Origin of the sequence: Pseudomonas syringae, from assembly GCF_021605415.1 — a bacterium.
GTDB classification, from domain to species: Bacteria; Pseudomonadota; Gammaproteobacteria; order Pseudomonadales; family Pseudomonadaceae; genus Aquipseudomonas; species Aquipseudomonas syringae_S.
Genome location: NZ_WKEQ01000004.1, coordinates 1 through 224,706 on the forward strand (window position 1 = coordinate 1; position 224,706 = coordinate 224,706).

204 protein-coding genes and 1 pseudogene are annotated in these 224,706 nt (G+C 59.8%); 117 read left to right on the top strand and 88 right to left on the bottom strand.

What is annotated here, in order from left to right; genetic code table 11:
- Both GIW69_RS03635 and GIW69_RS03640 read right to left on the bottom strand, forming a co-directional pair.
- Window positions 1-609: NAD(P)-binding domain-containing protein (locus GIW69_RS03635; RefSeq protein WP_236480763.1), on the bottom strand; the 609-nt coding region annotated here is incomplete at its 3' end.
- Entirely contained in the window at window positions 599-1,306 is a 708-nt protein-coding gene (locus GIW69_RS03640) for a TetR/AcrR family transcriptional regulator (RefSeq protein WP_236480764.1), read from the bottom strand. The genes GIW69_RS03635 and GIW69_RS03640, both read right to left, overlap by 11 nt.
- Before the next feature lie 176 nt (window positions 1,307-1,482).
- On the opposite strand from GIW69_RS03640, the gene GIW69_RS03645 reads away from it, so the two are divergent.
- The 7 genes from GIW69_RS03645 to GIW69_RS03675 all read left to right on the top strand — a co-directional run bounded on the left by GIW69_RS03645 (window position 1,483) and on the right by GIW69_RS03675 (window position 8,754).
- Window positions 1,483-1,713 (top strand): hypothetical protein, encoded by a 231-nt coding sequence (locus GIW69_RS03645; RefSeq protein ID WP_236480765.1) that lies wholly within the window; start codon window positions 1,483-1,485, stop codon window positions 1,711-1,713.
- A gap of 127 nt (window positions 1,714-1,840) precedes the next feature.
- On the top strand, window positions 1,841-2,299 hold the full coding sequence (locus tag GIW69_RS03650) for a metallophosphoesterase family protein (RefSeq protein WP_236480766.1): 459 nt from the start codon (window positions 1,841-1,843) through the stop codon (window positions 2,297-2,299).
- An 81-nt stretch (window positions 2,300-2,380) separates the two neighbouring features.
- Window positions 2,381-4,765, top strand: coding sequence for a DUF3772 domain-containing protein (locus GIW69_RS03655; protein WP_236480767.1), 2,385 nt, complete (start codon window positions 2,381-2,383; stop codon window positions 4,763-4,765).
- A gap of 359 nt (window positions 4,766-5,124) precedes the next feature.
- Window positions 5,125-5,730, top strand: a complete 606-nt coding sequence (locus GIW69_RS03660; protein WP_236480768.1) for an SCO family protein — start codon at window positions 5,125-5,127, stop codon at window positions 5,728-5,730.
- Window positions 5,730-6,209: a copper chaperone PCu(A)C gene (locus GIW69_RS03665; RefSeq protein ID WP_236480769.1), complete on the top strand. Its 480-nt coding sequence runs from the start codon at window positions 5,730-5,732 to the stop codon at window positions 6,207-6,209. The genes GIW69_RS03660 and GIW69_RS03665 overlap by 1 nt, the downstream gene beginning before the upstream one ends.
- A gap of 196 nt (window positions 6,210-6,405) precedes the next feature.
- Window positions 6,406-7,977, top strand: a complete 1,572-nt coding sequence (locus tag GIW69_RS03670) for a gamma-glutamyltransferase (protein ID WP_236480770.1) — start codon at window positions 6,406-6,408, stop codon at window positions 7,975-7,977.
- 81 nt (window positions 7,978-8,058) lie between these two features.
- The gene (locus GIW69_RS03675; protein ID WP_236480771.1) at window positions 8,059-8,754 is read left to right on the top strand and encodes a GntR family transcriptional regulator; all 696 of its coding nucleotides are present in this window, start codon (window positions 8,059-8,061) and stop codon (window positions 8,752-8,754) included.
- On the opposite strand, the gene GIW69_RS03680 is transcribed toward GIW69_RS03675, so the two are convergent.
- Genes GIW69_RS03680 through GIW69_RS03695 form a run of 4 tightly spaced genes read right to left on the bottom strand, consistent with a single transcriptional unit; the run spans window position 8,755 to window position 14,542 of the window.
- Window positions 8,755-9,960 (bottom strand): amidohydrolase family protein, encoded by a 1,206-nt coding sequence (locus tag GIW69_RS03680; protein WP_236480772.1) that lies wholly within the window; start codon window positions 9,958-9,960, stop codon window positions 8,755-8,757.
- A complete protein-coding gene (locus tag GIW69_RS03685; RefSeq protein WP_236480773.1) occupies window positions 9,957-12,452 on the bottom strand; it encodes an ATP-binding cassette domain-containing protein in 2,496 nt (831 codons plus the stop codon). Before GIW69_RS03685 ends, GIW69_RS03680 begins: the two co-directional genes overlap by 4 nt.
- On the bottom strand, window positions 12,449-13,318 hold the full coding sequence (locus tag GIW69_RS03690) for a branched-chain amino acid ABC transporter permease (protein WP_236480774.1): 870 nt from the start codon (window positions 13,316-13,318) through the stop codon (window positions 12,449-12,451). The genes GIW69_RS03685 and GIW69_RS03690 overlap by 4 nt, the downstream gene beginning before the upstream one ends.
- A gap of 51 nt (window positions 13,319-13,369) precedes the next feature.
- On the bottom strand, window positions 13,370-14,542 hold the full coding sequence (locus tag GIW69_RS03695; protein WP_236480775.1) for an ABC transporter substrate-binding protein: 1,173 nt from the start codon (window positions 14,540-14,542) through the stop codon (window positions 13,370-13,372).
- 439 nt (window positions 14,543-14,981) lie between these two features.
- Here GIW69_RS03695 and GIW69_RS03700 point away from each other — a divergent pair, with 439 nt between their 5' ends.
- Entirely contained in the window at window positions 14,982-17,192 is a 2,211-nt protein-coding gene (locus tag GIW69_RS03700; RefSeq protein ID WP_236480776.1) for an LTA synthase family protein, read from the top strand.
- A 157-nt stretch (window positions 17,193-17,349) separates the two neighbouring features.
- On the top strand, window positions 17,350-19,620 hold the full coding sequence (katG, locus tag GIW69_RS03705; protein ID WP_236480777.1) for a catalase/peroxidase HPI: 2,271 nt from the start codon (window positions 17,350-17,352) through the stop codon (window positions 19,618-19,620).
- A 114-nt stretch (window positions 19,621-19,734) separates the two neighbouring features.
- Here katG and pepN read toward each other — a convergent pair whose 3' ends face one another.
- The 6 genes from pepN to GIW69_RS03735 are packed head-to-tail and all read right to left on the bottom strand — an operon-like array spanning window position 19,735 to window position 26,255.
- Window positions 19,735-22,392, bottom strand: coding sequence for an aminopeptidase N (pepN, locus tag GIW69_RS03710; protein ID WP_236480778.1), 2,658 nt, complete (start codon window positions 22,390-22,392; stop codon window positions 19,735-19,737).
- 10 nt (window positions 22,393-22,402) lie between these two features.
- Window positions 22,403-23,233 (bottom strand): DUF2797 domain-containing protein, encoded by an 831-nt coding sequence (locus tag GIW69_RS03715; RefSeq protein WP_236480779.1) that lies wholly within the window; start codon window positions 23,231-23,233, stop codon window positions 22,403-22,405.
- A complete protein-coding gene (locus GIW69_RS03720; protein WP_236480780.1) occupies window positions 23,230-23,490 on the bottom strand; it encodes a DUF1315 family protein in 261 nt (86 codons plus the stop codon). Before GIW69_RS03720 ends, GIW69_RS03715 begins: the two co-directional genes overlap by 4 nt.
- A 37-nt stretch (window positions 23,491-23,527) precedes the next feature.
- Entirely contained in the window at window positions 23,528-24,397 is an 870-nt protein-coding gene (locus GIW69_RS03725; RefSeq protein WP_236480781.1) for a rhomboid family intramembrane serine protease, read from the bottom strand.
- Window positions 24,394-25,365 carry a metallophosphoesterase gene (locus GIW69_RS03730; RefSeq protein ID WP_236480782.1) on the bottom strand — a complete coding sequence of 324 codons (972 nt, stop codon included), beginning with the start codon at window positions 25,363-25,365 and terminating at the stop codon, window positions 24,394-24,396. Before GIW69_RS03730 ends, GIW69_RS03725 begins: the two co-directional genes overlap by 4 nt.
- On the bottom strand, window positions 25,365-26,255 hold the full coding sequence (locus GIW69_RS03735; protein ID WP_236480783.1) for an NAD(+) kinase: 891 nt from the start codon (window positions 26,253-26,255) through the stop codon (window positions 25,365-25,367). The genes GIW69_RS03730 and GIW69_RS03735 overlap by 1 nt, the downstream gene beginning before the upstream one ends.
- A gap of 114 nt (window positions 26,256-26,369) precedes the next feature.
- Here GIW69_RS03735 and GIW69_RS03740 point away from each other — a divergent pair, with 114 nt between their 5' ends.
- Window positions 26,370-27,320: a DUF1853 family protein gene (locus tag GIW69_RS03740; RefSeq protein ID WP_236480784.1), complete on the top strand. Its 951-nt coding sequence runs from the start codon at window positions 26,370-26,372 to the stop codon at window positions 27,318-27,320.
- Between the two features lie 105 nt (window positions 27,321-27,425).
- Here the strand turns inward: GIW69_RS03740 and GIW69_RS03745 are convergent, their stop codons facing one another.
- Window positions 27,426-28,709: an arsenic transporter gene (locus tag GIW69_RS03745; RefSeq protein WP_236480785.1), complete on the bottom strand. Its 1,284-nt coding sequence runs from the start codon at window positions 28,707-28,709 to the stop codon at window positions 27,426-27,428.
- A gap of 74 nt (window positions 28,710-28,783) precedes the next feature.
- A complete protein-coding gene (locus GIW69_RS03750) occupies window positions 28,784-29,341 on the bottom strand; it encodes an NAD(P)H-dependent oxidoreductase (protein ID WP_236480786.1) in 558 nt (185 codons plus the stop codon).
- A gap of 183 nt (window positions 29,342-29,524) precedes the next feature.
- Between GIW69_RS03750 and GIW69_RS03755 the strand changes: the two genes are divergently transcribed.
- Together GIW69_RS03755 and GIW69_RS03760 are read left to right on the top strand one after the other, a co-directional pair.
- Window positions 29,525-29,761 carry a hypothetical protein gene (locus GIW69_RS03755; protein ID WP_236480787.1) on the top strand — a complete coding sequence of 79 codons (237 nt, stop codon included), beginning with the start codon at window positions 29,525-29,527 and terminating at the stop codon, window positions 29,759-29,761.
- Between the two features lie 85 nt (window positions 29,762-29,846).
- On the top strand, window positions 29,847-30,740 hold the full coding sequence (locus tag GIW69_RS03760; RefSeq protein WP_236480788.1) for a LysR substrate-binding domain-containing protein: 894 nt from the start codon (window positions 29,847-29,849) through the stop codon (window positions 30,738-30,740).
- On the opposite strand, the gene GIW69_RS03765 is transcribed toward GIW69_RS03760, so the two are convergent.
- The 5 genes from GIW69_RS03765 to GIW69_RS03785 form a co-directional block, all read right to left on the bottom strand.
- A complete protein-coding gene (locus GIW69_RS03765) occupies window positions 30,706-31,320 on the bottom strand; it encodes a GNAT family N-acetyltransferase (protein ID WP_236480789.1) in 615 nt (204 codons plus the stop codon). The two genes, GIW69_RS03760 and GIW69_RS03765, sit on opposite strands and share 35 nt — an antisense overlap.
- 14 nt (window positions 31,321-31,334) lie before the next feature.
- Window positions 31,335-33,590, bottom strand: a complete 2,256-nt coding sequence (locus tag GIW69_RS03770; RefSeq protein WP_236480790.1) for an Orn/Lys/Arg family decarboxylase — start codon at window positions 33,588-33,590, stop codon at window positions 31,335-31,337.
- Window positions 33,591-33,785: 195 nt separating this feature from the next.
- Window positions 33,786-34,547, bottom strand: a complete 762-nt coding sequence (gene dnaQ / locus GIW69_RS03775) for a DNA polymerase III subunit epsilon (RefSeq protein WP_236480791.1) — start codon at window positions 34,545-34,547, stop codon at window positions 33,786-33,788.
- 192 nt (window positions 34,548-34,739) lie between these two features.
- A complete protein-coding gene (gene rnhA / locus GIW69_RS03780) occupies window positions 34,740-35,201 on the bottom strand; it encodes a ribonuclease HI (RefSeq protein ID WP_236480792.1) in 462 nt (153 codons plus the stop codon).
- Between the two features lie 95 nt (window positions 35,202-35,296).
- Window positions 35,297-36,055 (bottom strand): methyltransferase domain-containing protein, encoded by a 759-nt coding sequence (locus GIW69_RS03785; protein ID WP_236480793.1) that lies wholly within the window; start codon window positions 36,053-36,055, stop codon window positions 35,297-35,299.
- Window positions 36,056-36,120: 65 nt separating this feature from the next.
- Between GIW69_RS03785 and gloB the strand changes: the two genes are divergently transcribed.
- The 9 genes from gloB (at window position 36,121) to GIW69_RS03830 (ending at window position 47,480) form a co-directional block, all read left to right on the top strand.
- A complete protein-coding gene (gene gloB, locus GIW69_RS03790) occupies window positions 36,121-36,888 on the top strand; it encodes a hydroxyacylglutathione hydrolase (protein WP_236480794.1) in 768 nt (255 codons plus the stop codon).
- 99 nt (window positions 36,889-36,987) lie between these two features.
- Entirely contained in the window at window positions 36,988-38,457 is a 1,470-nt protein-coding gene (locus GIW69_RS03795) for a transglycosylase SLT domain-containing protein (protein WP_236480795.1), read from the top strand.
- A 177-nt stretch (window positions 38,458-38,634) separates the two neighbouring features.
- Window positions 38,635-40,467 carry an extracellular solute-binding protein gene (locus GIW69_RS03800; protein WP_236480796.1) on the top strand — a complete coding sequence of 611 codons (1,833 nt, stop codon included), beginning with the start codon at window positions 38,635-38,637 and terminating at the stop codon, window positions 40,465-40,467.
- Window positions 40,464-42,305, top strand: coding sequence for an extracellular solute-binding protein (locus tag GIW69_RS03805; protein ID WP_236480797.1), 1,842 nt, complete (start codon window positions 40,464-40,466; stop codon window positions 42,303-42,305). Before GIW69_RS03800 ends, GIW69_RS03805 begins: the two co-directional genes overlap by 4 nt.
- Before the next feature lie 4 nt (window positions 42,306-42,309).
- The gene (locus GIW69_RS03810) at window positions 42,310-43,383 is read left to right on the top strand and encodes a microcin C ABC transporter permease YejB (protein WP_236480798.1); all 1,074 of its coding nucleotides are present in this window, start codon (window positions 42,310-42,312) and stop codon (window positions 43,381-43,383) included.
- 1 nt (window position 43,384) lies between these two features.
- The gene (locus GIW69_RS03815; protein WP_236480799.1) at window positions 43,385-44,404 is read left to right on the top strand and encodes an ABC transporter permease; all 1,020 of its coding nucleotides are present in this window, start codon (window positions 43,385-43,387) and stop codon (window positions 44,402-44,404) included.
- A gap of 1 nt (window position 44,405) precedes the next feature.
- The gene (locus GIW69_RS03820; RefSeq protein WP_236480800.1) at window positions 44,406-46,016 is read left to right on the top strand and encodes an ABC transporter ATP-binding protein; all 1,611 of its coding nucleotides are present in this window, start codon (window positions 44,406-44,408) and stop codon (window positions 46,014-46,016) included.
- Window positions 46,017-46,035: 19 nt separating this feature from the next.
- Window positions 46,036-46,830, top strand: coding sequence for an enoyl-ACP reductase FabI (gene fabI / locus GIW69_RS03825; RefSeq protein ID WP_007910591.1), 795 nt, complete (start codon window positions 46,036-46,038; stop codon window positions 46,828-46,830).
- A gap of 224 nt (window positions 46,831-47,054) precedes the next feature.
- Complete coding sequence (locus GIW69_RS03830; protein ID WP_236480801.1) at window positions 47,055-47,480, top strand: VOC family protein; 426 nt, start codon at window positions 47,055-47,057, stop codon at window positions 47,478-47,480.
- A gap of 70 nt (window positions 47,481-47,550) precedes the next feature.
- On the opposite strand, the gene GIW69_RS03835 is transcribed toward GIW69_RS03830, so the two are convergent.
- Window positions 47,551-48,516: a sensor domain-containing diguanylate cyclase gene (locus GIW69_RS03835; protein ID WP_236480802.1), complete on the bottom strand. Its 966-nt coding sequence runs from the start codon at window positions 48,514-48,516 to the stop codon at window positions 47,551-47,553.
- 247 nt (window positions 48,517-48,763) lie between these two features.
- On the opposite strand from GIW69_RS03835, the gene GIW69_RS03840 reads away from it, so the two are divergent.
- Complete coding sequence (locus GIW69_RS03840) at window positions 48,764-49,597, top strand: AraC family transcriptional regulator (RefSeq protein WP_236480803.1); 834 nt, start codon at window positions 48,764-48,766, stop codon at window positions 49,595-49,597.
- Between the two features lie 229 nt (window positions 49,598-49,826).
- On the top strand, window positions 49,827-53,501 hold the full coding sequence (locus GIW69_RS03845; RefSeq protein ID WP_236480804.1) for a hypothetical protein: 3,675 nt from the start codon (window positions 49,827-49,829) through the stop codon (window positions 53,499-53,501).
- A gap of 65 nt (window positions 53,502-53,566) precedes the next feature.
- Here GIW69_RS03845 and GIW69_RS03850 read toward each other — a convergent pair whose 3' ends face one another.
- The 4 genes from GIW69_RS03850 to GIW69_RS03865 all read right to left on the bottom strand — a co-directional run bounded on the left by GIW69_RS03850 (window position 53,567) and on the right by GIW69_RS03865 (window position 57,787).
- A complete protein-coding gene (locus GIW69_RS03850) occupies window positions 53,567-54,154 on the bottom strand; it encodes a LysE family translocator (protein ID WP_236480805.1) in 588 nt (195 codons plus the stop codon).
- A gap of 139 nt (window positions 54,155-54,293) precedes the next feature.
- On the bottom strand, window positions 54,294-56,531 hold the full coding sequence (locus GIW69_RS03855; RefSeq protein WP_236480806.1) for an ATP-binding protein: 2,238 nt from the start codon (window positions 56,529-56,531) through the stop codon (window positions 54,294-54,296).
- Window positions 56,528-57,142 (bottom strand): biliverdin-producing heme oxygenase, encoded by a 615-nt coding sequence (locus GIW69_RS03860; protein ID WP_236480807.1) that lies wholly within the window; start codon window positions 57,140-57,142, stop codon window positions 56,528-56,530. The genes GIW69_RS03855 and GIW69_RS03860 overlap by 4 nt, the downstream gene beginning before the upstream one ends.
- 228 nt (window positions 57,143-57,370) lie before the next feature.
- Window positions 57,371-57,787, bottom strand: coding sequence for a VOC family protein (locus GIW69_RS03865; RefSeq protein ID WP_236480808.1), 417 nt, complete (start codon window positions 57,785-57,787; stop codon window positions 57,371-57,373).
- A gap of 109 nt (window positions 57,788-57,896) precedes the next feature.
- Here GIW69_RS03865 and GIW69_RS03870 point away from each other — a divergent pair, with 109 nt between their 5' ends.
- Together GIW69_RS03870 and GIW69_RS03875 are read left to right on the top strand one after the other, a co-directional pair.
- Window positions 57,897-58,979 carry a bifunctional transcriptional activator/DNA repair protein Ada gene (locus GIW69_RS03870; RefSeq protein WP_236480809.1) on the top strand — a complete coding sequence of 361 codons (1,083 nt, stop codon included), beginning with the start codon at window positions 57,897-57,899 and terminating at the stop codon, window positions 58,977-58,979.
- Between the two features lie 92 nt (window positions 58,980-59,071).
- Window positions 59,072-59,680 (top strand): DNA-3-methyladenine glycosylase family protein, encoded by a 609-nt coding sequence (locus GIW69_RS03875; RefSeq protein ID WP_236480810.1) that lies wholly within the window; start codon window positions 59,072-59,074, stop codon window positions 59,678-59,680.
- A gap of 145 nt (window positions 59,681-59,825) precedes the next feature.
- Here GIW69_RS03875 and GIW69_RS03880 read toward each other — a convergent pair whose 3' ends face one another.
- The 3 genes from GIW69_RS03880 to GIW69_RS03890 all read right to left on the bottom strand — a co-directional run bounded on the left by GIW69_RS03880 (window position 59,826) and on the right by GIW69_RS03890 (window position 63,035).
- Window positions 59,826-60,923, bottom strand: coding sequence for an extracellular solute-binding protein (locus GIW69_RS03880; RefSeq protein WP_236480811.1), 1,098 nt, complete (start codon window positions 60,921-60,923; stop codon window positions 59,826-59,828).
- Window positions 60,924-60,925: 2 nt separating this feature from the next.
- Window positions 60,926-62,050: an agmatine deiminase gene (aguA, locus tag GIW69_RS03885; RefSeq protein WP_236480812.1), complete on the bottom strand. Its 1,125-nt coding sequence runs from the start codon at window positions 62,048-62,050 to the stop codon at window positions 60,926-60,928.
- Between the two features lie 100 nt (window positions 62,051-62,150).
- The gene (locus tag GIW69_RS03890; protein ID WP_236480813.1) at window positions 62,151-63,035 is read right to left on the bottom strand and encodes a LysR substrate-binding domain-containing protein; all 885 of its coding nucleotides are present in this window, start codon (window positions 63,033-63,035) and stop codon (window positions 62,151-62,153) included.
- A gap of 284 nt (window positions 63,036-63,319) precedes the next feature.
- Here GIW69_RS03890 and GIW69_RS03895 point away from each other — a divergent pair, with 284 nt between their 5' ends.
- Complete coding sequence (locus GIW69_RS03895; protein WP_236480814.1) at window positions 63,320-63,808, top strand: GFA family protein; 489 nt, start codon at window positions 63,320-63,322, stop codon at window positions 63,806-63,808.
- 72 nt (window positions 63,809-63,880) lie between these two features.
- Here GIW69_RS03895 and GIW69_RS03900 read toward each other — a convergent pair whose 3' ends face one another.
- Entirely contained in the window at window positions 63,881-64,483 is a 603-nt protein-coding gene (locus GIW69_RS03900; protein ID WP_236480815.1) for a tRNA isopentenyl-2-thiomethyl-A-37 hydroxylase MiaE, read from the bottom strand.
- 160 nt (window positions 64,484-64,643) lie between these two features.
- Between GIW69_RS03900 and GIW69_RS03905 the strand changes: the two genes are divergently transcribed.
- Window positions 64,644-65,507: a universal stress protein UspL gene (locus GIW69_RS03905; RefSeq protein ID WP_236480816.1), complete on the top strand. Its 864-nt coding sequence runs from the start codon at window positions 64,644-64,646 to the stop codon at window positions 65,505-65,507.
- Window positions 65,508-65,607: 100 nt separating this feature from the next.
- Here the strand turns inward: GIW69_RS03905 and GIW69_RS03910 are convergent, their stop codons facing one another.
- Window positions 65,608-66,078, bottom strand: a complete 471-nt coding sequence (locus tag GIW69_RS03910; RefSeq protein WP_236480960.1) for a DUF1289 domain-containing protein — start codon at window positions 66,076-66,078, stop codon at window positions 65,608-65,610.
- Between the two features lie 409 nt (window positions 66,079-66,487).
- On the opposite strand from GIW69_RS03910, the gene acnB reads away from it, so the two are divergent.
- Window positions 66,488-69,097 carry a bifunctional aconitate hydratase 2/2-methylisocitrate dehydratase gene (acnB, locus tag GIW69_RS03915; RefSeq protein ID WP_236480961.1) on the top strand — a complete coding sequence of 870 codons (2,610 nt, stop codon included), beginning with the start codon at window positions 66,488-66,490 and terminating at the stop codon, window positions 69,095-69,097.
- Between the two features lie 100 nt (window positions 69,098-69,197).
- Here the strand turns inward: acnB and GIW69_RS03920 are convergent, their stop codons facing one another.
- The 3 genes from GIW69_RS03920 to GIW69_RS03930 form a co-directional block, all read right to left on the bottom strand.
- Window positions 69,198-70,478 (bottom strand): serine/threonine transporter, encoded by a 1,281-nt coding sequence (locus GIW69_RS03920; protein WP_236480817.1) that lies wholly within the window; start codon window positions 70,476-70,478, stop codon window positions 69,198-69,200.
- A gap of 225 nt (window positions 70,479-70,703) precedes the next feature.
- Entirely contained in the window at window positions 70,704-70,889 is a 186-nt protein-coding gene (locus GIW69_RS03925; protein WP_236480818.1) for a hypothetical protein, read from the bottom strand.
- Between the two features lie 99 nt (window positions 70,890-70,988).
- Window positions 70,989-71,183, bottom strand: a complete 195-nt coding sequence (locus GIW69_RS03930; RefSeq protein WP_236480819.1) for a hypothetical protein — start codon at window positions 71,181-71,183, stop codon at window positions 70,989-70,991.
- Between the two features lie 322 nt (window positions 71,184-71,505).
- Between GIW69_RS03930 and GIW69_RS03935 the strand changes: the two genes are divergently transcribed.
- The 3 genes from GIW69_RS03935 (at window position 71,506) to GIW69_RS03945 (ending at window position 74,542) form a co-directional block, all read left to right on the top strand.
- Window positions 71,506-72,474 (top strand): 2-hydroxyacid dehydrogenase, encoded by a 969-nt coding sequence (locus GIW69_RS03935; protein ID WP_236480820.1) that lies wholly within the window; start codon window positions 71,506-71,508, stop codon window positions 72,472-72,474.
- A gap of 195 nt (window positions 72,475-72,669) precedes the next feature.
- Window positions 72,670-73,737 carry a phosphotransferase family protein gene (locus GIW69_RS03940; RefSeq protein ID WP_236480821.1) on the top strand — a complete coding sequence of 356 codons (1,068 nt, stop codon included), beginning with the start codon at window positions 72,670-72,672 and terminating at the stop codon, window positions 73,735-73,737.
- A gap of 37 nt (window positions 73,738-73,774) precedes the next feature.
- Complete coding sequence (locus tag GIW69_RS03945; protein ID WP_236480822.1) at window positions 73,775-74,542, top strand: SDR family oxidoreductase; 768 nt, start codon at window positions 73,775-73,777, stop codon at window positions 74,540-74,542.
- Window positions 74,543-75,269: 727 nt separating this feature from the next.
- On the opposite strand, the gene GIW69_RS03950 is transcribed toward GIW69_RS03945, so the two are convergent.
- Entirely contained in the window at window positions 75,270-75,515 is a 246-nt protein-coding gene (locus GIW69_RS03950) for a DUF1652 domain-containing protein (protein ID WP_236480962.1), read from the bottom strand.
- A 192-nt stretch (window positions 75,516-75,707) separates the two neighbouring features.
- Complete coding sequence (locus GIW69_RS03955) at window positions 75,708-77,204, bottom strand: helix-turn-helix transcriptional regulator (RefSeq protein ID WP_236480823.1); 1,497 nt, start codon at window positions 77,202-77,204, stop codon at window positions 75,708-75,710.
- 159 nt (window positions 77,205-77,363) lie between these two features.
- Here GIW69_RS03955 and GIW69_RS26340 point away from each other — a divergent pair.
- Window positions 77,364-77,543 (top strand): annotated as a pseudogene (locus tag GIW69_RS26340) (amidohydrolase family protein); the annotation flags it as partial.
- Between the two features lie 124 nt (window positions 77,544-77,667).
- Here GIW69_RS26340 and GIW69_RS03965 read toward each other — a convergent pair.
- The gene (locus tag GIW69_RS03965) at window positions 77,668-78,951 is read right to left on the bottom strand and encodes a Zn-dependent hydrolase (RefSeq protein ID WP_236480825.1); all 1,284 of its coding nucleotides are present in this window, start codon (window positions 78,949-78,951) and stop codon (window positions 77,668-77,670) included.
- Between the two features lie 156 nt (window positions 78,952-79,107).
- Window positions 79,108-80,592 carry an NCS1 family nucleobase:cation symporter-1 gene (locus tag GIW69_RS03970; protein WP_236480826.1) on the bottom strand — a complete coding sequence of 495 codons (1,485 nt, stop codon included), beginning with the start codon at window positions 80,590-80,592 and terminating at the stop codon, window positions 79,108-79,110.
- Between the two features lie 621 nt (window positions 80,593-81,213).
- On the opposite strand from GIW69_RS03970, the gene hydA reads away from it, so the two are divergent.
- The 3 genes from hydA to preA all read left to right on the top strand — a co-directional run bounded on the left by hydA (window position 81,214) and on the right by preA (window position 85,483).
- Window positions 81,214-82,653, top strand: coding sequence for a dihydropyrimidinase (gene hydA, locus GIW69_RS03975; RefSeq protein WP_236480827.1), 1,440 nt, complete (start codon window positions 81,214-81,216; stop codon window positions 82,651-82,653).
- Window positions 82,654-82,840: 187 nt separating this feature from the next.
- Entirely contained in the window at window positions 82,841-84,208 is a 1,368-nt protein-coding gene (locus tag GIW69_RS03980; RefSeq protein WP_236480828.1) for an NAD(P)-dependent oxidoreductase, read from the top strand.
- A complete protein-coding gene (gene preA / locus GIW69_RS03985) occupies window positions 84,209-85,483 on the top strand; it encodes an NAD-dependent dihydropyrimidine dehydrogenase subunit PreA (protein WP_236480829.1) in 1,275 nt (424 codons plus the stop codon).
- A 114-nt stretch (window positions 85,484-85,597) separates the two neighbouring features.
- On the opposite strand, the gene GIW69_RS03990 is transcribed toward preA, so the two are convergent.
- The gene (locus GIW69_RS03990) at window positions 85,598-86,218 is read right to left on the bottom strand and encodes a TetR/AcrR family transcriptional regulator (RefSeq protein ID WP_236480830.1); all 621 of its coding nucleotides are present in this window, start codon (window positions 86,216-86,218) and stop codon (window positions 85,598-85,600) included.
- Window positions 86,219-86,366: 148 nt separating this feature from the next.
- Here GIW69_RS03990 and copC point away from each other — a divergent pair, with 148 nt between their 5' ends.
- Together copC and copD are read left to right on the top strand one after the other, a co-directional pair.
- On the top strand, window positions 86,367-86,729 hold the full coding sequence (gene copC / locus GIW69_RS03995; RefSeq protein ID WP_236480831.1) for a copper homeostasis periplasmic binding protein CopC: 363 nt from the start codon (window positions 86,367-86,369) through the stop codon (window positions 86,727-86,729).
- 3 nt (window positions 86,730-86,732) lie between these two features.
- Window positions 86,733-87,590 carry a copper homeostasis membrane protein CopD gene (gene copD, locus GIW69_RS04000; RefSeq protein ID WP_236480832.1) on the top strand — a complete coding sequence of 286 codons (858 nt, stop codon included), beginning with the start codon at window positions 86,733-86,735 and terminating at the stop codon, window positions 87,588-87,590.
- A 112-nt stretch (window positions 87,591-87,702) separates the two neighbouring features.
- On the opposite strand, the gene GIW69_RS04005 is transcribed toward copD, so the two are convergent.
- Complete coding sequence (locus tag GIW69_RS04005; RefSeq protein ID WP_236480833.1) at window positions 87,703-88,848, bottom strand: HlyD family secretion protein; 1,146 nt, start codon at window positions 88,846-88,848, stop codon at window positions 87,703-87,705.
- Window positions 88,845-90,500, bottom strand: coding sequence for an MFS transporter (locus GIW69_RS04010; protein WP_236480834.1), 1,656 nt, complete (start codon window positions 90,498-90,500; stop codon window positions 88,845-88,847). The genes GIW69_RS04005 and GIW69_RS04010 overlap by 4 nt, the downstream gene beginning before the upstream one ends.
- A gap of 341 nt (window positions 90,501-90,841) precedes the next feature.
- Between GIW69_RS04010 and GIW69_RS04015 the strand changes: the two genes are divergently transcribed.
- The 6 genes from GIW69_RS04015 (at window position 90,842) to GIW69_RS04040 (ending at window position 97,058) form a co-directional block, all read left to right on the top strand.
- Window positions 90,842-92,137 (top strand): OprD family porin, encoded by a 1,296-nt coding sequence (locus GIW69_RS04015; protein ID WP_496570894.1) that lies wholly within the window; start codon window positions 90,842-90,844, stop codon window positions 92,135-92,137.
- Between the two features lie 244 nt (window positions 92,138-92,381).
- Entirely contained in the window at window positions 92,382-93,206 is an 825-nt protein-coding gene (locus GIW69_RS04020; RefSeq protein WP_236480835.1) for an NAD-dependent epimerase/dehydratase family protein, read from the top strand.
- A 51-nt stretch (window positions 93,207-93,257) separates the two neighbouring features.
- Window positions 93,258-94,151 carry an SMP-30/gluconolactonase/LRE family protein gene (locus tag GIW69_RS04025; protein WP_236480836.1) on the top strand — a complete coding sequence of 298 codons (894 nt, stop codon included), beginning with the start codon at window positions 93,258-93,260 and terminating at the stop codon, window positions 94,149-94,151.
- Between the two features lie 58 nt (window positions 94,152-94,209).
- Entirely contained in the window at window positions 94,210-95,181 is a 972-nt protein-coding gene (locus GIW69_RS04030) for a TRAP transporter substrate-binding protein (RefSeq protein WP_236480837.1), read from the top strand.
- Between the two features lie 69 nt (window positions 95,182-95,250).
- Window positions 95,251-95,778: a TRAP transporter small permease gene (locus GIW69_RS04035; RefSeq protein ID WP_236480838.1), complete on the top strand. Its 528-nt coding sequence runs from the start codon at window positions 95,251-95,253 to the stop codon at window positions 95,776-95,778.
- Complete coding sequence (locus GIW69_RS04040) at window positions 95,778-97,058, top strand: TRAP transporter large permease (RefSeq protein WP_236480839.1); 1,281 nt, start codon at window positions 95,778-95,780, stop codon at window positions 97,056-97,058. The genes GIW69_RS04035 and GIW69_RS04040 overlap by 1 nt, the downstream gene beginning before the upstream one ends.
- A gap of 207 nt (window positions 97,059-97,265) precedes the next feature.
- Here the strand turns inward: GIW69_RS04040 and GIW69_RS04045 are convergent, their stop codons facing one another.
- Window positions 97,266-98,066, bottom strand: a complete 801-nt coding sequence (locus GIW69_RS04045) for a sulfite exporter TauE/SafE family protein (protein WP_236480840.1) — start codon at window positions 98,064-98,066, stop codon at window positions 97,266-97,268.
- 154 nt (window positions 98,067-98,220) lie between these two features.
- On the bottom strand, window positions 98,221-98,562 hold the full coding sequence (locus GIW69_RS04050) for an ArsR/SmtB family transcription factor (RefSeq protein ID WP_236480841.1): 342 nt from the start codon (window positions 98,560-98,562) through the stop codon (window positions 98,221-98,223).
- A gap of 104 nt (window positions 98,563-98,666) precedes the next feature.
- On the opposite strand from GIW69_RS04050, the gene GIW69_RS04055 reads away from it, so the two are divergent.
- Window positions 98,667-99,530 carry an MBL fold metallo-hydrolase gene (locus GIW69_RS04055; RefSeq protein ID WP_236480842.1) on the top strand — a complete coding sequence of 288 codons (864 nt, stop codon included), beginning with the start codon at window positions 98,667-98,669 and terminating at the stop codon, window positions 99,528-99,530.
- A 59-nt stretch (window positions 99,531-99,589) separates the two neighbouring features.
- Here the strand turns inward: GIW69_RS04055 and bkdR are convergent, their stop codons facing one another.
- Window positions 99,590-100,078, bottom strand: coding sequence for a Bkd operon transcriptional regulator BkdR (gene bkdR, locus GIW69_RS04060; RefSeq protein WP_236480843.1), 489 nt, complete (start codon window positions 100,076-100,078; stop codon window positions 99,590-99,592).
- A 184-nt stretch (window positions 100,079-100,262) separates the two neighbouring features.
- Here bkdR and GIW69_RS04065 point away from each other — a divergent pair, with 184 nt between their 5' ends.
- From GIW69_RS04065 to GIW69_RS04085, 5 genes are all read left to right on the top strand, one after another.
- On the top strand, window positions 100,263-101,498 hold the full coding sequence (locus GIW69_RS04065) for a 3-methyl-2-oxobutanoate dehydrogenase (2-methylpropanoyl-transferring) subunit alpha (RefSeq protein WP_236480844.1): 1,236 nt from the start codon (window positions 100,263-100,265) through the stop codon (window positions 101,496-101,498).
- Between the two features lies 1 nt (window position 101,499).
- A complete protein-coding gene (locus GIW69_RS04070) occupies window positions 101,500-102,558 on the top strand; it encodes an alpha-ketoacid dehydrogenase subunit beta (protein WP_236480845.1) in 1,059 nt (352 codons plus the stop codon).
- Complete coding sequence (locus GIW69_RS04075) at window positions 102,559-103,827, top strand: dihydrolipoamide acetyltransferase family protein (RefSeq protein ID WP_236480846.1); 1,269 nt, start codon at window positions 102,559-102,561, stop codon at window positions 103,825-103,827.
- Between the two features lie 3 nt (window positions 103,828-103,830).
- Window positions 103,831-105,204, top strand: a complete 1,374-nt coding sequence (lpdA, locus tag GIW69_RS04080) for a dihydrolipoyl dehydrogenase (protein ID WP_236480847.1) — start codon at window positions 103,831-103,833, stop codon at window positions 105,202-105,204.
- Between the two features lie 160 nt (window positions 105,205-105,364).
- A complete protein-coding gene (locus GIW69_RS04085; protein WP_236480848.1) occupies window positions 105,365-106,384 on the top strand; it encodes a branched-chain amino acid aminotransferase in 1,020 nt (339 codons plus the stop codon).
- 111 nt (window positions 106,385-106,495) lie between these two features.
- Here GIW69_RS04085 and GIW69_RS04090 read toward each other — a convergent pair whose 3' ends face one another.
- The 3 genes from GIW69_RS04090 to GIW69_RS04100 form a co-directional block, all read right to left on the bottom strand.
- Window positions 106,496-107,326, bottom strand: a complete 831-nt coding sequence (locus GIW69_RS04090; RefSeq protein WP_236480849.1) for a TIGR03915 family putative DNA repair protein — start codon at window positions 107,324-107,326, stop codon at window positions 106,496-106,498.
- A complete protein-coding gene (locus GIW69_RS04095) occupies window positions 107,323-108,543 on the bottom strand; it encodes a putative DNA modification/repair radical SAM protein (protein WP_236480850.1) in 1,221 nt (406 codons plus the stop codon). The genes GIW69_RS04090 and GIW69_RS04095 overlap by 4 nt, the downstream gene beginning before the upstream one ends.
- Window positions 108,544-108,704: 161 nt before the next feature.
- Window positions 108,705-109,043, bottom strand: coding sequence for an FKBP-type peptidyl-prolyl cis-trans isomerase (locus tag GIW69_RS04100; protein WP_236480851.1), 339 nt, complete (start codon window positions 109,041-109,043; stop codon window positions 108,705-108,707).
- Between the two features lie 142 nt (window positions 109,044-109,185).
- Between GIW69_RS04100 and GIW69_RS04105 the strand changes: the two genes are divergently transcribed.
- The gene (locus GIW69_RS04105) at window positions 109,186-110,250 is read left to right on the top strand and encodes a M4 family metallopeptidase (protein WP_236480852.1); all 1,065 of its coding nucleotides are present in this window, start codon (window positions 109,186-109,188) and stop codon (window positions 110,248-110,250) included.
- Window positions 110,247-110,564, top strand: a complete 318-nt coding sequence (locus tag GIW69_RS04110) for a protealysin inhibitor emfourin (protein ID WP_236480853.1) — start codon at window positions 110,247-110,249, stop codon at window positions 110,562-110,564. Before GIW69_RS04105 ends, GIW69_RS04110 begins: the two co-directional genes overlap by 4 nt.
- 48 nt (window positions 110,565-110,612) lie before the next feature.
- Here the strand turns inward: GIW69_RS04110 and GIW69_RS04115 are convergent, their stop codons facing one another.
- Together GIW69_RS04115 and GIW69_RS04120 are read right to left on the bottom strand one after the other, a co-directional pair.
- Entirely contained in the window at window positions 110,613-110,921 is a 309-nt protein-coding gene (locus GIW69_RS04115) for an RcnB family protein (protein WP_236480854.1), read from the bottom strand.
- Between the two features lie 116 nt (window positions 110,922-111,037).
- Window positions 111,038-111,823, bottom strand: coding sequence for a DeoR/GlpR family DNA-binding transcription regulator (locus tag GIW69_RS04120; protein ID WP_236480855.1), 786 nt, complete (start codon window positions 111,821-111,823; stop codon window positions 111,038-111,040).
- Between the two features lie 517 nt (window positions 111,824-112,340).
- Between GIW69_RS04120 and GIW69_RS04125 the strand changes: the two genes are divergently transcribed.
- Window positions 112,341-112,766, top strand: coding sequence for a hypothetical protein (locus GIW69_RS04125; protein ID WP_236480856.1), 426 nt, complete (start codon window positions 112,341-112,343; stop codon window positions 112,764-112,766).
- 94 nt (window positions 112,767-112,860) lie between these two features.
- Here the strand turns inward: GIW69_RS04125 and GIW69_RS04130 are convergent, their stop codons facing one another.
- The 4 genes from GIW69_RS04130 to GIW69_RS04145 form a co-directional block, all read right to left on the bottom strand.
- Window positions 112,861-113,409 carry a cupin domain-containing protein gene (locus GIW69_RS04130; RefSeq protein WP_236480857.1) on the bottom strand — a complete coding sequence of 183 codons (549 nt, stop codon included), beginning with the start codon at window positions 113,407-113,409 and terminating at the stop codon, window positions 112,861-112,863.
- 352 nt (window positions 113,410-113,761) lie between these two features.
- Window positions 113,762-115,045: an NAD(P)/FAD-dependent oxidoreductase gene (locus GIW69_RS04135; RefSeq protein ID WP_236480858.1), complete on the bottom strand. Its 1,284-nt coding sequence runs from the start codon at window positions 115,043-115,045 to the stop codon at window positions 113,762-113,764.
- A 48-nt stretch (window positions 115,046-115,093) separates the two neighbouring features.
- Window positions 115,094-116,584, bottom strand: a complete 1,491-nt coding sequence (locus GIW69_RS04140; RefSeq protein ID WP_236480859.1) for an aldehyde dehydrogenase — start codon at window positions 116,582-116,584, stop codon at window positions 115,094-115,096.
- Between the two features lie 89 nt (window positions 116,585-116,673).
- Window positions 116,674-118,050 carry a glutamine synthetase family protein gene (locus tag GIW69_RS04145; protein ID WP_236480860.1) on the bottom strand — a complete coding sequence of 459 codons (1,377 nt, stop codon included), beginning with the start codon at window positions 118,048-118,050 and terminating at the stop codon, window positions 116,674-116,676.
- 282 nt (window positions 118,051-118,332) lie between these two features.
- Here GIW69_RS04145 and GIW69_RS04150 point away from each other — a divergent pair, with 282 nt between their 5' ends.
- From GIW69_RS04150 to GIW69_RS04170, 5 genes are all read left to right on the top strand, one after another.
- A complete protein-coding gene (locus GIW69_RS04150) occupies window positions 118,333-119,094 on the top strand; it encodes a gamma-glutamyl-gamma-aminobutyrate hydrolase family protein (protein WP_236480861.1) in 762 nt (253 codons plus the stop codon).
- A gap of 365 nt (window positions 119,095-119,459) precedes the next feature.
- Window positions 119,460-120,602, top strand: a complete 1,143-nt coding sequence (locus tag GIW69_RS04155; protein WP_236480862.1) for a polyamine ABC transporter ATP-binding protein — start codon at window positions 119,460-119,462, stop codon at window positions 120,600-120,602.
- Window positions 120,599-121,513: an ABC transporter permease subunit gene (locus GIW69_RS04160; RefSeq protein WP_236480863.1), complete on the top strand. Its 915-nt coding sequence runs from the start codon at window positions 120,599-120,601 to the stop codon at window positions 121,511-121,513. Before GIW69_RS04155 ends, GIW69_RS04160 begins: the two co-directional genes overlap by 4 nt.
- Window positions 121,510-122,388: an ABC transporter permease subunit gene (locus GIW69_RS04165; protein ID WP_236480864.1), complete on the top strand. Its 879-nt coding sequence runs from the start codon at window positions 121,510-121,512 to the stop codon at window positions 122,386-122,388. Before GIW69_RS04160 ends, GIW69_RS04165 begins: the two co-directional genes overlap by 4 nt.
- 145 nt (window positions 122,389-122,533) lie before the next feature.
- Complete coding sequence (locus tag GIW69_RS04170) at window positions 122,534-123,631, top strand: polyamine ABC transporter substrate-binding protein (RefSeq protein WP_236480865.1); 1,098 nt, start codon at window positions 122,534-122,536, stop codon at window positions 123,629-123,631.
- 172 nt (window positions 123,632-123,803) lie between these two features.
- Here the strand turns inward: GIW69_RS04170 and thpR are convergent, their stop codons facing one another.
- Window positions 123,804-124,343: an RNA 2',3'-cyclic phosphodiesterase gene (gene thpR, locus GIW69_RS04175; protein ID WP_236480866.1), complete on the bottom strand. Its 540-nt coding sequence runs from the start codon at window positions 124,341-124,343 to the stop codon at window positions 123,804-123,806.
- Between the two features lie 107 nt (window positions 124,344-124,450).
- Between thpR and GIW69_RS04180 the strand changes: the two genes are divergently transcribed.
- Entirely contained in the window at window positions 124,451-124,645 is a 195-nt protein-coding gene (locus GIW69_RS04180; RefSeq protein WP_236480867.1) for a hypothetical protein, read from the top strand.
- Between the two features lie 22 nt (window positions 124,646-124,667).
- Here the strand turns inward: GIW69_RS04180 and GIW69_RS04185 are convergent, their stop codons facing one another.
- Together GIW69_RS04185 and GIW69_RS04190 are read right to left on the bottom strand one after the other, a co-directional pair.
- Window positions 124,668-125,021: a DUF1428 domain-containing protein gene (locus GIW69_RS04185; RefSeq protein ID WP_236480868.1), complete on the bottom strand. Its 354-nt coding sequence runs from the start codon at window positions 125,019-125,021 to the stop codon at window positions 124,668-124,670.
- 2 nt (window positions 125,022-125,023) lie between these two features.
- On the bottom strand, window positions 125,024-126,106 hold the full coding sequence (locus GIW69_RS04190) for a hypothetical protein (RefSeq protein ID WP_236480964.1): 1,083 nt from the start codon (window positions 126,104-126,106) through the stop codon (window positions 125,024-125,026).
- Window positions 126,107-126,385: 279 nt separating this feature from the next.
- Here GIW69_RS04190 and GIW69_RS04195 point away from each other — a divergent pair, with 279 nt between their 5' ends.
- Complete coding sequence (locus tag GIW69_RS04195) at window positions 126,386-126,658, top strand: hypothetical protein (RefSeq protein WP_236480869.1); 273 nt, start codon at window positions 126,386-126,388, stop codon at window positions 126,656-126,658.
- 90 nt (window positions 126,659-126,748) lie between these two features.
- On the opposite strand, the gene GIW69_RS26345 is transcribed toward GIW69_RS04195, so the two are convergent.
- The gene (locus GIW69_RS26345; RefSeq protein ID WP_496570895.1) at window positions 126,749-126,889 is read right to left on the bottom strand and encodes a hypothetical protein; all 141 of its coding nucleotides are present in this window, start codon (window positions 126,887-126,889) and stop codon (window positions 126,749-126,751) included.
- A 314-nt stretch (window positions 126,890-127,203) separates the two neighbouring features.
- Between GIW69_RS26345 and GIW69_RS04205 the strand changes: the two genes are divergently transcribed.
- The 6 genes from GIW69_RS04205 to yghX all read left to right on the top strand — a co-directional run bounded on the left by GIW69_RS04205 (window position 127,204) and on the right by yghX (window position 135,027).
- A complete protein-coding gene (locus tag GIW69_RS04205; RefSeq protein ID WP_236480871.1) occupies window positions 127,204-128,955 on the top strand; it encodes an L-lactate permease in 1,752 nt (583 codons plus the stop codon).
- A gap of 274 nt (window positions 128,956-129,229) precedes the next feature.
- Window positions 129,230-129,871: an aldehyde dehydrogenase iron-sulfur subunit PaoA gene (paoA, locus tag GIW69_RS04210; RefSeq protein ID WP_268945461.1), complete on the top strand. Its 642-nt coding sequence runs from the start codon at window positions 129,230-129,232 to the stop codon at window positions 129,869-129,871.
- Window positions 129,868-130,821 carry an FAD binding domain-containing protein gene (locus tag GIW69_RS04215; protein ID WP_236480872.1) on the top strand — a complete coding sequence of 318 codons (954 nt, stop codon included), beginning with the start codon at window positions 129,868-129,870 and terminating at the stop codon, window positions 130,819-130,821. Before paoA ends, GIW69_RS04215 begins: the two co-directional genes overlap by 4 nt.
- On the top strand, window positions 130,818-133,016 hold the full coding sequence (paoC, locus tag GIW69_RS04220) for an aldehyde oxidoreductase molybdenum-binding subunit PaoC (RefSeq protein WP_236480873.1): 2,199 nt from the start codon (window positions 130,818-130,820) through the stop codon (window positions 133,014-133,016). The genes GIW69_RS04215 and paoC overlap by 4 nt, the downstream gene beginning before the upstream one ends.
- 178 nt (window positions 133,017-133,194) lie before the next feature.
- On the top strand, window positions 133,195-134,088 hold the full coding sequence (locus GIW69_RS04225) for a LysR family transcriptional regulator (RefSeq protein ID WP_236480874.1): 894 nt from the start codon (window positions 133,195-133,197) through the stop codon (window positions 134,086-134,088).
- 54 nt (window positions 134,089-134,142) lie between these two features.
- Entirely contained in the window at window positions 134,143-135,027 is an 885-nt protein-coding gene (gene yghX / locus GIW69_RS04230) for a YghX family hydrolase (protein ID WP_236480875.1), read from the top strand.
- A gap of 15 nt (window positions 135,028-135,042) precedes the next feature.
- Here yghX and GIW69_RS04235 read toward each other — a convergent pair whose 3' ends face one another.
- Genes GIW69_RS04235 through GIW69_RS04245 form a run of 3 tightly spaced genes read right to left on the bottom strand, consistent with a single transcriptional unit; the run spans window position 135,043 to window position 138,549 of the window.
- Entirely contained in the window at window positions 135,043-136,275 is a 1,233-nt protein-coding gene (locus GIW69_RS04235; protein WP_236480876.1) for a nucleoside permease, read from the bottom strand.
- Window positions 136,276-136,324: 49 nt separating this feature from the next.
- Complete coding sequence (locus GIW69_RS04240) at window positions 136,325-137,419, bottom strand: sugar phosphate isomerase/epimerase family protein (RefSeq protein ID WP_236480877.1); 1,095 nt, start codon at window positions 137,417-137,419, stop codon at window positions 136,325-136,327.
- Complete coding sequence (locus GIW69_RS04245) at window positions 137,416-138,549, bottom strand: Gfo/Idh/MocA family protein (RefSeq protein WP_236480966.1); 1,134 nt, start codon at window positions 138,547-138,549, stop codon at window positions 137,416-137,418. The genes GIW69_RS04240 and GIW69_RS04245 overlap by 4 nt, the downstream gene beginning before the upstream one ends.
- Before the next feature lie 198 nt (window positions 138,550-138,747).
- On the opposite strand from GIW69_RS04245, the gene GIW69_RS04250 reads away from it, so the two are divergent.
- The gene (locus GIW69_RS04250) at window positions 138,748-139,749 is read left to right on the top strand and encodes a LacI family DNA-binding transcriptional regulator (RefSeq protein ID WP_236480878.1); all 1,002 of its coding nucleotides are present in this window, start codon (window positions 138,748-138,750) and stop codon (window positions 139,747-139,749) included.
- On the opposite strand, the gene GIW69_RS04255 is transcribed toward GIW69_RS04250, so the two are convergent.
- A complete protein-coding gene (locus GIW69_RS04255) occupies window positions 139,746-140,690 on the bottom strand; it encodes an aldo/keto reductase (protein ID WP_236480879.1) in 945 nt (314 codons plus the stop codon). The genes GIW69_RS04250 and GIW69_RS04255 overlap by 4 nt on opposite strands.
- A gap of 124 nt (window positions 140,691-140,814) precedes the next feature.
- Between GIW69_RS04255 and GIW69_RS04260 the strand changes: the two genes are divergently transcribed.
- The 4 genes from GIW69_RS04260 to GIW69_RS04275 all read left to right on the top strand — a co-directional run bounded on the left by GIW69_RS04260 (window position 140,815) and on the right by GIW69_RS04275 (window position 144,715).
- A complete protein-coding gene (locus GIW69_RS04260) occupies window positions 140,815-141,585 on the top strand; it encodes an alpha/beta fold hydrolase (protein WP_236480880.1) in 771 nt (256 codons plus the stop codon).
- A gap of 308 nt (window positions 141,586-141,893) precedes the next feature.
- Entirely contained in the window at window positions 141,894-142,754 is an 861-nt protein-coding gene (locus GIW69_RS04265; protein ID WP_236480881.1) for a CAP domain-containing protein, read from the top strand.
- A 167-nt stretch (window positions 142,755-142,921) separates the two neighbouring features.
- Window positions 142,922-143,902 (top strand): DMT family transporter, encoded by a 981-nt coding sequence (locus GIW69_RS04270; RefSeq protein ID WP_236480882.1) that lies wholly within the window; start codon window positions 142,922-142,924, stop codon window positions 143,900-143,902.
- 381 nt (window positions 143,903-144,283) lie between these two features.
- Window positions 144,284-144,715, top strand: a complete 432-nt coding sequence (locus GIW69_RS04275) for a nuclear transport factor 2 family protein (RefSeq protein WP_236480883.1) — start codon at window positions 144,284-144,286, stop codon at window positions 144,713-144,715.
- 88 nt (window positions 144,716-144,803) lie between these two features.
- Here the strand turns inward: GIW69_RS04275 and mqo are convergent, their stop codons facing one another.
- On the bottom strand, window positions 144,804-146,447 hold the full coding sequence (gene mqo / locus GIW69_RS04280) for a malate dehydrogenase (quinone) (RefSeq protein ID WP_236480884.1): 1,644 nt from the start codon (window positions 146,445-146,447) through the stop codon (window positions 144,804-144,806).
- Window positions 146,448-146,953: 506 nt separating this feature from the next.
- Between mqo and GIW69_RS04285 the strand changes: the two genes are divergently transcribed.
- Window positions 146,954-147,385, top strand: a complete 432-nt coding sequence (locus tag GIW69_RS04285) for a nuclear transport factor 2 family protein (protein WP_236480885.1) — start codon at window positions 146,954-146,956, stop codon at window positions 147,383-147,385.
- Between the two features lie 96 nt (window positions 147,386-147,481).
- Here the strand turns inward: GIW69_RS04285 and GIW69_RS04290 are convergent, their stop codons facing one another.
- On the bottom strand, window positions 147,482-148,798 hold the full coding sequence (locus GIW69_RS04290; RefSeq protein ID WP_236480886.1) for a hypothetical protein: 1,317 nt from the start codon (window positions 148,796-148,798) through the stop codon (window positions 147,482-147,484).
- A 428-nt stretch (window positions 148,799-149,226) separates the two neighbouring features.
- Here GIW69_RS04290 and sodC point away from each other — a divergent pair, with 428 nt between their 5' ends.
- Window positions 149,227-149,745 (top strand): superoxide dismutase [Cu-Zn] SodC, encoded by a 519-nt coding sequence (gene sodC, locus GIW69_RS04295; protein ID WP_236480887.1) that lies wholly within the window; start codon window positions 149,227-149,229, stop codon window positions 149,743-149,745.
- Window positions 149,746-149,756: 11 nt separating this feature from the next.
- Here the strand turns inward: sodC and GIW69_RS04300 are convergent, their stop codons facing one another.
- Window positions 149,757-149,957, bottom strand: coding sequence for a hypothetical protein (locus GIW69_RS04300; protein ID WP_236480888.1), 201 nt, complete (start codon window positions 149,955-149,957; stop codon window positions 149,757-149,759).
- 158 nt (window positions 149,958-150,115) lie between these two features.
- Between GIW69_RS04300 and GIW69_RS04305 the strand changes: the two genes are divergently transcribed.
- Both GIW69_RS04305 and GIW69_RS04310 read left to right on the top strand, forming a co-directional pair.
- Entirely contained in the window at window positions 150,116-150,430 is a 315-nt protein-coding gene (locus GIW69_RS04305) for a DUF2388 domain-containing protein (RefSeq protein ID WP_236480889.1), read from the top strand.
- A gap of 94 nt (window positions 150,431-150,524) precedes the next feature.
- Window positions 150,525-150,926 (top strand): hypothetical protein, encoded by a 402-nt coding sequence (locus GIW69_RS04310; RefSeq protein WP_236480890.1) that lies wholly within the window; start codon window positions 150,525-150,527, stop codon window positions 150,924-150,926.
- Here the strand turns inward: GIW69_RS04310 and ligD are convergent, their stop codons facing one another.
- Both ligD and GIW69_RS04320 read right to left on the bottom strand, forming a co-directional pair.
- The gene (gene ligD, locus GIW69_RS04315) at window positions 150,927-153,524 is read right to left on the bottom strand and encodes a DNA ligase D (protein WP_236480891.1); all 2,598 of its coding nucleotides are present in this window, start codon (window positions 153,522-153,524) and stop codon (window positions 150,927-150,929) included.
- Window positions 153,525-153,710: 186 nt separating this feature from the next.
- On the bottom strand, window positions 153,711-154,463 hold the full coding sequence (locus tag GIW69_RS04320) for a tellurite resistance TerB family protein (RefSeq protein WP_236480892.1): 753 nt from the start codon (window positions 154,461-154,463) through the stop codon (window positions 153,711-153,713).
- A gap of 270 nt (window positions 154,464-154,733) precedes the next feature.
- On the opposite strand from GIW69_RS04320, the gene pcsA reads away from it, so the two are divergent.
- On the top strand, window positions 154,734-155,441 hold the full coding sequence (gene pcsA / locus GIW69_RS04325; RefSeq protein WP_236480893.1) for a phosphatidylcholine synthase: 708 nt from the start codon (window positions 154,734-154,736) through the stop codon (window positions 155,439-155,441).
- A 37-nt stretch (window positions 155,442-155,478) separates the two neighbouring features.
- Here the strand turns inward: pcsA and GIW69_RS04330 are convergent, their stop codons facing one another.
- The 4 genes from GIW69_RS04330 to GIW69_RS04345 all read right to left on the bottom strand — a co-directional run bounded on the left by GIW69_RS04330 (window position 155,479) and on the right by GIW69_RS04345 (window position 158,319).
- A complete protein-coding gene (locus GIW69_RS04330; RefSeq protein ID WP_236480894.1) occupies window positions 155,479-156,291 on the bottom strand; it encodes a class I SAM-dependent methyltransferase in 813 nt (270 codons plus the stop codon).
- 33 nt (window positions 156,292-156,324) lie between these two features.
- Window positions 156,325-156,597 carry a DUF4242 domain-containing protein gene (locus GIW69_RS04335; RefSeq protein ID WP_236480895.1) on the bottom strand — a complete coding sequence of 91 codons (273 nt, stop codon included), beginning with the start codon at window positions 156,595-156,597 and terminating at the stop codon, window positions 156,325-156,327.
- A gap of 216 nt (window positions 156,598-156,813) precedes the next feature.
- A complete protein-coding gene (locus GIW69_RS04340) occupies window positions 156,814-158,028 on the bottom strand; it encodes a cytochrome c biogenesis protein DipZ (RefSeq protein WP_236480896.1) in 1,215 nt (404 codons plus the stop codon).
- 27 nt (window positions 158,029-158,055) lie between these two features.
- Window positions 158,056-158,319, bottom strand: coding sequence for a DUF2790 domain-containing protein (locus tag GIW69_RS04345; RefSeq protein WP_236480897.1), 264 nt, complete (start codon window positions 158,317-158,319; stop codon window positions 158,056-158,058).
- 301 nt (window positions 158,320-158,620) lie between these two features.
- Here GIW69_RS04345 and GIW69_RS04350 point away from each other — a divergent pair, with 301 nt between their 5' ends.
- On the top strand, window positions 158,621-159,361 hold the full coding sequence (locus tag GIW69_RS04350) for a response regulator (protein ID WP_236480898.1): 741 nt from the start codon (window positions 158,621-158,623) through the stop codon (window positions 159,359-159,361).
- Window positions 159,358-160,665, top strand: coding sequence for a sensor histidine kinase (locus tag GIW69_RS04355; protein WP_236480899.1), 1,308 nt, complete (start codon window positions 159,358-159,360; stop codon window positions 160,663-160,665). The genes GIW69_RS04350 and GIW69_RS04355 overlap by 4 nt, the downstream gene beginning before the upstream one ends.
- Window positions 160,666-160,783: 118 nt before the next feature.
- Here GIW69_RS04355 and GIW69_RS04360 read toward each other — a convergent pair whose 3' ends face one another.
- Both GIW69_RS04360 and GIW69_RS04365 read right to left on the bottom strand, forming a co-directional pair.
- Entirely contained in the window at window positions 160,784-161,536 is a 753-nt protein-coding gene (locus GIW69_RS04360; RefSeq protein WP_236480900.1) for an HvfC family RiPP maturation protein, read from the bottom strand.
- Entirely contained in the window at window positions 161,529-162,368 is an 840-nt protein-coding gene (locus GIW69_RS04365; protein WP_236480901.1) for an HvfB family MNIO-type RiPP peptide maturase, read from the bottom strand. Before GIW69_RS04365 ends, GIW69_RS04360 begins: the two co-directional genes overlap by 8 nt.
- A gap of 424 nt (window positions 162,369-162,792) precedes the next feature.
- On the opposite strand from GIW69_RS04365, the gene GIW69_RS04370 reads away from it, so the two are divergent.
- The gene (locus tag GIW69_RS04370; RefSeq protein WP_236480902.1) at window positions 162,793-163,839 is read left to right on the top strand and encodes a class I SAM-dependent methyltransferase; all 1,047 of its coding nucleotides are present in this window, start codon (window positions 162,793-162,795) and stop codon (window positions 163,837-163,839) included.
- A 64-nt stretch (window positions 163,840-163,903) separates the two neighbouring features.
- Window positions 163,904-164,746, top strand: coding sequence for an NAD-dependent protein deacetylase (locus GIW69_RS04375; RefSeq protein ID WP_236480903.1), 843 nt, complete (start codon window positions 163,904-163,906; stop codon window positions 164,744-164,746).
- 40 nt (window positions 164,747-164,786) lie between these two features.
- Here the strand turns inward: GIW69_RS04375 and GIW69_RS04380 are convergent, their stop codons facing one another.
- The gene (locus tag GIW69_RS04380) at window positions 164,787-165,680 is read right to left on the bottom strand and encodes a LysR family transcriptional regulator (protein WP_236480904.1); all 894 of its coding nucleotides are present in this window, start codon (window positions 165,678-165,680) and stop codon (window positions 164,787-164,789) included.
- Between the two features lie 292 nt (window positions 165,681-165,972).
- On the opposite strand from GIW69_RS04380, the gene GIW69_RS04385 reads away from it, so the two are divergent.
- The 3 genes from GIW69_RS04385 to GIW69_RS04395 are packed head-to-tail and all read left to right on the top strand — an operon-like array spanning window position 165,973 to window position 168,554.
- The gene (locus tag GIW69_RS04385; RefSeq protein WP_236480905.1) at window positions 165,973-166,671 is read left to right on the top strand and encodes a CoA transferase subunit A; all 699 of its coding nucleotides are present in this window, start codon (window positions 165,973-165,975) and stop codon (window positions 166,669-166,671) included.
- 24 nt (window positions 166,672-166,695) lie between these two features.
- On the top strand, window positions 166,696-167,361 hold the full coding sequence (locus tag GIW69_RS04390; RefSeq protein WP_236480906.1) for a CoA transferase subunit B: 666 nt from the start codon (window positions 166,696-166,698) through the stop codon (window positions 167,359-167,361).
- Between the two features lie 11 nt (window positions 167,362-167,372).
- Window positions 167,373-168,554, top strand: coding sequence for an acetyl-CoA C-acetyltransferase (locus GIW69_RS04395; protein WP_236480907.1), 1,182 nt, complete (start codon window positions 167,373-167,375; stop codon window positions 168,552-168,554).
- A 157-nt stretch (window positions 168,555-168,711) separates the two neighbouring features.
- Here GIW69_RS04395 and GIW69_RS04400 read toward each other — a convergent pair whose 3' ends face one another.
- Together GIW69_RS04400 and GIW69_RS04405 are read right to left on the bottom strand one after the other, a co-directional pair.
- Window positions 168,712-170,031: an Nramp family divalent metal transporter gene (locus tag GIW69_RS04400; RefSeq protein ID WP_236480908.1), complete on the bottom strand. Its 1,320-nt coding sequence runs from the start codon at window positions 170,029-170,031 to the stop codon at window positions 168,712-168,714.
- A 176-nt stretch (window positions 170,032-170,207) separates the two neighbouring features.
- Window positions 170,208-170,735 (bottom strand): chalcone isomerase family protein, encoded by a 528-nt coding sequence (locus GIW69_RS04405; protein WP_236480909.1) that lies wholly within the window; start codon window positions 170,733-170,735, stop codon window positions 170,208-170,210.
- A gap of 137 nt (window positions 170,736-170,872) precedes the next feature.
- On the opposite strand from GIW69_RS04405, the gene GIW69_RS04410 reads away from it, so the two are divergent.
- Window positions 170,873-171,670, top strand: coding sequence for a hypothetical protein (locus GIW69_RS04410; protein ID WP_236480910.1), 798 nt, complete (start codon window positions 170,873-170,875; stop codon window positions 171,668-171,670).
- Window positions 171,671-171,762: 92 nt separating this feature from the next.
- A complete protein-coding gene (locus GIW69_RS04415; RefSeq protein WP_236480911.1) occupies window positions 171,763-172,329 on the top strand; it encodes a DcrB/PsbP domain-containing protein in 567 nt (188 codons plus the stop codon).
- A gap of 3 nt (window positions 172,330-172,332) precedes the next feature.
- On the opposite strand, the gene GIW69_RS04420 is transcribed toward GIW69_RS04415, so the two are convergent.
- The 4 genes from GIW69_RS04420 to GIW69_RS04435 form a co-directional block, all read right to left on the bottom strand.
- Window positions 172,333-173,049 (bottom strand): dienelactone hydrolase family protein, encoded by a 717-nt coding sequence (locus GIW69_RS04420; protein WP_236480912.1) that lies wholly within the window; start codon window positions 173,047-173,049, stop codon window positions 172,333-172,335.
- 64 nt (window positions 173,050-173,113) lie between these two features.
- The gene (locus GIW69_RS04425) at window positions 173,114-174,226 is read right to left on the bottom strand and encodes a M14 family metallopeptidase (RefSeq protein WP_236480913.1); all 1,113 of its coding nucleotides are present in this window, start codon (window positions 174,224-174,226) and stop codon (window positions 173,114-173,116) included.
- A gap of 227 nt (window positions 174,227-174,453) precedes the next feature.
- Entirely contained in the window at window positions 174,454-175,233 is a 780-nt protein-coding gene (locus tag GIW69_RS04430; protein WP_236480914.1) for an ABC transporter substrate-binding protein, read from the bottom strand.
- Window positions 175,234-175,480: 247 nt separating this feature from the next.
- A complete protein-coding gene (locus tag GIW69_RS04435; protein ID WP_236480915.1) occupies window positions 175,481-175,906 on the bottom strand; it encodes a rhodanese-like domain-containing protein in 426 nt (141 codons plus the stop codon).
- A gap of 102 nt (window positions 175,907-176,008) precedes the next feature.
- Between GIW69_RS04435 and ftrA the strand changes: the two genes are divergently transcribed.
- On the top strand, window positions 176,009-176,998 hold the full coding sequence (ftrA, locus tag GIW69_RS04440) for a transcriptional regulator FtrA (protein WP_236480916.1): 990 nt from the start codon (window positions 176,009-176,011) through the stop codon (window positions 176,996-176,998).
- A 53-nt stretch (window positions 176,999-177,051) separates the two neighbouring features.
- Here the strand turns inward: ftrA and cobF are convergent, their stop codons facing one another.
- Together cobF and GIW69_RS04450 are read right to left on the bottom strand one after the other, a co-directional pair.
- Window positions 177,052-177,807: a precorrin-6A synthase (deacetylating) gene (gene cobF / locus GIW69_RS04445; protein ID WP_236480917.1), complete on the bottom strand. Its 756-nt coding sequence runs from the start codon at window positions 177,805-177,807 to the stop codon at window positions 177,052-177,054.
- Window positions 177,807-178,376: a histidine phosphatase family protein gene (locus GIW69_RS04450; protein WP_236480918.1), complete on the bottom strand. Its 570-nt coding sequence runs from the start codon at window positions 178,374-178,376 to the stop codon at window positions 177,807-177,809. Before GIW69_RS04450 ends, cobF begins: the two co-directional genes overlap by 1 nt.
- A 319-nt stretch (window positions 178,377-178,695) precedes the next feature.
- Here GIW69_RS04450 and GIW69_RS04455 point away from each other — a divergent pair, with 319 nt between their 5' ends.
- The 8 genes from GIW69_RS04455 to GIW69_RS04490 all read left to right on the top strand — a co-directional run bounded on the left by GIW69_RS04455 (window position 178,696) and on the right by GIW69_RS04490 (window position 186,924).
- A complete protein-coding gene (locus GIW69_RS04455) occupies window positions 178,696-179,550 on the top strand; it encodes a MurR/RpiR family transcriptional regulator (RefSeq protein WP_236480919.1) in 855 nt (284 codons plus the stop codon).
- A gap of 2 nt (window positions 179,551-179,552) precedes the next feature.
- Window positions 179,553-180,197 carry a cysteine hydrolase family protein gene (locus GIW69_RS04460; protein WP_236480920.1) on the top strand — a complete coding sequence of 215 codons (645 nt, stop codon included), beginning with the start codon at window positions 179,553-179,555 and terminating at the stop codon, window positions 180,195-180,197.
- Window positions 180,194-181,525 carry a glutamine synthetase family protein gene (locus GIW69_RS04465; protein WP_236480921.1) on the top strand — a complete coding sequence of 444 codons (1,332 nt, stop codon included), beginning with the start codon at window positions 180,194-180,196 and terminating at the stop codon, window positions 181,523-181,525. The genes GIW69_RS04460 and GIW69_RS04465 overlap by 4 nt, the downstream gene beginning before the upstream one ends.
- Entirely contained in the window at window positions 181,509-182,261 is a 753-nt protein-coding gene (locus GIW69_RS04470) for an N-formylglutamate amidohydrolase (RefSeq protein ID WP_236480922.1), read from the top strand. Before GIW69_RS04465 ends, GIW69_RS04470 begins: the two co-directional genes overlap by 17 nt.
- Window positions 182,262-182,324: 63 nt before the next feature.
- A complete protein-coding gene (locus GIW69_RS04475) occupies window positions 182,325-183,674 on the top strand; it encodes an APC family permease (RefSeq protein WP_236480923.1) in 1,350 nt (449 codons plus the stop codon).
- A gap of 117 nt (window positions 183,675-183,791) precedes the next feature.
- Window positions 183,792-184,814, top strand: a complete 1,023-nt coding sequence (locus GIW69_RS04480) for an arginine N-succinyltransferase (RefSeq protein WP_236480924.1) — start codon at window positions 183,792-183,794, stop codon at window positions 184,812-184,814.
- Window positions 184,815-184,875: 61 nt separating this feature from the next.
- Complete coding sequence (gene astA / locus GIW69_RS04485; protein WP_236480925.1) at window positions 184,876-185,910, top strand: arginine N-succinyltransferase; 1,035 nt, start codon at window positions 184,876-184,878, stop codon at window positions 185,908-185,910.
- A gap of 144 nt (window positions 185,911-186,054) precedes the next feature.
- Window positions 186,055-186,924 carry an isocitrate lyase/PEP mutase family protein gene (locus GIW69_RS04490; RefSeq protein WP_236480926.1) on the top strand — a complete coding sequence of 290 codons (870 nt, stop codon included), beginning with the start codon at window positions 186,055-186,057 and terminating at the stop codon, window positions 186,922-186,924.
- A 58-nt stretch (window positions 186,925-186,982) separates the two neighbouring features.
- On the opposite strand, the gene GIW69_RS04495 is transcribed toward GIW69_RS04490, so the two are convergent.
- Complete coding sequence (locus GIW69_RS04495; protein ID WP_236480927.1) at window positions 186,983-188,218, bottom strand: M20/M25/M40 family metallo-hydrolase; 1,236 nt, start codon at window positions 188,216-188,218, stop codon at window positions 186,983-186,985.
- Window positions 188,219-188,451: 233 nt separating this feature from the next.
- A complete protein-coding gene (locus GIW69_RS04500; RefSeq protein WP_236480928.1) occupies window positions 188,452-189,525 on the bottom strand; it encodes a diguanylate cyclase in 1,074 nt (357 codons plus the stop codon).
- A 189-nt stretch (window positions 189,526-189,714) separates the two neighbouring features.
- On the opposite strand from GIW69_RS04500, the gene GIW69_RS04505 reads away from it, so the two are divergent.
- The 6 genes from GIW69_RS04505 to hglS all read left to right on the top strand — a co-directional run bounded on the left by GIW69_RS04505 (window position 189,715) and on the right by hglS (window position 197,373).
- Window positions 189,715-191,169 (top strand): flavin-containing monooxygenase, encoded by a 1,455-nt coding sequence (locus GIW69_RS04505; protein ID WP_236480929.1) that lies wholly within the window; start codon window positions 189,715-189,717, stop codon window positions 191,167-191,169.
- Between the two features lie 22 nt (window positions 191,170-191,191).
- The gene (locus GIW69_RS04510; RefSeq protein ID WP_236480930.1) at window positions 191,192-192,130 is read left to right on the top strand and encodes an alpha/beta fold hydrolase; all 939 of its coding nucleotides are present in this window, start codon (window positions 191,192-191,194) and stop codon (window positions 192,128-192,130) included.
- A 3-nt stretch (window positions 192,131-192,133) separates the two neighbouring features.
- The gene (glcD, locus tag GIW69_RS04515; RefSeq protein ID WP_236480931.1) at window positions 192,134-193,633 is read left to right on the top strand and encodes a glycolate oxidase subunit GlcD; all 1,500 of its coding nucleotides are present in this window, start codon (window positions 192,134-192,136) and stop codon (window positions 193,631-193,633) included.
- Complete coding sequence (gene glcE / locus GIW69_RS04520) at window positions 193,633-194,682, top strand: glycolate oxidase subunit GlcE (protein WP_236480932.1); 1,050 nt, start codon at window positions 193,633-193,635, stop codon at window positions 194,680-194,682. Before glcD ends, glcE begins: the two co-directional genes overlap by 1 nt.
- 2 nt (window positions 194,683-194,684) lie before the next feature.
- The gene (gene glcF, locus GIW69_RS04525; protein ID WP_236480933.1) at window positions 194,685-195,905 is read left to right on the top strand and encodes a glycolate oxidase subunit GlcF; all 1,221 of its coding nucleotides are present in this window, start codon (window positions 194,685-194,687) and stop codon (window positions 195,903-195,905) included.
- An 88-nt stretch (window positions 195,906-195,993) separates the two neighbouring features.
- The gene (hglS, locus tag GIW69_RS04530) at window positions 195,994-197,373 is read left to right on the top strand and encodes a 2-oxoadipate dioxygenase/decarboxylase HglS (RefSeq protein ID WP_236480934.1); all 1,380 of its coding nucleotides are present in this window, start codon (window positions 195,994-195,996) and stop codon (window positions 197,371-197,373) included.
- A 404-nt stretch (window positions 197,374-197,777) separates the two neighbouring features.
- Here hglS and GIW69_RS04535 read toward each other — a convergent pair whose 3' ends face one another.
- From GIW69_RS04535 to GIW69_RS04565, 7 genes are all read right to left on the bottom strand, one after another.
- Window positions 197,778-198,362, bottom strand: coding sequence for a hypothetical protein (locus GIW69_RS04535; protein WP_236480935.1), 585 nt, complete (start codon window positions 198,360-198,362; stop codon window positions 197,778-197,780).
- Between the two features lie 85 nt (window positions 198,363-198,447).
- Entirely contained in the window at window positions 198,448-198,627 is a 180-nt protein-coding gene (locus GIW69_RS04540) for a hypothetical protein (RefSeq protein WP_236480936.1), read from the bottom strand.
- Window positions 198,628-198,648: 21 nt separating this feature from the next.
- Window positions 198,649-198,891, bottom strand: coding sequence for a hypothetical protein (locus GIW69_RS04545; protein WP_236480937.1), 243 nt, complete (start codon window positions 198,889-198,891; stop codon window positions 198,649-198,651).
- Between the two features lie 63 nt (window positions 198,892-198,954).
- Complete coding sequence (locus tag GIW69_RS04550) at window positions 198,955-200,022, bottom strand: lipocalin-like domain-containing protein (protein WP_236480938.1); 1,068 nt, start codon at window positions 200,020-200,022, stop codon at window positions 198,955-198,957.
- The gene (locus GIW69_RS04555) at window positions 200,012-202,483 is read right to left on the bottom strand and encodes an FtsX-like permease family protein (protein ID WP_236480939.1); all 2,472 of its coding nucleotides are present in this window, start codon (window positions 202,481-202,483) and stop codon (window positions 200,012-200,014) included. Before GIW69_RS04555 ends, GIW69_RS04550 begins: the two co-directional genes overlap by 11 nt.
- A 1-nt stretch (window position 202,484) precedes the next feature.
- Entirely contained in the window at window positions 202,485-203,153 is a 669-nt protein-coding gene (locus GIW69_RS04560; RefSeq protein WP_236480940.1) for an ABC transporter ATP-binding protein, read from the bottom strand.
- Between the two features lie 111 nt (window positions 203,154-203,264).
- Entirely contained in the window at window positions 203,265-204,965 is a 1,701-nt protein-coding gene (locus GIW69_RS04565; RefSeq protein WP_236480941.1) for a sulfatase-like hydrolase/transferase, read from the bottom strand.
- Window positions 204,966-205,355: 390 nt separating this feature from the next.
- Between GIW69_RS04565 and GIW69_RS04570 the strand changes: the two genes are divergently transcribed.
- The 18 genes from GIW69_RS04570 to GIW69_RS04655 all read left to right on the top strand — a co-directional run.
- Window positions 205,356-206,708 carry a UDP-glucose dehydrogenase family protein gene (locus GIW69_RS04570; RefSeq protein WP_236480942.1) on the top strand — a complete coding sequence of 451 codons (1,353 nt, stop codon included), beginning with the start codon at window positions 205,356-205,358 and terminating at the stop codon, window positions 206,706-206,708.
- Window positions 206,705-207,718 carry an NAD-dependent epimerase gene (locus tag GIW69_RS04575; protein WP_236480943.1) on the top strand — a complete coding sequence of 338 codons (1,014 nt, stop codon included), beginning with the start codon at window positions 206,705-206,707 and terminating at the stop codon, window positions 207,716-207,718. Before GIW69_RS04570 ends, GIW69_RS04575 begins: the two co-directional genes overlap by 4 nt.
- Before the next feature lie 42 nt (window positions 207,719-207,760).
- The gene (locus GIW69_RS04580) at window positions 207,761-208,507 is read left to right on the top strand and encodes a sugar transferase (RefSeq protein ID WP_236480944.1); all 747 of its coding nucleotides are present in this window, start codon (window positions 207,761-207,763) and stop codon (window positions 208,505-208,507) included.
- The gene (locus tag GIW69_RS04585; RefSeq protein ID WP_236480945.1) at window positions 208,507-209,154 is read left to right on the top strand and encodes a CpsD/CapB family tyrosine-protein kinase; all 648 of its coding nucleotides are present in this window, start codon (window positions 208,507-208,509) and stop codon (window positions 209,152-209,154) included. Before GIW69_RS04580 ends, GIW69_RS04585 begins: the two co-directional genes overlap by 1 nt.
- A gap of 24 nt (window positions 209,155-209,178) precedes the next feature.
- Window positions 209,179-210,204, top strand: coding sequence for a polysaccharide biosynthesis/export family protein (locus tag GIW69_RS04590; protein WP_236480946.1), 1,026 nt, complete (start codon window positions 209,179-209,181; stop codon window positions 210,202-210,204).
- Window positions 210,205-210,222: 18 nt separating this feature from the next.
- Window positions 210,223-211,815 (top strand): Wzz/FepE/Etk N-terminal domain-containing protein, encoded by a 1,593-nt coding sequence (locus GIW69_RS04595; RefSeq protein ID WP_236480947.1) that lies wholly within the window; start codon window positions 210,223-210,225, stop codon window positions 211,813-211,815.
- Window positions 211,812-212,906 (top strand): glycosyltransferase family 4 protein, encoded by a 1,095-nt coding sequence (locus GIW69_RS04600; protein ID WP_236480948.1) that lies wholly within the window; start codon window positions 211,812-211,814, stop codon window positions 212,904-212,906. Before GIW69_RS04595 ends, GIW69_RS04600 begins: the two co-directional genes overlap by 4 nt.
- Entirely contained in the window at window positions 212,903-214,270 is a 1,368-nt protein-coding gene (locus tag GIW69_RS04605) for an O-antigen ligase family protein (RefSeq protein WP_236480949.1), read from the top strand. The genes GIW69_RS04600 and GIW69_RS04605 overlap by 4 nt, the downstream gene beginning before the upstream one ends.
- Complete coding sequence (locus GIW69_RS04610; RefSeq protein ID WP_236480950.1) at window positions 214,267-215,235, top strand: glycosyltransferase; 969 nt, start codon at window positions 214,267-214,269, stop codon at window positions 215,233-215,235. The genes GIW69_RS04605 and GIW69_RS04610 overlap by 4 nt, the downstream gene beginning before the upstream one ends.
- The gene (locus GIW69_RS04615; RefSeq protein WP_236480951.1) at window positions 215,228-216,364 is read left to right on the top strand and encodes a glycosyltransferase; all 1,137 of its coding nucleotides are present in this window, start codon (window positions 215,228-215,230) and stop codon (window positions 216,362-216,364) included. Before GIW69_RS04610 ends, GIW69_RS04615 begins: the two co-directional genes overlap by 8 nt.
- Window positions 216,365-216,376: 12 nt before the next feature.
- Window positions 216,377-217,378, top strand: a complete 1,002-nt coding sequence (locus GIW69_RS04620) for a polysaccharide deacetylase family protein (RefSeq protein WP_236480952.1) — start codon at window positions 216,377-216,379, stop codon at window positions 217,376-217,378.
- Window positions 217,375-218,679 (top strand): oligosaccharide flippase family protein, encoded by a 1,305-nt coding sequence (locus GIW69_RS04625; RefSeq protein ID WP_236480953.1) that lies wholly within the window; start codon window positions 217,375-217,377, stop codon window positions 218,677-218,679. The genes GIW69_RS04620 and GIW69_RS04625 overlap by 4 nt, the downstream gene beginning before the upstream one ends.
- The gene (locus tag GIW69_RS04630; RefSeq protein ID WP_236480954.1) at window positions 218,676-220,598 is read left to right on the top strand and encodes a hypothetical protein; all 1,923 of its coding nucleotides are present in this window, start codon (window positions 218,676-218,678) and stop codon (window positions 220,596-220,598) included. Before GIW69_RS04625 ends, GIW69_RS04630 begins: the two co-directional genes overlap by 4 nt.
- A 111-nt stretch (window positions 220,599-220,709) precedes the next feature.
- Window positions 220,710-221,399 carry an N-acetyltransferase gene (locus GIW69_RS04635; RefSeq protein WP_236480955.1) on the top strand — a complete coding sequence of 230 codons (690 nt, stop codon included), beginning with the start codon at window positions 220,710-220,712 and terminating at the stop codon, window positions 221,397-221,399.
- Window positions 221,400-221,403: 4 nt separating this feature from the next.
- Window positions 221,404-222,603 (top strand): GNAT family N-acetyltransferase, encoded by a 1,200-nt coding sequence (locus GIW69_RS04640; protein ID WP_236480956.1) that lies wholly within the window; start codon window positions 221,404-221,406, stop codon window positions 222,601-222,603.
- A complete protein-coding gene (locus GIW69_RS04645; RefSeq protein ID WP_236480957.1) occupies window positions 222,575-223,366 on the top strand; it encodes a ChbG/HpnK family deacetylase in 792 nt (263 codons plus the stop codon). The genes GIW69_RS04640 and GIW69_RS04645 overlap by 29 nt, the downstream gene beginning before the upstream one ends.
- 115 nt (window positions 223,367-223,481) lie before the next feature.
- On the top strand, window positions 223,482-224,174 hold the full coding sequence (locus tag GIW69_RS04650) for an N-acetyltransferase (RefSeq protein WP_236480958.1): 693 nt from the start codon (window positions 223,482-223,484) through the stop codon (window positions 224,172-224,174).
- A gap of 190 nt (window positions 224,175-224,364) precedes the next feature.
- Window positions 224,365-224,706, top strand: a 342-nt coding sequence (locus tag GIW69_RS04655; protein WP_236480959.1) for a hypothetical protein, incomplete at its 3' end; no start/stop codon positions are given.

Here is a 224,706-nt window from a genome sequence, read left to right on the forward strand (position 1 = left end):
CCCTACCACAACCCCATGCGCAGCGCGTCGGGCTATCGCCTCGGGAATTCCCGCCGCCACAGCCTGGTTAGTCAACGCCGTATACAGCAATGCAGGAAACGCAGGCCCAGTTCCGGAAAGTGCGCTCAAGTAATCGATGCAATCCTCGTTCGGCACTTCATCCGCCGCACCGACAGTTTCGAACAACCGCTGCACCGCATCACGATCCGACTGTTCAAGGATCCCGCCACTGAACCAAGGCGTATACGATTGCCGAATCTCCACAGCAGCATTAGGCATCGCCCGTACCACGTGCTCAGCACCTGTCGCCACGGTGATGGCCGACGCCGAAAGCCCAGCCACGAGCGAGATCAGAAGCTTGCCGCGAGCATCAATCCGCAATTCCCGAAACTGATCCGGCCGAACCGACAGCACCACGATATCGCTGAGCTCGATCAACTCCTGGTTGTCGCTCAATAACCGCACATCCGTCCGCCAGGCGTCGCCACCCGAACGATTCGACACCAGCAACCGCCCCGCCGCAATCAATCCACTGTCGAGCGCCGCATCAGCAATCCCACGGCCCAACCAACCGGTGCCGCCAATGATTCCCAAGGTTTTATTGTTCATCCGACGCAGGCTCCTCGAAGGTCTCCACCAAGGGCCCAAACACACCGGGCTCTTTTTCCGCATAACCAAACTTGCCAAAGAAGCGATCCAGTTCCCGGCGCTTCGGTGCCTTGCCGGTGAATATGGTCACGTAATGCGGTATTCGACGAAAACGCACGACGATGTCTTCGGTGGTTTTCATGGTGATGTAGCCGATCTGCGTGAGGTAGATCGTCCGCGCCCGGGCGTCCGCCGCGTCAATGTCATAGCCGAAACGCCGGAACATGCCGGACAGTGCACTGATCCGCGCGTCGTCGGCGATGGCAATTTCCGCCGCGACTTCCGCCGACTGCAACGCCCAACTGCGCACCGCGAACTCGAACTGGGAGTCGAACAGTTCTGGATTCAGCCAGCATTCGAAAACATTAAGAATGCCTTCGCAGATGCTCTCCGAATAACTCTCGCACTGCGCGACCAGCCCGCCGCTGTTCATGTCCCGCCACTTGGTCAGCAATGCTGCCAGCAACTGCTCGCGATCTTCGTAGAACCAGTAAAAACTGGTGCGCGATAAGTTCAGCTGCTTGGCCAGTGGCATCACGCGTACGGCATCAACACCGGACTCCTTGAGCGCCTCGTAAGCGGCGTCGAGCCAGACGTCGACAGAGCCTCGCCAGCCAGAGTCCTGAGCCTTGGTTTTTGTCTTTCCTGCCTGGGCCATTTTAAAACCTTCATGCGGTGCCGAGGCCCAACTGTACACGCCCGGAACCATGACGTACATGTGCTGTACATCGGCGTACAGTTGAAAGACGCGGCCCACCCGTGCCCGGTCGAAAAAATCGAACTCCTCGCCGTCGCATCACCTCCAAAGCAATGAGCCAATGGAGGTAAGTACCCATGAATGACGACAAACACACCGACCCGCAGACAACCCCGAACGCACCACCTACTGATGCTTCCGGCAAACCTGTGAATGTGGTCGAACGGGATCTACAGGATCCTGATGACAAAACTCGCGGCGTGGATGAAACCATCACGCCCTCTTCTACCCGAACCAAAGAGCAGGACGCCGAAGAACTTCAGCGCAAAGTCGACGAGATCGAGCGTAAGGTCGCTGATGGGAATTAAGATGGCCGAATAAGCTCAGTCGGGCGCCTTGAGCGCCCTTCTATTTATACGCCTCGGCTATCTCAGCTTTATGCGCGGGGTTGATAGCACGGTTATTACCGAACACGCTGGAGGGTAAATTCACCCCATGAAAATCGGCATCATCTCCGACACCCACGGCCTGCTCCGCCCCGAAGCTATCGCCGCCCTGCAGGGCTGCGAGCAAATCATCCACGCAGGCGACATCGGCGCAGCGGAAATCCTTCAGCAACTGGCCACCATTGCCCCTGTCCATGCCGTACGTGGCAACAACGATCTCGATGCAGCCTGGGCAAGCGATCTGCCGGACCGCCTGCGTCTGAATCTCAACGGTTGGCACGCATTGCTGGTGCATGACATGGCGGACGTCGCCGCCAATCTTGATGAAAACATCAATCTGGTCATCACCGGCCACTCGCACAAACCGTGCATCGAACGGCGTGACGAAGTTCTCTTCGTGAACCCGGGCAGCGCCGGTCGTCGGCGCTTCAAACTGCCGGTCACACTGGCGCTTCTTGATGTCCAGGCCGAGTCGCTCGAACCCCGCCTGATTCCCCTCCTGCCCTGACTCAACTGAATCTTTTCCTCGATAACCGACGCAATCACCTAACCTCATACCCTGTGTGATCAACCAGAGTCGGGCACGCTCATGTGCAACACATTGAAGTCGTTGTTTTTTATCGCGCTGACGCTGTTCTCAAGCGGCATGGCACTGTCAGCCGCCGAACAGACAGTCACACCCAATACCACCGCCGCCGCCCCGCTGCCCGGCGTCAGTCAAAGCGACCTGCAAAACCTGCAGCAACGCCTCGATGCCCTGAAACAGCAGATTTCGTCGGCCAACAATTACAGTCAACTCGAAGCCCCACAGGATCGGGTGCAAACGTTCATTCTGGATGTCGATCAATTGTCCGCCGCGCTGTTGCCGCAGCAGGCTCAGTTGGCCGTGCAATTGGGCGTGCTGGGCGCGGCGCCGGTGGATGATGTCGCACCGGAGCAGGCGGATATCGCCGCACAAAGGGCCGCGCTGATCGAGCAGAAGACCAGAGTCGACACGGCCCTGAAGAATCTGGCTCTATTGAAAGACAGCGCCGCTGAGCTGATCACGCAAATCGCCGGCATTCGTCGCAGCCTGCTGGAGAGCGAACTGACTCTGCGCACTCACAGCATTTTGAGCCCGGGATTCTGGCTGCCATTGCTTGGTCCATCGCCGGACGACCGTCAGCGGGTGAACACTTTTTTCGATCAAGTGGCCGACAGCGCAGCGGTGGTCTGGCAGCCCGGGCAGCGGTTATACACGAGCGTATTGATCGTGCTGGCGTTGATTGTCTGGACGCTCGGTCGAAGGCTCGCCGACCGCTGGATGTCCTGGTTGTGCATTCACCGAATGCCCGAAGGACGGCTGCGGCGCAGTTCGCTGGCGTGCGCGTCGGCGCTGTCCACCATCGTGACCACCGGCATTGCGCTGCAATTGTTGTTTTATGCCTGCACCCGCTATTCACCGTTGACACCGACACTGGCGACCTTTTCCGAAGAGTTCGAAAAAGTAGTCTACGCCTGCGTCATGGTCACCGCGTTGAGTCGTGCATTGTTGTCGACTGAACATCCGTCCTGGCGCTTGCCGGCGATTGCCGATCCGGTGGCGCTGACGCTCAAGCCTTTCGGTCGGATCCTTGCTGCCACGTTGCTGGTGCTGGTGACGGCGGTGCAAGTCATCAACGCCGCCGGCATGAGCAGCCAGATCGTCATCGCCGGGCGGGGCGTAGTCGCGCTGGCAGTGTTTTGCATCATTGCGACGCTGCTGTTGCGTACCGGCAAAGTTCGAAAAGCGTTGGCGGCAGGCGATGCCACACCGGCGGCAGGCAGTACCTTCGCCGGCATTTTGTACACCGTCGCCAGCGTCGCGATGCTGGTGTCGTTGATCGCGCTGCTGACCGGTTATGTGTCGCTGGCCCGATTCGTCACTTACGAACTGGTGTGGGCGTTCATTGTGCTGTCCGGGTTTTACCTGCTGATCCAATTGCTCAAAGACGCTTGCGAATACCTGTTCTCGCCCCGGTATTCCAGCGGCAAGGCTCTGAAACAACTGTTGGGCATGAGTGACCGCCGGCTGGAACAAGCAGAAACATTGCTGTCCGGCGCCGGTCGTGCCGGGTTGATTTTGCTGTCGGTGGTCACGCTGTTTGTCGGCGGCATTGGCACGACGCTCGGGCAACTGGTCAGCAACATCCTCACGACCCTCGGCGGCGCGGGTCTGCGAAAATTCAACATCGTTCCCGGGCATTTGCTCAACGCCATGCTCGCGCTGCTAATCGGCATCTACCTGATTCGCGCCCTGCGCCGCTGGCTCGATAACGAGTTTCTGCCCAAGACCGACATGGATCCGGGCATGTGTGCCTCGCTCAGTACGCTGTTTGCCAACATCGGTTATGCGGCGGTCATTCTGCTGACGCTGTCCTCGCTGGGCGTGCGCTGGACGAATCTGGCGTGGATCGTCAGCGCGTTGTCCGTGGGCATTGGTTTCGGCTTGCAGGAAATCGTCAAGAACTTTGTCTCCGGGCTGATCCTGCTCACCGAGCGCCCGGTCAAAGTCGGCGACCTCATCAGCATCAGCGGCGTCGAGGGCGACATCCGACGCATCAACGTGCGCGCTACGGAGATCCAGCTCGCTGACCGCTCGATCGTCATCGTGCCCAATTCGCAATTGATCTCGCAAAACCTGCGTAACGTCACCCTTGGCGGCACTGCCCAGGGCGTCGCGACCCTCGAACTGGTATTCCCGCTGGACATCGACCCTGAAGAAGTGAAAAACCTGCTGTACGACACGTATCAGGAGCACGAAACCATTCTCGAAAAACCGGCGCCGTTCGTGCGTTTCAGCAAACTCAGCCCCGATGGCATCACCCTCACGGTGACCGGTTACGTCGCCAGCCCGAGGATCGTGGGCACGACGAAAAGCGATTTGCTGTTCGAGATTCTCAAACGGTTGGGCGCGGCGGGGATTGAACTGGCGAAAGCGCCGACGGCGGTTTGAAGATCAAAAGATCAAAAGATCGCAGCCTTCGGCAGCTCCAAAAAGTTCGGTGGCGTGTACCGATTCTCCACTTTCACCGCAGATCCCTGTGGGAGCTGACTTGCCAGCGAAGGCAGAAGCACAGCCAACATCTTCATCGCCTGAACCGGCGTCTTCGCGAGCAGGCTCGCTCCTACCGTGTTCTGCGATGACCCGGAATATCCGACACATCACCCCTGGTCACTTCCCCTTACACCTTTTATCGACCTGCGACACCCTGTCAGCCGGTACGGTCGTCCGGTTTGGTATCATGCGCCGCTTTTACGGTTAACCCGTCCGCCCGTCCTCTCGACCGGCGGGCCAGTAATGGGCGGTATTAGATGACGGCTTTGTTGACTCGCCGCAAGGTGCTTGCGGGAATGGGCGTGCTGGGGCTTGGCCTGCTCGCTGGTTGCGACACACGTGGCCAACTGTCGTACAAATACGGCAAGGATCTGAGCGACAAGATCATGGGCCGTACCTTCAGGTTGAAGAACACCGACGGCGAGGAAATGACCCTGTCGAGCTTTCGCGGGATGATGCCGATGGTGTTTTTCGGCTTCACCCAGTGTCCCGCCGTTTGCCCGACCACCCTCGCCCGCGCGGCGCAGTGCAAGAAGCTGATGGGCAAGGACGGCGACCGCTTGCAGGTGATTTTCATCACGCTGGATCCGGAACGCGACACGCCTGAAATCCTCGACACCTACGTCAAAACCTTCGATCCGACGTTTGTCGCGCTGTACGGCACGCTGGAAGAAACCGCGGCCACGGCCAAGGAATTCGACGTGTTCTACGAGAAGGTTCCCGCCGGCGACACTTATACCCTGTCGCACACCGCCACCAGTTATGTCTACGACTCCCGGGGCACCTTGCGCCTGGGCCTGTCCCAATCGCTTTCGGCACAAGAGTGCACGGAAGATTTGCTGACCGTCATGGAGGTTTGCTGATGCACCCCGTTCTGAACAACATCAAACGCGCTGTACTGGGTCTGTCCCTGCTGGGTCTGGCGTTCCAGGCAGCGGCGGCGACGACAGTAGACGACGCCTGGGTTCGCGCGACCGTGCCGAGCCAGTCGGCGACCGGCGCGTTTATGACAGTCACTGCCGAAACGGACAGCCAGTTGCTCAGCGTGGCCTCGCCCGTGGCCAAAGACGTGCAGATCCACGAAATGACCATGAAAAACGACGTCATGAGCATGGGCCCGGTGAAGTCGGTCGCGTTGCCGGCCGGCAAAACCGTCAACTTCGATCCGAGCGGTTATCACGTCATGTTGATGGGCCTGACCGGCCAGGTGAAGGAAGGCGACACCGTGCCGCTGATCCTCACCGTTGAAAACGCCAAGGGTGAAAAAGAAACGATCCAAGTGAAGGCGCCGGTCAAGGCACTGAACAACATGGCGGAACACGATCACAGCAAAATGCATTGATCGTCTGCGCCAACGGCGTCAACCCGAACGGGGCGGCATGATCGACGATCAGGCCGCCCCGTTTGCGTTCAATCAACTCCCTTCCCCGCCTTGTAACCAAACGCGCCTGTAACGGTTCAAGGTACCGATCAGAGGTACGGCACAGCGATTGCTAGCCAACAAATAACAATCGCTAGCAATAAAGGACTGAACACCCATGATGGCCGAATCCCGCCGTGGCGTTATTTGCTCTCCTCACCCCGAAGCCAGCGCCGCCGGCCTGCGAATTCTCGACGAGGGCGGCAGCGCCATCGATGCGATGCTCGCGGCCAGCGCCGTGTTGGGCGTGGTGTATCCGCACATGACCGGCCTGGGCGGCGATGCCCTGTGGTTGCTGCATGATGGACGCGTGCGCACCATCATGGGGATCGGCCAGGCCGGGCAACGCTTGCCGGGCAGCGGTCGCATCGATTTGCGCGGGCCCGGCAGCGTGGCGACCGCCGCCGGTGCACTGGCCAGTTGGCGCACGGCCCAAGGCATCAGCGCCGCTGAATGGGGTTCGCGCATGAGCTGGCGTGAACTGCTTGCCGATGCCGCCCACATCGCCCGCGCGGGTGCGCCGGTGTCGACTTCGCAACTGTTCTGGCAAAGCCATCGCGAAGCGTTGATCGAGACCCTTCCCGACCTTCATTCACTGTGCAAGACCGAAGGCCGCTGGCTGCGCGAAGGCGATGTGCTGCGCCAACCGCAACTGGCCGACACCCTCGACCAACTCGCCCGGCGAGGCATTGACGACTTTTATCAAGGTGAACTGGCTGAGGCCTTCGCCGAACACTTCCAGCGCCTGGACTGCGGCCTGACGCTGGCGGATCTGCAAGCCACCCGCGCCGATGAAGTTGCGCCGCTGTCGATCCGCTATCGCCAGGGTCGACTGTTCAACATCGCCCCGCCCTGCCAGGGTCTTTACACCCTGCAAGCGATGCTCGCGCTCGGCGAGACGAATCTGGCAGCGTGCGGCAACGGCAGCGTCGCCTATTACCACCACCTGGTCGAAGCGATCAAACAAGGCCTGTTGCGACGCAACGCCGAACTCCACGACCCGCGCCGCTCGGGCTGGGATTGCAACGCCAGCCTCAGTGCCGAGTTCGCGGCCGAGTACGCCGCTTACATCAACCCAGAACAGGCGCACCCGTGGAATGAAGTCGGTCGCCCGGCCGACACCGCATGGATGGCCGCCACCGACGTCGAGGGCCGCACCGCGTGCCTGATCCAGAGTCTGTTCCACGATTTCGGCTCCGGCGTGGTCATGGGCGATACCGGCGTGTTGTGGCAAAACCGCGCAGCCGGTTTCAGTGCCATACCCGACCATCCCAACGCGTGGGCGCCGGGTGCGCGACCGGCGCATACCCTCAATCCGTCGTGCTACCTCGCCGATGACGGCCGCCAGTTGTTTTTCGGTACCCAGGGCGGCGATGGCCAACCGCAGACGCAACTGGTGCTGGCGACCCAACTGATCGACTTCGCCCGTCCCATCGACGAAGCTCTGTCCACGCCGCGTTTCCTGCTCGGCCGCAGTTTTTTCGACGGCACCGACAATCTCAAGCTCGAAGCTGATGTCGGCGAGGCGGTCATCAACGGTCTCGCCACGCTCGGCCACGGCGTGGAAACCATTGCGCCGCTCAATGCTTACACCGGTCAGGCCGGGATCATCGCCGTGCAACCGGACGGCATCCGCCAGGCAATGCATGACCCGCGAGGCCAGGGTTGCGCCCTCGGCCAGCACGGCTGATCACGACGTTTGCCGGGCGACCGGCACTGGCGGATAATGCCCGCCGCACCCGCCTGCCGCGTCGCCGCCATAGAGGAACCGATGGCCTCAAAGACCGTTACTGCCAAGCAACTCGAAGTCCAGCGCATCGTCGATGTGCTGTCCAAAGGCATCGCCCAACATCGGTTGCGTCCCGGCACGCGGCTGATCGAAGCGCAGATCGTCGAGACACTGCAAGCCAACCGCAACCATGTGCAAGTGGCACTGCAACGCCTGGCGATGCAACGCATCATCACCATCGAACCGAATCGCGGCGCCATGGTGTCGCAACCCAGCGCGCGCGAAGCCCGGGAAGTGTTTGCCGCCCGCCGCGCGATCGAGCGCGCCATCGTCGAATGCATCACCCCGGCGATCATGCTCAAGCAGCAGGAACGCATCAGTCGCCACCTCAACAACGAGCGCGCGGCGACCAACGCCACGGATCGCCGGGCCATCGTCCGCGAACTCAGCGAATTTCATTTGCTGCTTGGGGAAATCTGCGGCAACACGGTGCTGAGTGAAATCCTCGCCAACCTGATGGTGCGCAGTTCGCTGATCGTCTCGCTTTACCAGCGCAACGACGTGCCGTCCTGTGCCTCGGACGAGCACCAGGAAATCATCACCGCCCTGGAAAATGGCCAGCAAGACAAAGCCGTGGCGGTGATGCTGGAACATCTGGACGAACTGGAAGAACAACTCGCCCTGGATGAACAGCCAGAACCGGAAATCAATCTGCGTGACGCGCTGTCCGGCCTCTGATCAGTCAGGCCGCAGCAATTGCGGCCGGGCTCTCTCGAACGTCTTGCGCCCGGCCTTGAAGCCCATCAGCGGCGCACTGATCCGCCCCACCACTGCTGCCGGATCCGGCGCGTCGAAGACCACAAAGTCCGCCCGACAACCCGGGGTCAGACCGTAATCCGCCAGGCGCAACAGCCGCGCCGATTCGCTCGACACCCAGCCCAGGCACCGTTGCAATTGCGCATCGGTGCCCAATTGGCTGACGTTGGCGAACAGATTGGCCTGACGCACCAGCGATGCATCGCCATAGGGCGTGAACGGGTTGCCGATATTGTTGGTGGAGATCGAACAGGTCACGCCGCATTCATGCAACTGCTCCAGCGGCGCCAGCCCCCGAGGCTTGTGGTGAAATTGCTCGCGGCCGGTCAAGAACAGATCCGTGGACGGCAAACACGTCACCTGCACCCCGGCCATCGCCAGCGCCTGGCCGATCTCGCGCAAATGCGCCAAGGGCAGCGCCGAGAGCTTGGTGACATGGCCGATGGTCACGCGCCCGCCCCAACCGTGTTGCTCGGTGCAGCGGATCACTTCGGGGACGGTCATGCCGGCCGGGTCGAGATCGAAATCCAGGTGCAGATCGAGATCGCAGTCGTAGCGCACAGCCATCTCGAACAGACGACGAATCTGCGCGCCCGGATCGCGATCCATGTACGGACAGCCGCCGAGCACTGTCGCGCCATTCTCTAGAGCCGCGCACAACAGTTCTTCGGTGCCGGGGTTGTCGAGCAGGCCTTCCTGGGGGAACACGCAGATTTCCAGTGTCACAGCCCAGGCGTAATCCGCCTGCAACTGCCGCACCGCGTTGAAACCGATCAGACCGATCTGCGGATCAAGCTCGACATGGGTACGCATGTGCATCGTGCCTTGCACAATCGCCTGTTCCAGCACCGACGCGCCGCGTCGATATACGTCCTCTACGGTGAAATCAGCCTTGGCCGCACGGGTCTGGGCGATGGCTTCAGCGAGGGTGCCCGCGTGCAGTTGGCAGCGTTCGAGGATGCAGGCCTTGTCCAGATGGAGGTGAGTCTCGACCAGGCCCGGATGCAGATAGCGGTCGCCGATGTCGAGAGTGTCGAAGGGGTCGTCGGGATTCAGTTCTTCCACGAAAAAGCCGTCGCGCACATAACGCTCGTCGCCGTTCGCGCAGAGGATTTTCAAGGCATTCATGCCGATGCTCCTTCGCCCAGATAAGCCGCTTCCAGTTGCGGATCGTCACGCAATTGCGCGGCGCTGCCGCTGTTGACGATGCGACCGTTTTCCAGCACGTAGGCGCGGTCGGCGACCTGCAGTGCGAGGTTGGCCATCTGATCCACCAGCAACAGCGTCATGCCTTCATCACGCAAGGTCGCGAGGGCGTCATACAGTTCGCCGATCATTGCAGGTGACAGGCCGAGGGTCGGCTCATCGAGCAAGAGGATTTTCGGTTTTGCCATCAAGCCGCGACCGACCGCGACCATTTGCTGTTCGCCGCCAGAGAGCAAACCGGCCGGGCTGTCGATGCGATCACGCAGGCGCGGGAAACGGCGGAGGATCGCTTCGATTTCGGCGTCGGCATCGAAGGCGTCGCGGCGCGAATAACCGCCCAGCAACAGGTTGTCGCGCACGCTCAACTGCCCGAACACCTGCCGTCCCTCCGGCACCAGCGCCAAGCCGCGAACGGCGATTTCGCTGGCGTCGCACCCCGCGATTTCCACGTCATCCAATAAAATGCTGCTGCCGGCCGCCGCGCCATGCAGGCCGGCGAGGCATTGGAGAATGCTCGATTTGCCCGCACCGTTGGCGCCAAGAATTGCCACCAGTTCACCGGGATTGACCAGCAGATCGACGCCGTCAACGACCGGGGCGGCACCGTAATCGATACTCAGGTTTTTGATGAACAACCGCGCATCGCGACTGCCGTCCCACAACGCCTTACGAGGCTGTGCCTGATACTGCGTCCCTCCCAGATACGCAGCAATTACGTGTGGATTGGCCCGCACGTCGGCCGGCGCACCGGCGGCGATCGGCTTGCCGGCGTCGAGCACCAGCAATTGCTCTGACACCGCCATGACCAACGGCATGTCGTGCTCCACCAAAACGATGGTCAGACCGAACCCGGCGAGACGGCGCAACAGTCCGGCGAGTCGATCAGTGTCTTGTCGACCCAGTCCGGCGGCAGGCTCATCAAGCAGCAGCACTTTCGGTCGCGTCGCCAGGGAACGGGCGATTTCCACCAAACGGCGGTCAACGTGAGGCAATTGCTCGGCCGGCAGATTCACCGAGCCGCTGTACCCCACCAGCGCGAGCAGATCCAGCGCCAAGGCTTTTTGCTCGGCATCGGCGGCGCAGAACGGTGAGCCCATGCGCCCGCCCTGCATCGCCACCAGCAGGTTTTCCAATACCGACAGTTCTGCAAAAAGCAGCGTCGTCTGGTAGGTGCGGCCGATGCCGGCGCGCGCGACTTTCCAGGATGGCAGGCCCGCCAAGGGCTCGCCGCCGTCGAGGCTGATTCGGCCCTGATCGGGCGTGTAAAAACCGCTGATCAGGTTCAACACCGTGCTTTTGCCGGCGCCGTTGGGGCCGATCAGGCTGGTGATGCTGCCGGCCGGCGCGTGCAGACTGACGTTTTGTGCAGCCTGTACACCGCCGAAACGGATGCCGATGTCTTCCACGCGCAACCCGGCGCCACAGCCCTTGAAGAACTCGCGCAACCGGGTCGATTCCACCAGCGTCGGCGCCCGTTGATCAATTGGCCGCCACCAACGCCGAGCCAGCGCGCCAAGCACACCGTCCGGCGCCAACCACAACACGCAAAGCAACAGCGCAGCGAATATCAGCAGGCGATATTCGGCGAAATCCGACAACGCCTCGGGCAGCAGCACAATCAGCAAGGCACCTAGCAACGGCCCGAACAACGTGCCGCTGCCGCCGACAATGACCGCGAGCACAAACAAGATCGACTGGCTGAACGGAAACGACTCGGGATTGATGAACATCATCAATGGTGCCACCAAGGAGCCGGCGACACCGGTCAGCGCTGCCGACAATGCGAAGGCCAATGTTTTCGCCAGCACAGGATTGAGGCCAATCGAGCGTGCGGCGATTTCCGAGGACTTCACCGCCAGCATCGCCAGCCCCCAACGGCTGGTGCGCAAACGCAGGTAGAAGCCCAGCGCAACAATCATCAGCGCCACAGCAATCAGTGCCAGCGCAATTGCCGGATCGAGACTGCCGAATTCCGGCATCAAGATGCCCATCAAGCCATTCGAACCGCCCGTGACGCTGCGCCACTCGATCAATCCGTGATGGACGACAAACGCGAAGGCAATGGTGATCATCGCCAGATACGGCCCCTTGACCCGCAATGCCGGAATCGCCAGCAAGCCGCCGATCACCGCGTTGACCACGGCGGCGACCGCCATGGCCGCCGGCAGCGGCCATCCGGCCATCGTCAACAGCGCCGAGGCATAGGCGCCTAACGCGTAGAACGCGATGTGGCCGAAGGAAATCTGCCCGGTCAGGCCGATGAGTATGTTCAGGCCGACACCGACCACTGTCGCCAGCGCGCAAAGGGTCAGCACCAGCAACGAATAACTGTCGAGCAAAAACGCCGCGATCGCGCAGCCAATGCCCAACGCCAGAAGCGCCAGCGGCGCCAGAGAATGACGGGCAGCGCTCATACTTTCACCCACGATTTGAAGCCGAACAGTCCGTCCGGGCGAATGGCAAGCGTCACGATGACCAGCGCAAAGGTGAAGATCTGGGTGAAGGCCGACCCGAAATACAGGGTCACGGCCGCTTCAACCAATCCAAACAACAGCCCGGCCGCAAACACCCCGCCGGCGCTGGTGATGCCGCCAAGAATCGCCACGGCAAAAGCCTTGAGGCCGAACAAAGTGCCCATTTCGGCATTGACGCTGAACAGCGGCGCAATCAACAGCCCCGCGACCGCTGCGAACACCGTCGACACGGCAAACGCCACGGCCACCACGCGCTTTACGCGAATGCCCATGAGCATCGCCGCTTGCGGGTTCTGCACGCAGGCTTCGAGCACTTTGCCCAGGCGCGTATGCCGCCGCACCAGCCACAACGCCAGCGCCACACCGGCACCGATCACCGGGATCAACAACTGCAACCACGACACTTGGCTGCCAGCCATTTGCACGCTGTGTTCGGTCAGCACGCTGACAAATTGCCGAGGCTCCTTGCCGAAGGTGAACATCACCAAATTGTCCACGAGAATACCGCCGGCCACCGTCGCCATCAGCCAGGCTTGCGAGCCACGTGAATGAAACGGGCGAACGAGAAAACGCTCGATGACCAGTCCATAAACGGCGGCCAACGCCAGTGCGGTGGGGAACGCCAGCCACGCCGGCCAGTGCCAGGTCACGCTGAAGCTGTAACCCAACACCGCGCCGAGCATCATCGCGCTGCCCTGGGCGAAATTCACCGTGCGAGACACCACATACGTGATGTGAAACCCCAGGGCCAGCAAGGCATACATGCTGCCCAGCCCCAGACCGGCCAGAAGTGTGGCGGTGATCATGCGCAAATCCTCCGGCCGGCACGTCATGGCGCGCCGGCCTGTGCAGGTGAGTCAGGGAGCGACCGGAACGATGCGGTCACCGTCGAAACGGGTGAACACGTAATCCTGCGGGCCGAGGGCATCGTGGCGCTCGGTGCTGAACGGCTGTTTGTAGTTCTTGATCAGGCCGTCGTAGTTCTGGATCGCATAAAAACCGTCACGCACCGCTTTGCCATCGGTGCTGCCGGCAGCAGCAATCGCCAGCGCGCTGAGGTGCAAGGCGTCATAGGCGTTGGCAATGCCGACAGCCGGAGTCACGTCGGCGAGGGTCTTGACCGCGTAACGCTGCTTGAGCGCCGCCAGCACCGCATCGCCGCGCGGGGAGTTGGTGTCCGTAAACACGTAGGTTTGAATGAAGTGCACGCGCCCGGCATTGGCGCCGGCCAACTCGCCGAAGCGACCACCCGCCGGGCCCCAGTGCGACACTACCGGCACGTCCCAACCCATGCGATCAAGCGATTTGACCACTTGCGCAGACGGCCCGACGTTGCCGACCATCAACAAGCTGTCGGCCCCCGCCGCTTTCAATCGCGCCAGTTGCGGCACCACGTCGAGGTCGCTGTCCTGAATCCGCTCGACCCCGGCATCCGCCATGCCGCGTTTGGCCAAGGCGCGCTTGAACCCGGCCTCGTTGGATTCGCCCCACGGGTTGTTGATGAGGATCAGCCCGGGTTTCTTCATCCCTTGGGTGCGCACCCCGTAATCCACCAGCGCTTCGTCGACCAGCTCATCAACCGCCGAAACGCGAAACACATAGTTGTCGGCCGCGCCGTTCTCGGTGATCTTCGTGCCAGCGGCCCAGATGCCCATGAACGGCACTTTCAACTGATTGGCCAACGGCACGATCGCCAGCGACACCGGCGTATCGAGGCCACCGAACAGCAGCGAAACCTTTTCCCGCTGGATCAGCTCGCGCGCCGCCAACATACCTTTGGACGGATTGCTTTCGTCGTCACGGCGAACCAGTTCCAGCGGGCGACCCAACACACCGCCAGCGGCATTGACCTCGTCGATGGCGATGCTCAAGCCGCGCGTCAGCGCTTCTCCGGATTTGGCCGATTGCCCGGACAACGCGGCTACCAGGCCAACCTTGATCGGCTCGGCAGCGTGAACGGCTGTGGTCAATATCAGCGAGGTGATCGCTGCGCACGGCAACAATCGTTTGAGCGAAAAGCGCGTCGGCATCTTGTTTTTCTCCAGAGTGCGAGTAGTCGTCATGACATTGCTAGCAAACTGGATGCCACCTTTGGCGACGCCTGTTTCCAGTGGTTTCGATGGTTGCAAGTCAACAGATACGCACAGATTGCGTGCGTGACGCACCACTTTCACACAGCGGACAAAGCGTACCTCACTGGGGAATTGGTTCAGCCTGATGACCGATTGTTAGCAATCCACAGCGATGGGACGCTGATCATTGATAAACAGTCTGAAACAATTAACCGGCCATGGCTTGAGGCCAGCAACGCTGCGGGCAGGAAGCGAGATTCACCTCGGCACATGCCCTTTTTCATTCCGACGTCTCCTATCGGAAATGTCGCACACGTTTAAATCCGCAATCCGGCTGTTTGCAATTGGTATCATCGCGCATACTTTTGTGACGTTTTGATGGCTAAAAGGTTTTTTAGTGAACGCTTTTTTGCGCTGGTTGCGGCACCCGAACGCCCGTCTCATTTCGCTCATCAGCCTGGTGCTGATCGTGCCGGTATGTTTGCGCGCGACCCTCGGCTGGTCGACGCCGCCGGGCTATTTGTCGGATCTGGCCATCGGCAGCCTGCTGGTGGTGGCGCTGCACCGCCGTCCATTATGGCTGGTGCTGCCGGTGCTGCTGTTCTGGGGATTGCTGGCCGTGACGACGGCCGAACTGGTCAGCGCCGTGGGCCGATTGCCGACGCCATCGGACATTCATTACCTGATTGACCCGCAATTCGTGGAAAATTCCACCGGCGGAGGCTTCGCCCATCCTGAAGTGGCGATTGCGTTATTGCTGGCGCTGCTATTGTGGCTGGCGACCCGCTGGGCCAATCGCAACACGCCCTCACCCGCTCTGCCCCGCGTAGTCTGGGCAACCCCGCTGGTGCTATTCACCGCCCATTGGGCCACGCAGAATCTGTCGCCTTCCGATGCTGATCCGTGGCGTCTGTATAACCTGCCGCACCAATTGTTCGCCGCCCAAGTCGCCGACCTGCAAGGCGATGCTGAAGAATGGCTGGCCGGCGACAGGGAAATGGTTACCCCAGACATGACCGCGCTGACCCAACTCGACCTCAATGGCCGCAAGCTTCTTGATGCGCCAGGCCGTGCGCGCAACGTGCTGATCGTCACCCTGGAAGGTATTCCCGGTGCATACATCGCCGCCAACCGCGAAGCCATGCACGGCCACTATCAGGAAGACCTGATGCCCAAGCTCAGCCGCTGGGCCGAGCGCGGCATGAACACCCCGGATTACGTGCTTCATACCCACCAGACCATTCGCGGGCTGTATTCGATGCTGTGTGGTGATTACGACAAGCTCGATAACGGCACGCCCAAAGGCGTGGAGATGCTCACCCTGCACGAACGCAACAAAGCCTGCCTGCCGGCGCAACTGCGCGAGCGGGGCTTCGCGACGCATTATCTCCAGGGTGCCGGCCTGCGCTTCATGGCCAAAGACAAGATCATGCCGCACATCGGTTTCGACGCGACCCACGGTCTGGAGTGGTTCACCAACAGCAACTATCTGGAATTCCCGTGGGGCAAGGATGACAAGGCCTTCTTTGAAGGCGCGCTGGACTACGTCAGCCAACTCAAGAAACAGAAACAACCGTGGATGTTGACGTTACTGACTGTCGGCACTCATCAGCCCTACTCGGCACCCGAAGACTATCTGGAACGCTACGAAACGCCGAAACAGGCCGCCGTCGGTTACCTGGACGATGCCATCGACCAGTTCCTCACCCGCCTTGAGCGTCAGGGCGTATTGAAAGACACACTGGTCGTCATCACGTCGGATGAATCTCATGGTATCGACGGCGTGCGCCTGGCGTCGTCCTGGGGTTTCAATCTGACGTTGGCACCAGAACAAGAACAACTGCCGCGCCTGAATGCCGGGGTCTATGGTCATGTCGACCTGAGCGCCTCGATCCTCGATTACTTCGACCTGCCGGTTCCCACCGCCCTCAGCGGCCGTTCGCTATTCCGTGACTACGATAGCGGGCGGCAAATCATGTCGTTCACCAACGGCAAGCTGCGCTATCACGACGGTCAGGGCACCCTTGCCGAATGTGACATGCCGCGCCGTTGCCGCTACTACGCCAGCGAGGGTTTCATCGCCGAAAGCGCCACGTTCAAAGGCAACTACAACAGCCAGCGCGCCCGCGAGATCGCCGCCCGGGCCACCGCGCTGGATTTGTCGTTGCTGCGCACACCGTTGAATCAGCATTATCAATTCGGCAGTTCCAACATCATTCCACTGCAAGCGCAGATCAAGGATGACTGGGCCGACAACCTGATCGGTGCGCAATACCTCGAAATGCCCAAAGGCTCTTACACCCGCGTGCGCCTCACCGTGCGCTCCGCCGACCCGCAGCAGACAGCCACCATCCTGCTCAAGGCCAAAGAGTTTGAACAGGATGTGCAACTGGGTCTGCCAGAAGAAATGGTGGTCACGCCGGATCAACCGCTGGAAATGGATTTCACTTTCGACAACCCGCAATCGCGCAAGGCGTTCTCCTTTCATTTGCTGGGCTATGGGCTCGGTGCGGTGGAAGTCAGTGATTTCAGCGTGATCACCGAGCTGCCGGGGCAGGAAGACATCCTTGATGACGTGCCGGATGACGACGCCGCACAGTCGAGCTGATCACTTTCGTTCGCCTGTAATTAGGCCGCTCGGGTAAAAGACTCTGGCTATCAGTGTCCAATAGTCGGCCTATTAGCCGACTTACCAAGTCGGGTCTAGCCTTACAAGTCCGAAGTCGGCACGAGCCGGCCGCGAAAGACCTGATAAGGATCCGAACATGGCAAACGAATCGAAATGCCCGTTCAATCACGCCGCCGGCGGTGGCACAACCAACCGCGACTGGTGGCCCGACCAACTGAACCTGAAAATCCTCAGTCAGCACTCGCCCAAGTCCGACCCGCTGGGCAAGGATTTCGACTACGCCAAGGCTTTCAAAAGCCTCGACTTCCAGGCGCTGAAGCGCGATATCGCTGCGCTGATGACCGAATCACAGGACTGGTGGCCAGCGGACTTCGGCCACTATGGCCCACTCTTCGTGCGCATGGCCTGGCACAGTGCCGGCACCTACCGCACTGCCGATGGCCGGGGTGGCGCAGGCTCCGGGCAACAACGTTTCGCCCCTCTCAATAGCTGGCCCGATAACGTCAGCCTAGACAAAGCCCGCCGACTGCTCTGGCCGGTCAAACAAAAATATGGCCGTAACATTTCCTGGGCTGACCTGATTGTCCTCACCGGCAACGTCGCGCTGGAATCCATGGGCTTCAAGACGTTCGGGTTTTCCGGCGGACGTCCGGATGTCTGGGAACCGGATGAAGATGTGTACTGGGGCTCGGAAACCAAATGGCTCGGTGGCGACAGTCGCTACGGCAATAAAGAAGTCATGCAGGAACCAGGCGAAGGCACGCTGGTGGCCGAAGCCGCAGAACATGGCAATGAAGAAAGCCGCACCGATCAGGGTCGTAACCTTGAAAACCCTCTCGCTGCCGTGCAGATGGGGCTGATTTATGTGAATCCGGAAGGCCCCGAAGGGAATCCCGATCCGGTCGCCTCGGCGAAGGACATCCGGGAAACCTTCGGCCGCATGGCCATGAACGATGAAGAAACCGTGGCGCTGATTGCTGGCGGTCACGCCTTCGGTAAAACCCACGGCGCCGGCCCTGCCGAAAACGTCGGCCCTGAACCGGAAGCCGCGGGCCTTGAAGAACAAGGGCTGGGCTGGAAAAGCACGTTCGGCACCGGCAAAGGGCCCGACACCATCACCAGCGGCCTCGAAGTGACGTGGACTACCACGCCGACGAAGTGGAGCAACAATTATCTGGAAAACCTGTTCGGCTTCGAATGGGAGCTGATGAAGAGTCCGGCGGGCGCAAATCAGTGGAAACCGAAAAACGGCGCCGGCGCTGGCACGATTCCAGATGCGTTTGATCCGCAAAAACGTCGCTTCCCGACCATGCTCACGTCTGACCTCGCGTTACGCTTCGACCCCATCTACGAACCGATCGCCCGACGCTTCCTGGCCAATCCCGAGCAACTGGCCGACGCCTTCTCACGGGCCTGGTACAAACTGATTCACCGTGACATGGGCCCATTGTCGCGCTATCTCGGGCCAGAAATGCCCGAGGAAGAATTGCTCTGGCAAGACCCACTGCCGGATGCATCGGGCGCCCCCATCGATGACGGCGACGTCAATGCACTGAAGAGCCAGGTATTGGCCTCAGGGCTGACGGTACCGCAACTGGTCTCCACCGCATGGGCCGCCGCTTCGACATTCCGGGGCTCCGACAAGCGCGGCGGCGCCAATGGCGGACGTCTGCGTCTGGCTCCGCAGAAATTCTGGGCGGCCAATCAGCCTGAACAACTGGACAAAGTCCTGACGACGCTTGAAGGCATTCAGGGTGAGTTCAATGGTGGTTCGTCCGGGAAGAAGGTGTCACTGGCGGATCTGATCGTCATCGCGGGCAATGCCGGTATTGAGCAAGCGGCGAGAAATGCCGGGGCTTCGGTCACCGTGCCGTTTTCACCGGGACGGGTCGATGCCACTCAGGAACAGACGGACGTCGAGTCGTTCGGCTTTCTTGAGCCGATTGCTGATGGTTTCCGCAATTACAGCAAAGGCAGATACCGCGTCTCGGCCGAAGCGTTGCTGATCGACAAAGCCCAACTGCTGACCTTGTCCGCGCCAGAAATGACTGCGTTGATCGGTGGTCTGCGTGTGCTGAACACCAATGTCGGGCAGACACGTCACGGCGTGTTCACCGACCGGCCGGAAGCGTTGACCAACGACTTCTTCACCCACCTGCTGGACATGAGCGTGGAATGGAAACCGACCTCGCCGACCAATGACGAATACGAAGGACGTGACCGCAAGAACGGCAACGTGAAATGGACGGCAACCCGGGTCGACCTGGTCTTCGGTTCGAATGCGCAATTACGCGCAATCGCAGAGGTCTATGCCAGCAGCGATGCGAAAGAGCAGTTTGTGAAAGACTTTGTGGCGGCGTGGACGAAGGTGATGAATCTGGATCGGTTTGATCTCAAATCCAGCTGACACAGAAAACCCGGTAGGAGCCGGGCCTGCCCGCGAAGGCGTCAGGACAGTCAACATCATCATTGACCGATCCACCGCTTTTGCGAGCAGGCTCGCTCCTACATCAGGGTTGCGTCAGGCGAGGCTTTTGCTGACTACTTCGAACACGTCGCTGGACAATTGACCAGACGCCCGAATGCGTTCCAGTTCGCCTTTCATCAGCGCCTGACGAGCGCTGTCGTATTTGCGCCAGCGTGTCAGCGGCGCCAGTTGGCGCGAGGCGATCTGTGGGTTGAAGCTGTTTAGCTCGATAACCAGATCCGCCAGGAAGCGATAGCCCGAGCCATCCGCCGCGTGGAAGTTGATCAGGTTCTGCCCGGCAAACGCACCGATCAGCGCACGCACTTTGTTTGGATTTTTGATGTTGAACGCTGGGTGCTGCATCAATGCCTTGACCCGCGCCAGGCCACCCGGCAACGGGCTGCCAGCCTGAACGCTGAACCACTGATCCATGACCAGCGGATTGTCCTTGAAGTGTTCGGCGAAGCTCGCCAGGGCTGCGGCTTTCTGCTCTTCGAACGGCGAGTTGATCAACACCGCCAAGGCAGTCAGGCGTTCAGTCATGTTGTCGCAGGATTCGAATTGCTCAAGCGTGGCCGCAAGGACTTCCGGCTTGCCGCTGAGCATCAGGTACGACAACGCGATGTTTTGCAGCGCACGACGGGCGAAATGCTCGGCCTCGGCGATATAAGGGGTTTTCTTCGACAGGTCGCGATTGGCTTGATAACGCAGCCATAGTGGTTCGAAGAGGTTTTCCGCCAGTTGCTTGCGGGCAAATTCGCGGGCGATGTGAATCGCGTCGACGTCGGCGACCTCGCTGATTTCAGTCAAGTACGCTTCGCTCGGCAGCGAAAGCATCTCCGCGACCATGGCCTGATCGAGCGTGTCGTCGACCAGCACGGTGCGCAGGGCCGCGACCAGACGCGGGTCAAGCACAAGGGTTTCGCCCTTCTGCTGCTGGGCGATCAATTCCTGCAGCACTTGCACCGACAGTTGCTGACCGGCATCCCAACGGTTGAAGCCGTCGCTATCGTGCTGCATCAAAAACATCAATTGGTCGCGGTTGTACGGGAAGCTCAGTTTCACCGGAGCGGAGAAACCGCGCAGCAACGATGGCAGCGGCTGTTCGGCGATGTCGACAAAGGTGAAAGTCTGTTCGGCTTCGGTCACGGAAATGACCCGCGAGGTGCCCTGCGCCGAGGCTTCATCCGCCAGACGCAACGCGATTTCGGCGCCGCTGGAATCCAGCAGGCCCAATTCGACAGGAATCACGAAGGGCCGTTTTTCAACCTTGTCCGGGGTTTCCGGGCAGCTCTGGCGGAACGTCAGGCTGTAGGTTTTGGCTGCGGCGTCGTAGGACTCGCTCACCGCCAGACGTGGCGTGCCGGCCTGGCTGTACCAGCGCTTGAACTGGCTGAGGTCGACGCCATTGGCATCTTCCATGGCCTTGATGAAATCGTCGCAGGTCACCGCCTGGCCGTCGTGGCGGTCGAAATACAGGTCGCTGCCCTTGCGGAAGCCTTCTGCGCCCAGCAGGGTGCGGATCATCCCGACCACTTCCGACCCCTTTTCGTACACGGTCAGGGTGTAGAAGTTGGAAATCTCGATGAAGCTGTCCGGACGCACGGCATGGGCCATCGGGCCTGCGTCTTCGGCGAATTGGTGGGTACGCAGGTAAGCAACGTCCTGGATACGCTTGACCGTGGCCGAGTTCATGTCAGAAGAGAAACCGGCGTCACGGAACACAGTGAAGCCTTCCTTGAGCGACAGCTGGAACCAGTCGCGGCAGGTCACGCGGTTGCCCGACCAGTTGTGAAAGTATTCGTGGGCGACAATGGCCTCGACCCGCTGGTGTGCGGCGTCGGTGGCGGTTTCGGCGCGAGCCAGCACGGCGCTGGAGTTGAAGATGTTGAGGCCCTTGTTCTCCATGGCGCCCATGTTGAAATCGTTGACCGCGACGATCATGAAGATGTCCAGATCGTACTCGCGACCGTAAACCTCTTCGTCCCAGCGCATCGACTTTTTCAGGCTGTTCATGGCGTGCTGGCACTTGTCGATGTTTTCCGGCTCGACATAGATACGCAGCGCCACGTTGCGCTCGGTCATGGTGGTGAACGTGTCTTCGACGCACCACAAATCACCGGCCACCAGCGCAAACAGGTACGCCGGCTTCTTGAACGGGTCTTCCCACGTTGCCCAGTGCCGGCCGTCTTCGCCGGGGCCGCTGGCAATCGGGTTGCCGTTGGACAGCAGCACCGGATAGCTGTGCTGCTCGGCGACCACCGTGGTGGTGAACGTGCTCATCACGTCCGGGCGATCGAGGTAATAGGTGATCTTGCGGAAACCCTCGGCCTCGCACTGGGTGCAAAACATCGTGCCGGACTTGTACAGTCCTTCCAGCGCGGTGTTGGTTTCCGGGTGGATCTTGACGCTGGTATCGACCGTGAAGGTTTCGCGGGTCGGTTGCAGGGTCAGGTGGTTTTCGGAGAGCTGGTAGTCGGCGGTGGTCAGCTCTTGATCCGCCAGGGTCACCGACAGCAATTCCAGTTGCTGGCCATCGAGCACCAGCGGCGGCAGGCCCGGGCCACGGGCCGGGTTGCGGCGCATCACCAACTGCGCGTGCACCAGGCTGTGATCCTCGAACAACTCGAAGGTCAGGTGTGTCTCGTCGATCAGGTACTCGGGCGCCTGATAGTCCTTCAGGTAAATCATCTTCGGTTGTTCGGTGCGCATGCTGGAATCCTTATTGATGCACGGCGAGTTGATAAGCCGTGTACTTACGAATGTTGATCACGCCGGTGTCGAAGATCAGGTACTGACCCTTGATCCCCAGCAGCGTGCCTTCGGCAATCGGGTTCTTGTCCAGGTTGAAGCTGACGATTTTGGCCGGGTATTGCTGCACTGGATAGCGGATTTCCACCGGTTCGACATCGGCTATCGTCTGAATCGCTTGTAGGCCGAATCGCTCCTGCAAGCCTTGCAGGCCTTCGGCGCAGCTTTCGAACAGTTGATCGCGCACTTGCGCCAGATCCACCGCCACCGCATCTCCCTTGAGCAGCGCGCGCCAGTTGGTCTTGTCGGCCACCTGGCTGCGGAACAGGTCTTCGACGAAGCCGGACTGTTGCCGGGTGGCAACGCGCATGATCGGCAGCCCCTGGATCGCGCCTTGGTCGAGCCAGCGCGTGGGCAATTGCGTGGCGCGGGTGATGCCGACCTTGATGCCCGACGAATTCGCCAGGTAAACCACATGATCAGTCATGCAAAACTGCTCGCCCCACAACGGGTCACGGCAGGTGCCGGCGTCGTAATGGCAACGTTCCGGACTCATGATGCACAAGTCGCACTGGGCCAGTTTGGTCATGCACGGGTAGCAATAGCCCTGGCTGAAACTGGTTTTGGTCTTGCGCCCGCAATGGGTGCAATGGATCGCCCCCAGGAACTCCAGACGCAACGTGCTGCCGATCAACGGATTGACCGGCACCTCGACGTCATCCAGGCGAAACGCGTATTGCACGTTCGGCCCGTCCAGGCGCGCCGACATTTTGCTGATTGCACCGCGGCCAATCTCAATCAATGGATAGCGTCCGACTTGAACAGAATATTCGGCACTTCGATCGACTTCGATGCACATTCCTGCGGGCCCATGTAACCGGTGCGCTCTTCTTCCGGCAGGTTCTGGATTTCCCAGGCGATCATTGCCTGCAGGGACAGTTCACGCTGTTCGGCGGTGAGTTTGTTGCCATCAGACCATTTGCCGATTTCCACCGCCAGTTTCAGGCTCTGGTAAATATCGGGGGTGATGTTTTGGATCATTTCGTTAAAAGAGGACATCAAAGTCTCCGTGCTCTTTGTTCAAACCAGCAAAAATTCAGGCGGCCAGTTTACGGCGGTTATACAAACCACCCAACAAACCGGTGAAGCATCCGATGAGTAACCCGCTGACGTGGGCGGCGTTGGCGATTTGACCGAAGCCGATCATCGAGATCACCCCGGACATGCACACCACCAGCCAGATCAGCATCATCGCCAGCACGCCACGCGGCAGGCGGTAAGCAGGGTTCGGCGCCAGCAACTGGAAGATCCAGCAATGGCCGAGCAAGCCGTACAGCACGCCCGACAGACCGCCAAACAAGGTCGGGCCGCTAAAGGCAAACTGCGTGTAATTCGAGACCAGGCCAAACAGCAAGGTCAGTCCGATCAAGTTGATGCTGCCCTGACGCGACTCGATACGCCGCCCCAGCTCCCAGTACCACATACCGTTCATGGCCAAGTGCAAGATGCCGAAGTGGATCAGCATCGGCGTAAACAACCGCCACCACTGCCCCGCCGCCAGACTGTCGGCCAGCGGCACGAAGTGGATGTAATCGCCGACCACGCGGAAATCGAGGAAGGTCAGCCAACGCAGGGTTTCGAGGTTGTCGCCAAGGTACGTCAGGCCGGCAACGATCAGGCTCAGCAACAGGATGAGCCCGGTTGCTTTCGCGTATTTCAGTTGTTCAACGAAACCCGGGCGCTGGAACGTCTGCGTCACCGGGATATCCAGCTGCTGATCGGGATCGCCGGCCGGAAACCGCTCATACAGCGAACGCACGTCATCGCTGATTTCCGAGGGCACCCACAACACCTGCTCGCCCGCTTCCTCGCTCACGCGATGGGGCACCTGCATGCGTTGCAGGAGTTTGACGAAACCGCTCAAGTCCGCCGCCAGCGGCAAACGCAATACCGCAATCTTGCTCATTGGATAATCTCCGGCCGCTCGACATCGACCCAGACGAATTTACCTGGATCGAGGCGGGTTTCCTGATCCAGACGATAGGCCACCAGTTTGCCGTAGAGCACCGCACTGTAATCCAGGCACGCGAGATTCGGGCGGATCGGCACCGGTTTGCCGCTACGCCAGTAATGACCGACGAACAACAACGGCTCGTCCATGCCGTAACGCAACAGCGTGTTTTTTTCAGTCGAGGTCAGCGCGATTTGCGCGACGGGCTCTGGCAGTGCGTCGGGCTGAAAGACGATATCGCCGTAGGTCTGCGGGTCATCTTCCCAGAACTTGGTGCGGAAGAACGAACGCACCAGACCGTCGCCGCTGGTCATGGTCTGGCCGTCGGGCAGGCGCATGTCGGTGCCACGCAGCAAGCGGTCGAACACGGTGCAGGCGAAACTGCCGGGCACGGCCGAGGCTTGCAGGAAGTGTTCGTCGATGCGCGCGTCCGGGAACAGGCCGCGCAATGGATCGATCAGCCCGGCATCCCAACAGGCATGCACCACGCGGAAACGTCCGGCATCGATGACCAGCGGCAGTTCGTAGAACCATTGCAGGAAGTCATGCCAGTCGCCCGGGTGCTGCTCGAATTGAGTGAGGGTTTCGTTAAGCAGCCGCGCATGACGTGGCGTGTGCTCGCGCACGAACTGCTTGCCGCTGCCCGGAGGTGCCGGGGTGCACCAGCCGAGGGCGTTGAATTCGTGGTTGCCCATGATGCACAGCGCCTGCCCGGCCTCGACCATGTCGTGGACGATGTGCAGCGCTTCGCGGATTCGCGGCCCTCGGTCGATGATGTCGCCGACGAACACTGCCATGCGCGACGGATGGCGCCAGATCCCGCCCTGCTTGTGATAACCGAGACGGTCGAGCAAGTGTTCAAGGGTCAGGGCGCATCCGTGCACGTCACCAATCAGGTCATAACTGCGCGCGGGATCGAGCATCAGTCGCCTCCGCCCCCCAACTTGCTGCCCCAGCCAAGCTTGGTGCGGCAGACCTCGTAATAGTTGTGATCCAGTGGATGGATCAGGCGCAGTTTCTGCGCTTTCTTGCTGACGGTGATGGTGTCGCCCGGCGCGCAGGTGAAATGGTTCTGCCCGTCGCAGGAGACTTGCGGGTAGATCTGCATATCTTTGGACACGACGATTTTCAGCTCACTGTTGCCGTCGACCACAATTGGCCGGCTGGACAACATATGGGGATACATCGGCACGATCACAATGGCGTCGAGCTTGGGGTGCATGATCGGGCCACCCGCCGAAAGCGCGTACGCGGTGGAACCGGTCGGCGTGGCGACGATCAGGCCGTCGGCCTTCTGGCTGCAGACGAACTGGCCGTCGATGTACAGCTCGAATTCGATCATCCGCGTCGACTTGCCGGGGTGCAGCACCACGTCATTGAGCGCATCGCCCTGTCCGATCGCCTCGGCATGCCGGCGGACTTCGGCTTGCAGCAGGAAGCGGTTTTCCACCAGGTAATGGCCGTCGAGCACTTTCGCAACTTCGACTTCCAGCTCGTCGGGGCGAATATCGGTCAGAAATCCGAGACTGCCCCGATTGATCCCCAGTACCGGAATATTGTGCTTGGCCAGCGCACGGGCGGCGCCAAGCAGACTGCCATCGCCGCCGACGACGATGACCATGTCGCAGACTTCGCCAAGCATCTTGCGCGAAGAGGTTTGCAGGCCGTGGCCCGGCAGGACTTCGGCAATGGTGTCTTCGAGGATCACGTGCAGATGACGATCGAGCAGAAACCGTTTCAGTCGGCGAACGGTATCCAGCACCTGCGAACTGCCGAGGCGACCGATGATGCCGATATTACGAAATTGCTCCATGGGGCTCCTGCGGGGATCTTCAACGCGAAAAGCCCGATTATGGGCGAAAGCGTCAGATAGACAAAATCCTTTCAGCCCCAAGGGTGCGCCCGCGTTTGCGGCTATCCTCCCAACATGATCCTATTTCCCGACTTGCTTCAGCTGCCTCACCAATTGCGCCATCCAGAGGTGCGCGATCTGGCGTGGGTGATTCTCGCCCCGCCGATGCTCGCCACCACGCCGTGGCCGCAGCGCCATCCGCTGGCCGGAAGTGAATGGGTGCGCGATCCGCAACGACTGGAACACTGGCTGCGTCAGCTCGACCGTGACAGTTACGGTTTGCTGCATTGGCTGTCGCAAGCGCGCACGAGGCGCCTGGGACTTTATTACGAGCGGCTCTGGCAGTTTGCCGTGGAGCATGCGCCGGGGATCCAGCTGATCGCCGCGAATTTGCCGATCCGCCGCGAGGGCCACACCCTTGGCGAGTTGGACATGCTGCTGCGTGATCGTGACGGCGTTCATCATCTGGAGCTGGCGATCAAGCTTTACCTCGGGCCACAGGACGGCGACGGACACGACTCGCGAAACTGGCTGGGGCCGGGCTGTCATGATCGACTGGATCGCAAACTGGCGCATTTGAGCGAGCATCAACTGCCGATTTCCGCACGCCCGGAAAGCCGCGAAGTGCTGGCCGCGCTGGATGTCGGGGCGTTCAGTGCGCAACTGTGGCTCGGCGGTTACCTGCTTTATCCGTGGCCGGGAACGTCGAATTCACCGAGCGGTGCCCATCCTCAACATTTGCGCGGAAGCTGGCTGCATCAGAAGGACTGGCCAGCGTTCGTCGCCCAACGTCCCCCCGGCCGCTGGCAACCGCTGCCCCGCCACGCCTGGCTGGCCCCGGCGCATTACCCGGTGGATCAGGTCTGGAGCGATGAACAGTTACGGGCCTGGCTGGACGAATTGGCGCCGCTGGCGCCGGCGCAATTGATGGTTCGACTGACTGAGAGTGGTCGAGGGGACTGGGAAGAGGCCGAGCGGTTGTTTCTGGTGTCGGATCTTTGGCCGAATGTACCGGGGCAGTCCTAAGATTTGCGCCGTCAGGATTTGCCCCAATCGCGAGCAGGCTCACTCCTACATACGCACGCATTCCAATTGTAGGAGTGAGCCTGCTCGCGATTGCGCCGACCCGGATTATAGGGATAAACGCACAGCCAACGCCGCCAACGTCACCAACAACACCGGCACCGTCAACACAATCCCGACCCTGAAGTAATACCCCCAACCGATATGAATCCCCTTGCGCTCCAGCACATGCAACCAGAGCAGCGTTGCCAGACTTCCGATCGGCGTAATTTTCGGCCCCAGGTCACTGCCGATCACGTTGGCGTAAATCATCGCCTCCTTAACCACCCCGCTCGCCTGACTGGCATCAATCGAGAGCAGCCCGATCAGCACCGTCGGCATATTGTTCATGATTGATGACAGCAGCGCCGTCAACACTCCGGTCCCCAGCGCCGCCCCCCACACGCCATGCCCCGCGAACACATCGAGCCAACCGGCGAGATACCCCGTGAGTCCGGCATTGCGCAAGCCATACACCACCAGGTACATGCCCAGCGAAAAAATCACGATGTGCCACGGCGCCTCTTTCATCACCTTGCGCGTGGAAATCCTGTGGCCGCGCGCCGCGATAGCGAGCAGCAATGCCGCGCTGACGGCGGAGATTGCGCTGATGGGAATGCCGAGCGGTTCCAGAGCGAAACAACCGATCAACAGAATCGCCAACACTACCCAGCCCGCATAGAACGTCGCGTTGTCGTGGATCGCCGTTCGCGGATGCTCAAGTTGTTCCGGATCGTAAGCCTTGGGGATGTCGCGACGGAAAAACCACAACAACATGCCCAGCGTCGCGGCGACGCTGACCAAATTCACCGGCGCCATCACCGCCGCGTATTCGTTGAAAGTGATGTGAAAAAAGTCCGCCGAGACGATGTTGACCAGGTTGGATACCACCAACGGCAAGCTCGCGGTGTCGGCAATGAATCCCGCCCCCATGACGAACGCAAGCGTGGCTGCCGGCGAGAAGCGCAGGGCCAACAGCATGGAAATCACGATGGGCGTAAGGATCAGCGCCGCGCCGTCATTGGCAAACAATGCCGAGACCAATGCGCCGAGCAGCACCATGAAAGCAAACAGCTTGCGCCCGCTGCCTCGCCCCCAACGCGCAACGTGCAATGCCGCCCAGGCAAAGAACCCCGCCTCGTCGAGCAACAGGCTGATGATGATCAACGCGACGAAAGTGCCGGTGGCGTTCCAGATGATCTGCCATACCAGCGGGATATCGCTGAAATGTACCACGCCAAAAATCAGCGCCAGCACGGCGCCCAGCATTGCACTCCAACCTACACCGAGGCCTTTGGGTTGCCAGATGACAAGGGTAATAGTCAGCAGAAAAATCAGCGAAGCAGCGAGCATTTAGCAGCCTTTGAGCGCAGTGGATTGCAACGGTAAGAGCTGCCGCAGGCTGCGGCAGCTCTTATAGGGGGGGATTATTTCTTATGTTGTTCGACGAATTGACCGTACGCATTAATGAAACTCTGCAAGAACGGTTTCACCGATTCGCTCAGCTTGCCCGCCTCATCGAATGCGGTACCCGCGCCGCCCAAATAGGCTTCCGGCTGTTGCATGCACGGCACATCAAGGAAAACGAACGACTGGCGCAGATGCTGATTCGCGCCAAAACCGCCAATCGCCCCCGGCGACACACTGATCACCGCGCCCGGCTTCCCACTCCAGGCACTCTTGCCGTAGGGGCGGGAACCGACGTCGATTGCGTTCTTCAACGGTGCCGGCACCGAGCGGTTGTATTCCGGCGTCACGAACAGCACCGCGTCGGATGAACGCACTTGTTGCCGGAAAGTGCTGTAGGCTGCGGGCGGTGAATCACCGTCGATGTCTTCGTTATACAGCGCCAGATCGCCGATTTCGACAATGCTCAGTTTGAGGTTCGCCGGTGCCAGTTCCGCCAGCGCCAGGGCGACCTTGCGGTTGATCGATGCTTTGCGCAGGCTGCCGACGATAACGGCGACGTTGTAGACATTGCTCATGGAAGACGCTCGACTGTCCGTGGGAAGAACCTCTAGTTATAGATGATTCGGCAGTGATTCAACCAGACGACGAAGGAAATTCCCGCGTTCTGATTATTTTTTTCTTGCAGGAAAACTTACCGCGCTCGATAACGGTCTACCAAGCCGCAAATCAAGCGTTTTATCTCCAGAGGTTTTAAGCAGATGGCAGCAGTACTCGTGGGTCAGTTCCATGCAAGAGATGCGGAAGGCCGCATTTATTCAGTGCATGAGTTCCAGGAATCCAACCCGTCGGCAGACGGCGCAACCGGCACGGAGCCTGTCACCACTTACAAACTGGCCATTGGCGACCGCGTAAATAAAGTCGCTGACAACGAGTTTCTGCTGGTGCAATCGGGGATCACCCTGATCCGCGAGCCTGAGCCAAGCATCGCTTCCTGAGCGAGCGTCATGAGCAGAAGTCATCCCGGCGGACTTGGGGTAGGATTCAGCCTTTGATCCCATCTGCCGGACATGGACTTCACGCATGCGTTTACGCCATATCGAAGTGATTCAGGCGCTTTTGCAGACCGGTCACCTGGGCACCGCCGCCGAATGGCTGGAGTTGCCGGTGACCGAGGTCGAAGAGCGACTGCGCGAAGCCGAAAGCCAGTTGGGGTTCATGCTGTTCGCCAGTGTTCGCGGACGCTTGCAGGCGACGACCGAAGCCCGGGCGCTACAGGTTGAAATCGCGCACATCTATTCGGCGCTGGAGCCGCTGCAGCGTCTGGCCGACAGCCTCAAACAATACCTCGCACCGCCACTGCGCATCATCGGCACCCCGCCGCTGGCTCAACACTTGCTGCCGCAAAGCGTCGCCCTCCTGCGCCGACGTCTTCCCGATGCGCCGTGCACGTTGCTCAGTGAACCGACCCGCGACATCGTTCGCAGCCTGCTATTGCGTGAATGCGATCTCGGCTTGAGCCTGCATGACCCTGAACATCCAGACATTCATTGCCAAGTGCTGGCCCAAGGCAAGCTGCAACTGCTGGCGCCCCACGGCTGGCTGCAACCGAAACAGAAATACATCTCCCTGCAAGATCTGGCGGGCCAATCAATGATTGGCCTCGAAGGCCAGGATCCGTTGAGCCCGGCGCTGGAGCACAAGCTTCACGCATTGCGCCCGGCGCCGAGCGTGCAGACTCGCGTACAGACCCAGCAAATGATGCGCAGCATGGTCGAGGCTGGGGAAGGCCTGGCCATCGTCGATCCGTTTACCGCCCTCGGCGCCCGCGCCGCTGGCCTGGACGTCTGCCCGTTGTCGCCGGCGGTGCCGATCTGCCTGTATGCGCTAACCTTCCGCCACGCGCCATCGACGTCGGCCGTTCAGCCGCTGCTGGAGCTGATCAAGGCACAAGCCGAGGCGATGTTGGCGAACTGAGCAGGTTTTCCAGCGGGTTATCGAACAGTCGATACCAGAACAGCGCCACTTCGGCGGTGTTCGGATCGATGCCGCGATAGCGTAAATGGTCGATGCCGCCTATTTCATAACCGCAACGCTCGTACAGTCGGCAAGCACCGAGGTTGTTGTTCTGGGTTTCGAGCATGATGCCCGGCAGTTTCTTTTTCCGGCTCCAGAAATTCGCCACATCCAGCAAGGCTTTCGCAACGCCGTGGCGACGCGCCGGGGCGTGCACCGCCAATTCGTCAATGTGAGCAAAGCCGTTCCAATTCGTACTGATGACCAAGTGCCCAACCGGCTCGTCGTCCAGGTACGCCATGAAGATCGCGCTGTCGGCAGCATCGTGGAAGCTGCTGAACTCTTCGGGGTCGATGCCGTAGCACTTGCGGTACGGCACGATAGGCGTCACGGGCCAGTCCGACACAGGTGCGCCGATGTGCGCGTCACCGTAGGCGGCGACTTCGAAACTGAAATCGCTGCCCCAGATATAGGGCGCGAAACCTTCATCGGCGACCCGCACGGACAAGCCCGGGTATTTCGGATTCACGACCGGTCGCATACTTGCAAACGTCCTCATTCTTTCACGCAATCGACGGTGTATAGCCGCCCATTGCCCTCGTCTTCATGTTGCAAACCATGCACGTCGGCCACAAAGCCTGGAAAGCTTTTGTCGAACCTACGTGCAAATTTCAAGTAATCGATGATCGAACGGGTTGATTCGGTAAAGCGTTCACCGGGCATGATCAGTGGAATGCCCGGTGGATACGGCACCAGCATCACCGCCGCCACGCGCCCCTCCAGATCATCGATCGGCACGGCCTCGACCTCGCCGCGCACCAGTTGATCGTAGGCGTGAGCGGGCTTCATGACGATCTCCGGCAGGACGGTGTACATGCGTTTCAAATGTTTAGCCGTGGCGTTGCTGCGATAGCAGGCGTGCAGTTGATCACACAAATCTCGCAGACCCATGCCGCGATAACGCAGCGGATCCTGTTGCGCGACGCACGGCAGACAATGCTCAAGACGCACGTTGGCGTCGTAACTGCGCTTGAACTCCAGCAACTCGGTGAGCAGCGTGCTCCATTTACCTTTCGTGATACCCATGGAGAACAGCACCAGAAACGAATACAGGCCGGTTTTCTCGACAACCAAACCACGTTCCCAGAGGAATTTGCTGACCACCGCCGCGGGAATTCCCTTCTCGCTCAACGCGCCACCGGCATTCAGACCGGGCATCACCAAGGTGACCTTGATCGGGTCGAGCAACACGTAATCATCGCTGACCTCGCCGAAACCGTGCCAATCGGCGTCGGGTTGCAGCAGCCAGTCTTCGCTCAGTACGCGGTCGATGCCTTCCACGCCGGGCGGCTGCCAGATCGAAAACCACCAGTCATCCGCAGCGATGTGCTGGCGCAGATTGGCCAGGGCGCGCCTGAAGCTCAGGGCTTCATCGAAGGTTTCCTGCAACAGCGAGCGCCCCGCCGGGCCTTCCATCATGGCCGACGCCACGTCCAGCGAGGCGATGATGCTGTATTGCGGCGACGTAGAGATGTGCATCATGAACGCTTCATTGAAGCGGTCGCGATCCAGTTGCCGCGCGCCACCGTCCTGCACGTGAATCATCGACGCCTGACTGAACGCCGCCAGCACTTTGTGCGTGGAATGCGTTGTAAAGACCAATGGGCTGTCATCGCTGCGCGATGTGGCCATGCCGTAGCGCCCGGCGAAGAACTCGTGAAACGCCGCATAGGCATACCAGGCTTCGTCGAAATGCAGCACCTCGACGCTATTGCCCAGGCTTTGCTTGATCAGCTCGGCGTTGTAGCAGAGGCCGTCGTAGGTCGAATTGGTGATCACCGCGAGCTTCACTTTCGGCGCCCGTCCCTGGGTCAGCGGACTGGCATTGATCTTGGTCTGGATGGATTCACGGCTGAATTCGCTCAGGGGAATCGGGCCAATGATCCCCAATTCGTTACGCTCCGGGCACAAATACAACGGAATCGCGCCGGTCATGATGATCGCGTGCAAAACCGACTTGTGACAGTTGCGATCCACCAGCACCAGATCATCGCGGCCGACCATCGAATGCCAGACGATCTTGTTGGCGGTCGAGGTGCCGTTGATCACGAAAAACGTATGATCGGCGCCAAAATTACGCGCCGCCCGGGCCTCAGCTTCCGCCAGTGGCCCGGTGTGATCGAGCAGTGAGCCGAGTTCCGGAACGGACACCGATAAATCCGAGCGCAGGGTGTTTTCGCCAAAAAACTGATGGAACGCTTGCCCCACCGGACTCTTGTGATACGCCACGCCACCGCCGTGCCCCGGGGTGTGCCACGAATAGTTGGAATCGGCGGTGTGTTGCACCAGTGCCTTGAAGAACGGCGGCAACAAGCCATCCAGGTATTTACGCGCTGCTCGCGCCACTTGTCTTGCGAGAAACGGCACGGTGTCTTCGAACAGATAAAGGATGCCACGCAATTGATTGAGTTCGGCCATCGCATCAGCCGGTGCGTTTTCCAGGGTGACTTGTTCACCGAGGGCGAAAATCGGCAGATCCGGCGCGCGCACTCTGGCCAGACCGATCAATTCGGCCATGTTCTGCAACAAATGCGAGTTCGTGCTGGCGTCTTCGGCGGCGATCAACATGCACGCCAAGCCATGATGGGTCGAGGCCACCAACCGCCCTTCGGTGTAGTCCGTGGCCGAAACAATATTGAAACCTTCCTGCTCCAACTCCCGCGCGATGCCGCGCATACGCTCGCCGGCAACGGTGTCGGCCTTGATGTCGCGATGGACGATCAACACCGGAAATTTCAAATCTTTGTACATGGGGCTCAGTGTCCTGAGGCGGCGCAATGCGATCGGCCATTGACCTCAGCGTAGAGGGTCGCAGCGAATGTCGCGAGGGTGGCCACTTGGCTCCACTCCCTCAAAAGCAAAAGCTCACATCGTGTCCAAAGAGACACGCCCCCCTGTAGGAGATGCCGCAGGCTGCTCCTACAAGGTATGCGTTCCTTCTGGGCGTTACGCCTGTGCGGATTCGGCCTCGGCCAATTGCGTCCACAGCGCCGGCGCACCGGCGGATTTGGCGATGATTGCCAGACGCGCTGCATGCTCTTGCAGTTCCGCTTCGGTCGCGCGAATGATCCGCGCTGGCTGGCGGTCAGCTGGCAGACGGCGGATTTCGATGGCGGAATTGTCCGAACCATCGCCCGCGCCATTGCCATCGGACGCGTTGCCGGCCAGGGAAAGGCTGGTCTGGCCACCGGTCATGGTCAGGTAGACGTCGGCAAGAATCTCCGAGTCGAGCAAGGCGCCGTGCAGTTCACGACCCGAGTTGTCGACGCCATACCGTTTGCACAAGGCGTCGAGGCTGTTGCGCTGACCGGGGTGACGTTCCCGGGCCATCATCAGGGTGTCGAGGATCGAACAATGCTGGGTGATGTCAGCGCGATCGCGCTGGCCCATCAGGGCGAATTCGTTGTTGATGAAACCAACGTCGAACGCCGCGTTATGGATGATCAGCTGGGCGCCTTTGATGAACTCAAAGAATTCGTCAGCCACTTCAGCAAAGCGCGGTTTGCCAACCAGGAATTCGTTGGTGATGCCGTGAACGCCAATGGCGCCCTCGTCACTTTCACGATCCGGTTGCAAATAAACGTGAAAATGCCGGCCCGTCAGACGACGACCGATCAGTTCGACACAACCGATTTCGATAATCCGGTGGCCGTCGGTCACTGGCATGCCAGTGGTTTCGGTATCGAGTACAACGGATCTGGTGGCCATCAGTGCTCAGCTCTCAACGGTGAATCGTGCAAAAAAACGCGGATGTTAACACGCTAGCCTGGGTGTTTTCAGGTTCGACCGTGTCGCGTCCATCGCCAGCAGGCTGGCTCCCACAGGGGAATTTTGCATGACGCAGATCCAGTTTGGGAGCCAGCCTGCTGGCGATGGGCGCGTCACGATGCTTGGGCGCAATCAGGTCTGTTTGTAACCGCGCACTTCGTCCACGCCACGGTTGGCCAGTTGGTCAGCCCGTTCGTTGCCGTGGTGACCGATGTGCCCACGCACCCACTTCCAGGTGACTTTGTGGCGGTTGACCTGTTCGTCCAGCTCTTTCCACAGATCGGCGTTTTTCACCGGCTCTTTGGCAGCGGTTTTCCAGCCGCGCTTCTTCCAGTTGGCCATCCACTCGTTGATGCCTTTCATCACGTATTGCGAGTCGGTCACCAACAGTACTTCACACGGACGCTTGAGGGCTTCGAGGCCGCGGATCGCGCCGAGCAGTTCCATGCGATTGTTGGTGGTATTGGCTTCGCCGCCCCACAGTTCCTTCTCGACGCCCTTGCAGACCAGCAATGCACCCCAGCCGCCCGGGCCGGGATTGCCTTTGCAGGCGCCGTCAGTGAACAGTTCTACGCTATCGCCGCTTTCGCTCATGCCAATCTATCCAGAAAATGCGTGACCTCGCCGATGAATGAACGACGATGGCCGAGGCCGGGACAGGCCCGGCCGAAAATATGAAGAGGGTTGATTCAGGTTTCTATGCGGCGTCGGTTGACCTTGGCCATCGGCAGCGGAAGCAGCTTGCCCATCGGTTCGCGGCGCTCCTGACGCACCGGGCGCAGGCCGACCACAATCTTGCGCGCCACCAATAAATAGAAGCCACCACCCGACAATTGCCAGGCTCCGGCCCGACGCTCCCATCCGTCCAGACGGGTCTGCCACTTGGGCGACGCAAGCGGCGGACGATAGCACCCGAAGCGGCGTTTCTCCAGCGCAAACCCCAGCAGGTTGAGCCAGTCGGCGACCCGCGATGGCGAGATGCACCGAGCCTTGCGCATGGCGTCCTGCGTGAAAACGTGGCGCAGACCCCAGGAACTCCAGGGATTGATGCCAACGATAAGCAAATGCCCACCGGGACGCACGCTGCTGGCCGCTTCGCGCAGCAATCCATGGGGCGACAGGCAGAAATCCAAGCCGTGCTGCAACACCACCACATCGGCCGCGTGCTCGCTCAATGGCCAGGCTTGCTCTTCGCAAACGATCTCGACACCCGGCAGCGGCGCGCCGAGGCGCACATTGCGCTGAACTTGCGGTGCCGACGGCGGTGTTTGCGCCGAGGGGCCGTAATGCACGAGATAGCCACCGAAAAAGCGACCGAGTTCGTCTTCGAGCATTTTTCGCTCTTCATCCAGCAAAAATTGCCCGATGGGGCCGGCCAGCCATTCGCGGGCGGCACTGATCAAGTCCAGCCAGTCAGGATCGGCCTGTGCGAACGCTTTATCAGTCATTGCATTCTCCAACGCGCTTAGAAGCACTAAGATGCGCCAATGTTTACTGCTTGGCGAATTCGACGATGATACAGATCAGTGCCCTTCCCGCCTTCACCGACAACTACATCTGGTTGTTGCAGGATCATTCCAGCCAGCGCTGCGCAGTGGTCGATCCGGGCGATGCCGCGCCGGTGCAGGCGTGGCTCGATGCCCATCCGCAATGGGTGTTGAGCGACATTCTGATCACCCACCATCACCACGACCATGTCGGCGGCGTCGAGCGTCTGAAAAACGCCACGGGGGCAACGGTCTACGGCCCGGCCAGTGAAAACATTCCGGCACGGGACGTGGCGCTCAAGGACAACGACAAGGTCACCCTACTCGGTTGGGACTTCGACGTCATCAGCGTGCCGGGCCATACCCTCGGGCATATCGCTTATTACCATCAGGGCCTGCTGTTTTGCGGCGACACCCTGTTTGCCGCTGGTTGCGGCCGCCTGTTCGAGGGTTCGCCGGAGCAAATGCATCATTCCCTCGGCCGCCTCGCCGCATTGCCCGAGGATACGCTGGTCTATTGCACTCATGAATACACCCTCAGCAACCTGAAATTCGCTTTGGCGGTCGAACCCGACAATGCCGACATTGCCGCTCGTCTGGAGAAGGTTACCCAGCAACGCCAAAATGGCGTTATGACCCTGCCGTCCACCCTGGCACTGGAAAAGCTCACCAATCCGTTTTTGCGCACTGGAGAAACATCCGTTAAACAAAAAATGGACGAACGGAGCGGACGTCAAAACCGGGCCTCCAGCGAGGTTTTTGCGGTGCTACGGGCTTGGAAAGATACGTTCTAAGGACAGGGCGCTTTGGCACAAAAGTTCTGAACGGTTGACCGAAAGGGGTGCAGTTTCTAGAATCGCCCGACATTTTTGAGCGGAACTTACTTCCAGCCAATGTCGTCATCCATACGTAAGTCCGTCAATTCAGGCACGTTGACCCGCTTGGCGCAAGCCATCGCGGTGGCTGTGTCCGCCATCGTGGCGGGCTGCTCCAGTCACGTCCCGCAGACCGAACTGACACATACGCCGAACCTCGCCGCCCGGGCCAAGCAAAAGCCGATCTGGCTCAGCGAGAAGCCCAGCCCGCAGGTGCCTCAGGACGTCTGGGAACGCATGCGCCAAGGCTTCCAGTTGCAGGACGGCCTGGGCGTCAACCCGCGTATCGAGCAACAGCGCTTGTGGTTCGCCAGCAACCCGTCTTTCCTCGAGAACGCGGGTGAGCGCGGCAGTCTTTACATTCATTACATCGTTGAACGCCTCGAAGAACGCAATATGCCGCTTGAGCTGGCGCTGCTGCCGGTCATCGAAAGCGCGTACAACCCGATGGCCTACTCCCGGGCCAATGCGGTCGGCCTCTGGCAGTTCATCCCGTCCACCGGGCGTTACTTCAACCTGCGTCAAACCCGTTTCTATGATGGTCGTCGCGATATCACTGCGTCGACCACGGCGGCCATGGATTACCTGACCCGCCTGCACGACATGTTCAATGGTGACTGGCTGCTGGCCCTGGCAGCGTATAACGCCGGTGAAGGCACGGTCAGCCGCGCCATTGAGCGGAACGAAAAGCTCGGCCTGCCGACTGACTACTGGAACCTGCCACTGCCGGCGGAAACCCAAGCTTATGTGCCGAAGCTGCTGGCCTTGTCGCAAGTAGTGCTCGCACCGGAAGCCTACGGCGTGAACCTCAACCCGATCGCCAACGAACCGTATTTCCAGGTCGTCGAAATCAACCAGCGCATGGATCTGTCCAAGGTCGCGGCGGTTGCCAACATCGACGAAGACGAGTTGTTCCAGCTCAATCCGGCGTTCAAGCAGCGCACTACCATCGACGGCCCTCAGCATCTGCTGGTGCCCACCTCGAAGGCGCAACTGCTGACTGCCAGCCTGCAAACCATGCGGCCGGACGAGCTGATCAGTCCGCGTCAATTGAAACCGGTGTTCGACGGCGCCGACCCGACCGAAGTGGCGCAGCTCAAGCGCGCCTATCGGGTTAAGCGCGGTGACAACCTTGGCTCGATCGCCAAGGCCAACAAGGTCCAGGTGAAGGATCTGCAACGCTGGAACAAAATGACCGGCCAGAACCTCAAGGTTGGCCAGACTCTGGTGATGCAGGACAACACCAAGCGCAGCCCCGCTCGCAAGTCCAACAAGCGCATCAACACCGTGGTCGCGTCCAACAGCAAGAGCGGCAGCAAAGCCGCAAGCAAGAAGGCGCAGACTCAGTACAAGGTCAAGCGGGGCGACTCGCTGTACATGGTGGCCAAGCGGTTCAACGTCGAGATGCAACACCTCAAGCGCTGGAATCCGGGTGCGGGCAAGGCTCTGAAGCCAGGGCAGATGCTGACGGTGTATCAGCCGCATTGATTTGATTTGACGTTCAAAAGATCGCAGCCTCCGGCAGCGCCTACAGGGATCGTGTAGGCGCTGCCGGAGGCTGCGATCTTTTTTGCATTAAGCGCGCATTAACCTCCGTCTTTTTCCTGTCCATACAAGCTGTTACTGTACGGGCCACCAAGCCCAAGCCCCTGGATCGGATCTGACTTGAAGCGTCCCCTCCTCCTGCTCCTGATCAGCCTGGCCTTGAGCTCTCCCGCTGGCGCAACGATTACCGAAAGTCACGGTTATGCGCAGTTCGGCACGCTCAAGTACCCGGCCAGATTTACCCACTTTGATTGGGTCAACCCGCAAGCGCCCAAGGGCGGTACGTTGCGGGTGATGGCGTTTGGCACCTTCGATACGCTAAATCCCTACACTTTCAAGGGCTCCAGCCCGGTCTCCACACCGAATTTCCTGCAGTACGGCATCAACGAGCTGAACGAGCCATTGATGGTCGGCACCGGCCAGTACGCGGCTTCCGGTGATGAACCGACGTCCAGTTATGGCTTGATCGCTCAATCGGTGGAATACGGCGACGATCGCAGCTGGGTCGTGTTCAACCTGCGGCCGGAAGCACGCTTTCACGACGGCACGCCGATCACGGCGTATGACGTGGCATTTTCCTATCGCCTGCTGCTCAAGGAAGGTCATCCGCAATATCGCACCAATTTGCAGGAAGTGTTGCGCGTCGATGTGCTGAACCCCAGGCGCATCCGCTTCATCTTCAAGCGCGCCGGCAATCCCTTACTGATCCTGCGCCTGGGCGAGTTGCCGGTGCTGCCTCAGCATTACTGGAAAGATCGCGATTTCAAGGCCACGACCTTCGAACCGCCATTGGGCAGCGGCCCGTACCGCATCACCTCGGTTCAGCCCGGGCGGCAGCTGATGTTCGAGCGGGTGAAGGATTACTGGGGCAAGGATCTGCCGGTCAATCGCGGCAAGTACAATTTTGATCGCATGGAAGTCGAATTTTACCGTGACAGCGATGTGGCGTTCGAAGCGTTCAAGGCCGGCGAGTTCGACATCTACATCGAACATCAGGCGAAGAACTGGGCCAACGGCTACAACTTTCCGGCCATTCGCCGGGGCGATGTGATCAAGGCGCAAATTCCGCACCAGATCCCGACCCAAAGCCAGGGGCTGTTCATGAACACCCGGCGGGCGATCTTCGCCGACGTCAAGGTGCGTGAAGCCATGGGCCTGATGTTCGATTTCGAGTGGACCAACCGCACGTTATTCAGCGATGCCTACCAACGCACGACGAGCTATTACCCCAACAGCGAATTTGCCGCCAGCGGCCTGCCTTTCGGACACGAATGGCTGATGCTCAAGCCCTACAAGGATCAACTGCCGGCGCGGCTGCTCACTGAGCCGTTCACCTTGCCCCGCACCGACGGGCGCGGCATTCCTCGGGAGACTCTGCGCAAGGCGCTGACGCTGCTGGCCGATGCTGGCTGGAAGCTCAACGGCCAGCGCTTGCAAAATGCCGCCGGCCAGCCGCTGCGCTTCGAGTTGCTGTTAGTCAATCCAAACCTGGAGCGCCTCCTTCAGCCCTACATCGAAAACCTCAGGAGCATCGGCATCGACGCGGGGCTGCGCACGGTTGATCGCGCCCAGTACAAACAAAGACTGGATCAGTTCGATTTCGACATGATCCTCATGACACTGAGCCAGACCCTCAGCCCGGGCCTCGAACAATGGCAGTACTTCCATTCCAGCCAGGTCGGCGTCAAGGGCAGCAAGAATTACGCAGGCATTGCCAACCCCGTGGTCGATCACCTGCTTGAGCAATTGATTGCCGCGCGCACTCGCGATGAACAGGTCGCCGCCGGCAAGGCACTGGATCGCGTGCTGCTCTGGCAGCATTACATCATTCCCAACTGGTACCTCAATTATCACCGTCTGGCTTACCGCAACCGGTTCGCCTTCGTCACCACGCCGCCCTACACCCTGGGCCTGAGCGCGTGGTGGCTGAAATCTTCGGAGAAAGATCGATGAACGCCATCCGTACCCTGCTCGTGCTGGCCGGCGGCCTGTTGTTCGCCGGGCTGGCCTGCGCCGCCCCGCAACACGCCCTGACCCTGTACAACGAGCCGCCGAAATACCCGGCCAATTTCAAGCATTTCGATTACGTGAACCCCGATGCGCCGAAGGGCGGGACTTTCCGTCAGGCCGGTTTCGGCGGCTTCGACAGCCTCAACCCGTTCATCAGCAAGGGCGTACCGGCGGAAGATGTCGGCATGATTTACGACACCTTGGCCAAACAGAGTCTCGATGAACCGTTCACCGAATACGGCTTGATCGCCGGCAAGATCGAAAAAGCCCCGGACAACAGTTGGGTACGCTTCTATCTGCGCCCCGAAGCTCGTTTTCAGGATGGTCACCCGATTCGCGCCGAAGACGTGGTATTCAGCTTCCAGACCCTGATCAAAGACGGTGCGCCAATGTTTCGCGGGTACTACGCCGACGTCGCAGAAGTCATTGCCGAAGATCCGCTCAAGGTGCTGTTCAAGTTCAAACACAGCAACAACCGTGAGCTGCCATTGATTCTCGGCCAGTTGCCGGTGCTGCCGAAACACTGGTGGGCCAATCGGGATTTCACCAAAGGCAATCTGGAAATCCCTCTCGGCAGCGGGCCGTACAAAGTCACTGACGTGAAGGCCGGGCGTTCCGTGCGATACGAACGGGTCAAGGACTACTGGGGCAAGGATCTGCCGGTCAACCGTGGCTTTTATAACTTCGACGTAATGACCACCGATTATTACCGCGACAACACCGTCGCACTGGAAGCCTTGAAGGCCGGCCAGTTCGACTACTGGCTGGAAATGACCGCGAAGAACTGGGCCAACGCCTACAACATTCCGGCTGTGACCGAGGGCCGGTTGATCAAGGAACAGATTGCCAACGGCAACCCGACCGGTATGCAGGGATTCGTCTTCAACCTGCGCCGCCCGGTATTTCAGGATGTGCGGGTGCGCCGGGCCTTGAGCCTGTTGCTGGATTTCGAGTGGACCAACAAGCAACTGTTCAACGGTGCCTATGCACGCACTCGCAGCTATTTCGAAAACTCGGAAATGGCCGCCACGGGTCTGCCGGATGCCGAGCAACGGGCAATCCTCGACCCGTTCCGCAAACAACTGCCGGCTCAGGTATTCAGCGAAGCTTTCGAGAACCCGAAAACCGACGCCAGCGGCATGATCCGCAGCCAGCAACGCGAGGCCTATCAATTACTGCAAGAGGCCGGGTGGAAGATCGTCGACGACAAAATGGTCGACGCCACCGGCAAACCGGTGAGCCTGGAGTTCCTGCTCGCACAGACCGAGTTCGAACGTGTGCTGCTGCCGTTCAAGCGCAACCTCGCCGACCTCGGGATTGATCTGGTAATCCGCCGGGTCGACGTCTCTCAATACATCAACCGCGTGCGCTCCCGGGACTTCGACATGATCGTCGGCGGCTTTCCGCAGTCTAATTCGCCGGGCAACGAGCAGCGTGAGTTCTGGATGAGCGCCGCTGCCGACAAAGCCAGCAGCCGCAACTCCATGGGCCTGAAAGACCCGGTCGTCGATCATTTGGTGGAAAGCCTGATCAACGCCGATTCGCGGCAAAGCCTGGTGGCCCACGCGCGCGCCCTCGACCGGGTGCTGCAATGGGGGTATTACGTGATCCCCAACTGGCACATCAAGACCTGGCGCGTGGCCTACTGGAATCACATCGGCCATCCCAAGGTCTCGGCCAAATATGACATCGGCATAGCAACGTGGTGGATCAAACCCGACGCGGCGCCGGCCAAGGAAGTCGAAACCCAACTGCAGGCCGCTCCTGCGGGCACGGAGTAATCAGATGCTGGCGTACATTTTTCGGCGACTGCTACTGATCATCCCGACCCTGTTCGGCATCCTGCTGATCAACTTTGTGATCATTCAGGCCGCGCCCGGCGGGCCGGTTGAACAGATGATCGCCAAGCTCGAAGGCTTCGAAGGCGCCACCAGTCGCATCGCTGGCGGCGGTGCCGAAGTATCGGTGGCGGGCTCGGCCTATCGCGGCGCACAGGGGCTGGATCCGGCGCTGGTGAAGGAAATCGAGAAGATGTACGGCTTCGACAAGTCGGCGCCGGAACGTCTGTGGATCATGGTCAAGAATTACGCACGCCTGGACTTCGGTGACAGCTTTTTCCGCGACGCCAAGGTCATCGACCTGATCAAGGAAAAACTGCCGGTGTCGGTCTCGCTCGGGCTGTGGAGCACGCTGATCATGTACCTGGTCTCTATCCCTTTGGGGATCGCCAAAGCCACCCGGCACGGCAGTCATTTCGATGTCTGGACCAGTTCGGCGATCATCATCGGCTATGCGATCCCGGCGTTCCTCTTTGCGATTCTGTTAATCGTGGTGTTTGCCGGGGGCAGTTATCTGGACTGGTTCCCCTTGCGCGGTTTGACCTCGAACAACTTCGATGAATTAAGCATGGGCGGCAAGATTCTCGACTATTTCTGGCACCTGGCCTTGCCGGTGACGGCACTGGTGATCGGCAACTTCGCGACCATGACCCTGCTGACCAAAAACAGCTTCCTCGACGAGATCAACAAACAGTACGTAGTGACCGCCAAGGCCAAGGGCCTGACCCGCCACCGCGTGCTTTACGGTCACGTGTTCCGCAACGCCATGCTGCTGGTGATTGCCGGTTTCCCGTCAGCGTTCATCGGCATCTTCTTCACCGGCTCGTTGCTGGTCGAAGTGATTTTCTCCCTCGACGGGTTGGGTCTCATGAGTTTCGAAGCCGCGATCAACCGCGACTACCCGGTGGTGTTCGGTACGCTGTTCATCTTCACGCTGCTCGGGCTGGTGGTGAAGCTGATCGGCGACCTCACCTACACCCTGGTCGATCCGCGCATCGACTTCGAAAGCCGGGAGCATTGAGATGAACCTGTCCCCCCTCAATCGCCGACGATTCGAACTGTTCAAGGCCAACAAGCGTGGCTGGTGGTCGCTCTGGCTGTTCCTGATCCTGTTCGGCCTGAGCCTCGGCGCCGAACTGATTGCCAACGACAAGCCGCTGGTGGTGCATTACGACAACAACTGGTATTTCCCGGCGATCAAGCGTTACCCGGAAACGACCTTCGGCGGCGAATTCCCATTGGAGGCCAACTACAAGAGTCCGTACATCCGCGAACTGCTCAAGGCCAAGGATGCGTGGGTGTTGTGGGCGCCGATTCCGTTCAGCTACCAAAGCATCAACTACGACCTGAAGGTTCCGGCACCGGCGCCGCCATCGGCGGACAACTGGCTGGGCACTGATGATCAGGGCCGCGACGTACTGGCGCGAGTGATTTACGGCTTCCGCATTTCGGTGCTGTTCGCCCTGACCCTGACCATTGCCAGTTCAATCATCGGCGTGATCGCCGGAGCCTTGCAGGGTTTCTATGGCGGCTGGGTCGATCTGGCCGGGCAGCGTTTCCTGGAGATCTGGTCGGGGCTGCCGGTGCTGTACCTGCTGATTATTCTGGCCAGTTTCGTGCAGCCGAATTTCTGGTGGCTGTTGGGGATCATGCTCCTGTTCTCATGGATGAGCCTGGTGGACGTAGTGCGCGCCGAGTTCCTGCGCGGGCGCAACCTTGAATACGTGCGCGCCGCCCGGGCGTTGGGCATGCAGAACGGCGCGATCATGTTCCGGCACATTTTGCCCAATGCGATGGTCTCGACCATGACCTTCATGCCGTTCATCCTCACCGGCGCCATCGGCACGTTGACCGCACTGGATTTCCTCGGCTTTGGCCTGCCTGCTGGCAGTGCGTCGCTGGGTGAACTGGTGGCGCAAGGCAAATCCAACCTGCAAGCTCCGTGGCTGGGCATGAGCGCGTTTGCGGTGCTGGCCCTGATGTTGAGCCTTTTGGTGTTCATCGGCGAATCCGCCCGCGATGCCTTCGACCCGAGGAAGTGAAATGAATCAGGATAATCTGATCGAAGTGCGTGACCTCGCCGTCGAATTCGTCGTTGGCGAGCGCGTACAGCGAGTGGTCGAAGGCGTCAGTTTCGACATCAAGCGCGGCGAAACCCTGGCGCTGGTCGGCGAAAGCGGCTCGGGCAAATCGGTCACGGCGCACTCGATCCTGCGCCTGCTGCCCTACCCGCTCGCTCGCCATCCCGCCGGCACCATCAACTACTCAGGGCAAAACCTGCTGGAGCTCAAAGAGAAGACCCTCCGCCACATCCGAGGCAACCGGATCGCGATGATCTTTCAGGAGCCGATGACCTCGCTCAATCCGCTGCACTCCATCGAGAAGCAGATCAACGAGGTACTCGGCATCCACAAGGGCCTGTCCGGCAAAGTCGCGACCAAACGCACGCTGGAGCTGCTGGAGATGGTCGGCATCCCCGAACCGCACAAGCGCCTGAAGGCTTTACCTCACGAACTGTCCGGCGGCCAGCGTCAGCGAGTGATGATCGCCATGGCCCTGGCCAACGAGCCGGAGCTGCTGATCGCCGACGAACCGACCACCGCGCTGGACGTGACCGTTCAGCTGAAAATCCTCGATTTGCTCAAGGAATTGCAGGCTCGCCTGGGCATGGCGTTGTTACTGATCAGTCACGATTTGAACCTTGTGCGAAGAATTGCGCATCGCGTATGTGTCATGCAGCGCGGTTGCATCGTCGAACAGGCATCGTGCGAAGAGCTGTTCCGTTCGCCGCAGCATCCGTACACTCGGGAATTACTCGGCGCGGAGCCAAGCGGAGGCCCCGCGAGCAATAAAATCGGGCCGCCGCTGCTTGAGGTCGAGGACCTGAAAGTCTGGTTCCCGATCAAGAAAGGCCTGCTCAAGCGCACGGTGGATCACGTCAAGGCAGTGGATGGCATCAATTTCAGCCTGCCCCAGGGTCAGACATTGGGGATTGTGGGGGAAAGCGGTTCCGGCAAATCCACCCTCGGCCTGGCGATTTTGCGCTTGATCGGCAGCAAGGGCGGCATCCGTTTTGAAGGCAAGCAGCTAGACTGCCTGACGCAGAACGAGGTTCGCCCGTTGCGTCGGGAGATGCAGGTGGTGTTTCAGGATCCGTATGGCAGTTTGAGCCCGCGGATGTGTGTGAGTGACATCGTTGGCGAAGGGCTGCGGATCCACGGGATCGGCACTCCCGCCGAACGCGAGGCGGCGATTATCGCCGCACTGAAGGAGGTAGGCCTGGATCCGGAAACCCGGAACCGCTACCCCCACGAATTTTCCGGTGGGCAGCGCCAGCGAATCGCCATTGCCCGAGCGTTAGTGCTCAAACCGGCGCTGATCCTGCTGGACGAGCCGACTTCGGCCCTCGACCGGACGGTTCAGCGGCAAGTGGTGGAGCTGTTGCGTTCACTGCAAGCCAAGTACAACCTGACGTATTTGTTCATCAGCCATGACCTGGCTGTCGTCAAAGCGCTGAGCCACCAGCTGATGGTGGTCAAGCATGGCCAAGTGGTCGAACAGGGAGATGCGCAAAGTATTTTTGCCGCCCCCCAACATCCGTATACACAGCAGTTGCTGGAAGCCGCTTTTTTGGCACCAGCCACTGCGCAATAACCTGAAAGAGGAGCAACACATGGGTTTTCTCGCCGGTAAGCGCGTACTGATCGTCGGTGTCGCCAGCAAGCTGTCCATCGCATCCGGCATCGCTGCCGCCATGCATCGCGAGGGCGCTGAGCTTGCCTTCACTTATCAGAACGACAAACTGAAAGGTCGTGTTGAAGAGTTCGCACAAGGCTGGGGCTCGAGCCCTGAGCTGTGCTTCCCGTGCGACGTGGCCAGCGATGAAGAAATCGCCAAGGTCTTCGAAGCACTGAGCAAGAAGTGGGACGGCCTGGACTGCATCGTGCACTCCGTTGGTTTCGCCCCGGGTGACCAACTGGACGGCGACTTCACCGAAGCCACCACCCGTGACGGCTTCCGCATCGCTCACGACATCAGCGCTTACAGCTTCGTGGCTCTGGCCAAGGCTGGCCGCGAAATGATGAAAGGCCGCAACGGCAGCCTGCTGACCCTGTCGTACCTGGGCGCCGAGCGCACCATGCCGAACTACAACGTGATGGGCATGGCCAAGGCTTCGCTGGAAGCCGGCGTGCGTTACCTGGCCGGCTCCCTGGGCCCGGACGGTACTCGCGTCAACTGCGTATCGGCCGGCCCGATCCGCACCCTCGCCGCTTCCGGCATCAAGAACTTCCGCAAGATGCTGGCCGCCAACGAAGCGCAAACCCCGCTGCGTCGCAACGTCACCATCGACGAAGTCGGCAACGCCGGCGCCTTCCTGTGCTCCGACCTGGCGTCGGGCATCAGCGGCGAAATCATGTACGTGGACGGCGGCTTCAACACCACCGCCATGGGCAACATCGAAGAGTGATCTTCGGTTAGCCGATAAAAACCCGCCGCTGCCGGCGGGTTTTTTTATGGGTTCAGGATCGGCAAACAGCGGATGAATCGGTTGCTCGCGGTGACTGTAACGCGGCATGATCAAGCCGCCGCTCGAACGCCCCCAACAACTGTCGGCACAAGTGATACGCCGCGAGCCGTTGGTGCTGATCCGCTGGGGATTCTTCAAAACCACCGTCGATTGAGACCTGAGCCATGCAACTGAGTCCTTTCCATCTGGCCATTCCCGTTTATGACCTGGCCGCCGCACGACACTTTTACCGCGAGGTGTTTGGCCTCGAAGAAGGTCGCTCAAGCGATCACTGGGTCGATTTCAACTTTTTCGGCCATCAATTGGTCATTCACCTGGCACCGAAGAATGCCTCCCAGGAGGCCGCGCACACCAATGCGGTAGATGGCCATGACGTGCCAGTGCCGCATTTTGGCGTGGTGTTGGGGATGGATGAGTGGCATGCGCTGGCCAAGCGTTTGAAGTCGCTGGAAACCAGATTCGTGATTGAACCGGGGATCCGTTTTCAAGGGCTGGTCGGTGAACAAGCGACGATGTTCCTGTTCGACCCGTGTGGCAATGCGCTGGAGTTCAAGGCATTCAAAGACATCGGGCAATTGTTTGCCAAGTGATATGCGCTTGCATTTGTCTGTGTAGGCGCTGCCGAAGACTGCGCCTACCCAGGGTTTGCGTGTATCGAAATCAGCGGCGTTTCAAGGCTTGTTTATGCGCATACATCGCGCCGTCCGCGTCGGCCAGGAGGCGATCGACCGTGTCATGCCGCTTCGCGTCGTACTCGATCTGGCCGACGCTGAAGCGGATGTCGTAACCCCGTTGCAACCTCGCATTGCGCTCCTCGAGGATTTCCTTGAGCCGGGCCATGATCGCGGTGGTTTCGACGTGGCTGGATCCGGTCAACAACGCGACGAATTCATCGCCGCCCAGGCGGCCGACCACGTCACTTTCGCGAAACGCGATGCGCAACACATCGGCGAAGGTCTTCAGCGCGCCGTCGCCTTCGGCGTGGCCGTACAGGTCGTTGATCTGCTTGAAATCGTTGAGGTCGAAAAACAGTAGCGTTGCCGGACGATGCAATCGTACGCAGGCATCGAGCGCATGCTGGGCGAGCATTTTGAAGCCACGACGGTTGGACAGCAGCGTCAGCTCATCCATGCTCGCCATTTGCACCGCCACCAGCTCCTGTTCGGCCATCCCGGCCAGGTCACGCAACAAACCGCGCTCTTCGTCGTCGAGTTCGCGAGGTTTGGTGTCGATCAGGCACAGCGTGCCCATCTTGTTGCCGTTGGCGACAGTGAGCGGATAACCGGCATAGAAGCGGATCTTGGGTTCGCCGATGACCAACGGATTGTCATGGAAGCGCTCGTCCTGCCTCGCGTCCGGCACCAGCAACAGTTCGTTCTTGAGAATTGCATGCCCACAGAAGGACACATCGCGCGGCGTTTCGCTGGCGTCCAGGCCGATGCAGGACTTGAACCACTGACGATCGCTGTCCACCAGGGTGACGAGTGCAATTGGCACATTGAACAAGCGTTTGGCCAGGCGGGTGAGCCGGTCGAAGCGTTCCTCAGGCGCGGAATCGAGGACGTTAAGCCCATGCAACGCTTGAATTCGGGCAGGTTCGTTGGCGGGTTTGCGCGGGGCCAGCATCACATACTCCATTCGCATCGGTGCCCGTTAGCGTAGCCTGATTCATCGACGCTCACACCCCGTTGTCGTGGCGGCGATGGACATGATGCCCGGGCAGGCAATAATCGCGCTGCACCACGCCCGTTCAGGATCACAGCGACGGCTGTTTAGCATCGTGTGGCGGGTTCGACAGGAGGGTTATCGATTAGACAGGGTTTTTGCCGACCAAGGGCATTACACTGCGGCTTGGTCTACCGGGGATGAAACCATGAAACATGCTGCCGCCAGGAACCCTGAAAAAGCCCCACGCTTCTGGCGTGACGATGCCGTGCCTTTCATTGAGGCCCGTGCCATCGCCGATGGCCGCGAGGTCTGCTATGCCCGCCATTCCCACGCACACTTCTCAATCGGCGCGATCACTTCCGGGCGCAGCACGTACGTGCATGAGCAATCGCAGTTCGAAGTCGCGGCGGGCACCGTGGTGCTGATGAACCCGGGCGATGTGCATGCGTGTAATCCGATCGATGATCAACCGTGGTCGTACCTGATGCTCTACGTCGAAACACCGTGGTTGACGGATTTGCAGCATCAATTGGGGCTCAGCGCAGCGCTTGAATTCCGGCGCTTTTCCACCACTCATCTGAATGACGCCGCTCTGTTCAGCGACCTTGCGGAGTTATATGGCGTGCTGGTCGACGAGCAGCAAGACGTACTGCGCAAAGAAAGCGCCGCCGTGGAGTTTTTCGGGGGGCTGCACCTGCGGCTGAACTCGCCTGAACCACCACTGCGCGAGCCGAACTTCAAGCTTGAACGCGCCGCCGATTTCATTCGCGAACACTGCACCGAAATGCTGGTCCTCGACGACATTTGCGCCGCAGCGCAGCTATCACCCTCGTACCTGATCCGCGCTTTCAGACAGCATTTCGGCATGACGCCCCATGCCTTTCTGGTCAATCAGCGCATTCAGTTCGCCCGCACACGCCTGCGTGATGGCCAGTTGATTGCCGACGTGGCGCTGGAAGCGGGGTTCGCCGACCAGGCGCATTTTCAACGGACATTCAAACAGTATCTGGCGGCGACACCGGGGCAATATCGCGCCTGAGTGTTGATTGCCAGCACCCGCCTCACCTGTAAAGAAATGTCGCAAAAGTTGATACTCGACATTCAGCGCATTTACGGCAGCCACGCGTTTATTTTTCCACCATTACATATAACGTCATATATAAAACAGCCACTTCGTCAAACGGATCAACGTACTATCGCCGTCGCTGAATATCAGCCTGACTTTCACGGCCACGTATTTATTCAACAACGAAGACGGAACTTCTTATATGCAATCTCCAGATCTCATCACCGCCAACTCGGCAGACGAACTCCAAAAGAAGTTCATTGCAACCGCCATCACTCAGTTCATTGACAATCCCTACGCCCGTAATGATTTGGGCTGGGCCTGGAACAAGATACTCGCGCCCTGTGTGAACGGCACCGGGTTTAGCCAGCTTCATCGCTCGGCAAACATCTATTTGTCGATACTGGTCAAACATTCCGTCTTCACCAACATTCGTGAAAAACTGAAGATTCCTGATGATGCTCTTTTCCTCGTTGACGAACAGAGTCATCTCTATTTTTCCTATCAAAACCTGATCGGCGATGCCAACGGATCAGGGACTTTATTCGTTTCGCCCAAGGACATCACGGCCAGCGTTGCCGGGCTGACGGATTTAAACAATGACTTGCGTCTGCTAGCCAACATGGCACGCCTGTCGGGCGGATGGATTGTTACCGGCGAACGGATAATGATCGGCCAGTGGCTGGGTTTTCAGAGGCTGACGCAACCGGACAATGAAGAAGACAGCCGAAGCCTGATCGACTTGCTCAACTTCGCGGCGTTGCCTGAAAGTCCACAGTATGGAAATTACTGGCAATTACTGGATGCGCCAATTGACTCACCGTTCTGCCTGGATGAGGAACAACGCGTTGTTATCCAAAAGATAACGAATACGCTGACTGGCGGCGAAAGTTCGCTGGTAGAACACTTCGGCGTGCATTTGATACTGGAAAATACGTCTGCCGACGCGTTGGCCACCAGCCTGGATTACCGCCTGCAAAAACTCATCGATACGGCGGTCTGGTCGTCAGAGAGCGCTGACGCTTATCTCATTGCTCTGGGCTGGCATGACAAGACAGCGCAAGGCAAACCGGCCCGTGAGTTGGTCGAGCAAGTGCTCATCGCAGCCATGTTGCTAGATCTGGATCTATTCATCGACAGCGACAACACAACGTTTGCGGGTTTCGACCTCTATTCAAAGCGGTTCTTTACCCGCCATCCATCCTGGGTTCGTGAGCAACTTGAAGAGCACCTGATCACCGCGCTGAAGCTCGACCAATTGCTCGCACCACTGGTTGCCGAACTCGTGCTGGGCGGTATGGCACCTCAATACCGGTTTGCCGATTGGCCGTCCGAACTGATGATGGGAACACCGGCCTGGGTGGTCGGTACCCAAGCCGTGCATTTTGCAGAAGCGCTGATTCCAGGCGTAACACGCAAGATGAGTTACTCGCACTTGCTCGGTTTCGCACAATCGGCGAAAGCAACGCCGCAACTCAGTTCCCTGCATGCGATTCATTCGGTCGACCCTGTCATCAACTGGGCACTGATGAACGAAATCATCACCCGGGATGCCGACAATAATCTGAGCGAAGCCGCTGTCAGTCGGGCCGCCGAAGAATACAAACGCTACCTCGATCAGATACTTGGCGCGGCACAAGCCTTCGGTAAGGCGTTGCCTCACCGCAAACCTCTTGCACTCGAAGCATTGAAATCCACCGTACCGGATTGCGATCCGGATGAGTTGTTGGTCAAGCATCGAGGAACCGGAGGCGCCGCCGGCCGTAAAGTCTCCATTGTTGACCTTTACATGGGTGACGAACTTCATTCGCAGGATTGGGACCGAGCCAGAGGCACCAGCCTCTACGCATCATTTCCAGCACTGTCGCAATTGCTTCCGATCAACGAGTTGTACGAGCCGGTGGTTTACAAGCATTTCACGCAGATCATCGATGCCCTTTCAGACAACATCGAAATCGCACTTTCACAACTGCACCCGTACATGGCGGCGTATATCGAACACGGCGCGCTGGGAATCTATAGCGTCCAGGAATACACAACCACTCGTTTTGAAACAGCGCCCGGCCGCCCCGGGATTATTCGACCTGAAACACCCCTACCTGGCGAAACCGGTCGCTATGGCGTCATCATCTGTGCGCAGGTGTATAACAAGCTTCGCTGTTTCGAACTGTTCCCACTCAGGATGGAATGCCGCTACAACCCCAAACTTGCAGACGTGTTTCGTCCGTTGGTGTCGGAAGACTTTGGCGGACAGGAAACAACGTTCACCGACAAGGCAAAACTCGAAGGCGTCCCCCTCGATGTAACGGCTTACCTGCAAAACGCGGGCCCTCGGGCGAATATCAATTCGAAACTGTTCATTCGCAAGATTGGCGAGTTCAAGTCCAATAACGAAGCCGTTGATCCCGCCTACCCTGCTCCGTTCTTTCGCTCACGGCGCAAAGAGGAGCTGGCCAGACTGATCGGCGAGGAAAATCCTTACTTTACGGAAAGCGAACTGTATCAATTGGGAATGGATCAGACCGAACGGGAACGGGCGATTGAAAAAAACGATGCCATTTTCAACACCATTCTGAATCTGAACATTCCCTTCAAGGAGTGTGTTGAAGGCCTGGCCTCCGGGGATTCCAAGCGGCAGCAAGGCGCGATTGTCGACTGCATTGTCGATGCTGCGGTGCTGGCTCTGACCATCGCCGCCATCCCCGGAAAAATCGCTGCGGTGAGTACCAAAGCGGCAGCGTTGGCCACCAAGGTGCTTTCCGCCTCCCGCGTACTGGCCGGGACGGCACTTTCATTGTTCAATCCGCTCGATGGCCTGCCGAAACTGCTCAAGGGTGGGGGAAAGTTGATTGGCCGTGGGGTTTCTAAACTCAGCGGACATGCGCTCTCTGCATCCCGTCAAGCAAGGCAGCAGTTGCGCTACCTTACCGGTTCGAACAGTTACGACTTGCTCAAGGCGCTTGATCACACGGGATCGGCTTCACAGATCCGCATGTCGCTCGACCCGGTGGCTCATGCCCGAGCCCTGTTCAAGAGCGACAGTATCACCACGGTTGAACAGGTTTTGGCACGCCTCAGTGAAAAGAACTTTGCGCTGCCCAAGGGCGCCAGCGACATTGAACTACGTCAGTTGACAAACAGTGCCATCAAACAAGCCGCACTCAATTCAACAAAGCTGCAGGATCTGGAGAAGGTCATTGGCCGCCCCGCACTTGATGAGATTCTCGACTCTTTCATTCAGGGCCATCCGATTCACCTCGGTGATCCAGTCTATACGCCAAGCTACTATGCGGAAATGCTGGAGAGCATCGGCTACATCGAACTCAAAAAATCCAATTACATGAAAACCTATCAGCAAAATGTATTGAAGAAAGACTTGGGGGCAGCACCTTTTAGCGACGTCATGCCGGAGTCAGCGTTCAACCCGCAGGGCTATACCGACCCCACCCAGCGTGCAGCGGCCTGGATGGTCAACGGCTCATCGGACGCTACGGCCAAGGACTTCGATAATATCGTTGCGTTGTTGAGCGAGTATGCCAGCAATAGCGCATCGCTCACTGATCCAGCCGTGATCCGCGAAATTCGCAGACGCCTGGTGCCGAGTGATATTGTCGACCGGATTCGCGACGCAGGTGGGGAGGGAAAACATGGAAGCAGCATTACCGGTTTCGCCTTGCTGGAGCAGCATCTAAAAATTCTTGATATCAATCACCCGCACTTCGACAAACACATACTGGCTGCGATTGTAGGCTTCCAGGGCTTTGGCGACGGCAATGGTCGTACCGCCAGTGCGTTGTATTCCATCAGTCAATTGCGAGGCAATCGGTTCACCCCCATGCCGAAACATGTATTCAGAGAACTGAACGGCATTTTCTGACGCTGCTTGTTCAACTAAAGACCCGCCGTACCCTGCCGGGTACGGTTTGTTTACTCTGGCGTGGGTTACGGACGTAATAAAAAAAGCGCGGATATCGCTAACAGCAACGCCATTGCGCGATTAAACAGGCGCATCCCGGCCGGATTGCTCAGATAGCCGCGCAAAAACGTCCCGGCATATACCCAGCAACCCACCGACACATAACAGATCACCAGATACACCGCCGCGAACTGCCACACCAGTCGCGCTTCGCCATCGGCCACAAACGCGCCCATCCCCGCGACACAGGCCAACCACGCCTTGGGGTTGAGCCATTGCATCAGTGCGCCATAGAACATCGACGGCGCGCGAGTGGAGGTTTTGGCATCGAGCCGGCCATCATCGCTCGCCAGTTTCCACGCCATGAACAGCAGGAATCCGACCCCGGCCAATTGCACCACACGAGTCAGGAACGGCCACAGCTTCAATACCTCATGCAGGCCCAGGCCCATCAACACCAGCAGCAACACAAACCCCAGCGTCGCTCCGGCCACATGCCGCTGGCTGGCGCGAAAGCCGAACTGCGCACCTGAACTCAACGCCACAATGTTTACCGGCCCCGGGGTTATCGACGCCACCAGGGCAAACGCCGCCATCGACACGATCAGACTCATCACACACCTTCAATTCCGTTGAACCAGGCGCCACGGTAACGAGCGCCTCGCCTCGCGTATTGAATAAAACTGCCCTGCCTCAACCCTGCGGCAGCTCCTTGGGGTTTATGGCGGCAAAATGTGCAAACGGCCTGCCGGTTCAGTCGAGACGCGGCACGGTAAAACTAAATTCGCTGCCCTGCCCCGGCTCGCTCTTGGCGATGATCTGCCCGCCATGGGCTTCGACGATGCCTTGCGTGATGTACAGGCCCAGACCGGTGCCCGTCGGGTTGCCATCCTTCACGGTCCAGTAACGGTCGAAGACATGGGGCAGGTTTTCCTTGGGAATGCCTTCGCCGCTGTCACGCACGGTGAAGACGATTTCGTCACCCACCGATGTGGCGTGCACGCCGACTTTGCCCAGACGCGGCGTGAATTTGATCGCATTGCCGACCAGGTTCGACAGCACCTGGAACAGCCGCTCCGGGTCGGCATGGATTTTCAGCTCGGGATCGGCTTCAAAAGAAATGCTGATGTCTTTGTCCATCGCCAGCGGCGCGAGCAGCGATTGCGCCTCTTCAAAGATCTGCCCGACGTCCAGCGGTTGCGGGGTGATGGTGTAGCGACCGGCGTCGATCTTCGAGGTGTCGAGCAAGTCTTCCAGCAACGTATTCATGCGCCCTGCCGCTTGCTGCATCGTATCGATGGCCGTGGAGATTCGCCGCGACGTATGCGGCCCGTCGGAACTGAAGGCCTTCTGCATCATGCCGCAGAGCATCGAAATGACCGTCATCGGATTGCGCAGGTCGTGAGAAACCACCGCCACCAGTTCATCCCGCGCGCGCACCGCTTCCTGCTCGCGGCGCACCTGCCGGGCCAGGTCGTTTTCCAGCGCTGAGCGACGCAGGTCGTTGGCCGCAAACAGATCACCGTGGCTCCATTTTGTCGAGATGCCGGCCATCTCGACCTTCCAGATTTCGAACGACGTACGCGGGCGCAGACGCATGCCAGCGTCGGAGTTCTCCAGGTTCAGCGGCTTCTGCGGATCGCCACTCCAGTTGATGTTTTCCTTGACCTCGGGACGGAACCACAGCACGCCGTTGTCCACCGGTTTAGGCAGGCTCATGGCGAGCACGCCGCTGGCGACTTGCTGATACTGCGCCGCCGGCGGATAGACGCTCGCCAGATTGTGGCTGGCGAACACGGGTTCATCGCGCGCCTGCAGCCATTTATGCAGCGCGCGGATGTCCTCGGGCTCCGGACAATTGCCAAAACGGTGCAGTTGCTTGTCCTCGATGATTGCGATACCCCCGGCGCGGGTCAGCGCCATCAGAACCTCTGGCTGATTCGCCAGTCCGTCAAACACGTTCTCCGGTGAATCAATCATCGCCTGATTGAGCAGCGCCAATGCGTCAACTTTGTCCTCGCGCTGACGGCTGATCTCCAAAGACTCCATCGCGCTGATCTGTAACGACAACACCTGGCCGATGGTCTGGCAGGCAATGCGCAATTCATGGGGCACATGCAGCGGCTGGCGGTTGCCGCAACTGATCAGGCCCCAGAGCCGGTCACCCTTGAGCAGCGAAATGCTCATCGATGACAGCACGCCCATGTTTTTCATGTACTGGCAGTGGATCGGCGACACACTGCGCAGGGTCGCGAAACTCAAGTCCAGCGGCGTCTGCGTATCAGGCCGCAGCTTCGGCACCAGCGGCACCGGCTCGTACGCCGCATCGGGAATGATCCGCAACCAGTTAGTGCGATACAGCTCCCGCGCCTGTTCGGGAATGTCCGACGCCGGGAAAAACAAGCCGTTGAAGACTTCCATCGACGGGTCGGACGCCTCCGCGATGACTTGGCCATGGCCCTCCTCTTCGAAGCGGTAAATCAGTACTCGGTCGTAACCGGTCATGGCCTGGATTTCTTTTACGCTGATGTCATAGAGCGCCTGCAACGTCGTGGCTGCTTGCAGTCGCTGCAACATCCGCCCGAGATTCTTGTTAAGACCAGCGACATTACGCGGCTGAAAATTGTCGACGTGGATTTCCAGCTCGAGAATCAATACGCCGTCATGCCGATGCAGCAACCCCTCGAACGCCGTGTCGTTGAGCTGAAAATGCAACGGCGGTGCGTCGAGGAAACCGGGCTGTTGCAGCGTTTCGCGCACGGACTCGGCATCGGCCTTGCCCAACAGGCTTTCCAGCGGCTGGCCAATGAGCGTTTCCGGCTGACGCGCGAGCAACGTTTGCGCGTTGGCGCTGACCTGAATGATCTCCAGACCCGGCTCGGTCAGTGTCAGCAGCAGCCCGTGCGGCTGGATCGCGCCGGGAAAGCGGATGGGCTCGTCGGCGCAGTTGGCCAGCAATTCCTCAAACACTGCTTTGTCTTGTGGGCTCATAGCAAAACCTCCTGGCCATCGAGCCAATGCTCGAAACAGGCAAATGTGGATTGCGCAGTGGTGACGACAGCCTGACGTTCGGCTGCGTCCAAGGGACGACTGCCCAGGTAATCGATGAAATCGCGCCAGCGACGGCCGGTCGCGGCGCCGTAGATGTCGAGAAACGCCGCGCCGTTATCGGCTTCCAGGTTCAGCCGCGAAGCGATCTCGCGGCGCAAAATCTGTCCGCCGAGGGTGGCGCCTTCGAGCACATACATCACGCCCAGGCACGCAGCGCTGGAGTCGATGGCGGGCAATTGCACGCACATGGGCAACTGCGTCAGCCGTTCGGCGGGCACGCCCAAGGCTTTCAGGTCGGCTTGCAGGGTCGGCGTTTTGAAACGCTGCGCCAGGTCAAAATCAGCGGGGATTGCACCGCTGTCCCGCAGCACGCTTTCCAGCGGACGGTAAAACCCGTAATAGGCTTCCACCAAGCGCCGAAAGGCATTCGTATCGAGGGTGTCGGAGAAGAACGGAAGGCGCTTTTCCAGTGCGATGTGCAGTTCGGCGGTGCCGGCGCGCAGGTCTTGCAGCACCAGGGGAACGTGTACGTCACGGGCCTTTACTTGCATGTAGATCGCTCGTGCTGTGGGCCGCCTGGGGCCATGAGGGAATAGAGTAGAAAAAATCTGTGCAAGCGATTCAGAGTCCGGACGTGGCGAGAAAGTTCGATCCGGCCGTGGGCGTCAACGTGAATGACCGATGAATTTTGCTCATCAACTTATGCAACCGAGGGCACATGCGCGGCGCGACTCGATATCGATGCGTTTAGGGCATTGCCGTATCACCGGCTCGCCCAATCAACTCGGTTCGGACGGCCCTTTCAGCTCTACCTGATTGCCGTCCGGGTCGAAACAGTACAGCGACAGACCCTTGCCTTCGGCGCCGTAACGGCTGGCAGCTTTTTCAGTGGTGAGGCCGCAAGCCTCAAGATGACGAACCAGTACAGCCTCATCGAACGGCTCGATGCGCAAGCAGAAATGGTCGACGTTGCGCCGCTCGGCACCGGCGGCGGCACCGCCCTTGCGGCCGAGTTCGCCGTCAAGGCTGACCAGGTCGATCATCGACGTACCGGCGCGCAGGTGCACCAGGCCCAAATGATCCTGGCGCTTGACCAGTTCGGCGCCGAACACCCGGGCGTAGAAATCGATGCTGCGTTGCAGGTTCGTGACGCGCAAGACAATGTGATCAATGTGCTGGATGGTGAAGGGATGCATGGCTCGCTTTCCTCAAACTCGGTGACCCGCTGATTGTGGTGCAGAATCGAAAAAATTCCCTGTCGATTTTTCGGTGGAGCCATCGAAGAACTGGTTTTATGCTCCAGCCATGAACCTACAAACCGTTGTCCTGCCCCCACACGCCGAGATGGTTCGCGCCATGCTCGAACGCGACACCGCCTACGAAGGGGTGTTCTTCACGGCCGTGAAAACCACCGGTATTTTCTGCCGCCCCAGTTGCACGGCGCGCAAACCGAAACCGGAAAACGTCGAATTCTTTGCCCATGCCGATGAATGCCTCTGCGCCGGTTATCGCGCGTGTTTGCGCTGCAAGCCGCTGGATGCCGCCGCCATCGCACCGGATTGGGTGCAGCGCTTGCTCAAGGCTGTGGAAGCCGACCCGGAGATGCGCTGGACGGACGCGCACTTGCTGGCCGAGGGTATCGAACCACTGACGCTGCGGCGATGGTTCAAGCAGCATTTCGGCATGACGTTCCATGCCTGGCTGCGCACGCGCAGGCTTGGCATGGCGTTGGGCGGTATCCGTCAAGGCGCGTCTATCGACCATGCGGCGTTCGACTCCGGTTATGAGTCTCTCAGCGGGTTTCGCGACGCGTTTCAGAAATCCTTCTATATCACGCCAGGCCGGGCGGCGCAGAGCGAACCGCTGCTGTTCACCCGGCTGACCACACCGCTTGGGCCGATGATTGCAATGGCCGAACGTCGTGGACTGGTGTTGCTGGAATTTCTCGACCGCCCGGCGCTGACCCGCGAAGTCGAAACGTTGCAGGCTCGCCACGGCTACCTGGTCGCACCGGGGCACAATGCGCACTTACAGCAGATCGAGGAAGAACTGGCAGCGTATTTCGCCGGTCGCCTGATCGAATTCCATGTGCCGCTGCACTTGCCGGGCAGTGAATTCGCCCGACAGGTCTGGGCGCAATTGCTGCAAATCCCCTATGGTCAGACCTGCAGCTATGGCGCGCTGGCATTGCGTCTGGGCAAACCGGGTGCCAGCCGCGCGGTGGGTCTGGCCAATGGGCAAAATCGATTGTCGATTGTGGTGCCCTGCCACCGAGTGATTGGCGCGGACGGTTCGTTGACCGGCTATGGTGGTGGACAACCGCGCAAGGCGTTCCTGTTGCGACTTGAAAATGCCGCAGTGCAACTGACGCAACCCCTGGCGTTTTGACTGCTGGCGAGCGACTTCAAGCGCAAGCAACAGAGTACGACGCAACCGGATCGGCGCTAAGCTTGTGGCCTCATTTTTATTCAGGATGCGGCATGCCCGACCCCTTCCAACCCGCCAGCGATTTTCTGTCCACCGTCGATGCTGACTGGCAACGCCACATTGCCGCCGTCGGCCCGTGCCTGCATAAACCCCATCCGGCGCGCGATCCTTATGAATCGCTGGTGCGGGCTATTGCCTATCAGCAACTGCATGCCAAGGCCGGGGACGCGATTGTCGGGCGGCTGGTCGGGTTATTTCCCGGGCAGAGCTTTCCCCGGCCCGAGCAGGTGTTGGTCACCGATTTTGATCGGCTGCGCAGTTGCGGATTTTCGGCGAGAAAGATTGCGACCATTCAAGGAATTGCCCAAGCGACGCTGGATGGCGTGGTGCCGGATTACACGACGGCGTTGGGCATGAACGATGAAGCGCTGATCGAGCGCTTGGTCAGCCTGCGCGGGGTGGGTCGCTGGACGGTTGAGATGCTGTTGATCTACAGCCTGGAGCGCCCGGATATTTTGCCGGCGGATGACTTTGGCGTGCGAGAGGGGTATCGGCGGTTGAAGGGATTGGCGGTAGCGCCGACACGCAAGCAGATGATTGAAATCGGCTTGGCGTGGCGGCCGTTTCGCACAGTGGCGGCCTGGTATTTGTGGCGAGCATGAATTTGCCCCTATAGGAACTGCCGCAGGCTGCGATCTTTTAACTGTTGCGTGGAACGCGGAGCGTCCCGGGCTGCATTCCCACGCGGAGCGTGGGAACGATCAAATCAAAAGATCACAGCCTGCGGCAGCTTCTACACGGGTGGCGTTATAGGCCGGACTTTAATCGGCTGAACGCTCGGATCAAGGCGCGATTGAATGCCTTGCCGTTGTCATTTTTGCTGTACAGCGAGGCCCTGACTGCCGCCGACGGATACGTTCCCGGATCCTGGGCGATCGCCGGTTCCACCAACCGGTCCGCCGCCGTGATGGCATTGGCGTAATGGATGGTGTTCGTGATCGGCGCAATCACCTCGAGCGTCATCAAATAATCCATTAATGCCAGTCCAGCCTGCGGATGCGGCGCATCTTTCGGAATGACCATCGCGTCAAACCAGATCAACGTGCCTTCCTTCGGGATCTTGTAACTCAGCTTGAACGGCTTGCTCGCCGCCTCAGCCTGCCCCGCTGCGATTGCCACGTTGCCGTTCCACGACATCGCTACACAGGTGTTGCCGTTGGCCAGGTCGCTGATGTTCAGGTCATTGTCGAAATAGCGGATGTACGGCCGAATCTTCGCCAGTTGCTGTTCGGCCAGTTTCAGGTCATCGAGGTTCTGCCGGTTGATGTCGAGCCCCATGTATTTCATGACCGCCGCAAACACCTCGTTGGGATCGTTAAGCAGACTCACCCCGCAGTCGGCAAATTTCGACACCACGGCCGGATCGAACAGCATCGCCCAACTGTCGGTCGGCGCATCAGGCAGGCGCTGCTTGATCGCGTCTTCCTGATAGCCGACGCCAGTGGTGCCCCACGCGTAAATTCCGGCATAACGGTTGCCCGGATCGAACACCGCCATGTGCTGGCGAAACTCTTCGCCGACGCCGGAAAAGTGCGGGATCTTCTGTTTGTCCAGCGGCTGGATCGCACCGCTCTGGATCGCCCGGGACAAATGCTGCCCGGCGGTCAGCACCAGGTCATAACCGCTGCGACCCGTGAGCAGTTTGGTTTCGACGGTTTCCAACGAATCGAAGTGGTCGGCGACCACATGAATCCCGGTCTTCGCTTCAAAATTCTTCAGGGTGTCGGGGGCCAGGTACTCGCCCCAGATATACAGATTCACCACCGGTTTTGCGGTGTCGGCGGCCTGTACACACAGGGGTGCAAGCACCAGCAATAACGCTTGAGTCAGCTTGTGCAGGCCCATGCTCACGCTCCCTTGTTGTGATTAGCAATGCCGGCGTATTGCGGCATGGTGATGCACGCGACATTGCCGCCACCGAGGAGGATTTCCCGGGAGTTTTCGATGCCCACAATCTTGTGCTGCGGAAACAGTTCGGCCAGGGTCGCCAATGCCACCTGATCCTGACGATCACCAAAGAGCGGCACCACAATCGAGCTGTTGCCGGCGTAATAGTTGATGTACGAGGCGCAGATTTTCGTCCCGGCCTGGCGGGTGTGGGTGCTGTCCTGCTGATCGAGGCCTTCGGCTTCTTCGGCGGTCCATTCCAGCACATCGGGCTGAGGCAGTTTGTGCACGATGAGTTCGCGGCCACGGCTGTCGCGGGTGCTGCGCAAGATGTCGTAGGCCTCCTGATAGATTTCCCATTGCGGATCGTCGCGATTGTCGGTCCATTGCAGCACCACTTCGCCGGGACGAACGAAGCACGCAAGGTCATCGACATGGCCGTCGGTTTCATCGAACTTGCACCCCCGTGGCAGCCAGATCACCTGATCAGCGCCGAGGTAATCGGTCAGGCGACGGGTGACTTCGTCCTTGCCTAAATGCTGGTTGCGATTGCGGTTGAGCAGGCATTGTTCGGTGGTGAGAATGCTGCCCTGACCGTCGCTCTGGATGCCGCCGAGTTCGGCTATCAACGGTGCGCGGTAACGGTCGAAGCGCTCAAGTTCGAGGATTTTGCCGGCGATCTGGTCGTCCTTGTCCCACGGGTAATACAAGCCGCCGTCGAGGCCGCCGTAAGCGTTGAACTCAAAATCAACGCCGCGCACTTCGCCACTCTGATCGTTGACTACGAAGCACGGGCCGCTGTCGCGAAACCAAGTGTCGTTGCAGGTCATCTCGACCACCCGCACTTGCGGCGGCAACTGGCGGCGGGCGGTGGCGAACTGCGCGGCAGAGGCACACACGGTGACCGGTTCGCTGTGGGAAATCGCAGTGACAATCTGCACCCAGATTTTCTGCGCAGGCTTGGCACCGTTGCGCCAGACGTCGGTACGTTCCGGCCAGCCGAGCCAGCAGCCGGACTTGGCTTCGAACTCGCCGGGCAGACGGAAGCCGTCCTGTTTCGGGGTGGTGTCGAGTGAACGCGCCATGGTCAAACCTCGTTGTTCGGGATGGGAATGACCACAGGCTACGGTTGCCGGCGGCAGGCCCGCCAACGATGAATATTACGGAACAGTTGAGTTCAACTCATCAATCGAGCAATTGATCGTTGAACCATTCGAGCATCTGCGCCACCGCCGGGCGCTCTAGCCTCAGCCGCTCGCAGACCAACGCATATTGGCCCAGCGCAGTCATGCTTGACGTAAAGGGGCGAACCAACCGACCGCTTTGCAGGTCTTCCTGCGCCGTGAGGTTGTCGCCCATGGCCACGCCCTGCCCTTGCGCAGCGGCTTCCAATGCCAGACCGGCATGGGCGAAATACAGTTGGCGATCCGGGCGTTGATCGCCGGCATGACTGGTCAGCCATGCCGTCCAGGTCTTGCCGTCCTGATCGTCGTGCAGCAGGCAGTGACGGGCCAGATCCTTTGGGGTTTTCAGCGTGCCCTGGTTGAACAGGCCGGGGCTGCACACCGGAAAGAACTGCAACGCCGGCAGCGGCCGGACGAAATACGCCGTGCTGTCCGCCGGGCCGCTGCCGTAGGTGATGGCCAAGTCGATGTCTTCGCCCGGCACGGTAGCGTCAATCGGTTGCTCGTAAAGGTGCAGCGTAATGTGCGGATAGCGCGCGTAAAAATCCGTGAGACGACTCATCAGCCACTTTTGCGCCAGCTCTGCGGTAACGGCCAGCCGCAACACGGCCAGCGAGGATGGATCGCGAAGTTCATCGCAAGCATCGCCGATCAGTTCGAAGGCCTGTTGCAGGCTCTGCATCAGGCGCCCGGCGGCAATGGTCGGACGGATCTGCCGGCCTTCGCGGCTGAACAGCGAGACGCCCAGTTGTTCTTCGAGCTGGCGGATCTGATGGCTGACAGCGCTGTCAGTGACACACAGCTCCGCCGCCGCCCGGCCAAAGTGCGCGTGGCGGGCGGCACATTCGAACGTGCGCAGGGCGGCCAAGGAAGGTAAACGTCGCATGGGTGTTGATCCCGGTTTTTTGGAGGGCCATGCTGACCGGGCTATACGTGGACGTCCAGTTCCACCGTGTAATCGTTCATCGCTGGCAAGCCAGCTCCCACAGGTTTCTGTATCGAACAGAAAAAACGGCGTCCGCGCCCGGTCACGGCGGGAGCTTCGGTGAACACAAAACCCGTGAACACCCGAGAAACGTGTGGGAGCTGGCTCGCCAGCGATGACAGCGGCACACCCGCCCTAAATCTTCTAGTCTGAACCAAACCTTTCCAGCCATCCGGAGGCCCCTTATGCATCTCGAAGGTTCCTGCCATTGCGGCGCCGTGACATTCACCCTCACCAGCGTTCACCCCTACCCGTATCAACGCTGCTACTGCTCGATCTGCCGCAAGACTCAGGGCGGTGGCGGTTATGCGATCAATCTCGGCGGTGACGCCACGACCCTCAAGGTTCAGGGGCGCAAACACATCACGATCTACCACGCGCGCATGAAGGATGAAGGTGACAAGCGTGCTCATCGCAGCAGCGCCGAACGGCATTTCTGTTCGCAGTGCGGCAGCGGCCTGTGGCTGTTCAGCCCGGAGTGGCCGGAGCTGATCCATCCGTTCGCGTCGGTCATCGATACCCCGTTGCCGGTGCCGCCGGAGCACACGCATTTGATGCTCGGTTCGAAAGCGTCATGGGTCGAGGTTGAAGCCAAGGGCAAGGATCAGCAGTTTGAGGTTTATCCTGAGGAATCGATTGCGCAGTGGCATGAGCGGCTGGGGGTGACGGGATGAGCGAGATTATCGGGCTGTGATCGGTGGATTTTTGAAACAACAAGATCAAACGATCGCAGCCTGCGGCAGCTCCTACGCGGGGACGCCGCTGTGGAAGCGGAATTCGTCGTCTGGCGATTCGATCAGATGCTGCTCGGCCGCGCGAACTCGCTCGATGACGTGTTCGACGTCTTTCGTCTCGCCGTACTGATAGGCCAGCTTCAGGTAGCCCTGAAAGTGCCGGGCCTCGCTTTTCAGCAGACCGAAATAGAATTTGCCGAGTTCTTCGTCCAAATGCGGCACCAGCGCTTCGAAACGCTCGCAACTGCGCGCTTCGATGAAGGCGCCGACCACCAGCGTGTCGACCAGTTTGACCGGCTCGTGGCTGCGCACCACTTTGCGCAGGCCTGAGGCGTAACGGCCGGCATGCAACTGGCGCAACTCGACTTTGCGCCGCTTCATCAGGCGCATTACCTGTTCGTGGTGCACCAGTTCTTCCCGGGCCAGACGCGACATCATGTTGATCAGATCGACATGGGAATGGTACTTGGCGATCAGGCTCAACGCTGTGCTGGCGGCCTTGAACTCGCAGTTCTTGTGGTCGATCAGCAGGGTTTCCTGATCAGCCAGCGCGGCTTGAACCCAGGCGTCGGGCGTGCGGCAGCCGAGGAACTCGTGAATTTCGGGAAGGATCATGGGGCTCACGGATAAAGGGTTGTCGAGCAAAGGGCGCCGATTATACCGGCCTGTCCGCAGACCACCAGCCGCCACCGTTGATATGCATCAACTCGCAGGCGCGCGTGCAGCAACTATAGTTGTGCAACGTCGTGCCTTTTCATTGTTGGAGACTCCGCCCATGCAAGCCATTCGCAGCATCCTGGTGGTCATCGAACCCTCGCCGGACGAGAGTCTGGCGCTCAACCGCGCGCAACTGATCGCTGGCGTGACCCAGGCGCATCTGCATTTGCTGGTGTGCGACAAGAAGCACAACCACTCCGATCACCTTCGACGCCTGAAAGACGAATTACTGGAACGTGGTCACAGCGTGACGACCGAACAGGCCTGGAACGAGAGCCTGCACGAAACCATCATCGACGTGCAGCAGGCGGAAGGCTGCGGGCTGGTGATCAAGCAGCACTTTTCCGACAGCCCACTGAAAAAGGCCCTGCTGACTCCGGCGGACTGGAAGCTGTTGCGCCACTGCCCGACCCCGGTATTGCTGGTGAAAACCAGCGGCTCGTGGAAAGACAAAGTCATTTTGGCAGCGGTTGACGTGGGCAATGCCGACGGCGAACACCGTCACCTGCACAACACGATCATTGATCACGGCTACGACATCGCCAGCCTGGCCAAGGCGCATCTGCATGTGATCACCGCCCATCCGTCACCGATGCTATCGGCGACGGATCCGACGCTGCAACTTTCTGAAACTATCGAGGCGCGCTATCGCGAACAGTGCCGAGCGTTCCAGGCTGAGTTTGATATCGATGATGCGCATCTGCATGTCGAGGAAGGCCCGGCGGATGTATTGATTCCATTTATGGCGCACAAGCTGCAGGCCGCCGTGACGGTGATTGGCACCGTGGCACGCTCGGGTTTGTCCGGGGCGTTGATCGGGAATACGGCGGAAGCGGTGCTGGATACGCTGGAAAGCGACGTGCTGGTGCTCAAGCCGCAGGAAGTCGAGGATCATCTGGTGGAGTTGACGTTGAAGCATTAAAAATTGTGGTGTCTGCTAAGACGTCTTCGCGAGCAGGCTCGCTCCCACACCTGGAACACAACCCCTGTGGGAGCGAGCCTGCTCGCGAAGCTTTTGCCGTTCAGGCGCCAAAGGCATCCTTCAAAAAACCCGGTGCGATATAACGCTGATAATGCGCTTCTGACAGCAGGAAAAATTCCCGATCAATGGCATCGCGCAATTCCGGCAGGTTCCAGTCACGAAACTCCGGCAACAGCACCATCCCGTAGGCTTCCAGATTAATGATCACCCGTGCGCCACGGGCAATCAGCTGATACGCCCAGCAATATTCCGATTGATGCGGCACGAAGCGGATCTTGCGCTGTTCGAGCTGCTCGCGCAGACGCGCCGAGTCGAAAATCTCGACCTTGCTGGCCATCACTTGTGACAGCAATTGCTCAAGTCGCAGCCAGACCGCGCGTTTTTCTTCCTCGTTGTACCCGTTCCAGTGGATGACTTCGTGGTGGAAACGCTTGCAGCCACGGCACACCAAATCACCGTAAACGGTGGAGCATAGGCCGACGCAGGGGGTCTTGATGGTCTGATTGGGCATAAAGTAGGCGAAACACTGAAACGCGGAACAGGTCGGCATGTTAGCCCTTTGTCTAACATTCATCACCCCTCAAACTTCAGGGTCGAACTTACGTTAAATATTTTTTTGCCGTAGAATCAGCCAGCCTTTTAAGGCGCCAATGTCCGTTAGAAGCTGTTTTCAAAGCGTCACGAGCACAGTCGTTCCTTCAGAGCGGTGTTGGCGAAGGGTTTTTCCAGCGGGGAAAAACCAATCGCCAACCCTCATCAGCTCCCCGTTCTGCAGGCGTAAAACTTTGAAAGCAGCTTCTGTAAGGAATGTCCGGTAATTCTGGCCAAGCGACCCACAACGTCGTGCGGCGCATGAGTACGGCCATTTCGGGATGAGCGTCCCGGACACCCATTTGGGACCACTGATGAGGGTAATAACTGTGCTTGAAGCCTACCGCAAACATATCGAAGAGCGTGCAGCACTGGGTATCGTTCCCCAGCCGCTTAACGCCGAACAAACAGCCGGCCTCGTCGAGCTGCTGAAGAACCCTCCGGCTGGCGAAGAAGAATTCCTCGTTGACCTGATCACCAATCGCATTCCACCTGGCGTGGACGAAGCGGCCTACGTCAAAGCCGGCTTCCTGTCTGCACTGGCCAAGGGCGAAGTGTCCTCCCCTCTGCTTGATAAAAAGCGCGCTGTAGAATTGCTCGGCACCATGCAGGGCGGCTACAACATCGTGACCCTGGTTGAACTGCTCGACGATACCGAACTGGCGCCGGTCGCTGCCGCTCAACTCAAGCACACCCTGCTGATGTTCGATGCGTTCCACGACGTGGCCGAAAAAGCCAAGAACGGCAACGCTCACGCTCAAGCCGTGCTGCAATCCTGGGCTGACGGCGAATGGTTCAAGAACCGCCCGACTCTGGCCGACAAGATCAGCCTGCGTGTGTTCAAGGTGACGGGCGAGACCAACACCGACGACCTGTCCCCGGCGCCTGATGCCTGGTCGCGCCCGGACATCCCGCTGCACGCCCTGGCCATGTTGAAAATGGCCCGCGAAGGCATCGTGCCTGATCAGCAGGGCGCCATCGGCCCGATGAAGCAGATCGAAGAAATGCGCGGTCAAGGCTTCCCTATCGCCTACGTCGGTGACGTGGTCGGTACCGGCTCCTCGCGTAAATCGGCAACCAACTCCGTACTGTGGTTCTTCGGCGACGACGTGCCTTACGTGCCGAACAAGCGTGCCGGCGGTTTCTGCTTTGGCAGCAAAATCGCTCCGATCTTCTACAACACCATGGAAGATGCCGGCGCCCTGCCAATCGAGTTCGACGTTTCCAACATGAACATGGGCGACGTGATCGACCTGTACCCGCATGCTGGCAAAGTCTGCAAACACGGCACCGACGAAGTCATCACCACCTTCGAAATGAAGACCCCGGTTCTGTTGGACGAAGTTCGCGCTGGCGGCCGTATTCCATTGATCATCGGCCGTGGCCTGACCGAGAAGGCTCGCGCCGAACTGGGTCTGCCGGCGTTCGACCTGTTCAAGAAGCCGGAAGCGCCGGCTGAAAGCACCAAGGGCTTTACCCTGGCGCAGAAAATGGTCGGCAAGGCTTGCGGTCTGGCAGAAGGCCAAGGCGTTCGTCCTGGCACCTACTGCGAGCCGAAGATGACCACCGTCGGTTCTCAGGACACCACAGGTCCCATGACCCGTGACGAACTGAAAGACCTGGCGTGCCTGGGCTTCTCCGCAGATCTGGTGATGCAGTCTTTCTGCCACACCGCGGCCTATCCGAAGCCGATCGACGTGACCACCCACCACACCCTGCCTGACTTCATCATGACCCGTGGCGGCGTCTCGCTGCGTCCGGGCGACGGCATCATCCACTCGTGGCTGAACCGCATGCTGCTGCCAGACACCGTCGGTACCGGTGGTGACTCGCACACCCGTTTCCCGATGGGCATCTCGTTCCCGGCCGGTTCCGGTCTGGTCGCGTTCGCCGCTGCCACCGGCGTCATGCCGCTGGACATGCCGGAATCGATCCTGGTGCGCTTCAAAGGCAAAATGAAACCTGGCATCACCCTGCGTGACCTGGTTCATGCCATTCCTTACTTCGCTATCCAGAATGGCCTGCTGACCGTCGAGAAGAAGGGCAAGAAAAACGCCTTCTCCGGCCGCATCCTGGAAATCGAAGGCCTGGAAGGTCTGACCCTGGAACAGGCTTTCGAACTGTCCGACGCCTCGGCCGAACGTTCGGCTGCCGGTTGCACCATCAAGCTGTCGAAAGAGTCGATCACCGAGTACTTGAACTCCAACATCACTCTGCTGCGCTGGATGATCGGCGAAGGCTACGGCGATGCGCGTACCCTGGAACGTCGTGCCCAAGCGATGGAAGCGTGGGTTGCCAACCCGGAACTGATGGAAGCCGATGCCGACGCCGAATACGCCGAAATCATCGAAATCGATCTGGCCGACGTCAACGAGCCTGTGCTCTGCGCGCCGAACGACCCGGATGACGCCCGTCTGCTGTCCAGCGTTGCTGGCGAGAAGATCGACGAAGTGTTTATCGGTTCGTGCATGACCAACATCGGTCACTTCCGCGCTGCCGGCAAGCTGCTGGATCAGGTCAAGGGGCAGCTGCCAACCCGTCTGTGGCTGTCGCCGCCGACCAAGATGGACGCTCACCAACTGACCGAAGAAGGCTACTACGGCATTTACGGCAAGGCTGGCGCGCGCATGGAAATGCCGGGCTGCTCGCTGTGCATGGGTAACCAGGCACGCGTAGAGCCGAACTCGACCGTTGTGTCGACGTCGACCCGTAACTTCCCGAACCGTCTGGGCGACGGCGCGAACGTCTACCTGGCCTCGGCCGAGCTAGCGTCCGTTGCATCGATCCTGGGTCGCCTGCCGACCGTCGAGGAGTACATGGAATACGCTGGCAAGATCGACAGCATGGCGGCCGATATCTACCGCTACCTGTCCTTCGACCAGATTGCCGAGTTCCGTGAAGCTGCTGCGAACGCCAACATCCCGGTCGTTCAAGCCTAACGCTGTAACGCAATGAAAAACGCCGCCCCTTGTGAAAGGGGCGGCGTTTTTTTTATGCCTGCGTTGTGCACCCTGCAGGCTGCGTTCTGTTGATCTTCCTTTACGCGGACAACGAATAGATCAACGCCGTAATCGCCACCAGCCCCACCGCCGCGACAAACACATTCGATGCCTGCCCACGATAACGCGCCATCGCCGGCACTTTACGAATCGCATACATTGGCATCAGGAACAGAATCGCCGCAATCACCGGCCCGCCCAGCGTCTCGATCATGCCAAGAATGCTCGGGTTCAGCGTCGCCACAATCCAGCACACCACAAGCATGAACGCTGCAACGATACGATCCAGGGTCTTGGCCCCGGGGCGCCTGCCGCTCTTGACGATCAGGCCTTTCAAGCCTTCGCTGGCGCCGATGTAATGGCCAAGAAACGACTTGGAAATCGCCACAAACGCAATCAACGGTGCCGCGAATGCAATGGTCGGGTTGCTGAAATGATTGGCCAGGTAGGAAAGGATCGACAGGTTCTGCGCTTTCGCTTCCGCCAGTTGCGCCGGCGACAGGGTCAGGACGCAACTGAACACGAAGAACAGCACCATCAACACCATCAACGCGTGAGCACGCGACAGGATCTGCGAGCTGCGCTCTTCAGCGTGGGTGCCGTAGCGACGCTTTTGATCGACCGCAAACGCCGAGATGATCGGCGAATGGTTGAACGAGAACACCATGACCGGAATCGCCAGCCACAGTGTGTGCAGCAGTGCCGACGGTGCCGGCACCTGCGAGGCAGTGCTGAGGATGCCGCCGTTCCAGTGTGGAACCAGATACACCGCCAGAAACAGCAGGGCGACGATGAACGGATACACCATGAGGCTCATCGCCTTGACGATCATCTGCTCGCCGCAACGCACCACAGCCAGCAGACCCAGGATCAGCACCAGTGACAATAGGGCGCGTGGCGGCGGCGTGATGTGCAACTGATGTTCAAGAAAACTGCCGACCGTGTTGGTCAGCGCGACGCTGTAGATCAGCAGGATCGGGAAGATCGCGAAAAAATAAAGCAACGTGATCAACGCGCCGGCCTTGATGCCGAAATGCTGCTCCACGACTTCGGTGATGTCCGCGCCGTCGCGCCCGGAGAGCACAAAGCGGGTCAGGCCACGATGCGCGTAGAACGTCATGGGAAACGCCAATACCGCAAGCACCAGCAACGGCCAGAAGCCGCCGAGACCTGCGTTGATCGGCAGGAACAGGGTACCCGCGCCAATTGCCGTTCCGAACAGCCCCAGCATCCAGGTGGTGTCATGGCGATTCCAGCTTGAAAGCTCAGCTGGTGCCGCCGCTTCATAGCGGTCGTCGACGCTATTGGCCTGATCATTCATCCGGTCGGATCTCCGCATTCCGGTCAGTTGTCACCCGGTCAGGACGTGTCGGATAAAACCGACAGAAACGTCATGACCGAAACAGGGGCGCGATTGTCCGGGATAAACCAGCAGAAGCAAAGACTTAGCGGAGGAATGGTTGTACGGAGGAGCTCAACGGATTGTCGTTTTTGGGAAGTTCAGCGTCGCTGGTTGAACGCTCCGTGTCGTTTTCAGTTCTGTTACTCAAAGCAATAGGCGAACCACTGCGATGCCGATTGAAATGCAAGCCAACGCTGACAAGGCACCGATGCCCAGCAGCAGTAAGGTTGTACGAACATCAGCGTCGGAAAGAAATGGACTGTCTTCGGCAAATTCGGCTTCCTCCCGATAGAGTCGTTTCAGTCTGGCGCTGCGGTCTTCGATTTCCATGCAATTTTCCTTTTGTGACGTCAGTAGAGGCTGCTGACGCGGGATCTTGGGTCCTGTACAATCGCAAAATCAGCGCTCCTTTTTGGAACCTGGCTTCACTCACAGCTTGAGCAGAAGCCCCACTGCCGTAACGAATGCCGTTAACACCCCGCCTCCTACTGCCAGTGGATACAGGATGGCCTCCAGCTTCAGCTTTCTCTCCTCGGCTTTGAGCTTGCTTCTTTCAGCACCAAGTTTTTGTATTTCAATCTGCAGCTTGTCGAGCTCAAGATTTTCGCGATCATTCTGAAGCATGAGCCTTCCCTGGCTATTGGCCGCTACACTCGGCTGCTGGTTCATCCTGAACCGCACTTTCACCTCTAGATGATTTCCTGTTCATCACTCACTGGATAGCGGATCACTTCCTTTATGGTTGTAGGCAACGTCCGAAAATAGAGTAAGTGGGGCATGTATGGTTTTTTTGGGCGATTGCGCCAACGCCCCGAGCCTGACAACCTGACCTACACTGCCTGATGCGAACCTGCCGCCAACAACTGCCGACCATTGCCAAACCGCTCTGGAATCAGCACTCTGAAACGACTTTCACCCTCGACGCCGACGTTCACAGGAGCCGCGCATGCCCGCAACCGTTCTGGTACTGGTTGAAACGATCAATGACTACCTGCCGATCCTGGAACAACAGGGCTTTCACCTGATTCTGGCGCCGACGCCCGCCGAACGCGCCCAGGCCATCGCCACCCACGGCGCGAGGATCGACGCGGTGCTGACCCGTGGGCCGCTAGGGTTGTACGCCGAAGAAATCGCTGCACTGCCGGCGCTGAAAATTATCACCGTGATCGGTGCCGGTTACGAACATGTCGACTTGCAAGCGGCCAGTGACCGGGGCATTACCGTAACCAACGGTGCCGGGGTCAATGCATCGTCGGTCGCCGATCACGCGCTGGCCATGTTGCTGGCATTGGTGCGCGACATTCCACGCTGTGACGCCGCCGTGCGCCGGGGCGAATGGCCGAAGATCATGCGCCCTTCCCTCGCTGGCAAGCGCCTGGGCATCCTCGGCCTCGGTGCGGTGGGCATGGCGATTGCCAAGCGCGCAGCCAATGGCTTCGACATGAGCGTCAGTTACCATAATCGCCAATTGCGCAGCGACGTGCCTTACGCGTTCTGCTCGACGCCGACTGAGTTGGCTCGAGCCTCTGACTTTCTGATCATCGCCACGCCTGGCGGCCTCGGAACCCAGCATCTGGTGACCCGCCCGGTGCTCGATGCGCTGGGCCCGAACGGTTTCATTGTCAACATCGCGCGGGCCAGCGTGATAGTCACGGCGGAGCTGGTCAGCGCGCTGGAACAACGGCGGATTGCAGGAGCGGCGCTGGATGTGTTCGATAACGAGCCGCAGGTACCGGACGGGCTGAAGACGTTGAGTAATGTGCTGCTCACACCTCATGTCGCCGGGCTTTCGCCGGAAGCGACGCAAGGCACGGTGGAGATGGTTGGGAAAAATCTCATCGCGTTTTTCTCCGGGCAACCGGTACTGACGCCGGTACATCTGCCGCCCAGACTGGCCGACCAACGCGTCCACTGACGCATCCCCGTCCAGGAACTGCCACAGGCAGCGCCTACAGGGGGCCTGTTCAAATCGTGGATCTGACGCATTCGGAACGCTGATTATCCAGCAACACGCTGACCTATAAGACCTCCCTCACTCTTGTGACCGAGTCTGTGCTTCATTAGATTAGCCAATGATGTCTGGCCTCCAAAATAAGCAGAAGGGATAAGCATGGCGCTTACTGATCAGTCCACCCGTATCCGCTCCGGCGAAGAACTCGATGCCAGTCTGATCGATCCTTACCTCAAGGCCCACATCCCGGGCCTGACCGGAACCGTGCAAATCAGCCAGTTCCCCGGCGGTGCGTCGAACCTGACCTACCTGCTGGAGTACCCGGAACAGGAGTTCGTCCTGCGCCGCCCGCCGTTCGGCCACAAGGCCAAGTCCGCCCATGACATGGGCCGCGAATTCCGCATCCTCAATCAACTGCGCGACGGCTTTCCCTATTGCCCAAAAGCGTATGTGCATTGCACCGATGAGTCGGTGATCGGCGCCGAGTTCTACGTGATGGAACGGGTCAAAGGCATCATCCTGCGGTCCGAACTGCCAGCGGAACTCAATCTGGATTCAGCAAAAACCGAAGCGCTGTGCAAAAGCTTCATCGACAAGTTCGTCGAGCTTCATCGCGTCGATTACAAGGCCTGCGGCCTGGCCGACCTCGGCAAACCGGAAGGCTACGTTGCCCGACAAATCAAGGGCTGGAGCGAGCGCTACGAAAAAGCCCTGACCCCGGATGCGCCACAGTGGGAAGCGGTCAAAGCCTGGCTCAACGACAAAATGCCGGCTGACCATCCGAACCCGAGCATCGTCCACAACGACTACCGTTTCGATAACGTCATCCTCGATCCGGACAACCCGATGCAGATCATCGGCGTGCTCGACTGGGAACTGACGACCCTCGGTGATCCGCTGATGGATCTGGGCAACACCCTCGCCTACTGGATCCAGGCCGACGACCCGGCACCGGTGCAACTGATGCGCCGTCAGCCGAGCCACGCGCCAGGCATGCTGACCCGCCGCGAATTCGTTGATTATTACGCCGAGCGCGCAGGCATCCAGATCGACAACTTCGATTTCTATTACACCTACGGCCTCTTCCGCCTCGCCGGTATCGTCCAACAGATCTATTACCGCTTCTTCCATGGCCAGACCCAGGACAAACGCTTCGCACAGTTCATTCACATGAACAAACTGCTGGAGCATATGAGCCTGCAGATCATTCAGAAATCCAGCCTCTGATCGGCCCCGGCCATCGGCATAACAACAAGGAAAACCCATGTCCAAGACTCAGTTGTTCGACCTCGACGGCAAGATCGCTTTCGTCTCCGGTGCCAGCCGTGGCATCGGTGAAGCCATTGCCAAACTGCTAGCCCAGCAAGGCGCACACGTCATTGTGTCGAGCCGAAAACTCGATGGCTGCCAACACGTCGCCGACGCCATCATTGCTGCTGGCGGCAAAGCCACGGCCGTGGCCTGCCACATCGGCGAAATGGATCAGATCAGCCAGGTTTTCGCCGGCATCAAGGAACAGTTCGGCCGCCTCGACATTCTGGTCAACAACGCCGCGACCAACCCGCAGTTCTGCAACGTGCTGGACACCGACCTCAGCGCCTTTCAAAAAACCGTCGACGTGAACATTCGCGGCTACTTTTTCATGTCCGTTGAAGCCGGCAAGCTGATGCGTGAAAACGGCGGCGGGAGCATCATCAACGTGGCGTCGATCAACGGCATTTCGCCGGGCATTTTCCAGGGCATCTATTCGGTGACCAAAGCCGCCGTGATCAACATGACCAAGGTCTTTGCCAAGGAATGCGCGCAATTCGGCATCCGCTGCAACGCCCTGCTGCCGGGCCTGACCGACACGAAATTCGCTTCGGCACTGGTGAAAAACGACGCGATCCTGAAAACCGCACTGGCACAGATCCCGCTCAAGCGCGTGGCCGACCCGAGTGAAATGGCCGGCGCCGTCCTGTACCTCGCCAGCGACGCCTCCAGCTACACCACTGGCGTCTCGCTTAACGTGGATGGCGGCTTCCTGTCCTGACCTCCCTGTAAGCGTTGCCGCAGGCCGCGATCTTTTGATTTTTTACAGCCAAAGTCAAAAGATCGCAGCCAGCGGCAATGCCTACAAAATGCCCGCTATTGCGTGACACAACGCGTCGTAGTCGTCACCCGCGTCACTTCCCCGTCAGGCCCACGCGCCTCACCCAGCACATCGGTGTTCTCGGCCGTCTGACAAGTACGCACCGGCGCCGGTGGGGGCGCTGCGGGCGGAGGCGGCGGCGGACTCGCACAGCCGCTCAACAGCACCACCCCGAACACCCACGACAACGGCGAATACACGCGTTTCCCAAGCATATTCATAGGCTGACTCGCGAAAATTGACGATCAAACTTCGGCAACCGCGCACGACATAGCCCGGCTACAGAAAACCTACCCACTCATTCCTTATAGACCAGACAGGGGCGATCGCCAGTAAAACCGCTATATGGGGAAGTTTTGGCTGTCGATTCTGATCTTTGGATGAAAGAAATGATTTGATTAGCCGCAGCCAGAGGGGAACGATCAAAGCCAGATCAGAAGATCGTAGCCTTCGGCAACTCCAGGGGGACGGTTCACTCACGAAATTTTGGTCGGCTGTCAGGCCGCCATCGCTGGCAAGCTCCCACAGGGATTGGAGGTACACCGCGAAACCGCCAACCGCAACACCCAAAGAAACGGATACTCACCCCATCGAGCAAAAACCTGGTCGGCCCAAAGGCCGCCAAGGATCAAACAATCCCACGGTTCAAAGAGTTACTCTCCAACTCATACCGCAACTCCTCAACCAACCCCGCCACAGCCTGCGCCGAACGCAAAGCATCCAGACTCAACCCGGACACCACCAAATCAACCTGCCCCGAAACCGGGTGATAAAGCTTCACCGTTAACGAGTGCTCCCCACTCACCTCACACTCACACGCCAACGGCGAAAAACTGTGTTCCAGATGCGCACGCAACTGCGCCAGATACATCACAACGCACGCTCTGATAAATGACACAAAACGCCCGATCCAGAAAAACAGAACAGACACATGAGGCAATTCCTTAAGCTATTTCAAGAGGACGCGACCAAAACCCGAGAGCCTTGCCGCATCTCACCAGCCTAAGAACAGTTGCCTGCGATCAAAACCCGTATTTGCACCCCCGCACCTAGTGCAATTGCACCCTCACCTCTGCCCCTTAGGCCGCCATCCATTGGAAAACAGCCCCCGCTCCCGCGCCCAGACAATCGCCTCACTGCGGCTGTGCACGTCAAGCTTGGAATACACCGTCGCTACATGATTACGCACGGTATTGGGCGCCAATTTCAATCGCGCCGCGATTTCCTTGTCCGCCAGGCCTTCGCAGATCAGCCCCAGCACATCCCGTTCCCGCGCCGTCAAATCAGTGAACGATACGTCCGGCGTTTGCGGCGAATTGACGTTTTTCACGTTGGCCAGTTTCTCGATCAGCGTGCGGCTGAACCACGACGCGTCTTTCATTACCTCTTCAATGGCCGCCACCAGTTCAAGCTCAGTACGCTTGCGCTCGGTGATATCCATCAACACCAGCAAATAGCACCCGCCCTCATCAATATTCACCGTATCCCCGGACACCGCACAATCGAGAAGCCCGGCGTCCTTGCGTCGAATCTGCACGTCAACCCGATCAACGCGTCCGGATTTTTCAAGGGCCGCCAGCAAAGCCTTGCGTGAAGCATCGTCGGCGATGAAACCCAACTGCGTCATGGTGTGCCCAATCACCTCATCGCTGGCGTAAGCCAAGGTATCGAGAAAAGCCTGATTCACATCGATCACCCGCTGCTCGTCAGCGCTGCACACCAGAATCGGCACCGGGGTCAGGCGAAACGCCTTGGCAAACCGCTCCTCGCTCTGACGCAGCGCGACCTCAGCCTTGTGCCGCGGCTCCATGTCGACGAAGGAAAACAGCATGCAGTCTTCGTCATTGAGCGGCAGCGGCTGCCCGGCAACGATCACCTGCTTGCTGCGGCCGTCGGACAGGCGCAACTCGGCGGTCATCTGCGGAATCGTCACACCGTCGCGCAAACGTTCGATGGCCAGTTCACGTCGATCGGCCTGCTCCAATACATCGAGCTCATAGGCCGAGGCACCAATCACCTGATCGCGGGTGTAACCGGTCATCTCCAGAAACCCCGAATTGACCTTGATGTAACGCAAATCGCTCAACCGACAAATCACCGCCGGCGCCGGGTTGGCATTAAATGTCTTCTCGAAACGCTGTTCGGCGTTGGCCCAATCCGTGACGTCGCTCATGATCAACACCAGCGACTCGGCTTCGCCATCGCGATCGGTCAACACCATGCTGCGCACGCTGTGCACCCAGGTACGCTGCGGATCGGCCACCGGCGTCACTTCCACCAACACATCACTGAACGTCTCGCGCCGTGCCACCCGCTGGATCGGATAATTGTCCGCCAGCACCGTGTGATTGTTGCGATAGCGCAGATTGAACCGCTGCGCGTAGTCATCCGCGTTATGCCCCAAGTCGCCCATCAGCCCCACACCATGCATCGTCAACGCCGCCTCATTGGCCCAGAGAATGCTCTGATCGAGCTCCAGCAAAATCACCCCGTCGGACAAAGCCGCGATGATCTGCTGCAACTGGCGACGATTGGTGTCGGTGGTCAAGACATCGGGGCTCATTGGCTCTCCATAGGTAAGGCACGCGTGTGAGGCTACGACCGCGCGCGTTCAGAAACGTGCAAAACACGGCGACATAATCAATTGTAGGAGCCGCCGAAGGCTGCGATCTTTTGATCTGGCCATTAAAACACCGACATCAAAAGATCGCAGTGGCAGCTGTTCTGTGGCGTCCATGACCGTGCGGTGGCGCCCGTGGTCGCGGGCGAACCGATCGCGGTGAAATACAGTCTGGTCGGCGGCCGGGTTGTCGTCGATGACGGCGTGATTCCGGGGCTGGCTATCGAGCGAATGCGTGCTGAAGCGTGGGAAGGTGTTCAGGAGATGATGAAAGTGGACGACTCATCCACTCACACTGAAAAACCCTGTGTGTGGCTTGCCGGCGATGGCGGTTCGTCAGTCACCGAAGTGTCGACTGACAGTCCGCTTTCGCTGGCAAGCCACACACAGGAACGGGGTTGAATGTTCAGGCGGCTGCTTTGCCGTTGGCGACCATCGCCGATGCCGCGAGCATCGCGCGCAACAGCACCGCGCACCCCGCCGCCAGGTCATCCGGCGCGGCGTTTTCGATTTCGTTGTGGCTGATGCCGCCTTCGCACGGCACAAAGATCATCCCGGCCGGGCCCAGTTCGGCGAGGAAGATTGCGTCGTGGCCGGCGCCGCTGACGATGTCCATGTTCGACAATCCCAAACCTTGTGCCGCGCTGCGCACCGCGTCGACGCAGCCCTTTTCAAAGTACAGCGGCGGGAAGTCGGCGGTCGGGGTCAGTTCGTAAGTGAGGCCGTGTTGTTCGCAGGTGGCGTCGATCACTTGTTTTACCTCGGCGATCATCGAGTCGAGGCGCGCCGGTTCCAGATGACGGAAGTCGAGGGTCATGCGCACTTCGCCAGGAATGACGTTGCGCGAGCCGGGATAGGCTTGCAGGCAACCGACTGTGCCGCAGGCGTGAGGTTGATGGCCGAGGGCAGCGCGGTTGACGGCGCCGACGATCACCGAGGCGCCAACCAGTGCATCTTTGCGCAGGTGCATCGGTGTAGGACCGGCGTGAGCCTCGACGCCGCGCAGTTTCAGGTCGAACCACTTCTGTCCGAGCGCGCCCAGCACCACGCCGATGGTTTTCTGTTCGTCTTCAAGGATCGGACCTTGTTCGATGTGCGCCTCGAAATAGGCGCCGATCTTGTGCCCACTGACTTTGCGTGATCCGGCATAACCGATAGCGTTCAATGCTTCGCCAACGGTGACGCCGTCGGCATCGACCTTGGCCAGGGTTTCTTCGAGGGTAAATTTCTCCGCGAACACCCCCGAGCCCATCATGCACGGGGCGAAACGCGAGCCTTCTTCGTTTGTCCAGACCACCACTTCCAACGGCGCTTCGGTCTCTACGCCAAGGTCGTTGAGCGTGCGCAGCACCTCGACGCCAGCGAGCACACCAAAGCAACCGTCGAATTTGCCGCCGGTGGGCTGGGTGTCGATGTGGCTGCCGGTCATCACCGGTGGCAGATTCGGATTGCGTCCCGGACGACGGGCGAAGATGTTGCCGACTTCGTCGACGCTGATGCTGCAACCGGCCTCCTCGCACCACTGCACGAACAGGTCGCGGGCCTGGCGGTCGAGGTCGGTCAGGGCCAGGCGACAGACGCCGCCCTTGACCGTGGCGCCAAGCTTGGCGAGTTCCATGAGCGACGCCCACAAGCGGTCGCGGTTGATGTGCTGATGGGTGGACTGCAGAACGTCTACGGCTGCGTTCATGGGGATCTCCTCAGGCTTTTCTTATGAAGATTTTTGTGGTGTCTGTGAGGCCGTCATCGCTGGCAAGCCAGCTCCCACAAGGATCAAGGTCGTACACAAATGCTGTGCCCTGCCAAAAACCTGTGGGAGCGGGCTTGCCAGCGATAAGGCCATCCGCTACACCGCCGATTTCACGACTGAAGGCTGCGCCCGCATCGCGCACAACCCGTAATAAATCAACCCGCCCAACGCCGATCCGGTAAACCAGCCATAGCTGTAAAACCAGCTGAACGCATCGCTGCCCAGTGACAGCAAGGTCAGCACCACCGGCACGCCAAAGGCGATAAACCCGGCCCAATTCCACGCCGGATAGACGTCATCGCGGTAGAGCCCGGCCAGGTCGAGTTGTTGTTTCTTGATCAGGAAATAGTCCACCACCATGATCCCGGCAATCGGCCCGAGCAGGCTCGAATAGCCCAACAACCAGTTCGAATAAACGCTTTCCAGGCTGACCTCGGAAACGATCCAGCCGAGCTTTTTCAGCAGCTCATGCCCCATCAGCAGCAGACCCACCACGCCCGTCAGCAACACGGCTTTGGTGCGGTTAATCACCTTCGGCGCGATGTTCTGGAAATCGTTGGTCGGCGAGACGATGTTGGCCGCTGTGTTGGTCGACAGCGTGGCAATGATGATCAGCGCCATGGCGATTGCGACCCACACCGGGCTCTGGATATGGCCGATCAGGGTGACCGGATCCGACACGGTAACTCCGACCAGTTTCACCGACGCGGCGGTCATTACGACACCGAGGGCGGCGAACAAAAACATGGTCAGCGGCAGGCCAATGATCTGCCCGACGATCTGGTCCTTTTGGCTCTTGGCGTAACGACTGAAGTCAGGAATGTTCAGCGACAGCGTCGCCCAGAACCCGACCATCGCCGTCAGCCCCGCCGCGAAGTAACTCACCACGCTCGCACCCTCAGGACGCTTCGCCGGGATCGCCATCAACTCGGTCATTGAGACGTTGGGCATCGCCCAGACGAGCAAACCGATCCCCACGGCCACCAGCAGCGGTGCGGACAGGGTTTCCAGCCATTTGATCGATTCGGCACCGCGAATCACCACCCACAGGTTCAGCGCCCAGAACACCATGAAGCCGATGACCTCGCCCGTTCCGCCGAGGGACTTCCAGCCGTCGAACACCGAGCCGAGGAACAGGTGAATCGCCAGTCCGCCAAACATTGTCTGAATACCGAACCACCCACACGCCACCAGCGCACGGATCAGACAGGGCACGTTGGAGCCGAGAATGCCGAACGAAGAGCGCAGCAACACCGGGAACGGAATACCGTATTTAGTGCCAGGAAACGCATTCAGCGTGAGGGGAATCAGCACGATGATGTTGGCAAACAGAATCGCCACTAACGCTTCGCCGACGCTCAGCCCGAAGTACGCGGTGAGCACGCCGCCGAGGGTGTAGGTCGGCACGCAGATCGACATGCCGACCCATAGCGCGGTGATGTGCCATTTGTTCCAGGTCCGTTCGTGCACCTTGGTCGGTGCCATGTCGTGGTTGTAACGGGGACTGTCGAGGACGTCGCTACCGGCTTCAAGCTCGTACAAGCCGTCGCGCTCGGTCACTTGCGATCTGATCTGTTGCATGGCCGCTCCACTGTTCTTTGAATTATTTTTTGCTCATCAGGGGCTGGCACTCAGGAGCGCAAGCCGGACGATGGCCGGAGGAACTGACAACTTCAAGCACCGGCCAAGGTGTCAGCGGCGGCATCAATTTACGTGCCGGGTTCCCCGCTTTCGCATCGGGCCATGCTTGCAACGCTTTGCAACTGACTGATGTTTATCAGTTTTAATTATTTACCGTTCAAGTTCGCCGCGACGTGTTTCGACCCTCAGGCTAAAGATCAAACAAGTTGTCCGAACAGACAGGACTCAAACTGGTGCACTGCACTTTTTTTCATTGTGGCGCATCAACCATAGACCATTGTTCAAGCAGCTGATTTCACATAAGAAATGTTGACCATATTCGCATCCTGTCAAGTGCGTCAAAATGGTGATCGACCTCACCATTTTGGTGATTGTTACTTTTTATTCTTATTTATCAGTTAGTTAATTCAAACATAAGCTTATAAAAAATAATCTTGCTCAATCGTAATTATGCGGCTAGCGTTTATTCCTGACAGCGCTGACAGGAATACGCAGTTGGCGCCGCCACTTCTAAAACATCTAGAACCGGCATCAGTCGGTCATGCCTGCGAGGAACTCGGAATGTCTCTGTTGATCCGTGGCGCCACCGTTGTTACCCATGATGAAAGTTACCGCGCCGATGTGTATTGCGCAGACGGCGTGATTAAAGCCATCGGTGAAAACCTCGATATTCCGGCCGGCGCCGAAGTGCTCGACGGCAGCGGCCAATACCTGATGCCCGGCGGCATCGATCCGCACACCCATATGCAACTGCCCTTCATGGGCACGGTGGCCAGCGAAGACTTCTACAGCGGCACCGCCGCAGGGCTTGCCGGTGGCACCACGTCGATCATTGATTTCGTCATTCCGAACCCGCAGCAGTCGTTGATGGAAGCGTTTCATCAGTGGCGCGGCTGGGCGGAAAAATCGGCGTCGGACTACGGCTTTCACGTCGCTATCACTTGGTGGAGCGAGCAGGTGCGTGAGGAAATGGCCGAACTGGTCAGCCATCACGGCATCAACAGCTTCAAGCATTTCATGGCTTACAAGAACGCGATCATGGCGGCCGACGACACCTTGGTGGCGAGTTTCGAGCGCTGCCTGGAACTCGGTGCCGTGCCGACCGTGCACGCGGAAAACGGCGAGTTGGTCTATCACCTGCAACGCAAATTGATGGCGCAAGGCATCACCGGGCCGGAAGCGCATCCGCTGTCGCGTCCCTCGCAGGTCGAAGGTGAAGCGGCCAGCCGCGCCATTCGGATTGCCGAAACCATTGGCACGCCGTTGTACCTGGTGCACGTGTCGACCCAAGAAGCGCTCGACGAAATCACCTATGCGCGCAGCAAGGGCCAACCGGTCTACGGCGAAGTCCTCGCCGGGCATTTGCTGCTCGACGACAGCGTGTATCAGCACCCGGACTGGCAGACCGCCGCCGGATACGTGATGAGCCCGCCGTTCCGTCCGCGTGGTCATCAAGAGGCGCTGTGGCATGGCTTGCAGGCCGGCAATCTGCACACTACCGCCACCGACCATTGCTGCTTCTGCGCCGAACAAAAAGCCGCCGGTCGTGACGACTTCAGCAAGATCCCCAACGGCACCGCCGGCATTGAAGACCGCATGGCGCTGTTGTGGGATGAAGGGGTGAATACCGGGCGTTTGTCGATGCAGGAATTCGTCGCCCTCACCTCCACCAACACCGCGAAGATCTTCAATCTCTACCCGCGCAAAGGTGCTGTTCGCGTCGGCGCCGATGCCGACCTGGTGCTGTGGGATCCGCAAGGCACCCGCACGATTTCCGCCAAGACCCACCATCAGCAGGTGGACTTCAACATCTTCGAAGGCAAGACCGTGCGCGGTGTGCCGAGCCATACCGTCAGCCAGGGCCGCGTGGTCTGGGCCGACGGCGACCTGCGCGCCGAGCGCGGTGCCGGGCGCTACATCGAACGGCCGGCGTATCCGGCGGTGTTTGATTTGCTGAGCAAACGGGCTGAGCAACATAAGCCGGTTGCAGTGAAACGCTGAAAGCGTTGCCTGGGCGGACGCTATCGTTGGCAAGCCTGCTCCCACAAGGGTTGAGGTCGTACACAAATACTGCGATCACCCAAAAATCTGTGGGAGCTGGCTTGCCAGCGATAGCGTCGGTCCAGGCAACGCAGGAAACCACTGCCCATCAGAGGCAGGCACCTCAATAAACCGTGAGGCAAAAACCGTGATCGATTCCCTGAACCATCTCCCGCATCCCCGTGAGGACGCGACCGCCCTCGCCGGCCATTTCACCGATCTGGCGCCACCGCTCAACGACCGTCAGGCGCATCTGGAAGCTTCGCGCTGCCTGTATTGCTACGATGCGCCTTGCGTGAATGCGTGCCCCAGCGAGATCGACATTCCTTCGTTCATCCGCAATATCCACCAGGAAAACGTGACAGGCGCGGCGCAGAAAATCCTCTCGGCGAACATCCTTGGCGGCAGTTGCGCGCGGGTCTGTCCGACGGAGATCCTCTGCCAGCAAGCCTGCGTGCGCAACAACGCCCATGAATGTGCACCAGTGCTGATCGGCCTGTTGCAACGCTACGCCGTGGACAACGCGAACTTCTCCGAACACCCGTTCCAGCGCGCTCCCGCCACCGGCAAACGCATTGCCGTGGTCGGTGCCGGCCCAGCGGGTTTGTCCTGCGCGCATCGCAGCGCAATGCACGGCCATGACGTAGTGATTTTCGAAGCGCGAGAAAAGGCAGGCGGGCTCAACGAATACGGGATCGCCAAATACAAACTGGTCGACGACTACGCACAAAAGGAACTGGATTTCCTCCTGCAAATCGGCGGCATCGAAATCCGTCACGGGCTGAAACTCGGTGGCAACCTGACCCTCGGCGAATTGCATCAACAGTTCGACGCCGTGTTTCTTGGCCTTGGTCTCAACGCCAGCAAGCAACTTGGTCTAGCCCACGAGGACGCCCCAGGCGTGCTCGCCGCTACTGACTACATCCGCGAATTGCGTCAGGCCGATGACCTCACGCAGTTGCCATTGGCCGAGCGCTGCATCGTGCTCGGCGCGGGCAACACCGCCATCGACATGGCCGTGCAAATGGCCCGCCTCGGTGCCCGCGACGTCAATCTTGTTTACCGGCGCGGTGCGGCGGACATGGGCGCGACCCATCATGAACAGGACATTGCCAAAGCCAATCAGGTACGCCTGCTCACCTGGGCACAGCCGGACGAGGTGCTGCTCGACACCCAGGGCAACGTGCGCGGCATGCGTTTCGCTCGCACCCACCTGGTCGATGGTCGTCTGCAAACCACTGGCGAAACCTTCGAACTGGCGGCCGATGCAATCTTCAAAGCCATCGGTCAGGCCTTCGACAGCGACGCCCTCGCCGACCCGATGGCTCACGAACTCAAGCGTCAGGGCGAACGAATTCAAGTCGACGAAAACCTGCGCACCAGCATTCCCGGTGTCTATGCCGGTGGTGACTGCACCAGCCTCGATCAGGATCTGACCGTGCAAGCGGTGCAGCACGGCAAACGGGCCGCCGAGGCCATCAACGTTCAACTGATGCTCAACGTGGAGGCTGCGTAAATGGCCGATCTCTCGATTGTCTTCGCCGGCATCAAAGCCCCCAATCCATTCTGGCTGGCCTCCGCGCCACCCACCGACAAGGCCTACAACGTGGTGCGTGCGTTCGAGGCGGGCTGGGGCGGCGTGGTCTGGAAAACCCTCGGCGAAGACCCGGCGGCGGTCAACGTGTCGTCGCGCTATTCGGCGCATTACGGCGCCAACCGCGAAGTCCTTGGCATCAACAACATCGAGCTCATTACCGACCGCTCACTGGAGATCAACCTGCGGGAAATCACCCAGGTGAAAAAAGACTGGCCGGATCGCGCGATGATCGTGTCGCTGATGGTGCCGTGTGTAGAAGAGTCGTGGAAATACATCCTGCCGCTGGTGGAGGCGACGGGCGCCGATGGCATCGAACTGAATTTCGGCTGCCCCCACGGCATGCCCGAACGCGGCATGGGCGCGGCGGTGGGTCAGGTGCCAGAGTACGTCGAGCAAGTGACGCGTTGGTGCAAAACTTATTGCTCGTTGCCGGTGATCGTCAAACTGACACCGAACATCACCGACATCCGCGTTGCTGCCCGCGCGGCCCATCGCGGCGGCGCCGATGCGGTGTCGCTGATCAATACGATCAACTCGATCACCAGCGTCGACCTCGACCACATGGTCGCCCTGCCCACCGTCGGCAGCCAGAGCACCCACGGCGGCTATTGCGGCTCGGCGGTCAAACCGATTGCCTTGAACATGGTCGCCGAAATCGCCCGTGACCCGCAGACCCAAGGGCTGCCGATCTGCGGTATTGGCGGCATTGGCAGTTGGCGCGATGCGGCGGAGTTCATGGCGTTGGGCAGCGGCGCGGTGCAAGTGTGTACGGCGGCAATGTTGCATGGGTTTCGGATTGTCGAGGAGATGAAGGACGGCTTGTCGCGGTGGATGGACAGTCAGGGTTACGCCAACATCGCCGAGTTCTCCGGGCGCGCGGTGGGCAACACGACGGACTGGAAGTATCTCGACATCAACTACCAGGTCATCGCCAAAATCGACCAGGCGGCGTGCATTGGTTGCGGGCGTTGCCACATTGCCTGCGAAGACACCTCACACCAGGCCATCAGCAGCCTCACGCAGGCGGACGGCACGCATAAATATGAAGTGATCGATGATGAGTGTGTGGGCTGCAATTTGTGCCAGATCACCTGCCCGGTGGCGGATTGCATCGAGATGGTACCGATGGAAACGGGCAAGCCGTTTCTGGACTGGAACCATGATCCGAGGAATCCGTATCACGTCAGCCCCTGAGTTCAGCAGGGCCTGAACGGGCTCTTTCGCGAGCAGGCTCGCTCCCACAGGGAATGTATTCCAGAGGTGGGAGCGAGCCTGCTCGTGAAGGCGCTGGCAGTCGCGGCACAAGCGTTACGGTTCCAGCCCGATTCCGCGCAAGATCACGCTCGTGACAGTCTGCACCGCCCGCTCGAACTGCATGTCCGACAGCGGCTGATGTTCGTTGAGAATGTTCACCTGATGATCGAAGTCGGCATAGTGCTGAGTCGAGGCCCAGATCATGTACAGCAAACTCGACGGTTCTACCGGCAGAATCCGCTTGTCCTCGACCCACTGGCGAATCTTCGCCTCTTTCATCTTCGCCCAGTCATACAGACTGACGTCGAGCGCCTCGCCCAACGTCGGCGCGCCGTGGATGATTTCGTTGGCCCATACTTTCGAACCGTACGGGCGACTGCGCGAGTGGTTCATCTTGGCGCGGATGTAGCTGCTCAGCACCACACGCGGATCGTCGAACATTTCGAAGCACAGCGCGTCCTGTTTCCACACTTCCAGCAGGTCGAACAGTACGGCGCTGTACAGTTCGCTCTTGGTGCTGAAGTAGTAATGCAGGTTGGAGCGCGGCAATTGCACTTCGGCCGCGATGTCGGCCATGGCGGTGCTGCCAAAGCCTTTTTCGGCGAAGACTTTTTCTGCGCCGAGCAGGATCTTTTCGACGTTACTGCGGCGGATTTCGATTTTGTGATTGCCCATGTGGGCTCCCTGACAACAACGAGTCTGAAGACTAGCATCCGCTCTGGCTCAGGGGCGACCGTCGAGAACGATTCTTCACACATCCGTTCAGGCTCATGGTTTACGATCACCGCCACCTGCCCGTCACTTCACTGAAAAGGGATTTCCCATGCCGATGAAAAAACTGCTCACTGCCGGCACCCTGCTGGCGTCGCTGATGGTCACTTCCCAGGCCTTTGCCCACGCCCATTTGAAAAGCCAGACCCCGGCCGCCGACAGCACCGTCACCGCGCCAGCAGAACTGCGCCTGATGTTTTCCGAAGGCGTCGAGGCCAGCTTCACCAAAGTCACCCTGACCAGGGAGGGTGCCTCCATTGCGGTCAAGGCGCTGACCACCGAGGATGACAAGAAAACGCTCATCGTCATCCCCGCCGCGCCGTTGACCGCCGGTGAGTACAAGGTCCAATGGCACGCGGTGTCGGTGGACACGCACAAGAGCGAAGGCGCGTATCAGTTCAAGGTCGGCCAGTAATTCATGAGCGATGCGTTGGTGCTGTGCCGCTTCCTGCATTTCACCGTGGTGTTGATGCTGTTCGGAGCCTGGATGTTCAGGCCTTTGCTGCTCAAGGGTGCAGCGCCTGAGCTGGATCAGCGTCTGGCGCGGCACGCCCGTTGGTTGACGTTGATCGCACTGGTCAGCGGTGTCATCTGGGCGCTACTGATCACCGCGAGCATGGCCGGTTCGGCGGCGGCAGCGTTTGATCCGGCGACGATCGACCTGGTGTTGCAGAAGACGTTTTTCGGCCAGGTCTGGCGTTGGCATTTGCTCATCAACGCTGTGCTGCTGGCGTTGCTGTTCACCCCGTGGCGTTCGAATGCTTATCTGCGAATGGCGTTGGCTGCCTTGTTGCTGGCGACACTTGCGCCGGTGGGCCACGGTGCGATGCTCGATGGCCTCAGCGGGCAATTGCTGATCCTCAATCAGATCATTCATCTGACCTGCGTCGGCGCCTGGCTCGGTGGCTTGCTGATGCTGGTGATGATCCTGCGCCAACCGGGCGTTGCGTTGCGCAAAGTGTTGCAACGTTTCAGCGGGATCGGTTACGGACTGGTCGCGGGGCTGCTCATTACCGGGCTGATCAACGTGCGCGTGTTGACTGGCCAAATGTGGCCGACGCCGTTATTCGAGGGGTTTGCCTTGATCCTGTTGATCAAGGTTTTGCTGGTGCTGGGGATGTTGGGGCTGGCGTTGTTCAATCGGTTGCGAATTGATGATTGCGAACAGCGCATGAACACCCTGAAGCGCAGCGTGATGGTGGAATGGTTGATGGGAATCGGGGCAGTTGCGGCCGTGTCGCTGCTCGGCACTTTGCCGCCGATGATGGCTGGTTGAACACCATTCCCTGGAGGAGTGAATCTGCTCGCGATTGCGTTCTGCCAACAAACAAAAAGGCGATTGGCGAACCGCTATCGCGAGCAGGCTCACTCCTACAATTTGATTTTGATTAATGCTTCTGCGTATCCCCCGCCGCCGTATCAATGCTCACCACCACCGACATCCCCGGCCGCAGCCGTTCGATCTCTTGCTGATCCGGATCGATCGTGACCCGTACCGGCACCCGCTGGGCGATTTTCACGAAGTTCCCCGTCGCGTTATCCGCCTGCAACAAGGCGAATTCCGAACCGGTGCCCGGTGAAATGTGCTGCACATGCCCGGTGAATTTTCGGTGGTTCAACCCATCGACCGTGAAGTGCACCGGTTGCCCGACCCGGACGTTGTTCATCTGGGTTTCTTTCATGTTGGCAATGACCCACTTCTGATCCGGCACCAGCGCCATCAACTGGGCTCCAGAGTTGACGTAAGCGCCCAGGCGCACGCCGATCTGCCCGAGCTGGCCGTCTCGCGGCGCCAGAATGCGCGTGTTCGACAAATCGATGCGCGCCAGTTGCACCGCCGCTTCAGCGCTGGCGACCGCCGCTTCGAGCGAACCGCGATTGACGATCACCGTTTGCAGATCCTGCCGGGCAATTTCCAGCGTGGCTTTGGCCTGGGCCACCGCCGCGACGGTTTGCGCATTGGCGGCGAGGGTCACGTCGAATTCACGTTTGGAGACCGAACCGTCGCTGACCAGCTCTTTGTTTCGGCGCAAATCCGCTTCGCTCTTGCGTGCCTGCGCCTCGCTGTCGGCCAGGGCTGCCTGACGCAGTTTGATCGTCGCTTCAGCACTGTTGCGCTGCTGCACTACGTTGGCCAGCGCGGCTTTTTGCACGGCCAGTTGCGCCAGCGACTGGTCGAAACGCTGCTGATAAATACGATCATCGAGGCGCACCAGCAAGTCGCCGGCCTTGACGAACTGGAAGTCCTGCACCGGCACTTCGAACACATAGCCGCTGAGTTGCGGACCGATGATCGTCACTTGCCCGCGCACCAAGGCGTTTTCGGTGGTTTCCACTGCACTGCTGAACGGCGGTAATTGCCAGGCATACAACACGACGAGCACGCCAACGATGGCAACGGCGGCAAAGCCCAGGGACGATATGACCCGCACGGGCAGCGAGCGCGGTTCGGTGTTCGGCGATGATGGCGGCGCCTCCCCCTCGGGGGTGGCGGCGATGGCATTAGTGGTGGTCGTAGTGGTTGGTTCGGTCATGAAGAAGTGGCACCGCTCGGTGGTACGGAAGGTGTATCCGCGACATTTTTAGAGGTGCTGATCAGCCAAAGCGCACGGATGGACAGCCAGATCATGGTCAACACCGCGATCCCGGCAATCAGCATGAACACGTCGTTATAAGCCAGCACGTTGGCTTCGCGGGTGGCGGCGGTGGACAGGCTGCGAATGCCCGCCAGATTGCGCAGGCTCGGGTCGGCGATCAGCGAACCGACCGCCGAGCCACCGCTCTGCACCCGCGCCGCCACCAGCGGATCAGACAGCGTCAAGTGTTCGACAATGTTGCTTGAATGGAATTTCTCCCGAATGATCTGGAACGTCCCCAGCAGCGCGGCGCCGATCAGGCCACCAAGGTTGTTGCAGATCCCGAACAGCACCGAAAAACTCACCAGTGTGCGCGGGTTGGTCAGCACGTTGCGGGTGCCAAACACCAAGGTCGGGCCGAGGAAAAACGTGCTGCCGAACGCGAGCAGAAACTGACTGAAAAACAGGTTGTGCGGGCGGGTCAGATTGTTTGACTGGCTGTCGATGATCGAGCCCGTGGCCATCAGCGCCAACGACACGATCAGCGGCATGAGCAAGTGTTTCGGGTCGATGGTCAGCGCACTGGTCAGCAGCCCGGCGACGCTGCCGATCATCATCACCACGTAGAGACTGTGCAACTGCTGGCTGCTCATGTTCAGGGTTTGCATGAACCCCACGGCGCCGGTGGACTGCTCGGACGTCACCATGCGGATCAGAATCACCGCCAGCGCCAGACGGATCATCGCCCCGCTGCCGAGCCAGCGGGTCATCAGCATCGGGTTGCTGCGGTTATGTTCGATGGCCAGACCGGCCAGGATCAGCACGATTGACGACGCCAGTGCGATGCCGATCCAGTCGGCCTCCAGCCACCAGTCGATCCGCCCCAGCGACAGTACCGCGCACAACAGCGCCACACCTGTTGCAAGAATGGCGAAGGTCAGAAAGTCGAGTTTTTCGAAGGTTTTGAAGCGATCGCCCGGTGGCAGTTTGAGCAGGAAAACGCAGCCCAGACTTATCAGCGCCATGCCCAATTCGAACAGGTACAAGCCACGCCATTCGGCGATTTGCAGCAAGTCTTCGGAAAACAGCCGCGCCAGCGGCAAGGCCAGTTGCGCGCTGCCCAGGCCCATCACCAGTGCTTTCAATCGCCACTTCGCCGGGAACGCCTGCACCATGTAATACAGGCCCAGCGAGCTCAGCGCCGCGCCAACCATGCCGTGAGCCGCACGCACCGCGATGGCCGAGTTCAGTTCGTTGACAAACAAATGGCCGAAGGTCACCAGTGCATACAACACCAGGAACACTTCGGTGAACGCACGCAGACCGAATTGCTGGCGGAATTTCACCAGCAACAGGTTCATCGAGACGTTGGTCATCACGTATGCCGCCGGCAGCCAGGCCATTTCGGCGGTGGTAGCACCGAGCGCACCTTGCAGATAAGGCAGGTTGGCGACCACCAGCGAGTTGCCGAGGCCGCCGGTCAACGCCACCAGCAAACCCACCAGCGCATACGCGACGCGCTTGGGGTTGGAATGCAGCGGCGTCGAAGGAGAACCGGGCAGACTGGGCCGCTCATGAGGCTGCCACTCGCGCGGGGCGTATTGATCCATTAAAAAGCCTTAGAGTTTAGTGCCATGAGTTTGCCGCAAACCCTTGGTAGGAGCGAGCCTGCTCGCGAAAGCCGTCTATCTGTCGACATCACCGCCCGCAAAAAGACTCGCCCCAGTGTAGGAGCTGCCGCAGGCTGCGATCGTTTGACTGCCACGCAGAGCAAGGGAACGATCAAACAGGATCAAAAGATCGCAGCCTTCGGCAGCTCTTGCATGGGATTACGTGGGTCATCGTATAACTGGGTGTTGACTTTCCTTTAAAACCCCGCAAATATCCCGCCCAATGTTGTACGACGACGTATGACAAATATAAAAACAATAAGTAACAAGGGAGCGTCTTAGTGAGCACATCCGTTCGTAAATCCGTCCGCAATTCCTGCCTGACCGCTTTTCACCCTCGTTCCACCCTGAGCCTGATCGGCTGCACCGGCCTGGCCCTCGCCATGCCGATGTCCGCCCATGCCGAAGGTTTTCTCGAAGACAGCAAAGCAACGCTGAACCTGCGCAACGCCTACTTCAACCGTAACTTCACCAACCCGGCCAACGCTCAGGGCAGGGCTGAAGAGTGGACGCAGAGCTTCATTCTCGACGCCAAATCCGGCTTCACCCAAGGCACTGTCGGCTTCGGTCTCGATGTACTGGGTCTTTACTCGCAGAAACTTGATGGCGGCAAAGGCACCGGTGGCACGCAGTTGCTGCCGATTCACGACGATGGCCGTCCGGCAGACAATTTCGGTCGCCTCGGTGTGGCGCTGAAAGCCAAGGTGTCGAAAACCGAACTGAAAGTCGGCGAATGGATGCCGGTGCTGCCAATCCTGCGTTCGGATGACGGTCGCTCCCTGCCGCAAACCTTCCGTGGTGGCCAGATCACCTCCACCGAAATCAACGGACTGGCGCTGTACGGCGGCCAGTTCCGTGGCAACAGCCCGCGTAACGACGCGAGCATGGAAGACATGTCGATGAACGGCCGAGGTGCATTCACCTCCGATCGCTTCAACTTCGGCGGCGGCGAATACACCTTCAACGACAAGCGCACCGTGGTCGGCGTCTGGTACGCGGAATTGACCGACATCTACCAACAGCAATATTTCAACGTCAACCACAGCCAGCCAATCGGCGACTGGACGCTGGGCGCCAACCTCGGCTTCTTCAACGGCAAGGAAGACGGCAGCGCCCAGGCCGGCGAACTCGATAACAAAACCGCGTTCGCCTTGCTGTCGGCCAAATACGGCGGCAACACCTTTTATGTCGGCCTGCAAAAACTCACCGGCGACGATGCCTGGATGCGCGTCAATGGCACCAGCGGCGGCACCCTGGCGAACGATAGCTACAACGCCAGCTATGACAACGCCAAGGAACGCTCCTGGCAGATCCGTCACGACTACAACTTCGTCGCCCTCGGCATTCCCGGCCTGACCCTGATGAACCGCTACATCAGCGGCGATAACGTGCACACCGGCACCATCACCGACGGCAAGGAATGGGGCCGCGAATCGGAACTGGCCTACACCGTGCAAAGCGGCGCGCTGAAGAACCTCAACGTCAAATGGCGCAACGCGACCATCCGTCGCGACTTCAGCACCAACGAATTCGACGAGAACCGGATCTTCATCAGCTACCCGATTTCGTTGTTGTAAGCAGCGTTTGCTCCTGTAGGAGCGAGCCTGCTCGCGAACGCAATTCTTCATCCGCTAACGATGTTGATGGCTGCACCGCATTCGCAAGCAGGCTCGCTCCCACTTGGAGATAGGGTCACGGATCCCCTTCCGTCATTTGCAACCAAAGTCGCGTTGACAAGACCGGGAAACCCTACTGATACTTCGACTCAGTCATACGACAACCTACAACAAATTCAATAACAACATTGTCCCAGGGATTGCCATGACGTCTACCTCCACTGCTCCAACCCCCTTCAACCGCCTGCTGTTGACCGGCGCTGCCGGTGGCCTGGGCAAAGTTCTGCGCGAACGTCTGCGCCCCTACGCCAATGTCCTGCGTTTATCCGACATCGCCGCCCTCGCCCCGGCCGTTGGTGATCACGAAGAAGTCGTGGTCTGCGACCTGGCCGACAAACAGGCTGTGCACCAACTCGTCGAAGGCGTGGACGCGATCCTGCACTTCGGCGGTGTGTCGGTGGAGCGGCCATTCGAAGAAATCCTCGGCGCCAATATCAGTGGCGTCTTCCACATCTACGAAGCCGCGCGCCGCCATGGCGTGAAGCGGGTGATTTTCGCCAGCTCCAACCACGTCATCGGCTTCTATAAGCAAGACGAAACCCTCGACGCCACTTCCCTGCGCCGCCCCGATGGTTACTACGGTCTGTCAAAGTCCTACGGCGAAGACATGGCCAGTTTCTACTTTGATCGCTACGGCATCGAGACCGTCAGCATCCGCATTGGCTCCTCATTCCCGGAACCACAGAATCGCCGAATGATGAGCACCTGGCTCAGCTTCGACGACCTGACCCAACTGATCGAGCGCTCGCTGTACACCCCGAACGTCGGTCACACCGTGGTCTACGGCATGTCCGATAACAAGGAAGTCTGGTGGGACAACCGCTTTGCCAGCCACTTGGGCTACGAAGCCCGCGACAGTTCCGAAGTGTTCCGTGACAAGGTCGAGGCGCAGCCGATGCCGGCCGAAGACGACCCGGCGCGTATTTATCAGGGCGGTGCGTTCGTGGTGGCCGGTCCGTTCGGCGATTGACCGCGCGGGCTGTCCACTGATCCCCATCACCACCCTTCAAAGGGAATGAGTATGCAAGCCGAATTGATCGTCGATGCCCGCAATGCCGTGGGCGAAAGCCCGGTCTGGGTGCCGAAGGAAAACGCTTTGTACTGGGTCGATATTCCCAGGGGCGGACTGCAGCGCTGGAGCGCCGACACAGGCCATGTCGATAACTGGATAACACCGCAAATGCTCGCCTGCATCGCGCGTGACAGCCGTGGCGGCTGGGTGGCGGGCATGGAAAGCGGTTTTTTTCACCTGACGCCCCACAGCGACGGCATCCTCGACTGCGAACCGCTTGCTCAGGTCGAACACGCTCGCCAGGACATGCGCCTCAATGACGGTCGTTGCGACCGCCAAGGCCGGTTCTGGGCCGGCAGCATGGTGCTCAATATGGGCTTGAACGCGCCCCAGGGCCGACTCTATCGCTACGACGCCGGCCAGTCGGGATCGGTTGCTGCACAACTTGACGGTTTCATCGTGCCTAACGGTCTGGGTTTCAGCCCCGACGGCAAGACCATGTACCTGTCGGACTCGCACCCCAGCGTGCAATTGATCTGGGCGTTCGATTACGACACCGCCAGCGGCACGCCGTCCAACCGCCGGGTGTTCGTCGACATGAATCACTTCCCCGGCCGCCCGGACGGCGCGGCAGTGGACGCCGACGGTTGCTACTGGATCTGCGGCAACGACGAAGGCCTCGTGCACCGTTTCACCCCTGACGGCCGACTCGATTGTTCGCTGGCGGTGCCGGTAAAAAAACCGACCATGTGCGCCTTTGGCGGCAGCGGTATGGACACCCTGTTCGTGGCCTCGATCCGTCCCGGTGACGATCAGGATCCGCAATCACTGGCCGGCGGCCTGTTTGCCCTGAACCCCGGCGTTAAAGGCCTCCCCGAACCTGCTTTCAACGATTCGCTGTAACCCTTCTGCTGCACCGCTGTGCCTTGAACACAAAAATAACAAGACTGGAGAGACACCCATGAACTTCAAACGCACCTTGCTCGCCGCTGCACTTCCGCTGATGTTTACCTTCGCTGGCGCCGCCCATGCGCTGGAAATCAAATTCGCTGACATCCACCCCGCCGGTTACCCGACCGTGGTGGCCGAAGAAAGCATGGGCAAGACCCTGACCAAGGAAACCAACGGCGAGCTGACCTTCAAATACTTCCCGGGCGGCGTGCTCGGCTCTGAAAAAGAAGTCATTGAGCAAGCGCAGGTCGGCGCGATCCAGATGACCCGCGTGAGCCTCGGCATTGTCGGCCCCGTCGTACCTGACGTAAACGTTTTCAACATGCCGTTCATCTTCCGCGATCAGGCGCACATGCGTGCGGTGATCGATGGCGAGGTCGGCGATGCGATTCTGGACAAAATCACCAACTCGGAATTCGGTCTGGTGGCCCTGGGCTGGATGGACGGTGGTACGCGCAACCTCTACACCAAAAAACCAGTGCGCAAACTTGAAGACCTCAAGGGCATGAAAATCCGCGTGCAGGGCAACCCGATGTTCATCGATACCATCAACGCCATGGGCGGCAACGGCATCGCAATGGACACCGGCGAAATCTTCAGCGCTCTGCAGACCGGCGTGATCGACGGCGCGGAAAACAACCCGCCGACCATGCTCGAACACAACCATTATCAGAACGCCAAGTACTACAGCCTCACCGGCCACCTGATCCTCCCAGAGCCGATCGTGATGTCGAAAATCACTTGGGAAAAACTGACGCCTGATCAGCAAACCCTGGTGAAGAAAGCCGCCAAGGCTGCGCAGGCAGAAGAGCGCGTACTGTGGGACAAGAAATCTGCCAGCAGTGAGGAAAAACTCAAGGCTGCAGGCGTCGAGTTCATCACCGTCGACAAGAAACCTTTCTACGAGGCCACTGCCTCGATCCGTGCGAAATACGGTGCACCTTACGCCGACCTGATCAAGCGCATCGAAGCCGTTCAGTAATCCTCCCAGCTCTTTTTTGAAAAGGCCCGGCACCGTGCGCATCGCGGTGTCGGGTTACGGTGAAACACGATGAAGAATTCGCTGCTGCGCCTCAACGACACGTTGTACATGACCTGCATCTGGGTCGCTGGTCTGTCGGTGTTGGCCATTGCCCTGATCATTCCCTGGGGCGTGTTTGCCCGTTACGTACTCGGCACCGGTTCGAGCTGGCCGGAGCCCACGGCGATTCTGTTGATGATGGTGTTTACCTTCATCGGCGCCGCCGCCAGTTACCGCGCTGGTGCACACATGGCCGTGGCGATGGCGACCGACCGCATGCCACCGAAGATGCGTAAAACCATGGCCATCGTTTCGCAGCTGTTGATGGCAACCATCTGCCTGTTCATGACCATTTGGGGCACAAAACTGTGCATCTCCACGTGGAACCAGTTCATGAGCGCCCTGCCGACCCTGCGAGTAGGCATTACCTACATGCCGATCCCGATTGGCGGCGCGCTGACGTTGATTTTCGTGTTGGAAAAACTCTTGCTCGGTGACCAGAGCAACCGTCGGGTCGTGCGTTTCGACCTGGTTGAAGAAAGTGAAGGGGCTGCCTGATGGACGCGTTGGTATTGCTGGGCAGTTTTATCGTTTTGATCCTGATCGGTATGCCGGTGGCCTTCGCCCTTGGCATGTCAGCCCTGATCGGTGCGTGGTGGATCGACATCCCGTTCCAGGCCCTGATGATTCAGGTCGCCGGGGGCGTGAACAAATTCTCGTTGCTGGCGATTCCGTTCTTTGTCCTCGCCGGCGCAATCATGGCTGAGGGCGGCATGTCGCGGCGTCTGGTGGCCTTTGCCGGGGTTCTGGTCGGCTTTGTGCGCGGCGGCCTGTCGCTGGTCAACATCATGGCCTCGACCTTCTTCGGCGCGATTTCCGGCTCGTCCGTTGCTGACACCGCATCGGTCGGTTCGGTGCTGATTCCGGAGATGGAGCGCAAAGGTTACCCGCGTGAGTTCTCCACCGCCGTTACCGTGAGCGGTTCGGTGCAAGCGCTGCTGACCCCGCCAAGCCACAACTCGGTGCTCTACTCGCTGGCGGCCGGCGGCACCGTGTCGATCGGCTCGCTGTTCATGGCCGGCATTGTGCCGGGCCTGATGATGAGCGCGTGCCTGATGGCGCTGTGCCTGATTTTTGCGAAAAAGCGCAACTACCCGAAAGGTGAAGTCATCCCGCTGCGCCAGGCCCTGAAAATCTGCGGCGAGGCGATGTGGGGCATGATGGCGATGGTGATCATCCTCGGCGGCATTCTTTCCGGGATTTTCACGGCCACCGAGTCGGCGGCCATCGCCGTGCTCTGGGCATTCTTCGTCACCATGTTCATCTACCGCGACTACAAATGGAGCGAACTGCCGAAGCTGATGCACCGCACGGTACGCACCATTTCCATCGTGATGATCCTCATCGGCTTCGCCGCCAGTTTCGGCTACATCATGACCCTGATGCAGATCCCGGCGAAAATCACCACGATGTTCCTGACCCTGTCGGACAACCGTTACGTGATCCTGATGTGCATCAACGTCATGCTGCTGATGCTTGGCACGGTGATGGACATGGCGCCGCTGATTTTGATCCTGACCCCGATCCTGATGCCGGTGATTCTGGACATCGGCGTCGACCCGGTGCAGTTCGGCATGATCATGCTGGTCAACCTGGGCATCGGGTTGATAACGCCGCCCGTGGGCGCCGTGCTATTCGTTGGCTCGGCGGTGGGCAAGGTGAGTATTGAAAGCACTGTGAAAGCGCTGGTGCCGTTCTACGCCGTGTTGTTTTTGGTGCTGTTGCTGGTGACTTACGTTCCTGCCATCTCGCTGTGGTTGCCGCACCTGGTGTTGTAATTCACCCCGTGCAGGAGCTACCGCAGGCTGCGATCTTTTGATCTTGTTTTCTGAGAATCAAAAGATCGCAGCCTCGTTTCACTCGTCAGCTCCTACAAGCATCGTGCTTATCTGAAGGATCTGGACATGATCGAATTGACTGCGTTTACTTGAACAGGGCCAGTCCCACGATCTGACCTTCAGCCTGCAATATCGACCGTGTAAATCTCACGCGCGCAGCAGCATATAAGCCGCCACCACCAGACACACGCTCGCAAACCCGACCTGCAACGCCCGCGCCGGCACCTGCGCACAGAGCTTGCGGCCGAGCACCATGCCGACGATGCTGGCGACGATAAACGCAGCGCCAACGTTGTCGATACGCACCCCGGCGTGAAACGCGCCGATCACGCCAATTGCTGAAATCAGGCTGATGACCATCAAAGACGTGGCGACGATGCCGCGCATTTGCACATCCGTCAGTTGCTTGAACGCCGGCACGATCAGAAAGCCGCCACCGACCCCGAGCAATCCCGACACCACGCCGGTGATCGCGCCGAGCGCAGCCAGCGTCGCCGTGCATTTACCGGTCCAGGCCAGACGTCCGGTCTGCTGGTTGAGCATGCAGTTTTTCTGGCCCCAACTGGCGTGACCGTGGTCGCTCGGGCCTGTTGCCTGACGATCGCGCCGCAACATGCGCCACGCGACCATGACCATCAGCAGGCTGAACAGAATCATCAGGATTTTTTCCGGCAGTTGATGCGCGACGTAGATCCCCAGTGGCGAAAACACAGCGCCCAGCAGCGCAATAAGAAGCGCCGCGCGGTAACGCACCAGGCCATGGCGCAAACCATCGATGGCACCCACCGCCGCTGCGCTGCCAACCGCAAACAATGCCACTGGCGCCGCTTGTGTCATCGTCCAGCCGAGCCCGAGCACCAGCGCCGGCACTGCAAGAATCCCGCCTCCGGCCCCGGTCAACCCGAGGATCAACCCCATTACCACGCCAAACAGACTTGCCAGCAACATGGGATGGCCTCAGTTGATTGGCGACAAGCGCGGGGTGTTGCCGGTGTCCGCACTGATGGTTGAGCCCCAGTGTTGAACGTTCATTGCATGTTCCTTTTAGCTGCACGCAAGCATCGATGCCAGCTCCCGCAGTTTTTAATGTGTTGGCTGGTATTTATTTCTGAGCCCAACTGTTGAGCACGGCCCCGCAGTACAGTCCCGACAACGTTTTCATCACTTGAATCACTTCGTGACTGGCGAGGCCGTAAAAAATGTACTTGCCTTCACGTCGTGTCGCGACGAGGCCTTCATCGCGCAGGATGCCCAATTGTTGGGACAGGGTCGGCTGGCGCACGCCGGTCATTTTTTCCAGTTCGCCAACGTTGCGTTCGCCTTGGGTCAATTGACACAGGATCAACAACCGATCCTCATTGGCCAGTGCCTTTAACAGCGCGCAGGCCTTTGAGGCCGAGGCCCGCAATTGGGCGACTTCAGATTCGGACAGACTGGATTGCATTTGCAGGATGCCTTCAACGTCACTTAAGCTGCGGACATTATGTGTAAACATAAAGTGTTGCAAGCCAGTCTGACTTTTCACCCTTATTGCACAGGTTCGTGTCCATGCCCGCGCTGATTGAAGCTTTCCTCGACCCCGCCTCTTCGACCTTCAGTTATGTGGTCTATGAGGCCGACGGCGGGCAATGTGCGGTTGTCGATCCAGTGCTCGATTACGACGGCGCAGCCGGGCGCACCTGCACGGCCCAGGCGGACAAAATCATCGCGTTCATTCGCGCGCACCGGTTACGAGTGCAATGGTTGCTGGAAACCCACGCTCACGCCGATCACCTGTCCGCAGCGCCTTATCTGCGTCGTGAACTGGGCGGCAAGATCGCCATCGGCCAGTCGATCAGCAAAGTACAGGACGTGTTCAAGGCGCTGTTCAATCTGGAGCCGGAATTTCGCGTTGACGGCTCGCAATTCGATCACCTGTTTGCGCCCGACGAATCGTTCATGATCGGCAATCTCAAGGCCACCGCCCTGCATGTCCCCGGCCACACTCCGGCGGACATGGCCTATTTGGTCGACGGCGAGCAGATTCTGGTCGGCGACACGCTGTTCATGCCGGATGTCGGCACCGCCCGATGCGATTTCCCCGGCGGCAATGCCAACCAGCTGTTCGCCTCGATCCAGAAACTGCTGGCCTTTCCTGCTGGCGTGAAACTTTACGTGTGCCACGACTACCCGCCCGACGGTCGCGAGGCGCAGTGCCAGAGCACGGTGGGCGAGCAGCGTAAAAGCAATGTTCATGTGCGTGATGGAATCGACGAAGCGGCATTCGTCGAAATGCGCAACACGCGCGATGCGGGTTTGGGCATGCCGACGCTGTTGTTACCGGCGATTCAGGTGAATGTGCGGGCGGGGGATTTTCCGGCGGCTGAAGACAATGGCGTGACGTACCTGAAGATCCCGATCAATAAGATCTGATTTTCAGGAGCCGAGGGCTGATCGTTCCCATGCTCTGCGTGGGAACGATCAGCGCGGTTTCAACTGCCCAACGTCAACCCATTCGCCGGCAATGGCAGCGCCGTTTTATACCGCACCTGCTTCAACGCAAAACTCGAACGAATGTTCGCCACGCCCGGCACTTTGGTCAGAAAGTCCATCATGAAGCGCTCCAGCGACTGAATGCTCGGCACCAACACCCGAATCAAATAATCCGGATCCCCCGCCATCAAATAGCACTCCATCACTTCCGGGCGATCCGAGATCGCTTCCTCGAAATGCTGCAACGCCTCTTCTACCTGCTTCTCCAGGCTGACGTGAATAAACACATTCACATGCAACCCCAGTAAATCAGCATCGAGAAGAGTCACTTGCTCGCGAATCAGCCCCAGTTCTTCCATCGCCTTGACCCGGTTGAAGCACGGGGTCGGCGACAGGTTGACCGAGCGCGCGAGGTCGGCGTTGGTGATGCGCGCGTTCTCCTGAAGGCTGTTGAGAATGCCGATGTCGGTACGATCCAGTTTGCGCATGAGACAAAACCACCTGTTTTTTATGTTTATGCAGAATTTCTATCTGCAAATGACCGCCAGCGCAACGAAACAGAGAGAAATATTCTTCTTGGCCCCGCCTATGATTGTTGTAGGACAAGATTTCCCGATCCGGGAATGACTGCCAGCTCACTACAAGAAATTCACAAGATCGAGCGTAGAAGCCATGACCCAAGCGTATGAACCACTGCGCCTGCACGTCCCTGAACCCTCGGGCCGTCCCGGCTGCAAGACAGACTTTTCCTACTTGCATCTGACCGATGCCGGTACGGTGCGCAAACCTCCCATCGACGTCGAACCTTCCGACACCGCGGATCTGGCCCGTGGCCTGATTCGCGTGCTCGACGATCAGGGCAAGGCTCTTGGCCCATGGGCAGAAGACGTGCCCGTCGAGATTCTGCGCAAAGGCATGCGCGCCATGCTCAAGACGCGGATCTACGACAACCGCATGGTCGTCGCCCAGCGTCAGAAAAAAATGTCGTTCTACATGCAGAGCCTTGGCGAAGAAGCCATCGGCAGCGCCCAGGCGCTGGCCCTGAACATGGACGACATGTGTTTTCCGACCTACCGCCAGCAAAGCATCCTGATGGCCCGCGAAGTGCCGCTGGTCGACCTGATCTGCCAATTGCTGTCCAACGAGCGCGATCCGCTCAAGGGCCGCCAGTTGCCGATCATGTATTCGGTCAAGGACGCCGGTTTCTTCACCATCTCTGGCAACCTCGCCACCCAATTCATCCAGGGTGTGGGCTGGGGCATGGCCTCGGCGATCAAGGGCGATACCAAGATCGCCTCGGCCTGGATCGGCGACGGCGCCACCGCTGAATCCGACTTCCACACCGCCCTCACGTTCGCCCACGTTTACCGCGCGCCGGTAATCCTCAACGTGGTCAACAACCAGTGGGCGATCTCGACGTTTCAGGCGATTGCCGGGGGTGAAGCGACCACCTTCGCCGGACGCGGCGTCGGCTGCGGCATCGCTTCCCTGCGGGTCGATGGCAATGATTTCTATGCGGTCTATGCCGCCTCCGCCTGGGCCGCCGAACGCGCCCGCCGCAACCTCGGCCCGACGATGATCGAATGGGTCACCTACCGCGCCGGCCCGCACTCGACCTCGGACGATCCCTCGAAATACCGTCCCGCCGACGACTGGAGCCACTTCCCGCTGGGCGATCCGATTGCCCGCCTCAAGCAGCATCTGGTCAAGGCCGGCCACTGGTCGGAAGAAGAGCACACCGCCGTCAGCGCCGAACTCGAAGCCGAAGTGATCGCCGCGCAGAAACAGGCCGAACAGTACGGCACCCTCGCCGGTGGCCAGATCCCGAGCGCCGCGACCATGTTCGAAGACGTCTACAAAGAGATGCCGGAGCACTTGAAGCGCCAGCGTCAGCAGTTGGGGATCTGACATGAACGATCACAACACTCACATTGAGCTGGAAACCGCCATGACCACGACCACCATGACCATGATCCAGGCCTTGCGCTCGGCCATGGACGTGATGCTTGAACGCGACGACAACGTTGTGGTGTTCGGCCAGGACGTCGGCTACTTCGGTGGCGTATTCCGCTGCACCGAAGGCCTGCAGAACAAGTACGGTACCTCTCGCGTATTCGACGCGCCGATCTCCGAGAGCGGCATCGTCGGCGTCGCGGTCGGCATGGGCGCCTACGGTTTGCGCCCGGTGGCCGAGATCCAGTTCGCCGACTACGTCTACCCGGCGTCCGACCAAATCATTTCCGAGGCGGCACGCCTGCGTTATCGCTCGGCTGGCGAGTTCACCGCACCCATGACCCTGCGCATGCCGTGCGGCGGCGGCATTTACGGCGGCCAGACGCACAGCCAGAGCATTGAGGCGATGTTCACTCAGGTCTGCGGCTTGCGCACGGTCATGCCGTCCAACCCTTATGACGCCAAAGGCCTGTTGATCGCCTCCATCGAAAACGATGACCCGGTGATTTTTCTCGAGCCGAAACGCCTGTACAACGGCCCGTTCGATGGTCATCACGATCGTCCGGTCACCCCATGGTCGAAACACCCCGCCGCGCAGGTGCCGGACGGCTACTACACCGTACCGCTCGACGTTGCCGCCATTACCCGGCCGGGCAAAGACGTGACCATCCTCACCTACGGCACCACCGTTTACGTGTCGCAAGTCGCTGCTGAAGAAAGCGGCATCGACGCCGAAGTCATCGACCTGCGCAGCCTGTGGCCGCTGGATCTGGAGACCATCGTCAAGTCGGTGAAGAAAACCGGCCGCTGCGTGGTCGTCCACGAAGCCACCCGAACCTGCGGTTTCGGTGCTGAACTGGTGTCGCTGGTGCAGGAGCATTGCTTCCATCACCTGGAAGCGCCAATCGAACGCGTCACCGGTTGGGACACCCCCTACCCGCACGCGCAAGAGTGGGCGTATTTCCCTGGGCCGTCCCGAGTGGGCGCGGCGCTGAAACGGGTCATGGAGGTCTGAATGGGCACGCACGTTATCAAGATGCCGGACATCGGCGAAGGCATCGCGGAAGTCGAGCTGTCGCAGTGGCACGTCAAGGTCGGCGATCTGGTGGTTGAAGATCAGGTGCTGGCGGATGTGATGACTGATAAGGCAATGGTCGATATTCCGTCGCCGGTACACGGTAAAGTCATTGCCCTCGGCGGACAGCCAGGTGAAGTGATGGCGGTTGGCAGTGTGCTGATCAGCATTGAAGTCGAAGGCGCCGGCAATCTGAAAGAATCTGCCGCGCCGGCACCGGCTAAAGAAACGCCGGTTGCTGCGGCTGCGAAGGTTGAAGCGGTTGCTGAAAGCAAACCCGTTGCCCGCCCCGCCGCCGTTTGCCAAGGCCCGATGGTTGCCCGCGAGGCCAACGAACGCCCGCTCGCCTCCCCGGCCGTGCGCAAGCATGCGCTGGATCTGGGCATTCAATTGCGCCTGGTACGCGGCAGTGGCCCGGCCGGCCGGGTGTTGCACGAAGACCTGGAGGCTTATCTGGCCGAAGGTCAGTCGAACGCTTCTGCACCGGTAGCGGCGGCTTATGCCCAGCGCAACGACGAAGAGCAGATTCAAGTGATCGGCATGCGCCGCAAGATCGCCCAGCGCATGCAGGACGCCACGCAACGCGCTGCGCATTTCAGTTATGTCGAGGAAATCGACGTCACCGCGATTGAAGAATTGCGTGCGCATCTGAATGAAAAACACGGCGCCAACCGGGGCAAACTGACCTTGTTGCCGTTCCTCGTTCGTGCATTGGTCGTTGCCCTGCGCGACTTCCCGCAAATGAACGCCCGTTATGACGACGAAGCCCAAGTCATCACCCGCCTCGGTGCGGTGCATGTCGGTGTCGCCACACAAAGTGATGTCGGCCTGATGGTGCCAGTGGTGCGTCACGCCGAAGCTCGAAGCCTGTGGGACAGCGCCGGCGAAATATCCCGCCTGGCCAGCGCCGCACGCAACGGCAAGGCCAGCCGCGAAGAACTGTCCGGCTCGACCATCACCTTGACCAGCCTCGGCGCACTCGGCGGCATCGTCAGCACCCCGGTGCTGAACCTGCCGGAAGTGGCCATCGTCGGCGTGAACAAAATCGTCGAACGGCCAATGGTCGTCAAAGGCCAAGTGGTGATTCGCAAGATGATGAACCTCTCCAGCTCCTTCGATCACCGCGTGGTCGACGGCATGGACGCGGCGCTTTTCATCCAGGCCATTCGCGGCTTGCTCGAACAACCCGCCACCTTGTTTGTGGAGTAAGGCATGCAGACTCTGAACACTACGCTGCTGATTATTGGCGGCGGCCCCGGCGGCTACGTGACCGCGATTCGTGCCGGGCAACTGGGCATTTCGACGATTCTGGTCGAGGGCGAATCCTTGGGCGGCACCTGCCTGAACATCGGCTGCATTCCCTCCAAAGCGCTGATCCATGTCGCCGAGCAATTTCATCAGACGCAAGGTCACAGTCAGCATTCAGCGCTGGGCATCAATGTTTCTGCACCAACCCTCGACATCGGCAAAAGCGTCGAGTGGAAGGACGGCATCGTTGATCGTCTGACCACTGGCGTCGCCGCGTTGTTGAAGAAGCACAAAATCCAGGTCATTCAGGGCTGGGCCAAGGTAGTCGATGGTAAAACCGTGGACGTCGGCGATACCCGCATCCAGTGCGAACACCTGGTGCTGGCCACCGGGTCGAAAAGCGTCAACCTGCCGATGCTGCCGATTGGCGGGCCGATCATCTCCTCAACCGAAGCGTTGACACCGTCGTCCGTGCCTAAGCGTCTGGTAGTGGTCGGTGGCGGTTACATCGGCCTGGAGTTGGGGATTGCCTACCGCAAGCTCGGTGCCGATGTCAGCGTGGTCGAAGCGCAGGATCGCATTCTGCCAGCCTACGATGCTGAACTGACTCAACCGGTGCACGAAGCGTTGAAGCAACTGGGCGTGAAGCTTTATTTGAAGCACAGCGTTGAAGGTTTCGACGGAACCTTGCAGGTGCGCGACCCGAATGGCGACGTTTTGAATCTGGAAACCGACCAGGTGCTGGTGGCCGTTGGTCGCAAACCGAACACCCTGGGCTGGAACCTGGAAGCGCTGAATCTGGACATGAACGGCGCGGCAATCAAGATCGACAGCCGTTGCCAGACCAGCATGCGCAACGTCTACGCCATCGGCGACTTGAGCGGCGAACCGATGCTGGCCCATCGCGCCATGGCCCAAGGCGAAATGGTTGCCGAGTTGATCAGTGGTAAACCCCGCGAATTCAACCCGACCGCCATCGCCGCCGTGTGCTTCACCGATCCGGAACTGGTCGTAGTCGGCCAGACGCCGGACGAGGCCAAGGCTGCCGGACTGGACTGCATCGTGTCGAGCTTCCCGTTCGCGGCCAATGGCCGGGCGATGACGCTGGAATCGAAAAGCGGCTTCGTGCGCGTCGTCGCCCGTCGGGATAATCATGTGATTGTCGGTTGGCAAGCGGTGGGCGTCGGGGTATCGGAATTGTCCACGGCGTTTGCGCAAAGTCTGGAAATGGGCGCGCGGCTGGAGGATATCGGCGGCACCATCCATGCGCATCCAACGCTGGGCGAAGCGGTGCAGGAAGCGGCGTTGCGTGCATTGGGGCATGCGTTGCATCTGTAACACTAGCGCCATTGATCATTCCCACGCTCCGCGTGGGAATGCCTCAATGCGACGAATTGCGGGCTGCGAAACAACCCCGGAATGAAGTATTGTTGTGCCCATCCAAAAAACGTCAGAAGCCTTGAACCGTTTCGACGGTTGTTCAGTGATAGAGGGTGTCATGGGTAACGAAAGTATCAATTGGGACAAGCTGGGTTTTGACTACATCAAGACCGACAAACGCTTCCTGTCGTACTGGCGCAATGGCGAGTGGGACAAAGGCACCCTGACCGAAGATAACGTGCTGCACATCAGCGAAGGCTCCACCGCCCTTCACTACGGTCAGCAATGCTTCGAGGGCATGAAGGCCTATCGTTGCAAGGACGGCTCGATCAACCTGTTCCGCCCGGATCAGAACGCCCTGCGTATGCAACGCAGCTGCGCACGTCTGCTGATGCCGTTCGTGGAAACCGAGCAGTTCGTCGAAGCCTGCAAAGCTGTGGTTCGCGCCAACGAGCGCTTCATTCCGCCGTACGGCACCGGCGGCGCGCTGTACCTGCGCCCGTTCGTAATCGGCGTGGGTGACAACATCGGCGTGCGTACCGCGCCCGAGTTCATCTTCTCGATTTTCTGCATCCCGGTTGGCGCCTACTTCAAGGGCGGCCTGACCCCGCACAACTTCCAGATCTCCACCTTCGACCGCGCCGCGCCACAAGGCACCGGTGCCGCCAAGGTCGGTGGCAACTACGCCGCGAGCCTGATGCCGGGCTCCCAGGCCAAGAAAGCCAACTTCGCCGACGCGATCTATCTGGATCCGCAGACCCACTCGAAAATCGAGGAAGTCGGTTCGGCCAACTTCTTCGGGATCACCCACGACAACAAGTTCGTGACCCCGAAATCGCCATCGGTACTGCCGGGCATCACCCGACTGTCGCTGATTGAACTGGCCGCCTCCCGTCTGGGCCTGGAAGTGGTTGAAGGTGACGTGCTGATCGACAAGCTCTCGGACTTCAAAGAAGCCGGCGCCTGCGGCACCGCTGCCGTGATCACGCCGATTGGCGGCATCAGCTACAACGACAAACTGCACGTGTTCCACAGCGAAACCGAAGTCGGCCCGGTCACCCAGAAGCTTTATAAAGAGCTGACGGGCGTGCAAACCGGCGACATCGAGGCGCCAGCGGGTTGGATCGTCAAGGTTTGATTTGACGGGTTAACCGCAAAAACGCAAAAGATCGCAGCTCTGCGGCAGCTCCTGCAAATTGACCCTGCAGGCTGCGATCTTTTGACGTTGACGTGGTTATAAATCAAATGCCTACAGCGGAAGCTTCAATGCGATTCGCTTACCGGCCCGGCTTGCAACCCCACTCGCCTGCCCGTCCTGCTGCTTCCCCATCCGCGCCTGGGTAATCAACCCCGGAATCAATTCCCCCTCCGGCAGATTTTTCCAGAACCGCGCCGGCAAATGCCCCTGCATGACCTTCGGGTTCAACCGCGCCGGATTAAAGATGTGGCTGTAATAAGTCAACCACAGATCACCGTGCGGATCGTCCGCGTTCTGCGCCAATTGCTGCCACTCCACCGGGCACCGACGCTCATGGATCAGTTGCTCACCATCGTAATAAACCCCGTCACGCGGGGTCGCGATCAGCCAGCGGTGGCGTCCCATGCGCCCAATGAAATGCTCGCTGGCACTGTGCAAGATGTCATGCGCCGGCTCGTGCCAGGCCACATATTGCGGGCCTGGCGCCTCTTGCGGTCGTTCGACGAAACGCACGAATGCGTGCAGATGATGCGCCTCGCGCTGCACCTGCTTGATACGCCGTTGCAATTCGCTGCCCAGTTTGTCTCCGGCCAGCATTGCCGTGCGGTCGCCATGACTGACGCGCCATAGCACTTCGTATAACAAGCTCCAGCGCTGATCACCGCGATAACGCGCCGCCTGCTCAAGTGTGTCGAGCAACGTACGCGGGATCCGTGCCTGAAACGGCCCCTGTTCCAGGGGCACCGATTGATCGCTGGCAAACAGATCGCTGACGCCTTCCGTTGCCCAACTCACGAGGCTTGGATCGATTTGATGACTGAGCAGCAAGCGCGCCTGTTGCCGCCAGGTATCGAAAAGGTCGTCGCAATCGAGTGTGATCATCCCCAAAGGCCCATTTGCTGCGGCATCGGCCGGTCACGCAGTTGCTGGTAGAGCAATTGACTGGGCACTTCCGCCTGCTGCGGGTGGTAATCGCTGGTGATGAAGAACGGTTTGGCTTTGGCGAGAACACAGCGCATCCGCGCCAGGTCTTCATAACGGATGCGCCGCTGCCGACGCAGTTCGACAAGCCGCTCGGTGGTGCGCAGACCAATGCCGGGAATGCGGGCGATCAGCGCTGGCTCGGCGCGATTGAGATCCAGCGGGAACACCTCGCGATTCTGCAGCGCCCAAGCCAGTTTCGGGTCGATATCCAGCGCCAGATGCCCTGGCCCCTTGAGCAATTCTCCAGCGGTAAAACCGTAGCTGCGCAACAGGAAATCGGCCTGATACAAACGGTGTTCACGCATTAATGGCGGAGCGGCGAGCGGCACGCTTTTCGGACTATCAGGGATGGGGCTGAACGCGGAGTAATACACCCGGCGCAGGCGGAAATTGCCATACAGCGATTGGGCGCTGTGCAGGATCACGCTGTCATCCGTATCGTCCGCGCCCACAATCATTTGCGTACTTTGCCCTGCCGGGGCGAATCTCGGCGCGCGAGGTTCGTTAAGCACGGTTTGCTCGCCGGTGTAGATGGTCTGCATCGCCTGTTTGATCGAGCCCAGCTGCTTCTCCGGTGCCAGGGTTTGCAGGCTGGCATCGGTGGGCAACTCAATGTTGACGCTCAATCGATCAGCGTATCGCCCGGCTTCTTCAATCAGCGCCGGATCGGCTTCGGGAATGGTCTTGAGGTGAATGTAACCTCGAAACTCGTGTTCCTCGCGCAGCAAGCGAGCGACGCGGTTGAGCTGTTCCATTGTGTAGTCCGCCGAACGGATGATCCCCGAGCTGAGGAACAACCCGCTGACACAGTTGCGCTTGTAGAAATCCATGGTCAGCGTGACGACTTCTTCGGGCGTGAAGCGTGCGCGCGGTACGTCGCTGGAGCGACGGTTGACGCAATACTGGCAGTCGTAAAGGCAGAAATTGGTCAGCAGAATTTTCAATAACGAGACGCACCGGCCGTCGGGCGTATAACTGTGGCAAATGCCCATGCCGTCAGTCGAGCCCACGCCATTCTTACCTTCGGAGCTGCGCTTGGGCGCACCGCTGCTGGCGCAGGAGGCGTCGTACTTGGCGGCGTCGGCGAGGATGCCGAGTTTTTCGATCAACTGCATGGCCGGGACTCGATACTGTTTGGATGTACAGTATAGAGTCCCGTCTGAATAGACAAGGGTGCTTGTCGGCTGAAATCAAGATCAAGAGATCGCAGCCTTCAGCATCTCCTACGGGGTTGCGTTAAAAATTTCGCCATGTGGGCTGTCTTCGTTGTGCTGGCTCAATCCTCTCGCGTCAGCACTTCCAGCAGCTCAATCTCGAATACCAGATCCGAATTCGGTGGAATTTTGCCCATTGTCCGCTCGCCGTAGGCCAGATGCGCCGGTACCAGCAGTTTGCGCTTTGCGCCGACCTTCATGCCAATGATGCCTTGATCCCAACCCTTGATGACCCGACCGGTGCCGATCACACATTGAAACGGCTTGCCCCGGCTCCAGGAGGAATCGAACTCGGTGCCGTCTTTCAGCCAGCCAGTGTATTGGGTGGTGATCAGCGCGCCTTTTACGGCAGTTTTGCCATCGCCTGGTTGCAGGTCGATGATTTGCAGTTCTTCGCTCATGTTCTTAACTCTTCAACGATGGCCCTTTCGGACAGCGGATGCAGGTTTTCGCAGAAACCGGCGTGCGTAGCAATGCATGGAACCGAAATCATCGTGACAGCTCACATGAGTATCGACTTCTTATTTGACCAGGGATGCTCAGATGACCGACCCACGACCGCTGCACAGTTTCATCCCGCCCTACATTCTGAACCGAATCATCGCACACGGATCGGAGCCAGCGCGCGCGGCCGCGATGGCTACGCTCAACCATGTTCGCAGTCTGCTACCCCACCATGGCGCCCCACCGCGGCCAGCGGTCGCGGGGCTGTTACCGGATGCCGGCAAGCCCGGGCTGGCGCAACGCAGCGTTTATGACGCACAGAACAAGATGTTGTTACCGGGCATGCCTGTGCGCATGGAGGGTCAAGCTGCCAGTGGCGATCCGGCGGTCGATGAAGCTTACGACGCGCTGGGCGCCAGTTACGATTTTTTCTGGAAGGTGCTCGGCCGCAATTCGATCGACAACAAGGGCCTGGCTCTAATCGGCAGCGTGCATTACGGCCAGGCTTATGAGAACGCCTTCTGGAACGGCGGGCAAATGGTCTTCGGTGACGGTGATGGCGAAATCTTCCAGCGTTTCACCCGTTCGCTGGACGTGATCGCCCACGAACTGGCCCATGGCGTCACCGAGAGCGAGGCCGGGCTGATTTATGCTGGCCAGTCCGGCGCGTTGAATGAATCGCTGTCGGATGTATTCGGTGTACTGACCAAACAGTTCGTCCTCAGCCATACGGTTGAACAGGCTGACTGGCTGATCGGCGCCGAACTCCTCACCTCGAAGATCAAGGGCAAGGGCCTGCGCTCGATGTCTCACCCCGGCACCGCCTATGACGATCCATTGCTGGGCAAGGATCCGCAACCCGATCACATGCGCAAGTTTGTCATTACCCAGGAAGACAATGGCGGCGTACACATCAACTCCGGCATTCCCAACCGCGCTTTTTATCTGGCAGCACGGGCGCTGGGCGGGTTTGCCTGGGAAAAGGCCGGGCGAATCTGGTATGACACGCTTTGCGATAAACGACTGGCTCAAGATGCAGATTTCGAATCATTTGCCCAGTTGACCGCTGCGCACGCGGCTGAACGATTTGGCGCTCGAGAAGTGGACGCGGTGGTTCAGGGTTGGCGCCAGGTCGGCATTGAATTACCGGAGGAGGACGTATGAAAAACCTGCCCGAACTGGGCGACGATTCCGTTGTGCGGGTGTCCCGTCAGGGCGGAGTGGCGGCGATCCATAGCCTGAGCCGTCCGAGGGAAATCGAATTTGCGCAATGCGATATCACGCAGCGTTCGCAGATCTGTTCGGTGCTGAAGGGTTGCCTGCCGCTCGACAGTGCGGAATCGGGTCGTGGTGATCAGCGTTTTTACCAGATCGAAGTACGCTACAACGCGGGCGAAATGGTGCTGAAAGTCCCGGAAGATCAGGCGCCGGGGGATCTCGTAAACCTGTGGGACACAGGGCAATTGCTGGAGAAGTGAAAATCAAAAGATCGCAACGAAGGCGCGATCTTTTGATCCAGTAATCGTTTAGCGCTCCACTGGCTTGATTTCGACAATCGTGCCGTTGGTGATCATCACCATCACGTACTTATCGTCGATCTGTACCCATTGCGCCTGCGGCTCGGGTTGCTTGAGGCCTTTCTGTTTCCAGTTGGTGATCGCTTTATCACTGCGCTGATAAACATCCGGGGCGCGGTCGTTGACCTTCAATTCACGACCTCCGGTGGGAGAATGCTCGACGGTGTCGTTCGAGGTTTGCGCCGCTTGAACGAGGGGGCTGATCCCGGCGAGGCTGGCGACGAGGGCAAGGCTTGCGATCAGGGTCTTGTTGGTCATCGGTGAACCTCCATTTGTTTTCGGATACCTGATGTCGGACTGTTGTTGGCGGCATTCATTCCTTTTGGATGCGCAAACCTTTACTCCCTGCCAAACACATACCCCCTCGGCGCAGATCAATTCGGGAGCTGCACCACGTCGATGCCGTGGCGCCGGTAATCCTCGACATTGCCCGACGCGAGGTATCGCTCGGTGATCAGTGTGTGCAGGCGATCGCACGATGCAACAACGAAGGGCTCTACCGCGCCGAGTTTATCTGCCGTGGTGACGGCAATCACTTGGGCTGCGCTGTCGAGTAACGCCTGTTTGACCGGCACTTCATCGAAATGCAGCGAGGTTATGCCGACCTCCGGATGAATCGCGCAGACGCCGGTAAACAGCAGATCCGCCTTGATCCCGCTAATCAGGCGCAGCGCTTCATGCCCGCCCGCCGACATGGTTTTCGCATTGAGCTGGCCGCCGGCCAGAATCACTTTGATGCCCTTGTATTCGGACAACGCGATGGCATTCATGGGTGAGGCGGTGACCGCCGTGATTCGAATATCCGCTGGCAGCGAACGGGCAATCTGCAACGTGGTGGAGCCGGAATCGAACAGTACGATCTGGCCGTTTTGCACGCGTTGTGCAGCCAGTCGCGCCAGCCGGATCTTCACCTCGTCAGTCTCATCGAGCCGGGTGAAATAGTCCTTGCCGGTGTCTTTGGGTCGCGGCAACGCGCCGCCGTGCACTCGCTGCACCAGACCAGCGTTGTCCAGTTCGGCCAGATCCCGGCGAATGGTGTCCTCGGACACGGCGAAATGCTCGCTCAACTCGCAGGCCATGACCTTGCCGTCACGTTCGAGTATCAAGAGGATTTTCTGTCGACGCAGGGAGGGAAGTTCGGCGGCGGAATGATCTTGCATGTTTGTGCCTGTTTATGCGGGTTTGTGCAAGGTTAGCCAAATTCGCCGGGCCGCGACAGATTTATATCCGCGAGACATCAATTCTTTCGATCATTGGAATCAAGAAGCGGAATTTTTTGTTTGATTCCGGCCTGTTCAGAATGGCGACACTTTCCACTACAACTAAGGACGCCTTCCATGAACCTCAATTTTGCCTTCGCCTGCATGATCGTTGTTTCTTTCGCCGTGGCGCTGGTTCATGGTTGATCGTTTGCTCGCCCGCTTGCAAGGTAAAACCCACCGCAGCGGCGATCAATAAGCAAAGAACAGTTCTCATAAATGCCTTCCTGGCTGACAACAACCCCGCAGTGGAGCTGCCGCAGGCGGCTCTTACAAACAGTACGCGTCTAGGATTGTTTCCCAGCCCACGCCAGCCGCGCAAACCAAAAACCCGATGGAACCTCCCCGCAAAGTGCGTTTTCAAAACCCTATGCGCCGATCATTGATCACACAAAGCGCCATTGGAGAGGAACCCCCGATGAACATCAAAGTACTGCTCCTGCTCGCCAGTTTTGTCCCAGGTCTCGCCATGGCCGAGGGCTGCGACGTCCTCACGCGCTCCTCCAGTCCTTCCGTTCCGGCCGTCGAAACCCACAGCTGCTACGAATACGAAGGTGTGCCCGTGGACGCCATCGACTGGTCATGCAGCAACGAAAGCAAGGACATGCTCAACAGCACCAAGAAAAAAGTCGCCCGATGCGCCGACCACTCTGCAGCCACCTGCACCGCGACACTCACCCAGGAATCCCTGGCAAACCCACATTCCACCAGCAAGGACAAAGACGCCAAGGCGCTGAACATTCCGGACAACGCGAAAGTGACCACGTATTACTACGGTGCGGAACATTTGAGTCAGGCGAAGATTGATTGTGAAAATGGCGGTGGGAACTGGAAGGCGAAATAGCGTGGGATTCGACGTATTTATTCCAGACATAAAAAAACCGCATTGCTGCGGTTTTTTTATGCCGTGACGTCCAAGTGAACTCAGGGATCTCCCCTCAGAAGTTCGCCGGCGTATTCGCACTGATAATCTCAGCCTCATCCGCCCCGATATTGCGGAATTTGTGCGGTAACGTCGTCGGAAAGTAATACCCATCCCCCGCGCCCAGTACGCTTATCTGCCCATCCACCGTCAACTCGACAGTCCCACGGGTCACCAGTCCACACTCTTCACCTTCCGAATGCACGATCGGCTCTTCGCCGGAACTGGCGCCAGGCGCGTATTGCTCGCGCAGCAGGCGCATCTGGCGGCTCGGCACGGAGGCGCCGATGAGCAGCAGGCGCAAGCCGTGGCGGCCGAGGTCGGGTTGTTCGTTGGCGCGGAAGACGTATTGGTGTTCGCGCGGCGGCTGGTCGAAGGTGAAGAAATCGGCCAGGGACATCGGTATGCCTTCGAGCAGCTTTTTCAGTGAGCTGACGGAAGGACTGACGCGATTCTGTTCGATCAGGGAGATGGTGGCATTGGTCACGCCGCTACGCCGGGCCAGCTCGCGCTGGGAGAGTTTGTAGCTTTCGCGTACTAGTTTGAGTCGAGAACCCGTATCCATGACAGCCTTATGTGAGAACGACTTAAGGGCAATGGGGGTGGGTGGCGGGCGGACTCGCATTGCGCGGATCACACCGTTCCCCTGTCCCGGAACCGTGAAAGGCGGCTATTAAATCACGTTTGGTGATGTTGCTCAGCAGGTTCGATGGACGGCGGGGGAAAAGAGCTTGCCAGGCGAATTATGTGCCAGACACAGTACCTGTGGGAGCTGGCTTGCCAGCGATGCGGCCGGCACATTCAGCATTTGGACTGGCTGATATTCCGCTATCGCTGGCAAGCCAGCTCCCACAGGGTTTGTGGTGGTTCGGATAATAACCCGGAGGGGCCTTGAGGACCGCCGCCGGGGCGGCAACTCAGATGCCGAAACGGTCGCGCAGCGAGTAGTACACGGCGCCAAGGGCGGTCAGCGGTGCTGAGAAAGTGCGGCCGCCGAGCATCGGCATGTGCGGCAGCGAGGCGAAGGCGTCGAAGCGTTCGGCATCGCCACGGATCATTTCCGAGATCAGTTTGCCGGCCAGATGCGAGCACGTGACGCCGTGACCGCTGTAGCCCTGCATGTAGTAGGCATTTTTCTCGATACGGCCGAATTGCGGCATGCGTGACATGGTCAGCAGGAAGTTGCCGGTCCAGCGATAGTCGATTTTCACGTCTTTAAGTTGCGGGAAGGTCTTGAGGATCTTCGGGCGGATCAGTTGTTCGATGTCATCCGGCTCACGCGCGCCGTAGACCACCCCGCCGCCGTAGAGCAAGCGGTTGTCGGCAGTCAGGCGGTAGTAGTCGAGCAGATAATTGCAGTCTTCGACGCAGTAGTTGTGGGTGATCAGGCTGTGCGCGACCTTTTCCGACAACGGTTCAGTGACGACAATCTGCGAACCGCACGGCATGCTTTTGCTGGTCACGCGGTTGTCGAGACCCTGCGGCAGATAGGCGTTGCCGGCGATCAGCAAGTACTTGGCGCGCACCAGGCCTTTGGCAGTGCGCACGGTGATCGGTTCGCCGTAACTGATGTCGACTGCTGCCGATTGCTCGTAGATCTTGCCGCCCAGACGGACGATGGCGGCGGCTTCGCCGAGGGCCAGGTTCAGCGGATGAATATGGCCGCCCTGCAAGTCCAGCAAGCCGCCGACATACGCTTTGGAACCGACCTCGCGGCTGATCTCGTCCGCGTCGAGCATCTTCAGGTTCTGGTTGCCGTAGCGTTCCCAGTTGCGCTTTTGCTCGGCGAGGCCGTTCAGCTGTTTCTTGTTCATCGCTGCGAAGATACCGCCCGGGCGGTAGTCGCACTTGATGTCGTATTCCTTGATGCGCGAACGGATGATGTCGGCGCCTTCGAAGATCATGCTGCCGAGGATTTCGGCGGTCTTGTCGCCGTAACGCTCTTCGATCACATCGACATCACGGCTGTAAGAGTTGACCAATTGACCGCCATTGCGACCGCTGGCGCCGTAGCCGACTTTCGCCGCTTCCAGCACCGTCACTGTGTAGCCGGCCTCGGTCAGGAACAGAGCCGACGACAGGCCGGTGTAACCCGCGCCGATGATGCAGACATCGCACTCCACCGCTTCCTCCAGGATCGGAAAGTCGATGACTTCGTTGCGGGTGGCCGCGTAGTAGCTGTTTACGTGTTGCTGTTTCATACGATTCTCCGATGGCCGCCAGACATGGCGACCGCCGCTGTAAAAGAATTAGAGCTTGATCCAGGTCGCTTTCAGCTCGGTGTACTTGTCGAACGCGTGGAGCGATTTGTCCCGGCCGTTACCCGACTGTTTGAAGCCACCGAACGGCGCGGTCATGTCGCCTGCGTCGTACTGGTTGATCCACACACTGCCGGCGCGCAAACCGCGGGCGAAGTTATGTGCCTTGCTCAGGTTGCTGGTCCAGACACCGGCGGCGAGGCCGAAGATACTGTCGTTGGCGATGTGCAGTGCTTCCTCGACAGTGTCGAAGGTGATCAGCGACAGCACCGGGCCGAAGATTTCTTCGCGGGCGATGGTCATCGCGTTGGTCACGCCGTCGAACAGCGCTGGCTCAACATAGAGGCCACCTGTTTCTTCGAGGGTGCGTTGCCCGCCGGCGATCAGTTCGGCGCCCTGCTCGCGGCCGATGCTGATGTAGCGCAGCACGTTCTCCAGTTGACGCTGATCGACCACGGCGCCGACGGTGGTGGTCGGGTCGAGGGCGTGACCGGGCTTCCACGCTTGCAGCGCTTCAACCAGCAGTGGAATGAACTGCTCGCGGATCGAGCGCTCGACCAAAAGACGTGAGCCGGCGGTGCAGACTTCGCCCTGGTTGAAGGCAATGGCGCCGGCCGCCGCTTGTGCTGCCGCGCGCAAATCAGGCGCGTCGGCGAACACCACGTTTGGACTCTTGCCCCCTGCTTCGAGCCAGACGCGTTTCATGTTGCTTTGGCCGGCATAAATCATCAGTTGCTTGGCAATCGCCGTCGACCCGGTGAAGGCCAGCACGTCGACGTCCATGTGCAGCGCGAGTGCTTTGCCGACGGTGTGACCGAAGCCCGGCAGCACGTTGAACACGCCTTTCGGGATACCGGCATCCAATGCCAATTGAGCGATGCGGATCGCGGTCAGCGGCGACTTTTCCGAAGGCTTGAGGATGAACGAGTTCCCGGCAGCCAGGGCCGGGGCGAATTTCCAGCTGGCCATGATCAGCGGGAAGTTCCACGGCACGATGGCGGCGACGACGCCGGACGGCTCGCGGGTCACCAGACCCAATTGATCGTGTGGGGTGGTGGCGACTTCGTCGTAAATCTTGTCGATGGCCTCGGCGCTCCAGCGGATCGCGTTGGCGGTCGCCGGGATATCGATGGCCATGGAATCGCTGATCGGCTTGCCCATGTCGAGGGTTTCGAGCAGGGCCAGTTCTTCCTGGTTTTGCAGGATCAGGTCAGCAAAACGAATCAAGATGCGCTTGCGCTCGGCCGGGGCTTTTTTCGCCCAGACGCCGGATTCGAACGACTGGCGCGCGACTTCAACGGCCAGGTTGGCGTCGGCTTCATCCGTGCTGGCCACGGAGGCGAGGAAACGGCCGTCGACGGGGCTCAGGCATTCGAAGGTTTCGCCGGAGACTGCCGGACGGTATTCGCCGTTGATAAAGGCGCGGCCTTCGAGGGTCAGGGACTGGAAGCGTTGTTCCCAGTCGTTGCGGGTCGTTGTCATTGTTGTGGCTCGACAAGGGGGAATTTAGGTAGGCACCGCAACCCTGTAGGAGCTGCCGAAGGCGGCTACTACAGGGTTTGGGTTGGTCTTTAGACGGTGTGCAGGTACCAGTTGTATTCAAGGTCGGAGATGGAGTTCTCGAACTCGGCCAGCTCGCTTTCCTTGCACGCAACAAACACGTCGATGTACATCGGGTCGATGTAGCGGGCCATGACTTCGCTGTCGTCCAGCTCGCGCAGTGCATCGCGCAGGTTGTTCGGCAGGCTTTGTTCGTTCTGCTCGTAGCTGTTGCCTTCGACCGGTGCGCCCGGCTCGATCTGGTGGGTCAGGCCGTGATGGATACCGGCCAGCACCGAAGCCATCAGCAAGTACGGGTTGGCGTCGGCACCGGCGACCCGATGCTCGATGCGCACGGCGTCCGCCGTTCCGGTCGGTACGCGCACGGCCACGGTGCGGTTGTCGATGCCCCAGCTCGGCGAGTTCGGCACGTAGAACTGCGCGCCGAAACGGCGGTACGAGTTGACGTTCGGGCAAAGGAAAGCCATCTGCGCCGGCAGGGTCTCCAGCACACCGCCGATCGCATGACGCAGTGCGGCGTTCTGCTCGGGATCCTCGCTGGCGAAGATGTTGTTGCCTTCTTTATCCAGAATCGAAATGTGCACGTGCAGACCGTTACCCGCCTGGCCCGGATACGGCTTGGCCATGAAAGTGGTGTCCATCTCGTGGTCGTAGGCGATGTTCTTCACCAGACGTTTGAGCAGGACGGCGTAGTCGCAAGCCTTTATAGGATCGGAGACGTGATGCAGGTTGACTTCGAACTGCGCCGGGGCGCTTTCCTTGACGATGGCATCAGCCGGGATGCCCTGCTCTTTCGCGCCTTCGAGGATGTCTTGCAGGCAGTCGACGTACTCGTCGAGATCGTCGATCAAGTAGACCTGCGTCGACACTGGACGCTTGCCGGAGACCGGCGAGCGTGGCGACTGCGGACGGCCGTTCACGTTGTCCTGGTCGATCAGGTAGAACTCAAGCTCGAACGCGGCGCAGATGGTCAGGCCCAGGTCGTCGAACTTGCGTACGACGTTGGCGAGCACTTCACGCGGGTCGGCGAAGAATGGCTGGCCTTCGATTTCGTGCATGGTCATCAGCAGTTGCGCAGTCGGGCGCTTTTGCCAGGGCTCTATGCTGAGGGTGCCGGGAATCGGGTAGCAGATCCGGTCGGCGTCGCCAATATCCAGGCCCAGGCCCGTGCTTTCTACAGTAGAGCCGTTGATGTCCAGCGCGAACAGCGAGGCCGGAAGATTGATGCCTTTCTCGTAAACCTTATGAAGACTGGTGCGTTCGATGCGCTTGCCGCGCACCACACCGTTCATATCCGCAATCAGAAGGTCGACGTACAAAACCTCAGGATATTTCTTAAGGAATGCGTTTGCTTCGTTGAGTTGAACGGTACGCAGAGGGACCGACATGATGCACCTATTTAGCTGTTAATTATTATGTTCAACGCCTTGTTGCGAGCCCAGTCAATCCGAAAGCCAAAGTGAAGTCAATAGCGAACACTTGGCCGCTCAGGGTTTATTTTCAGGGGCTTTCAGGGCACTTGCGCGCAAAATCAGCGGCCAAATGCCGGAAATCCATAACAATTTGATGAACGGCGTTTAGAATTTTTTACATCGGAGTTGTTAATTAAAATAAACGCGGATAAGCTCCGGAAAAGCTCGTTCTAGTGACAGACTTCGAGGTGAATAAAAATGGCATTCAAGCCATTGATCGGCGTTACAGCGTGCGTCAAACAGATCGGCCCGCACCCCTACCATGTCAGCGGCGACAAGTATTTGCGTGCTGTCAGCGTGGCGGCATTGGGGTTGCCCGTCGTCATTCCTTCTTTAGGCGATCTGACCGAAATCGACGACCTGCTCGGTCAGCTCGACGGTCTGTTGCTGACCGGCTCGCCTTCCAACGTGGAACCCTTCCACTATCAAGGCCCGGCCAGCGCCCCCGGCACGGATCACGATCCGGCACGGGACGCCACCACCCTTCCCTTATTGCGTGCGGCCATTGCGGCGGGCGTTCCGGTGCTCGGTATCTGCCGGGGCTTCCAGGAAATGAACGTGGCGTTCGGCGGCAGCCTGCATCAGAAGGTGCATGAGTTGCCGGGCATGCTCGATCACCGCGAGGCCGATCACCCGGATCTCGCCGTGCAATACGCCCCGGCCCATGCGGTCAGCGTCCTCGGCGGCGGTGTATTCGAAGCGCTGGAGTTGCCTTCGCCGTTTCAGGTCAACTCGATTCACAGCCAGGGCATCGACCGCCTCGCTCCCGGCCTGCGTGCCGAAGCGGTGGCGCCGGATGGCTTGATCGAGGCGATCTCGGTGGAGCACAGCCCTGCGTTTGCCCTCGGCGTGCAATGGCACCCGGAATGGCAAGTGCTGGATAGCCCCGAGTACCTGCGCATCTTCCAGGCGTTCGGCCAGGCCTGCCGGCAACGGGCGGCGCGGCGCAACCAACGCTGACCCAATCAAAGAATACGTAACGATTTACTGCCCCTCGGAGGTCGGGTGCGCCTGCGCACGTCCGTCATCCGTTAAAAAACAACACCCGTAATAACAACAAGTACCACCCAGGCAGCCAGGACGGCGGCGCCGACCAAGCCGGATGGCAGGAGCAAAACCGTCAGATCAATGCAAAACCCTGTGGGAGCTGGCTTGCCAGCGATGAGGCCGTCAACGCCAACATGTTGGGGAATGACACACCGCATTCGCTGGCAAGCCAGCTCCCACAGGGGGATGTGATCCGACCGGGAATGCACCTGCAGGCTTGCAATCCACTTAAGCCCGGCCACATTGGCCCGGCGACTGAAACCTGTTGGGAGTTTCACATGGCAAACGCCTCCAGCACTTACAGGAAGGCTCTTGAAGGTCACCAGCAACCGAAAAAGGTGCTGGTGAAAGTCGATCGCGTCACCAAGAAATTCGACGAGACCACGGCAGTGGACGATGTGTCCCTGGAGATCAACCAAGGTGAAATCTTCGCCCTGCTTGGCGGCTCCGGTTCGGGCAAATCGACCCTGCTGCGCATGCTCGCCGGCTTCGAGCGACCGACCGAAGGGCGGATCTTCCTCGACGGCGTGGACATTACCGACATGCCGCCGTACGAGCGGCCGATCAACATGATGTTTCAGTCTTACGCGCTGTTCCCGCACATGACCGTGGCCCAGAACATCGCCTTCGGCCTCAAGCAGGATCGTTTGCCGGCCAGCGAAATCGATGCCCGCGTCGATGAAATGCTGCGCCTTGTACACATGACCCAATACGCCAAGCGCCGCCCGCATCAGTTGTCCGGCGGTCAGCGTCAGCGTGTCGCCCTCGCCCGCTCCCTGGCCAAGCGTCCGAAACTGTTGCTGCTCGACGAACCGATGGGCGCGCTGGATAAAAAGCTGCGTTCGCAGATGCAACTCGAACTGGTGGAGATCATCGAACGCGTCGGCGTGACCTGCGTGATGGTGACGCACGACCAGGAAGAAGCCATGACCATGGCCGAGCGCATCGCGATCATGCACCTGGGCTGGATCGCGCAGATCGGCAGCCCGGTCGATATCTATGAAGCGCCGGTCAGCCGTATGGTCTGCGAATTCATCGGCAACGTGAACGCCTTTGACGGCACCGTGATTGAAGACCTCGAAGGGCACGCGATCATTCACTGCCCTGACTTGCAGCAGAAAATCTACGTCGGTCACGGCGTCAGCACCTCGGTGCAGGACAAGTCGATCACCTACGCGATTCGCCCGGAAAAAACCCTGGTCAGCACCACTCAGCCCGACTGCCGCTACAACTGGTCCGAAGGCAAAGTGCATGACATCGCTTACCTCGGCGGCCATTCAGTGTTCTACGTCGAATTGCCGGGCGGCAAGATCGTCCAGTCGTTCATGGCCAACGCCGAACGCCGTGGCGCTCGACCGACCTGGAACGACAAGGTCTACATCTGGTGGGAAGACGACAGCGGCGTGGTACTGCGCTCATGAGAACCTTCAATCAGCAATTCCTGCGCCTGGTGCCCAGTGGACGAAAACTGGTGATCGGTATTCCGTTCATCTGGCTGTTCCTGTTCTTCATGCTGCCGTTTTTCCTGGTCATGAAAATCAGCTTCTCCGAAGCGGCGCTGGCGATTCCGCCGTACTCGGAGATCTACACCTACGCCGAGCAGAAATTCCAGCTGCTGCTCAACATCGGCAACTACACCCTGCTGGGCGAGGACGAGTTGTACCTGTCCGCCTATCTCGGTTCGCTGAAGGTGGCGCTGCTCAGCACGCTGATGTGCCTGGGCATCGGTTTCCCGATGGCCTACGCGATCACCAAGGCGAACAAGGAAACGCAAAACGTCTTGCTGCTGCTGATCATGATGCCGACGTGGACCGCGATCCTGATCCGCGTTTACGCGTGGATGGGCATCCTCAGCAACAACGGTCTGCTCAATGGGTTTCTGATGTGGACGGGGCTGACCGATCACCCGATCGAGATCCTCAACACCAACACGGCTGTGTACATCGGCGTGGTCTACGCCTACTTGCCTTTCATGGTGCTGCCGCTCTACGCCAACCTCGTCAAACACGACGGCAGTTTGCTGGAGGCGGCGCAGGATCTGGGGTCGAGCAACTTCAACAATTTCTGGAAAATTACCGTGCCGCTGGCCAAGAACGGCATCATCGCCGGCTGCATGCTGGTGTTCATTCCGGTGGTGGGCGAGTTCGTGATTCCGGAACTGCTCGGTGGCCCGGAGACGCTGATGATCGGGCGCGTGCTGTGGCAAGAGTTCTTCAATAACCGCGACTGGCCGGTGGCGTCTGCCTTGGCAGTGGTGATGCTGTTGATCCTGATTGTGCCGATTCTGCTGTTCAACCGCAGTCAGGCCAGAGAAATGGAGGCACGGGGATGAAACGCTTCGGATTTTCCAGATTCATGCTGATGTTCGGCTTGGCGTTCATTTACCTGCCAATGCTGATCCTGGTGATTTACTCGTTCAACGCCTCGAAACTGGTGACGGTGTGGGGCGGCTGGTCGATGAAGTGGTACGTCGGCCTGCTCGACAACACACAACTGATGGGCTCGGTGGTGCGCTCGCTGGAAATCGCTTGCTACACCGCGATCGCGGCGGTGGCGCTGGGTACGCTGGCGGCATTCGTCCTGACCCGCGTCACACGTTTCAAGGGTCGTACGTTGTTCGGGGGGCTGGTGACTGCGCCGCTGGTAATGCCGGAAGTCATCACCGGTCTGTCGCTGTTGCTGCTGTTTGTGGCGATGGCGCAACTGATCGGCTGGCCGCAGGAACGTGGCATCGTCACGATCTGGATCGCCCACACGACGTTTTGTGCCGCCTATGTGGCCGTGGTGGTGTCCGCCCGCCTGCGTGAGCTGGATCTGTCGATCGAAGAAGCGGCGATGGATCTGGGTGCCAAGCCGTTCAAGGTGTTTTTCCTGATCACCATTCCAATGATTGCACCGTCGCTGGCCGCCGGCGGGATGATGTCGTTTGCCTTGTCGCTGGACGATCTGGTGTTGGCGAGCTTCGTGTCTGGCCCGGGCTCGACGACCCTGCCGATGGAAGTGTTCTCGGCGGTGCGTCTGGGCGTGAAACCCGAGATCAACGCCGTGGCGAGCCTGATTCTGCTGGCGGTGTCGCTGGTGACGTTCCTGGTCTGGTACTTCGGCCGCAAGGCAGAAGCCAACCGCAAACGCGCGATTCAGGAAGCGATGGATCAAACGGCCAACGAATCGTGGCAGCAACCGCAACGCGAACCCGCCACCGCCTGAGTGGCCGACAAAAATCCCCTGTAGGAGCCGCCGAAGGCTGCGATCTTTTGATGTTGATTTTTTAAGATCAAAAAATCGCAGCGTGCCGCAGCGCCTACAGGGGGATGTTCAGATTTGTGTGAATAAAAAGAATGGAGTTGTACCGATGAAAATGTTTGGCAGGACTCTGCTGACACTGTCCTTAATGGGCGCGATCGCCACCGGCGTCCAAGCCAACGACAACGTGCTGCGCGTTTACAACTGGTCTGATTACATCGCCCCGGACACCGTCAAGAAGTTCGAAGACGAGACCGGCATCCGTGTGACTTACGACGTCTTCGACAGCAACGAAACCCTCGAAGCACGCCTGCTCGCGGGCAAATCCGGCTACGACCTGGTCGTGCCGTCCAACAGCTTCCTGGCCAAGCAGATCAAGGCCGGCGTCTACCAGACCCTGGACAAGTCCAAACTGCCGAACTGGAAGAATCTCAACCCGGTGTTGCTGAAAAACGCCGCTGCCAGTGATCCGGACAACGCTCACGCGTTCCCGTACATGTGGGGCTCGATCGGCATCGGTTACAACCCGGACAAGGTCAAGGAAGTGCTCGGCAGCAACGCCCCGACCCATTCCTGGGACTTGCTGTTCAAACCGGAAAACGCCGAAAAACTCAAAGCCTGCGGTATCAGCTTTCTCGATTCACCGACCGAAATGCTCCCGGCCGCCCTGCACTACCTGGGCTATCCGGTGAACGACAAGGACAAGGATCACATCGCCGAGGCCGAAGCGCTGTTCATGAAGATTCGCCCGTCGGTGGCGTACTTCCATTCGTCCAAGTACATCTCCGATCTGGCCAACGGCAACATTTGCGTGGCCGTCGGTTACTCCGGCGACGTGTTGCAGGCCAAGGCCCGCGCGGTGGAATCGGGCAACAACGTGAAGATCGACTACAGCATTCCCAAGGAAGGCGCCGGCAGCTTCTACGACATGGTTGCCATCCCGCGCGATGCGGCGAACGTCGACAACGCCTACCTGTTCATGGATTTCCTGATGCGCCCGGACATCATCGCCGAAGTCACCAACAGCGTCGGCTACAGCAACGCCAACGAAGCCGCGACACCGCTGGTGGACGAAGCCATTCGCAACGATCCGGGTTCGTACCCGACACAAGCGGTGATGGCGACGTTGTATGCGATTCCGGATCAGCCGATCGCCACCCAACGGATCATGACCCGGGGCTGGACGCGAGTAAAACTCGGCAAATAGCCCCCCGACGATAGCTCTCATGCAGCGTGATGATCGTTCCCACGGAGATGATCAGCGTAAAGATTTTCCGTTCACGCAGCGCCTTACCACCGCTGCAGCTCACTAAGAACGGCTCACTTGGCTCCCTCGGCTCAGGTGAATTCTGGCGCCCTCGGGCGCCTTTTTTTGTCGCTCAGATTAGCGGCCATTGCGCGAGTGCGCGGTAACGGCCCTTATGAGACTCAAACAGCACAAACCGCTCGGCCCGCAGAAAGAACTCCGGGGGCGCCGGCGATTCCGGCTCCGGCGCGCGAAAATCGCGGGCCAGCGTCAGGTGCGGTCGATACTCGCGCGTGACCTCTTCAAACCCGAACGGCAACATCGCTTGCTCCAGCGCATACACCAGACGCAGCAAACCCGGTGGCGGCTGCTCCGGTGCCAGCGACAACACGCCCGCACGGTGCCAGACCTGCAAGCGATCCAGGGAAATCTTCAGCACTTCGCCCGACGTGCGCACGTTGGCAGCGGCTTCGCAGACCTGGGCAATCTGCGCGATAGGCACAGCGCCAAGAAACAGCAGCGTCAGATGAAAATTGTCGGCGGGCACCGCTTTGCCCGTGCGCAAACGCAGATCACTGCGCCACTCGGCAATTGCCTTGCGCTGCGCCGGCGGGCAGTCGAGGGCGAAGAACAGCCGTTTGACCGGTTGGCCCGCGCGGATGTCGTCCGTCATGACCGTGCTCCTTTTCGGTTGATCATCAGCCGATTCTACACAGCCTTTTCTGGCGACCTGCGCGACGCGCGTTATAGTTCAAGCATTGCCATCAACGGGAGCACGCCATGCGCGAGATCCTTAGCAAAGAGCCGTGGTGGGCCCGACCGCCGCATCCCGGTCAGGACGAAACCGAGCTGGAGTGGGGCTGGCTGGTGCATTACAGCGAAGGCGAGCCGCGTTTCGAATTCGTTCGGGAACGGCCGACGGACGCGCAGATTCGCGGGCGCAAAGGGTGCCGGATGACGCCATCCGCCGAATGATTGTCCCTGTAGGGGTCCGAGTTTAAGCCTCAAGGATGATATTGAAACCGCCAAACACCATCCGCTGGCCATCGAACGGCATCGGATTGGCGTCGGGCTGCATGCGCGGGTCTTCCATCATTTTTGCCATGCCGGCATCGCGGGTGGTTTTGTCCGGCCAGATCAGCCAGCCAAACGCGACGGTTTCGTCCGGCTTGAGTTTGACGGCCAGCGGAAACGAGGTGATTTTGCCGTCCGGCACATCATCGCCCCAGCATTCCACGACGCTCAGGGCGCCGTTTTCCTTGAAGATCCGGGCCGCGACTTCGGCGTGTTGCTGGTACTGTTCGCGATTGGCGGTGGGCACTGGTGCGATAAAACCATCGACGTAAGGCATGGTCATTCTCCTGTGGGGTTTGGGTCGTTCTGTTGAATAGTCGATGGCGGCGGCTGCCACTCGACAGACTCAGTACCCAACCCGACCGACGGCTCATCCCGGGCGCGCAGACTGCCCTCGACCTGCCCCGCCATGTGCAGCGTGCCGGCCATGACCCCGGTGGTCGGGTTTTGCAGCAGTTTCACCCAGGCCTTGTCGAAGGTGTTGCCCAAGCTGCTGCGGATCAGCGCTTCGCTGTCGGGACGGTCATTGGCCTGGATGATCGCGCGAATGCCCACCACACCCACCGAAATCAACGCCCCGGCGAGTTTTCCCGCTGCTGCCGCTACCGCACTGGCGGCACCGCGCGGGGCCATTTCCGCTTCCATGCGCTGGCTGGCGCGTTTGGCCACCGGCGCCATCGCGGTGTCCGTCGAGCTGACACCTTTGGCGCCGCCGTCGGTGTGGATTTTGTCGATCAATGCCGCGTAGGCCGGCAACGTGTTGAGTGGCTCAGTGCTGGTGACTTTGAACAGCGAAGCATCCCGAGCGGGCGGCGGGCCAAGGGCGATGGCCGGGACTTTTTGCAACCGTCCGTTGAGTTGGGCAATCGGCACGCCGTGGCGCCGGGCGATGAGTGGCATTTGCTGGGCCATCAACTGCGCATAGAACGCGGTGGACTGGCCGAGGATGGCGTCGGGGTCGATCTCCACCGCCACCGGCGCCAGCACCCTTTCCTGATATTGCTCAAGCAGATACGCCGCCAGACGATTGGCCGAGGCATCCTTTTCGCCACTGGCACTGATCGTGTACCAACTGACCTTCATCGACAGCCATTCCTGGGTCCAATAGCTGCTGAACCACGGGATGAAATTTTCTTCAGTTTGCTCATAGACGCGAGTGCGCCAATGTTCCATTGAGCCGCGCGCGTAAAGTTTGACCTGCTCGGTGGCTTGTTGCGATGCGCTGAGGATCTCCCGGTCGATCTGCTGCCAGGTCTCCGGCGATACCACCACCGCTTTGGCCACCGTCACCGGGGCCCGCGCCGACGTGGCACAGCCGGCCAGCAACAGCATGGCGGCGAGGAACAGCGCACGCAGGTTCACGATGACGGTGTCCTTCACTGGACTCCGGCGGGATGCGCGGAGAGTTTGGGGGATAGCGAATTTGAGTATAGGAGTGTCGGACAGATATGGCGGTGGAGGTGATGGCCTCTTCGCGGGCAAGCCCCCTTGTGGGAGCCGGGCTTGCTCGCGAAGAGGCCCGCCAATCCACAAAACAACTCAACCATCACTCACATCGATATTCACCATCGCAACGATCATCTTCCTCATCAAAACCAGCACGTGCAGGATGAGCCCCATGCAGAACGAGGAGTCCACATCATGAATCACACCATTACCCTGTCCGTCCGATTCCCGGTGTTCGGCAGCAATTATTACGATCAGCAACCCGTGTCACGCAAAGCGCAAGCGCTAGTGTTCAACGAAGATTTCGAAGCGTTGTTGATGCCCGCCGCCGACCATCACTTCAACAACGAAGTGGTTGGCCTCAACGATCAGTTCCGTTTCCTGAGCGATATTCTCGCCACCCACTTGCTGGATCTCGAGGCCTCGATGCCTGCGCGCTCCCGCGTCCGGGCGAGCGCTCACTTTTAATTCCCTGCGGTGATCGTTCCCACGCTCCGCGTGGGAACGCAGCCCGGGACGCTCCGCGTTCCACTAAACACAACGCGGAGCCCGAGCCCGTCACTCGTCAATCATCATCCCGATCCCGGTGATAACGACGGCCATCGCGCCGATCATCATCGCGGTCATTCCAGCGTCGATCGTGATTGTCATAACGCCCATGATCGCGGTCGTAGTGCCGGCCATGACGATGGTCATCATCAAAGTCCGCCACACACCCACCCAAGAGCACAGCAGCGGAAACGGTCATCAGCAATGTTGTAACGCGCTTCATTCAAAACTTCCCTAAAACCAAGGTCATGACGACGGAAACGGCCGCCCGCTGCCCTCGCCTTTAAGGCGCGGTGCGCGGAGCCGCAGTTCAGACCGGACAAAAGCTGTTTGATTCACCCGCCGAAGACCGTTTATCGCCTCGCCGCGCTCAGGCAAACAGCGGCGCAATGCCACCTATACTGCTTGCAACCTGCCCCGCCCGGGGCATCTGCACGTCCAACAATAAAAAGCAGAGGTGGAACATGGTCTGGCAGCAAATTTACGACCCGTTCGGCAATCCGGTGATCTCCACGCTCATGGCCGCCGTCCCGGTGGTGGTGATGCTCGCGGCCCTCGCGTTTTTCCATGTCAAAGCTCACCTGGCGGCCTTAATGGCGCTGGCGTCGGCGTTGCTGATCTCGATTTTCGCCTTCGGCATGCCGGCGATGATGGCCGGTTCCGCCGCGTTGTTCGGTGCAGCGAACGGTTTGCTGCCGATTGGCTGGATCGTGCTCAACATCATTTTTCTTCATCGCCTGACCACCGAGAACGGTTCGTTCAAAGTGCTGCAGGATTCCCTCGCGCGCATCACCGATGACCGACGCCTGCAATTGCTGCTGATCGCCTTCTGCTTCGGTGCATTCTTTGAAGGCGCGGCGGGGTTTGGTACGCCGGTGGCGGTGACCGGCGCCATTCTTATCGGCCTCGGTTTCTCGCCATTGGCGGCCTCCGGTCTGGCGTTGATCGCCAACACCGCACCCGTTGCCTTCGGCGCGCTGGGTACGCCGATCATTACGCTTGCAAAGGTGACAGGGCTGGATGAAATGGAGCTGTCGATGATGGTCGGTCGGCAACTGCCGTTCTTCTCGGTGCTGGTGCCGTTCTGGCTGATCTGGGCGTTCGCCGGGTGGCGCAAGATGCTGGAGATCTGGCCGGCGATTCTGGTGGCCGGCGTCAGCTTCGCGGTGCCGCAATTTGTCGTGTCGAACTACCACGGCCCGATGCTGGTGGACGTGATCGCCGCGCTGATTTCCATGGCTTGCCTGACCCTGTTCCTCAAGGTCTGGAAACCGGCGACCGTTCACACCTCGGCGGCGTTGTCGGGGCGCGTCGACAATTCAAAAGTCGACGAAGAACAGATCAACGCCACCGCCGTGTTCAGCGATCAGGCCCGCCCGGCCGTGATCCGCGCATGGATGCCGTGGATCATCCTCACCGTGTTCGTGTTTGCCTGGGGTACGCAGGGTTTCAAGAACATGTTTGACACCCGCGTCGCGATGGATCCGGCTACTTCCTCGGCCAGACTTGATCCGCAGGGCAAGCCTGTTCGTGAGGCCAATCCGTTGTTCGCGCCGGCCGTGACCTTCACCACGCTGCACCTGCAGATCGAAAAAGTGCCGCCGGTGGTGGCAGCGCCGAAAGCCGAAGAAGCGGTGTACAAGTTCACTTGGTTCACCGCCACCGGCAGCGGCATCCTGTTCGCGGCAATAGTCGGCGGCTTGCTAATGGGCTATTCGATTCCGCAGCTGATCAAGCAATATTTGCGAACCCTGTGGGTAGTACGGTTTTCGCTGATTACGATTGCGGCGATGCTCGCGCTCGGATTTCTCACGCGCTATTCCGGACTTGACGCGACGATGGGCCTGGCCTTCGCCGCGACCGGAATTTTCTACCCCATGTTCGGCACGCTGCTCGGTTGGCTCGGCGTGGCGCTGACCGGTTCCGACACCGCATCCAACGTGTTGTTCGGCGGCTTGCAACGGGTCACGTCCGAGCAACTCGGCATCAGCCCGGTGCTGATGGCGGCGGCCAACAGCTCCGGTGGCGTGATGGGCAAAATGGTCGACGCGCAATCCATCGTCGTCGCCTCCACCGCCACCCGCTGGTATGGGCACGAAGGCGAGATTCTGCGTTACGTGTTCTTCCATTCCATCGTGCTGGCAATTCTCGTTGGCGGACTGGTCACGTTGCAGGCGTACGTGCCGCCGTTCACCAAAATGGTTGTGGGACATTGATCGTCTGATGCAACCCCTCCTCGCGACGATGCCGCTGGATGTCACCACCGTGTAGGAACTGCCGCAGGCTGCGGCAGCTCCTGCACGGGATTAACAGCTCCCACAGGGTGAACCTCACACCCAATTCATGAATCTTGCGCATAACTCTATAGCGAAAATCCGCAAAAACCTTTTCCTCTCTTCGACGGTCACTCCTAAAACGAGACTGGCTGACACGCCGGCGTGCCCGAGCGGGTCGTTCGAAACCTGCCGCCCTGATTGAGGAATTGAACCCATGGACAACCGTGAGCCTATAACGTTTACCCGACGCAGATTTTTGATCCTCGGAGCCATCACCGCTGGAGCCTTCGCTATGCCGCCGTTTATCAGCCTGAAAGCCTACGCCGCCAGCCTGGCCCAACCTGTGAGCGCCAAAGTCGCGCTTACGGTGAACGGCAAGGCACAGGAGCTGGACGTCGACACGCGCACCACCCTGCTCGACGCCCTGCGCGAGCACTTGCATCTGACCGGCAGCAAAAAAGGCTGTGACCACGGCCAGTGCGGCGCCTGTACGGTGATCGCCGATGGTCGGCGGATCAACAGTTGCCTGAGCCTGGCGGTGATGAATGAAGGCGCCGAGATCACCACCATCGAAGGCCTCGGCATGCCCGACAAGCTGCATCCGATGCAAGCCGCGTTCATCAAGCACGACGGCTACCAATGTGGTTATTGCACGCCCGGGCAAATCTGCTCGGCGGTGGCGGTGCTCAAGGAAATTCGCGACGGCATTCCCAGCCATGTCAGCCCCAGCCTGACCGAATCGCCGAAACTGATTGCCGCCGAATTGCAGGAACGCATGAGCGGCAACATCTGCCGCTGCGGCGCCTACTCCAACATCATCGAAGCCATCAGCGAAGTCGCGGAGGTGCCGGCATGAGACCGTTCGATTACAGCCGTCCCGACACCGTCGCTGCCGCCGCCCAGGCCGCGCAGAGCGAAGGCGCGAAGTTCATTGCCGGCGGCACCAACCTGCTCGATTTGATGAAGCTCGACATCGAAACACCGCTGCATCTGATCGATGTCAATCACCTGGGACTCGACAAAATCGAAGCCACGCCTGACGGCGGCTTGCGCATCGGCGCTCTGGTGCGCAACACCGACCTGGCCGCCGATGATCGTGTGCGCAAAGACTACGGTTTGCTATCGCGCGCCTTGCTTGCCGGTGCCTCGGGACAATTGCGCAACATGGCGACCACTGCCGGCAACCTGCTGCAGCGCACGCGCTGCCCGTACTTCTACGACACCCATCAAGCCTGTAACAAACGCAATCCCGGCAGCGGCTGCTCGGCCATTGGCGGCGTGACGCGGCAATTGGGGATTATCGGCGTCAGCGATGCGTGCATCGCCACGCACCCGAGCGACATGGCGATTGCCATGCGCGCCCTCGATGCGCAGATCGAGACTGTCAAAGCCGACGGCAGCACCCGCAGCATCGCCATGGCTGATTTTCATCAGTTGCCCGGCACGACGCCGAACATCGAAACCCGCCTGACGGCCGGCGAACTGATCACCGCCGTGACTTTGCCGGCGCCGGTTGGCGGCGTGCACGTTTATCACAAGGTGCGCGACCGCTCTTCCTACGCATTTGCATTGGTGTCGGTCGGTTTGATCCTGCAAAAGGACGGCAGTGGACGCGTCGCCGTCGGCGGCATCGCGCCGAAACCGTGGCGCATCGAAGAGGCTGACGCCTTGCTGCCCAAAGGCGCCAAAGCCGTCAGCGATCGTCTGCTCGACGGCGCTACACCGAGCCATGACAACCAATTCAAACTGACGCTGGTCGAGCGCACGCTCGCTTCAGTGCTGGCGCAAGCGAGGGACAACGCATGAAATTCGACACGCCCGCCACCACCAACCCCATCGATCAGCTCAAGGTTGTCGGCAAGCCCACCGAGCGCATTGAAGGCCCACTGAAAACCACGGGCCAGGCGCCTTACGCCTATGAGCACCACGAAGCAGTCGCGCAACAGGCCTACGGCTACATGGTCGGCTCGGCCATCGCCAAGGGTCGCATCGCCAGCATCAATCTTGAAGCGGCAAAAGCCGCGCCCGGCGTGCTGAGCATCGTCACCGCCGAAAATGCCGGCAAGCTTGGCAAAGGCAAATACAACGCCGCGCATCTGTTGGCCGGGCCTGACGTGCAGCACTATGAACAGGCCGTGGCATTGGTGGTCGCCGAAACCTTTGAACAAGCCCGCGCGGCTGCGCAAATGGTCAAGGTCGATTACGTCACCGACAAGGGCGAGTTCGATCTGGCCAGTGTCCGCGACAAGGGCGTCGAGCCCAAAGATGAACTGCCGGATGCCCGCCATGGTGACTTTGAAAAGGCATTCGCCAGCGCCCCGGTGCAGTTCGACGAGACCTACACCACGCCCGATCAATCCCACGCGATGATGGAACCGCACGCCACACTGGCCGCCTGGAAAGGCGATCAACTGACCCTGTGGACGTCGAACCAGATGATCGCCTGGAGCGTCGGCGACGTCGCGACGACCCTCGGCCTGCCCAAGGAAAAAGTCCGTTTGATCTCGCCGTACATCGGCGGCGGATTCGGCGGCAAGTTGTTCGTGCGCGCCGATGCCATCCTTGCCGCACTCGGCTCACGCATGGCCAACCGGCCGGTGAAAGTGGCGCTGGCACGCCCACAAGTCGCCAACAACACGACTCACCGCCCCGCCACCATTCAGCGCATCCGCATGGGCGCGACGGCGGACGGCAAACTCACGGCCATTGCCCACGAAGGCTGGTCGGGTAACCTTGCCGAGGGCAAAGTCGAACTTGCCGCGCAACCGAGCCAATTGTTGTATGCCGCCGAAAATCGGCTGGTCAGCATGCGTCTGTCGCCGTTGGATCTGCCGGAAGGCAACGCCATGCGCGCACCCGGCGAGGCTCCGGGGATGATGGCGCTGGAAATTGCCATGGACGAAATGGCCGAGAAACTCAAACTCGACCCGATTCAGTTCCGCATCCTCAACGACACTCAGGTTGATCCGATCAAGACTGAGCGGCCGTTCTCCAAACGCCAGTTGATCGAATGCTTGAAGACCGGCGCCGAACGCTTCGGCTGGGATAAACGCCATGCCGAGCCGGGCACGCAACGGGAAGGACGCTGGCTGATCGGCATGGGCGTAGCGACAGCGTTTCGCAACAATCTGTTGGTCAAGTCCGGGGCGCGGGTTCGACTGGAAAAGGACGGCAAGGTCACCGTAGAAACCGACATGACCGACATCGGCACCGGCAGCTACACCATCATCGGCCAGACCGCCGCCGAGGTGATGGGCGTGAGCCTGGACGATGTGGTCGTGCGTCTGGGCGATTCGAGTTTTCCGGTGTCGTCGGGCTCCGGCGGGCAATTCGGCGGCAACTGTTCGACCGCCGGCGTTTATGCGGCGTGCATGAAGCTGCGGGAAACCGTTGCAACAAAACTGGGCATGACTGAAGGCGAAATCACCTTCGCTGACGGCCAAGTGCATGCCGGCAGCAAAAGCATGCCACTGCGCGACGCGGCCCGGGATGGCGCGGTAACCGCCGAGGACAGCATTGAGTTTGGTGACTTGGCGGAAAAATATCAGCAGTCGACATTCGGCGCGCACTTCGTCGAAGTCGCGGTGGATGCCGCCACCGGAGAAATCCGCGTGCGGCGCATGCTGGCAGTGTGCGCGGCCGGGCGAATCATCAACCCGACGTCCGCGCGCAGTCAGGTGATCGGGGCGATGACCATGGGCGTCGGAGCGGCGTTGATGGAAGAGTTGGCGGTGGACAAACGCCTTGGGTTTTTCGTCAATCACGATCTCGCCGGGTATGAAGTACCGGTGCATGCCGACATTCCCCATCAGGACGTTATTTTCCTGGATGAAACCGACCCGATTTCGTCGCCGATGAAAGCCAAGGGTGTCGGCGAACTGGGGATTTGCGGCGTCAGTGCGGCGGTGGCGAATGCGATCTATAACGCTACCGGGGCACGGGTTCGCGAGTACCCGGTGACGCTGGACAAGATCCTCGAATCGTTGCCGGCGATGATATGAGGGCAAAACGCCCGGCCAGGATGGTCTGACCGGGCGCTGAAATGAAGTGTTATTCCAACCGTCGGATACTGCGCCTCGCTGACCTGCTCCATCAGTCACGCGTGGCTCTGACTTTACCTTCGCGCACTCTTTTGATGATCGACTAGAATTCGAAAAAACTTATGCAGGTTACTCATCAATGCTCCGTGAAAACGCCACCGACCTGCTCGCTTTCCTCGCCGTTGCGCGAGAGCGCAGTTTTACCAAAGCCGCCGCCAAACTCGGCGTATCGCAATCGGCGCTCAGCCACACCATCCGCAGCCTCGAAACTCGCCTCGGCCTGCGCCTGCTGACGCGCACGACCCGCAGCGTCTCCCCCACCGAAGCCGGCGAGCATTTGTTGCAAACCATCGGCCCGCGCTTCGAAGAGATCGAACTGGAACTCGCCGCCCTGAGCAATCTGCGCGAAACCCCTGCCGGCAAGATCCGCATCAGCGCCACCGATCACTCGCTCGACTGGCTGCTGCGCCCCGTGCTCAAAACGTTCTTGCACCAATACCCGGACATCGCCGTGGAGGTCTGCTGCGATTACGGGTTTGTGGACATTGCCGGGCAAGGGTTCGATGCCGGCATCCGCCTCGGTGAGGATGTCGCGCAAGGCATGATCGCCACCCGCATCGGCCCGGACATGCGCATGGCGGTGGTCGGTTCGCCCGACTATTTCGCCAGGCGCCCTGCCCCGCAAACGCCCCGCGACCTGACCAACCACGCCTGCAATAACCTGCGGTTGCCGACCAATGGCGGCCTGTACACCTGGGAGTTCGAAAAGGACGAAGAACGCCTCAACGTACGCGTTTCCGGACAAGTCATTCTCAACGGCGTGTACCCCCTGCTCGATGCCGCGCTGGACGGTTTCGGCCTGAGTTACATTCCGGAAAACATCGTCGCGCCGTACCTCAGCGACGGACGTCTGGTGCAAGTATTGGAAGACTGGTGCCCCACGTTCTCGGGATATCACCTTTACTACCCGAGCCGACGTCAGGCAGCGCCGGCCTTTGCATTGCTGCTGGAAGCACTACGCTATCGTCAATGACGGCCCCCTGCAGCAGTTCCTACAGGGGACATTTACGTGAACAGGAGACTCGCCATGACCCGACTCACCGCCAAAGACTTCGCCCCGGAACTGCTCGAACTTTACGACCACTACGCCCACGGCAAGATCAACCGCCGTGAGTTTCTCGACCGCGCGGCGCTGTTCACCTTTGGCGGACTCACAGCGGGTGCCCTGCTCGCCAGTCTCAGCCCGAACTATGCGCTGGCCGAGCAAGTGGCGTTCACCGACCCGGAGATTGTCGCCGAGTACGTCACGTACCCGTCACCCAAGGGCCACGGCGAGGTGCGCGGCTACCTCGTGCGCCCGGCGAAGGCCAGCGGCAAAGGCCCGGCGGTGGTGGTCGTGCACGAGAATCGTGGGCTCAATCCCTACATCGAAGACGTCGCCCGGCGATTGGCCAAGGCAGGTTTCATCGCCCTCGCCCCGGACGGTTTGACCTCGGTTGGCGGCTATCCAGGCAACGACGACAAGGGTCGCGACCTGCAGGCGAAGGTCGATCCGACAAAATTCATGAACGATTTCTTCGCCGCCGTCGAATGGTTGATGCAGCACGACGGCGTCAGCAAAGTCGGCATCACCGGTTTCTGTTACGGCGGTGGCGTGGCGAATGCCGCCGCGGTGGCCTACCCGGAACTGGGCGCGGCTGTGTCATTTTATGGCCGGCAACCGGAAGCCAAGGATGTGCCCCGCATCAAGGCGCCGGTGATGCTGCATTTCGGCGAACTCGACACGCGGATCAACGAAGGCTGGCCGGCCTATGAGCAAGCCTTGAAAGCCGCGAATAAAACCTACGAAGCGCACATCTATCCCGGCGCCAACCACGGTTTCCATAACGACTCGACGCCGCGCTATGACGAAGCCGCGGCGCAGTTGGCGTGGGATCGGACGCTGGGGTGGTTTCGCAAGTACCTGGCCTGACAGCCGGCCGCCGTCTCAACCTCGCGACGGTGCCACCACTGCCTGCCGCCCATTGAACGCCAGCAAAAAGCAGGCAAACACCGCGAGGGCGAAACCCGCCGGGAACAGCCAGATGCTGCGCCAGTCGTGCACGCCCGCATCAGCGTAATGATCGGTCACCTGCCCGGCCACCCAAAAGCCGATCAACATGCCAACACCATAAGTCGCGAGCGTGATCAGGCCTTGGGCCGAACTGCGAAAACGCTCGGACGCCTTGGCGTCGGTGTAGATCTGCCCCGACACGAAGAAAAAGTCGTAGCAGATACCGTGCAATGCGATGCCGGTGAACAGCATGAACGCCAGATCACCGTTGTTGCCATAAGCGAACAACGCGTAGCGCAACGCCCACGCCAGCATGCCCACCAACAACGTCAACTTGATACCGAAACGCTGGATGAACAGCGGTAGCAGCAACATGAACAGCACTTCGGAGACCTGTCCGATGGCCATTTTCGCGGTCGGGTTGGTCATGCCGATTTCGGCGAGAAACGGGTTGGCGTTCTGGTAATAAAACGCCAGCGGGATGCAGATCAGGATGGAGGCGATGAAGAACACCAGGTAGCTGCGATCCTTGAGCAAGCCCAAAGCATCCAACCCAAGCATTTGCTTGAAACCGACACTGCCGGACTCGCGTTTCAGTGGCGCGGTGGCCGGCAGAGTAAAGCTGTAAAGACCCAGCAGCAGCGACGCGATGGCCGCCATCAAAAAGGTGTTGCGCAACGCACCGTCGGCGATGGACGCCGTGGAATCCCAAGCGAACACGAAACTGATGACCAGGCCCGCAATGATCCAACCCACCGTGCCCCACACGCGGATTCGCGAAAACTCCAGCGCCGGGTCGCGCATTTGCCGGAACGCCACTGAGTTCACCAAAGCGAGCGTCGGCATGTAGATCACCATGTAGGCCAGCACGAACGGATAGAACGCCGCAAAATCCGCCGCGCTGTACAACCGATACAGCAGCGCCGCGCCCAGCAGGTGCAGCACGGCGAGAATGCGTTCGGCGTTGAACCAGCGGTCGGCGATGAGCCCGATCACGAACGGCGCGATGATCGCGCCCCAGGACTGGGTCGAGAACGCCATGCCGATCTGCCCGCCGCTGGCGCCCAGATTGCTCGTCAGAAACGTGCCGAGGGTCACGAACCAGCCGCCCCAGATAAAGAACTGCAAAAACATCATCACGCTCAGGCGTGCGTTCATCGTGGTCATTTCAGTCACCGTTTTATTGTTGTTGTGGCTAACCGTGAAGCGGTTTTCTTCAGCTGTCGCCGAGGCCGAGAAGACGCCGGTTGGATTGTCGATCCGAGGTCACGCCAGCGAAGTCATCGAACGCCTTGGTGGCCTTGTCGATCATGTGCCGCTCGATGAACGACGCGCCTTCAGCCGCTCCTTGCGCCGCGTCCTTGAGGCAGCATTCCCACTCCAGCACCGCCCAGCCGTCGTAGTCGTATTGAGTGAGCTTGCTGAAAATGGCCTTGAAATCGATCTGCCCGTCACCGAGGGAACGGAAGCGTCCGGGTCGGTCTACCCAGCCTTGATAACCGCCGTAAACGCCGGATCGAGCATCCGGACGGAACTCGGCGTCCTTGACGTGAAACATGCGGATGCGCGCGTGATAACGATCGATGAAGCCGAGGTAGTCCATTTGTTGCAGCAGCAGATGGCTCGGGTCGTAGAGAATCGCCGCACGGGGATGCTGATCGACCGCTTCCAGAAACCGCTCAAATGAGGCGCCGTCGTGGAGGTCTTCGCCGGGGTGGATTTCAAAACACAGGTCGACACCGGCCTCGTCGAAGGCATCGAGGATCGGCAACCAGCGTCGGCCCAGTTCAGCGAACCCCTCCTCGACCAGTCCCGCCGGACGTTGCGGCCATGGGTAAACGTATGGCCACAGCAGCGCTCCGGAAAACGTCGCGTGGGCCGTGAGTCCGAGGCGCTGGCTGGCGCGGGCGGCCAGTTTCAGTTGCTCGATCGCCCACTCGGTGCGTGCCTGAGGCTGGCCGCGCAAATGCTCAGGAGCGAAGTCATCGAACAGCGCGTCGAACGCCGGATGCACCGCCACCAGTTGGCCTTGCAGGTGCGTGGATAATTCGCTGATTTGCACCCCGGCCCGAGCGCACACGGCAGTCAGTTCGTCGCAGTAATCCTGGGACTCGGCAGCCCGCGCCAGATCGATGTAGCGAGTGCCGAGGGTGGGCAGCTGGATCGCCTTGTAACCCTGGGACGCGGCCCATTGAGCGATGTTGCAGAGGTTGTCGAACGGCGCTTCTTCGCTGATGAATTGAGCAAGAAAGATCGCCGGGCCGCGCAGGCCTTTGTCATGTTCAGTCATGGAAATGGGCTCCGGATTCATGGTGTGATCGCCGTCCACTTAGCGTCGCCGCGATGGTTGGCAATCGCTGCTTCGATGAAGGCCATGCCGCGTAGACCCACTTCGATACCGGGCACGCCGGGGGCGTCATGACCGCCGACATCGCCGCGAATCGCTTGGGCGAAATCGCCGTAGAGGTTGGCCATGGCTTCCAGATAACCCTCCGGATGCCCGGCGGGCAGGCGCATGCGTTGCGTCGCGGCGGCGCACAGCCACGGCTGGCCGAGGCCGGAACGAAGGATTTGCAGCGGTTGGTCGAGGGATCGATGGATCAGGCTCGCGGGGTCTTCCTGGCGCCATTCCAGGCCGCCCTTGTCGCCATAGAGGCGAATCTTCAGCGGATTCTCTTCGCCGGCACAGACCTGGCTCGCCAGCAGCACGCCGGTGGCGCCCTTGGCGAGTTTGATCAGCATCGCCGCGTCGTCATCCAGTTGTCGGCCGGGAACATGCACGCCGAGGCTGGCGCTGATCTGCTCGATGGTTTGGTCGGCGATAAATTCAGCGAGGGAAAACGCGTGGGTGCCGATGTCGCCGAGGCAGCCGCCCGGGCCCGAGAATTCCAGACGGTCACGCCATTCGGCTTGCTTGTTGCCCTCGCCCGCCACGTCGCGGCTGAGCCAGCCTTGCGGGTATTCGACGATGACTTTGCGCACGTCGCCGATCACGCCTCTGCGCACCATGTCCCGCGCCTGCCACACCATCGGATAACCGAGGTAGGTGTGGGCGAGGCCATAGAGTCGGCCGCTGTTTTGAGCGACGGTTTGCAATTCGATCAGCTCGGCGAGACTCAAGGCTGCCGGTTTCTCTGAAAAAACGTGAAAGCCTGCGCTCAGTGCCCGACCGGCAATCGGTGCGTGCAAATGATTGGGCGTGACGATCACCAGCAGCTGCATGCGCTGTTCGGCGGGCAATGCCTGCTCGGCTTCAAGCAATTGTTGCCAGTTGCTGTAGCATCGCGATTCGGCCAGACCGAGGGCGGCGCCCGTCTCGCGATTGTTGAGCGGATCGCGGCTGAAGGCGCCGCACACCAGTTCAAAGCCGCCATCGAGGCCGGCAGCCTGACGGTGGGCCTGACCGATAAATGCGCCAGCACCGCCGCCGACCATGCCCATTCTTATTTTCGTTGCCGTATGCATTGCGAGCCTTTTTTTAATTGAGGAGCAAGTCCAGGTTCTACGGGCGATGTAACCGGTTACATCATGGCGCAAATCTAGGCCCGTGATCGCCATGTGTCAAACGCCGTCCGGCAGTTTGTGTGAAGGCGCTGCTGAGGTAAGCTCGCGGCCTGCTTTCCCGTCAACGAGGTGATCGTGTCCAACATCCGCGAAGTGGCGCGCCTGGCCGGCGTGTCGGTGGCCACGGTGTCGCGCACCCTGCGCTCGCCGGAACGCGTGCTGCCCGAGACCCGCGACAAGGTCAACGCCGCCGTGCAACAAGCCGGTTATCGTCCGAACCTGATGGCCGTGCAGTTTCGTTCGCGCAAAACCGGCAACCTGGTGATTCTGGTGCCGGCGATTGCCAATACGTTCTTCGCCCGGGTCATCAGCGGCGCCCAGCAAGCGGCGCAGGCGGCCGGGTATCGCTTGCTGCTGTGCGACACACAGGGCGACGAGGCCATTGAACGCGAGTTTGCCGAACTGGTTTATGCCCATCAGGCCGACGGCGTCATCCAGTTGCGCGCCAGCGATCCGTTCGAAAACCTGGGGCCGGGTGTCGAACCGCCACCGCTGGTCAACGCCTGCGAGGTGATGAAAGACACGCGCCATCCGACAATCAGCCTGGATAATCGCGCCGCCGCCAGAGCCATGACCGAGCACTTGATTGCCCTCGGCCATCGCCGCATTGGGCTGATCAAGGGGCCGCAAAGCAGTCCGCTGACTCAGGACCGGGTTGCCGGTTATGAAGACGCCTTACGCGCAGCCCATCTGCCCGGCGACGCCGAGCTTATTTGCCATGGCGACTTCACGCTCAAGGCCGGTGACGAGGGCGCAGCGACGATGCTCGCCCTGCGTGATCGACCCACGGCGCTGTTCTGTGAAAACGATGAAATGGCCATCGGTGCGTTGCACCGGATCAAACAACTGGGTTTACGCGTGCCACAGGACGTGTCACTGGTGGGTTTCGACGACATCCCGTTCGCCGCTTACTGCGACCCGCCGTTGACGACCATCGCCCAACCGGCGGAAACCTTCGGTGAACTGGCCGTGCAGATGCTCATTGGGCTGATCGAAGGTCAATCGCTGGATGAACGTCAGCGGGTATTGCCCTTTGAGCTGACCGTGCGCCAGAGCAGTGCCCCGCCGGCGGCCTAATCCAACAATGCAATCAACTGATGACGCTGGGCATCGGTCAACATCGGCCCGAACCCGGCCCTGGCGTTGTCAGCCATGTAGCGCGGGTTGCCGGTGCCCGGGATCACGCAGTTCACTGCCGGGTGCGCGAGCAGAAATTTCAATGCCAGTTGCGGCCAACTGTTCACCTGCACATCGGACGCCCAGCCCGGCAGCGGTTTGCCCTTGAGGCGCGCAAGCAATCCGCCGCCGCCGAATGGCCGATTGCAAATCACCGCCACGCCTCGCTCGCGGCACAGCGGCAGGATGCGTTTTTCCACGCCGCGATCATCAAGTGCGTAGTTGATTTGCAGGAAGTCGAGTTTTTCGGCTTTCAGCACGGCTTCGACTTCGTCGTAGGCCGACGGCGTGTAATGGGTGATGCCGATGTAGCGGATGCGGCCCTGCTCTTTCCATTCGCGCAGGGTCGGCAAGTGGGTTTTCCAGTCCAGCAGGTTGTGAATCTGCATCAAGTCGATGCGGTCGGTGCGCAGCAGGCTGAACGACTGCTCCATCTGCGCGATACCTTCCTCGCGCCCGCGCGTCCAGACCTTGGTGGCGAGAAACGCCGGGGAACGCGGCTCATGGATCGACAGCAGCTCGCCGGTGGTTTCTTCCGCGCGGCCGTACATCGGGGAGCTGTCGACCACGGTGCCGCCCTTGCGGAATAACTCGTCGAGCACTGCCGGCAGTTGTTTATAAGCCGGATCGCCAGGGGCGACATCGAAGCCGCGATAAGTACCCAGGCCCACCAGCGGCAACGGTTCGGTGCTCGACGGAATGTCGCGGGTCTGCATGGTCTGGCCTCCGGGGGCGGTCGACGCCGGCGTGGTGGCCAGCGCCCGGTTCAAGGTGACGATCGCCGAAACCCCGGCAGCCAGGGCGAGCAGTCGACGACGGGAGTAACCTTCAGTGTGGCTCACGCTTGATCCTCTGCTGCGTTGATCTGTTGCATGCTGTGTTCACACAATGGCGCAGCGTCGTGAACTACACTGCGACACTCCTGCGGCGGCCATCACGGCCGCGCGCCCCGTTAAAGTTAGTCGAATGTCACGAACCCTGGTGTCACTCGTCGCATTGATCGTCGCCGTGTACCTGGCGCTGTGCGTGGCGCTGTTCTTTTTTCAGCGTTCACTGATCTATTTTCCGCAGCCTGCAAGCCTCGACTCTCCGGAATCACGGCTGACGCTTTTGATGCCCGACGCTGAAATTCGCGTGACCACGCGCGAGCACGCCGGATCGAAGGCGCTAATCTATTTCGGCGGTAATGCCGAGGACGTCTCGCGCAATCTGCCGGAATTTTCCGAGGCCTTTTCCGGGTACGCGATATATCTGATGCACTACCGGGGTTTTGGCGGCAGTGGTGGTTCGCCCTCAGAAGAAGCGATTGCCCGGGATGCGTTGGCGCTGTTCGATCAGGTGTATGCCAGCAACCCGCAGATTGCCGTGATCGGCCGCAGCCTCGGCTCGGGTGTCGCGGTGCGCCTGGCCAGTCAGCGTCCGGCCTCGCAGTTGATTCTGATCACGCCGTACGACAGCCTCGAAGAACTCGCGGTACGGCAATATCCGTGGGCGCCGGTGAAGTGGCTGCTCAAGGATCGCTTCGAGTCCGGCAAATACGCAGCGCATGTTCGTGTACCGACATTGCTGCTGGCGGCGAGTGACGATGAAGTGATTGCGCGAGAAAGCAGCAACCGGTTGCTCGGCAGTTTTCCCGATGGCGTGGCGACGCTCAAAGTGGTGCCGGATTCGGGGCATAACTCGATATCCGAGCGGGCGCAGTATCTGGAATGGATGGGAGATGTATTGAATCGCTAAATGAGGATGTTGCTACCGGCCTCATCGCTGGCAGGCCAGCTCCCACTGGTTTCGCCCTGCCCCCAAGCTCCTACAGTGGATTACCGGTGGACGCGAAACCCGCAAGCATGACCAAACCCTGTGGGAGCCTGGCTTGCCAGCGAAGAGGCCCGCCTGGTCACCATCACCTCAACTGACTGAACACTTTGTCGGCCCAGACGCAAAACTTTCGCCCTTCGTGAACCAAGTCCACAAAGCCCAGTCCTACTCGCGCCGTGTTCTGCGGCGAATCCCCTATTAGCGTTGCACTCCTCAGAGCTGTCCGCCCCATGCGCCACGCCGTTCGTTCGTCTCGCCTCGTTTCGCTGTGCCTGTTGATCCTGTCTGCCTCGCTCGCCCCGCCCGCCCATGCCGGTGCGGATCGGGAACTGGTGGCCGCCATCAATGACTTTCGTGCCCATCCACGGGGCTGCAATCGGCAACCGGCGAAGCGTCTGGCGCCACTGGCATTGAAAACAAATCTGGCGCTGCCGGTCGGCTACGGTGGCGGACTGCGTGAGGCATTGAAGTCATCGGGATACGCGGCGGTGTCGGTGCGCAGCATTCGTGTCATCGGGGCACGGGATGCCGAAGAGGCCTTCGACATGCTGCAAGAGGATCATTGCAGCGCCTTGCTCGACGGCCAATATGCCGACATTGGCGTGAGCCGTGCGCGCAGCGAATGGCAAGTGGTGCTGGCGCGGCCTGTGCTCGACAGCCGCACTGGCGACAACCGCAGCGTTGCCAAGGCTTTGCTCGCCGAGGTCAACGCCGCCCGCGCCAGGCCGAGAATGTGTGGTCGCCAGCGCTTCGCCGCCGCACGCCCGTTGACCTGGAACGCCGCCCTCGGTGCCGCCGCTCAAAGGCACAGCAAAGCCATGGCTTACGGCAACTACTTTGCCCACCGCGATCCCGATGGCAACATGCCGGCCGATCGCGCTCGTGCGGCCGGTTACCGGGGACGGCAAATTGGTGAAAACATCGCCGCCGGGCAAAGCTCACCAAGCAAGGCCATGAGCGGCTGGCTGGCGAGCCCCGGACATTGTGCCAACCTGATGAACCCCATGTTCCGCCAGGTCGGTGCCGGGTTTGCCAGTGATGCGCGCAGCGACAACGGGGTTTATTGGACGATGGTGTTCGGGGGGCAATGATCGTTGCACGCTGCATTAGCAGGCGCTGCGACCCGGCGGCAGCTGTTTGCCAGACTTTGCGGGTTGCCCGGCGGTTCCCAATGGGATACAACCATGGCAGTTGTACGATGACTTAATAATAACGATGCGACCTCAGGTATGAGGCGCCCTTGAATTGAGACTCTGCCATGTCCCGCCTTACTGCTTCGCCCGACACACCCGCGCCGTTCCCGCGTCATCTCGCCGTGCTGATTTTGCTGTGCATGGGTTGCGCCTTTGCCGGCAACCACATTGCCGCGCGCGTGGCCTTCGATGATGGCGCCGGGGTGCTGCTGGCGATTTTGATGCGTTCCGGCGGCACGTTGCTGGTGCTCGCGGTGCTGGTGGTGTGGCAGCGGCAAAGTTTGCGGTTGCCGCCGGGGGCGTGGCGCTGGCAGTTGTTGTTGGGGTTACTGATTGCCACGCAGAGCCTCTGCCTTTATTCGGCGGTCGCCCGGGTGCCGGTGGCGCTGGCGTTGCTGGTGGGCAACGTGTTTCCGATCCTGCTGGCGCTGCTGACGTGGGCGCTGGGTGGCCCGCGTCCAACCGCACGCACGGCGACGCTGATGGGCGTGATTTTGTTGGGTCTGGTGTTTGTGCTGGATGTGCCGGGGCGCTTGTCCAGCAGCGCCGACGTCGGGCCCGAATGGTTGCTCGGCGTTGCCCTCGCCTTCTGCGCCGCCAGTGTCTTCGCCGGCGCCTTGTGGATCACCGATCACAAGTTGTCTCAAGTGCGCGGTTCGGTGCGCAGTCTGATGACGATCTTCATTGTCTTCAGCAGCATCAACGTGGCGGGAATGGCCGACGTGCTGCCGGGCGGACTCGACCTCCCGGCAACCCGTACCGGTTGGCTCGCGCTGGCAACGTTGGTGGTGCTTTACGGCACCGGTTTCATCGTGTTGTTCGTTTCCGTCCCGCGCCTGGACATGCCGCGCAACGCACCGGTAATGAATATCGAACCGTTGGCGACCTTGTTGATTGGCTGGATCGTTCTCGACCAAATGCTCAGCCCCGGTCAGGTGTTCGGCGGCGCGATTGTGGTGACGGGGATTGTGCTCTTGACGTACCGCAAGGCCGAGCGTGAATCAGTTGAACGGTCAAGTGTGAAGGCGCAGCAACCGCAGGAATGAAATGACGGTCGCCGCCCTGACAGCAGGCCGGCGACCTTGATTCTTTACACCGGAGAGATCGTGGCAAGTATGCCGATCCCGATGGTCAAGATTAGAAATCCACCCAGAAAAAACGCCATCTTCGCCATACAGGCCTCCTCAACAGTTTGCGGTGCACCAGACGCTTCGGAATGAAAGATCGCCGCAGGTGACCGAAAGACCGGCGCATTGTGGGCTGATGGCTGATCTCGTGACAGATGCAGATTGTTTCGAAAAATACGGATCAGAAAAAACCGGACGCCTATACCCCGGCATTCAGCGCGACACACCAGCCTGCCTTTTCACCTTCATTGATCTAAAGTCTTCGCCATTGCCAAAACAACAAAAACCCAGGTACTGCCCATGTCCGACCTCAACCTGCACCCCAACAGCGCTGAAGCCCTGAGCCGCTGGCACGACATGATCCGCACCGGCGACCTCAAGGCGCTGCCCGAACTGCTCGACCCGCAAGCGATATTCCGCTCGCCCATGGCCCACACGCCCTACCCCGGCGCCCATGTGGTCAGCATGATCCTCAATACGGTTTTCAATGTGTTCGAAGACTTCCAATACCATCGAGAACTGGCGACGGCGGACGGTTTGAACGTCGTCCTGGAGTTCAGCGCGAAGGTCGGCGAAAAACAACTGAAAGGCATCGACATGATCCGCTTCAACGAACAAGGAAAAATCGTCGAATTCGAAGTCATGGTGCGCCCGTTGAGCGGGCTGCAGGCGCTGGGCGAAGAAATGGGCAAACGCCTCGGCGCCTACCTGGCAAACACAAAGAACGCGTAGGAGCAGCCTGCGGCAGCTCCTACACAAGCAAATAAAAAGCCCACTGACCGTTGCCGGTTCAGTGGGCTTTTTCGTTTCAGGCTATTGGTTAGAGAGCCATATCACGCGAAGCGCTTTCCTTCGGTGCTTCAGCCTTTTCGGCCGTCGCAGTCGGCGCTACAACCTGACCAATCACCGGTGGCGTTGGCAGTTGCAGAACCTTGGCGGTGTACGCCCATTCTTCAGCCACTTTCGCCGGATCGTTGTTCAGCTGGGTGCCGTAGCTTGGGACGATCTGGTGCAGCTTGGATTGCCACTCAGGCGTTGCGACTTTGTCTTTGAAGACTTTCTGCAGCACGCTCAGCATGATCGGTGCAGCGGTCGACGCGCCTGGCGATGCGCCCAGCAGGCCGGCGATGGAGCCATCTTGCGAAGCGACGATTTCGGTGCCCAGTTTCAGCACGCCGCCGGCAGCTTCATCACGCTTGATGATCTGCACACGCTGGCCGGCTTGCCACAGGCGCCAGTCTTCGGCTTTGGCGTTCGGGAAGTATTCCTTCAGCGCGTTCATACGGTCTTCATCCGACAGCATCAGTTGGCCAGCAAGGTACTCGACCAGCGGGTATTCCTTGATGCCGACCTTGGTCATCGGCCAGATGTTGTGGGTGGTGGTGCTGGTCAGCAGATCCAGGTACGAACCTTCTTTCAGGAACTTGGTGCTGAAGGTCGCGAACGGGCCAAACAGGATGACGCGCTTGCCGTCCAGGACACGGGTGTCCAGGTGCGGCACGGACATTGGCGGAGAGCCCACCGACGCTTTACCGTAGGCCTTGGCCAAGTGTTGCTCGGCGATGGTCGGGTTTTCAGTCACGAGGAACGAACCACCCACCGGGAAGCCGCCATACTCCTTGGCTTCTGGAATGCCCGACTTCTGCAGCAGGTGCAGTGCACCACCGCCGGCGCCGATGAACACGAACTTGGCGTCGGTTTCAGTCTTGGTGCCGTCTTTCAGGTTTTTGTAGCTGACGCGCCAGGTGCCGTCTTCGTTCTTGGTGATGTCTTGCACTTCGCTCGACAGTTTCAAGTTGAAGTTAGGCTTGGTCTGCAGGTAACCGGCGAACTGGCGGGTGATTTCGCCGAAGTTCATGTCGGTGCCCAACGGACTCCAGGTGGCCGCGATTTTCTGGTTCGGGTCACGCCCTTCCATCATCAGCGGAACCCACTTCTTGATCACAGCCGGGTCTTCGGAGTACTGCATGCCGGCGAACAGCGGGCTCGCTTGCAGGGCTTCGTAGCGCTTTTTCAGGAACTTGATGTTGTCATCGCCCCACACAAAGCTCATGTGCGGCGTGGTGTTGATGAACGAGCGAGGGTTTTTCAGAACGCCCTGCTGAACCTGCCACGACCAGAACTGACGGGAGATCTGGAACGCTTCGTTGATTTCAACGGCTTTCGGGATCGACACTTTGCCGTTCTCGTCTTCCGGGGTGTAGTTCAGCTCGGCCAGCGCGGAGTGACCGGTACCGGCGTTGTTCCAGCCGTTTGAGCTTTCCAGCGCGACGCCGTCCAGACGCTCGACCATTTCCATCGACCAGTCCGGTTCCAGCTCATTGAGCCACACACCCAAAGTGGTGCTCATGATGCCGCCGCCGATCAACAGCACATCAACCTTCTTGGCGTCTTCCGCGTGCACGGACGACAGCCCCATCGACAAAGCCAGCCCCAGCAAGGCCGTGTTCACTTTCTTAAACATCTGTAGCACCTATGATAAAACGCCTTCCAACCGCCGCTGTTATCTGTGTGAGACGCCCTGGTTTGCAACGCTCAGGCTGGCATCGCGGACCCCTGCACACTTCAATATTGACGGGTGGGCACACAAGGCCGACGGGCAGCGCCGACCTCAGTTATATGTCCCTTCTGAACTGACTTCTTATCATTATTGGCTTCAGCTACTTGAGCGACAGTGATTCCGTCTGCCCGCGCGCAGGCAGGCAAACTGAATGAGGTCAAAACAAGTTGGCGCGCAGAATATCACGTCAGGACGCACCCGGGCGTCTGTTCCCGACCTGACAGTCTGTTTGCACCTGGCAACCTATCGGCCGTTATTCCTCGAACATGACTGCTAGCAATCGTTTTGGCTGAAACCTTTCAGTGGTATGGCCGCTATTGTCCTCTGCCTATCCCTGAAATATCCTGCTAAGTTGTACGACGACTGACAAACAAGTCATTCATCCAACTGATAACAACAAGGAAATTTCCATGAAAAACACCAGACTGTTGATCGGATTCATCTGCGCGTTCAGTGGCGCCGTCATCGCCGCCCCTGCCCCGGCTGAAAAGGATGTGGCCCAAGCGGTCGATCACCTGACGCAAGCGATGCTGCATAAAAACATCGCCGAGCTGAATGCGCTCACTGCAAACAATCTTACTTACGGCCACTCCAGCGGCAAAATCCAGGACAAGAAAGAATTCATCGCTGATATCGAAACCGGCCGCAGCGCTTTCAAGACGCTGGAAATGCAGAAACAAACCATTACCCTGTCTGGAGATACCGCGTTGGTTCGCCATCATTTCTCGGCGCAGGCGTTGAAAGGTACCGAGGTGATTCCGACGGAGATCGAGAACTTCCAGATCTGGCAGAAGCAGGATGGGAAGTGGCTGCTGGTGGGGCGTCAGGCGTTTAAATTCTGATTGATCAATAGCTCTGCCCTACGCGGGCAGAGCTATTGATCGTAGTCGCTTGAGTGCATCAAATCATCTCGATTGCCGGATCGCTATCGGGTGTCATCACACTTGGTAGCGGACAATCCAGCCGCCAACAATGCTCATGGAATCCGGCGTCCGAATCTCGCCACAAGCAGCGATCCGATCATCCTTCAATAGCGCCACATGCCGCAAAAACAGCGGCAACTCATCATCAAATACCGCATAGCCCTGACCGTTGAACAGCGGATCCAGACTGCCGTTCGCAAGATAACGAGCAGTCATGAATGCGTCACTTGAATTGATCAGGCGAATGCTGGAATAACCTGCAACTAGAATAGACCCGTCCGGCTTCGCGTCGCAGAACCTCCAATGTCCCCCGGCAGGTGCGAAATTAGATATCAGCGGTTTTCCATTATTGAATACAAGATTGAAGCTGCCACTGCTGTTCAGTACAACGATCGCGCCTAACATAACGCCCACTCGAGCGGCAGACCCTACGGCAATAATCGCACCGTCGTTTTTACGAATGGTCACTGCCTCCAATATGACCGAGTTTTCATGGGCAACGATGACAGGAGCGCCCTTGTTGAACTCGCCATCCAGGCGACCGGCTTCATCAAACCGGACAATAAAGCCGCGCTGAATAAACGGACTGCTGGTAATGAACCTGCCGCACGCCACTACTTTCCCGTCAGGCTGAGTTGCGACGCCCAGTCCATACACGCCGAATGTGGCGTCATCTTCAATATCAATGATCGCGAAACCATGATCGTTGAAGGTGTTGTCATTAGAGCCATCCGGATTGAAACGAAGTACGATTCCTTTAAACGTATCAATCTCTTCCATGTAGACGCTGGTTACAAAAACTATTTTGCCGTCCACTTGCTGCGCAACGTTGTGCCCTGAGCCAACCGGATTTCGCGCCATCATCCGGCGACGTTTCTGTGATCCAGCTTTGTCAGGCTGGCCCATTTCATCGTATGGAAGAAAACGCACCCCCTGTTCTCCGAATGACTCATCGAGTTGGCCATCCGCGCGGAATCGCACAAGCGCAAGGCCAGTCACATTGTCCGTTGCAAGATAGCTACCCGCTATTAACCATCCGCCATTGCTCAATGCAGAAAACGCGCTGATGAAATACATCTCGGCATTTTTCAAAGCAATGTCCAAGGCACCGCCATCACCAAATTGAGTATCGAGTGTGCCGTCCTCATTCAATCGCCAGATTCGTGCGGGCTCCTGGATCCATCCGACCGTGGCAACCAACAACTTTTTGTCGGGAAGTTCCAAAACTGATCTCACATCAAATTCAGGAAATCCCGGAAATGGCAGTCGAACGGCCCCTTGATTACCAAACGTTGGGTCGAGAGTACCGGGGGCTACATTCTTCTTGCTCATGACGTATCTCCATCAAGTGGCGGGATTTTCGATCGAATCCGCACCGCCAATGGAACACCCGAGGGAATAAAAGCGCACCTGTCAAACCTGACAGGTTGTGCTGTCCTTGCAGGTCAAATCGAGATCTTTTGAGGCCAGTTCTCGCCAACCTGTCCGTAGTTGCCTCTTCGCTGGCAAGCCAGGCTCCTACAAGGTTTGCTGTGTTTGCGAGGTTTGATTAACGACAATGAAACCTGTGTGAGTCTCCCACAGTGAGATCTTTAGCGGACGCAGGATCCGGTAACGGCCCAGAGCCCTGTGGGAGCTTGGCTTGCCAGCGAAGGCGCCAGCCCAGACACAATTGCACGCAAAGGCAAAAAAACTTTCGCGGCGCATCACCAGTCACACCTTTCGTTGCCTAAAACCTCATGCAGCAAAAGGAGACGCCCATGAAACGCGTGCTATTCGGTTTGATCGCTACTTTCGCCCTCGGCACGGCCCAAGCGGCGAGCGAGGAAGTCGCCATGAATCTGGTCAGCGCCGACGGTGCGCCGCAGCCGATCGGCTCGGTCACGATCAGCGAGACGGCTTACGGCCTGCAATTCACCCCCAACTTGAAATCCCTGCCGGCCGGTGTGCACGGTTTTCACGTACATGAAAAAGCCAGTTGCGATGCGGGCACAAAAGATGGCGTCAAAGGCGCCGCATTGGCGGCGGGCGGGCATTTCGATCCACAGAAAACCGGCAAGCACCTCGGCCCTTATGCCGATGGCCACCTCGGCGATCTGCCGGCGGTTTATGTCACCGCCGACGGTATTGCCAACTATCCGGTGCTCGCTCCACGCATCAAAACCCTGGCCGAAATCAAGGGCCATGCGCTGATGGTGCATGCCGGCGGCGACAACCATTCGGACATGCCGAAGCCGTTGGGCGGTGGCGGTGATCGAGTGGCCTGCGGGGTGATTTGAAGCGCCGCTGTTCAGCGTAACGCCAAGCGATAATTCCCGCTGAAAAACGAAGCCAGCATGGCGCCGGCCAAGACCAGCGCCATGTCTTTTTGCGAATCACTTGCGGCCGACGAAGGTCTGGCGATGTCGTCGCCCAGACAGGCACCGCCGATCCATCGATCAGCCCAGTCCACACGACTGCGCGGGGCAACGCCGAGTGCAGTCACCAGCAATGAAAACCCCAGTAAGAGGCCCGCTTCGAAGCGCGGATCAGCGTGGTTTTACAGGGCCCCTCGATTCGCTTCATCGCCCGTCAGGGAACTCCGCTGCACCTCGCGCCTCTCACGTTATGTGGTATTTCCCATTTGTTTCACGCTGGAGGATCACCGTCATGCGCCACTTAGTTATTGTTTCGTCGCTTTTACTTTGCTTGCCCTTCGGCTCGGCCCTGGCCCGCGTGGACGCAGGGGATGTTGCTACCTCGGCCGGTGTTTCCGCGTCGCTGTACTCAACTTTCAAAGACGACAAAATGGTGATTCCTGCCCGTGACGATTTGTCTGCATTCGTCGCCAGTGGCGGTGCCATTCGTAGCGTTTATGTCGAATCGGCGCTGCAACAGGTTCGCCAGAGCCATCCGGATCTGACCGCCAGTGATGAAGAGCTGGCCAATGCCATCCTTGTGCATTACGAAGGCCCTGCGCAGTAGCGCAACGGTTTGATCGCCTGCTTCATGCACTGCCGATGGATGGTGCCGGGACGCCCATGGGCAAAATAGTCGAACGGCCTCTATGATGGAGGCCATGACGACCTCCGTTCCCATTCGTTCCCCCTGCCCTCCCGGTGCCTGCGACTGCGGACGCGATCCGCTGCTCGAAACCCCGGGTGCGGATGTGCGCGTCCTCCTGCTGACCCGTCAGGAGGAAAAACGCCTGCTCGAACGTCTGGAAAACCTGCGAAGCCTGGCTGATCTCGAACGCCTGCAACAGCGTTTGTACGAGCAACTGGGCGTGCGGGTGGCCATCGCCCCGGGTTTCAACGAAGTGCGCACCATGCTCGGTATTGATATTCAAATCGAGGAACTGCCGGGCCTGTGTCGCAAGACCCGACAGTCGATTCCGGCAGCGATTCGCCGGGGCTTGAAAAAAAACCCGCAGATTGCCTTCGAACTGCTCAACGCCCACGACTTGCTGCGCGACGCCTGATCACTTTTTCATGCCCAGTTGTTTGCGCATCGCTGCCGTGATGTTTTGACGGGTTTTCTTCATGTCTGACCAAGGCTCATCGCCGACTTCCGCCAGCCGTTCATGCACATTGTGGATGTTCCACTGGCTACCGCTCTTGAGTTCCTCCACTTCCTCGCGAAACACCGGCACCGACACCGGCAGACCGTCGCGGGTGCGCGCCGCATACGTGCAAATGGTGGTGGCGCCCAAGCCGTTGCGCAGGTAATCAATGAAGATTTTCCCCACACGATTTTTCGGTCCGGACACCGCGGAAAATCGATCAGGCATGAGCTTGGCCATGTGACTGACGATGGCATGGCTGAAGTCTTTTACGTCGTCCCAGCCGAGTTTTCGGGTCAGCGGCACAACGATGTGAATGCCCTTGCCACCACTGGTTTTGAGGAACGCCTTCAGGCCCAGTTCGTCCAGCAATGTCAGGGTCAGACTGGTCGCCTCGACCATGCTTTTCCAGGGCAACGCCGGATCCGGGTCGAGGTCAAGGATGAAGCGGTCGGGCTTATCGAGATCGACCGTGGTGGCGTTCCAGGTGTGCATTTCCACGGTGCTCATCTGCACTGCACCGATTAATGCTTCGGCGTTGTTGATGATCATCACGGGTTGGCCGGTGACGTCTTTATCCAGCGTAGTAATGCCGGGAATCGCCAGCCGCTCGGCGTTTTTCTGAAAAAACAGTTCGCCGGCGATGCCATCCGGCGCCCGTACCAACGCGACCGGGCGATCCTTGAGCTGCGGCAAAATGTATTCGGCAACGCTGGCGTAATACTCGGCCAGCTGCATTTTGGTGGTGCCGCTGGTGGCGTCAATCACCCGTTCCGGGTGCGTGATGCGGACTTTTCCGTTGGCAAGTTTCGCTTTGGACGGCGCTGTTTCGGCCGCCGTTTTTTTGCTGGAAGCGTTTTTTTTCGCCGGTGCTTTCTTGGCGGTGGCGGTGGTTTTCTTCTCGGTTGCAGTCTTCACTTCTTTCGCCTTTTCCTCAGTGATCGCCTTGGCCGGCTTGTCGTTGCGCAAGCCGTGGAACACGGCGTGGCGTACCGAACCGTCCTTGGTCATTTCGGCGAAAGCCACTTCCGCCATCAGCGTCGGTTTTAACCAATGCACGCCTTTGGCATCGAAGCCGCTGGGCGGGTTGACCACGGCAGGTTTTTTCGCCAGTAACGGCTTGAGCTGCGCATGAATCGTGTCGAGCGTTGCCTGGCTGAAGCCTGTGCCTACTTTGCCCGCGTAACGCAATTGACCACTGTCCGCGTCGTGCAGGCCGAGCAGCAGCGCGCCAAACGCGTTGCGCGTGCCCTTCGGATCAGTGAACCCGACGATGATAAATTCCTGCCGGCGCTTGCACTTGAGCTTGATCCAGTCACTGCTGCGGCGTGACACATAGGACGAGCCGATCCGCTTGCCGATCAGGCCTTCCATCTGCATCTGACAGGCACTGTTGAGCAATGCATCCGGGGTTTCGTCGAACGCTTCAGAGAAGCGCAGCAACGGCTGCTCGCTGGCATGCAGCACGGTGGACAATGCCGCGCGCCGTTCCTGTACGGGCACGTCGCGCAGGTCGACGCCGTTCAAATAAGGCAGGTCAAACAGGTAATAAACGATGTTGCCGCTGCGCCCGGAATCGAAGGCGTTTTGCAGGGACTGAAAGTCCGGCACACCTTGTTCGTTGGCGACGATCATTTCGCCGTCAAGCCAGGCCGATTCCAGACCCAACGCCGCCAGCGCCTCCGCCTGTTTGGGGAGTTTGTGCGTCCAGTCATGGCCATTGCGTGTGAACAGCTGAACGTTATCGCCGTCGATACGCGCCATAATCCGATAGCCGTCGAACTTGATTTCGTAGCTCCACTCCCCTTCCGGCGCGCTTTCGACCAAAGTGGCCAGTTCCGGTTTGAGCTGTGCAGGGAGCTTGGCTTTACGCGCGCCGTTGAGCTGGCCTGACACTTGTTTGCGCGGCTTGGCCGGGGTCTTTTTAACGGGTTTGGGTTTTTCGAATTTGGAGATGATCGTGCGATCGCTGAGCACACTGTCGGGTTCGGCGACCAGCACGTCGTAATCATCCGCGGGCCGGGCAGCATCGTCCTGATGCTTGATCAAAAACCACTGCTCCTTTTTCCCTGGCATGTGCGTGCGCACCAGATTCCAGATGCCGCCGAGTTTTTCGCCCTGCAATTCGAACTTGAGCCGGCCTTTGGCATACGCCTTGTCCGGATCATCCTGAGGGATCCACACGCCGCGATCCCAGACGATCACATCACCGGCGCCGTAGTGGCCTTCGGGAATGCTGCCTTCAAAATTTGCGTAATCCAGCGGATGGTCTTCGACATGAATCGCCAGTCGCTTGACCTTGGGATCCAGCGACGGTCCCTTCGGCACCGCCCAACTTTTCAGCGCACCGTCGAGCTCCAGGCGAAAGTCGTAATGCAGGTGCGAGGCGTCATGTTTCTGGATGCAAAACTGCAAGGCATGATCCTTTGCCGCCCGGCGCCCCGAACGCTTTGCGGCCGGCTCCGAAGTCGCCGAAAAGTCGCGCATGCGGTTGTAGTCTTCGAGGTTCCTGTTCATGTCGCCTCCGGTGCAGATGAGCTCTCTTATGCAGAAGAGCGGCATCACCGGAGAAAAATTCAATCCACAAAAAAGACCCCGGACGGATGGAGCGTCCAAAGATCAAAGATCGCAGCCTGTGGCAGCGCCTACAGGATGAATATCGATCTCTGTGTAGAAGCTGCCACAGGCTGCGATTTTTTGACGTTATAAAGGTTTATGCGCCTGCTGCTCCAGATGCACCTGCAACTCAGGATCAATGCCCAACGCTGCCGCCAGCTCATCGAGATAATTGCGCTCGGTGTCTTGTTGGTCGTCTACCAGCATGACACTCGCCAGGTACATTTCCGCCGCTACGGCAGGATCGTTTTGTGCCGATTGGGCGACCTCGGCGGGATCCAGCGGTTTGGCGACTTCGGCGTCGAGCCATTGCTGCAATTGCGGGTCGTCAGTGTGCTTGCCGATTTCGCTGCTGATGAGGTGCTTTTCGGATTCGTCGATGCGGCCATCGGCTTTCGCCGCCGCGATCAGGGCGCGCAACACGGCATGACTGTGTTCTTCGACTTGCGGGCCGGCCAGCAAATTCGCGGTTTGCGGTATCTGCTGTGGAGCGCCAGTCTGGCTGCGTTGCCAGGCTTGATAAGCCTGATACGCCATCATCCCCAGCGAAGCGAGTGCCGCATAGTTGGTGCCACCACCGGAGCGGCTTTGCGTGCCGCCGCCCAATACGCCACCCAATGCGCCGCCACCGCCGCCAAGCAATCCGCCAAGCAAACCGCCCAAACCGCCAAGGCCACCGGCCGCTGCACCACCGCTGGCGCTGGTCGAACCGCCGCCCCCCAAAAGACCGCCGAGCAACCCACCAAGTCCGCCAAGACTATCGCCCCCGGCCGCGCCGCGCTGTTGTCCTGCCGAGGCCTGGCCTCGCAGCAGTTGTTCGAGCAGATCGGTCGTGTTCATTTCAAAGTCCTCAGGCAAGGAAATAACTGCGTCAGGCAACGATAGTCCTCCACGGCGGTAGCGCCAGCACCGTTGGGCTGACGCCGGGAACCCATGTTATTTTGCATAACGTATTTTTTTCCCGGCCAGCTAAGATTCATGAACGGTGAACCTTAGCCCGGTAAATCCGGTCGATAGCTGCAACCCCGACCCGATTTGCCGGTGCCCTTTTTGTCTGAGGGTGTGCCTGAAGGTAAAAGTCGGCTTGCTTTATTTTCTGGAGAACGCCCCGTGATTTCGACCGTCCACATCGCCAGACTCAAAGCATGGGGCGCCCATGGTTTTACCGCGACCGGCGTGGTCACTGCCTTTATGGCCACCCTCGCCCTGCTGGAAAACCAGCCGACCCACTGCCTGATGTGGCTCGGTGTGGCGCTGATCGTTGACGGCCTCGACGGCGCACTGGCGCGCAAGGTCAATGTGCAATCGGTGCTGCCGAGCTTCGACGGCTCGATTCTCGATCTAGTGATCGATTACCTGACTTACGTGTTCATTCCGGCGCTGTTCATCTATCGCTATATCCCTTTGCCCGAATACACGCTGTTGCTGACGGTGTCGCTGATTCTGGTGTCGTCACTGTTCTGCTTCTGCAACGTCAATATGAAGAGCAAGGACAACTACTTCGTAGGCTTCCCGGCGGCATGGAACGTCGTGGCGCTGTGCCTTTACATCATTGGGCCCGGGCCGTGGATTACCTTTCTGACCGTGATTGGCCTGGCGCTGTTGACCGTGACGCAAATGAAATTCCTGCACCCGTTCCGGGTTCGTCGGTTCATGCCGATCAACATTGCGGTGACGGCGATCTGGTTGCTGTGCAGCCTGTCGCTGGTGGTCAATCATCCAGTCATCAACCCCATGGTGATGGGACTCTGGCTGCTGATGTCGGCTTACTTTCTGGGCATCTGCATCTGGCGCACGGTGCTGGGCTGGATCGAGTAGGAGCCGGGCAAGCCCGGCTCCTACAGTTTGATGGTTGCTAACGTTTGGTGATGACCACTTCCAGATATTCCCCTGGCACCACCAGTGAACCTTCCCCGCCCCGGTTTAACCGGTTGAGCAGTTCCGTCAGATCCTCTTCCAGCGCCTGCGCGCCCTCGGGTGGCAGAACCGCGAAGGCTTTGTGTACCGGCCCATACCAGTGGCGGAAAATATCGATGAAGTGCGCCGCCGAGCGATAGCGGAAATTGAAGGTGCGACGGGTGATCTGCATCAGAAAGTGACCGTTATCGAACTGCCCATGCAGCCAGGCTTCGGCGCCCCAGTTTGACGGCGGTTGCGCGCCGGCCGGCGGTGGCACATGGCGCCCCAGCGTCTTGAACATCTGGCCGACGAAACCTTCCGGCGTCCAGTTGGCCAGGCCAATCCTTCCACCGTGTCGACACACCCGCGCCAGCTCGGCGGCCGCCTTGGGCTGATCCGGCGCGAACATCACGCCAAACGTCGACAGCACGGCGTCGAAGCTGCTGTCGGCGAACGGCAGCGCCTCAGCGTCGGCCACTTGAAACATGACGTCCAGATGCTCCGCCCGGGCGCGATCCTGGCCGCGCTCAAGCAACGCCGCGACGTAGTCTGTGGAAATCACCTGACAGCCGCGCCGTGCGGCGGCAAGGGTGGCATTGCCGTTGCCGGCGGCGACGTCCAATACCTCTTCATCGCAACGCAGATCGCAGGCTTCGGCAAGGTTCTCGCCGACGATCTGCAAGGTCGTGCCGACCACCGCGTAATCGCCGCTGGCCCAGGCGACTTTCTGGCGTTCCTTCAGGGCGTTGAGATCAATGGGAGTGCTCATCTCATCATGCTCCGCTGCAGGTGGGATCAAGGCTCACTCGGCCGTGGTCGGGTCGATGACGGTCATCACCTGAGCCACGCTGTTGGCGGGAAATCCGCCGAGCCTGGCATGCTCGCGCACCAGTGCTTCGTTGGGGGCAATGTAGATGCAATAGATTTTGTCGCCGGTGACATAACTTTGCAGCCACTGCACCTGTGGCCCGAGTTCCTGCAGCGCCTGGCAAGACGTTTGCGAGACGGCTTTGAGCTCTTGCTGCGACAGCTTTCCGACACCTGGAATCTCGCGTTCAATCACGAACTTCGGCATGGCAACCTCGCTTTTCTTGTTATGGATGACAGGCACGGCAGCGCCCTGCCCCGGCCACTATCGCGCCGGGGCGGATCAGCGTCTGTGCCGGTCGTCCGGCGTTTCCATAAAACGGTGTTTTGGCCGATGAGTGGCAGCGTTGTGTAAAAACGGTGGTACAGATCGCAAAAAAAATGGCTCGGAAATGAAACACTTCCGAGCCACTAAATTTCCCGATCAAGCAGCCGGAGCCTTGGCCTCTTCCAGCAACTGCTTGATCATTTGTTCCTGCGCCGCGTAACTGCCCTCGCCGAAGTGGCTGAAACGTACCTGGCCCTTGGCGTCGATCAGATAGTGCGCAGGCCAGTACTGGTTGTCGAAATTTCGCCAGATCGCGTAGTTGTTGTCGATCGCCACCGGGTAAGTAATGCCGAGCTTTTTCACTTGATCCTTGACGTTGTCGATGATCCGCTCGTAGCCATATTCCGGGGTATGTACGCCGATAACGACGAGTCCGTCTTTCTCGTATTTCTTCGCCCACTCCTTAACGTAAGGCAGCGTGTGCTGGCAGTTGATGCAGTCGTATGTCCAGAAGTCCACCAGCACCACTTTACCGCGCAGGGATTCGGCACTCAGTTGCGGGGAGTTAAGCCATTGCACCGCGCCGGACAGCGACGGCATCGGGCCTTTGCCCTGCTCGTCCTGCCGTGAGTCCGCACGCACTTTGCTGACGAAGTAGTCGAGCACTTTCGGCACATTCTCCAGCACACCTTTCTCGACACTGGCGACGCCTTGCGACGACGTGCCGGCCAGCAACGGTTTGTCCGCTCCGGTCGAGATCACTGCGGCGGCTGCCAGCACGGCAACCCCGGCGCCACGACGAAACCAGCCGGTAAACGGAATCGACGGTTTCAACCGATTGACCAGTCCGCGACCGGCAAAGATCAGCGTACCCAACGACAACGCACTGCCCGCACCGTAAGCCAACAGCAACAGACTGGTCTGAGCGTTCGCGCCCTGCAGCATGGCACCGGTGAGAATCACCCCGAGAATCGGCCCGGCGCATGGCGCCCACAGCAAGCCGGTGGCAACGCCGATCATGATCGAGGCCATCGGTCCGCTGGTGTTCCGCCCGTTCGGATCAAGCCGGTTGCCCAGCGCCACGAACGGCCGTGCCAGCCAGTCGCCAACCCGCGCCGAAATCAGTGACAGGGCGAACAGCACCATCACGATCAGCGCGACGTGGCGGCCAGTGTTGTTGGCCTGAATCACCCACTCGCTGCTGACCACCGCCAGGCTGGAGATCAGCGCAAATGTCAGCGCCATGCCGCCAAGGGTCAGCAGGATTGATGAGCGGCTGCGATCAACGCCAGCGAACAGAAACGGCACCACCGGCAGGATGCAGGGGCTGAGGACGGTCAGCAGACCGCCCAAAAAAGCGATGAGAAACATGGGATCACCTCCTGGACTGGCTACGGATCAGTTGTCGTTGTCACAGCCGTCGGCGAATTTGCGGTAGTCCAGCACCTGAGTTTTGCCGGCCGAATCCAGATAGGTCATTTCTGCATCGACGATGCCGCAGACTACTGAGTTGTCCTGCTTCAGCGAGATGACTTTCTTGATATCCAGGTGAGTGCCGTAGCTGTAGGTTTTCGGGGTGACATCGGCTTCGGCACGGGCCGACAGGGTGCAGATGTTCAGGGCGGCAAACAGGCAAGCGGCGATGACGGATTTGCTGTTCATGGTGGTTTCCTCGGGCTTCAATGATTGATCGTGGTTTGAGCCGAGGCGGTTGCGTGTGCCTCGATGGAACCTATTTAAAGCCCCCGAGGTATCCGCCCTGTGTCGTCAAATCGCGCTTATCTCTCGCTACGTATCCCGATGGCGTGTAGATACACAACGATACAAAACTGCAAAAAAATCGTCTTTTTACGTCGGTGTGTATCCGCCGAAGTGCCAGATACAGTGGAATACAAACGGCGCAACGCGCGCCGCAAAAGGCTCGATAGACTGCGCCACATCCCCTTTAGAAAGAGTTGGTGCCATGGAACATGTCGATCACATCCTTATCGTCGACGACGACCGCGAGATCCGCGAACTGGTCGGCAATTACCTGAAGAAGAACGGGCTGCGCACCACGGTGGTCGCCGATGGCCGGCAAATGCGCGCATTCCTTGAAGCCAACACTGTGGATCTGGTCGTGCTCGACCTGATGATGCCGGGCGACGATGGCTTACTGTTGTGCCGCGAACTGCGCTCCGGCAAACACCGCAATACGCCGGTGCTGATGCTCACCGCGCGCAACGACGAAACCGACCGCATCATCGGCCTGGAAATGGGCGCCGACGACTACCTGACCAAACCCTTCGCCGCACGGGAACTGCTCGCACGGATCAATGCGGTGCTGCGGCGTACGCGGATGCTGCCGCCGAATCTGGTGGTCACCGAAAGCGGTCGGTTGCTGGCCTTCGGTCGTTGGCAACTGGACACTTCGGCGCGGCACCTGCTGGACAACGAGGGCACGATGGTCGCGCTGAGCGGTGCCGAATACCGCTTGCTGCGCGTGTTCCTCGACCATCCACAACGCGTACTGAGCCGTGATCAGTTGCTCAACCTCACCCAGGGTCGCGACGCCGATCTGTTCGATCGCTCCATCGATTTGCTCGTGAGCCGTTTGCGCCAACGATTACTGGACGATGCGCGGGAACCGGCTTATATCAAGACCGTTCGCAGCGAAGGTTATGTATTCTCGTTGCCGGTCGAAATCCTTGGAGCGCCTGCATGAATGTCACTCTGCGCTGGCCGCGCACACTGGCCTCACGGTTATCGCTGATTTTCCTGATCGGTCTGATCCTCGCCCAGGCGTTGTCCTTCGGCGCGCAGTATTACGAGCGTTACGAAAGCGCGAAAAGCACCATGCTTAACAACCTGGAAAGCGACGTCTCGACGTCGATCGCGATCCTTGACCGCTTGCCGGCCGAAGAACGCCCGGCGTGGCTCTCGCGCCTGGAGCGTGCCAATTACGGCTATCTGCTCAACGACGGCACACCGGGCACGCCGATCAGCGCAGGCAACGTGCCGATTGCTGTCACGTCGATCACCGATGCCATCGGCGAAGATTTCCCGCTGACTTTTACCGACATTCCCGGCCCGAAAAAACATTTTCAGGCCCATTTGCGCCTGAGCGACGGCAGCCCGGTGACCATCGATGTGCGCCCGGCCATGAAGCCCCTGTCACCGTGGTTGCCAGGCGTGCTGCTCGGACAACTGGCGCTGATGATCCTTTGCACCTGGCTGGCCGTGCGCATCGCCATCCGCCCGCTCACACGCCTGGCCGATGCGGTGGAAACCCTCGACCCGAACACTCACGCCGTTCTGCTCGATGAAAAAGGCCCGAACGAAGTGGCCTACGCGGCCCGCGCGTTCAACTCGATGCAGGCGCGCATCGCCGCGTACTTGAAGGAACGCATGCAGTTGCTCGCGGCGATTTCCCACGACCTGCAAACCCCCATCACGCGCATGAAACTGCGTGCCGAGTTCATGGACGATTCAGCAGAAAAAGACAAATTATGGAATGACCTGAGCGAGATGGAGCACCTGGTGCGCGAAGGCGTGGCCTACGCGCGCAGCATCCATGGCGCGACCGAGGATAGCCGGCGCACGGATATGGATTCGTTCCTCGACAGCTTGGTGTTCGATTATCAGGACATGGGTAAGGATGTGCAGTTGGGTGGCAAAAGTGCAGCAGTGGTGGACACGCGTCCGCATGCCTTGCGGCGGGTACTGGTCAACCTCACCGACAACGCGTTGAAATTCGCCGGCGCCGCCGAACTGTGTGTCGAAGCGAAAAACGGCCAGCTGTCGGTCAAGGTCATGGATCGCGGGCCGGGCATCGCCGAAGAGGATCTGGCCCACGTCATGGAGCCGTTCTACCGTGTGGAAAACTCGCGCAACCGCAGCACCGGCGGCACCGGCCTGGGGCTGGCGATCGCGCAGCAACTGGCGATGGCGATTGGCGGTTCACTGGCCTTGAGCAACCGCGAGGGGGGCGGGTTGTGCGCGGAATTGAAGCTGCCCCTGCATCCCTGAACAACACAAACATCCTTTGTAGGAGCGAGCCTGCTCGCGATAGCGTACTGCCAGCCAACGATTCAACGACTGACAAGACGCTACCGCGAGCAGGCTCACTCCCACAAAGGGACATGGATTAACGACAAATCCCAATCACACTTTGGTTATGCATCTGCTGCAACAACGCCAATCCGTTTTCCCTAAACAGTACCGAACCACCCTCACCCGCCTCAATCGCCAGTCCTTCCAACTGCTGATGCCCGGTCAATGCCGGCAACTCGTCGATGCGCTGCAACAGCCGCCAGGCCAACGGGCTCAATTGCGAGAACGCCACGCTCCAATCCTCGACACGTCTGGCCAATAAAAAGGTCGGTTGCGCCGGTGCCGTCGTCGGCTGGTAATCCGGCGCGAGCCGCTGCACTGGCCACGCATAGCTTAACGGCCATGCCAGTGGCGACAGTCGCAGCGGCTGCGCGAGCAATAGCCCGGCATCGCTGGCCGGAAGCGGCTCGGCGTCGGATTGCTGTAAAACCATCTCCACCCACTCGTAATGCGCCAGTTCCACCATGAATGCCGGCCAGGCGCCGTCGATCAACACCTCAGGTTCAGCGGCGAGGTAACCGACAAACTCCCTGGCAATTTCGCCGAATTTAGGCGTTTGCGCTCGATGCTCGCGCAGGAATCCGCGCACCGATTTTTGCCAGCGCTCGTCGCCGAGAATGCGGATCAGCACCGGAAACGTCCCGCTGAGCAGCGACGAAACGTTGTTGAACAGCAGATCGCGATAAATATTGACCCGTGCAGCATTCATGTCGGCCGGCAGCGGCTGGTTGTCCGGGTCACGCAGATAACGGGTCAGCGCCCGTTGTTCCGATGGAAGATCAGCCATGGCGCACCTCCTGCGATTGCAATTCGCGGATCGTTTGCAGCTCGGCGACCAAGTGCGCAAACAGCGGAAAATTGAAGTCGCGTTCAAGCAGTGTCGGCTGCGCACCGAAACGCTTGTATGCCTCGCCCAGCAACGTCCACACCACCGGTTTTACCGAGGCGCCGTGGGTGTCGATTTTCAACGTATCGGACTCATCGAAGTGCCCGGCGACGTGCATGCCGACCACCCGCCCGGGTTCGATGGCGGCGAGGAATGCCTGCGGGTCGGCACCGTGGTTGATCGAATTGACGTAGACGTTGTTGACGTCCAGCAGCAGGTCGCAATCCGCCTCGCGTAATACCGCGTTGGTGAAGGTCGCTTCATCCATATCCTGCCGGGGCGCGGCGTAGTAGGACACGTTCTCCACCGCCAGTCGCCGGCCGAGAATGTCCTGGGCCTGGCGGATGCGCGCGGCGACGTGGTGCACCGCTTCTTCGGTGAAGGGCAGCGGCAGCAAGTCGTAGAGATGGCCGTCGTCACTGCAATAACTGAGGTGCTCGCTGTACAGCGGGACGTTGTGATGATCAAGAAACACGCGCACTTCGCGCAGGAAGTCGACATCCAGCGGTGCCGGCCCGCCCAGGGACAGCGAGAGCCCGTGACACGACAGGGTGTAACGCTCGGCCAGTTCGCGCAGCGCGGCTCCGTGGGCGCCCCCCACGCCGATCCAGTTTTCCGGTGCGACCTCCAGGAAATCGAAGGCGCCGCTGTGGTCGGCGCGGATGTCGTTGATCAAGCCCCGGCGCAGGCCGAGGCCGACGGCGGGATGTGTCACAGATGTGGATGAAGGCATGGAATTGATCTCCGTTGGCAATGAGAAAACCTCGCCAGACAGTTCAACCCTTGCACGTATCACTACTGTGTCCGCCCGACTCACCCAACCGCATCTCCGTGTATCCCGCCGTCGCCTGGATACACGGTAATACGCACCCTTCAACTCCACATCAATCCCTGTGTGAGCTGGCTTGCCAGCGATGGCAATCGCCCGGCAGCTGAAGATATCGCCTGTACCGGCCTCATCGCTGGCAAGCCAGCCCCCACAGGTTTCGGGTGTTGATTCCGGCAGTACGGCGCACAGCGACTAGACTCAACTCAGACCCCGTCGAGAGGGATGCACGGCGCCAGCGCCCTGCCCGTTTCCCCGACCACCGCCCAGAGGCCCATGCCTCGACCAGCCTTTGGCTCTGGACCGTGATCCTGCAACAGGAGCACACATGATGGATGAGTCCAGACTCAACCAGTTCATGGGCAAACTGGTGAACGACATGGGCGGCGCCGCGATGCTCGCCAACGTCATCGTTGGCGAAGAACTTGGCCTCTATCGGGCCATGGCCGACAGTCAACCGGTCAGCCCGGAAACCCTCGCCGCCAGAACCGCCTGCAATCCCCGCCTCGTGCGCGAATGGCTCAGCGCCCATGCGGCCTCTGGCTACATGGAGCACAACGACGGTGAGTTTCGCCTCCCGGAAGAACAAGCCCTCGCCCTCGCCGTCGAAGATTCGCCCGTGTATGTGGCCGGCGGTCTCGGCGTGGTGGCGTCGTTTTTCCATGACAAGGACAAACTGGTCAAAGCCATGCGCGGCAACGGCGCCCTGCCCTGGGGCGATCACCATCCGTGCATGTTCAGCGGCACCGAACGTTTCTTCCGCCCCGGTTACCGTGGGCATTTGATTGCGGAATGGCTGCCGGCCCTCGACGGTGTAGTAGCGAAGCTCGAAGCCGGCGCCAAAGTCGCCGACATCGGCTGCGGCCACGGCGCCTCGACGGTGATCATGGCCCAGGCGTTTCCCAACTCGCAGTTCCTCGGTTTCGACTACCACGCGCCGTCCATTGAGGTCGCCACTCAGCGCGCCGCAGAGGGTGGCGTCAGTGATCGGGCGCTGTTTTTCCATGGCTCGGCCAAAGACTTCCCCGGCAATGACTACGATCTGGTGTGCTACTTCGACTGCCTGCACGACATGGGCGACCCGGTCGGTGCCGCGCGCCATGCCCTGCAATCGCTGAAACCGGGCGGCACGGTGTTGCTGGTGGAGCCATTTGCCCACGACAACCTCGATGACAACATCACCCCGGTGGGACGGTTGTTTTACGCGGCCTCTACATTCATTTGCACGCCCAATTCGCTGTCTCAGGAGGTCGGCCTCGGGCTCGGCGCACAGGCTGGCGAAGTACGTCTGCGCAACGTGTTTATCGAAGCCGGATTCAGCCATCTGCGCCGGGCTGCGCAAACCCCCTTCAACCTGATTCTTGAGGCGCGTAAATAACCGCGCAGCTACGTGGCGGGGTCAGTGCTAACCTGCATGGCATCCACTTTATGGAGTGCCGACCATGCTCGACAGCCCGACCCGCGATCACCTCGACGACCTTCAGCAAGCGATGGCCGACGGGGGCTTCGTGGTGCTGACCGGCGCCGGCATCAGCACGGCGTCGGGCATTCCTGATTACCGCGACAGCGACGGCGTGCGACGTGGTCGGCAACCGATGATGTATCAGGAGTTTCTGTCCGCCCCGGAGTCGCGCCGGCGATATTGGGCACGAGCGATGCTCGGCTGGCCGCGCGTGCGCCAGGCGCGGCCGAACGCGGCCCATGACGCCTTGGCCAGTTTGCAGAGCCAAGGGCGGATTAGCGATTTGATCACACAGAACGTCGATACATTGCATGATCAGGCCGGCAGTCACGATGTGGTCGAACTGCACGGCAGCCTGCATCGGGTGCTGTGTCTGGACTGTGGCGAGCGCAGTGAACGGGATGTGATTCAGCGCGTGATGGAGCTGCAGAACCCGTATTTGGCCGGGGTCGATGCGGTGCAGGCGCCGGATGGCGATACGTTGCTCGATCCTGCCTTTGAAGCGCGCTTCCAGACGCCGCGTTGCCCTTTTTGCGCTGGCGAGCGGATGAAACCGGACGTGGTGTTTTTTGGCGAGAATGTTGCGCAACCGACGGCTGCACGGGCCATGGCCGCCGCCGAAAATGCGGCCGGCATGTTGGTGGTGGGATCGTCGCTGATGGCTTATTCGGCGTTCCGCCTGTGCCGGGTGATCGCCGATCGTGGCAAACCGTTGATCGCCATCAACCTGGGCAAGACCCGCGCTGACGATTTGCTGACCCTGAAAATCGAAGCCTCCTGCGAAAAAATCCTGCCGCTGCTGACCCAATACCACCCTGACTGACCTCCTCGCCTGGTCGTTCCCGCACTCCGCGTGGGAACGATCACGCCAAGGACTGGTTGAGGTTTTGTTCCTTGAGGATGTCAAACAACGCCTGCGCTGCCGCCGACAATTCATTGCCCGCTTCAGTGAGCACGCCAATCGCCCGCTCGACCGGTTCGATCAGGTTCAGGCAATGGGCGCCAAGTTCCTGCATTTGCTGCGCACACAAGGCCGGTACGGCGCTGACGCCCAGTCCGCTGGCGACCATGCGCCCGACCGTCGCCAGTTGATGGCTTTCGAACTCCACCGCCAGGGTCATGCCCCGCGCCTGCAAGTGTTCTTCAAGCATCACTCGCACCGTGGACGGCCGCTGCAACGTAATGAACGGTTGCTCAAGCAACGTCTGCCAGTCTATTTGCGCCCGCCCCGCCAGCGGCGAATCCTGCGGCACCACGGCGACAAAGCGATCGATATATAAAGGCGTGAAGGTCTGCGAGGTGGTCTGCAACGGTTCGAACGCAACACCCAGTTCAACCTGGCGATCGCGCACCATTTCCAGCACTTGCTCGTTGATAACGTCGTTGACGGTCACGCTGACATTGGGATACCGCGCGCGAAACACCTTGAGAATCGGCGGCAGCAGATTGCCGGCAAACGATGGCATCGCCGCCAGCGTCACCCGGCCCCGTTGCAGGCTGAAACGTTGACGCAACTCGTCTTCGGCATTGTCCCAATCGGCAATCAATCGACGCGCCAGCGGCAACAGCGATTCGCCTTCCGGGGTCAGCGCGACGTTACGCGTGTTACGGCTGAAAAGACGCCCGCCGAGGCCTTCTTCCAATGCCTTGATGGTCAGGCTCAATGCTGATTGCGACAGGTGCAACCGCTCGCAGGCCACGGCAAAACTGAGACTCTGGGCCACAGCGAGAAAGGCGCGGATTTGTTTGATGGTCATGGTCGCTGCGCTCCAGTAGATAGCTACAAGCGTTGAGCTGCAAGGCACAACGCGGCGATTGATGAATCGCGGCATTATGTTTCATTACCGGTGCAGGAACTGCTGGGGCTGATCGTACCCACGCTCTGCGTGGGAATGCAGCCGGGACGCTCTGCGTTCCTAAGGGAGACTGGATATTGTTGAGTTTTATCTATCAATTGACCTTAAAAATCAACTTAACAAATATATCCTCCAGCGAGACACTCCAACCATTCGGCTAGCCAGCCGCCCGCAAATAATAAAAGAGGTGCATATGGCAGGTTTCGACAAGCGCGTGTATTCCTACGAGGAAGCCCTGGCCGGGCTCGAAGACGGCATGACGGTGATTGCCGGCGGCTTCGGTCTGTGTGGCATCCCGGAAAACCTGATCGGCGAGATCAAGCGCAAAGGCACCCGCGGTCTTACCGTCGTTTCGAACAACTGCGGCGTCGACGGCTTCGGCCTCGGTGTGCTGTTGGTCGATCGCCAAGTCAGCAAAGTCGTCGCCTCATATGTCGGCGAAAACAAGCTGTTCGAAGAGCAACTGCTCAAGGGCGAAATCGAAGTCACCCTCACTCCGCAGGGCACCCTCGCCGAAAAAATGCGCGCGGGCGGCGCCGGCATTCCGGCCTTTTTCACCGCCACCGGCGTCGGCACCCCGGTCGCTGAAGGCAAGGAAGTCCGCGAATTTCACGGTCGCCAGTACCTGATGGAAGAATCCATCACCGGCGACTTCGCCATCGTCAAAGGCTGGAAGGCTGACCACTTCGGTAACGTCATCTACCGCCACACCGCCCAGAATTTCAACCCGCTGGCCGCCACCGCCGGCAAGATCACCGTGGTCGAAGTCGAAGAAATCGTCGAACCCGGCGAACTGGATCCGGCGCACATCCACACCCCGGGCATTTACGTCGACCGGGTCATTTGCGGCACGTTCGAAAAGCGCATCGAACAGCGCACCATCCGCAAATAATCCAGGCTGACGGAGAACAACAACATGGCACTTTCCCGCGAACAAATGGCTCAACGCGTCGCCCGCGAAATGCAGGACGGCTACTACGTGAACCTCGGCATCGGCATCCCGACCCTGGTTGCCAACTACATCCCCGACGGCATGGAAGTCATGCTGCAATCGGAGAACGGCCTGCTCGGCATGGGCGCGTTTCCGACCGACGATGAAGTCGACGCCGACATGATCAATGCCGGCAAACAAACCGTGACCGCACGCATCGGCGCGTCGATCTTTTCGTCGGCTGAATCGTTTGCAATGATCCGCGGCGGTCACATCGACCTGACCGTGCTCGGTGCGTTCGAAGTGGACGTCGAAGGCAACATCGCCTCGTGGATGATCCCGGGCAAACTGGTCAAGGGCATGGGCGGCGCGATGGATCTGGTGGCCGGTGCAGACAACATCATCGTCACCATGACCCACGCCTCCAAGGACGGTGAGTCGAAACTGCTGCCGCGTTGCAGCCTGCCGCTGACTGGCGCCGGGTGCATCAAACGGGTGCTGACCGACCTCGCCTACCTCGAAATCGAAAACGGCGCGTTCATTCTTAAAGAACGTGCGCCGGGCGTCAGCGTCGAAGAAATCGTCGCCAAAACCGCCGGCAAACTGATCGTGCCCGATCACGTCCCGGAAATGCAGTTCGCTGCCCAGTGAGGAATTCAGACATGCAAGACGTCGTCATTGTTGCCGCCACGCGCACCGCGATCGGCAGTTTCCAGGGCTCTCTGGCCAGCGTTTCGGCCGTGGATCTGGGCGCGGCGGTCATCCGCCAGTTGCTCGAACAAACCGGTCTGGACGGTGCTCAGGTCGATGAAGTGATCATGGGCCAGGTACTTACCGCCGGCGCAGGCCAGAACCCGGCGCGTCAGGCCGCTATCAAGGCCGGCCTGCCATTCGCCGTGCCGGCGCTGACCCTGAACAAAGTCTGCGGTTCGGGCCTGAAAGCCCTGCACCTTGGCGCTCAGGCAATCCGTTGCGGCGACGCCGACGTGATCATCGCCGGCGGCCAGGAGAACATGAGCCTGTCCAACTACGTCATGCCGGGCGCACGCACCGGTCTGCGCATGGGCCACGCGCAAATCGTCGACACCATGATCAGCGACGGTTTGTGGGATGCGTTCAACGATTACCACATGGGCATCACCGCCGAAAACCTGGTCGACCAGTACGAGATCAGCCGTGAGCAGCAGGACGCCTTTGCTGCCGCGTCCCAGCAGAAAGCCGCTGCGGCCATCGAATCCGGGCGCTTCGTTGATGAAATCACGCCGATCCTGATCCCGCAGCGCAAGGGTGATCCGCTGGCGTTCAAGGTCGACGAGCAACCGCGCGGTGACACCACCGCCGAATCCCTCGGCAAATTGCGCGCAGCGTTCAAAAAGGACGGCAGCGTCACCGCTGGCAACGCATCATCGCTGAACGACGGCGCCGCCGCCGTGATTCTGATGAGCGCCGAAAAAGCCAAAGCGCTGGGCCTGCCGGTGCTGGCGAAAATTGCCGCTTACGCCAATGCGGGCGTGGACCCGGCAATCATGGGCATCGGGCCGGTGTCGGCCACTCGTCGTTGCCTGAGCAAGGCCGGTTGGGACATCGCCCAACTCGATCTGATCGAAGCCAACGAAGCCTTCGCCGCGCAATCCCTGGCCGTCGCCAAGGATCTGCAATGGGATCTGGACAAGGTCAACGTCAACGGCGGCGCCATCGCCCTCGGCCACCCGATCGGCGCCTCGGGCTGCCGCGTGCTGGTGACTTTGCTGCATGAAATGATCAAACGCGATGCGAAGAAAGGTCTGGCGACCCTGTGCATCGGCGGCGGTCAGGGCGTGGCCCTGGCGCTGGAACGGGCGTAAGCCAACGAGCACGACAGACGGCGGACGGATCCACGACATCCATCCGCCGTCTGGTTTTCCCCCACACAGATCATTCCCACGCTCTGCGTGGGAATGCAGCCCGGGACGCTCCGCGTTCCACTCCCCAGCCGAAACGCAGAGCCTGAGAACGCGCGGCTCAACCAAACAACTGCAAAATCAACCAGCTATTCGCCCCGCTGATCACCACAAATAGCCCCCACGCCAACACCCGCGTCGGCAACCGATTCACAAACGGCCCCATCAACTGCTTGTCGTTGGTCATGCGAATCAGCGGATACAGCGCAAACGGCAGTTGCAAACTCAACACCACCTGACTCATCACCAGCAACTTGCCCACCGCCCCATCGCCCATCAGCCACACGCCGATAAATGCCGGAATCAGCGCCAGCCCCCGGGTGATTAAGCGACGCTGCCAGCACGGGATCCGCAGATTCAGATAGCCCTCCATGATCACCTGCCCGGCGATGGTGCCGGTAAACGTCGAACTTTGCCCCGACGCCAATAACGCCACGCCGAACAACACACTGGCCAACGCGCCGCCGACCAACGGATCGAGCAGGTGATACGCATCCTGAATGTCGACCACATCGGTGTGTCCGGACTGATGAAACGCAGCGGCCGCAAGAATCAGAATCGCCGCGTTGACCAGCAATGCCAACGCCAGCGAACCAATCGTGTCGATGCGCGCCAGCTTCACCGCATCCTGCTTGCTCGCCAGATCCTTGCCGATCAGTCGCGTCTGCACGATGGATGTGTGCAAATAGAGGTTATGCGGCATCACCGTGGCGCCGAGAATGCCGATGGCCAAATACAGCGGCGCGGCATCACTGATCGCCGACAGCGACGGTTTGAAGCCTTGGAAAACGTCCGGCCAGTAAGGCTTGATCAGCACCAGCTCGATGAAAAAACACACGCCGATGGTCGCCACCAGCACCAGCATGATCGCCTCCAGCCGCCGGAAGCCGCGGTTCTGCAACGCCAGCACCAGCAGCGTATCGAACGCGGTCAGCGCAATCCCGAACGTCAGCGAACACCCCAGCAACAAGTGAAACGCCAGTGCGCACCCGAGCACCTCGGCCAGATCCGTCGCAATGATCGAAATCTCCGCCAGCACCCACTGCAACCGCGACGTCGCCGTGCTGTAGCGCTGGCGGGACAACTGCGCCAGATCGCGCCCGGTCGCAATGCCCAGCCGCGAGCACAGACATTGCACCACCATCCCGGCGAGGCTCGCGAGCAACACCACAAACAACAAGCCGTAACCAAAACGCGACCCGGCCTCAATGGCCGTCGCCCAGTTACCAGGATCCATATAACCGATGGACACCAACAACCCGGGGCCGGCAAAGCGCAACACGCGTTTAAAGAACGAAGCACTCGGATCGACCACCACACTGCCCGCCACTTCCGGCGGACAAAACGGCGCCGTGGCGATTTTCGGCAAGCTGAATTTCACACAAACATCCAGAAACAATTAGGAAAGGCGCAGCTTAGACGTTTCGCCTGCAAACGCATAACCCCTGTGGGAGCTGTCGCAGGCTGCGATCTTTTGATCTGGCTTTGTACATCGAAATCAAAAGATCGCAGCCTTCGGCAGCTCCAATGGGGCGGATTGTGTTTTGACGATTGAGGTCAGGGATCGATGCCCAGTAATTGTCGGCGCAATTCGGGGCTGCGGGTGCGTGGGTCGAGCCAGATGTCGAAGAATGCGCGGGCGAATTGGGGGTCGTCGATTTCGTGCTGCAACTGTTGACCGACGAAGAACCGGGCGCCCTGCCCCGGCAGGTACACGCCGGTGATGCGTGTGCCCGCTTGCACATCGACGAACGATTGCTGCATTTGCACTTGCCACCTGGCCAGTTGTGCAGCGCTGACGGTGATGCCGGACAGGCGCCGGATTTCTTTGAGGCTGGCTTGCACAAGATCATCGCGGGACAGGTTGCGCAAATAGATCAGCTCCAGCGCGAACGGTTGCCCATCAACCAGCGGCCGGGTCGCGCTCCACAATCGCGCGTTGTACACATCAAAACCGAAGACGCTGAATTCACCGCTGCCAATGATTTGCGCACCGGGCACGGTGTCTTGCCAGTTCGCCCAGGTGGGTGACAACAACGTCATCCACAAGCCGAGACCGAAACATCCTTTCAACGCTCTGTTCATTGCGATGTCTGCCTTGGTAGACACGGATAGTTCTAAGCATAGCTGCGCATCACAGCCAGCACTTTGTATACAAAACCACGAACAATCTTGATCAATCTGCTACGGTAACGGTCTTCTTTGTCGACGGAGGCCTCTGCGTGCTGATCCTCAAATTGCTGCTGATCCCCGGTTTTCTGCTGTTGATTTCCCTTGCGGGTAAACGTTGGGGGCCAAGTGTGGCCGGGTGGTTGTCGGGGTTGCCGGTGGTGGTGGGGCCGATTTTGTTTTTTTTGGCATGGGAGCAAGGCCCGTTGTTTGCTGCGAAGTCTGCCGTGGCGGCATTGTCGGCAATGTTTGCGATGATCGCGTTTTGTGTCACGTATGCCCGGGTCGCGCAACACGCAGAGTGGCCATGGGCATTGGCGGCGTCAATGACAGTGTGGACAGTGCTTGCAGTGGCTTTATCGCTGGCGCCGGCATCGCTGCCCTTCTCGATCATCGCGGCGGCGGTTGCGTTGTTGTCCGCGCCGTATCTGTTTCCCAAGGTGCAACCTGCACTCGGTGGTGCGCCGGTGAAGTCAGACAAACTGGTGTGGCGGATGATCGCGGGCGCCGCGTTGACGCTGGTGGTCACGCTGTTGGCGAGCACCGTCGGCGAACGCTGGAGCGGATTGCTCGCGGTGTTTCCGGTGCTCGGCAGCGTCATGGCGGTGTTCTCTCATCAGGCGCGCGGCCCGGCGTTTACTGCCGTATTGCTGCAAGCGACGGCCACCGGGATGTACTCGTTTTCAGCGTTTTGCCTGGTCGTCGCGTTGACGTTGCCGAGCTTTGGCCTCAGCGGTTTTTTGCTCGGTGTGGCGGTGTCGGTGGCGATGCTCGGCGTGACCAGGCGGTTACTGGCCAAACCCGCACCGGCAGCGACGCCCAGCCCACACCCGACACCTTCAAACGAATAATCCGACAGCCCGTTCAGACAAACCGCGCTGGAGTGCCGCTCGGCAGCGTGGGATGATCGCCGCCCCTGCGCGACCATTGTTCGGAGATTTACATGTCATTGTTGAGCAAGAAAGCTGTCGTCCTGCTGCTGGCGGCCATCGCTGGCCTCGGCGCCATCAACGCTCAAGCGGCCAAGGCCAAAGACAAGGCGCCGACTGAGAAGGTGTCGATGCTCGACGGCAAGTTCACTTTCACCCTGCCCAAGGGTTTTGAAGCCAATGCGCTACCAGTCGGCCCGACCGGTGCCAAGGGCACGATGTACACCAATGCGACCACCAAAACCGTTGTGATTGCCGCGCAAAACCAGATCCCCGGCGACACCCACGTCAAGGATAACGACGGCGCATTCCTCGATGGCAGCGTGTCGGATTTCATCGAGGCGCAACGCAAAGCCCTGCCGGATTTCAACAAGCTCAGCGAAAAGAGCCTGACCCAGAAAGGGACTGGCCTCGGTCTGCGTCAGGTCGACAGCACCGCCACCCAGGGCGGCGGGCAAACCCTCAACACCACGTTGATGGCCGGTTCCGGGACGCACATGGCGCTGGTGCAGGTGATTTCCCGGGCCAGCGACAAGGCTGGCCACGACGCGCTGGTGAAAACCATCCTCAAGGAAAAGTGATCCTCAGGGATTGAGCGCCTGCAACCAGGCCTTCAAATCCTCCAGTTCGGCGCGGCTGATGCTGTGGCCGACGCCGGGATAGGCGTGGAATTGCGGCTTGTAGGACAGGCTTTTCAACAGCGAGTTGGCATCAGCGCCGCCCTTGTACGAAACGACGTTATCAGCGGTGCCGTGGCCGATGAAGATATTCAGCGACGGGTCTGAATGTTCGGTTTTCAGCTCCGATTCCACCACGGGTAAAACCCGCCCGCTCAGCGCCGCGATACCGCCGACCGGCGTTGGCGGGCGCAAGCCCACTTCGTAAGTCATCATCGCGCCCTGACTGAATCCGATCAGGTACACCTTGTCCGGGTCGACGTGATATTTCTGCGCCGCTTGCGCGATAAAATCCCGCAGCTTTTGCCCGCTGACCTTCAGATCATTGGTCTCGCCGTTGTAGGCACCTTCACCCTTTTTACGAAACCACTGATAACGTCCTTCGCCCAATGCCAACGGCGCCTGCACGGACAGGTAGTTGTATTGCGCCGGAAGCTGGAATTTCATACCGATCAGGTCGGCTTCGTTGCTGCCGTAACCGTGGAGAAAAATCACCAACGGGCGTTTATCTGAATCCGCGTGAACCTGTGCCAGGTATTTGAGCGGCAGGTCAGTTTGCAACGAAGGTTGCGCATGAGCGGCGGTGGATGCCAGCAGGGTCAACAGTGCAAGTATTTTCAACATAAGCCTTCCTTCATAAAAGCCGTGCAGGAGCCGCCGCAGGCTGCGCCTACACGGTTATGTATCGTCAGTCGTTGGTGAGTTTTCCTGTACGAAACGGAACTCGCCCCGCCACTTTCGCCTGCCACGTGCCCGGTTGGGTGTAGCGCCCACGGTCAATGGCAAACAGCACGCCGCGGGTGCCGGCGCGCACGGTAGTGACGCGGTCACTCAGTGGATCGACCACTTCGAACAATGCGTCACCGCGTTCCACCCACTCGCCGGCATTGCGCAGGAAGCTCACCACGCCGTGATGCGGGGCGAACAAGTATTCGGTGCCTTCGAACGGCATGCCTTCGCAACATTCGAGGGATGCGGCGGGGAAATCGCCGGTGATGAACCCCTGCTCGGCGAGGAAGCCAAGAATCGCTTCGCAATTGGCCTGCGCCTGGTCAACACGCGTGTCGCCCATGCTGCCCAGCTCCAGGGTGGTGGCGAGGTTGGCGGCTGGAATGGCCGCGTGCGGAAATGCCCGTGCCAAGCGCAGCCAGGGTGTCGAGCAGGACTCATCGAACGAACTGCCACCGGAATCTTCACACAGCAACGCTACGCCGGCCTTCAATCGCGCGGCCAGGGATTGCCACTGCGGCCAGTGCTGCGGCAATGCGTAAACGTGGATTGCCGCGTCGAAATCGCAATGCAGATCCAACGTGATGTCGGCCTCGCAGGCGTGGCGCAATAGCAAACGGTGCAGCGCTTCGAGTTGTGAAACCGGCGCTGGCAGATCGTCGAGCACCTGGGCCATGGTCTGGCGGATCAACGTGATGTTTGCCTGGGCATCATCGCCGAGTTGATCGCCGATCAGCGCGGCGACGGGTGCACTGAGCTCAACGAAAGCGCGGTTGAAATTCTTGCCGCTGCCCAACTCGAAGCGGCCCATGTGCGCACCTTGCAGGTGCTGATCGAGGCCGATCGGGTTGGCGACCGGCACCAGTTCGATGACACCTTGCAGACGACCTTGTTGTTCAAGTTCACCGAGACGTTTTTTCAGTTCCCATGCGGTGCGCATGCCTGGTAGTTCATCGGCGTGCAGGCTGGCCTGGATGTAGACCTTGCGGCTGCCGGCGCCATAGCGAAAAACGCTGAGGCTGCGCTCACTGCCCAAATGGCTCCAGGGCAGCGTGTGGTCGATGCGTTGCATGGGAAAACTCCGTTGTTTGTGGAGCTGCCGCAGGCAGGTTCTTTTGATTGTCAGGAACGCGGAGCGTCCCGGGCTGCATTACCACGCGGAGCGTGGGAACGATCAAACAAGATCAAAAGATCGCAGCCTGCGGCAGCGCCTACAGGTGGAAATGTTTTGGCAGGATAAATCATGGGCGTAAAAAAAGTGGCCACCGCTTTCACGGGGCCACTCTTTGCTACAGCGTATTAATGGCCGTAGACGTCAAACGCGAAGTACTTGTCCTGCACTTGTTTGTACTTGCCGTTGGCGCGGATTTCGGTGATGGCGGCGTTGAATTTGTCCGCGAGTTCTTTATCACCCTTGCGCACGGCGATGCCGGCGCCGCCGCCGAAGTATTTGGCGTCTTCGTAGGTCGGGCCGACGAATGCAAAACCTTTACCGGCGTCGGTTTTCAGGAAACCGTCATCCAGGTTGACCGAATCGGCCAGCATGGCGTCGAGACGGCCAGAGACCATATCGAGGTTGGCTTCCTGCTGGGAACCGTAACGAACCAGGTTGATCCCGGCCGGTTGCAGCACTTCGGTGGCGAAACGGTCGTGGGTGCTGGCGCGCAACACACCGACTTTCTTGCCTTTGAGTTCGGTCAGCGGATCTTTGACGTCGGAGCCTTCCTTCATCACGAAACGCGCCGGCGTGTGGTAGTACTTGATGGTGAAATCGACGTTTTTCTTGCGGTCGTCAGTGATGGTCATGGACGACAGGATCGCGTCGATTTTCTTCACTTTGAGCGCCGGAATCAGGCCGTCGAACTCTTGCTCTACCCAGACGCACTTGGCCTTCATCTGCTCACACAGCGCATCGCCGATGTCCACGTCGAAACCGGTCAGTTTGCCGTCAGGGGTTTTCATCGAGAATGGCGGGTAACCGGCTTCGATACCGATGCGGATCGGCTTGGCGTCTTCGGCCACGGCGGTCAGGGACAACATCGACAGTGCCAAGGCACCGAACATCACTAGCTTTTTCATTTATAACTCCCGTGTGCGGAGGCTTTTATTGGCAGCTTTCGATTCAGCTTTCGGACATGGCCATTGCGTGGCAAATACCGAAGTGGCCGGCAGTCTATGGCGGCGCGCACGGGGTAAATTGTGTTCAAGCGACAGATACTTATAGATAATCGGCGACACCGTCAGCGTGAACCATCACGGTGCAATACCTGTAGGACAAGCCCTCAAATCATCCCGTGCATGAGCGAGCCCATGCGAGGATCGGGGGTTAGCAGTGACAGGCGATCGCGGTGGTGGTTTGTTCACGGCTCAATTCAAAACCTTCATCCAGCCATCCGGTGACACCGCCGATCATTTCCTTGACCGAGTAGCCCAGCGCCGCCAGTTTCACGGCAGCCTTGTTCGCACCGTTGCAATGGGGGCCGGCGCAATACACCACGAACAAGGTGTGGGCTGGATAAGCCGCTAAACCTTCAGCCGTAATCAGCCGCCCAGCAATATTGATCGCCCCCGGCACATGCCCGCGCTCAAAGGCCAGCGGGCCGCGCACGTCGACCAATAAAAAATCTGTCTGCCCCGCCTCCTGGCTGCTGAAGACGTCGGAACAGTCGGTTTCGAAGGTCAGACGGTTGCTGAAATGCATCAAGGCAATCGCCGATGGCGCAGCAGGAATTTCGCGAACCAGGCTGGGCATGGTCTTGGTCTCCGGGGTCTTGGTGGGTGTGAACAGACTTTATCGCCCCGTCGCTTGCCGCTACAGTGGCGCACGAGACACTCACCGGGAAGTTTCCGCCAAATGCACACATCCACCCACTCCGTTGCGATTCTGGCCTACGACGGACTTTGCACCTTCGAGTTCGGCATCGCCGTGGAAATCTTCGGCCTGACCCGGCCGGAGTTCGATTTTCCGTGGTACGAACATCGGATCGTAGCGGTGGATCAGGGCCCGATGCGTGCCATGGGCGGCATTCAGGTGTTGGCTGACGGGGGGCTGGAACTGTTGGCGGACGCGCGCACGATCATCATTCCCGGCTGGCGCGACCGCAGCGGCCCGGTGCCGGAGGCGCTACTGGTCGCCCTGCGCCAGGCCCATGGCCGGGGAGCGCGGTTGCTGTCGATCTGTTCCGGCGTGTTCGTCCTGGCCGCCAGCGGTTTGCTCGACGGCCATGTCGCGACGACCCATTGGCGTTACACCACTGAGTTGGCTGAGCGTTTTCCGGCTATCGCGGTCGATCCGGATGTGCTCTACGTCGATGCCGGTCAGTTGATCACGTCGGCGGGCAGCGCCGCCGGCATTGATGCCTGCCTGCATCTGGTGGCGCGAGACTTTGGCACCCAGGTTGCCAATTCGGTGGCGCGGCGACTGGTGATGGCGCCGCAACGCACCGGCGGACAGGCGCAGTTCATTCCAACGCCGGTCAGCCCGACACCGCGCAGTGATCTGTCACGGGTCATGCAATGGGCCCGCGAACGCCTGCACGAACCGCTCGAAGTACGCGATCTGGCCAGCGAAGCGGCGATGAGCGAACGCACCTTTCTACGACGATTTTCCGAGGCCAGCGGCCAGTCGCCCAAGGCCTGGCTGCAACATGAGCGCCTGGCACGGGCGCGGGAACTGCTGGAGAGCAGCAGCGAGCATACTGAGCAGATCGCCCAGCGTTGCGGTTATCGCTCGGTGGAAAGTTTTCGCGTGGCATTTCGCAGCGTGGTCGGGGTGCCGCCGTCAGTGTATCGGGAGCGGTTCGGGCGCCGTGTGCCGAGTAAAGCATTCATGTACGACCCATGACCTGTGGAAGCTGGCTTGCCAGCTCCCGCAGTGATTTCGGCACACCCTGCTTCTCAAGGCTTGCGCAAAAGGTAGGTATCCATAATCCACCCATGCTTCAACCGCGCCGCCTTGCGCACCCGTTCGATTTCGTCCGCGACGTCTTTCAACTTACCGCTGATGAGAATCTCGTCCGGTGTCCCCAGGTAGGCTCCCCAGTAAATCTCTGTCTCTTGATCCGCGACCCGGTGGTAGGAATCTTCCGCATCGAGCATCACCACCAGACTGTCGGCGTCGCTTACCTGCCCCGCCGCCAGACGCCGGCCCGTGGTGATTTCGATAGAGCGACCGATGCTGTTCAGCGGGACTTTATGCTGCGCCGCCAGCGCCTGAACGCTGGTGATGCCGGGGATGACTTCGAATTCGAACGCACAAGTGCCCGAGTCCAGAATCGCTTGAAGAATACGAATGGTGCTGTCGTACAGCGCCGGATCGCCCCACACGAGAAAACCGCCGCACTCGCCGTCAGCCAATTCGTCATTAATCAACCGCACGAAGGTTTGCTGCTTGGCGCGGTTCAGATCGTTGACGGCGGTGTTGTAGTCCACGTCGCCGCGCTCCCGCTCGGGGCTGTGGGCTTCGGCGAAACGGTACGTGGGATGTGTGATGTAACGCTCACAGATGTCACGCCGCAGATCAATCAGCTTGTCTTTGCTCTGGCCCTTGTCCATGAGGAAAAACACATCAACCGCGTTCAGCGCTTTCACCGCCTGCATCGTGACGTAGTCCGGGTTGCCGGCGCCGATGCCGATGACCAGCAATTTTTTCATCAAGAAACTCCGAGGGTGTCGAGGCCAGGCAAACGCAGCCGCCATTGTCCGGTGAAGCGCAGTTCAATCGTTGCCAGCGGTTCGAAATCGACATTATTGAAGGCTGCGCCTTGCACCACCTGCATCAGCACGGCGCGCATGAAAAACGGATGGGTGATGGCGACGATATGGCCCGGTGTGGTTTGCAGCGACGTCAGCCATGCGACAGCGCGCGCGCCCAATTGCGTGACGGATTCGCCGCCATGAGGCGCGCAATCAGGATCCGCCAGCCACGCTTGCAGGGCTTGGGCATCCTTGCGTTGCAGATCTTTGATCGACTGACCGTGCCAGCGCCCCCAATCGCAATCACGCAAGGCATCAACAATTTGCGCATCGGGACCAAACAGTTCAGCGGTCTGGCGGGTGCGCCGTTCAGGGCCGCACAATAAACGCGACGACGTCTTCAGCCATCGACCCAACGAGCCCGCCACCAGCGGAAAATCCTCGATGCCTTCGTTCGTAGGAAAACGCGACAGTTTTTGTGCGACGGTTCGAGCGTGGCAAATCAACGTCAAGCGGGTGGCCTGCACAATGTCATCCTCAGTCAATCGTCCGTCTCAAGAGCGTCCATTGTGCCGCAAACCACACCATTCCTAGTGCTCCGCCAAGCAACGACGGTGAACGAGCCGCTTGCCGTTTAGCGAAGAACGTCGATCTCTCACAAGCTGAAGGGCGATGGACTACAAACTGTGTCGACTTCGTTACACCCCCCGTTACACGTGGCTTACACCCGTTCCAGGGGCATTGCCCAACCCGCGAAAAATTCGCTAGACATGAAACCTCACTTACATAAATACTCTTTTAACGGATTGTGAAACGAATTCAACATTCCATCCAGCAGGAGCCCGGATGCCCCCTTTAAGAGACCTGATCACCGACCCCGGCCTGGATCTGACGCCGTCGGAACGCAAAGTCGTGCGCGCCTTGCTTGATCAGTATCCCCGCAACGGCCTCGGCCCTATGGCCCGTCTGGCGGAACACGCCGGGGTCAGCGATCCGACCATTGTGCGGCTGGTCAAAAAACTCGGTTTTGGCGGTTATGCCGAATTCCAGGACGCTTTGCTCAGCGACATGGATCACCGCCTGCGCTCGCCGAGCACGCTGTTGCTGCCACGTTCGCACCAGCACAAAGACGATGCCTGGAGCCATTACCTGGCCGACAGCCATCGCTTGCTGGTGGAAACCCAGGCCCTGACCCAACCCGGAGACGTGGGGATCCTTGCCGACTGGCTGCTCGACGTGCGCCCTCAGGTCTATTGTTTCGGTGGCCGTTTCAGCAGCCTGATGGCCACCTACCTGCTCAACCACCTGCGCCTGCTGCGGCCCGGTTGCTTCGCGCTGGAAGACAACGCGCAACTGCCTGATCGTTTGTTCGACCTGCAACGTCAGGACGTGGTGCTGGTCTTCGACTATCGCCGTTATCAGAGCCAGGCTCTACGCGTTGCCAGCGCCGCGAAAGCCGCGAATGCGCGGGTGGTGCTGTTCACCGACATCTATGCTTCGCCGCTGCGCGAACTCGCCGACTTGATCATCAGCGCTCCGGTGGAATCGGCATCGCCCTTTGATTCCATGGTGCCGGCGCTGGCCCAGGTCGAGGCACTGATTGCCTGCCTGACCCTGCGCACACCGGATCTGGCCGATCGCCTGGAAGGCATCGACGCCCTGCGTAACGACTTCGCCACTCACCTGCTGGAGGATAAATAAGGATGTTCAGTCTTCCCCACCGCTCGCCCCGGAATCTGCCGTTTGCCACCGGTCACACTGCGTTGTTGTTGGTGGACATGCAGCGCGCCTGGCTCGAACCGCAGTTCGACGCGCACCTGGAAGGCCCGGACGCTGCCTATTTTCTGGCCCGCGCGCGGTTGCAGGTGGTGCCCAATCAACAGCGTCTGCTCAATGCCTTTCGCCGGGCGCGACAGAATGTGTTGCACACGATCATCGAAAGCCTGACCGCCGATGGCCGCGACCGTTCGCTGGATCACAAGCTGTCAGACATGCACCTGCCCAAGGGCAGCGTTCAGGCGCGGATCATCGATGAACTGACGCCAGCGGAAAACGAAATCGTCCTGCCCAAGACCTCGTCCGGCGTGTTCAATTCGACCAACATCGATTACGTGCTGCGCAACCTTGAAACCCGTCACCTGATCATCGCCGGTATCGTCACCGACCAGTGCGTCGACATGGCCGTGCGCGACGCCGCTGACCGTGGCTATCTCGTCACCCTGGTGGAAGATGCCTGCGCCACTTACAGCGCCGAACGGCACGACGCCTGCCTCAATGCGATCAAGGGTTATTGCTGGATTACCGACACCGACACCGTGCTCGGCCGACTGCAGGAGTTGCAGTCATGAGCGAGCGCCTGACGCCGTTGCCGATGACCACGCTGGTAACCACCGATCTGATCGGCATTACCCGTGGCCGCTCGTTTCCGACCGATGAACTTGAGCACTATCAAGCGGCCGGTTGTGGCTGGGTGCCGGCGAACAGCGCGTTGACGCCGCAAGACATCATCGCTTCGACCAACCCGTGGGGGGCTTATGGCGATCTGCGGTTGATTCCGGATCTGGCCAGCCGCGTGACGGTTGCCAATGGTCCGGATACAGCGGCGCCAGCACTGGATTTCATTCACGCCGACATCCGCGAAACCGACGGCCGTCCCTGGGGCGCTTGCCCGCGCACGCTGTTGCGCGACGAAATCGAGCGGTATCGCGATCAATTGGGCCTGCAGGTCAACGCAGCCTTCGAACACGAATTCAACCTTAATGCCGGCGCCGCCGAGCATTTGGCGTTTTCCCTTGAAGCCCAGCGTCAGGGCGCCGGGTTCGGCGGCTGGCTACTCGCTGCCTTGCGTGCCGGAGGGGTCGAGCCGGAAATGTTCCTGCCCGAGTACGGCAAGCACCAATACGAAATCACCTGCCGCCCGGCGCTTGGCATAGCGGCGGCAGATCGCGCGGTCAACGTTCGCGAGATCACCCGCGAGATTGCCCGGCAAATGAGTCTGGACGTAAGTTTTGCGCCCAAGACCTCGGCCGATGCGGTGTGCAACGGTGTGCACCTGCACGTCAGCCTGCTTGATCTGGCCGGTCAGCCGATGCTCTATGACGCCGGCACCGCCAACGGCCTGTCGACCCTCGGCCAACATTGGGCCGCAGGCATCCTGCATTACTTGCCGGCATTGTGCGCGTTCACCGCGCCGACGCCAGTGTCTTACGAGCGTTTGCAGCCGCACCACTGGAGCGCTTCTTACGCTTGCCTGGGACAGCGCAACCGCGAGGCGGCTTTGCGTATTTGTCCGACCGTCAGCCTGGGCGGCAAATCCGTGGCGGCGCAATACAACCTCGAATTCCGCGCCATGGACGCCACCGCGTCACCGCACCTGGCCATGGCCGCGCTGTTGATCGCCGGACGCCTGGGCGTCGAGCAGCGACTGGCGCTGAACGCGATCACCGACGAAATCCCCGACTCACTCAATGACGAGCAGCGCGAAACCCGCGGCATCGTCGCCCTGCCCGCCTCGCTGAGCCAGGCACTGGAATGCCTGCGTCGCAGCGAAGCGTTGAGCCAGGCGTTGCCTGCCGCGTTGCTCGACACCTTTTATGCCCTTAAAACCGAGGAACTGGCGCTGACGGAACAGCTCTCGCCTGCCGAACTCTGTGAGCACTATGCACGCCTGTACTGAATCCGCCGAGCTGGGGCTGTTCACCCGCCCGGCTTACCACTTGAGCCGCGAAGACTCGGCGCACCCGTTGATTCTGGTGTGCGAGCACGCGAGTCGCTACATCCCCGACGCTTTGGACGATCTGGGGCTGGACGAGGCGGCGGCGCGCGAGCATATCGCCTGGGACATCGGCGCACTGGCGCTGGCCGAGCAGCTGTCAGAAACCCTCGGCGCAACGTTGCTGAGCGCCAACTATTCGCGGCTGCTGATCGACCTCAATCGGCCAAGGCATGCACCGGACAGTATTCCGGCGCAGAGCGAAATCTATCCGGTGCCGGGCAATTGCGATCTGGCTGACGCCACCCGCGAATATCGCCGGCAGCAGCTGTTCAAGCCGTTTCATGCGCGCTTGCAGACACTGATCGACGGGCGCGTCGCTCAGGGCCGGTCGGTGCGCGTGGTCGGTATTCACAGCTTTACGCCGGTGTATTTCGGCCAGCCGCGCGCGCTGGAAATCGGGGTGCTGTTCGGTCAGGCCCGGGCGTACGCTCAGCGCCTGCTCGACGGGCTGGGTCGGCATCCGGTGAAAATCGCCGGTAACCAGCCGTACAGAATCGATCCGCTGGGCGACATGACGGTGCCAGTGCATGGCGATGCCCGTGGACTGGATTCGGTGTTGATCGAGGTGCGCAACGATCTGCTGCGCGACGCCGACGGAATCAAACGCTGGGCCGATTACCTGGCTCCGCTGCTGTAGCGACAAACGCTGTCCGAGGTAACCACTAAAACGTCCCGATTGGCTGATATGGAGATCCGCTTTATGGCAATTGAAGAATTCGGCTACAAGCAAGAGCTGAAACGTAGCCTCACCCTGACCGACCTCGTGGTGTACGGGATGATTTTTATGATCCCCATCGCGCCGTTCGGTGTGTATGGCTACGTCAACGCCGAGGCACCGGGCATGGTGCCGCTGGCCTACATCATCGGCATGGTCGCGATGGTGTTCACCGCGTTGAGCTACGGCAGCATGGCCCGCGCTTTTCCTATCGCCGGTTCGGTGTATTCCTACGCGCAGCGAGGCCTCAATCAGCATGTCGGCTTCATCGCCGGTTGGTTGATGCTGCTCGATTACCTGCTGATCCCGCCGCTGCTTTACGTGTATGCGGCGATGGCGCTCAACCATTTGTATCCAGACATCCCGAAGGTCGGTTTCATTCTGGCGTTCCTGGTCAGCGCGACCTTCGTGAATCTGCGTGGCATCACCTTCACCGCGCGCATGAACATCGTGTTCCTGCTGGCACAACTCGTCGTGCTGGGAATTTTCCTGTTCTATGCCTGGAATGCTTTGCACAACGGCGGCGGCAACGGCCAACTGACCCTGGCGCCGCTGTATCACCCGGAAACCTTCAATTTCGCCCTGCTGATGCAAGCGGTATCAATCGCCGTGCTGTCATTCCTGGGCTTCGATGCGATTTCCACCCTGGCCGAAGAGATCAAGGAAGACCCGGGCCGCAGCGTCGGCAAGGCAGCGCTGATCACCCTGATAGTGATGGGCGTGATCTTCGTCGCGCAAACCTGGATCGCCACGGATCTGGCGGCGGGTCTGGGCTTCAAGTCCGCCGATACGGCTTTTTATGAAATCGCCGAAATCGCCGGGGGCAGTTGGCTCGCCACATTGACTGCCGTGGCCACGGCGCTGGCCTGGGGCGTGGCGGTGGCGATCACTTCGCAAGCCGCCGTATCGCGCCTGCTGTTCGGCATGGCCCGCGACGGCAAACTGCCAAAGATGCTGGCCAAGGTGCACCCGAAACACAACACGCCATACCTGAGCATTTATCTGGTTGCCGTGCTGTCGCTGGTGATCTGCTACCTGTTCATCGATTCGGTGGACACCCTGACTTCGCTGGTCAACTTCGGCGCCCTCAGCGGTTTCATGCTGCTGCACCTGACCGTTATCAATCATTATTGGCGCCGGCAAAAATCCGGACAGATCATCCGTCACCTGGTGTGCCCGGTGATCGGCTTCATCATCGTCGCGGCCATCATGTACAACATGGGCGTCGATGCGCAAAAACTGGGTCTGATCTGGATTGCGCTGGGTCTGGTGTACCTGTTTGTACTGAACAAACTCGGCAGCAGCACCGTATTGGCTGACCCGAGCAACGTCTGACAAAAAAAAGGGCGGTGTCTGACAAGATTTCAGGCGACCGCTGCTTTAACGCGTGGAAACCGACAGTGATAGTCAGGTTCGGGGAGTCCTCGAATCTTTTGATACAGGAGTGCATCCATGCTGGTCTTACGCCCAGTCGAGCCAACCGACCTGCTTCAATTGCAACAATTGGCTCGCGACAGCCTGGTGGGCGTGACGTCCCTGCCGGACGACAGCGAACACCTGCGCGAGAAAATCGCCGACTCCTGCGCGTCGTTCAAAAGCGCCGCGTCGGCAAACGAATCGCGCCCGGAGAATTACTTCTTCGTGCTCGAAGATCTTGAGCGCCAGCGGCTGGTGGGCTGTTCGGAAATTCTCGCCACGGCGGGATTCGACGAACCGTTCTACAGCCTGCGCAATCGCCAGTTCACCAGTGCTTCGCGGGAATTGAACATTGAGCACGGGGTGCCGGCGCTTTCGTTGTGCCACGACCTCAGCGGCCATACGTTGCTGCGCGGTTTCCACCTTGATGCAGCGCTGACCCGCAGCCCGTTCGCCGAATTGCTGTCCCGGGCGCGTTTGCTGTTCATCGCCGCCCATGGGCAACGGTTCGCCGAGGCCGTCATCACGGAAATCGTCGGCTACAGCGATGAAAATGGCCATTCGCCCTTCTGGGATGCATTGGGCAAACACTTTTTCGATCTGCCCTACGCCGAGGCCGAGCGCCTGTGCGGCCTGCAAAGCCGCACGTTTCTCGCCGAACTGATGCCGCAATACCCGATCTACGTGCCGATGCTGCCGCAGGAAGCACAGGACTGCATCGGCCGCATTCATCCCGATGGACAGGAAGCGTTCGACATTCTCGAGCGCGAGGGTTTCGAAACCAACAGCTACATCGACCTGTTCGATGCCGGTCCGACCCTGTATGCGCGAACGGCGAATATCCGCTCGATCGCCCATAGCCAGACCGTCACCGTGCACATACAGGCGCAGATCGACGCGCGCGGCCTTTACCTGCTGAGCAACGAACGCCTCCAGGGCTTTCGCGCAATGGTCGCAGAGCTGGAGCATCAGCCTGACCAACCGCTGGCCTTGACACCGGCGCTGAGCGCGGCGCTCGAGGTGACCGATGGCGACACGATCCGGATGATCGCGCTGTGATCACCTCCCGTTCCAGTGCCTTACGACAGCGTCCAATGCGGCGCGCAGAAGGAGTTGCACGATGATCGTCCGTCCGGTTCAGATCGGCGACCTGCCGGCATTGATGACGCTGGTACAACAGACCGGCCCGGGGTTCACCACACTGCCGGCCGACGAGCATCGCCTCAGCCACCGGGTACGCTGGGCCCAGCGCGCATTCGCCGAGCAAATAGAACGCGCCGATGCCGATTATCTGTTCGTGCTCGAAGACGATGACCAACGCGTGGTCGGCGTCAGTGCCATGGCCGGCGCCGTCGGGTTGCGTGAGCCCTGGTACAACTATCGGGTCGGCGTCACTGTGAGTTCGGCGCCGGATCTGGGCATTCAGCGGCAGATCCCGACGCTGTTCCTCAATAACGAGATGAGCGGTCATTCCGAGCTGTGTTCGCTGTTCCTGCGCCCGGATCAGCGCAATGGCAGCAACGGTCGCTTGCTGTCGCTGGGGCGTTTGCTGTTCGTCGCCGAGTTCCCGCAGTTGTTCGGCGAAAAAATGATCGCCGAACTGCGCGGCAGCACCGATGAACAAGGGCGTTCGCCGTTCTGGGATAGCCTGGGCCGGCACTTTTTCCAGATGGATTTCAGGCACGCCGATCACCTGTCCGGGCTTGGCAACAAATCGTTCATCGCCGAGCTGATGCCGCGCCAGCCGCTCTATACCTGCCTGCTGACCGAACAGGCGCAGGCGGTGATTGGCCAGGCACATCCGAACACCCAGCCGGCGTTGAAAATCCTCAACGCCGAAGGTTTCGCCCACCAAGGCTATATCGACATTTTCGATGGCGGCCCGGTGGTCGAAGCACCGATCCGTAATATCCGCACGGTGCGCGACAGCCTGACGCTGAATCTGGCGCTGGGTGCGCCGGACGATCAGGCGCCGCTCTGGCTGATCCACAATCGGCGTCTGGAAAACTGCCGCATCACCGTCGCCCCGGCGCGGGTGGCTAGCGGGACACTGGTCATCGATCGTCTCACCGCCAAGCGCTTGCAACTGCAACCCGGCGATTCCGTACGCGCGGTGCCCTTGCTCAATCAGCAATCGCACGCCGTCGCGGCCTGAACCGCTCGCGGCGTTTTTCTTAGCCAGCTATCGACTCACGCAAATTCGTCATGAACATTGACCCATTCGCGTGATAGCCTTTTGTTCCTTCGGCGTTGACACCTTTGCTCAAGCCTTTCCATTCCTTTGTATGGTGGAACTCGTATGTCCAGGCTTTCTCATCAAGATTTGCGCCGTAATTTCCGTCAGTTGCTGGCGTCCGGCACCTGTTACCACACCGCTTCGGTGTTCGACCCGATGTCTGCTCGCATTGCCGCTGACCTGGGCTTTGAAGTCGGGATTCTCGGTGGCTCGGTCGCCTCGCTGCAGGTATTGGCTGCACCGGACTTCGCCCTGATCACCCTCAGCGAATTCGCTGAACAGGCCACCCGCATCGGCCGCGTCGCCCAATTGCCGGTGATCGCCGACGCCGACCATGGCTACGGCAACGCTCTGAACGTAATGCGCACCATCGTTGAACTGGAACGCGCCGGCATCGCTGCGCTGACCATCGAAGACACGCTGTTGCCCGCGCAATTCGGCCGCAAATCCACCGACCTGATTACCGTCGCCGAAGGCGTCGGCAAGATCCGCGCGGCACTTGAAGCCCGATCCGACATGGAAATGGCCGTCATCGCCCGCACCCACGCCGGCATATTGCCGGTGCAGGAAATCATCAACCGCACCAAGCAATATCAAGCCGCAGGCGCCGATGGCATCTGCATGGTCGGCGTACAGGACTTCGATCACCTGGAACAGATCGCCGAGCACCTGACGGTGCCGCTGATGCTGGTGACCTACGGTAATCCGGCGTTGCGCGACGACAAACGCCTGGCCGAGCTGGGCGTGCGCGTCACCATCGACGGCCACGGCGCGTATTTCGCCGCGATCAAAGCGACCTACGACAGCCTGCGCGAACAACGCCAGATATTTACCCAGGGCTCAGATCTGAACGCAACCGAACTGACGCACACCTACACCCAGCCGGAGGAATACATCCGCTGGGCGAAGGAATTCATGAGCGTCAAGGAATAACACCGCTGCCCTGATCGTTCCTTGCAGGAGTTGCCACAGGCTGCGATCTTTTGATCTTTCAGCGTTTGGCCAGCTCCATGATCATCCGCGACAACAGATAAATACGCGGTGCGACGCTTTCCACCTCGGCGTATTCCTCCGGGGTGTGAATATTGCCGCCGACAATCCCGAACCCGTCCAGCGTCGGCGTGCCCACGCCGGCCGACAGGCTGGCATCCGCCGCCCCGCCGCTACCTTCCTCGGTCAGCTTGCGACCGATTTCGCCATAGATGCCCTGAGCCATCGCCATCAACCGATCCGACTCCGCCGTCTGCGGCATTGGCGGCAGACCGCGTTGCAAGGTGGTTTTCACTTCGGTATCGGCAATCAACTTGTCCTGCGATACCCGCGCCAGGTCTTTTTCGATCCGGTCGAATTCCTCCGGCACCGCTGCGCGGACGTCAGCCTTGGCCATCGCCTGATCCGGGATCACGTTGGTGCGATCCCCGGCCTTCAGCACGGTAAAGTTGATTGTGGTCTTTTTCGCCTCATCACCTAGCTTGCCCAGCTGCAGAATCTGGTGCGCCGCTTCCATCGCGGCATTGCGCCCCAGCTCGGGTGCGACACCAGCGTGGGCAGCCTTGCCCTTGACCTCGACCAGCGCCGTGGCACTGCCCTTGCGCCACACGACCAAACCATCGGCCGGACGACCCGGTTCGAGATTGAGGGTGACATCATGGTTTTTCGCGGTTTTCTTGATCAGGTCAGTCGCGACGTCCGAGCCGGTCTCTTCGCTGGCGTCGAGCAGGAAGGTGATTTGTGAGTAGTCCTTGAAGTCGAGATTTTTCAGAATCTTCAGCGCATAAATACCGGCAACGATACCGCCCTTGTCATCCATCACGCCCGGCCCGTAGGCGCGGCCGTCCTTGATGGTGAACGGGCGTTCGGCGGCGGTTCCTTCTTTGAACACCGTGTCCATGTGCGCCATCAGCAGGATTTTCGCCTTGCCGGTGCCCTTGAACGTGGCGAGTACGTGACTTGATTTCTCTGGCGTATTTGGAACCCGCTCGATGGTCGCGCCGAGTTTTTTCAATTCATCGATGACGATGTCGCTGACTTGCGCCAGACCCGGTTCATAGCCGGAACCGGTGTCAATGTTGACCAGACGCTCCAGCAACTTGAGCGCTTCAGGCTTGTACTGCTCCGCGTCGGCCAGCACTTGCTTGTGCGGCTCGGCAAATGCAGCAGAGGCGGTGAAAGCGAGGGACAGGCCAAGACTGACGGCCAGCAGGGAACGAGGAAAAGTAAACGTCATGAATCGATCCTTGTTTCGTGTCGGAGGGACTAAACCGTACCTGACATCCCCGCACGGCTCTATACCGGATACGACGTTCAACCAACCGATCACCACAATCCTGGACCGACGTGATCGCCGGCAAGCCAGGCTCCTAACACATCGCCTGTAGGAGCTGACGAGTGAAACGAGGCTGCGATCTTTAAGGATCAAGGTCAAAAGATCGCAGCCTTCGGCAGCTCCTCCGGGGAAGCTCAGACTGAATCGAATAGCTCATACCGGGGTTTGTTGTCGGTGTTGCAGATCACCCGGTTTCGCCCGGTTGATTTCGCCTCGTACAACGCCTGATCGGCATCGTTGAGCCAACGGGTCGCATCGCTGTGACCCGGTTCGAATGCCGCCAGGCCAATACTCAAACTGACCCGCAGCGCCGGGTTTTGCTCGTAGCCGAGGGTCGCAAAGCGATCGCGTAACGCTTCCATTGCCTGAGCCGCGTTAAACAGCGGCAAATCCGGCAGTAACACGCAAAATTCATCACCGCCATACCGCCCGGCGATATCAGAGGCACGCAGGTTCTGCTTGAGCAACTTGCTGAGCTGACGCAAGACGATGTCGCCAGCCACATGGCCATACGTGTCGTTGATGGTTTTGAAATGATCGATGTCGATCAGCGCAATCGCCCCGCCCCGTTGCAGGCGCCGGCAGCGCTGGAACTCTATTTCCAGTTGATCTTTCCAGGCCCCGTGATTGACCAGGCCTGTCAGGCTGTCAGTGCGACTGAGGGCAAGCAGCTCGCGCTTGTGTTGACCAAGTGTGTAGGCCTGACGGAAGCAAATCCAGCCCAGCGCCAGTGGATACAGCATCAGCAGCGGCAGGCACGCATACAACTGAATCGGCGTGGTGGGCGGAATGAACGCAGGGGCGAAGACCACCAGCCCGATGGCGATTCCCAGCAGTTGCGCTGCAAAGCCTGCCAGCAGAAAACGCACGCCGCCAATGGCAACGTTGTTCATCGCCATCATGGAAATCGTCGTGGCACTGGGCAATGGATTGAACTGCATGGCCGCGACCCAAAAGCCGCCCATGAACGCATCGACCAACAGGTTTCGGTGCTCGGCGTGATACGGCACCCTCGTTCGCCGGGCCCACTGATAAGCCAGATGCGGCCAGACCAGGCCATTGAACAGCATCAGGCTCCAGACCCAGACGGGAGGATCGAGCGGGTACATCGCCACACTCACGCACAAAAGCCCCAGAACCAATCCGAGGGCGCGCGATGTGTAAAGCCTCCTGGCCAATGAAAGTCCCTTTCCTCCCGTCTTTCCCATAAGGGCCTCGAACGTGGATCAACCTGCGCCACCGCTTGACGGGTGTGTTTGGAGTCTATCAGGGCAACCTTAAATAGCCATCACCGCTCGACGGGCCGAAATACCCCGTCATCACCGTCCGACACCGGACAAATATTTGGCTATACATGAAGGGCGGGATCGCGAAGAACGACTATAAGAAGGGGGCCCATGCACACGTATCGAGTGTTGATCATCGGCAGCGGATTCGGCGGCCAGTGCGCGGCGGTGAATCTGCTGAAGGCCGGCATCGACGACTTCCGCCTGTTGGAACGGCGCGATTTTTTCGGTGGCACCTGGTGCCAGAACACCTACCCGGGCGCAGCGGTGGACGTTCCATCGCCGCTGTATTCGCTGTCGTTCGCGCCCTATCCATGGACGCAAATGTTCGCTGCACAGGCTGAACTGCACCGCTACACCGAATACGTGATCGACCGTTTCGACCTGCGCCACCGCGTGGAGCTGCAAGCCAATGTCGAGCGGGTCGAGTGGGATGACGCCGAAAAACGCTGGAATGTGCACACCACGGGCCATGGCATTTTCCATGCGCAATTCCTGATCAACGCCACAGGCCCGTTGAGCCAGCCGGTGATCCCACACTTCGATGGCCAGGATCGCTTCGCCGGCAAGACATTTCATACAAACCATTGGGATCACAGCTACGACTACACGGGTAAACGCGTCGCCATCGTCGGTAGCGGCGCGAGCGCGGCTCAGGTAATTCCGGCGATTGCACCGGATGTCGCGCACTTGCATGTTTTCCAGCGCACGCCGCATTGGGTGTTGCCCCGGGCCGACCGTACCTTCGGCCGATTTCAGCGCTGGTTGCTGGGCGTAAAACCGGCCTACAAGCTACTGCGCTGGATGATCTACTGGCAGTTTGAAACCCGGGTGATCGCCTTCAAATACTCGAAACCGGCCATCGCCATGGTGCAACGCCATGCCCTGCGCTTCCTTGAACGTCAGGTGCCCGACCCGGTGTTGCGGCAAAAACTGACACCGGATTTCACCATCGGCTGCAAACGCGTGCTGGTGTCGAGCACCTACTACCCGGCACTGACCCGCCCGAATGTGACCGTGCACGGCCGTGATCAAGGCATTGCCTCGCTGGACGAAAGCGGCATTCTGACCCGCGACGGTCAGCACATCGACGTGGACCTGATCGTCTGGTCGACCGGTTACGACGCCACCGACGGAGTGATTTCCTACCCGGTCACCGGCAAACACGGTGTGCAATTGAAAGACGTCTGGGCGCAATACCCGCGTGCCTACCTCGGCACCAGCCTGCCGGACTTTCCCAATCTGTTTATCGTTACCGGCCCGAACACCGGCATTGGCCACACGTCGGCGCTGTTCATCATCGAATCGCAGATGAACTACATCCTCGATTGCATCCGCACGCTGCAAACGAAAGGTTTGCGCAGCATCGAAGTGCGCGCCGACGCGGAACGTACCTACACTGAAATGATCCACCGGGAAATGGAACGCACCGTGTGGAAGTCCGGCGGCTGCCACAGTTGGTATCAAAGCAAGAGCGGTCATGTGATCGCCATGTTTCCGGGGTTCAGTTTCAGCTATTACCGGTTGACCCGGGCGCTGAAACCCGCCGACCACATCTTGTCCTGAACGGGTAATAAGGAAAACGCCGATGCTTTTGTTGTTTGTCGCCCTTGCGGTTTTCGTGGCCTGGAGCTGGTTGAGTTATCCGGCGGTCGGGCATTGGCTCTACAACCTGAACATGGCGGTGGAGGCCAAGTTGTATCGGCTGCACAAAATCGTCGTGCCGATCAGCGAAATGACGGTTTCAACCTGGCAGGGCGGGCCTTATGAGGCTTCCAGCAGTGTGTTGATGCTGCACGGCTTCAGTGCCGACAAAAATTTGTGGCTGCGTTTCGCCAAGCATTTTGTGGGCAAATATCGGGTGATCATTCCGGATCTGCCGGGCCACGGTGAAACCGGCTTCAAGGAGGGCGGTGGGTATGACATTCCTTTACAGGCCAAACGCATCATCCAGCTGCTCGACGTCTGTGGCGTGGAGAAAGTCCATGTGATCGGCAACTCGATGGGCGGCTGGATCGCGGCATGGCTGGCGGCGAACTATCCGGAGCGGATCGCTTCTCTGGCATTGATTGACCCGGCCGGGGTCACGGCGCCGGAGGCCAGCGACATGGAGCGCCACCTCGCGCGCGGGCACAACCCATTCCTGATCAACTCCCGAGAGGAGTTCCAGTCCTTCTACGCGATGACCATGGCCTCGCCGCCATGGGTACCGCGCCTGGTGCTGGACGCCATTGCACAACGCTACGAACAGCAGCGCGATGAGCTGGAAGAAATCTTTCGCGACTTCCGCGCCAGTCCGCCGATGGAGCCGAAACTCGCCGATATCCAGTGCCCGTCACTGCTGCTGTGGGGGCGCAAGGATCGCTTGATCGATGTCAGCAGCGTGCCGGTGTGGAGCAAAGGCATCGCCAACCTGAAGGTGGATGTGTGGGACAACGTCGGGCACATGCCGATGGTTGAGCAACCGGCGAACACCGCGCGTTTGTACCGTGAGTTTCTGGGGGAATTGCGTGATGCGATTGCTTGAGCGATGAACATTCTTTACGACGAGCGCCTCGACGGCCCGTTGCCGGACGTGGACAAGGCCCGACTCCTCAAGGCGTTGCAACAAGCCGTGCCGGATCTTGACCTGCTGTGGCGCGAAGAAGAACTCAAGCCCTACGAATGCGACGGCCTCTCGGCCTACCGCACAACCCCGATGCTGGTCGCCCTGCCCCATCGCCTTGAACAGGTGCAGGCGCTGCTCAAACTCTGTCATGAACGACACGTGCCAGTGGTCGCACGCGGGGCTGGCACGGGATTGTCGGGCGGCGCGTTACCGCTGGAAAAAGGTTTGTTGCTGGTGATGGCGCGCTTCAATCAGATTCTGCACATCGATCCCGCCGCACGTACCGCGAGGGTTCAACCCGGCGTGCGCAACCTGGCGATCTCCCAGGCAGCGGCGCCGTTCGGCTTGTATTACGCGCCGGATCCATCGTCGCAAATCGCCTGTTCCATTGGCGGTAACGTCGCGGAAAACGCGGGCGGCGTGCATTGCCTGAAATACGGCCTGACCGTGCACAACGTGCTGAAGATCGAAGTCCTGACCATTGAAGGCGAACGCCTGACGTTGGGTTCCGAGGCTCTTGATTCGGCGGGTTTCGATTTGCTCGCGTTGTTCACAGGCTCCGAAGGTCTGCTCGGCATCATCACCGAAGTCACGGTCAAGCTGCTGCCCAAACCACAAACCGCGAAAGTGCTGCTGGCCAGTTTCGACTCCGTGGAAAAGGCCGGCCACGCCGTCGCCAACATCATCGCCGCCGGGATTATCCCCGGCGGACTGGAAATGATGGACAACCTGGCGATCCGCGCTGCCGAGGACTTCATTCACGCCGGCTACCCGGTGGATGCGGAGGCGATTCTGTTGTGCGAACTCGATGGCGTCGAAGCCGATGTCCACGACGATTGCCAGCGGGTGCGCGAGGTCATGGCCCAGGCCGGCGCCACTGAAGTGCGCCAGGCGCGGGACGAAGCCGAACGGGTAAAATTCTGGGCCGGACGCAAGAATGCCTTCCCGGCAATCGGCCGTTTGTCGCCGGATTACTACTGCATGGACGGCACCATCCCCCGCCGCGAACTGGCCGGCGTGCTGCAAGGCATTGCCCGCCTCGGCGAAGAACACGGTTTGCGTGTGGCCAACGTGTTTCATGCCGGCGACGGCAACATGCACCCGCTGATCCTGTTCGACGCCAATCAACCGGGCGAACTGCACCGCGCCGAAGCCCTTGGCGGCAAAATCCTCGAATTGTGCGTCAAGGTCGGCGGCAGCATCACCGGCGAACACGGTGTCGGCCGAGAGAAAATCAATCAAATGTGCGCGCAATTCAACAGCGATGAACTGCGCCTGTTCCACGCAGTAAAAACCGCGTTTGACCCGTTGGGCCTGCTCAATCCCGGCAAGAACATCCCCACCCTGCACCGCTGCGCGGAATTCGGTGCGATGCACATCCACGCCGGACAATTGCCCTTCCCTGAGCTGGAGCGTTTCTGATGACTGATGTCGATGCCGCCGACGCGTTGCTCGATCAGGTCAACCAGGCTCGCGGCCACAACACACCGTTGAAGATCCAGGGCGGCAACAGCAAGGCGTTCCTCGGTCGCGACGTGGCGGGCGAAGTGCTCGACACCCGGGCTCATCGCGGCATCGTTCGCTATGAACCGACCGAATTGGTCGTCAGCGTGCGGGCCGGCACACCGCTTGTTGATTTGCTTGCCGCACTGGACGACGCGGGACAAATGCTGCCCTGCGAGCCGCCCGCGTTCGAAGGTTCGGCCACGGTCGGCGGCATGATTGCTGCCGGATTGTCCGGGCCACGTCGGCCATGGTCAGGCTCGGTGCGCGATTTCGTGCTCGGCACACGGGTCATTACCGGCCTCGGCCAGCACTTGCGTTTCGGCGGTGAAGTGATGAAAAACGTCGCGGGATATGATCTGTCACGGCTGATGGCCGGCAGTTTCGGCTGCCTCGGCGTGCTCACCGAAGTGTCGCTCAAAGTGCTGCCCAAACCCCGCCAGTGCCTGAGCATTCGTCTTGACATTGATTGCGCCCGGGCCTTGGCGAAACTCGCCGAGTGGGGCCAGCAACCGCTGCCGATCAGCGCCGCGTGTCATGACGGCGACAGCCTTTATCTGCGACTGGAAGGAGGTGAAGGCTCTGTGAGCGCCGCCCATCAACGGCTCGGCGGAGAACCACTGGATTCGGGATTCTGGAATGATCTGAACGAACAGCGCCTGGGCTTTTTCGATGACGGCTTGCCGTTGTGGCGCCTTTCGTTGCCCAACAATATCGGGCCGCTGTCGTTGCCCGGCGCGCAGTTGATCGACTGGGCCGGTGCGCAACGCTGGCTCAAATCCGCTGCCGACGATGTACAAGCGCTGGCCCATGAACTCGGCGGCCACGCGACCTGTTTCAGCCATGGCGGGAGCGACACGCCGTTTCAGCCCCTGGCCCCGACACTGCTGCGCTATCACCGCCAGCTCAAGGCGCAACTTGACCCGCAAGGGCTATTCAATCCCGGGCGCATGTACGCGCAGGTCTGACCATGCAAACCACACTCAGCGAACAGGCACGTCTTCTGCCCCGCGCCGCCGAAGCGGAGAAAATCCTGCGTAGTTGCGTGCATTGCGGATTCTGCAACGCAACGTGCCCGACCTATCAACTGCTGGGCGATGAACTTGACGGCCCGCGCGGGCGCATCTATCTGATCAAGCAAGTGCTCGAAGGCGCACCGGCCACGGCCAAAACCCAATTGCATCTGGATCGCTGTCTGTCATGCCGCAATTGCGAAACCACCTGCCCGTCCGGCGTCGACTATCACAACCTGCTGGATATTGGCCGTGCGGTGGTCGATAACGCTGTGCCGCGCCCAGCCGGGCAACGCTTGCTACGTGAAGGCCTGCGCGCGCTGGCTCCCAATCCTGGATTGTTCAAGGGCCTGCTGCGGGTGGGCGCAACATTTCGCCCCGTGCTGCCACGCATGCTCGAAGCAAAACTGCCGCAGCGCGCGTTGGCCAGCGGCGTGCGCCCCGTGCCACGGCATGCGCGGCGGGTGTTGATGCTCGAAGGCTGCGTGCAACCGGGCCTGGCGCCGAACACCAACGATGCGGCGGCGCGGGTGCTGGATCGGCTTGGCATCAGCGTCACGCCGGTGGCGCAAGCGGGTTGCTGCGGCGCCCTCGATTACCACCTCGACGCCCAGACCAGAGGCCTCGACCGCGCCCGCCACAACATCGACGCCTGGTGGCCGCACATCGAAAACGGCGCCGAAGCCATCGTCCAGACCGCCAGCGGTTGCGGGGCATTCATCAAGGATTACGGGCACCTGCTGGAAAAGGATCCGGTGTATGCCGCCAAGGCGCGGCGGGTCAGCGAACTGGCACTGGATCTGGTGCAAGTGCTTGCCGAACAACCCTTGGAACAGGTTTGCGCCGCCACCGAGCGACGAATCGCCGTGCATTGCCCCTGCACGTTGCAACACGCCTTGAAACTGGGTGGCGCCGTTGAAGCAGTGCTGACCCGGCTCGGTTTCAACCTCACCGCCGTGCCGGATGGCCACTTGTGTTGTGGCTCTGCCGGCACGTATTCGTTGACCCAACCGGCACTCGCCCGGCAGCTGCGCGACAACCGCCTCAATGCCCTCGAAAGCGGTCGCCCCGAGCTGATCGTCACCGCCAACGTCGGATGTCAAAGCCACCTCGCCAGCGCTGGTCGCACGCCCGTTCGGCATTGGATAGAGCTGGTCGATCAGTCGTTGGCAGAATGAAGTTCGTAGGATTCTTCGTTTGCCCACGCGGGATAAGGCTGCGATCTTTTGTCTTATCCGTCAGATGACCGTGCCAGGAATTTTTTTCATGACCGTGCAGAACTTCGTCAGCCCCGATCTGATTCGCCAACGCTTCTCCCGAGCGATGTCCGACATGTACCGCAAAGAAGTGCCGCTGTACGGCGTCCTGATAGAGCTGGTCGAGCAGACCAATCGCAACGTGCTCGCTCGGGATTCGAACCTGGCCCGGCAGTTGAACAGCACCGGCGAAATCCAACGTCTGGACATGGAGCGCCATGGCGCGATCCGCGTCGGCACCGCCACGGAACTGGCCACTCTCGCCCGACTGTTCGCGGTGATGGGCATGCAACCAGTGGGCTATTACGACCTGACCCCGGCCGGTGTACCGGTGCATTCCACGGCTTTTCGCGCAGTGCACGAAAAGGCCCTGCAAGTGAGCCCGTTTCGCGTGTTCACGTCGTTGTTGCGCCTGGAATTGATCGAAGAGCCCGAGCTGCGTGAATTTGCCCGATCCGTCCTGGACCGGCGGCAGATATTTACCCCTGAAGCCCTGCGCCTGATCGATCAGGCGGAAACCGCCGGAGGCCTCAATGATGACGATGCCGGGGAATTTGTCCTGCAGGCATTGGAAACGTTTCGCTGGCACCACAGCGCCACGGTAACCGCAGCGCAGTATCAAACCCTGAGTGACCAACACCGGCTGATTGCCGATGTGGTGGCGTTCAAAGGCCCGCACATCAATCACCTGACGCCCCGGACGCTAGACATCGACACGGTACAGTCGCAAATGCCATTGCACGGCATCACCCCCAAAGCCGTGATCGAAGGCCCGCCGCGCCGCCATTGCCCGATACTCTTGCGTCAGACCAGTTTCAAGGCCCTCGACGAACCCGTCGCCTTCACCGATCAGGCGCAAACCCAGGGCAGCCACAGCGCCCGCTTCGGCGAAATCGAACAACGCGGCGCCGCGCTGACGCCAAAGGGCCGCGCCCTGTACGACCGCTTGCTCAACGCCGCTCGGGATGCACTCGGCGCGTTCCCCAACGAAGCCAATGCCGCACAGTACAACGCGCTCATGACACAGCATTTTGCCGAATTCCCTGACAGCCTCGACGGTATGCGCGAACAGGAACTGGCGTACTTTCGCTATTTCGTCACAGAAAAGGGTCTTGGCACTGACGGCACTGCCAATCTGACGCTGGAGGATTTGTTGCGCGAAGGCTGCGTGAACGCTGAGCCGTTGGTGTATGAAGATTTCCTGCCGGTCAGTGCCGCAGGGATCTTTCAGTCAAACCTCGGCGATGCGGCGCAGGTGCATTATGACGAGCATTCAAACCGCCATGGGTTCGAGCAGGCGCTGGGGCGTTCGACCATTGATGAATTGGAGTTGTATGCGCAAACGCAACAGCGTTCGATTGATACGTGTCTCCAATTATTGTCGCGTTAACGAGTAAAACTTTCTGACTGAAACTTCTATTTCCCGGGAGAGAAATCCAGGCGTTATAACTTCAGTGGAGGCCAATGAGTTGCAGGATTGTGCAAGACCTGCAACTGGTTTTTTTTGCAATAAGCGCCATTGAAAATGCCGCGAGACAAGTGTTCGCCCAGTGTAATGGCCTGGCAATCCATGCACCGGTAAAGAGCCCTGACACTGGGCGAACGAACGGAATATTAATAGAACATTTGCAATATGTCGCGGTAGCGGAAGATGAAATTTATGTACAAAAACGTTATTGAATATCAGACATCGATTTTCATCGACTAACTATCGGAATTGCCCTACAACTTTTTTGTACATGAGAGTTTTCATACAACGACCTGTACAAAAAAACGAACTTGTAGAGTCAATACTCAACTTTCGTGTCGACTGGTCACTTTCAATACATCGGTATAAGTGACGATTACGCTTTGCCCTACTTTCAAGTTCTTCAGTCGGGCCTGAATTTCCGGCTGCTTGACGTCGAGGGTTTTCGATTGGCCGGCGGGATTCTTCAGCGTGACCTGATTTTTAGCGAGATCAATTTTGGTGATGATCAGTTGCACCTGAACTTGCCGGAAAGCTTCACCGCCAGGGTTGTCGCTGCCCGGGGCGTTGCGCAGTTCACCGGTGCGTTCGGTCGAGCCCGGCAGACCTTTATCGACGTCGGTGTCCAGATAAGCCGCGACGGAGCGCATGACTTCAACGTCGACCTGATCACCGACCTTGAGGTTGTCGAGGTTCTTGGCTTTCTCGGTCAATTGCACATGTACCTGGCGCCCTTCTGCGCCTTCAAGGACAACCTGATGGTTGGCGGCATCGACCGAAATCACTTTGGTGGTGACTTTATCCGCTTCAATGGCGGCGGACAGCGGTATATCGGCGGCAAATGCACCCAGGCTGGTGGTGGACAATACCGTGGCAAGAGCAAGGGCGTGCGTCAGTGCGTTGAGTTTCATGAGCGCTATTGTCCCTATGATGAAATGGCAGCATACGGCGCCGAATCGCTTCGACGCCGCGCGTGCCCTAGAGCATAGACGCTGATCAGGGCTTGACCCGGTTTTGTTTCGCGGTTTCCTGGGCGGTGGATTCACCGCTTGGCGTGGGTTTGCCGCTGTTTTCACGGCGGTTTGGATCGGTCGGGCGCAAAGCGTCGTTGTCACGTTCGGTTTCACCCGGTGGACGTGGCTCGTCGGGGTTTTGCTTATCTGAAACGGATGTCATGGCTACTCCTCAGGCTTCGGGTCAGGCTTCGGGGTCGGCGACTTCGCGGGCAACGTTCACGCCGGGCGAGTCTTGGTGTGCTTGCTCGATTTTCTCTTCGAGGATCTGCCATTGCTCAAGGTCAATCGCGCCCTGGCCGAGCATGTCGTTGGCGATGCGCTTGAGTTCGAGGTAATGGGCGTCGGGGGACTGTTGCCATAGCGTCTTGTCGTCGAACGCACGCTGCCAGTCGCCCATCCCGGGGGGATTGATTTCTTCACTCATGGCGAACTCCGGATCACGGGTTTCATTGAGTTATGAAAACGCCGCAGCCGCCAGAGTTCAGATTCAATAGCCGGTCATTTCCAGATAGCCTTGCCCGCCGTGACTGCCACTCACCCGCACCGGTCCCTCCCAGTAGGGAATGCGCAGGTTCATCCAGGCTTGTGGGTTCAGCGCATCGAGGCTGATTTCCAGACCCTTTAGCGGGATGCTGATCGCCCAGCGCACCGGCATCTCGCGGCCCGCGACCGTGGCGGTGTCCTGCGGCGTGAGTTTTATCTGGTCACCATGCAGCGGCTGTGTCTGGCCATCGGCGCTGATCCAGGTGCCAGTGACGTATGGCGCACCGTCCTTTTGACGCATGCGATAAAGCATGACGTGCTCACCCGATTCCAGGTGCAGGGAGAACCAGTCCCAACCGGTCTGATTGGCAGTCAGCGGTTGACTGCTCCACTCCCGGTCGAGCCAGGCAGGGCCGCTGACGGTGTGGGTTTGGCCGTCGATTTGCACGGTACCGCTGGCCTGGAAAAAAGGCTGGCTGTAGTAATACGACGCCTGGCCCTGCTCGGATTTCTGGCTGAAGCCCTTGTCGCCTTGCAGCACCAGCGGACGATTCGCGGTGAGGTGCAACTGATAGCTGAAGTCTTTGTCCGCAGCGCTCAATTGCAGATCGGTCAGCGGAGCATTCGCCTGATCGCTGAAGCGCCAGTCATCAATCCACGCTTCGAACGGTGCCAATCGCACGCCGGCCTGGCCTACGCCGCCTCGGGCATAACGCTCCGCCGCGTGGTGAGCGCTGGCCGAAGTCACTGCGGCGTGACCGAGCCAGATCGTTTGATTTGCCCAGCCGGGTTGCTCCGATCCGGGTTTAAGGGCGCTGCGAAACAGTGTCCATTGCACGCCGAAATCACGACCCTGTGAGTCCCTTAGGTTGGCAGTGACGTACCACCACTCGATGCGGAATCCTTCATGAGCGCCGTGATCCGCCGGAAAGCTGAACACCCGTCCCGGCACCACTGGCGTAAACGCCTGCGCCTGATCGCCCATGCCGGCGAAGCCTTTATCCGGCGGCGCAGGCTGATCGCATCCGGGAAGCAACGCCACCAACAGGCAAGCGATGAGGTTAATCCTCATGGGCAAACGTCCTCAGCAGATCCGCCGGTTGCGTGCGGTACAGCGAATACAGCGGCCATGCCGACGCCAGCAATGTCGCCAACAGCGCCAGCGCCATCAATTGCGCCAGCTGCAACGGGAACACCCGCAACGGCAAGCGCCAACCGAACGCCTGCACGTTGATCACTGCATCCAGGCACCAGGCCAACGCAATGCCCAGTGGCAACGCCAAAACCAATGTCAGCACTGCGAGCAGCCAGGTCTGGCCGAGGTTGAGCAGCATCAATTGGCGCCGTGTCACACCCAGCGCCCACAGCGGCGCAAGTTGACCGAGACGGCTCTGGCTCTGGGTCAGCAAACTGATAAACAGGGCCACACCGGCGACGGCCAGCGTCAGGCTATTCAATGCTGCCGTCGCCGCGAAGGTGCGCTCGAACACCTGAACCGACCAGCCCTTGAGACGTGCCTGATCGACGATGCGGTTATCGTCGAGCTGGAAGCGCGCCTGCAACGCGGCCAACAGCGGCGGGATGCTCGGCGGATCGATACGCAGATTGAAGCGGTTCGGCGTCAGTTGCGGCCAGCCGCGCAGCAAGTGGTTGATGTTGACCAGCACATGCCCCTTGGGATTGCCGTAGTCGGCGTAAATGCCAACGATGCGCGGCGACCATGTGCCGCCGGGTAGCGCGATCGTCAAGTGATCGCCCGGATGGACGTTGAGCCGTCGCGCCAGCTGCTCGCTGAGCATTGCCGTGTCTTCGCTGGCCAGCGCCGCCCATGGATCCTTGCCGATGGATTCCAGCAACGGCCAATGCTGACGGTAGTGCGGATGATCGATGACGCCGAAGACGTCGGCCGGCCAGCCCTGCAATATCACCGACACCTGCCAGTTCGGTAGCACCGCCGCGACGTTCGGCTGTTGCAGCAGCCACGTTTGCATCTCGCGGGCCTGCGCCGGGTTTTGCGGATTGATATACAGCTCGGCGCTCAGCCGTTGTTCGAGCCAGTCATCGAAGGTCTCGCGAAATCCGGAGGTCATGCTCCCGGCGCCGATATTGGCCGCCAGTGCCAGCAGCAAGGCCATCAACGCCAGGCTCAGCGCCGGCAATTGCTGGCGGCAATCGGCGAAAAACCATTGACCGAGCACCGAGCGACTGCGCCCGAGCAAGCGGTTGAGCAAGGCGCTGAGCAACACCGGCAGGGCCAGCGCGGCGCCGAGCAACAGGCCGGCCATCAAGGCAAAACCGCTGGCGAGGCTGTCGCCCCAAATCAACGCGATGAGCGCTATCGATCCGAATACACCGGCCACCCAGGCCTGACGCCGCAGCCAGCGCGCATGTTGCTGGTGCCAGGCCTGAGGATTGGCCACCGCCAGCAACGGCAAACGTGCCGCACGCAGCAAACTGTCCGCCCCGGCGAACAGCGCGCCAAGCAAACTCAAACCGATCCCGCTCAGCCACCACCATGGGCTCAGACGCAACTGCCCCGCCACTTCGGCGCCGTACAAACCGCGCAGACTGGCGGCGACATCCGGCAACAGCACACTCGCCAGCCAATAGCCGCTGACCACGCCGAACAACCCGCCGATCAATGCCAGACCGCCCAGTTCGACAATCAGGCACGCGATCAGCATTCGCGCACTCACACCGCAGGCGCGCAATGTGCGCAGCAGGCCTCGACGCTGCTCCAGCGCCAGTCCAATGGCCGCATGGACGATGAACAACCCGACCACGAAGGATAGAAATCCGAGGGCGTCAAGGTTGAGATGAAAGCTCTCAGTGAGCCGCGCCAGGTTGTTTTCTTCGCCGCTGCTATTGAGTTGCAGCCGGCCCTTGAAAGCTGGCGGCAAGTCGGCCTGAAAATGCTTTGGCAGCAACAGGCGTGAGAGTTGATCCGGCTGATCGAGCACGGTTTGCGCGACGCCGATGTCCACCAGCAACACGCCGGGGGCCATGTCTGCCTGGACTTGCAGCGGTGGCAGCATGCGCCCGTTCACGGCGGCGGGAGTCGCGCCCTCCGGTAATCCCAACGCCTGTAAGGTATCGGGAGAAATCCACGTGCTACCCGGCGGGCTGAAAAACTCGACGATGCGCTCGATCGGCATCGCCTCCCCGGCCACCGCCGAGTCCGCCGGCAACGACACCGGTTCGATGCCCATCAGTTGCAGACGTTGGTTTTCGTGATCCTTGAGGATCAAACGTCCTTGCAGCAACGGCGATACCGGCCAGCCTTCGCGGCGCAGATCAACGAACCATTGCTGCGCAAAGGTCGCTCCACTCGGCGTGCCAAGGCTGGCCTGAGGTTCGCCGCCAATCAGGCGACTGGCCCGGGTGTAGCTGTCGCGGGCCTGGCTGTTCAGCGCTTCGACGCCGGTCAGCAAACCGGTGGCCAGCCACAGCCCGGTCAACACGCTGAAAAACTGTACCGGGTGGCGGCGCCAATGGCTGAGCAAGGCGCGCAATGTTTCGCGAAAGACGTTCACTTCAAACCTCGTCCGGGCCGGCCAGTCGACCGCCGGACAACACGATCCTCTGCGCCAGCCGTGCCGCTACCCTCGGACTGTGCGTGACCATCAGCAACGTGGTCGGCGTGTCGTCGAGCAATTCCAGCAACAGCCGCAGCACCTCGTCGCTGGTGGCTTCGTCGAGGCTACCGGTGGGTTCGTCGGCCAGCAGCAAAGTGGGTTGCGCCGCCAGCGCGCGACCGAGGGCTACACGCTGTTGCTGGCCGCCGGAAAGTTGTTCGGGATAGCGATCGAGCAAATCGCCAAGACCCAGACGTTGCACCAAATGGGTCTGCCAGCGCGGGTCGTGGCGCCCCGCCAGTCGCGCCTGAAACGCCAGATTGTCCGCCACTTTCAGGCTGCCTATCAGGTTGTACTGCTGGAACACCAGGCCGATCTCCGTGCGCCGCCAGTTCGCCAGTTGAGCCTCGTTCATTTGTTCCAGCCGATGCTCGCCACTGCGAATGCTGCCGCGATCAACCTTGTCCAGCCCGGCGATCAGGTGCAACAACGTGCTTTTGCCACTGCCCGACTCGCCCATCAGCGCCAGGCTGCTGCCGGATTCCAGACGCAGGTCGACACCTTGCAACACCTGCAGCGAACCTTGCGGCGTGAGATAGCTTTTGTGGACATCCTGTACTTCAAGCATGGCAAAACCCGTTCGGTGAGCGTCGCTCAAGGATAGCGGCCCTGAAGGGTTTTTGACGCATTGGATGTTGAGAAGCAACGTCAACAGATCAAGGCCTCAGGGTGCGATCTTTCACGGTTGCCCCGCCGCGATGTTGGCCGCCGACTCGGTCGGCGTGACGATGCTGTTCAGGTCAATGTGCTTCCACTCAGGTTTGGCGCCCAGTCGCGCGTTGAAGCGATAGTTGAAGGTGAATTCATCCGCCGTCGGCACGCTCAGCGGGTTGCCATAAACCGATTCAATCCCGGCCAGGTCATACCCCATCAACTGCAACAGCGTCGGGAAAATGTTGTAGTGACTGGAACGATCCTTATTTGCCGCCAGCGCTTGCGACCAGTCGAGGGTTTTCAGTGAATCGCCCTGTATCACCACCAGCGGCACCAGCCCTTCCTCTTCCACCGGGTCGCCGCCGCAATGGGTGTTCAATCCGGGATTGCCACGTTCATGCAGATCCTGACCGTGATCCGAGGTGTAAATGAGCAGTGCATTGTTCAAATGGGCCTGGGCGAAGACGCGCGAGAAAAATTCACCAACATTCCACAACACCGTGTTCTTGTAGGCGTTGCGGTACAACACCCAATCATCCGACTGACCGCTGAAACCGTCGCGTTCAGCCGTGTCTGCCACCTCGATGAACTGCCCGCGCGGCAGCGCCGGACGATAGGCCATGAACGGATCCGGGTATTTGTCGTGCACCGGAAAATGCGCACCGACCTTATTGATCAGCACCAGTTGCGGCGTGTCGTCATTGAGCAGTTCGATGAGTTTGGCGGCGGCGGCCATGTCACGGTCGCGAACACTGGTCTGATCGAATTGTACGAATTCGTCGATGTCCTTTTTCTCGGTGTCGGTCATGAGATTTTGCAGGTTGCCGCCGGTGCGTTGTGCGTCGATGTAGACCGTGCGCAGCCCGGCTTTTTTCGCGTACTGCCAGATCGACGGCAGCGTCGTGTTGATGCGCATGTAATCGGCGCGGGTGCCGCCGTAGCGCAGGGTGACGTTGGTGTCGGCGCTGCAATTGGCGATGGACGCGGCGTAGCCATAGTTGAAAATCTCCACGCCCGCATGATCCTGCTTGAGGTTGCTGTGCACGCCGAACGGTGTGTTGATGTCCAGGTAGTTACCGGAAATGCTCTCGTCGATGATCAGCACGATGTCATGCCCGATCGCTTGCGGATCACGTGCCAGCGTCACCGGCTCACGTGGGCCGACAGTGTTGTGCAGCGCTTCATAGGCAAACAGGTTCAGATAGGCCAGCGGTGTGTACATGATCGGCAAACCCCGGGCGCCCTCACCCGCCCGGACAAATAAAACAGTGCTGAGCAACATCACCCCACACAGCGGCGCGGCAATCCGCAACGCGTTCGGTATAGCCATGCGCAGCCGTGGTTTGAGACCGATGCCAAACAACAGCGGCAGGCCGTTGAGCAGGCCATGGATGATCGCATCGCGGTACTGATACGCCGCTTCCTGAATGAAACCACCGGAATACACCAACGACACAAAACTGCTGTAGGTCAGATAATCCGCGGTTACCCGGCTGTACACATCGAAAAAAACCGCCGAAGCAAACAACACCAAAGCAAAAACATGCCGAAGCAAAGTTTGCCTGATATAGGCAGTCATCAATAATGCAACAAGCAGCGCCAAAAACATCGCGCCAAAAAGAAGTACAGGAAAGCTGACCCCGATAGCATTTAACCGCTCGAAGTAATAATCGGAATAAAGCAACAGATAAACAACTAAAAGCAGTTCTTTCAGATATCGAAACATGGCAATTCCGTGTAGTTGAATTGGTGCGCGGTCAACAATCTATCGGTCAAAAACTGACACTAGCACCGAGCCATCAAAGCGCAAGCACTCAATCGGGCTCGCTAAAAGCGTCAAAAAACCGTTGACTCAAATCTGACACACCTGGAGCGCTACAACCCTTGTATTTCGAGGCCTACGACCGTTTATCGGTTAAATTGAGTTTTGTAAAACCGCTCAAAATCAGGGCAAATCCAGCAGCAGCAAGCACTTGATGGCCATTCGCCCCCAAAATCGGGGGTGTTATACCCGTGCAACATGTCATTTTGCTGACACGCTTTTCCAACGCTGCGCTATACCCTTTTTACAGTCTTATTCCGCACTTCTTCCACCGAACTTACGAGGCACGCCAATATGGACGTGAGCGTATTTGGGACGGGCTACGTTGGCCTGATACAAGCAGCAGCACTTGCCGATGTCGGACATCGTGTGCTGTGCGTTGATATTGATCCGAACAAGATCAAGCAATTACAGCAGGCAGTTCCTCCTATTAGTGAGCCGGGCCTGTCGGCAACTTTGGAAGACAACATCAAGGCCGGCCGCTTATTGTTCAGCACTCAGGCCAGTGACGCTGTGGAACATGGCGAACTGATCTTCATTGCGGTGGGCACACCCGCCGACGAGGACGGCTCCGCCGACCTCAGCCATGTGCTCAACGTCACCCGGCAGATCGCCAGTTTCATGGAGGCCGATCGCACGCTGATCATCAAGTCGACGGTGCCGGTGGGCACCGCCGATCAGGTCGCCGTGGCCGCCTGCGCCGAATTGCAGCGCCGGGGCAAAACCGGCCTCAACGTGCGGATAGTGTCCAACCCCGAATTTCTCAAGGAAGGCAGCGCCCTCGCCGATTGCATGCGTCCGGACCGGATCATCGTCGGCACGCGTGACGAAGCGGCACGCGAGCAAATGAGCGAGCTGTACGCGCCGTTCTGCCGCAACCACGAAAAGCTGATGTTCATGGACAACCGCAGCGCTGAACTGACCAAGTACGCCGCCAATGCGATGCTCGCCACGCGCATCAGCTTCATGAACGAGCTGGCCAACCTCACCGAACTGCTCGGCGCCGACATCGAAGCCGTGCGCAAGGGCATCGGCTCGGATCCGCGCATCGGCTACCACTTCATCTACCCTGGCTGCGGCTTTGGCGGCTCGTGCTTTCCCAAGGATCTGCGCGCCCTGCTGCACACCGCCGAACACAACGGCATGCCACTGAAACTGCTGCGCAGCGTGACCGACGTCAACGATCTTCAGCGGCACATCCTGTTCGGCAAACTCAAGGCGCAATTTCCTGAAGGCCTGGCGGGCAAGTCCATCGCGATCTGGGGCCTGGCGTTCAAGCCGAACACCGATGACATGCGCGAAGCGCCCAGCCGTTATCTGATGGACGCGCTGTGGGCCGAGGGCGCCAGCGTGCAGGCCTACGATCCGGAAGCCATGTCCGAATGCCGGCGCCTCTACGGCTACCGCAACGACTTGCACTTGTGTGCCACTCGCGACGACACCCTGGAAGACGCAGACGCGCTGGTGATCTGCACCGAATGGAAAAACTTCCGCGTGGTGGATTTCGAGCTGCTCGCCAGCAAGCTGCGCTCGCGGGTCATCGTCGACGGTCGCAATCTCTATAACCCGGAACAAGTCGCCGCCGCCGGCCTGCATTACAGCGGCATCGGCCTGCGCCACATCGCGCCTGAAGGGCTGCGGCCATGAAAATTCTGGTCACCGGCGCGGCCGGGTTCATCGGCGCCCATTGCGTGTTGCGCTTGCTGCGTGAAGGGCACGACGTGGTGGGCCTGGACAATTTCAACGCCTATTACGACCCGCAACTCAAACACGATCGCATCGATTGGGTGCGCGAACAGGCCGGTGATTTTGCGTTAGCGACGGTTGATCTCGTGGACGCCAATGCCATCGAGGCGTTGTTTGCCACTGAACAACCTCAGGTGGTGATCCATCTCGCGGCGCAGGCCGGGGTGCGTTACTCGCTGGAAAATCCGCGGGCGTACCTGGACAGCAATCTGCACGGTTTCCTCAACATTCTGGAGAGCTGCCGCCGGCATTCGGTCGAGCACTTGATCTATGCCTCGTCCAGTTCAGTGTACGGCGCCAATCAATGCACGCCGTACTCGGTGAAGGATGGCGTCGATCATCCACTGTCACTGTACGCCGCGACCAAAAAAGCCAACGAATCGATGGCGCACAGCTACAGCCACCTGTTCGGCATTCCCTGCACCGGCCTGCGTTTTTTCACGGTGTATGGGCCTTGGGGCCGGCCGGACATGTCGCCGATCCAGTTTGCCCAGGCGATCAGCACCGGCCAACCGCTGAAGCTGTTCAACCATGGTGAGCATCAGCGCGACTTCACCTACATCGACGACATCATTGAAAGCATCGCGCGTCTGATCGATCTGCCGCCGCAAGCCGATCCCGCATGGGATCGCGAGCACCCGGATCCGGCCAGCAGCATGGCGCCATGGCGCCTGTTCAACATCGGCGGGCAACACCCGGTCGAGCTCAAGGCCTACGTGGCGCTGCTGGAAAAACATTTGGGTCAAGCCGCCGTGATCGAACTGCTGCCCCTGCAACCGGGCGATGTTCTCAATACGTGTGCCGACGCCAGCGATCTGGCCCAGGCCACCGGGTTCCAGCCCCGAATAACGCTGGATGACGGGCTCGGGCGCTTTGCCGCCTGGTTCCGCGATTACTACCCCACTGCCTAACGCCTACGCGTAGTACGCGGCTGAACATCAGCGGAGGACTCCATGACTGGACATGAAAGAAGCATACCGATCCAACAGCTGCGTCGTGACAAACGCATGGATCCCGAACACCGAATGCGCCTGGACACCGCGATCCATCGGCAGGGCCATGGCTGGGTAACGGGCCGCGAAGGTGGCCGGCCCTGGACGCTGTCGCGTACCAACCGGGTGTTCGCCTGCATCGGCGCGTTGATCATTCTGACGCTGGCTTCGCCGCTGCTGCTGGGCCTGGCTCTGATCATCAAGCTCACCAGCCCGGGGCCGGTGCTGTTCGTGCAGAAACGCACCGGTTATCGCGGGCGCAAATTCGGCATGTTCAAGTTCCGCACCATGGTGTGCAACGCTGAAGAGTTGAAGGAGTCGCTGCGTCATCTGAACAAGCACGGCGCCGACGCCATCGATTTCAAGATCGACAAGGATCCGCGCATCACCGGCATCGGTGGTTTTCTGCGGCGCAGCAGCCTGGATGAGTTGCCCAATCTGATCAACGTCGTGATGGGCGACATGCGCCTGGTGGGCCCGCGTCCGACCTCGTTCAACGCCCATCGCTACAAGGACAATCACCTCGCACGTCTGAGCATCTACCCCGGCATGACCGGCCTGTGGCAGATCTCCGGGCGCAGCAATATCGACTTCGACCAGCGCGTTGAGTTGGATCTCAACTACATCGCCGAGCAGAGCCTTTTGCTCGATCTGAAGATTCTGTTGAAAACCCCCTTCAAAGTATTCAGCGGCCACGGAGCAAGCTAATGGACGGTTCAACGAGTAAAAGCCTGAGCATACCCAGCCCGAGCGAGTCGAACCTGACCGCCACCGTGCTTGATCTGGATCTGCGGATTCTGTTTCTGACCGCCGCCAACCCCGGCGCCGGCACCACCACCAGCGCTTTGGCGCTGGCCAGCCAACTGGCGCAAATGAGCAGCGGCGAAGTGCTGCTGGTCGACGCCAGTCAGTCGGCCAACAACCTCAGCCAGCAACTGAACCTGAACAAGGAGCGCGGCCTGCGCGACTTGTTGTTCAACCCCGACAACCCGCCGCTGTTGCAGGACTGCGTGGTGCAGACGTCAAGCCTGCCCTTCCACATCCTGCCCAACGGCCGGCCGATTCGTACCCTCGAACACCTGACCGCCGAACGTCTGGGCCCGCTGCTCGACCAGTTGGGCAGCCAGTATCGCTTCGTGGTGATCGACGGCGACGCGGTGTATTCCGCCGCCGACACGTTGGTGATCAGCACTCAGGTCGACGGCGTGGTGTTTGTCGTACGCGCTGAAGACACCCGTTGGGAAGTCGCCCAGGCCGCCGTGCAACGGCTGACCCAGGCCGGGGCAAAAGTGGTCGGCAGCGTCTTCAACCGACGCAAGTACTACATGCCCAAGTGGCTCTACAAAAACCTGTAAGCAACAACCGCAAAGGATGACGCCATGAACGCCAAAATGCTTGTCCTGCTGTTGCTGCTGCTTGCGGGTTGCTCCAGCACTTCCGACACCCAGAACATGCCGGTGAATATTCTCACCGCCGCGCCGGCCAACGCCCAGGCGACCGATATGCCGAAGATCGAGCAGACCCTGCGTCCGCAGGATGTGCTCGATGTGATCTTCCATATCAGCACCAGCGGTTCGGATGCCTACCGCGTACAGTCCGGTGACCAGATCGGCCTGAATTTCACCGCCGCCAGCCAGCTCAACGGCAATCAACTGGTGCTGCCCGACGGTACCATCGAACTGCCAGGTGCCAACACGTCGGTGAAAATCGCCGGGCTGACCAGCGAGCAGGCGCGCGAAGAAATCCAGCGTGCGTATCAGCGCAAACAGCTGTTCCAGCCCAATCGCAACCAACTGACCGTGCAGATCATCAGTCCGCTGAGTAACGAGCAAAACCTCAAGAGTTCACTCAATCACCCGGCCACCGGGATGAGCCGCGAGATCACCGTCGGCACCGACGGCTACGCGAGTTTTCCGGAGATCGGCGCCGTGCCGCTGCAAGGCATGACCGTCAATCAACTGGAAGCGTTCCTCAACAAGAGGTACGCGCAACTGCCGGGCCGCATGACCGTCGACGTGCTGCTCAAGTCCACCGCCGGCAACGAAATTTATGTGCTGGGCGAAGTCGGCCAACCGGGTTCCTACCCGATCCGTCGGCCGGTGTCGGTACTTGAAGCGCTGACCCTGGCACGCGGCACCAACGTCAAGGCGCGCCTGGATTCGGTGGTGATCATGCGCCGCAACGGCAATCAAGTGCAGGCCGTGCGTTATGACGTCGAGAAGGCGTTGTCCGGCGATGCGCCGCAAATCGCTTACCTGCAACCCGACGACATGCTCTACGTGCCGAAGACCAAACTGGCCAGCGCCGGCGAGCTCGCACGGCAATTGGCGGACGTGGTGTTGTTCCAGGGCGTCGGGTTCAGCTTCGGCTACCGCGTCGACAACAAAGACAGCGACAGCAACTAACGCTTGGGGAACTTGATCATGAATCCAAAGGAAAATTATCTGCATGAGTTCTTCAGGATCTTCTTCGCCAACAAGCAACTGGTGAAGCGCGTCTTCCTGATCTTTGCAGTCATCGCCCTGGTACTGCCGCTGGTGCTCAAACAGAGCTTCGATATCACCGCTCAGGTGATCGTGCAGTCGAAAAAACTCTCTCAGGGCGATGCGACCACCTCGCTCAATCAGGAGAACGCCACCTTCATTCCGCCGTCACTGGCGGACATGGAAACCGAGAGCAATATCCTCCGCTCGCCAGGGCTGATCCGTCAGACCATCAGCGAACTGCGGGAAAACGGTGACTACACGCCGGCCCCGGGGGTGTTCAACAAACTGGTAAGCGAGCCATTCAAGCGTTATGTCAGCACGCCGCTGCGTGAATACGTGATCAATCCGCTGCGCAGCGCCATGGGCATGGAAACCGATCCGGTACGCGACACAGCGCTCGACGGCTTGACTCAGCAAGCCATCGACAGCCTGAAGATCGAAACCCTGCCTGGCTCAAACGTGATCTCGATCACCTACAGCTTCCCGGATCCGACCCAAGGCACCACCTTCGTCAACGCGTTGCTGCAGAACTATTTGGTCAGCCGCCAGGCGTTGCAGTCGATCGACTTGCCGCAGTCGTTCTACGAATCCAAGAAGCACTTGTATCAGGTGCGTCTGGATGGTCTGGAAGGCGGTCGTCAGGCGCTGCTGGAGGCGGTGGGCGCATCCGATCCGAAAGAAGAAATCACCTTCCGCCTCAACGCGATCAACACCGAGGAGCAAGCGCTGAACCTGTATCGCGATCGTCTGCTGCAAAGCCAACGCTGGCTCGAATACCTGAAAACCAGCCTGGCCGCCGCGCGCGATTCCAAGCTCAATGACTACACCTTCCCCTACACCTTCACCACCACGGTCGACAACGTGGCGTTCGAAGACCGGGAAATCAAACAGCTCGGCGAGCAACTGACCAGCCAGGTCAGCCGCTACATGAACGATTTGGCGATTTTCCAGGCTGGCAGTGAACCCATGCTGCTGACCCGCGAGCAGATTTCCCGCACCCGCCAGCAGTTTCTAAAAGTGGTCGCCAACCGCATCCAGGAACGCACCAACGACTTGGCGGTGGTCAAGCAGGTAATCGATCAGAAAACCGCGCGCATCGCCGAATTCAAAAGCCGTATCCACGAGTTGCAGCAAACCCAAAGCAAGCTGCGGCAGATGGACACCGAAATCGATGCATTGCACGCAGCGTTCTCGACCTACGCCCAGCGTTTTGCCGAGAGCAGCGCCACCAGCTCGCTGAACGACGACCTGTCCAACGCCCGCATCTTGAGCCCGCCGTTCGAGCCATCCGAAGCGGCGTTTCCGAAACCGATGTTGATCATTCCGTTCGGTCTGTTCACCGGTCTGTTGCTGGCGATCGCCCTGGTTTACGTGCGTGAGTTCTTCGACCATCGCTTCAAACACCCGGCGCAAATCAGCCGTGAGCTGGGCTTGCCGGTGCTGTTGGTCATCAACGAACAGGACGTACTGCCGAACAATCCGTACAAGAGCTGGGGCATGCCACGCCTCGTGCATTGGGTGCGCAATTGAACACGCCGTCCACTTCGAATCCTGCGCTGCCGATCATTCATTTGCTCAGCAGCGGCGGGTTCTATGGCGCCGAGCGCATGTTGCTCGACCATTGCCTGGCGACGCCGGGGCAGCATCAAGTGCTGTTCCTCGACGCACCACAGGCGTTGATCGCGCGCTTTCGTGAAGCCGGGGTGGACGCGCACGGTTGCGCGGGCCTGGGTGGGTTGCTGCGGCATTTGCGTCAGCGCCGCAGCGAGCGTCCACTGATCAATACGCACAATTTCAAAGGCCTGCTGTTCGGCTGGGCAGGCGCAACCTTGTTGAGCCTGCCGCTGGTCATCACCCAGCATGGTTTTACGCCGCGCAGCCGCAAGCAGAAGTTCTACACCTGGCTGAGTTTGCAACTGTGCCGCACCGCGTCGGTGGATCGAGTGGTCTGCGTGGCCGAGAGCATTGCTGTCCTGCACCGTCAGGCCAGCGTACGCGCGGAAAAACTGCAAGTGATCCCCAACGGCTTGCCCGCCGCCGGTCCTCAATCGCCACCTGCCGCCGACCGTCAGCGTTGGCTGGCCGGTTACGTCGGACGCCTGAGCAGCGAGAAAGGCCCGGATCTGTTTCTCGATGCACTGATTCCGTTGTGTCACCGCCATCCGCAACTCGATGCGGTGATGCTCGGCGACGGCCCGGAAGCCGAGATGTTGCAGGCACGGATTGATGCCGAAGGTTTGCGGCAACGCATTCGTCTGCCGGGGTATCAGACCGACATGCAACCGTGGTGGCGGCAACTCGATGCGTTGGTCATCAGCTCGCGCACCGAGGGTACGCCGATGATTTTGCTCGAAGCCATGCAAACGGGGGTTCCGGTGGTGGCGTTTGCGGTCGGCGGGATCCCCGATGTGTTGCAGGATCGCCACAACGGTCTGCTCGCGGCGCCAACCGACTGCGCCGCTCTGGCACAACAGATCGACACCTTGTTGACCGAACCGAAACTGGCCCGGCAGCTGCGCGACAACGCAAAACGCACGCAACAGGATCGCTACGACCTCAAGGCCCTGGCCGAACGCTGGTCGCAGCTTTATACCCGCACGGCACGGGAGGCACGCGCATGATTTTCCCGCTCTCGATCGTCAGTTTGTTTGGTCTGGTCTGTATCGCTTTGCTGGCCAGCCCTTATCCGTTTCTGGCGCCGGGCGCGGTGCTCGGCCTGGCAGGTTTTGCGCTGCTCTATCGCAAACCGACCTGGGGCTTGCTCGGCATCGCCGCGCTGGTGCCGTTCGAAGGCTTTTTCAAGGACAGTTCGCTGTCGGGCAGCAAATTCATCGGCGCCTCGCTGGCGCTGATCCTGATGCTGCAACTGGCAATGCACCAGATTCCGTCAGAACGCCTGCGCAGCAATATCTGGCGCTACCTGATCGGCTTCATGGCGCTGTACCTGCTGAGCACGTTGACCACCGACAACATGGGGATGTCGATGGGTCACCTGCGCGAACTCAGCGTGGGCCTGGTGCTGTTTGTCATCACCCTGTTGATCGGCCGTGAGCTGAACCTCGACCTGTTCGCCCGGTTCGTCACGCTGGGGGTCAGTGCGACCTGCGCGATGGCGATGTTCTCCAGCAAATTCCAGGATCAGGGCCGCGCCTCCGGCCTGCTCGAAGACCCCAACGCGTTCGCTCTGTTGATCGCTTTCGCCGTTCCGCTGGCGTTGTTGCTGGTGGTTCGCGGCCCGAACCTGTTGCACCGGTTGTTCTGGGGCGCCTGCTGCCTCTTGTTGCTTGGCGGCATGACCAAGACGGAATCACGTTCCGGGCTGGTGGTGCTGGCCTTGAGTCTGGCCATCGGCACCTGGCACTACCGCGCGCATCTGGGTCGAATCCGGCCGCAGCACCTGGGCTTTGCCATGCTCGGCGCGGTCATCATCATTCCACTGGCAATCTCGGTGATGCCGGCCGGCTATCTGGCGCGCATCCAGTCGTTGAGTATTTTGAGCGCCGGTGCCAAGGCCCAGGATGAATCACTCGGCCGGCGCGCCTCGTACATCGTGGTCGGCAGCCAGATAATCCGCGAACACCCCGTGCTCGGTTCCGGCCCCGGCACCTTTCCGCTGCACTACGCCCCCACCGGTTACGCCAAACAGTTTTCGGCCAACCGCAAGATCGGCGACCTGTACCGTCGCGCCCACAACACCTACCTGGAAATCTTCAGCGAACTGGGAATTCCCGCCGGCCTGTTGTTCGTCGGCATGCTCGGCCTTGGCCTCTATAACCTGCTGCGTGCACGGGCGGCGTGGATGCAGCGGCACGAATGGACGCAGGCTGATCTGGTGACTCACGTCGGCATGAGTTTTCTGTCGCTGGCGTTGTTTTTGATGTTCCTCAGTGCCCCCAACCATAAATACCTGTGGATCATGCTCGCGCTGACCAGCGTTTTGCGCCTGAAAGCCGAGCAAACCCCATTGCCGGAGGTTAAGCCATGAGCCGGATCAGTATCGTCATCCCGATGTTCAACGAAGCCCGGCATATCGGCCGCACGTTGTTGTCGGCCCAAAAAGCCGCGCATGCCGCCGACCTTGAGTGCGAGCTGATCGTGGTCGACAACGGTTCAACCGATCAGGGCCCCTACATCGCCCGCCAGTTCGGCGCCCAGGTGCTGGTGCAACCGGGCGTGCACATCGGCGCCTTGCGTAATCTTGGCGCGGCCGTCGCGCGTGGCGAATGGCTGGCGTTTATCGATGCCGATGTCGAAATGCCGGAAAACTGGCTGGTGACGCTGATTGAGCTGGAAAGCGAGGGCAAGGCCGATGTGTTCGGCCTCGATCTGCACACACCCGCCCAAGCGCCGTGGTACGCCACGGCTTGGCAGCGTCGTACCTTGCAACCGCTGACTCACCGCTCGCACGCGGTGGAATGGCTGCCCAGTTCCAACCTGCTGATGCGCCGACGCTGGTTCGACGCCGTTGGCGGTTTCAATGAAAGCCTGCGCACCGGCGAAGACAAGGAATTCACCTTGCGCCTGCACAAACAGGGCGCGCGCATATTGTCGGTCAATGACCTCAAGGCATTGCATTGGGGCTATGAAATGAACTGGAACGAGTGGATGGGGAAGGAGATGTGGCGCCAGAGCAGCCATGTGCAACTGCTGCGCACTCATGGCTTGAGCATACGCCTGCTGCGTTTTCCGGCGCTGTCGATCGTGGTATGGCTACTGGACTTTCTGGCGATCTCGGCGCTGCTCGATGGCTTCCCGCATCACGCGGCAGCGATGGTGATGATCACCCTGCTGCCGGGCCTGGTGCTGAGCGTGCGACAGAGCATCAAGCATCGTAATCCCGGATTGACCTTGCAACTGTGGGGCCTGCATCAGTTGCGTCTGCACCTGGCGGGTGCCGCGCTCATACTCAGCGTGTGTAACCGGAACGCCAGGAGGCCTGCCCGTGGCTGAATTCATTTTCTGGACGTGCCTGTTATTGCCGGTGTACGCCTACGTCGGCTACCCACTGCTGCTGACGTTGCTGGCGCCGTTGTTTCCTGCCTCACGTCACGTTCCGGCAGCGCCGCTGAACATCAGCATCGTGATCGCCGCGCACAACGAGGCGCGGCACATCGAGCACAAACTGCGCACGCTGCTCGCCCAGGACTATCAGCCGGCCACGCTGCAAATCATTCTCGCCAGCGACGGCTCGACCGACGACACCGTGGCGTGCGCGCGCAAGGTCGATGATCCGCGCATCACCATTCTCGACCTGCCGCGCCAAGGCAAAGCCGCCACCCTCAATGCGGGTGTCGCCCTGAGCACGGGCGACATTCTGGTGTTCACCGATGCCGATAATCAATGGTCGCGCGAAACCCTCGGCTACCTGCTTGCGCCGCTGAGTGATCCGCAGGTCGGCGCCTGCGCCGGGCACATGGTGATTCCCGTCACCGGCGGCGGTTTGAGCGTCGGCGACAGTCTCTATCGGCACTACGAAGGCTGGCTGCGCCTCGTCGAAAACCGTACCGGTTGCATGGTGTCCGCCGACGGCGCCCTGCTGGCTCTGCGCCGCGAGTTGTTCCAGCACGTTCCCGCCGAGGTCAACGATGACTTCTTCGTCAGCACCTGCGCGCCGGTGGCGTTCAAACGCATCGTCTACGTGCCCGAGGCGCAAGTGATCGATCACGGCGTCGACGAAGCCGACAAGCAGTTCCGTCGCCGTCAGCGCGTCACCGTTGGCGGCCTGCAAAGCCTGGCTCAGCGCCGTGAACTGCTCAACCCGCTCAAGCATGGCCTGTACGCGATTGCGCTGATCAGCCACAAGCTGATCCGGCGTCTGGCGCCGATTCTCTTGCTGCCATTGCTGCTGAGCAATTTCTGGTTGTGGGAAGAACACGGCTTCTATCGCCTGAGCCTGATCGCGCAATTGCTCGGCTACGCGATTGCGATTGCCGGACTGCTGGATTCGCAACACCGCTTGCCCAAACCGTTCCGCCTCGCGGCGTTCCTGCTGGTGACACTGGCGGGAATGAGCATCGGCCTGTGGCAGTTTTTGCGCGGCCAGCGTTATGCCCAGTGGAACCCTGAACAAAACCGTTGAGAGGACAGTGCCATGGCGATCAAACAACTGATAAAACGCACCAGTGGCTGGCTGTACCTCAATTCCCCGGTGGGGCGAAACCAGCTGCACGGTGCCGGTGTGATTTTGATGCTTCACCGGGTGCTGGCCAACGACCGCGCCGCCGACCTGCCGCACCGCAATGAACTGTGCGTCGGGCCCAAGGCCTTCGAGCATTTGCTGGTCTGGCTACGTCGGCATTTTGATTGCGTGCCGCTGATGGAGATCCTGCAGCCCAATTCACTGGCCGGCGAACGCCCACGGGTAGCGCTGACGTTCGATGACGGCTGGCGCGACAACGCTGTCAATGCCTTCCCGTTGCTGCAAAAGCACCAGGTGCCGGCGAGCATATTTCTGTCCACCGATTTCATCGGCAGTCGCCAGCGCTTCTGGTGGGAAAGCATCGGTGAAACCCTGTGGAACAGCCACGGTGAAAAGGCTCGCAATCATCTGATCGAATGCTTGCACTTGATCGGTCGACCACTGCCGGTACTGGTGGACGACGTCGATGTACCGCGTCGCAGTCTGGCATTGCTCAACTATCTGCAGAGCCTTAAAACCCTCAGTGCGCAGGTGCTCGAACAACTCACCGACGAGTGCCCGGCGGACTCATTGCCACAGGCTCTGGACTGGCATCAGGTGCGCAGTCTCGAAGCCAGCGGCCTGGTGCGTTTTGGCCCGCATGGCGCGAGTCATTCGATTCTCACCGACCTGAATGACCAGGCGCTTGAGAACGATATCCGCCGTAGCCGCGATGCTTTGCAAAACGGCTGCAACCGTCCGCTGCCGGTGTATTGCTACCCCAACGGCGACAACGATTCGCGGGTGCGCGAGCAAGTCGCTCTGCACGATTTTCCGTTCGCGCTCGGCACCGGCACCGGCCTCTATCGCGGTGACGGCGAACCTTTGAACCTGCCGCGTTTCGGCGTCAGCCAGCGCACTGCGCGCAATCCCGAATTACTCTCGTGGCGGATCTATCGCGGGGCACGGCCATGAGTCAAAGCCGTTACCTCAAACACCTGGCCCTGAGCATGGGCACCAAACTGGCGATGATCGCGTTGCGCCTGCTGCGCAACGTGTTGCTGGCGCGAATCCTCGGCCCCAGCGAACGCGGCCTGTTCGCCCTGCTCAGCACCTTGCCGGATCTGATCAGCGCCGCCACCAGCGGCGGACTCAATTCGGCGGTCGGTTATCAGGCCGCCAAGCAGCGGCCGATGGGCTTGTTGCTCAGTCAGGTGTTGGTGTTCGGTTGCTTGCTCGCGGGTTTGCTGACGTTGCTGGTGGTGGCGCTGGTGCGCGAGTTCGGCACGCAACTCGATGTGACGATGCAGCTTGGCTTGCTGGCCTGGCTGTTATTGCTGGCAGTGCCGTTGACCGTGTTGAAAAGCGGCTTGCTGACGCTGCACAACGCGTCAGGCGGCGTGGGCGCCTTCAACGGTTTGCGCTTGCTCGAATCCCTCGCCCCGCTGTTGTTGTTTGTCGCGCTGTTCTGGATGTGGAAAGACGCGGCGCTGGAGGCTGCGCTGATCAGTTGGCTGGCGGGTATCAGTCTGGTGGTGCTGGCCGGTTGGTACTGGCTCAAACGCACACAGCCGCTGCAACTGCAATGGGATCGCGCCAGCCAGAACGAACTGCTGCGCTACAGCGCCCGCAGCCATCCGGATATGCTGTTCCAGCAAGTGATTTTGCGCTCGGATTATCTGTTCATCGGCGCCCTGCTCGGCAGCACGGCGCTGGGGCATTACGCGATGGCCAGCGCCGCCGCCGAACTGCTGCTGATCGTGCCGGAAGCGGTGACCACCCCGCTGATGAAACGCCTGCTGCAACAGGACGAAGGCATGGAAAAGGTCACGCCGCTGGCGCTGCGCCTGACCGCCACGGTGATGCTCGGCGCCTGCCTGACCATGGCGCTGATCGGTGAATGGCTGATCGTCACCCTGTTCGGTGCGGACTATCAACCGGCCTATCCGGCGTTGCTCGCCTTGCTGCCTGGCCTGTTGGGTCTGTGCTACGCGAGCATCCTGCGTCTGGACTTGCTCGGCAAAAACCGCCCGGGCGCGGTGTCGCTGATGATGGGTCTGGGCGCCCTGCTCAACCTGGCGCTGAACCTTGTGTTGATCCCCGCTTACGGCATCGTCGGTGCCGCCGCTGCATCCTCAATTGCTTACCTCGCCGTGACGATCGCCATGCTGGTTTTGTATTGCCGCTTGAGCGGCGTGCCGTTCTGGCAAACCCTGATCGTGCTGCCCAGCGACATCACGCCGATGTGGCAAATGCTGCAAAGGAAGGCCGCATGAAACGCCTTGCCCTGCTGTTCGGCCTCGGTCTGTCGCTCGACGGTTTTGCCGCGTCGATGCAATGGGCCGAAATCCGCGACGGCAGCCTTTATCTGCAAGCGAATCACCCCGACACCGTGACCGTGCGCTGGGCGCCGGCGTGGCAGGCGGACGCCAACGAGGAGCATCTCTACCTGCTCGACGGCCAAGGCAAATTGCAGGACGAACGCTTGATCGCCGCCAGCGAAGCCCGAGGTGTTCAGCGCTGGTCGCTGAAGCCCGGCGCCGCCGCGTACCAACTGGCGATTCCCGGCTACAGTTTCCGCCGCTACCGGGTCGAGCATGACGCCAATACCGTCGCGCTGTTCGCCCCGGCCAAAGTGCATTTCAGTGCCGAAACCCGCGACGGTGACACGTTGTACTTCAAGGTTGCCGCCGGTGAGCATGCGGTGCTGGCCGGCAAGTTTCACGGTGGCGTCAAAACGCTGCAGGCGCGGCGCATCGATGATGATCAGGCGCTGTCGGTGACGCTCAAACCCTACCGCGCCTACTGGCAGTTCGATCAGGTGGCGTTGCCGGTCAGCGACCGCGAGCAGGTCTGGCGCCTGCACTTGCAGGGCGGCGGCAAAGCGGCGTTCTGGCTCGACGGCACGGCCAACCTGTTTGCGCAAAATCCCCAGCAACTCAAACCGTTGCGCGAAGACGCCGGCCAGACCCGTCTGACCCTGCACGACAAGATCCTCGGGCGCACGCCGGATCTGGGCGTCGCGCTGCCCTACGTGATGCCGCCACCCGCCAGCCATGCGGTGCTTGATGCGTTGAAACCGGCGGCGGCAAGTTACTACAGCTTTGTCGACATCACCGCGAAAAATCCGCAGTACGAAGATGCGTTCCGGCAGTTCTATCAGGAGCGCTTCGGCATTTACCAGGACATCACTTTGCTCGCCGGCAGTCAGCGCCAGGCCGACCTGCGCGCCGACGTGCAAAGCAACAGCGGCCTCGATGCCTGGCTCGCCAGCACACGAAAACTGAGCGGCAAAGGCACCCATTACATCGGTTTTGCCGACGAGCCGAATCTCAATTACGCGAACTACGAACAGTACCGTTCGATTTTCAACAGTATGGCCCGCCAGGTTCGCAGCGATCCGGCCAACGCCAGGGCCGGCGTACGCATCGCCATGCCGGCGAGTTCAAGACTGGTCAACGGCCCATTCGCCGACAACGCCGCCGACAAACGTGGCATCGATTGGGCCCGGCGTCTGTTGGCGGAAAACGCCGATCAGGTCGATGCGCTGGCCTGGCATGAATGGATGGTCCGCGACCTGCTCGCCACTCGCGTCTACCGCGACAGCGTGCGCCGCGCCGCTGAACTGGTCGGCCTCGATGACAAGGGTCAGCCGCGCAAGGCGTTGTTGCTCGATCAGACCAATATGTCCAGCGGTTCGAGCCTGAGCCCTTACGATCAGGAAACCCATTTCGCCTCGCTGTGGTGGGCGTCGGTGGTGATCAACGCCTCGCAGGACGGCTTGTTGAGCATGCTCAGCTTTTTTCAGGCCGCCGACGAGCCGAATTATCCCAAGGGCATGCTTCGGGTATCGGCCGACGAAACCCGCTTCGAGCTCAAACCGGTAGGCCTGGCCCAGCAATTCATTCAGCAGCATTGGCTGCATCACGTGCTGCGGCTGGAAAACGATGCCTTCGAAGTCGACGTGTTGGCGATGGCCGACGACGCCCGACGTACCTTGCTTGGCGTCAACAAGGGCACGCGTTTGCAGCAAGTCGACCTGAGCGGCGCCAAATGCCCGCTGAACGACGGCGCCCTGCGCTATTTCGGCGTTGACAATCGCAGTCGCGATGCGCCTTTTCACTGCCAGGACGGTCGCGTGCGTTTCGAGCTGCCGGGTCAGACTCTGTTTGCCCTGAGCTGGAGCGCCTCATGACCGGATCGTTGATGTTCTGCCGCGCAAGCGCGGCGCTACTCCAGCCGCGGCGCAAAGCGCAGCGCTACTCCAGCCGCAGCGCAAAGCGCGGCCATTGGGAGGCCATACAACATGAACGTTTTACAGAAACTCATTCAACGTGTGCGGCAAAAAGGCTTCAAGGCAACGATCAAAAAGATCTGGTCACGCTACGTGTTTTTCCACTGGGAACTGCTGTGGATGGAGCGCGATCTGGTCAGTCCGGTTCCGCCTCACAAGCTCAAACCCTACCCGCCGCTGCGAGTCGTGGCGATCACGCCGAACAATACCAGCGCCTTCGCCCGCTACTTTGGCGACCGCGTCGGCACCATGACGGAACTGGCCAGAGAAGACCACACCGGGCAAATGCATCTGGATGACAAGGGTGATGCCGTGGCGTTCATCTGGGGTTGCCCGCACAACTACTATGATCGTCATTACTACGGTTGCGAGTTCCCGGTCAAAGCCGGTGAGTTTTTTGAATTCGGCGGCGAGCTGACCCGAGCTTACTGGGGCTCCGAGCTGTCGGTGGATCTGCAATTGCAACTGTGGAAAGCCATGGCCGAACAAGGTTGCGACACGGTCGTGGATGTCTGCGAATTTCATAACATTCCGGCGCTCAAGCTGCACCTGCGCATGGGCTATCAGGAGCAAGGTCGCATCATGAATGTCTACGGTCTGTTTGGTCGCTGGCGCTTCTACCGTGAAACCCGTTACAGCGGTTCGCGACTGGACGCGTTTCGCAAACCCGCCCCGTCTTCCGCCACTGCGACGGTGGCCTGAGCCTATGGTCGCGCGATTCGAATGGCGCACGTCATTGTGCGCCGCCGACTTCCCGGCAGACGCTTACGAAGCGCTGCGCCTGCGGGTGACGGATCACACGCCGTTCAACCACCTCGGCTGGTTGTGCGCGGCACAAAGGGCGCTCGGCGACGAAGCGCGGCTGCATGTCTTGCTCGGCTGGGAGGCGGATCAATTGCGCCTGTGCCTGCCGTTGGTGGCGAGCCGTGAGCGGTTCGGCGGACTGCCGTTTCGGGTCGTGCGGCACCTGGGTTATCCGCTGGCGGATCGTCTGGCGCTGTTGTCGCTGCTGGATAGCGATGACATGGGCCAGGTTTTGACGTTGATTCGTCGGCATCTGCCGCATGCGTTGCTGCAGCTCAATGAACTGTCGGAACCGGTCGGCGAGGAGAGCCCGCTTACGCGGTGGATGGCTGGCAGTTCCACTGGCGAACGGCGTTTGAGCTGTCGAGTGCCGGTGCACCTGATCAGTGAGGCCGATCGTCAGGAAGTGTCCGGCGATCCGCGCTACAAGTTGCGCCGTGCGCGCAAACGTATCGCGGCGTGCGGCGCGGAAATAAAGCGGATAGTTCCGGACGCGGCGAGCATGGGCGCGTTATTGCAGGTCATCAGCGAAGTCGAAGCCGTGAGCTGGAAAGGTGATGAAGGCGTCGGCATCTTCGCCACCGCGCAGGGCCGCCACTGCATGGAACAGGCCTTCACCGCCCTCGCCGCCCAAGGCCTGGTGCGCGTGGTCACCCTGGAACTCGGTGGGCGTTGCATCAGTTATCGACTGGGCTTGCTCGAACAGGGCCGGCTCTACGATTACAACCTTGCGTTCTTGCCGCAATACGCCGACCTGGGCAGTGGCCGGGTACTGCTTGAAGAATGGATTCGTTGGGGTCTGGACGATCAATGGCGCTGGATCGATGCGTCGCGGGTCAGCCTGGAAAACTCCAGCCATCAGTTGCATGAACGCATGACCGGGCAACTGGAGCACTGGCGCTGGAGTTTCTATTCCTGGCGTCCGAGCGGCTTGGCGCTGGGTCTGGGGCTGCGCCTGTGGCAACGACTCAAACCTCTTGCACAGCAATGGCGCGCTCGTCGCGCGAGCAGATCGACTCCCGCGAAAACCGTACCCACGGCTGCAACCACCGCCATCACTACGGAGGGCGAACATGCCACGCCAAGTCATAGTCAACGCTGACGATTTCGGCCTCAGCGCCAACGAGAACGCGGTGATTCTCGGCGCGTTTCAGGCCGGTGTCATCAGTTCCGCCACGCTCATGGCCAACATGCCGGCGTTCGAAGCCGCCTGCGTCATGGCCCGGCATCCGTTGCTCGAAGGACGCGTTGGCCTGCACTTCAACCTCACCTATGGACGGCCCGTGAGCCAGGGCATTCTGGCCCGGCACACGTTTTGCGACGGTCACGGAACGTTCGACCTCAGCCTGTCGCGCCAGAGCCTCTGGCTGTCACGCGAGGATCGCGAGGCGGTGCGCGAGGAATTGCAGGCGCAGTGGCAACGGTGTGTCGATCATGGTGTGCGTCCCAGTCATCTCGATTCGCACCAGCATGTACACAACATCTGGCCGATCGGCGAGATCGTTGCGCGCTTCGCTGCAAAGCAGGGTGTGCCGGTGCGGCTGGCACGTAACCTCGGGCAGAACCTCAGCCTGGCCAAGCGTGTTTTCAAAGGTTTGCTCAACCGGCGTTTGCAAGATTTGGCCGGGGCGACGGCCGATTACGTTTGCACGCCGGTGGATTTGCGCAACGACCCCGCGCCGACCGACGGTGTGCTGGAAATCGTTGCCCATCCGACCCAGCTCAGGGCGGATTTTGGCGACGCGTATTTAAACCCAGAAGAATCGCTGAGCCGCGTACTAGAGCAGCGGCTGGCGGGTATCACGCGAATTTCCTATGCCGATCTGAACAAGGAATTTGTGCGCGGTGCGACAGCGACCGAGTGATTAACCGACATTGAAATACAGTAAAAAAGCTGGCTCTTTAACATTAGTTTTCCAAGTTGATCTATACCCAAACAAGCGTCATCCACAACAGCCGGGCCAAAGCCGCGGGGGCATCATGAAGGTCATCGAAAAACTACAAGAACGCATCAGACAAAAAGGCTTTGGTCGTACATTCGGCACATTGTGGAAACGCTATGTGTTCTTCCACTGGGAGCTGCTGTGGATGGAGCGCGACCTCGTCAGCCCGGTGCCACCGCACAAGTTGCGGCCTTATGCAGGCTTGCGCAAAGTCGACATCACCGCTGAGAACGCCGGCGCGTTCGCCAAGCACTTCGGCGACCGGGTCGAGACCATGGCCGAATTGGCCAACGAAGGACACACCGGGCACATGTACCTGGACGCCGACGGGCACGCGGTGGCTTTTATTTGGGGCAGTGTTCGTGATTATTACGACCGCCACTATTACGGCTGTGTGTTCCCGGTCAAACCCGGTGAATTTTTTGAATTCGGCGGTGAAATGACCCGTGCTTATTTCGGCAGCAGCCTGTCGGTAGATGTCCAGATTGCGCTCTGGGACGCCATGGCGGCCCAAGGTTGCAACAAAGTCGTGGATGTTTGTGAAACCCACAACATCCCGGCATTGAAACTGCACATTCGCATGGGCTACCACGAACAGGGCCGCGTCACTCACGTTTACTGTCTGTTGGGCCGCTGGCGGTTCTTCCGCGAAACGCATTACAGCGGCTCACGGCTCGATACGCTGCGCAAACCGGGCCGGCCAGTGGTGGCTGCGGCTGCCCAAGCCTGATCGACACTGTAGGAGCTGACGAGTGAAACAAGGCTGCGATCTTTTGATTTTGTTTTTCAGGATCAAGATCAAAAGATCGCAGCCTGCGGCAGCGCCTACAGGGTGTCTGCCGGTTTGATGCGATCTCGTAGTTACGCGAGGGCAGCTATAGTTAATGGCCTTGGGGAATACCGTTTTCGCAGGTGCCGCCATGCAAGCGTTTCATGCCGTGTTTTTGACCGGTTGTCTGTTCGCCGTTACCTCGGCGCAGGCCCTGGACAGCAACTTCAACTACTACGGGCCGAACCAGCCCTTCGCCCACCCCGCCCCGCCATCACTGAATTCGACGCCACTGCGAACGTTTGACGACACCGCCCCGCAGGACTTCATCATCATTCCGAGCGATCACGAATTCTATGACTCGCAACTGCCTATCGTCGCAGACGCCACTGTGCGCGTATTCGTCCGCAGCTACGACCCGGAACGAGGCATCTACGTCAATGACGAAGTGCTCGACCCGACGTGCCTCCTCGCCTGCCTGAGCCGCCAATCC

Bases quoted from the DNA above. Each gene is read 5' to 3' on its own strand.
- GIW69_RS03680 (WP_236480772.1), bottom strand. From the start codon at position 9,960: ATGAATGCCTTGAAAATCCTCTGCGCGAACGGCGACGAGCGTTATGTG.
- GIW69_RS03785 (WP_236480793.1), bottom strand. From the start codon at position 36,055: ATGACTGATAAAGCGTTCGCACAGGCCGATCCTGACTGGCTGGACTTG.
- katG (WP_236480777.1), top strand. From the start codon at position 17,350: ATGGCAAACGAATCGAAATGCCCGTTCAATCACGCCGCCGGCGGTGGC.
- GIW69_RS04265 (WP_236480881.1), top strand. From the start codon at position 141,894: ATGCGCCACGCCGTTCGTTCGTCTCGCCTCGTTTCGCTGTGCCTGTTG.
- GIW69_RS04285 (WP_236480885.1), top strand. From the start codon at position 146,954: ATGAAAAACACCAGACTGTTGATCGGATTCATCTGCGCGTTCAGTGGC.
- GIW69_RS04305 (WP_236480889.1), top strand. From the start codon at position 150,116: ATGCGCCACTTAGTTATTGTTTCGTCGCTTTTACTTTGCTTGCCCTTC.
- GIW69_RS04420 (WP_236480912.1), bottom strand. From the start codon at position 173,049: ATGTTGAAAATACTTGCACTGTTGACCCTGCTGGCATCCACCGCCGCT.
- GIW69_RS03670 (WP_236480770.1), top strand. From the start codon at position 6,406: ATGATGGCCGAATCCCGCCGTGGCGTTATTTGCTCTCCTCACCCCGAA.
- GIW69_RS03665 (WP_236480769.1), top strand. From the start codon at position 5,730: ATGCACCCCGTTCTGAACAACATCAAACGCGCTGTACTGGGTCTGTCC.
- hydA (WP_236480827.1), top strand. From the start codon at position 81,214: ATGTCTCTGTTGATCCGTGGCGCCACCGTTGTTACCCATGATGAAAGT.
- GIW69_RS04560 (WP_236480940.1), bottom strand. From the start codon at position 203,153: ATGCTTGAAGTACAGGATGTCCACAAAAGCTATCTCACGCCGCAAGGT.
- GIW69_RS04100 (WP_236480851.1), bottom strand. From the start codon at position 109,043: ATGAGCGAAGAACTGCAAATCATCGACCTGCAACCAGGCGATGGCAAA.
- paoC (WP_236480873.1), top strand. From the start codon at position 130,818: ATGAAATTCGACACGCCCGCCACCACCAACCCCATCGATCAGCTCAAG.
- yghX (WP_236480875.1), top strand. From the start codon at position 134,143: ATGACCCGACTCACCGCCAAAGACTTCGCCCCGGAACTGCTCGAACTT.
- GIW69_RS04505 (WP_236480929.1), top strand. From the start codon at position 189,715: ATGCACACGTATCGAGTGTTGATCATCGGCAGCGGATTCGGCGGCCAG.
- GIW69_RS04620 (WP_236480952.1), top strand. From the start codon at position 216,377: ATGGCGATCAAACAACTGATAAAACGCACCAGTGGCTGGCTGTACCTC.
- GIW69_RS04495 (WP_236480927.1), bottom strand. From the start codon at position 188,218: ATGACGTTTACTTTTCCTCGTTCCCTGCTGGCCGTCAGTCTTGGCCTG.
- GIW69_RS03805 (WP_236480797.1), top strand. From the start codon at position 40,464: ATGAACGCCATCCGTACCCTGCTCGTGCTGGCCGGCGGCCTGTTGTTC.
- gloB (WP_236480794.1), top strand. From the start codon at position 36,121: ATGATACAGATCAGTGCCCTTCCCGCCTTCACCGACAACTACATCTGG.
- GIW69_RS03745 (WP_236480785.1), bottom strand. From the start codon at position 28,709: ATGCTCGCTGCTTCGCTGATTTTTCTGCTGACTATTACCCTTGTCATC.
- GIW69_RS04090 (WP_236480849.1), bottom strand. From the start codon at position 107,326: ATGATCACACTCGATTGCGACGACCTTTTCGATACCTGGCGGCAACAG.
- GIW69_RS03675 (WP_236480771.1), top strand. From the start codon at position 8,059: ATGGCCTCAAAGACCGTTACTGCCAAGCAACTCGAAGTCCAGCGCATC.
- GIW69_RS04045 (WP_236480840.1), bottom strand. From the start codon at position 98,066: ATGTTGCTGGCAAGTCTGTTTGGCGTGGTAATGGGGTTGATCCTCGGG.
- GIW69_RS04180 (WP_236480867.1), top strand. From the start codon at position 124,451: ATGCGCGAGATCCTTAGCAAAGAGCCGTGGTGGGCCCGACCGCCGCAT.
- astA (WP_236480925.1), top strand. From the start codon at position 184,876: ATGATCGTCCGTCCGGTTCAGATCGGCGACCTGCCGGCATTGATGACG.
- GIW69_RS04260 (WP_236480880.1), top strand. From the start codon at position 140,815: ATGTCACGAACCCTGGTGTCACTCGTCGCATTGATCGTCGCCGTGTAC.
- paoA (WP_268945461.1), top strand. From the start codon at position 129,230: ATGGACAACCGTGAGCCTATAACGTTTACCCGACGCAGATTTTTGATC.
- GIW69_RS04605 (WP_236480949.1), top strand. From the start codon at position 212,903: ATGATTTTCCCGCTCTCGATCGTCAGTTTGTTTGGTCTGGTCTGTATC.
- GIW69_RS04435 (WP_236480915.1), bottom strand. From the start codon at position 175,906: ATGCCCAGCCTGGTTCGCGAAATTCCTGCTGCGCCATCGGCGATTGCC.
- GIW69_RS03880 (WP_236480811.1), bottom strand. From the start codon at position 60,923: ATGGGCCTGCACAAGCTGACTCAAGCGTTATTGCTGGTGCTTGCACCC.
- rnhA (WP_236480792.1), bottom strand. From the start codon at position 35,201: ATGAGCGAAAGCGGCGATAGCGTAGAACTGTTCACTGACGGCGCCTGC.
- GIW69_RS04640 (WP_236480956.1), top strand. From the start codon at position 221,404: ATGGTCGCGCGATTCGAATGGCGCACGTCATTGTGCGCCGCCGACTTC.
- glcE (WP_236480932.1), top strand. From the start codon at position 193,633: ATGACTGATGTCGATGCCGCCGACGCGTTGCTCGATCAGGTCAACCAG.
- GIW69_RS04120 (WP_236480855.1), bottom strand. From the start codon at position 111,823: ATGCAAGATCATTCCGCCGCCGAACTTCCCTCCCTGCGTCGACAGAAA.
- ligD (WP_236480891.1), bottom strand. From the start codon at position 153,524: ATGAACAGGAACCTCGAAGACTACAACCGCATGCGCGACTTTTCGGCG.
- GIW69_RS04550 (WP_236480938.1), bottom strand. From the start codon at position 200,022: ATGAGGATTAACCTCATCGCTTGCCTGTTGGTGGCGTTGCTTCCCGGA.
- GIW69_RS03690 (WP_236480774.1), bottom strand. From the start codon at position 13,318: ATGATCACCGCCACACTTCTGGCCGGTCTGGGGCTGGGCAGCATGTAT.
- GIW69_RS04415 (WP_236480911.1), top strand. From the start codon at position 171,763: ATGTCATTGTTGAGCAAGAAAGCTGTCGTCCTGCTGCTGGCGGCCATC.
- GIW69_RS04470 (WP_236480922.1), top strand. From the start codon at position 181,509: ATGCACGCCTGTACTGAATCCGCCGAGCTGGGGCTGTTCACCCGCCCG.
- GIW69_RS03875 (WP_236480810.1), top strand. From the start codon at position 59,072: ATGCCCGACCCCTTCCAACCCGCCAGCGATTTTCTGTCCACCGTCGAT.
- GIW69_RS04110 (WP_236480853.1), top strand. From the start codon at position 110,247: ATGAAAAACCTGCCCGAACTGGGCGACGATTCCGTTGTGCGGGTGTCC.
- GIW69_RS04240 (WP_236480877.1), bottom strand. From the start codon at position 137,419: ATGAATCCGGAGCCCATTTCCATGACTGAACATGACAAAGGCCTGCGC.
- preA (WP_236480829.1), top strand. From the start codon at position 84,209: ATGGCCGATCTCTCGATTGTCTTCGCCGGCATCAAAGCCCCCAATCCA.
- GIW69_RS03890 (WP_236480813.1), bottom strand. From the start codon at position 63,035: ATGCGACGTTTACCTTCCTTGGCCGCCCTGCGCACGTTCGAATGTGCC.
- GIW69_RS04040 (WP_236480839.1), top strand. From the start codon at position 95,778: ATGGACGCGTTGGTATTGCTGGGCAGTTTTATCGTTTTGATCCTGATC.
- GIW69_RS03795 (WP_236480795.1), top strand. From the start codon at position 36,988: ATGTCGTCATCCATACGTAAGTCCGTCAATTCAGGCACGTTGACCCGC.
- GIW69_RS04310 (WP_236480890.1), top strand. From the start codon at position 150,525: ATGACGACCTCCGTTCCCATTCGTTCCCCCTGCCCTCCCGGTGCCTGC.
- GIW69_RS04195 (WP_236480869.1), top strand. From the start codon at position 126,386: ATGAATCACACCATTACCCTGTCCGTCCGATTCCCGGTGTTCGGCAGC.
- GIW69_RS04025 (WP_236480836.1), top strand. From the start codon at position 93,258: ATGCAAGCCGAATTGATCGTCGATGCCCGCAATGCCGTGGGCGAAAGC.
- GIW69_RS04370 (WP_236480902.1), top strand. From the start codon at position 162,793: ATGGATGAGTCCAGACTCAACCAGTTCATGGGCAAACTGGTGAACGAC.
- GIW69_RS03955 (WP_236480823.1), bottom strand. From the start codon at position 77,204: ATGAGCCCCGATGTCTTGACCACCGACACCAATCGTCGCCAGTTGCAG.
- GIW69_RS03820 (WP_236480800.1), top strand. From the start codon at position 44,406: ATGAATCAGGATAATCTGATCGAAGTGCGTGACCTCGCCGTCGAATTC.
- GIW69_RS04535 (WP_236480935.1), bottom strand. From the start codon at position 198,362: ATGAAACTCAACGCACTGACGCACGCCCTTGCTCTTGCCACGGTATTG.
- GIW69_RS04425 (WP_236480913.1), bottom strand. From the start codon at position 174,226: ATGCAACGCATCGACCACACGCTGCCCTGGAGCCATTTGGGCAGTGAG.
- GIW69_RS03835 (WP_236480802.1), bottom strand. From the start codon at position 48,516: ATGCTGGCCCCGCGCAAACCCGCCAACGAACCTGCCCGAATTCAAGCG.
- GIW69_RS03810 (WP_236480798.1), top strand. From the start codon at position 42,310: ATGCTGGCGTACATTTTTCGGCGACTGCTACTGATCATCCCGACCCTG.
- GIW69_RS03755 (WP_236480787.1), top strand. From the start codon at position 29,525: ATGGCAGCAGTACTCGTGGGTCAGTTCCATGCAAGAGATGCGGAAGGC.
- GIW69_RS04475 (WP_236480923.1), top strand. From the start codon at position 182,325: ATGGCAATTGAAGAATTCGGCTACAAGCAAGAGCTGAAACGTAGCCTC.
- GIW69_RS03815 (WP_236480799.1), top strand. From the start codon at position 43,385: ATGAACCTGTCCCCCCTCAATCGCCGACGATTCGAACTGTTCAAGGCC.
- GIW69_RS03945 (WP_236480822.1), top strand. From the start codon at position 73,775: ATGTCCAAGACTCAGTTGTTCGACCTCGACGGCAAGATCGCTTTCGTC.
- GIW69_RS04150 (WP_236480861.1), top strand. From the start codon at position 118,333: ATGGCATTCAAGCCATTGATCGGCGTTACAGCGTGCGTCAAACAGATC.
- GIW69_RS04570 (WP_236480942.1), top strand. From the start codon at position 205,356: ATGGACGTGAGCGTATTTGGGACGGGCTACGTTGGCCTGATACAAGCA.
- GIW69_RS04235 (WP_236480876.1), bottom strand. From the start codon at position 136,275: ATGACCACGATGAACGCACGCCTGAGCGTGATGATGTTTTTGCAGTTC.
- GIW69_RS04630 (WP_236480954.1), top strand. From the start codon at position 218,676: ATGAAACGCCTTGCCCTGCTGTTCGGCCTCGGTCTGTCGCTCGACGGT.
- GIW69_RS04270 (WP_236480882.1), top strand. From the start codon at position 142,922: ATGTCCCGCCTTACTGCTTCGCCCGACACACCCGCGCCGTTCCCGCGT.
- GIW69_RS03965 (WP_236480825.1), bottom strand. From the start codon at position 78,951: ATGAACGCAGCCGTAGACGTTCTGCAGTCCACCCATCAGCACATCAAC.
- GIW69_RS04635 (WP_236480955.1), top strand. From the start codon at position 220,710: ATGAACGTTTTACAGAAACTCATTCAACGTGTGCGGCAAAAAGGCTTC.
- GIW69_RS03845 (WP_236480804.1), top strand. From the start codon at position 49,827: ATGCAATCTCCAGATCTCATCACCGCCAACTCGGCAGACGAACTCCAA.
- GIW69_RS04135 (WP_236480858.1), bottom strand. From the start codon at position 115,045: ATGAAACAGCAACACGTAAACAGCTACTACGCGGCCACCCGCAACGAA.
- GIW69_RS04625 (WP_236480953.1), top strand. From the start codon at position 217,375: ATGAGTCAAAGCCGTTACCTCAAACACCTGGCCCTGAGCATGGGCACC.
- GIW69_RS04160 (WP_236480863.1), top strand. From the start codon at position 120,599: ATGAGAACCTTCAATCAGCAATTCCTGCGCCTGGTGCCCAGTGGACGA.
- hglS (WP_236480934.1), top strand. From the start codon at position 195,994: ATGACCGTGCAGAACTTCGTCAGCCCCGATCTGATTCGCCAACGCTTC.
- GIW69_RS03940 (WP_236480821.1), top strand. From the start codon at position 72,670: ATGGCGCTTACTGATCAGTCCACCCGTATCCGCTCCGGCGAAGAACTC.
- GIW69_RS04490 (WP_236480926.1), top strand. From the start codon at position 186,055: ATGTCCAGGCTTTCTCATCAAGATTTGCGCCGTAATTTCCGTCAGTTG.
- GIW69_RS03865 (WP_236480808.1), bottom strand. From the start codon at position 57,787: ATGCATCCCTTCACCATCCAGCACATTGATCACATTGTCTTGCGCGTC.
- GIW69_RS03925 (WP_236480818.1), bottom strand. From the start codon at position 70,889: ATGGAAATCGAAGACCGCAGCGCCAGACTGAAACGACTCTATCGGGAG.
- GIW69_RS04345 (WP_236480897.1), bottom strand. From the start codon at position 158,319: ATGAACAGCAAATCCGTCATCGCCGCTTGCCTGTTTGCCGCCCTGAAC.
- GIW69_RS04075 (WP_236480846.1), top strand. From the start codon at position 102,559: ATGGGCACGCACGTTATCAAGATGCCGGACATCGGCGAAGGCATCGCG.
- GIW69_RS03655 (WP_236480767.1), top strand. From the start codon at position 2,381: ATGTGCAACACATTGAAGTCGTTGTTTTTTATCGCGCTGACGCTGTTC.
- thpR (WP_236480866.1), bottom strand. From the start codon at position 124,343: ATGACGGACGACATCCGCGCGGGCCAACCGGTCAAACGGCTGTTCTTC.
- GIW69_RS04455 (WP_236480919.1), top strand. From the start codon at position 178,696: ATGCCCCCTTTAAGAGACCTGATCACCGACCCCGGCCTGGATCTGACG.
- GIW69_RS04585 (WP_236480945.1), top strand. From the start codon at position 208,507: ATGGACGGTTCAACGAGTAAAAGCCTGAGCATACCCAGCCCGAGCGAG.
- GIW69_RS03855 (WP_236480806.1), bottom strand. From the start codon at position 56,531: ATGAGCCCACAAGACAAAGCAGTGTTTGAGGAATTGCTGGCCAACTGC.
- GIW69_RS04320 (WP_236480892.1), bottom strand. From the start codon at position 154,463: ATGAACACGACCGATCTGCTCGAACAACTGCTGCGAGGCCAGGCCTCG.
- GIW69_RS04430 (WP_236480914.1), bottom strand. From the start codon at position 175,233: ATGAAAAAGCTAGTGATGTTCGGTGCCTTGGCACTGTCGATGTTGTCC.
- GIW69_RS03685 (WP_236480773.1), bottom strand. From the start codon at position 12,452: ATGAGCGCTGCCCGTCATTCTCTGGCGCCGCTGGCGCTTCTGGCGTTG.
- GIW69_RS04510 (WP_236480930.1), top strand. From the start codon at position 191,192: ATGCTTTTGTTGTTTGTCGCCCTTGCGGTTTTCGTGGCCTGGAGCTGG.
- GIW69_RS04480 (WP_236480924.1), top strand. From the start codon at position 183,792: ATGCTGGTCTTACGCCCAGTCGAGCCAACCGACCTGCTTCAATTGCAA.
- GIW69_RS03895 (WP_236480814.1), top strand. From the start codon at position 63,320: ATGCATCTCGAAGGTTCCTGCCATTGCGGCGCCGTGACATTCACCCTC.
- GIW69_RS03640 (WP_236480764.1), bottom strand. From the start codon at position 1,306: ATGGCCCAGGCAGGAAAGACAAAAACCAAGGCTCAGGACTCTGGCTGG.
- GIW69_RS03765 (WP_236480789.1), bottom strand. From the start codon at position 31,320: ATGCGACCGGTCGTGAATCCGAAATACCCGGGCTTGTCCGTGCGGGTC.
- GIW69_RS04030 (WP_236480837.1), top strand. From the start codon at position 94,210: ATGAACTTCAAACGCACCTTGCTCGCCGCTGCACTTCCGCTGATGTTT.
- GIW69_RS04465 (WP_236480921.1), top strand. From the start codon at position 180,194: ATGAGCGAGCGCCTGACGCCGTTGCCGATGACCACGCTGGTAACCACC.
- pepN (WP_236480778.1), bottom strand. From the start codon at position 22,392: ATGCGCACCGAACAACCGAAGATGATTTACCTGAAGGACTATCAGGCG.
- ftrA (WP_236480916.1), top strand. From the start codon at position 176,009: ATGCACACATCCACCCACTCCGTTGCGATTCTGGCCTACGACGGACTT.
- GIW69_RS04395 (WP_236480907.1), top strand. From the start codon at position 167,373: ATGCAAGACGTCGTCATTGTTGCCGCCACGCGCACCGCGATCGGCAGT.
- GIW69_RS03935 (WP_236480820.1), top strand. From the start codon at position 71,506: ATGCCCGCAACCGTTCTGGTACTGGTTGAAACGATCAATGACTACCTG.
- GIW69_RS04580 (WP_236480944.1), top strand. From the start codon at position 207,761: ATGACTGGACATGAAAGAAGCATACCGATCCAACAGCTGCGTCGTGAC.
- GIW69_RS04010 (WP_236480834.1), bottom strand. From the start codon at position 90,500: ATGGATCAATACGCCCCGCGCGAGTGGCAGCCTCATGAGCGGCCCAGT.
- GIW69_RS04155 (WP_236480862.1), top strand. From the start codon at position 119,460: ATGGCAAACGCCTCCAGCACTTACAGGAAGGCTCTTGAAGGTCACCAG.
- GIW69_RS04645 (WP_236480957.1), top strand. From the start codon at position 222,575: ATGCCACGCCAAGTCATAGTCAACGCTGACGATTTCGGCCTCAGCGCC.
- GIW69_RS04055 (WP_236480842.1), top strand. From the start codon at position 98,667: ATGCCCGCGCTGATTGAAGCTTTCCTCGACCCCGCCTCTTCGACCTTC.
- GIW69_RS04360 (WP_236480900.1), bottom strand. From the start codon at position 161,536: ATGGCTGATCTTCCATCGGAACAACGGGCGCTGACCCGTTATCTGCGT.
- GIW69_RS04385 (WP_236480905.1), top strand. From the start codon at position 165,973: ATGGCAGGTTTCGACAAGCGCGTGTATTCCTACGAGGAAGCCCTGGCC.
- GIW69_RS04020 (WP_236480835.1), top strand. From the start codon at position 92,382: ATGACGTCTACCTCCACTGCTCCAACCCCCTTCAACCGCCTGCTGTTG.
- GIW69_RS04545 (WP_236480937.1), bottom strand. From the start codon at position 198,891: ATGAGTGAAGAAATCAATCCCCCCGGGATGGGCGACTGGCAGCGTGCG.
- GIW69_RS03970 (WP_236480826.1), bottom strand. From the start codon at position 80,592: ATGCAACAGATCAGATCGCAAGTGACCGAGCGCGACGGCTTGTACGAG.
- GIW69_RS04225 (WP_236480874.1), top strand. From the start codon at position 133,195: ATGCTCCGTGAAAACGCCACCGACCTGCTCGCTTTCCTCGCCGTTGCG.
- GIW69_RS03645 (WP_236480765.1), top strand. From the start codon at position 1,483: ATGAATGACGACAAACACACCGACCCGCAGACAACCCCGAACGCACCA.
- GIW69_RS03870 (WP_236480809.1), top strand. From the start codon at position 57,897: ATGAACCTACAAACCGTTGTCCTGCCCCCACACGCCGAGATGGTTCGC.
- GIW69_RS04065 (WP_236480844.1), top strand. From the start codon at position 100,263: ATGACCCAAGCGTATGAACCACTGCGCCTGCACGTCCCTGAACCCTCG.
- GIW69_RS03920 (WP_236480817.1), bottom strand. From the start codon at position 70,478: ATGAATGATCAGGCCAATAGCGTCGACGACCGCTATGAAGCGGCGGCA.
- copC (WP_236480831.1), top strand. From the start codon at position 86,367: ATGCCGATGAAAAAACTGCTCACTGCCGGCACCCTGCTGGCGTCGCTG.
- GIW69_RS04095 (WP_236480850.1), bottom strand. From the start codon at position 108,543: ATGCAGTTGATCGAAAAACTCGGCATCCTCGCCGACGCCGCCAAGTAC.
- GIW69_RS03720 (WP_236480780.1), bottom strand. From the start codon at position 23,490: ATGTCCTCTTTTAACGAAATGATCCAAAACATCACCCCCGATATTTAC.
- GIW69_RS04335 (WP_236480895.1), bottom strand. From the start codon at position 156,597: ATGCCGAAGTTCGTGATTGAACGCGAGATTCCAGGTGTCGGAAAGCTG.
- GIW69_RS03860 (WP_236480807.1), bottom strand. From the start codon at position 57,142: ATGCAAGTAAAGGCCCGTGACGTACACGTTCCCCTGGTGCTGCAAGAC.
- GIW69_RS03650 (WP_236480766.1), top strand. From the start codon at position 1,841: ATGAAAATCGGCATCATCTCCGACACCCACGGCCTGCTCCGCCCCGAA.
- GIW69_RS03760 (WP_236480788.1), top strand. From the start codon at position 29,847: ATGCGTTTACGCCATATCGAAGTGATTCAGGCGCTTTTGCAGACCGGT.
- GIW69_RS04575 (WP_236480943.1), top strand. From the start codon at position 206,705: ATGAAAATTCTGGTCACCGGCGCGGCCGGGTTCATCGGCGCCCATTGC.
- GIW69_RS04405 (WP_236480909.1), bottom strand. From the start codon at position 170,735: ATGAACAGAGCGTTGAAAGGATGTTTCGGTCTCGGCTTGTGGATGACG.
- cobF (WP_236480917.1), bottom strand. From the start codon at position 177,807: ATGAAAAAATTGCTGGTCATCGGCATCGGCGCCGGCAACCCGGACTAC.
- GIW69_RS04355 (WP_236480899.1), top strand. From the start codon at position 159,358: ATGAATGTCACTCTGCGCTGGCCGCGCACACTGGCCTCACGGTTATCG.
- GIW69_RS04170 (WP_236480865.1), top strand. From the start codon at position 122,534: ATGAAAATGTTTGGCAGGACTCTGCTGACACTGTCCTTAATGGGCGCG.
- glcF (WP_236480933.1), top strand. From the start codon at position 194,685: ATGCAAACCACACTCAGCGAACAGGCACGTCTTCTGCCCCGCGCCGCC.
- GIW69_RS04005 (WP_236480833.1), bottom strand. From the start codon at position 88,848: ATGACCGAACCAACCACTACGACCACCACTAATGCCATCGCCGCCACC.
- GIW69_RS04390 (WP_236480906.1), top strand. From the start codon at position 166,696: ATGGCACTTTCCCGCGAACAAATGGCTCAACGCGTCGCCCGCGAAATG.
- sodC (WP_236480887.1), top strand. From the start codon at position 149,227: ATGAAACGCGTGCTATTCGGTTTGATCGCTACTTTCGCCCTCGGCACG.
- GIW69_RS03725 (WP_236480781.1), bottom strand. From the start codon at position 24,397: ATGAGCAAGATTGCGGTATTGCGTTTGCCGCTGGCGGCGGACTTGAGC.
- copD (WP_236480832.1), top strand. From the start codon at position 86,733: ATGAGCGATGCGTTGGTGCTGTGCCGCTTCCTGCATTTCACCGTGGTG.
- aguA (WP_236480812.1), bottom strand. From the start codon at position 62,050: ATGGCGCGTTCACTCGACACCACCCCGAAACAGGACGGCTTCCGTCTG.
- GIW69_RS03735 (WP_236480783.1), bottom strand. From the start codon at position 26,255: ATGGAGCAATTTCGTAATATCGGCATCATCGGTCGCCTCGGCAGTTCG.
- GIW69_RS03990 (WP_236480830.1), bottom strand. From the start codon at position 86,218: ATGGGCAATCACAAAATCGAAATCCGCCGCAGTAACGTCGAAAAGATC.
- GIW69_RS03730 (WP_236480782.1), bottom strand. From the start codon at position 25,365: ATGCTCGATCCCGCGCGCAGTTATGACCTGATTGGTGACGTGCACGGA.
- dnaQ (WP_236480791.1), bottom strand. From the start codon at position 34,547: ATGGCCACCAGATCCGTTGTACTCGATACCGAAACCACTGGCATGCCA.
- GIW69_RS04375 (WP_236480903.1), top strand. From the start codon at position 163,904: ATGCTCGACAGCCCGACCCGCGATCACCTCGACGACCTTCAGCAAGCG.
- GIW69_RS03695 (WP_236480775.1), bottom strand. From the start codon at position 14,542: ATGCCGACGCGCTTTTCGCTCAAACGATTGTTGCCGTGCGCAGCGATC.
- GIW69_RS04145 (WP_236480860.1), bottom strand. From the start codon at position 118,050: ATGTCGGTCCCTCTGCGTACCGTTCAACTCAACGAAGCAAACGCATTC.
- GIW69_RS03830 (WP_236480801.1), top strand. From the start codon at position 47,055: ATGCAACTGAGTCCTTTCCATCTGGCCATTCCCGTTTATGACCTGGCC.
- GIW69_RS04590 (WP_236480946.1), top strand. From the start codon at position 209,179: ATGAACGCCAAAATGCTTGTCCTGCTGTTGCTGCTGCTTGCGGGTTGC.
- GIW69_RS03840 (WP_236480803.1), top strand. From the start codon at position 48,764: ATGAAACATGCTGCCGCCAGGAACCCTGAAAAAGCCCCACGCTTCTGG.
- GIW69_RS26345 (WP_496570895.1), bottom strand. From the start codon at position 126,889: ATGATGACCATCGTCATGGCCGGCACTACGACCGCGATCATGGGCGTT.
- GIW69_RS04330 (WP_236480894.1), bottom strand. From the start codon at position 156,291: ATGAGCACTCCCATTGATCTCAACGCCCTGAAGGAACGCCAGAAAGTC.
- GIW69_RS04595 (WP_236480947.1), top strand. From the start codon at position 210,223: ATGAATCCAAAGGAAAATTATCTGCATGAGTTCTTCAGGATCTTCTTC.
- GIW69_RS04215 (WP_236480872.1), top strand. From the start codon at position 129,868: ATGAGACCGTTCGATTACAGCCGTCCCGACACCGTCGCTGCCGCCGCC.
- GIW69_RS03740 (WP_236480784.1), top strand. From the start codon at position 26,370: ATGATCCTATTTCCCGACTTGCTTCAGCTGCCTCACCAATTGCGCCAT.
- GIW69_RS04340 (WP_236480896.1), bottom strand. From the start codon at position 158,028: ATGTTTCTCATCGCTTTTTTGGGCGGTCTGCTGACCGTCCTCAGCCCC.
- GIW69_RS04610 (WP_236480950.1), top strand. From the start codon at position 214,267: ATGAGCCGGATCAGTATCGTCATCCCGATGTTCAACGAAGCCCGGCAT.
- mqo (WP_236480884.1), bottom strand. From the start codon at position 146,447: ATGTTTAAGAAAGTGAACACGGCCTTGCTGGGGCTGGCTTTGTCGATG.
- GIW69_RS04205 (WP_236480871.1), top strand. From the start codon at position 127,204: ATGGTCTGGCAGCAAATTTACGACCCGTTCGGCAATCCGGTGATCTCC.
- GIW69_RS03660 (WP_236480768.1), top strand. From the start codon at position 5,125: ATGACGGCTTTGTTGACTCGCCGCAAGGTGCTTGCGGGAATGGGCGTG.
- bkdR (WP_236480843.1), bottom strand. From the start codon at position 100,078: ATGCGCAAACTGGATCGTACCGACATCGGCATTCTCAACAGCCTTCAG.
- GIW69_RS04290 (WP_236480886.1), bottom strand. From the start codon at position 148,798: ATGAGCAAGAAGAATGTAGCCCCCGGTACTCTCGACCCAACGTTTGGT.
- fabI (WP_007910591.1), top strand. From the start codon at position 46,036: ATGGGTTTTCTCGCCGGTAAGCGCGTACTGATCGTCGGTGTCGCCAGC.
- GIW69_RS04140 (WP_236480859.1), bottom strand. From the start codon at position 116,584: ATGACAACGACCCGCAACGACTGGGAACAACGCTTCCAGTCCCTGACC.
- GIW69_RS04365 (WP_236480901.1), bottom strand. From the start codon at position 162,368: ATGCCTTCATCCACATCTGTGACACATCCCGCCGTCGGCCTCGGCCTG.
- GIW69_RS03850 (WP_236480805.1), bottom strand. From the start codon at position 54,154: ATGAGTCTGATCGTGTCGATGGCGGCGTTTGCCCTGGTGGCGTCGATA.
- glcD (WP_236480931.1), top strand. From the start codon at position 192,134: ATGAACATTCTTTACGACGAGCGCCTCGACGGCCCGTTGCCGGACGTG.
- GIW69_RS03910 (WP_236480960.1), bottom strand. From the start codon at position 66,078: ATGCCCAATCAGACCATCAAGACCCCCTGCGTCGGCCTATGCTCCACC.
- GIW69_RS03750 (WP_236480786.1), bottom strand. From the start codon at position 29,341: ATGAGCAATGTCTACAACGTCGCCGTTATCGTCGGCAGCCTGCGCAAA.
- GIW69_RS04245 (WP_236480966.1), bottom strand. From the start codon at position 138,549: ATGGGCATGGTCGGCGGCGGTGCTGGCGCATTTATCGGTCAGGCCCAC.
- GIW69_RS03770 (WP_236480790.1), bottom strand. From the start codon at position 33,590: ATGTACAAAGATTTGAAATTTCCGGTGTTGATCGTCCATCGCGACATC.
- GIW69_RS04185 (WP_236480868.1), bottom strand. From the start codon at position 125,021: ATGCCTTACGTCGATGGTTTTATCGCACCAGTGCCCACCGCCAATCGC.
- GIW69_RS04350 (WP_236480898.1), top strand. From the start codon at position 158,621: ATGGAACATGTCGATCACATCCTTATCGTCGACGACGACCGCGAGATC.
- GIW69_RS04460 (WP_236480920.1), top strand. From the start codon at position 179,553: ATGTTCAGTCTTCCCCACCGCTCGCCCCGGAATCTGCCGTTTGCCACC.
- GIW69_RS04125 (WP_236480856.1), top strand. From the start codon at position 112,341: ATGAACATCAAAGTACTGCTCCTGCTCGCCAGTTTTGTCCCAGGTCTC.
- GIW69_RS04275 (WP_236480883.1), top strand. From the start codon at position 144,284: ATGTCCGACCTCAACCTGCACCCCAACAGCGCTGAAGCCCTGAGCCGC.
- GIW69_RS04650 (WP_236480958.1), top strand. From the start codon at position 223,482: ATGAAGGTCATCGAAAAACTACAAGAACGCATCAGACAAAAAGGCTTT.
- GIW69_RS04115 (WP_236480854.1), bottom strand. From the start codon at position 110,921: ATGACCAACAAGACCCTGATCGCAAGCCTTGCCCTCGTCGCCAGCCTC.
- GIW69_RS04105 (WP_236480852.1), top strand. From the start codon at position 109,186: ATGACCGACCCACGACCGCTGCACAGTTTCATCCCGCCCTACATTCTG.
- GIW69_RS04130 (WP_236480857.1), bottom strand. From the start codon at position 113,409: ATGGATACGGGTTCTCGACTCAAACTAGTACGCGAAAGCTACAAACTC.
- GIW69_RS04500 (WP_236480928.1), bottom strand. From the start codon at position 189,525: ATGGGAAAGACGGGAGGAAAGGGACTTTCATTGGCCAGGAGGCTTTAC.
- GIW69_RS04165 (WP_236480864.1), top strand. From the start codon at position 121,510: ATGAAACGCTTCGGATTTTCCAGATTCATGCTGATGTTCGGCTTGGCG.
- GIW69_RS04540 (WP_236480936.1), bottom strand. From the start codon at position 198,627: ATGACATCCGTTTCAGATAAGCAAAACCCCGACGAGCCACGTCCACCG.
- GIW69_RS04035 (WP_236480838.1), top strand. From the start codon at position 95,251: ATGAAGAATTCGCTGCTGCGCCTCAACGACACGTTGTACATGACCTGC.
- GIW69_RS04070 (WP_236480845.1), top strand. From the start codon at position 101,500: ATGAACGATCACAACACTCACATTGAGCTGGAAACCGCCATGACCACG.
- GIW69_RS04380 (WP_236480904.1), bottom strand. From the start codon at position 165,680: ATGACCATCAAACAAATCCGCGCCTTTCTCGCTGTGGCCCAGAGTCTC.
- GIW69_RS04085 (WP_236480848.1), top strand. From the start codon at position 105,365: ATGGGTAACGAAAGTATCAATTGGGACAAGCTGGGTTTTGACTACATC.
- GIW69_RS03900 (WP_236480815.1), bottom strand. From the start codon at position 64,483: ATGATCCTTCCCGAAATTCACGAGTTCCTCGGCTGCCGCACGCCCGAC.
- GIW69_RS04565 (WP_236480941.1), bottom strand. From the start codon at position 204,965: ATGTTTCGATATCTGAAAGAACTGCTTTTAGTTGTTTATCTGTTGCTT.
- GIW69_RS03905 (WP_236480816.1), top strand. From the start codon at position 64,644: ATGCAAGCCATTCGCAGCATCCTGGTGGTCATCGAACCCTCGCCGGAC.
- GIW69_RS04050 (WP_236480841.1), bottom strand. From the start codon at position 98,562: ATGCAATCCAGTCTGTCCGAATCTGAAGTCGCCCAATTGCGGGCCTCG.
- GIW69_RS03930 (WP_236480819.1), bottom strand. From the start codon at position 71,183: ATGCTTCAGAATGATCGCGAAAATCTTGAGCTCGACAAGCTGCAGATT.
- lpdA (WP_236480847.1), top strand. From the start codon at position 103,831: ATGCAGACTCTGAACACTACGCTGCTGATTATTGGCGGCGGCCCCGGC.